At 43.4% G+C, this 230686-nt stretch carries 203 protein-coding genes, 12 tRNA genes, 1 other RNA gene and 6 pseudogenes (2 of these 222 only partly in view); 132 read left to right on the top strand and 90 right to left on the bottom strand.

The genetic code is table 11. The features are described from left to right. A protein-coding gene (locus tag NI389_RS06650; protein ID WP_308362516.1) for a cation diffusion facilitator family transporter crosses the window boundary here: on the top strand, positions 1-387 show its final stretch. It extends 462 nt beyond the left edge of the window; the window shows 387 of its 849 coding nt (coding positions 463-849); its start codon lies beyond the left edge, outside the window; its stop codon occupies positions 385-387. Here NI389_RS06650 and NI389_RS06645 read toward each other — a convergent pair. Genes NI389_RS06645 through NI389_RS06635 form a run of 3 tightly spaced genes read right to left on the bottom strand, consistent with a single transcriptional unit; the run spans position 342 to position 3383 of the window. Continuing rightward, entirely contained in the window at positions 342-1313 is a 972-nt protein-coding gene (locus NI389_RS06645; RefSeq protein ID WP_308362114.1) for an alpha/beta fold hydrolase, read from the bottom strand. The two genes, NI389_RS06650 and NI389_RS06645, sit on opposite strands and share 46 nt — an antisense overlap. Before the next feature lie 5 nt (positions 1314-1318). After that, positions 1319-2701, bottom strand: a complete 1383-nt coding sequence (locus tag NI389_RS06640; protein ID WP_308362113.1) for an ATP-binding protein — start codon at positions 2699-2701, stop codon at positions 1319-1321. Continuing rightward, positions 2691-3383: a response regulator transcription factor gene (locus NI389_RS06635; protein ID WP_308362112.1), complete on the bottom strand. Its 693-nt coding sequence runs from the start codon at positions 3381-3383 to the stop codon at positions 2691-2693. The genes NI389_RS06640 and NI389_RS06635 overlap by 11 nt, the downstream gene beginning before the upstream one ends. Before the next feature lie 150 nt (positions 3384-3533). Here NI389_RS06635 and NI389_RS06630 point away from each other — a divergent pair, with 150 nt between their 5' ends. Next, positions 3534-3983, top strand: coding sequence for a Spy/CpxP family protein refolding chaperone (locus NI389_RS06630; RefSeq protein ID WP_308362111.1), 450 nt, complete (start codon positions 3534-3536; stop codon positions 3981-3983). A gap of 201 nt (positions 3984-4184) precedes the next feature. Then, a complete protein-coding gene (locus tag NI389_RS06625) occupies positions 4185-5897 on the top strand; it encodes a sensor histidine kinase (RefSeq protein WP_308362110.1) in 1713 nt (570 codons plus the stop codon). Positions 5898-5983: 86 nt separating this feature from the next. Here the strand turns inward: NI389_RS06625 and NI389_RS06620 are convergent, their stop codons facing one another. From NI389_RS06620 to NI389_RS06590, 7 genes and pseudogenes are all read right to left on the bottom strand, one after another. Continuing rightward, the gene (locus tag NI389_RS06620) at positions 5984-7822 is read right to left on the bottom strand and encodes a DUF885 domain-containing protein (RefSeq protein ID WP_308362514.1); all 1839 of its coding nucleotides are present in this window, start codon (positions 7820-7822) and stop codon (positions 5984-5986) included. A 40-nt stretch (positions 7823-7862) separates the two neighbouring features. Further along, complete coding sequence (gene hemW / locus NI389_RS06615; RefSeq protein ID WP_308362109.1) at positions 7863-8999, bottom strand: radical SAM family heme chaperone HemW; 1137 nt, start codon at positions 8997-8999, stop codon at positions 7863-7865. Continuing rightward, entirely contained in the window at positions 8996-9589 is a 594-nt protein-coding gene (locus NI389_RS06610; protein WP_308362108.1) for an XTP/dITP diphosphatase, read from the bottom strand. Before NI389_RS06610 ends, hemW begins: the two co-directional genes overlap by 4 nt. Positions 9590-9591: 2 nt before the next feature. Continuing rightward, a pseudogene (locus NI389_RS06605) lies at positions 9592-10006 on the bottom strand (DUF4426 domain-containing protein). Between the two features lie 112 nt (positions 10007-10118). Further along, the gene (locus NI389_RS06600) at positions 10119-10652 is read right to left on the bottom strand and encodes a YggT family protein (RefSeq protein WP_308362107.1); all 534 of its coding nucleotides are present in this window, start codon (positions 10650-10652) and stop codon (positions 10119-10121) included. A gap of 9 nt (positions 10653-10661) precedes the next feature. Further along, a complete protein-coding gene (gene proC, locus NI389_RS06595) occupies positions 10662-11483 on the bottom strand; it encodes a pyrroline-5-carboxylate reductase (protein WP_308362106.1) in 822 nt (273 codons plus the stop codon). A 14-nt stretch (positions 11484-11497) separates the two neighbouring features. Beyond that, positions 11498-12181 (bottom strand): YggS family pyridoxal phosphate-dependent enzyme, encoded by a 684-nt coding sequence (locus NI389_RS06590; RefSeq protein ID WP_308362105.1) that lies wholly within the window; start codon positions 12179-12181, stop codon positions 11498-11500. 29 nt (positions 12182-12210) lie between these two features. On the opposite strand from NI389_RS06590, the gene NI389_RS06585 reads away from it, so the two are divergent. The 3 genes from NI389_RS06585 to NI389_RS06575 are packed head-to-tail and all read left to right on the top strand — an operon-like array spanning position 12211 to position 15270. Continuing rightward, entirely contained in the window at positions 12211-13257 is a 1047-nt protein-coding gene (locus NI389_RS06585; protein WP_208844059.1) for a type IV pilus twitching motility protein PilT, read from the top strand. Positions 13258-13268: 11 nt separating this feature from the next. Beyond that, on the top strand, positions 13269-14393 hold the full coding sequence (locus tag NI389_RS06580; RefSeq protein ID WP_208844058.1) for a PilT/PilU family type 4a pilus ATPase: 1125 nt from the start codon (positions 13269-13271) through the stop codon (positions 14391-14393). Next, the gene (locus tag NI389_RS06575) at positions 14374-15270 is read left to right on the top strand and encodes a hypothetical protein (protein ID WP_244369878.1); all 897 of its coding nucleotides are present in this window, start codon (positions 14374-14376) and stop codon (positions 15268-15270) included. The genes NI389_RS06580 and NI389_RS06575 overlap by 20 nt, the downstream gene beginning before the upstream one ends. Here NI389_RS06575 and ruvX read toward each other — a convergent pair whose 3' ends face one another. From ruvX to NI389_RS06545, 6 genes are all read right to left on the bottom strand, one after another. Continuing rightward, positions 15271-15723 (bottom strand): Holliday junction resolvase RuvX, encoded by a 453-nt coding sequence (ruvX, locus tag NI389_RS06570; RefSeq protein ID WP_208844057.1) that lies wholly within the window; start codon positions 15721-15723, stop codon positions 15271-15273. Between the two features lie 156 nt (positions 15724-15879). Continuing rightward, complete coding sequence (locus NI389_RS06565) at positions 15880-16437, bottom strand: YqgE/AlgH family protein (RefSeq protein WP_308362104.1); 558 nt, start codon at positions 16435-16437, stop codon at positions 15880-15882. 20 nt (positions 16438-16457) lie between these two features. Next, a complete protein-coding gene (gshB, locus tag NI389_RS06560) occupies positions 16458-17414 on the bottom strand; it encodes a glutathione synthase (protein ID WP_308362103.1) in 957 nt (318 codons plus the stop codon). A 55-nt stretch (positions 17415-17469) separates the two neighbouring features. Then, on the bottom strand, positions 17470-18204 hold the full coding sequence (gene rsmE, locus NI389_RS06555) for a 16S rRNA (uracil(1498)-N(3))-methyltransferase (RefSeq protein ID WP_308362102.1): 735 nt from the start codon (positions 18202-18204) through the stop codon (positions 17470-17472). 70 nt (positions 18205-18274) lie between these two features. Then, the gene (locus NI389_RS06550; RefSeq protein WP_244369876.1) at positions 18275-18784 is read right to left on the bottom strand and encodes a hypothetical protein; all 510 of its coding nucleotides are present in this window, start codon (positions 18782-18784) and stop codon (positions 18275-18277) included. Positions 18785-18809: 25 nt separating this feature from the next. Continuing rightward, complete coding sequence (locus NI389_RS06545) at positions 18810-19703, bottom strand: DUF350 domain-containing protein (RefSeq protein ID WP_308362512.1); 894 nt, start codon at positions 19701-19703, stop codon at positions 18810-18812. A gap of 94 nt (positions 19704-19797) precedes the next feature. Between NI389_RS06545 and glnE the strand changes: the two genes are divergently transcribed. Then, positions 19798-22599: a bifunctional [glutamate--ammonia ligase]-adenylyl-L-tyrosine phosphorylase/[glutamate--ammonia-ligase] adenylyltransferase gene (gene glnE / locus NI389_RS06540; protein WP_372588617.1), complete on the top strand. Its 2802-nt coding sequence runs from the start codon at positions 19798-19800 to the stop codon at positions 22597-22599. A 23-nt stretch (positions 22600-22622) separates the two neighbouring features. Here glnE and NI389_RS06535 read toward each other — a convergent pair whose 3' ends face one another. From NI389_RS06535 to tolC, 3 genes are all read right to left on the bottom strand, one after another. Further along, positions 22623-23231, bottom strand: coding sequence for a TcpQ domain-containing protein (locus NI389_RS06535; RefSeq protein WP_208844053.1), 609 nt, complete (start codon positions 23229-23231; stop codon positions 22623-22625). A gap of 28 nt (positions 23232-23259) precedes the next feature. Beyond that, positions 23260-24183, bottom strand: coding sequence for an LpxL/LpxP family Kdo(2)-lipid IV(A) lauroyl/palmitoleoyl acyltransferase (lpxL, locus tag NI389_RS06530; RefSeq protein ID WP_308362101.1), 924 nt, complete (start codon positions 24181-24183; stop codon positions 23260-23262). A gap of 110 nt (positions 24184-24293) precedes the next feature. Continuing rightward, positions 24294-25634, bottom strand: a complete 1341-nt coding sequence (gene tolC, locus NI389_RS06525; RefSeq protein WP_308362100.1) for an outer membrane channel protein TolC — start codon at positions 25632-25634, stop codon at positions 24294-24296. A gap of 175 nt (positions 25635-25809) precedes the next feature. Between tolC and nudF the strand changes: the two genes are divergently transcribed. The 8 genes from nudF (at position 25810) to NI389_RS06485 (ending at position 34313) form a co-directional block, all read left to right on the top strand. Then, positions 25810-26433 carry an ADP-ribose diphosphatase gene (gene nudF, locus NI389_RS06520; RefSeq protein WP_308362099.1) on the top strand — a complete coding sequence of 208 codons (624 nt, stop codon included), beginning with the start codon at positions 25810-25812 and terminating at the stop codon, positions 26431-26433. Between the two features lie 10 nt (positions 26434-26443). Next, positions 26444-26896: a DUF1249 domain-containing protein gene (locus NI389_RS06515; protein WP_208844050.1), complete on the top strand. Its 453-nt coding sequence runs from the start codon at positions 26444-26446 to the stop codon at positions 26894-26896. After that, positions 26883-27650: a metallophosphoesterase gene (locus tag NI389_RS06510; protein WP_308362098.1), complete on the top strand. Its 768-nt coding sequence runs from the start codon at positions 26883-26885 to the stop codon at positions 27648-27650. The genes NI389_RS06515 and NI389_RS06510 overlap by 14 nt, the downstream gene beginning before the upstream one ends. Next, positions 27641-28201 carry a YqiA/YcfP family alpha/beta fold hydrolase gene (locus tag NI389_RS06505; protein ID WP_308362097.1) on the top strand — a complete coding sequence of 187 codons (561 nt, stop codon included), beginning with the start codon at positions 27641-27643 and terminating at the stop codon, positions 28199-28201. The genes NI389_RS06510 and NI389_RS06505 overlap by 10 nt, the downstream gene beginning before the upstream one ends. Before the next feature lie 32 nt (positions 28202-28233). Beyond that, on the top strand, positions 28234-30126 hold the full coding sequence (gene parE, locus NI389_RS06500; RefSeq protein WP_308362096.1) for a DNA topoisomerase IV subunit B: 1893 nt from the start codon (positions 28234-28236) through the stop codon (positions 30124-30126). Between the two features lie 5 nt (positions 30127-30131). Further along, positions 30132-31232 carry a PQQ-dependent sugar dehydrogenase gene (locus tag NI389_RS06495; protein WP_308362095.1) on the top strand — a complete coding sequence of 367 codons (1101 nt, stop codon included), beginning with the start codon at positions 30132-30134 and terminating at the stop codon, positions 31230-31232. Between the two features lie 8 nt (positions 31233-31240). Next, on the top strand, positions 31241-33568 hold the full coding sequence (parC, locus tag NI389_RS06490) for a DNA topoisomerase IV subunit A (RefSeq protein WP_308362094.1): 2328 nt from the start codon (positions 31241-31243) through the stop codon (positions 33566-33568). A 181-nt stretch (positions 33569-33749) separates the two neighbouring features. Further along, on the top strand, positions 33750-34313 hold the full coding sequence (locus NI389_RS06485; protein WP_208844045.1) for a phosphoribosyltransferase: 564 nt from the start codon (positions 33750-33752) through the stop codon (positions 34311-34313). Between the two features lie 59 nt (positions 34314-34372). On the opposite strand, the gene NI389_RS06480 is transcribed toward NI389_RS06485, so the two are convergent. Next, positions 34373-35023, bottom strand: a complete 651-nt coding sequence (locus NI389_RS06480; protein ID WP_308362093.1) for a Crp/Fnr family transcriptional regulator — start codon at positions 35021-35023, stop codon at positions 34373-34375. 278 nt (positions 35024-35301) lie between these two features. On the opposite strand from NI389_RS06480, the gene NI389_RS06475 reads away from it, so the two are divergent. After that, positions 35302-35532: a YgjV family protein gene (locus NI389_RS06475; RefSeq protein ID WP_308362092.1), complete on the top strand. Its 231-nt coding sequence runs from the start codon at positions 35302-35304 to the stop codon at positions 35530-35532. 54 nt (positions 35533-35586) lie between these two features. Here NI389_RS06475 and NI389_RS06470 read toward each other — a convergent pair whose 3' ends face one another. Continuing rightward, the gene (locus NI389_RS06470) at positions 35587-37248 is read right to left on the bottom strand and encodes an amidohydrolase (RefSeq protein ID WP_308362091.1); all 1662 of its coding nucleotides are present in this window, start codon (positions 37246-37248) and stop codon (positions 35587-35589) included. Positions 37249-37344: 96 nt separating this feature from the next. On the opposite strand from NI389_RS06470, the gene NI389_RS06465 reads away from it, so the two are divergent. After that, positions 37345-37845, top strand: coding sequence for a DUF1543 domain-containing protein (locus tag NI389_RS06465; protein ID WP_308362090.1), 501 nt, complete (start codon positions 37345-37347; stop codon positions 37843-37845). Between the two features lie 43 nt (positions 37846-37888). Here the strand turns inward: NI389_RS06465 and NI389_RS06460 are convergent, their stop codons facing one another. Together NI389_RS06460 and NI389_RS06455 are read right to left on the bottom strand one after the other, a co-directional pair. After that, positions 37889-38098 carry a hypothetical protein gene (locus NI389_RS06460; RefSeq protein ID WP_308362089.1) on the bottom strand — a complete coding sequence of 70 codons (210 nt, stop codon included), beginning with the start codon at positions 38096-38098 and terminating at the stop codon, positions 37889-37891. Between the two features lie 9 nt (positions 38099-38107). Beyond that, positions 38108-39025: a DMT family transporter gene (locus NI389_RS06455; protein WP_308362088.1), complete on the bottom strand. Its 918-nt coding sequence runs from the start codon at positions 39023-39025 to the stop codon at positions 38108-38110. 160 nt (positions 39026-39185) lie between these two features. Between NI389_RS06455 and proB the strand changes: the two genes are divergently transcribed. From proB to gltX, 3 genes are all read left to right on the top strand, one after another. Then, positions 39186-40337 (top strand): glutamate 5-kinase, encoded by a 1152-nt coding sequence (proB, locus tag NI389_RS06450; protein WP_308362087.1) that lies wholly within the window; start codon positions 39186-39188, stop codon positions 40335-40337. A gap of 69 nt (positions 40338-40406) precedes the next feature. Then, complete coding sequence (locus NI389_RS06445; RefSeq protein WP_308362086.1) at positions 40407-41372, top strand: GGDEF domain-containing protein; 966 nt, start codon at positions 40407-40409, stop codon at positions 41370-41372. A 117-nt stretch (positions 41373-41489) separates the two neighbouring features. After that, positions 41490-42974 carry a glutamate--tRNA ligase gene (gene gltX, locus NI389_RS06440; RefSeq protein ID WP_308362085.1) on the top strand — a complete coding sequence of 495 codons (1485 nt, stop codon included), beginning with the start codon at positions 41490-41492 and terminating at the stop codon, positions 42972-42974. Between the two features lie 54 nt (positions 42975-43028). Here the strand turns inward: gltX and NI389_RS06435 are convergent, their stop codons facing one another. Together NI389_RS06435 and NI389_RS06430 are read right to left on the bottom strand one after the other, a co-directional pair. After that, the gene (locus NI389_RS06435; protein ID WP_308362084.1) at positions 43029-44645 is read right to left on the bottom strand and encodes a methyl-accepting chemotaxis protein; all 1617 of its coding nucleotides are present in this window, start codon (positions 44643-44645) and stop codon (positions 43029-43031) included. Between the two features lie 186 nt (positions 44646-44831). Then, a complete protein-coding gene (locus NI389_RS06430; protein ID WP_308362083.1) occupies positions 44832-45626 on the bottom strand; it encodes an SDR family oxidoreductase in 795 nt (264 codons plus the stop codon). A gap of 120 nt (positions 45627-45746) precedes the next feature. Between NI389_RS06430 and NI389_RS06425 the strand changes: the two genes are divergently transcribed. Both NI389_RS06425 and NI389_RS06420 read left to right on the top strand, forming a co-directional pair. Next, positions 45747-46442 carry a DUF3581 family protein gene (locus NI389_RS06425; RefSeq protein WP_308362082.1) on the top strand — a complete coding sequence of 232 codons (696 nt, stop codon included), beginning with the start codon at positions 45747-45749 and terminating at the stop codon, positions 46440-46442. A gap of 107 nt (positions 46443-46549) precedes the next feature. Further along, complete coding sequence (locus tag NI389_RS06420; RefSeq protein WP_308362081.1) at positions 46550-47776, top strand: DEAD/DEAH box helicase; 1227 nt, start codon at positions 46550-46552, stop codon at positions 47774-47776. Positions 47777-47875: 99 nt separating this feature from the next. On the opposite strand, the gene NI389_RS06415 is transcribed toward NI389_RS06420, so the two are convergent. The 3 genes from NI389_RS06415 to NI389_RS06405 all read right to left on the bottom strand — a co-directional run bounded on the left by NI389_RS06415 (position 47876) and on the right by NI389_RS06405 (position 49485). Beyond that, a complete protein-coding gene (locus tag NI389_RS06415; RefSeq protein WP_308362080.1) occupies positions 47876-48844 on the bottom strand; it encodes a methylenetetrahydrofolate reductase in 969 nt (322 codons plus the stop codon). Positions 48845-49114: 270 nt separating this feature from the next. Continuing rightward, positions 49115-49270, bottom strand: a complete 156-nt coding sequence (locus NI389_RS06410; RefSeq protein ID WP_208844032.1) for a hypothetical protein — start codon at positions 49268-49270, stop codon at positions 49115-49117. A gap of 59 nt (positions 49271-49329) precedes the next feature. Continuing rightward, on the bottom strand, positions 49330-49485 hold the full coding sequence (locus NI389_RS06405; protein ID WP_208844032.1) for a hypothetical protein: 156 nt from the start codon (positions 49483-49485) through the stop codon (positions 49330-49332). A gap of 420 nt (positions 49486-49905) precedes the next feature. On the opposite strand from NI389_RS06405, the gene NI389_RS06400 reads away from it, so the two are divergent. The 3 genes from NI389_RS06400 to NI389_RS06390 all read left to right on the top strand — a co-directional run bounded on the left by NI389_RS06400 (position 49906) and on the right by NI389_RS06390 (position 54522). Next, complete coding sequence (locus tag NI389_RS06400) at positions 49906-52773, top strand: M16 family metallopeptidase (protein WP_308362079.1); 2868 nt, start codon at positions 49906-49908, stop codon at positions 52771-52773. A gap of 195 nt (positions 52774-52968) precedes the next feature. After that, positions 52969-53787: a serine O-acetyltransferase gene (gene cysE / locus NI389_RS06395; protein ID WP_208844030.1), complete on the top strand. Its 819-nt coding sequence runs from the start codon at positions 52969-52971 to the stop codon at positions 53785-53787. A 42-nt stretch (positions 53788-53829) separates the two neighbouring features. Continuing rightward, entirely contained in the window at positions 53830-54522 is a 693-nt protein-coding gene (locus NI389_RS06390) for a hypothetical protein (protein ID WP_308362078.1), read from the top strand. A gap of 99 nt (positions 54523-54621) precedes the next feature. Here the strand turns inward: NI389_RS06390 and xseA are convergent, their stop codons facing one another. Beyond that, entirely contained in the window at positions 54622-55968 is a 1347-nt protein-coding gene (gene xseA / locus NI389_RS06385; protein WP_308362077.1) for an exodeoxyribonuclease VII large subunit, read from the bottom strand. A 142-nt stretch (positions 55969-56110) separates the two neighbouring features. Between xseA and guaB the strand changes: the two genes are divergently transcribed. The 3 genes from guaB to NI389_RS06370 all read left to right on the top strand — a co-directional run bounded on the left by guaB (position 56111) and on the right by NI389_RS06370 (position 60482). Next, complete coding sequence (gene guaB / locus NI389_RS06380; RefSeq protein ID WP_308362076.1) at positions 56111-57580, top strand: IMP dehydrogenase; 1470 nt, start codon at positions 56111-56113, stop codon at positions 57578-57580. A 95-nt stretch (positions 57581-57675) separates the two neighbouring features. Continuing rightward, positions 57676-59250: a glutamine-hydrolyzing GMP synthase gene (gene guaA, locus NI389_RS06375; RefSeq protein WP_208844027.1), complete on the top strand. Its 1575-nt coding sequence runs from the start codon at positions 57676-57678 to the stop codon at positions 59248-59250. 401 nt (positions 59251-59651) lie between these two features. Then, entirely contained in the window at positions 59652-60482 is an 831-nt protein-coding gene (locus tag NI389_RS06370) for a discoidin domain-containing protein (protein ID WP_308362075.1), read from the top strand. Positions 60483-60699: 217 nt separating this feature from the next. Here NI389_RS06370 and NI389_RS06365 read toward each other — a convergent pair whose 3' ends face one another. Next, the gene (locus NI389_RS06365; RefSeq protein WP_308362074.1) at positions 60700-61500 is read right to left on the bottom strand and encodes an AraC family transcriptional regulator; all 801 of its coding nucleotides are present in this window, start codon (positions 61498-61500) and stop codon (positions 60700-60702) included. A 106-nt stretch (positions 61501-61606) separates the two neighbouring features. On the opposite strand from NI389_RS06365, the pseudogene NI389_RS06360 reads away from it, so the two are divergent. The 4 genes and pseudogenes from NI389_RS06360 to rimI all read left to right on the top strand — a co-directional run bounded on the left by NI389_RS06360 (position 61607) and on the right by rimI (position 63520). After that, positions 61607-62416, top strand: a pseudogene (locus tag NI389_RS06360) (sulfite exporter TauE/SafE family protein). Between the two features lie 215 nt (positions 62417-62631). After that, positions 62632-62708: transfer RNA gene (locus NI389_RS06355), tRNA-Trp, on the top strand. A gap of 67 nt (positions 62709-62775) precedes the next feature. Next, complete coding sequence (locus NI389_RS06350; protein WP_308362073.1) at positions 62776-63069, top strand: hypothetical protein; 294 nt, start codon at positions 62776-62778, stop codon at positions 63067-63069. After that, a complete protein-coding gene (gene rimI / locus NI389_RS06345) occupies positions 63062-63520 on the top strand; it encodes a ribosomal protein S18-alanine N-acetyltransferase (protein WP_308362072.1) in 459 nt (152 codons plus the stop codon). Before NI389_RS06350 ends, rimI begins: the two co-directional genes overlap by 8 nt. A gap of 107 nt (positions 63521-63627) precedes the next feature. On the opposite strand, the gene NI389_RS06340 is transcribed toward rimI, so the two are convergent. After that, positions 63628-66297 (bottom strand): HAMP domain-containing hybrid sensor histidine kinase/response regulator, encoded by a 2670-nt coding sequence (locus NI389_RS06340; protein ID WP_308362071.1) that lies wholly within the window; start codon positions 66295-66297, stop codon positions 63628-63630. A 261-nt stretch (positions 66298-66558) separates the two neighbouring features. On the opposite strand from NI389_RS06340, the gene prfC reads away from it, so the two are divergent. The 5 genes from prfC (at position 66559) to serB (ending at position 72393) form a co-directional block, all read left to right on the top strand. Further along, complete coding sequence (gene prfC, locus NI389_RS06335) at positions 66559-68148, top strand: peptide chain release factor 3 (RefSeq protein WP_308362070.1); 1590 nt, start codon at positions 66559-66561, stop codon at positions 68146-68148. A gap of 23 nt (positions 68149-68171) precedes the next feature. Further along, positions 68172-69914: an arginine--tRNA ligase gene (gene argS / locus NI389_RS06330; protein WP_308362069.1), complete on the top strand. Its 1743-nt coding sequence runs from the start codon at positions 68172-68174 to the stop codon at positions 69912-69914. Between the two features lie 47 nt (positions 69915-69961). After that, complete coding sequence (pdxH, locus tag NI389_RS06325) at positions 69962-70600, top strand: pyridoxamine 5'-phosphate oxidase (RefSeq protein WP_308362068.1); 639 nt, start codon at positions 69962-69964, stop codon at positions 70598-70600. Beyond that, entirely contained in the window at positions 70573-71367 is a 795-nt protein-coding gene (locus tag NI389_RS06320) for a TatD family hydrolase (protein WP_308362067.1), read from the top strand. The genes pdxH and NI389_RS06320 overlap by 28 nt, the downstream gene beginning before the upstream one ends. Before the next feature lie 87 nt (positions 71368-71454). Continuing rightward, positions 71455-72393, top strand: coding sequence for a phosphoserine phosphatase SerB (gene serB, locus NI389_RS06315; protein WP_308362066.1), 939 nt, complete (start codon positions 71455-71457; stop codon positions 72391-72393). Here the strand turns inward: serB and NI389_RS06310 are convergent. After that, positions 72390-74882 carry a PilZ domain-containing protein gene (locus NI389_RS06310; RefSeq protein ID WP_308362065.1) on the bottom strand — a complete coding sequence of 831 codons (2493 nt, stop codon included), beginning with the start codon at positions 74880-74882 and terminating at the stop codon, positions 72390-72392. The genes serB and NI389_RS06310 overlap by 4 nt on opposite strands. Positions 74883-75032: 150 nt before the next feature. Here NI389_RS06310 and radA point away from each other — a divergent pair, with 150 nt between their 5' ends. Next, the gene (gene radA, locus NI389_RS06305) at positions 75033-76403 is read left to right on the top strand and encodes a DNA repair protein RadA (RefSeq protein ID WP_308362064.1); all 1371 of its coding nucleotides are present in this window, start codon (positions 75033-75035) and stop codon (positions 76401-76403) included. Positions 76404-76545: 142 nt separating this feature from the next. Here the strand turns inward: radA and serA are convergent, their stop codons facing one another. The 5 genes from serA to NI389_RS06280 all read right to left on the bottom strand — a co-directional run bounded on the left by serA (position 76546) and on the right by NI389_RS06280 (position 81474). Beyond that, positions 76546-77775, bottom strand: coding sequence for a phosphoglycerate dehydrogenase (serA, locus tag NI389_RS06300; RefSeq protein WP_308362063.1), 1230 nt, complete (start codon positions 77773-77775; stop codon positions 76546-76548). Between the two features lie 20 nt (positions 77776-77795). Next, a complete protein-coding gene (rpiA, locus tag NI389_RS06295; RefSeq protein WP_308362062.1) occupies positions 77796-78449 on the bottom strand; it encodes a ribose-5-phosphate isomerase RpiA in 654 nt (217 codons plus the stop codon). A 77-nt stretch (positions 78450-78526) separates the two neighbouring features. Further along, entirely contained in the window at positions 78527-79132 is a 606-nt protein-coding gene (locus tag NI389_RS06290) for a 5-formyltetrahydrofolate cyclo-ligase (RefSeq protein WP_308362061.1), read from the bottom strand. A gap of 10 nt (positions 79133-79142) precedes the next feature. Next, on the bottom strand, positions 79143-79679 hold the full coding sequence (locus tag NI389_RS06285) for a hypothetical protein (protein WP_308362060.1): 537 nt from the start codon (positions 79677-79679) through the stop codon (positions 79143-79145). A 271-nt stretch (positions 79680-79950) separates the two neighbouring features. Continuing rightward, positions 79951-81474, bottom strand: a complete 1524-nt coding sequence (locus NI389_RS06280) for a S10 family peptidase (protein WP_308362059.1) — start codon at positions 81472-81474, stop codon at positions 79951-79953. Between the two features lie 349 nt (positions 81475-81823). Between NI389_RS06280 and NI389_RS06275 the strand changes: the two genes are divergently transcribed. The 4 genes from NI389_RS06275 to mrcB all read left to right on the top strand — a co-directional run bounded on the left by NI389_RS06275 (position 81824) and on the right by mrcB (position 87246). Beyond that, positions 81824-83059 carry a diguanylate cyclase gene (locus tag NI389_RS06275; protein ID WP_308362058.1) on the top strand — a complete coding sequence of 412 codons (1236 nt, stop codon included), beginning with the start codon at positions 81824-81826 and terminating at the stop codon, positions 83057-83059. A 170-nt stretch (positions 83060-83229) separates the two neighbouring features. Beyond that, positions 83230-83568, top strand: a complete 339-nt coding sequence (locus NI389_RS06270) for a P-II family nitrogen regulator (RefSeq protein ID WP_308362057.1) — start codon at positions 83230-83232, stop codon at positions 83566-83568. An 11-nt stretch (positions 83569-83579) separates the two neighbouring features. Then, positions 83580-84809, top strand: coding sequence for an ammonium transporter (locus NI389_RS06265; protein ID WP_308362056.1), 1230 nt, complete (start codon positions 83580-83582; stop codon positions 84807-84809). 151 nt (positions 84810-84960) lie between these two features. Beyond that, on the top strand, positions 84961-87246 hold the full coding sequence (gene mrcB / locus NI389_RS06260; protein ID WP_308362055.1) for a penicillin-binding protein 1B: 2286 nt from the start codon (positions 84961-84963) through the stop codon (positions 87244-87246). On the opposite strand, the gene NI389_RS06255 is transcribed toward mrcB, so the two are convergent. Continuing rightward, positions 87243-89084 (bottom strand): methyl-accepting chemotaxis protein, encoded by a 1842-nt coding sequence (locus NI389_RS06255; protein WP_308362054.1) that lies wholly within the window; start codon positions 89082-89084, stop codon positions 87243-87245. The genes mrcB and NI389_RS06255 overlap by 4 nt on opposite strands. A gap of 159 nt (positions 89085-89243) precedes the next feature. On the opposite strand from NI389_RS06255, the gene NI389_RS06250 reads away from it, so the two are divergent. After that, positions 89244-89486 carry a DUF1289 domain-containing protein gene (locus NI389_RS06250; RefSeq protein ID WP_308362053.1) on the top strand — a complete coding sequence of 81 codons (243 nt, stop codon included), beginning with the start codon at positions 89244-89246 and terminating at the stop codon, positions 89484-89486. Positions 89487-89496: 10 nt separating this feature from the next. Here NI389_RS06250 and NI389_RS06245 read toward each other — a convergent pair whose 3' ends face one another. Continuing rightward, positions 89497-90192: a hypothetical protein gene (locus tag NI389_RS06245; RefSeq protein ID WP_308362052.1), complete on the bottom strand. Its 696-nt coding sequence runs from the start codon at positions 90190-90192 to the stop codon at positions 89497-89499. A 118-nt stretch (positions 90193-90310) separates the two neighbouring features. Between NI389_RS06245 and NI389_RS06240 the strand changes: the two genes are divergently transcribed. Together NI389_RS06240 and NI389_RS06235 are read left to right on the top strand one after the other, a co-directional pair. Continuing rightward, on the top strand, positions 90311-90514 hold the full coding sequence (locus NI389_RS06240; RefSeq protein ID WP_208844478.1) for a DUF3283 family protein: 204 nt from the start codon (positions 90311-90313) through the stop codon (positions 90512-90514). A 118-nt stretch (positions 90515-90632) separates the two neighbouring features. Then, positions 90633-95168 carry an EAL domain-containing protein gene (locus tag NI389_RS06235; RefSeq protein WP_308362051.1) on the top strand — a complete coding sequence of 1512 codons (4536 nt, stop codon included), beginning with the start codon at positions 90633-90635 and terminating at the stop codon, positions 95166-95168. Here NI389_RS06235 and NI389_RS06230 read toward each other — a convergent pair. Then, positions 95113-96057, bottom strand: a complete 945-nt coding sequence (locus tag NI389_RS06230; RefSeq protein WP_308362050.1) for an ion transporter — start codon at positions 96055-96057, stop codon at positions 95113-95115. The two genes, NI389_RS06235 and NI389_RS06230, sit on opposite strands and share 56 nt — an antisense overlap. Continuing rightward, a complete protein-coding gene (locus NI389_RS06225) occupies positions 96054-98723 on the bottom strand; it encodes a bifunctional acetate--CoA ligase family protein/GNAT family N-acetyltransferase (protein WP_308362049.1) in 2670 nt (889 codons plus the stop codon). Before NI389_RS06225 ends, NI389_RS06230 begins: the two co-directional genes overlap by 4 nt. 263 nt (positions 98724-98986) lie before the next feature. Between NI389_RS06225 and NI389_RS06220 the strand changes: the two genes are divergently transcribed. Then, positions 98987-99700: an SIMPL domain-containing protein gene (locus tag NI389_RS06220; protein ID WP_308362048.1), complete on the top strand. Its 714-nt coding sequence runs from the start codon at positions 98987-98989 to the stop codon at positions 99698-99700. Between the two features lie 15 nt (positions 99701-99715). Here NI389_RS06220 and NI389_RS06215 read toward each other — a convergent pair whose 3' ends face one another. The 5 genes from NI389_RS06215 to NI389_RS06195 all read right to left on the bottom strand — a co-directional run bounded on the left by NI389_RS06215 (position 99716) and on the right by NI389_RS06195 (position 103946). Further along, complete coding sequence (locus NI389_RS06215; protein WP_308362047.1) at positions 99716-100456, bottom strand: substrate-binding periplasmic protein; 741 nt, start codon at positions 100454-100456, stop codon at positions 99716-99718. A gap of 115 nt (positions 100457-100571) precedes the next feature. Further along, positions 100572-101378 (bottom strand): formyl transferase, encoded by an 807-nt coding sequence (locus NI389_RS06210; RefSeq protein ID WP_308362046.1) that lies wholly within the window; start codon positions 101376-101378, stop codon positions 100572-100574. 98 nt (positions 101379-101476) lie between these two features. After that, positions 101477-102157 carry a hypothetical protein gene (locus NI389_RS06205; RefSeq protein ID WP_308362045.1) on the bottom strand — a complete coding sequence of 227 codons (681 nt, stop codon included), beginning with the start codon at positions 102155-102157 and terminating at the stop codon, positions 101477-101479. A gap of 47 nt (positions 102158-102204) precedes the next feature. Next, a complete protein-coding gene (locus NI389_RS06200) occupies positions 102205-102714 on the bottom strand; it encodes an NUDIX hydrolase (protein WP_308362044.1) in 510 nt (169 codons plus the stop codon). 179 nt (positions 102715-102893) lie between these two features. Then, on the bottom strand, positions 102894-103946 hold the full coding sequence (locus NI389_RS06195; RefSeq protein ID WP_308362043.1) for an aldo/keto reductase: 1053 nt from the start codon (positions 103944-103946) through the stop codon (positions 102894-102896). Between the two features lie 164 nt (positions 103947-104110). Between NI389_RS06195 and dinB the strand changes: the two genes are divergently transcribed. The 3 genes from dinB (at position 104111) to NI389_RS06180 (ending at position 108661) form a co-directional block, all read left to right on the top strand. Continuing rightward, positions 104111-105184: a DNA polymerase IV gene (gene dinB / locus NI389_RS06190; RefSeq protein ID WP_308362042.1), complete on the top strand. Its 1074-nt coding sequence runs from the start codon at positions 104111-104113 to the stop codon at positions 105182-105184. A 161-nt stretch (positions 105185-105345) separates the two neighbouring features. Next, positions 105346-107037, top strand: coding sequence for a carbon starvation CstA family protein (locus NI389_RS06185; protein WP_308362041.1), 1692 nt, complete (start codon positions 105346-105348; stop codon positions 107035-107037). 97 nt (positions 107038-107134) lie between these two features. Further along, the gene (locus NI389_RS06180; protein WP_308362040.1) at positions 107135-108661 is read left to right on the top strand and encodes a M17 family metallopeptidase; all 1527 of its coding nucleotides are present in this window, start codon (positions 107135-107137) and stop codon (positions 108659-108661) included. 53 nt (positions 108662-108714) lie between these two features. On the opposite strand, the gene NI389_RS06175 is transcribed toward NI389_RS06180, so the two are convergent. Then, complete coding sequence (locus NI389_RS06175) at positions 108715-110352, bottom strand: methyl-accepting chemotaxis protein (protein WP_308362039.1); 1638 nt, start codon at positions 110350-110352, stop codon at positions 108715-108717. A 190-nt stretch (positions 110353-110542) separates the two neighbouring features. Then, positions 110543-112759, bottom strand: coding sequence for a S9 family peptidase (locus NI389_RS06170; protein ID WP_308362038.1), 2217 nt, complete (start codon positions 112757-112759; stop codon positions 110543-110545). 112 nt (positions 112760-112871) lie between these two features. Here NI389_RS06170 and NI389_RS06165 point away from each other — a divergent pair, with 112 nt between their 5' ends. Then, entirely contained in the window at positions 112872-113267 is a 396-nt protein-coding gene (locus NI389_RS06165; RefSeq protein WP_308362037.1) for an HIT domain-containing protein, read from the top strand. Here the strand turns inward: NI389_RS06165 and NI389_RS06160 are convergent. Together NI389_RS06160 and NI389_RS06155 are read right to left on the bottom strand one after the other, a co-directional pair. After that, complete coding sequence (locus NI389_RS06160; RefSeq protein WP_308362036.1) at positions 113264-114184, bottom strand: aminoglycoside phosphotransferase family protein; 921 nt, start codon at positions 114182-114184, stop codon at positions 113264-113266. The two genes, NI389_RS06165 and NI389_RS06160, sit on opposite strands and share 4 nt — an antisense overlap. Before the next feature lie 71 nt (positions 114185-114255). Continuing rightward, positions 114256-114900, bottom strand: coding sequence for a DsbA family oxidoreductase (locus NI389_RS06155; protein ID WP_308362035.1), 645 nt, complete (start codon positions 114898-114900; stop codon positions 114256-114258). 150 nt (positions 114901-115050) lie between these two features. On the opposite strand from NI389_RS06155, the gene NI389_RS06150 reads away from it, so the two are divergent. Continuing rightward, positions 115051-115407, top strand: a complete 357-nt coding sequence (locus NI389_RS06150; RefSeq protein WP_308362034.1) for a winged helix-turn-helix transcriptional regulator — start codon at positions 115051-115053, stop codon at positions 115405-115407. A gap of 204 nt (positions 115408-115611) precedes the next feature. On the opposite strand, the gene NI389_RS06145 is transcribed toward NI389_RS06150, so the two are convergent. After that, positions 115612-116784 (bottom strand): MFS transporter, encoded by a 1173-nt coding sequence (locus NI389_RS06145; protein WP_308362033.1) that lies wholly within the window; start codon positions 116782-116784, stop codon positions 115612-115614. 138 nt (positions 116785-116922) lie between these two features. Between NI389_RS06145 and NI389_RS06140 the strand changes: the two genes are divergently transcribed. After that, on the top strand, positions 116923-117810 hold the full coding sequence (locus tag NI389_RS06140) for a LysR family transcriptional regulator (RefSeq protein WP_308362032.1): 888 nt from the start codon (positions 116923-116925) through the stop codon (positions 117808-117810). A gap of 78 nt (positions 117811-117888) precedes the next feature. Here the strand turns inward: NI389_RS06140 and NI389_RS06135 are convergent, their stop codons facing one another. Further along, positions 117889-119571 (bottom strand): dipeptidyl-peptidase 3 family protein, encoded by a 1683-nt coding sequence (locus NI389_RS06135; RefSeq protein WP_308362031.1) that lies wholly within the window; start codon positions 119569-119571, stop codon positions 117889-117891. Positions 119572-119813: 242 nt separating this feature from the next. Here NI389_RS06135 and NI389_RS06130 point away from each other — a divergent pair, with 242 nt between their 5' ends. Continuing rightward, the gene (locus NI389_RS06130) at positions 119814-120653 is read left to right on the top strand and encodes an HDOD domain-containing protein (RefSeq protein ID WP_208843993.1); all 840 of its coding nucleotides are present in this window, start codon (positions 119814-119816) and stop codon (positions 120651-120653) included. Between the two features lie 74 nt (positions 120654-120727). On the opposite strand, the gene rdgC is transcribed toward NI389_RS06130, so the two are convergent. After that, the gene (gene rdgC, locus NI389_RS06125) at positions 120728-121630 is read right to left on the bottom strand and encodes a recombination-associated protein RdgC (RefSeq protein ID WP_308362030.1); all 903 of its coding nucleotides are present in this window, start codon (positions 121628-121630) and stop codon (positions 120728-120730) included. A 183-nt stretch (positions 121631-121813) separates the two neighbouring features. On the opposite strand from rdgC, the gene NI389_RS06120 reads away from it, so the two are divergent. Both NI389_RS06120 and nhaD read left to right on the top strand, forming a co-directional pair. Continuing rightward, positions 121814-122752 (top strand): DUF368 domain-containing protein, encoded by a 939-nt coding sequence (locus NI389_RS06120; protein WP_308362029.1) that lies wholly within the window; start codon positions 121814-121816, stop codon positions 122750-122752. Between the two features lie 141 nt (positions 122753-122893). Continuing rightward, positions 122894-124330, top strand: coding sequence for a sodium:proton antiporter NhaD (gene nhaD, locus NI389_RS06115; RefSeq protein ID WP_372588616.1), 1437 nt, complete (start codon positions 122894-122896; stop codon positions 124328-124330). A 31-nt stretch (positions 124331-124361) separates the two neighbouring features. Here nhaD and NI389_RS06110 read toward each other — a convergent pair whose 3' ends face one another. The 4 genes from NI389_RS06110 to NI389_RS06095 form a co-directional block, all read right to left on the bottom strand. Then, positions 124362-125363, bottom strand: a complete 1002-nt coding sequence (locus NI389_RS06110) for an ATP-dependent 6-phosphofructokinase (RefSeq protein ID WP_308362028.1) — start codon at positions 125361-125363, stop codon at positions 124362-124364. A gap of 157 nt (positions 125364-125520) precedes the next feature. Further along, positions 125521-125913, bottom strand: a complete 393-nt coding sequence (locus NI389_RS06105) for an MmcQ/YjbR family DNA-binding protein (protein WP_208843990.1) — start codon at positions 125911-125913, stop codon at positions 125521-125523. A gap of 605 nt (positions 125914-126518) precedes the next feature. Then, on the bottom strand, positions 126519-128783 hold the full coding sequence (locus NI389_RS06100) for a putative bifunctional diguanylate cyclase/phosphodiesterase (protein WP_308362027.1): 2265 nt from the start codon (positions 128781-128783) through the stop codon (positions 126519-126521). A 168-nt stretch (positions 128784-128951) separates the two neighbouring features. Continuing rightward, positions 128952-131618: an insulinase family protein gene (locus NI389_RS06095; RefSeq protein ID WP_308362026.1), complete on the bottom strand. Its 2667-nt coding sequence runs from the start codon at positions 131616-131618 to the stop codon at positions 128952-128954. A gap of 154 nt (positions 131619-131772) precedes the next feature. Between NI389_RS06095 and sixA the strand changes: the two genes are divergently transcribed. From sixA to NI389_RS06060, 7 genes are all read left to right on the top strand, one after another. After that, positions 131773-132258, top strand: coding sequence for a phosphohistidine phosphatase SixA (sixA, locus tag NI389_RS06090; protein ID WP_308362025.1), 486 nt, complete (start codon positions 131773-131775; stop codon positions 132256-132258). Between the two features lie 276 nt (positions 132259-132534). Then, positions 132535-133107: a cache domain-containing protein gene (locus NI389_RS06085; RefSeq protein ID WP_308362024.1), complete on the top strand. Its 573-nt coding sequence runs from the start codon at positions 132535-132537 to the stop codon at positions 133105-133107. Positions 133108-133783: 676 nt separating this feature from the next. Further along, on the top strand, positions 133784-136051 hold the full coding sequence (locus NI389_RS06080; RefSeq protein ID WP_308362023.1) for a TonB-dependent receptor: 2268 nt from the start codon (positions 133784-133786) through the stop codon (positions 136049-136051). Positions 136052-136269: 218 nt separating this feature from the next. Then, positions 136270-136563, top strand: a complete 294-nt coding sequence (locus tag NI389_RS06075; RefSeq protein ID WP_308362022.1) for a hypothetical protein — start codon at positions 136270-136272, stop codon at positions 136561-136563. 37 nt (positions 136564-136600) lie between these two features. Continuing rightward, positions 136601-136924, top strand: coding sequence for an HAD family hydrolase (locus NI389_RS06070; RefSeq protein ID WP_308362021.1), 324 nt, complete (start codon positions 136601-136603; stop codon positions 136922-136924). Positions 136925-136950: 26 nt separating this feature from the next. After that, the gene (locus NI389_RS06065; RefSeq protein WP_308362508.1) at positions 136951-137265 is read left to right on the top strand and encodes an HAD family hydrolase; all 315 of its coding nucleotides are present in this window, start codon (positions 136951-136953) and stop codon (positions 137263-137265) included. A gap of 54 nt (positions 137266-137319) precedes the next feature. Continuing rightward, positions 137320-138159, top strand: a complete 840-nt coding sequence (locus NI389_RS06060) for a DNA ligase (RefSeq protein WP_308362020.1) — start codon at positions 137320-137322, stop codon at positions 138157-138159. Between the two features lie 37 nt (positions 138160-138196). Here the strand turns inward: NI389_RS06060 and fldB are convergent, their stop codons facing one another. Further along, positions 138197-138721 carry a flavodoxin FldB gene (fldB, locus tag NI389_RS06055; protein WP_308362019.1) on the bottom strand — a complete coding sequence of 175 codons (525 nt, stop codon included), beginning with the start codon at positions 138719-138721 and terminating at the stop codon, positions 138197-138199. Positions 138722-138792: 71 nt separating this feature from the next. Between fldB and xerD the strand changes: the two genes are divergently transcribed. The 12 genes from xerD to NI389_RS05995 all read left to right on the top strand — a co-directional run bounded on the left by xerD (position 138793) and on the right by NI389_RS05995 (position 147763). Beyond that, positions 138793-139716, top strand: a complete 924-nt coding sequence (gene xerD, locus NI389_RS06050) for a site-specific tyrosine recombinase XerD (protein ID WP_308362018.1) — start codon at positions 138793-138795, stop codon at positions 139714-139716. Between the two features lie 62 nt (positions 139717-139778). Continuing rightward, positions 139779-140525: a bifunctional protein-disulfide isomerase/oxidoreductase DsbC gene (gene dsbC / locus NI389_RS06045; RefSeq protein WP_308362017.1), complete on the top strand. Its 747-nt coding sequence runs from the start codon at positions 139779-139781 to the stop codon at positions 140523-140525. A gap of 131 nt (positions 140526-140656) precedes the next feature. Further along, positions 140657-142381 carry a single-stranded-DNA-specific exonuclease RecJ gene (recJ, locus tag NI389_RS06040; RefSeq protein ID WP_308362016.1) on the top strand — a complete coding sequence of 575 codons (1725 nt, stop codon included), beginning with the start codon at positions 140657-140659 and terminating at the stop codon, positions 142379-142381. Positions 142382-142521: 140 nt separating this feature from the next. Continuing rightward, entirely contained in the window at positions 142522-143619 is a 1098-nt protein-coding gene (prfB, locus tag NI389_RS06035; RefSeq protein WP_308362015.1) for a peptide chain release factor 2, read from the top strand. A 26-nt stretch (positions 143620-143645) separates the two neighbouring features. Continuing rightward, positions 143646-145184: a lysine--tRNA ligase gene (gene lysS, locus NI389_RS06030; RefSeq protein WP_308362014.1), complete on the top strand. Its 1539-nt coding sequence runs from the start codon at positions 143646-143648 to the stop codon at positions 145182-145184. Between the two features lie 369 nt (positions 145185-145553). Continuing rightward, positions 145554-145808: a hypothetical protein gene (locus NI389_RS06025; protein ID WP_308362013.1), complete on the top strand. Its 255-nt coding sequence runs from the start codon at positions 145554-145556 to the stop codon at positions 145806-145808. Between the two features lie 135 nt (positions 145809-145943). Continuing rightward, positions 145944-146035 (top strand) — tRNA-Ser (locus tag NI389_RS06020). 12 nt (positions 146036-146047) lie between these two features. Beyond that, positions 146048-146124 (top strand) — tRNA-Arg (locus tag NI389_RS06015). Positions 146125-146162: 38 nt separating this feature from the next. After that, positions 146163-146239, top strand: a tRNA-Arg gene (locus NI389_RS06010). A 40-nt stretch (positions 146240-146279) separates the two neighbouring features. Continuing rightward, positions 146280-146356 (top strand) — tRNA-Arg (locus NI389_RS06005). Positions 146357-146393: 37 nt separating this feature from the next. Then, positions 146394-146470, top strand: a tRNA-Arg gene (locus NI389_RS06000). 135 nt (positions 146471-146605) lie between these two features. Then, the gene (locus tag NI389_RS05995) at positions 146606-147763 is read left to right on the top strand and encodes an exo-beta-N-acetylmuramidase NamZ family protein (protein WP_308362012.1); all 1158 of its coding nucleotides are present in this window, start codon (positions 146606-146608) and stop codon (positions 147761-147763) included. On the opposite strand, the gene NI389_RS05990 is transcribed toward NI389_RS05995, so the two are convergent. After that, complete coding sequence (locus NI389_RS05990) at positions 147749-148594, bottom strand: MurR/RpiR family transcriptional regulator (protein WP_308362011.1); 846 nt, start codon at positions 148592-148594, stop codon at positions 147749-147751. The two genes, NI389_RS05995 and NI389_RS05990, sit on opposite strands and share 15 nt — an antisense overlap. Before the next feature lie 235 nt (positions 148595-148829). On the opposite strand from NI389_RS05990, the gene NI389_RS05985 reads away from it, so the two are divergent. Next, positions 148830-150206 carry a Na+/H+ antiporter NhaC family protein gene (locus NI389_RS05985; protein ID WP_308362010.1) on the top strand — a complete coding sequence of 459 codons (1377 nt, stop codon included), beginning with the start codon at positions 148830-148832 and terminating at the stop codon, positions 150204-150206. Here NI389_RS05985 and NI389_RS05980 read toward each other — a convergent pair. From NI389_RS05980 to NI389_RS05970, 3 genes are read right to left on the bottom strand one after another with little or no spacing between them, the layout of a single operon-like run. Then, the gene (locus tag NI389_RS05980; RefSeq protein ID WP_308362009.1) at positions 150203-150802 is read right to left on the bottom strand and encodes a hypothetical protein; all 600 of its coding nucleotides are present in this window, start codon (positions 150800-150802) and stop codon (positions 150203-150205) included. The genes NI389_RS05985 and NI389_RS05980 overlap by 4 nt on opposite strands. Continuing rightward, on the bottom strand, positions 150795-151346 hold the full coding sequence (locus NI389_RS05975; protein WP_308362008.1) for an RNA polymerase sigma factor: 552 nt from the start codon (positions 151344-151346) through the stop codon (positions 150795-150797). The genes NI389_RS05980 and NI389_RS05975 overlap by 8 nt, the downstream gene beginning before the upstream one ends. Before the next feature lie 12 nt (positions 151347-151358). Next, positions 151359-151985, bottom strand: a complete 627-nt coding sequence (locus NI389_RS05970; RefSeq protein ID WP_308362007.1) for an energy transducer TonB — start codon at positions 151983-151985, stop codon at positions 151359-151361. Between the two features lie 136 nt (positions 151986-152121). Here NI389_RS05970 and NI389_RS05965 point away from each other — a divergent pair, with 136 nt between their 5' ends. Beyond that, positions 152122-152628: a DUF3087 domain-containing protein gene (locus tag NI389_RS05965; protein ID WP_308362006.1), complete on the top strand. Its 507-nt coding sequence runs from the start codon at positions 152122-152124 to the stop codon at positions 152626-152628. A gap of 26 nt (positions 152629-152654) precedes the next feature. On the opposite strand, the gene NI389_RS05960 is transcribed toward NI389_RS05965, so the two are convergent. Genes NI389_RS05960 through NI389_RS05950 form a run of 3 tightly spaced genes read right to left on the bottom strand, consistent with a single transcriptional unit; the run spans position 152655 to position 155846 of the window. Then, positions 152655-154214, bottom strand: coding sequence for a sensor domain-containing diguanylate cyclase (locus NI389_RS05960; protein ID WP_308362005.1), 1560 nt, complete (start codon positions 154212-154214; stop codon positions 152655-152657). Next, complete coding sequence (locus NI389_RS05955) at positions 154204-154629, bottom strand: hypothetical protein (RefSeq protein ID WP_308362004.1); 426 nt, start codon at positions 154627-154629, stop codon at positions 154204-154206. The genes NI389_RS05960 and NI389_RS05955 overlap by 11 nt, the downstream gene beginning before the upstream one ends. Then, positions 154626-155846: a hypothetical protein gene (locus NI389_RS05950; RefSeq protein WP_308362003.1), complete on the bottom strand. Its 1221-nt coding sequence runs from the start codon at positions 155844-155846 to the stop codon at positions 154626-154628. The genes NI389_RS05955 and NI389_RS05950 overlap by 4 nt, the downstream gene beginning before the upstream one ends. A 158-nt stretch (positions 155847-156004) precedes the next feature. Here NI389_RS05950 and NI389_RS05945 point away from each other — a divergent pair, with 158 nt between their 5' ends. The 6 genes from NI389_RS05945 (at position 156005) to csrA (ending at position 161009) form a co-directional block, all read left to right on the top strand. Then, on the top strand, positions 156005-156628 hold the full coding sequence (locus NI389_RS05945; protein WP_308362002.1) for a GTP cyclohydrolase II: 624 nt from the start codon (positions 156005-156007) through the stop codon (positions 156626-156628). A gap of 75 nt (positions 156629-156703) precedes the next feature. Next, positions 156704-157306, top strand: a complete 603-nt coding sequence (locus NI389_RS05940) for a DUF2189 domain-containing protein (RefSeq protein WP_308362001.1) — start codon at positions 156704-156706, stop codon at positions 157304-157306. After that, a complete protein-coding gene (locus NI389_RS05935; RefSeq protein ID WP_308362000.1) occupies positions 157276-157485 on the top strand; it encodes a hypothetical protein in 210 nt (69 codons plus the stop codon). The genes NI389_RS05940 and NI389_RS05935 overlap by 31 nt, the downstream gene beginning before the upstream one ends. Beyond that, complete coding sequence (locus NI389_RS05930; protein ID WP_308361999.1) at positions 157485-157949, top strand: regulatory protein RecX; 465 nt, start codon at positions 157485-157487, stop codon at positions 157947-157949. Before NI389_RS05935 ends, NI389_RS05930 begins: the two co-directional genes overlap by 1 nt. A gap of 4 nt (positions 157950-157953) precedes the next feature. After that, complete coding sequence (gene alaS, locus NI389_RS05925) at positions 157954-160557, top strand: alanine--tRNA ligase (protein WP_308361998.1); 2604 nt, start codon at positions 157954-157956, stop codon at positions 160555-160557. A gap of 260 nt (positions 160558-160817) precedes the next feature. After that, a complete protein-coding gene (csrA, locus tag NI389_RS05920) occupies positions 160818-161009 on the top strand; it encodes a carbon storage regulator CsrA (protein WP_208843961.1) in 192 nt (63 codons plus the stop codon). A gap of 45 nt (positions 161010-161054) precedes the next feature. Here csrA and NI389_RS05915 read toward each other — a convergent pair whose 3' ends face one another. Continuing rightward, positions 161055-161522: a YcxB family protein gene (locus NI389_RS05915; RefSeq protein WP_308361997.1), complete on the bottom strand. Its 468-nt coding sequence runs from the start codon at positions 161520-161522 to the stop codon at positions 161055-161057. Positions 161523-161888: 366 nt separating this feature from the next. Between NI389_RS05915 and NI389_RS05910 the strand changes: the two genes are divergently transcribed. The 4 genes from NI389_RS05910 to NI389_RS05895 all read left to right on the top strand — a co-directional run bounded on the left by NI389_RS05910 (position 161889) and on the right by NI389_RS05895 (position 165643). Then, positions 161889-162143: an OadG family protein gene (locus tag NI389_RS05910; RefSeq protein WP_308361996.1), complete on the top strand. Its 255-nt coding sequence runs from the start codon at positions 161889-161891 to the stop codon at positions 162141-162143. A 3-nt stretch (positions 162144-162146) separates the two neighbouring features. After that, positions 162147-163928, top strand: a complete 1782-nt coding sequence (gene oadA, locus NI389_RS05905; RefSeq protein WP_308361995.1) for a sodium-extruding oxaloacetate decarboxylase subunit alpha — start codon at positions 162147-162149, stop codon at positions 163926-163928. A 9-nt stretch (positions 163929-163937) separates the two neighbouring features. Beyond that, positions 163938-165068 carry a sodium ion-translocating decarboxylase subunit beta gene (locus NI389_RS05900; protein WP_308361994.1) on the top strand — a complete coding sequence of 377 codons (1131 nt, stop codon included), beginning with the start codon at positions 163938-163940 and terminating at the stop codon, positions 165066-165068. 395 nt (positions 165069-165463) lie between these two features. Beyond that, the gene (locus tag NI389_RS05895) at positions 165464-165643 is read left to right on the top strand and encodes a hypothetical protein (RefSeq protein WP_308361993.1); all 180 of its coding nucleotides are present in this window, start codon (positions 165464-165466) and stop codon (positions 165641-165643) included. Between the two features lie 27 nt (positions 165644-165670). Here the strand turns inward: NI389_RS05895 and NI389_RS05890 are convergent, their stop codons facing one another. Continuing rightward, positions 165671-166999, bottom strand: coding sequence for a peptidoglycan DD-metalloendopeptidase family protein (locus tag NI389_RS05890; protein ID WP_308361992.1), 1329 nt, complete (start codon positions 166997-166999; stop codon positions 165671-165673). Between the two features lie 151 nt (positions 167000-167150). Here NI389_RS05890 and tyrS point away from each other — a divergent pair, with 151 nt between their 5' ends. Further along, on the top strand, positions 167151-168350 hold the full coding sequence (gene tyrS, locus NI389_RS05885; RefSeq protein WP_308362507.1) for a tyrosine--tRNA ligase: 1200 nt from the start codon (positions 167151-167153) through the stop codon (positions 168348-168350). A 124-nt stretch (positions 168351-168474) separates the two neighbouring features. Here the strand turns inward: tyrS and NI389_RS05880 are convergent, their stop codons facing one another. The 4 genes from NI389_RS05880 to folE2 all read right to left on the bottom strand — a co-directional run bounded on the left by NI389_RS05880 (position 168475) and on the right by folE2 (position 171856). Beyond that, positions 168475-169440 carry a cobalamin biosynthesis protein CobD/CbiB gene (locus NI389_RS05880; protein WP_308361991.1) on the bottom strand — a complete coding sequence of 322 codons (966 nt, stop codon included), beginning with the start codon at positions 169438-169440 and terminating at the stop codon, positions 168475-168477. After that, complete coding sequence (gene mtnN / locus NI389_RS05875) at positions 169441-170148, bottom strand: 5'-methylthioadenosine/S-adenosylhomocysteine nucleosidase (RefSeq protein ID WP_308361990.1); 708 nt, start codon at positions 170146-170148, stop codon at positions 169441-169443. Between the two features lie 113 nt (positions 170149-170261). Continuing rightward, positions 170262-170855, bottom strand: a complete 594-nt coding sequence (locus NI389_RS05870; RefSeq protein ID WP_308361989.1) for a DUF2726 domain-containing protein — start codon at positions 170853-170855, stop codon at positions 170262-170264. Positions 170856-170935: 80 nt separating this feature from the next. Beyond that, entirely contained in the window at positions 170936-171856 is a 921-nt protein-coding gene (gene folE2 / locus NI389_RS05865; RefSeq protein WP_308361988.1) for a GTP cyclohydrolase FolE2, read from the bottom strand. 182 nt (positions 171857-172038) lie between these two features. Here folE2 and NI389_RS05860 point away from each other — a divergent pair, with 182 nt between their 5' ends. Continuing rightward, entirely contained in the window at positions 172039-173991 is a 1953-nt protein-coding gene (locus NI389_RS05860; RefSeq protein ID WP_308361987.1) for an ATP-binding protein, read from the top strand. A gap of 3 nt (positions 173992-173994) precedes the next feature. Here the strand turns inward: NI389_RS05860 and arcA are convergent, their stop codons facing one another. From arcA to trmB, 5 genes are all read right to left on the bottom strand, one after another. Then, on the bottom strand, positions 173995-174711 hold the full coding sequence (gene arcA, locus NI389_RS05855) for a two-component system response regulator ArcA (RefSeq protein ID WP_208843949.1): 717 nt from the start codon (positions 174709-174711) through the stop codon (positions 173995-173997). 108 nt (positions 174712-174819) lie between these two features. Further along, entirely contained in the window at positions 174820-175338 is a 519-nt protein-coding gene (locus NI389_RS05850; protein ID WP_308362506.1) for a YfiR family protein, read from the bottom strand. Further along, positions 175338-176963 carry an ATP-binding protein gene (locus tag NI389_RS05845; RefSeq protein ID WP_308361986.1) on the bottom strand — a complete coding sequence of 542 codons (1626 nt, stop codon included), beginning with the start codon at positions 176961-176963 and terminating at the stop codon, positions 175338-175340. The genes NI389_RS05850 and NI389_RS05845 overlap by 1 nt, the downstream gene beginning before the upstream one ends. 232 nt (positions 176964-177195) lie before the next feature. Further along, positions 177196-178230, bottom strand: a complete 1035-nt coding sequence (locus tag NI389_RS05840; RefSeq protein WP_308361985.1) for a methyltransferase — start codon at positions 178228-178230, stop codon at positions 177196-177198. 118 nt (positions 178231-178348) lie between these two features. Next, a complete protein-coding gene (trmB, locus tag NI389_RS05835) occupies positions 178349-179074 on the bottom strand; it encodes a tRNA (guanosine(46)-N7)-methyltransferase TrmB (RefSeq protein WP_308361984.1) in 726 nt (241 codons plus the stop codon). 126 nt (positions 179075-179200) lie between these two features. Here trmB and mutY point away from each other — a divergent pair. Together mutY and NI389_RS05825 are read left to right on the top strand one after the other, a co-directional pair. After that, positions 179201-180264 (top strand): annotated as a pseudogene (gene mutY, locus NI389_RS05830) (A/G-specific adenine glycosylase). A gap of 26 nt (positions 180265-180290) precedes the next feature. Beyond that, positions 180291-180563 carry an oxidative damage protection protein gene (locus NI389_RS05825; protein ID WP_208843946.1) on the top strand — a complete coding sequence of 91 codons (273 nt, stop codon included), beginning with the start codon at positions 180291-180293 and terminating at the stop codon, positions 180561-180563. Between the two features lie 74 nt (positions 180564-180637). Here the strand turns inward: NI389_RS05825 and NI389_RS05820 are convergent, their stop codons facing one another. Beyond that, positions 180638-183427: an ATP-binding protein gene (locus NI389_RS05820; RefSeq protein WP_308361983.1), complete on the bottom strand. Its 2790-nt coding sequence runs from the start codon at positions 183425-183427 to the stop codon at positions 180638-180640. A gap of 313 nt (positions 183428-183740) precedes the next feature. Here NI389_RS05820 and NI389_RS05815 point away from each other — a divergent pair. From NI389_RS05815 to NI389_RS05790, 6 genes are all read left to right on the top strand, one after another. Further along, positions 183741-183816 (top strand) — tRNA-Phe (locus tag NI389_RS05815). A 39-nt stretch (positions 183817-183855) separates the two neighbouring features. After that, positions 183856-183931 (top strand) — tRNA-Thr (locus tag NI389_RS05810). Positions 183932-183967: 36 nt separating this feature from the next. Beyond that, positions 183968-184043, top strand: a tRNA-Phe gene (locus tag NI389_RS05805). 28 nt (positions 184044-184071) lie between these two features. Next, a tRNA-Thr gene (locus tag NI389_RS05800) sits at positions 184072-184147 on the top strand. Between the two features lie 36 nt (positions 184148-184183). Next, positions 184184-184259: transfer RNA gene (locus NI389_RS05795), tRNA-Phe, on the top strand. Positions 184260-184278: 19 nt separating this feature from the next. Continuing rightward, a tRNA-Thr gene (locus NI389_RS05790) sits at positions 184279-184354 on the top strand. Positions 184355-184503: 149 nt separating this feature from the next. Here NI389_RS05790 and NI389_RS05785 read toward each other — a convergent pair. Both NI389_RS05785 and ssrS read right to left on the bottom strand, forming a co-directional pair. After that, a complete protein-coding gene (locus tag NI389_RS05785) occupies positions 184504-185481 on the bottom strand; it encodes a tyrosine-type recombinase/integrase (RefSeq protein ID WP_308361982.1) in 978 nt (325 codons plus the stop codon). 133 nt (positions 185482-185614) lie between these two features. Next, a non-coding RNA gene (ssrS, locus tag NI389_RS05780) (6S RNA) lies at positions 185615-185797 on the bottom strand. A gap of 196 nt (positions 185798-185993) precedes the next feature. Between ssrS and NI389_RS05775 the strand changes: the two are divergent. The 4 genes and pseudogenes from NI389_RS05775 to NI389_RS05760 all read left to right on the top strand — a co-directional run. Beyond that, a pseudogene (locus NI389_RS05775) lies at positions 185994-186455 on the top strand (UPF0149 family protein); the annotation flags it as partial. A gap of 102 nt (positions 186456-186557) precedes the next feature. After that, on the top strand, positions 186558-187868 hold the full coding sequence (gene pepP / locus NI389_RS05770) for a Xaa-Pro aminopeptidase (RefSeq protein ID WP_308362505.1): 1311 nt from the start codon (positions 186558-186560) through the stop codon (positions 187866-187868). A gap of 26 nt (positions 187869-187894) precedes the next feature. Next, entirely contained in the window at positions 187895-189085 is a 1191-nt protein-coding gene (ubiH, locus tag NI389_RS05765) for a 2-octaprenyl-6-methoxyphenyl hydroxylase (RefSeq protein ID WP_308361981.1), read from the top strand. A 3-nt stretch (positions 189086-189088) separates the two neighbouring features. Beyond that, positions 189089-190258 carry an FAD-dependent monooxygenase gene (locus tag NI389_RS05760; protein WP_308362504.1) on the top strand — a complete coding sequence of 390 codons (1170 nt, stop codon included), beginning with the start codon at positions 189089-189091 and terminating at the stop codon, positions 190256-190258. A 66-nt stretch (positions 190259-190324) separates the two neighbouring features. On the opposite strand, the gene NI389_RS05755 is transcribed toward NI389_RS05760, so the two are convergent. After that, a complete protein-coding gene (locus tag NI389_RS05755) occupies positions 190325-191173 on the bottom strand; it encodes a LysR family transcriptional regulator (RefSeq protein ID WP_308361980.1) in 849 nt (282 codons plus the stop codon). Between the two features lie 129 nt (positions 191174-191302). Between NI389_RS05755 and NI389_RS05750 the strand changes: the two genes are divergently transcribed. The 4 genes from NI389_RS05750 (at position 191303) to gcvP (ending at position 196568) form a co-directional block, all read left to right on the top strand. Next, entirely contained in the window at positions 191303-191875 is a 573-nt protein-coding gene (locus NI389_RS05750; protein ID WP_208843928.1) for a hypothetical protein, read from the top strand. Between the two features lie 67 nt (positions 191876-191942). Beyond that, a complete protein-coding gene (gene gcvT, locus NI389_RS05745; protein ID WP_308361979.1) occupies positions 191943-193025 on the top strand; it encodes a glycine cleavage system aminomethyltransferase GcvT in 1083 nt (360 codons plus the stop codon). A 61-nt stretch (positions 193026-193086) separates the two neighbouring features. After that, entirely contained in the window at positions 193087-193476 is a 390-nt protein-coding gene (gene gcvH / locus NI389_RS05740; RefSeq protein ID WP_208843926.1) for a glycine cleavage system protein GcvH, read from the top strand. Between the two features lie 200 nt (positions 193477-193676). Continuing rightward, positions 193677-196568 carry an aminomethyl-transferring glycine dehydrogenase gene (gene gcvP / locus NI389_RS05735; RefSeq protein WP_308361978.1) on the top strand — a complete coding sequence of 964 codons (2892 nt, stop codon included), beginning with the start codon at positions 193677-193679 and terminating at the stop codon, positions 196566-196568. Between the two features lie 116 nt (positions 196569-196684). On the opposite strand, the gene NI389_RS05730 is transcribed toward gcvP, so the two are convergent. Next, complete coding sequence (locus NI389_RS05730; RefSeq protein ID WP_308361977.1) at positions 196685-197092, bottom strand: hypothetical protein; 408 nt, start codon at positions 197090-197092, stop codon at positions 196685-196687. Between the two features lie 73 nt (positions 197093-197165). Here NI389_RS05730 and NI389_RS05725 point away from each other — a divergent pair, with 73 nt between their 5' ends. The 21 genes and pseudogenes from NI389_RS05725 (at position 197166) to NI389_RS05625 (ending at position 215284) form a co-directional block, all read left to right on the top strand. Continuing rightward, positions 197166-197828, top strand: coding sequence for a hypothetical protein (locus NI389_RS05725; protein WP_308361976.1), 663 nt, complete (start codon positions 197166-197168; stop codon positions 197826-197828). Then, complete coding sequence (locus tag NI389_RS05720) at positions 197825-198304, top strand: hypothetical protein (RefSeq protein ID WP_308361975.1); 480 nt, start codon at positions 197825-197827, stop codon at positions 198302-198304. Before NI389_RS05725 ends, NI389_RS05720 begins: the two co-directional genes overlap by 4 nt. Next, positions 198298-199041 (top strand): hypothetical protein, encoded by a 744-nt coding sequence (locus NI389_RS05715; protein ID WP_308361974.1) that lies wholly within the window; start codon positions 198298-198300, stop codon positions 199039-199041. Before NI389_RS05720 ends, NI389_RS05715 begins: the two co-directional genes overlap by 7 nt. A gap of 368 nt (positions 199042-199409) precedes the next feature. Further along, positions 199410-199553, top strand: a complete 144-nt coding sequence (locus NI389_RS05710; RefSeq protein WP_308361973.1) for a hypothetical protein — start codon at positions 199410-199412, stop codon at positions 199551-199553. Then, entirely contained in the window at positions 199553-200086 is a 534-nt protein-coding gene (locus tag NI389_RS05705) for a glycine-rich domain-containing protein (protein WP_308361972.1), read from the top strand. Before NI389_RS05710 ends, NI389_RS05705 begins: the two co-directional genes overlap by 1 nt. Before the next feature lie 138 nt (positions 200087-200224). Beyond that, a complete protein-coding gene (locus NI389_RS05700) occupies positions 200225-200386 on the top strand; it encodes a hypothetical protein (RefSeq protein WP_308361971.1) in 162 nt (53 codons plus the stop codon). Between the two features lie 80 nt (positions 200387-200466). Beyond that, positions 200467-201297, top strand: a pseudogene (locus NI389_RS21135) (transposase); the annotation flags it as partial. 252 nt (positions 201298-201549) lie between these two features. Further along, positions 201550-202194, top strand: a complete 645-nt coding sequence (locus NI389_RS05685) for a spondin domain-containing protein (protein WP_372588624.1) — start codon at positions 201550-201552, stop codon at positions 202192-202194. Between the two features lie 10 nt (positions 202195-202204). After that, positions 202205-202915: a spondin domain-containing protein gene (locus tag NI389_RS05680; RefSeq protein ID WP_308361969.1), complete on the top strand. Its 711-nt coding sequence runs from the start codon at positions 202205-202207 to the stop codon at positions 202913-202915. 85 nt (positions 202916-203000) lie between these two features. After that, a complete protein-coding gene (locus tag NI389_RS05675; RefSeq protein ID WP_308361968.1) occupies positions 203001-203735 on the top strand; it encodes a response regulator transcription factor in 735 nt (244 codons plus the stop codon). After that, positions 203732-205201: a sensor histidine kinase gene (locus NI389_RS05670; RefSeq protein WP_308361967.1), complete on the top strand. Its 1470-nt coding sequence runs from the start codon at positions 203732-203734 to the stop codon at positions 205199-205201. Before NI389_RS05675 ends, NI389_RS05670 begins: the two co-directional genes overlap by 4 nt. A gap of 192 nt (positions 205202-205393) precedes the next feature. Next, complete coding sequence (locus NI389_RS05665) at positions 205394-205696, top strand: transposase (protein WP_308361966.1); 303 nt, start codon at positions 205394-205396, stop codon at positions 205694-205696. 22 nt (positions 205697-205718) lie between these two features. Further along, complete coding sequence (locus NI389_RS05660) at positions 205719-206570, top strand: transposase (protein WP_308361965.1); 852 nt, start codon at positions 205719-205721, stop codon at positions 206568-206570. Between the two features lie 301 nt (positions 206571-206871). Beyond that, positions 206872-208563 carry a hypothetical protein gene (locus NI389_RS05655; RefSeq protein ID WP_308361964.1) on the top strand — a complete coding sequence of 564 codons (1692 nt, stop codon included), beginning with the start codon at positions 206872-206874 and terminating at the stop codon, positions 208561-208563. Between the two features lie 151 nt (positions 208564-208714). Beyond that, the gene (locus NI389_RS05650; protein ID WP_308361963.1) at positions 208715-209278 is read left to right on the top strand and encodes a transposase; all 564 of its coding nucleotides are present in this window, start codon (positions 208715-208717) and stop codon (positions 209276-209278) included. A gap of 162 nt (positions 209279-209440) precedes the next feature. Further along, a complete protein-coding gene (locus NI389_RS21130; RefSeq protein WP_372588623.1) occupies positions 209441-209515 on the top strand; it encodes a helix-turn-helix domain-containing protein in 75 nt (24 codons plus the stop codon). Positions 209516-209554: 39 nt separating this feature from the next. After that, a pseudogene (locus NI389_RS05645) lies at positions 209555-209653 on the top strand (heat-shock protein); the annotation flags it as partial. 295 nt (positions 209654-209948) lie between these two features. Continuing rightward, on the top strand, positions 209949-213032 hold the full coding sequence (locus NI389_RS05640) for an Ig-like domain-containing protein (protein ID WP_308361962.1): 3084 nt from the start codon (positions 209949-209951) through the stop codon (positions 213030-213032). A 217-nt stretch (positions 213033-213249) separates the two neighbouring features. Next, positions 213250-213618, top strand: a complete 369-nt coding sequence (locus NI389_RS05635; protein WP_308361961.1) for a transposase — start codon at positions 213250-213252, stop codon at positions 213616-213618. Further along, on the top strand, positions 213600-213971 hold the full coding sequence (locus NI389_RS05630) for a hypothetical protein (protein WP_308361960.1): 372 nt from the start codon (positions 213600-213602) through the stop codon (positions 213969-213971). Before NI389_RS05635 ends, NI389_RS05630 begins: the two co-directional genes overlap by 19 nt. 317 nt (positions 213972-214288) lie before the next feature. After that, positions 214289-215284, top strand: coding sequence for a branched-chain amino acid aminotransferase (locus NI389_RS05625; RefSeq protein ID WP_308361959.1), 996 nt, complete (start codon positions 214289-214291; stop codon positions 215282-215284). Between the two features lie 68 nt (positions 215285-215352). Here NI389_RS05625 and NI389_RS05620 read toward each other — a convergent pair whose 3' ends face one another. The 3 genes from NI389_RS05620 to NI389_RS05610 form a co-directional block, all read right to left on the bottom strand. After that, positions 215353-215955, bottom strand: coding sequence for a M23 family metallopeptidase (locus NI389_RS05620; RefSeq protein WP_308361958.1), 603 nt, complete (start codon positions 215953-215955; stop codon positions 215353-215355). Positions 215956-216644: 689 nt separating this feature from the next. After that, positions 216645-216959: a hypothetical protein gene (locus tag NI389_RS05615; RefSeq protein ID WP_308361957.1), complete on the bottom strand. Its 315-nt coding sequence runs from the start codon at positions 216957-216959 to the stop codon at positions 216645-216647. 301 nt (positions 216960-217260) lie between these two features. After that, the gene (locus tag NI389_RS05610; RefSeq protein WP_308361956.1) at positions 217261-218028 is read right to left on the bottom strand and encodes a substrate-binding periplasmic protein; all 768 of its coding nucleotides are present in this window, start codon (positions 218026-218028) and stop codon (positions 217261-217263) included. 292 nt (positions 218029-218320) lie between these two features. Between NI389_RS05610 and ppiC the strand changes: the two genes are divergently transcribed. Next, entirely contained in the window at positions 218321-218599 is a 279-nt protein-coding gene (gene ppiC / locus NI389_RS05605; protein WP_308361955.1) for a peptidylprolyl isomerase PpiC, read from the top strand. A gap of 50 nt (positions 218600-218649) precedes the next feature. Then, the gene (locus tag NI389_RS05600; protein WP_308361954.1) at positions 218650-219123 is read left to right on the top strand and encodes an NYN domain-containing protein; all 474 of its coding nucleotides are present in this window, start codon (positions 218650-218652) and stop codon (positions 219121-219123) included. A 144-nt stretch (positions 219124-219267) separates the two neighbouring features. On the opposite strand, the gene NI389_RS05595 is transcribed toward NI389_RS05600, so the two are convergent. Continuing rightward, positions 219268-220134, bottom strand: a complete 867-nt coding sequence (locus NI389_RS05595; RefSeq protein WP_308361953.1) for a trypsin-like serine protease — start codon at positions 220132-220134, stop codon at positions 219268-219270. 196 nt (positions 220135-220330) lie between these two features. Between NI389_RS05595 and NI389_RS05590 the strand changes: the two genes are divergently transcribed. Both NI389_RS05590 and NI389_RS05585 read left to right on the top strand, forming a co-directional pair. Next, a complete protein-coding gene (locus tag NI389_RS05590; RefSeq protein ID WP_308361952.1) occupies positions 220331-220780 on the top strand; it encodes an acyl-CoA thioesterase in 450 nt (149 codons plus the stop codon). 75 nt (positions 220781-220855) lie between these two features. Beyond that, complete coding sequence (locus NI389_RS05585) at positions 220856-222052, top strand: alpha/beta hydrolase-fold protein (protein ID WP_308361951.1); 1197 nt, start codon at positions 220856-220858, stop codon at positions 222050-222052. Positions 222053-222136: 84 nt separating this feature from the next. Here NI389_RS05585 and NI389_RS05580 read toward each other — a convergent pair whose 3' ends face one another. Further along, positions 222137-224260, bottom strand: a complete 2124-nt coding sequence (locus NI389_RS05580) for a winged helix-turn-helix domain-containing protein (protein ID WP_308361950.1) — start codon at positions 224258-224260, stop codon at positions 222137-222139. A gap of 171 nt (positions 224261-224431) precedes the next feature. Here NI389_RS05580 and NI389_RS05575 point away from each other — a divergent pair, with 171 nt between their 5' ends. Next, positions 224432-225133 (top strand): class I SAM-dependent methyltransferase, encoded by a 702-nt coding sequence (locus NI389_RS05575; RefSeq protein ID WP_308361949.1) that lies wholly within the window; start codon positions 224432-224434, stop codon positions 225131-225133. Between the two features lie 76 nt (positions 225134-225209). Here the strand turns inward: NI389_RS05575 and NI389_RS05570 are convergent, their stop codons facing one another. Both NI389_RS05570 and NI389_RS05565 read right to left on the bottom strand, forming a co-directional pair. After that, entirely contained in the window at positions 225210-225998 is a 789-nt protein-coding gene (locus NI389_RS05570) for a hypothetical protein (RefSeq protein ID WP_308361948.1), read from the bottom strand. Positions 225999-226110: 112 nt separating this feature from the next. Continuing rightward, the gene (locus NI389_RS05565; RefSeq protein ID WP_308361947.1) at positions 226111-226743 is read right to left on the bottom strand and encodes a TetR/AcrR family transcriptional regulator; all 633 of its coding nucleotides are present in this window, start codon (positions 226741-226743) and stop codon (positions 226111-226113) included. A gap of 97 nt (positions 226744-226840) precedes the next feature. Between NI389_RS05565 and NI389_RS05560 the strand changes: the two genes are divergently transcribed. Continuing rightward, a complete protein-coding gene (locus tag NI389_RS05560) occupies positions 226841-227491 on the top strand; it encodes a peroxiredoxin-like family protein (RefSeq protein WP_308361946.1) in 651 nt (216 codons plus the stop codon). Between the two features lie 55 nt (positions 227492-227546). Here the strand turns inward: NI389_RS05560 and NI389_RS05555 are convergent, their stop codons facing one another. Both NI389_RS05555 and NI389_RS05550 read right to left on the bottom strand, forming a co-directional pair. Then, positions 227547-228239, bottom strand: coding sequence for a cytochrome c biogenesis CcdA family protein (locus tag NI389_RS05555; RefSeq protein WP_308361945.1), 693 nt, complete (start codon positions 228237-228239; stop codon positions 227547-227549). A 5-nt stretch (positions 228240-228244) separates the two neighbouring features. After that, positions 228245-228622, bottom strand: coding sequence for a thioredoxin family protein (locus tag NI389_RS05550; RefSeq protein ID WP_308361944.1), 378 nt, complete (start codon positions 228620-228622; stop codon positions 228245-228247). A gap of 553 nt (positions 228623-229175) precedes the next feature. Here NI389_RS05550 and NI389_RS05545 point away from each other — a divergent pair. Then, on the top strand, positions 229176-230686 hold the 5' portion of the coding sequence (locus tag NI389_RS05545; RefSeq protein ID WP_308361943.1) for a hypothetical protein. It continues 373 nt past the right edge of the window; 1511 of the gene's 1884 nt are visible here — the first part of the coding sequence; the start codon lies at positions 229176-229178; the stop codon falls past the right edge of the window.

The raw sequence follows: 230686 nt of genomic DNA, 5'->3' as shown, positions 1-230686 counted from the left end.
AGCGACATGGGATACATGATTGCAGATCCTATTTTTGCGGCATTGGTATCGTGTTATCTGTTGTATAACGGATTTGAGATAGCTAAAGAAAGTGCAGATCATTTAATGGATAAAGAATTACCAGACGATGAAAAAGAGGCTATCTTGCGCATCGCAACAGAGCATGAGCAAGTATTTGGTGTACACGACCTAAGAACTCGGCAAAGTGGAAAAATGAAGTTTATCCAGCTCCATCTTGAGTTACCTAAAGATTTACCGCTTTGGCATGCACATCAAATCGCCGTAGATGTAATGCGTGCCATTGAAGCGGCATTCCCTGATGAAATGGACGTACTCATCCATCAAGATCCTGTTTCTGCAGAACATACCGTCGCAGCAAACGAATAGAATTGGGTCATAACCTCAACGCGAATTGCATCTTGCTCAAAGAGCAGTTCGTGCTTCGCGTTTGGCATTGAATGAACGCTCGCATTTGGCCAACGAGCCGCGATACTTGTATGACTCGCGCTGTTTACGATGGAATCTTCTTGAGCGCTGATGATGTCGATGGGCAAGGTTAGCGTTAAACGAGCAATCTTATTCATCGCCTCGAGCGCGGCGGATAACCAACCGTAGCTAATGCCACCAAGTTGCAATTGAGGTTGTTCGTGATAGAGCGCACGGAAATTTTCGTAGCGTATTTGGCTGTGCGACAACTCGTTTTGCTCAAATGTAATAGGAGAATAGGGGCCTTGACCTAAAGCGTATGATTTGGCAAGGCCAAGCTTGCACATGGCTATAGCGAGATACTTGACTAGCCACATGGGTTTACCATGGGTGTGTATTGCAAACATTGGCGCGGATAGAAAGGCAGCCTTACAGTGTTTTGGGTATTGTGCTAAAAATAGGCTCGCAATAGCTCCGCCCATCGAATGTGCGAGCATTATAATGTTGTCTTTAAAAGGCAGCATCGCCTCATGTGCGAAAAATTGAGCGAGGCAATCTACATAGTCTTGAAAGTCGTCAATGTAGCCAAGGTGCGGGTCTTGAGATAATCGACTTGAGCTTCCCTGTCCTAAATGGTCTAGCGTAAATACCGCATACCCATTTTGGTACAACTCCCAAAGCAACTCTTGGTATTTATGTGCAGCCTCAATACGTCCTTGGCAAACAAACACTGCGTGTTTGGCATGCTGGGGGATGGCATAGGCGTAAAAACAATGTAAGCCGTTTTTAACGGGAATAGTGCCCTTTTGCATTGAATTCCAAAATGAGGCAATCAGCGGTGTATTCTGCGTTAACGCGGCTTCTGTGCTAAGAAAAGGAGTCGTCATAAATGCTAAGTTGTTTTATCGATGTAGTGTGAATTCAAAGGTATGGTAATCGTTGCTGTAAGACCATGAGGATTTGCTTGAGATAATACTAATTCACCTTTGTGGGCTAACACCGCACGATGCGCAATAGCAAGTCCAAGACCAATGCCACCACTGTCACGACTCCGAGACTCCGAGGTACGATAGAATGGCTCGCAGAGTTTTTGTAATACCTTTTCGCTTGCTCCCGGTCCATCATCTGTGACCATGATAACCAAATTCTCATTTTGTGTGATAGCGGTAAATTCAATTTGATGATTGGCGTACTTTATTGCGTTGCGAATGATATTTTCAATTGCGCTGCTAAATAAAATAGAATCGCATTCTACCTCAAGTGTTTTTGGACAGTTCACGGAAAACGTTTTGTTAGCGGATTGCGCCTCAAAGCTGGCATCAGCTAAGACATCATTCAATACACTATGCAGGCTTTGCACCGAAAAATCGAGCATTTGATTTTGCCCTTCCAGTCTCGATAAGGTCAGTACATTTTGCAGCATTTCTTCCAAACTGTTTGCTTCTTTAACGATGCGCTGTAAATATTTTGTTTGCTGCTCATTTAGGCCTGATTCAAGTAAGCCACACGCTAATAGTAAGCGCGTCAGCGGCGAACGAAGTTCGTGAGAGACGTCGCCTAGCAGCCGCTTTTGAGTAGTCATACTGTCTTCGATGCGCTGTGCCATGTCATTGAATTCGTTGCTGAGCTGCGCAAGTTCAAATTGAGGGCGAGACTTGTGCCGTACTCGAGCGGAAAGCTTTCCTCGGGCAAATTCTTTCGCTGCTACCGTCAGGACTTGGATAGGTTTTGTTAAGCGTAAACTAAACCACCAACTAAACAGCACGCTTGGCAACAAGATAGCAATTAATTTCTCCCACCACGGCATAATCCGCATTCGGATCCAAAACGGAGGCTCCCGATGAGGCATGATTTGATATAACTGATATGTCGTGTCGCCAACACGAATGATGGCAGGGCCTTGTGCGCTAAAACGTTCAGTGACATATAAAATTGGCTCTGCAGGTGTATCGTAGTAGAGCTGAGACAAATCAAGCCGTTGATTATTTGGACGAGAGCTCAGGCTTTTATCAATATCAGGATGACTCAAGTACAACCAACGATGTTTCGCGTAGGATGTGGTTTCTAGTAATTTAGCTAGCTTCTCTTGTGAACCATTAGCCTTACGTTCCAGATTTTTAGCCAAGTGTACTAAGTTATCAATTATGTGAGGTGGAAGAGGGCGAGTGCGAAGTTCATCGGAATGGAGTGTGCCGAAGGCCGCAATCAAAAGGACCATTGATAAAATGGTCAGCCAAAACCATAAAAATACTTGTAAGGATAAGTTACGCATCATCACCCAACGTTAAAACATAGCCAATACCACGAACTGTTTGAATGGGGTTATGAGTACCCGTTTGAATTTTCTTCCTTAAATTACTGACATGCATATCAATAGAGCGGTCAAAAGGCGCTAAGCGTCGACCTAGTACATGAACCGAGATATCTTGTTTACTGATAATTTGACCTGGTTTTTGCAACAACATGTGAAGGATCTCAAACTCCGTGCCTGTAACGATGATTTGATTATCATGGCAAAGGACACTGCGCGACATTAAATCCATGCAGAGGTGGCTGACTTGCAGCTTTGGATTTAACGTACTTGGTTGCTGACAGAACTCCACCCTGCGCGTAATAGCACGGATGCGAGCAACGAGCTCTCGATGATTAAAGGGTTTTGGTATGTAGTCGTCGGCACCTAATTCAAGACCAAAGATCCGATCAAAATCATCGCCTTTAGCGGTGAGCATAATAACTGGGGTTAAAATGTGAGTGCGTAACGCTTTGAGTACTTCAAACCCGTCCATTTCAGGGAGCATGACGTCCAGCAAAATGACATCAAACGGTTCCTTTTTGGCTACGTGTAAGCCTTCTTTTCCATTATTACAAACGGATACATTGAAACCTTGTTGAGTCAAATATTCACTCAATAATTCAGTCAGTTCTATGTCGTCATCGATAAGTAAAAGTGAAGCCATACGGTCATCCTAAAGGAGTCTTGATTGGCAGCAGTTTACCTCGTTGACAGCAAAATGGCATAACTTTACACAGTCTTTACATTGCTTTGCGCTACTTTGCGAGTGACTTGGTAAGCTTAAACACAACACAAACACAGAAGGTGAGTTGAGATGAATGCAAAGAAAGTGATGTTGGCTGTTTTAATGGGTGTTGGTTTAACGATGGCACAAGGTGCAGTGGCAAAGCCGGAACGTGGCGGACCGGATGCGTTCTTGTTACAACCACGCTTGGCTGAGAAATTGGGCCTAAGCGACGAACAAAAAGCGCAAATCAAAAAGATTTTTGAAGACAATAAAACAGTAAGAGATTCATTGGGCGGCGACCGCCGTGTTCATGCTGAGCAATTTAAAGCATTGATGAGTAGCCCAACATTCGATGAAGCGAAAGCTCGGGCTATTTTGGAAGGTGAGCAATCTGAGCGTTTAGAGATGCATATTCAGCAGCTAAAAGCACGCCATCAGGTGTTACAAGTTTTAACGCAAGAGCAGAGAGATAAACTGCAAGAACTTCGCAAAATGCGTGCTGAAAAACGTCAAAAAGGCCATCGACACGAAGGCTAAGCTATTGAAGTTTAGAGAATAGAGAGGCTGCGTTTGCAGCCTTTTTTTGTTTAGAATGGAGAAACAGTCAGGCTCAGCTACGCTTATTGTGGGAAGATAGGAGTTGGGTGTGAAATTAAAACAGTCTTTAATTTTTTTAAATCAGCGGCACTCGCAGGAATTTTGGTTATCTCGGTCGGTTGCGTTTTAATTTACGAGCAGATGGCTAAAAATGCGACGATGACGAGAAAAATGGATATGCTGCAAAACAGCATCAATCAACTTGTAGACCAAGAAGCTGCCTTTATCACTGACAGAGCACTACATGGTAGTGTGGCAGAGATTAAACCGTTAGTCGGGGCTTATTCACTTCAACAAAAGAGCTTACTCAGTGAAATAGAATCGATACCACACCTATTTGAACGCCTTCAAGCGCTTGATAAAAGTGTGCATGAATTTGCAATGGTGTATGAGCAAATGGTGTCATTACAGGCGTTGGTGGGATTTGATCAGCAAAGTGGTCGTTATGGTCGATTTCGGGCAGCGGCACATGCACTTCAACGAGAAAGCGAAAATAGCAACGATTTACACCTTACAACGTTAATTTTGGAGTTACGTCGTCGGGAAAAAGACTTTCTGTTGCGGTTCGACTCGGTGTATTTGCAAATGCATGAAAAGTTGATGGAGGAAACGAGTACTTACGTCAGTCAACTTGGGCAATCTAAAGAGACTCTACAACCACTGCTAACAACGTATAGACAAAATTTTGATACCTACGTAGAGATTTTACAAAAGCAGGGACTCACGCCAAACCAAGGGCTTCGAGGTGAAAGTAAATTGGCCCAGCAAGCCATGCGTCTGCAACTCTCGGCCTTATCTGAAGTACTTATCCAACACTCACAACAAGAAACTGAGCGCTTAATTTGGTGGGTATTACTGCTGATGGTGGTGATAACGACCGCAAATTACGCCTTACTCAATTACCTCAATGGACGTATCTCTAATGATATTTTAGCCATTAATAAAACGCTGTTTAACGTGACAAAAAATGAAGATTTTTCACTTAGAATTGATAGTAAAGGGAACGATGAAATCGCACAAATCGCGCATCAATTAGATGAATTGCTTGAATTCATTGAAACCTTGTTGTCGCGTCTCAGCGCTGCCCAACAGCGTTTGATCGAAGAAGCGAAAATGGCAGGACTGGGTAATATGGTCAGTGGCTTTGCTCATGAGTTAAATACTCCACTTGGCATTGCAATTACCAGCCACTCACATTTAAAAAGCAAAATGGAATCGTTGCGAGAGGACTTCGACAGCGGAAAGTTGAAAAAGCACACACTGAGCGAGCTGATCAGTGAAGCTGAAGCAGCAATGACGTTGCTTGAAAACAATTTGATGAAAACCGCGAATTTAATTGACGATTTTAAAGAGGTTGCAGTTCATCAGCGACAAGACTGCAAATCTGAATTTAGCCTCAAAAGTCTATTAAGAGGGGTGCTCGATTGCTATGAAAGTGAACTTGTTGAACCCGAGTATGTGGTTACGCTTGAAATTCCTGATAATCTTTACTTGTTTAGCTATCCTTCCGCGTTCAACCAAATATTTCGTTACACCATTAACAACTGCATTAAACACGCGAAAATAGAAGGAAAACCTTTAGCGATTACGCTCAGTGCTAAGGTAGTCAATGATTACATTCATCTGTATTGTAAAGATGACGGGCTCGGAATAAGTAAAGATTTGCTGCCTTTGGTATTTGAACCGTTTGTCACGAGCAAACGAAACCAAGGTGGAACAGGGCTCGGACTGAGTGTTACCTACAACTTAGTCACTCAAAAATTAGAAGGTGAAATCAAAATGCAAAGCCTGCCACAAGGTGGTGTCTGTATTCACATTATTCTTCCAAACACGACGTTTAAACTGAAGGACTGAGTACTCGGTAGGCTTGCCATGACGATTAAAAACAAAAACCGCGGTCATGACCGCGGTTTTGCTTTACCATAATTCAAGATGTTGAATTAAGCTTTCTTTTTTGCAACCCATTCATTCACGAAGTTTTCAAGTACGTTCAATGGCACTGGACCATTTTTAAGTACTACGTCATGGAATTCACGAATATCAAACTTGCTGCCAAGTTCTTTTTTCGCTGCTTCACGAAGCTCTAGGATCTTAAGCATGCCAATTTTGTACGCCGTTGCTTGTGATGGCATTACAATGTGGCGCTCAACCATTTTCACAGCATCAGATTTTGCATTAGGTGTATTGTTTACGTAGAAATCAATGCCTTGTTCACGCGTCCATTTCATTGCGTGAATACCAGTATCAACAACTAGGCGACATGCACGCCATAATTCCATTGAAAGGCGACCAAAATCTGAATACGGATCAGCGTACAGACCCATTTCTTTTGGTACTAGCTCAGAATATAAACCCCAACCTTCGATGTAAGCTGTGTAGCCACCAAACTTACGGAACTTAGGCATGTTATCTAACTCTTGAGCAATCGCGATTTGCATGTGGTGGCCCGGAATACCTTCATGGTAAGCCAATGCTTCCATTTGATACGTTGGCATTGCATCCATAGCGTACAAGTTTGCATAATAGATACCAGGACGTGAGCCATCTGGTGCTGGTTGCTCATAGAAAGCTTTACCTGCTGCTTTCTCGCGGAACGCTTCTACGCGTTTTACTAGCAAGTCAGCTTTAGGCTTAACAATGAATAGCTCATCTAGACGTGATTTCATGTTGTCGATAATCGCCGTCGCATCTGCTAAATATTTCGCTTTACCTTCTTCAGTGTCAGGCAAGTAGAATTGCTTGTCCGTCTTCATGAATTCCATGAATGCTTTCAAGTCACCTTTGAAGCCAACTTTATCTTTGATTGCCGTCATTTCTTTGTGAATGCGCTTCACTTCTGACAGGCCAATCTCATGGATTTCTTTTGCCGTTAGCTTCGTTGTTGTCGTGCGCTCTAAAGCAACGTTGTAGTACGCTTCACCATCAGGGAATTTCCATGCACCATCACGAGTGTCTGCACGTTTTTCAAGCTGCTGAACGTAACCAATTAGTTTCGAATACGCTGGTTTTACTGCTGATTTAAGCGCGTCATTTGCTTTTGCAATTAGCGCTGATTTTTCATCGTCACCAATTTCTAAAGCGTTAACTTTACGTTTGAAATCAGCAAGTAAAGTTGAATCTTCGCCTTTTTCAAACGGAGCACCTTTGATGATGTTTTTGCTTGATTCCACTACGTGTGGAAAAACAAATTTTGGTGCGATAATGCCTTTATTTGCGCGCGTTTCTAAGTCGTCAATGAGTTGATCGAATACGGTTGGAATACCATTAAGACGAGCGATATACGCTTCAGCATCTTTTACGTCACTGATTTGGTGCTGGTTAATAAGAAATGCAGGTACACTTGAGTGCGTGCCATACATTTGATTGACTGGGTAACCGTGAAAACGCCATTTGAAGTCGTCAATTTCTTCTTCTAGGTTTTGCTTGAACAAGTCGTAACTGACTTGTGTTTGAGCGTCTAATTTGCTGCGATCGATTGCTAAAAGTGCAACAAGATCTTTCTTGTTCAGCTCTAAGTCTTCTAAACGACGCGCTTCAGTGTCGTCGTCCCATTTGTCATAGTCTTGTTTAATGCCCATGTAAGTTTGGTAAATTGGGCTACGCATTACGCTGCGCATAAACGACTCTTCAAAAAGCGCATTGGCCTTTTCTACTTCACTTTGAACAACTTGTTGTGTATTCGAAACGGTTGGAGCTTTCGCTGTTGACTCGCTCGTCGTTTGACAGCCCGCTAATAGCGCTGCGCTAACTGCTGCAGCGAGAAAGGTGAGTTTACGCATTGTTTTACCCTTGTTGTTATTTGCCAACTTGGCCATGTTTTTAAACCATTGATTCTAGCAGGTCATTCAAATATCTGTGGCCCTTAATTGTAACCAACCATGAATGACCAACGTCTTCGAGTAATTCCTTTTTTATCGCATCGTCAATGAGCGGTTGAACCGATTCGAGTGCCAACCCAGTAAAGTCTTCGAAATCCTGTTTTGGACAGGCTTCTTGTAGACGAAAACGGTTCATAAAAAATTCAAATGGCCGCTCTTCCTCACTGACATCCCAAGTCGAATCCATGTAGGGTTTCGTGAGATCCATATAGCCTCGAGGATGTTTCACTTTTACGGTTCGTACAATTCGGTTTTCGTCTGGCAAGGTAATCTTGCCATGTGCTCCGCACCCAATGCCTAAATAATCGCCAAATCGCCAATAATTTAGGTTATGCTGACACTGAAATCCCTTCTTCGAATAGCCTGAAATTTCATATTGCTCGTAACCGTGTTCAGCGAGAAGTTGCTGACCCTGCTCTTGAATATCCCACAATATATCGTCTTCTGGCAAAACGGGTGGTTTTGAGGCGAATTGCGTGTTTGGCTCGATAGTTAGCTGATACCACGACAAATGAGGGGGATTGAGCGCAATAGCCTCCCGCAGGTCGGATAGTGCGTCGTCGAGCGTTTGATTTGGCAACCCGTGCATTAAGTCGAGGTTGAAGCTATTTAGCCCGGCTTGTTCAGCTTCGTGAGCTGCATTTACGGCTTCTTGTTCATCATGAATACGGCCTAGAGCTTTAAGCTTATCGCTTTGCATGCTTTGCACTCCAATCGAAATTCGATTAATGCCCGCTGTGACGTAATGTTTGAAGCGATCTTTTTCTACGGTACCAGGGTTTGCTTCGAGGGTAATTTCAATGTTGGGTTCGAAGCCGATTAAGCGTTCAATTTCACTCAATAGGGTATCGTAAGCTTTACCCGACAGCAGACTCGGCGTGCCCCCGCCAACGAATATACTGTGTATTTTACGCCCTTGAACTAAGTGAAGATCTTGCTGTAAATCGGCCAGTAAGTGCTGGACGTATTCCGTTTCAGGGATCGTGCCTTTTTGACCGTGGCTGTTAAAGTCGCAATAAGGACATTTTTGAACACACCACGGAACATGAATATAAAGACTCAGAGGAGGTAATTTCACGACATTACCTTGAGCTTTTCAGCTAATTGTTTGAGCGCTTGACCACGATGACTAATGGCATTTTTTTGCGCTTTGCTCAAGTCAGCTGCTGTGCAATCTAATGATGGCACATAAAATACAGGGTCATAACCAAAGCCTCCATTGCCATTGGGGGTGAGGCTTATCTCGCCTTCCCAACTGGCTTGGCAAATCACAGGTGTTGGGTCGTCGGCATGTTTCATGAAAACCAATACACACCAGAATCGTGCACTTCTAGAAGGGTTATCGCCTATTGCTTGCAAGAGCTTCTCGATGTTATCGGCATCGCTTGCATCATCGCCCGCAAAGCGAGCAGAATATACGCCAGGCGCACCATTCAAGGCATCTACTTCTAAACCTGAATCATCGGCAACAGCGGGTAACCCGGTAATTTTGGCTGCGTGTCGAGCTTTAATAATGGCATTTTCAACAAATGTCGTGCCAGTTTCGGCTACTTCAGGCACGCTAAATGTGCTTTGAGGTAACACTTCAATGTTGAATGAGTCTAGCATGCTTGCTAGCTCTTTTACTTTGCCTTGGTTACCCGTGGCCAGAACAAGTTGTTTAATCATGATTATTGCGCGTAAAACTTTTGCTGAAATTTAAGAGTCTGTTCTTGGTTATCTTGACGAATGGTGATGTCAAAACGATAGATCTCTTCGTTGTAAAAATCCATTTGCGCAAGGTAATAAATTGCGTCACCTTCAACGACTTCTTTAAATTCAAGCGTTGGGCCATTGCCAATAAGGTTTTTAGCAGTACCTCTAATTTGCACGTGTTGCGCAGGGGTTCCTTCACGATTTTTCAAAACGGAAATGTTGATAATCGCTTTTTTCATCGCGCGTAAGTCCGTAGGCTTTGGCGATAGCGGGTTGAATGAAGGTGGAAGGGAACGCGATATAATGTACCTGCCAGTCACCGAGTAACTTATATTGACCACCTTTAGCGTCGCCATCAGTGGCCATGGCTGCAGGTGCGATGGTAACCATCAACCCCAATACTAGCGTTCGAAATAGTGCTTTCATGATTCATCTCTTTTTTGTAAAAATGGCGCTTATCGCGCCAATTTATACCAATCTCATTTTGGGTTGATTGGTCGTGTTAGCGTAACAAATCCATAGCCAGAATTTGTAAAAACTGCATACCGATTAGCAAGACTAAAATCGACAAGTCGAGCCCTCCAATAGGCGGGATCACTTTACGAATAGGTCGTAACATGGGCTCTGTGAGTTGATCAAAAACGGCGGCAATTGGGTTATACCCCTGCGCAACCCAACTCAAAATAGCGCGAATAATTAGCACCCAAAATATTAGGTTGAATGCTTCTTTGAGCATGGTAATTAATCCACCAAGCAAGGCTTGTTGAGCATCCCACATACCATAAAACATCAACATGAGCGCTGACATTTTACCGACACCAACGAGGTAGGCTAATAAAAGAGACGCTAAATCAACGCCACCCAAGCCAGGAATGATTTTTCTGAGTGGGTTCACAGCAAAGGCGGTGGCTTTAACCACAAACTGGCTCAACGGGTTGTAAAAATCGGCGCGTGCCCATTGCAACCAAAAGCGCAAAAGCACAACCATTAGGAATAAATCAAAAACAATTCCGACTATAAACTGCAGTGCATTCATAAAGGATCCTTAAAGTTCCTGTTCCATCTCTTTTGCTCGAGCAATACATGCATCCATCGCATCAGAGGTTATTTTGTTAATATGGTTTGCTTTGTATGTTTCAATAGCTGCGTGCGTTGTTCCACCTTTCGAAGTTACATTTGCGCGTAACTGTTCAAGGCTAATTGCTTGTTGGTCGCAGGCCATCATTGCAGCGCCGAGTGCCGTTTGTTCAACCAATTGTCTTGCCTGAACAGCTGAAAAGCCGAGTTCTATAGCTTTCGCTTCAATTGTTTCCATAAACAGGAAGAAGTATGCGGGAGACGAACCGGTAACCGCTATGATGTCATTGATTTTTTGCTCTTCATCAAGCCAGACAACGATACCTGTGGAACTAAAAACTTGCTCAATAAGCGTTTGTTCGTCTGCACTTACATCGGCAGCGAATAGCCCCGACACGCCTTTTCCAAGTAAAGACGGTGTATTAGGCATACAGCGCACCAAGCGCACAGGATGACCGAGCATTTCTCGAAGTCGCGTAACGGTAATGCCAGCGGCGACTGAAACAAATAATTTGTTTTTAAAATCAATTCCAGATGCTTGGATTGTTTGGCATAACTCCGCCATCATTTGCGGCTTAACGGAAAGGACGATTACCTCCGCTTGAGCAATTGCATCTAAATTATTCGTTGTTGTTTGAACACCAAAATCGGCAGAGACTTTTGCGAGTTTTTCTTCATTTCGGTTCGTAGCTATTATGTGCTGAGCATCGAAGCCACTTTTTACCATGCCACCGATGATGGCGTAGCTCATGTTGCCGGTGCCGATGAAAGCGATTGTTTTATTTGCCATAGTCTGCTTTTACCTCACTGTCGTTGACCGAAGATATCCGTGCCAATCCTCACCATAGTGGAGCCAGCTTGAACTGCTTGTTCCAAATCACCACTCATGCCCATGGATAGGGTATCGACTTCAGGATATTGGGCCCTTAGTGTATCAAAGCATTGACGCATTTGCTGGAAATAATTCAATTGCTTATTTTTATCATCAGTGAGTTCAGTAATGGTCATTAAACCGCGTAAAGTGAGTTTTTCTGCACTTGCAATGAGCTTAGCTAGCGAAGCGATTTCATCAGGCATACATCCCGATTTGGCTGGATCTGAACTAATATTAACTTGTATCAAAACCTGAAGCGCGGGCATGCCGAGAGGACGTTGTTCGTCTAAGCGTTTGGCTATCTTTTCTCGGTCTACGCTTTGTACCCAATGAAAATGCTCGGCAATGGGGCGCGACTTATTTGATTGAATCGGGCCGATAAAGTGCCATTCCATATCCGGCGTGTTGGCGAAATACTGAACTTTTTCAATTGCTTCTTGGACATAAGATTCTCCGAAGCAGCGTTGGCCGTAATCATACGCCGCTTGAATCGATTCAATGGGCTTGGTTTTTGATACGGCAAGAAGCCTAACTGGATGAGGGTACGAAGATTTTTCCGCTGCATCCTGAAGTCTTTGATAGGCGGAATTCAGTCGTTCTGCTATTGTAACCATATTATTATCAGCTCGTATTGGAGTCTTAAATGGATATTACCGAATTATTAGCCTTTAGTGTGCAACACAAAGCGTCTGATTTACACCTTTCTTCAGGTGTGTCGCCGATGATCCGAGTTGATGGCGACGTCAGGCGCATTAATATCCCTGTGCTTGAAGCTAAAGACGTCAATAGTCTCGTGTATGACATCATGAATGATAACCAGCGCAGAGACTATGAGCAAAATCTTGAGGTGGATTTTTCATTTGAAGTACCTAACCTTGCTCGTTTTCGTGTGAATGCGTTCAATTCAAACCGTGGTCCTGCTGCGGTATTTCGTACGATTCCAAGCGAAGTGTTGACGTTGGATGATTTAGGTGCGCCCGATATTTTCAGAAAAATCTCTGAAAATCCAAGAGGTTTGGTGCTTGTAACCGGACCGACAGGTTCCGGTAAATCAACAACGCTGGCCGCAATGGTGGACTATATAAACCAAAATAAACACCACCATATTTTAACCATCGAAGATCCAATTGAATTTGTTCACCAAAACAAGCTCAGTCTTATTAACCAGCGTGAAGTGCATCGCGACACACATTCGTTTTCGGCGGCTCTGCGCAGCGCACTACGTGAAGATCCTGATGTCATTCTGGTGGGTGAATTACGGGATCTGGAAACCATACGCCTTGCGATGACCGCAGCGGAAACTGGCCACTTGGTGTTTGGTACGCTTCATACAACGTCTGCACCAAAAACGGTTGACCGTATTATCGACGTATTCCCAGGTGAAGAAAAAGACATGGTTCGTTCTATGTTATCCGAATCATTGCAAGCCGTTATCTCACAAACCTTGGTGAAAAAATCCGGCGGTGGTCGTGTTGCTGCGCATGAAATCATGTTAGGTATTCCTGCCATCCGAAACTTAATCCGTGAAGATAAAATCGCACAAATGTATTCGGCTATCCAAACCGGTGCTTCGCATGGCATGCAGACGATGGATCAGTGCCTCATGAATTTAGTGAATCGTGGCATTATTTCACAGCAAGAAGCTCGAACTAAAGCGCACGATAAAAATCAGTTTGGTTACGGGATGTAGGAGATACTGAGATGTCATCACCACTAGAACCTTATTTACATATGATGGTTGAGCGTAAAGCATCGGACATGTTTGTTTCTGCGGGACTACCTATCAGTGCTAAAATTGATGGCGATTTGCAGCCTCTAGACGACGTTGAAATCAGTCCCGAGCGGGCGCTTCAGTTTGTTGAATCGGTAATGAGTGAAGCGCAAAAAAGTGAGTTTCATACGACTAAAGAATGTAACTTTGCAATTGCCAACGATGAAGGGCGTTTTCGTATTTCAGCGTTTTGGCAACGAGATTGTGCTGGGATGGTTATTCGTCGAATCGTGACACAGATTCCAGATGTCGCTGACTTAAAACTGCCTTCGGTACTTACCGACGTGATCATGATGAAACGTGGTCTAGTGTTGTTCGTGGGTGGTACAGGAACGGGTAAATCTACGTCACTTGCCGCGCTCATCGGTTATCGAAATCGTAATCAACGTGGGCACATTCTGACAATCGAAGACCCCATTGAGTTTGTGCATACGCACAAGAAAAGTATGATTACGCAACGGGAAGTTGGTATTGATACCGACAGTTTTGAAGCCGCGTTGAAAAGCTCATTGCGTCAAGCGCCAGATGTTATTCTCATTGGTGAAATTCGTTCTCAAGAAACAATGGAATACGCGTTAAGTTTTGCGGAAACCGGGCATTTATGCGTTGCAACATTGCACGCGAACAATGCGAACCAAGCGATTGACCGTATTATGCACTTAGTGCCAAAAGAGAAACATGACAAGCTTAAATACGATTTAGCGTTGAACTTGCGCGCGATTGTCGCTCAGCAGTTGATCCCAACGTCGGATGGCGAAGGCCGTGTTGCAGCCATTGAAGTCATGTTGAATTCGCCATTAGTCGCCGAGTTGATTAAGAAAGGCGATGTTGGCTCTATCAAAGAAGTGATGGCTAAATCCAAAGAGCAAGGCATGCAAACGTTTGACCAAGCTTTGTTCGAACTATATCGAACACAACAAATCAACTACGCGGATGCGCTTCATCATGCAGACTCGCCAAACGACTTACGTTTGATGATTAAACTTCAAAATAATGAGCAAAAGGGAGCTGGCTTCTTGCAAGGTGTCACCGTAGATGGTTTGGGTAAAGATTAAACCTGTTACGCGATTGCTCCAATGGGTTGTGCTGGTGGCCTTATGGCTACCCGCTATACCTTATGTCTACGCCACAGAATCTGTGGAAATGTTTATCCGCGATGATGTGTATGAAGACTATCTTCGATTTCTCAATGGTCGCTCTCCCTTAGACGTTGATAATTTTAAAGGGCATTACATCCGTCGTGATGTTGTCGATATGATCATCGTACAGCAAGCGCTCATGCTGGGGGGATACAAAAAGACATTTCAATACCGACCAGGCAAAGTGAATTTCCGCAATACTCGGTTATTAGAACAAGGCAAGTTGCTGCTCAGTTTTGATAGCTATTGGTTAGCAGACGCAAAAGCGCTGGCCGATAAATTGTTTATTAGTGCTCCGGTGATACGAAAAGGAGAATATTTTGCAGGAATTTACGCAAATCCAACGAACGAAAAGGTGAAAACTCTATCCCGAATCGAAGATTTTGAGAAATTGACCGCTGTTTCAACTCCTCGTTGGCGTACGGATTGGCAAACGTTAACTGGATTACCTTTAAAAGAGTTGTTTATCGAACATGAATGGCTCGCGCAGGCTCAAATGGTTCATCGTCAATGGGCCGATTTTATGATGATGCCACTCATGCCAAGCCTCGATAATGCCTATCAACTTGAAGATATTCGCCTTGTGGCGCATCCTAAATTTATTCTAGAGTTGGATGGTAGCCGACATTTTGTGGTGTCCAAAAATCACCCCGAAGGCGAAAGAGCGTATCAAGCGATAGAAAAAGGGTTGTCAGTATTACGTGCACAAGGGCGAATTAAAAAAGCCTACGAGCAAGCAGGCTTTATTCCAGATTTAACCCGTTATACGGTTATCAATCCGCACTCGAAGTGATTAAACATCACCCCATTGTTGTTCGAAATAGCTTTCTAAAATGATCACTGCGGCCATACCGTCAATGTTGTCTTTGGCCAAGTTCCGATAGCCACCTTGTTCGAATAAGCGAGCTTTTGCATCGGTTGTGGTTAACCGTTCATCATGCGTCTCTACTGGCTTTCGAGTCAGGTTATGTACTCGATTTGCAAATTTTTTCGCTGCAAATGTTACCTGCTGATTGGTGCCATCCATATTCAATGGTAAGCCGACAATGATTAGATCGGGTTGCCATTCGTTAACTAATTTCTCTAAGGCATTCCAATCAGGTATTCCATCACGAGCTTTTAATGCCCCTAAACTGGATGCTGTACCTGTAATTTCTTGGCCAATGGCAACACCAATGCTTTTTGTGCCGAAATCAAAGCCCATTACGGCGCGCTGTCCCGCTGGGGTAGTTGTTTTTTTGTTCATAGGTGTGTTTTGCAAACTCGAGAAAAGGGTAAAAGTAACAATTAAACGACGACATTACGTCATTTCAGAAGGTTCTTCTGAACACGTATTCTAGCTAACTTTGGCAACTTTGAATAACTTGAAGTCTGACAACGTCATTAGAAAGACCACGTAAAATTAAGCGTGGCCTGCCTGAAGACTAAGTTGAGCAACGTCAATACCCAGCATTTTCACCGCTTTTTCCCAACGTTCTTCAACCGGGGTATTAAAGATTAAATTAGCATCCGCTTCAACGACGAGCCATGCGTTATCAAGGAGCTCTTGCTCTAGCTGACCTTTTGACCAGCCTGCGTACCCAAGCGTAATGATAAATGCCTCGGGGGCATCGTCACGAGTCAACGTTTCGAGCACGTCTTTTGACGTTGTTATCATCAGCTCAGAACTCAACGCTTGGCTTGACGTAAAGCCACGTTTGGGCGAATGCAGCACAAAACCACGGTCAACTTTGACAGGCCCACCTGCCAAGACCGCTTGGCCTGAAGCTGAGTTGCTTTTGTCATTATCGATGTCGATTTGGTCCAATAATTCGCCAACGGTCACGTTGATGGGATGAGTGAGGACTAAACCCATTGCACCGTCGTCGTTGTGCTCACAAATGTACGCAACGGAGCGCTTGAAAAAGGGGTCATCCATGCTTGGCATTGCAATAAGAAAATGATTTTCGAGCGATTTCATAAAGCCCCCTTTATTATCTTCTATTTAGTATGGCCTAGTTTTGACTCTATCGCGTCAAAAAGCATTTCCATAATAGAAATATCGTACGCTGCTTCAATTTCTTTAACGCACGTTGGCGCAGTGACGTTAATTTCGGTTAAGCGATCGCCAATGATGTCTAAGCCGACAAAAATAAGACCTTTTTCTTTCAATACCGGAGCCACAGCTTCCGCGATACGACGGTCTGCATCGCTAATAGGACGAGCTTCACCTCGACCACCGGCGGCAAGATTACCTCTTGTTTCGCCATTTTGAGGAATACGAGCAAGGCAATACGGAACGACTTGGCCATCAACAACCAACACGCGTTTATCACCGTCTTTGATCGCGGGAATATAGGTTTGCGCCATGGCAAAGCGTGAACCGTGTTCCGTCAACGTTTCACAAATTACACCGATGTTCGGGTCATCTGCTCGAACGCGGAAAATGGAAGCGCCACCCATGCCGTCAAGCGGTTTTAAGATGATGTCTTGATGCTTGTTTAGGAAAGAACGAATTTGTGCTTGCTGGCGTGTCACCAGTGTTTCTGGCGTGTGTTCGCTAAACCAAGCCGTGAAGAGCTTTTCGTTTGCATCGCGCAAGCTTTGTGGTTTGTTGATTACTAGGGTGCCTGCGTTTTCGGCGCGTTCTAAAATATACGTTGCGTAGATGTATTCAGTATCAAATGGTGGATCTTTACGCATGAGAATAACATCCAGATCCGCCAGATTAATTTCTTGTTTTTCTTCAAGTTCATACCAGCGAGTTGAATCGTTGAAAACCTGCGCTTTTGCAGCCGTAGCTTTTGCTTCGCCTTGCAATAAGAACAGGTCATTCATTTCCATGTAGTAAAGTTCGTAACCGCGACTTTGCGCCGCCATCATCATGGCAAAGCCAGTGTCTTTTTTAATATTAAATCCGCTGATAGGGTCTGAAATAATGCCCAGTTTAATTGCCATGGTAGATACCTTTCATTTCATCGTTTGTTTCAATATGGGGATGTACGCTTTGTTTTTAAACCGTTAAATCACCAAATTGCAATTGCAGTGCACTAAGCACAGTCAATGCAGCTGTTTCAGTGCGCAGGACGCGAGGACCTAAGCGAACATCGACAAAGCCTTGTTCTTGAGTCAGGTGCATTTCATTGTCGGTAAAACCGCCTTCAGGGCCGACCAGAAAACGTACTCCATGCGTAGGTGCTGGTAACGTTTTAATTGAATGCTCTGCACGCGGGTGCAATGTTAACTTCAATTCGTCACTTTGTTCTTTCAACCAAACGTTAATTTCTTTTGGAAAATGGACAACGGGTACGCTGTTTCGCCCTGATTGCTCTGCCGCGGCAATGGCTATCTTTTGCCATTGCTGATGTTTCTTTTCCAGTCGGTCACCAGAGAGTTTTACCCCGCAGCGCTCCGTGAACAGGGGAGTTATCTCGGTAATGCCAAGCTCCACGGATTTTTGAATCGTGAAATCCATTTTGTCACCACGAGAAATACCTTGACCTAAATGGATTCGTAGCGGTGATTCGACACAGCGATCTACAAATTCATATGGCGTTGCGGTAACCGTTTTCTTTCCTACTTCCGTAAGCGTTGCAAGGTATTCACCACCTTCGCCATTAAACAGAGAAACTTTGTCGCCTTCGCGCATGCGCAAGACTCGCCCTATATGACCGGCCGCGTCATCATCTAATTGCACACACACATTGAGAGCGAGTTCAGATGGTTGATAAATATGTGGAATTCGCATAGGAAAATATGAAATAAGTTACAGTTGTACTAATGGTACGAAGGAAGACTGAGCGGGACAAGTTATTCGTTCAAAATTGTTCTTCAGAGTCCATTTTGCACAGTGACTCGGAGATGTCATTTGTGACTTCGGCTACTTTGCTGCTGCAGGACAAATGATTGTCGTGGCCTACGTCTAGTAAGCGTTCAAAATAAAATTCCCCGAGTTCATTTTCTTCGACTAGATAGCGAACGGGATGAAGTGAATTAAAGATAAACTTTTGTTCGTCGTCAGCTAAGGTGTAGTCATGAGCGTTAATCAGCACAGCTGAAACGTTGTGGTGTTCATGCAGGTAGGAAGCAAGCTCTGATACGCTAATCTCGTTGCTAATGTCACAATAGCAATAATCTTTAATGAGTTCTTGGAACATCATTTTCACTAAGATCCGAGTGTTATCTCCCGCCACAATTAAGTTACTGGGACGTTGATGCGCTTCGCTAAAATGGCACTCTGCAAAGCTTTTGGTGAACTCGGTATTCGTGTCCACGAGTAATAGGGCATCAACGTTTAAGAGCATATCTATCGCCGAGTTGGGGTTCATAGAGCATTCCTTTGCGCTATAACGTTTACACAGAAAACATACTTATTAGTAAATAGCCCATTGCACAAAAAACAGCAAATTCCAAACACGCTACGCCGATGTTATCTTGGTGGTCTACTTCGAGGCCAATGTCTATTTTGGGGAGCGATAAATGTTTAAGAATTATTGTTCCAACGTAAAGTATCAGCCACATTGCGCCACAGTGCGCGGCTAACGCGAAAAGATTATCGACAAGTTTTGCATCAACGTAAGGCGCAGTGCTAAGTCCGGCGTAAAGCGCTAAAGACAAACCAATGGATTTTCCTGCATAGCGAATACCGATTGACGTATTATCAAGATTGAAATTCTCTTGAAGCGACGCCCCTTGGTTGAATTTGGCAAATCGGGTTTCTCGTACGCGGCTGTCGATAGCAAAAATTGCCTGTAGCAACAAAAAGGCGAGCGTCACAATTAAGAGATTACTAAGGCCTTGAGGATGCACCCAGCGATAAAGACCAAGTACAACCACACAATTGCCTAGCAACATACCTGAGTCAACAAGTGCTGCACAAATATTCTGCTTTAAAATCGCGGACTCTTCGTTAAAGCGGTGCAAAACCCACTTTCGGTGAATAAGCTGACCTAAAAAGATAAACACGAAAAACAGTGTTATGAGCAGAAATACGTGAACTGGTTCTTGTTGTGCCGTATGCAAACTTATTTCATCAAATAGAAATGCCATGCTGATACACACTACGGCAATCTGTGTTGCGTAGTTAATTCCAAGGGCAAAGTTGTCACGTTGAGCGAGTTCATCGGACAGCGTTTTCTTCGCCCGCCATTCTGTAATGCGGCGCAGCACGATGATTGCTGCACTAATAATGGTGAAACTCACTAAAATCGCTAAAAAATTTATGTTGGCTAAAGACAAATCAAGCATACAAGGTGTAAGGTTCAAGTTAACTTACTGCTACTATAACGGCTAAATAGAAAACACCCAAATGATTGAGTACTAGCCACTTTTGGAGATCAACATGTCACTGTCTGGTGTGAAATGGACGCCTCAACTTAGAGAATTATCTGTCGCCCGAATGCGAGAACTCGATTTGGATGTTGCGACGCATCCTGACATTGCTCAACTTGTTGCCTTGAGCGATTTTGCCCACCGCATTTTAAAATCAAGACCAGAACTTGTTGATTGGCTTGAGAAGTCGGAGCATAGAGACAATCGCGAAATACCAGATCCGTTACCTGAAGACCTCGATGGCCTTGATGACGTAACGTGTAGTCGTCTTTTACGTCGCTATCGACAGCAGTATTGGCTCAAAGTGATGTGGCTCGATTTAGTGCATAACAATGCCATTGACGACAGTGTGTGTTATGTCTCGTTGCTCGCGGAGAAGTTAATCGACAGTGCAAATCGCTGGGCATTTAATGATGTCGCCAAATTAAATGGTATGCCAATGGATGAGCATGGCAATCGACTACCGATGTTGGTACTTGGTATGGGAAAGTTGGGCGGACAAGAGCTGAACTTCTCTTCTGATATCGATCTTATTTTCGCTTTTCCTCGCGCGGGTGAAACACAAGGCGGTCGTCGTAGCATCGAAAACCAAGTGTTCTATACCAAAGTTGCACAAAAACTAATTGCTGCACTCAATCAAACGACCGCGGATGGGCAAGTGTTTCGTGTCGATATGCGGCTACGTCCCTTTGGTGATAGCGGTCCATTGGTGATGAGTTTCGCAGCGATGGAAGATTATTATCAAGATCAAGGGCGAGAGTGGGAACGTTACGCAATGCTAAAAGGACGTTTACTCGGAGAGCCAAACGTATATTGGCAAGAGTTTTACACCTTACTTAGGCCTTTTGTTTACCGCCGTTACATTGATTTCTCCGTAATAGAATCACTTCGTAAAATGAAACACATGATTGCCCAAGAAGTTAGGCGTAAGGGGTTAGTCAACAACATCAAGTTGGGTGGTGGTGGCATTCGCGAAGTGGAATTTATTGTTCAAGCACTCCAGATGATCCGTGGAGGTCGTGAAAAAGCGCTGCAGGTTCAATCGTTACTCGTCGCAATGAGCGAATTAGAGCGCTTAGATATCATTCCTAGTCAGGTCGCAACACAGCTCCGTACGAGTTACTTACATTTGCGTCGAATCGAGCAATTTTTGCAAGCGTTTGACGACAAACAAACTCAAACGTTGCCGGACAATGAATTAGATAAAGCTCGTTTAGTGATGCTGTTAGGCGTGAATGACTGGAATGAGGTTGTTGTTTTCATTGAACAAACTATGGCAATTGTACGAGAAGAATTCAAGCAAGTGATAGGCGATGAGCCAGAGGAAGAAAGCGCGCTTCCTGAATGTTTTAGCCTGTCGTGGGAGCAAAACGATTGGAGTGCCATGGAACGGTTGCAGGAACCCCTCAAGCTCGACTGGCAAAACGCCGTGATGGAGTTTCGTTCTCGACTCAGCAAAAAACCGATTGGCGCGCGAGGACGCGATATTCTAGATAAGCTAATGCCGCGCGTTCTGGCCTATCTTATTGAGTCTGATCACGCTATTTCTACTTTTGAGCGAGTTACTCAAGTGATTGAGAAGGTTGCCTCTAGAACAACGTATTTGGAATTACTTTATGAAAATCAAGGCGCGCTCCAACAGTTAATCAAGCTTTGTGCACACAGTAAGTGGATTGGTGAGCACATTGCTCGTTATCCAATTTTGCTTGATGAACTGATAGATCCCGCACTTCTATACCGCCCCTTGCCGCTGAGCGCCTATAAAGCTGAAGTTCGACAATTCTTTTTACGCCTAGAGAGTGACGACTTGGAGCTGCAAATGGAGTCCTTGCGGCAGTTCAAACAAACGCAACAACTACGAATTGCGGCAGCCGACGCAACAGGTGTGCTTGATCTTATGAAAGTAAGTGATCACTTAACTGCCTTGGCAGAGGCTATAGTCGAACAAGCGGTTAATTTAGCGTGGGAACAAATGGTGAGCCGTTTCGGTAAACCGGAAGGTACAGACATAGATAACAAAGGGTTTGCCGTTATTGCGTATGGAAAAACTGGCGGTTTTGAACTTGGATACGACAGTGATCTTGATTTAGTCTTTGTCCACAACAGTGATGGCAATGCTGTTACAGATGGTGTAAATGCAACCGCTGCACGTCAATTCTATTTAAAACTTGCGCAGCGGCTAATGCATTTGTTTAACACTCGTACAGCATCGGGTATTTTGTATGAATTGGATACACGTTTAAGGCCAGAGGGCAATTCGGGGTTACTGGCAATCAATATCGAGAGTTATTACGAGTATCAGCGTACACAAGCATGGACTTGGGAGCATCAAGCCATTGTGCGAGCTAGGTTGATCTATGGTCACAATAGTCTTAAAACTCGATTTGGTGAAATTCGCCAGGAAATACTATCGCTACCACGCGATGAAATTAAGCTCAAAACCGATGTTATTGAGATGCGTGAGAAAATGCGGCAGCATCTTGCCAAAGATACCGTGGAGTCTTTTGACCTTAAACAAGGTTTAGGCGGTATGACTGACATTGAATTTATGGCGCAATATTTGGTGTTGAAATACGCCTCTACTTTCCCAATGCTGACGACCTATACAGACAATATTCGAATTTTTGAACTGGCGTTTGCGGCGGGGATCATTGAAGAGTCGATGCAAACTAATCTTACTCAAGCGTATTGTTTGTTTAGGGATACCTACCACGTACTATCCTTAAACAATCAGAGTCGTTGTGTTGAAAAACAACAGTTTGAGCAAGCAACGGCACACGTTGTAGAGGCTTGGCAATGGGTGTTTGCATAACCCATTGCCAATTGTTTTCGTCATTAGCTTTCGAGTTTTCGGCAGCTTGTACGCACAAATTCGGAAGGATTCTCAGTTATGACCGCAGCGCGTTGACGATGGCAGTAGAACGCATACACTTCAAATTCGAAATCATCGTTTATCGCACGGCTAACTTGATAAAGCGTTGAGACAAAGTTGGTATCAACACGGAAATTCAGTTTTACAACGTAGTCTTTTTCTAAGTACCAAAAGAGCTCAATGTCTTCATCGTGCGCGTAGCGAGTGAGCACCCCTTTGAGCGTATCACCACTGTCAAAACGGCGCGGTTGTACTTGGCCTTTCCAATTTACAGGGGACGGTTTTACAACTAAACCTCGCTGTTGTAAGGCGTCTTCGAGAGGAAACGTTTGTTTGCCTAAATTGATAACGTATTTATCTCGGTCTAAATCTTTATCGTTAACTCGATTACGAAAGCTTTCGTAAAACTGAGATAAACCTTGTGCAGCCGCGTTTTTCGTTTCTCGCATATCGAACGACGGCATTGCACCATATAAAAAGTAATAGGCAGCCCATATCAAAATGCCAGCAAGTGATAAGTGTTTAATCCAAAACCAAGCATTAGATAATCGTTTTTTAGTTTTATTTGTCATTGTCTTTATACTTCATTCTGATCCGCTATTAGTAATACGACGGATCGGTTTCATTGGGTCTCGTTTTAAAACGACGATGTACCCACATGTATTGCTCTGGCGCCAAGATAATGGCTTGTTCCATGCGCTCATTTACTCTCGTCACATCGTCTTTTGGCGATTCGCTCGGAAAGTCCTCAAGGGCAGGTAGTACGTTCAAGTGATATTTGCCTTGTGCATCGCGGTAGCTGGTCAAACTTAACGTTTCGCAGTTGTTGCTGCTGGCAAAAAGTAACGTTCCTGTGGTCGTTGCAGTTTCTTTTACTGCAAAGAAAGGAACGAATTCACTACGGTTTCGTCCATAGTCTTGATCGGGCAGGTAATAGCATAGCTTTCCATCTTTTAACGCTTTTAAGAGTCCTTTTACATCACGCTTACCAATCAAAAACTCATTGGAACGTAGACGCCCACGCGTCATGAAAAACTCCATTAACGGATTATTGTGAGGGCGGTAAAAACCAATACCTTGCTTTTCGAGCCCAAGCACTCTTCCCGTCATTTCTAAATGTAACATATGCGGGACAAGTAACAATACACCTTTTCCTTTGCGAGCTGCGTTTTCAAGGTGTTCAAGTCCCGTAATCGACCCAAGCGTTCTCTTAATGCGCCAAGTTGGCCACCACCAAGCCATACCTGTTTCGAAGGTGGCGATACCGGTGTGCTCTAAGTTCTTTTTGACCATGATGGTCTGTTGTTCCGCATTTAACTCAGGAAAACAGAGTTTTACATTTACTTCAGCGATATGACGACGCTTTTTCATTAAACGGTAGACGAGTTTGCCAAGTAACTTGCCGAGAAAAAATTGCACACGTTGTGGTAGCCAAGACAAAGTGTATAGCATGAATACACCGACCCAAGTTAACCAATATTTGGGGGCAAGATAGGACAATTTAAAAGGGGGTTTAGTGACCACTACCGCTTCTCATTATGAAAACATCCGCGCTAGTTTAACGATTTAGAGCAAAAAAAACAAAAGCCAAGCAACTCTCGCTACTTGGCTTTTACGCTTACCTTAAGAGATGTTTATTTAAGGCCTTGGTTTATCGCTTCTAGATCCGCGCGAGACAATGTGCCTTCAGCTTGTTTTAGTTGTAGCGATGACATGACGTATTGGTAACGGATGTCAGCCAAGTTACGTTTAGCGTTATATAAATTCTGCGTACTGATTAATACGTCAACAATAGTACGAGTACCTACTTCAAAGCCGGTTTCCGTTGCTTTCAATGCGCTTTCTGCGGAAATAACGGCTTGCTCAAGTGCGCGATACGTCGCAACGTTTGCATTCACTTGGTTGTAAGACGTAATCACTGAGCGAGTTACATTGCGTAGGCTCGACTCTAAATCTTGGCTTGCAGCAACAAAGAGAGCACGAGCTTGATCAGTGGATGATTCAACACGACCACCCGAGTAAATAGGCACATTTAGTGACAAACCAATAGAGGTTTGGTCACCGCGAGGAGCATTTACACGACCATCCGAATCAGCAAGTGAATCACCGTAACGCGCTTCTAAATCTAGTGTTGGGTAGTGTCCAGCCTGTGCGTTGTCGATACGGTCTTTAGCGATTTCAACATTGGCTTTCGCTACTTGTAGTGACAAGTTTTGTGCTTTTGCTGTTTCGATAAACGCGTCTACTTTCTTTGCTGGTTTTACCGTTGAGAACTTTTCAGTATTCAACGCATCAAGTTGCGCATGGTACTTGCCAGTAATTGTGCGTAGAGTTTCACGTGCTGTTTCAACGTTATTCTCTGCAACAATTTCATTTGCCACAGCTCGGTCAAATTGAGCTTGAGCTTCATGAACGTCAGTAATAGCAGTTAAACCAACTTTGTAGCGTTGTTTTGTTTGCTCAAGTTGACGTTCAATTGCACGCTTTTCAGCTTTTACGAACTCAAGATTGTCTAACGAGCGTAATACCGCAAAGTAGCCGTCAGCAATACGAACGATTAGATCTTGTTTTGCTTGCTCATAAGACGTGACCGCTTGCATTGCTTGTTTCTCTGCAATACCAAGTTGGTCCCAAGTTGCAAGATTAAAAATTGATTGTGTCAGCACGATACCGCGCGAAAAGGTATCTTCAAAACCATCACCCTTAATGTAACCAGTCTGGTCATTTTGGGAGTTAGGAGCGCCAGTAAAATCAGATTGTTTATAGCCGATACTTGCCGCCACTTGCGGTAGTAGAGCACCGAATGCAATATCTTTAGCTGATGCTTGAGCATCTGCTTGTGCTTTTGCACGATTCACCGCAGGATCATTTTGCGTTGCGATATCGTATACTTGTAGTAAGTCTTCTGCGTATGCTACGTTCGCGCTAAGTGCGCAGCCAAGACCTACCAATAGAGATAAGATGGTTTTTTTCATTATGAATGCAGTCCTTAGACAAATTTTGAGCTAAAGCCATGTTAACCTGTTTTTTTAAGATAACGAAAAAAAATAACGTAAATCATTTCGAACAAGTGTAACAGAATATAATTAGCACGAAATAAACGACAAATAACCAATATTGGGGCGAATTTCGTTATTCAAAGAGCAAAAAATGACTAAATCGACAATTAATGAATTTGCCAATGAGCATGTACAAATATTAGAAACAGAGCGGGTTTTTAACGGCTTTTTTAAAATCGATGCGTATTATTTTAAACATGCTTTGTTCGACGGAGGCATGTCAGAGACTATCCGCCGTGAGATTTTAGAAAGAGGGCACGCTGTTGCGGTATTGCCTTACGATCCGCAAACCGATTCGGTGTTGTTGATTGAGCAAATTCGGATTGGCGCAATGGTCTCAAAGGACTCACCTTGGTTGCTCGAATGTATAGCTGGTATGGCCGAGGGAAGCGATGACTACGAAGGGGTTGCGCGTAAAGAAGCCAAGGAAGAAGCAGGCCTAGAGCTTGATGAGTTGCATTACATGACGTCGTACTTATCAAGCCCTGGTGGTACAACGGAACGTTTGTATTTGTATGTTGCTAAAGCTGATTTGACACATGCCGGTGGAGTGTACGGATTGCCAAGCGAAGGAGAGGATATTAAAACGCATGTGATCTCATTTGATGAAGCAATGGCGCGATTGAATAGTGAGGAAATAGATAACGCTGCGACGGTGATTAGTCTACAATGGTTAGCCTTGCATAAAAAAGAACTGCTCGACAAATGGCAATAGGAGTGAAGAAGTGAGTATCGTTTCGGCGCGTGATTATGTTCAGTCTTTACCGAAGTACATTACTTTGTGTGAACGTAATTACCTGCGTTTATTGCGACTGTTACCTGAAGAGGTAAAAGGTGAGCAAAAAACCATTCGAATCGCTGGGAACGAATACCGCCTTGAAATCACGCACTGTGCGAAATACACCACAGATGTCGAAATCGCTCAAAGCCATTCGCTGATTAAAGACCTTCCTCTGTGGGGGATGCATGTACGACTTTATCATGACGCACGCGTCGCGGAAGTTGTGTACCCCAACTATCATCAAAGAGTGAAACCGTCATATGGTTATCCGAATCCGGATATGCACCAAAAAGATGAGAAATACCAAGTCAATGCATTTCTAGGTGATTGGCTCACAGCGTGTGTTGAAAACGGACGCAGTAATTTTCACTGGGAAGTGAACAATGACTTGGTTTAACGAGGTTCTGCGCATAGATAAACCACATGTTGCTATTGCGCACATAACGGACGCACATCTCTTTGCGACAACCAAGGGCCGTTATTTTGAAGTTGATACGGCACATCATTTTTCGCAGGTCTTAGCGCGCTTGAGTCTTGAAGACATCGATGCTGTTGTGTTCGGTGGCGATTTAACGCAAGATCACACGTTTGAATCCTACCGTCTGTTCGCTGAACTGATCCACCAATCAAATTTGACCTGTCCGGTGCTGTGGGTACCTGGCAATCACGATGACATTGAATACCTGCAGGAAATTAGTGTGGGTCAAATTCATGCGGCCAAGGTGATTCAAACACAAACGCAACAAGTTCTGCTGGCGAACAGCAAAGGTTCAACACCTGCAGGTTGGTGTAAGCAAACTCATTTGCTAGAACTTAAAACCATGATAGAGGCCTTTGACGGCACATCGACCGTAATTTGTCATCATCACCCAATGCCTATTCAGGGGTATTTAGACAAACACATTTTGGAAAATGGGCCGGCACTTTTAAACCTTTGCGCCGAAAGCAATCGAGTCAATGCTGTAGTGCATGGGCATGTCCACAATGATTACTTTCTCTCGTATCGAGCTCTGCCTGTTTATGCCACACCAGCAACCTCTATTCAGTTCAGTCGTCACAGCTCTACATGGCAACAGCAAAACCTTGGTCCAGCATATCGATTGTTGGCGTTAACAGATGACAAGTTTGCCACGTGGGTCAAATGGGTTTGAAAATACTCTATGTACACGGTTTTAATAGTTCAGAACACTCTGCAAAGGCGGTGGCTTTGCGTGAGTGGCTTCGCGACTTTGATGTAGAATATGCTATCCCAAGGTTGCACTACGACCCGAGGGTTGCGATTGCACAACTTGAAGCCATGCTGACAAGTGAGACGAAGCTCATTGGAAGTTCACTTGGAGGCTTTTATGCGACCTATTTATCGCAAACACACCAAATTGATGCTGTGGTAATCAATCCTGCAGTGAGACCCGCAAGATTACTTGCAGAGTTTCTTGGGCCTCAATACAATCCTTATCAGGACTGTCATTATCAGTTAGATGAATCACATGTTGCGGCACTTGATACGTTATACTTGCCGCAATTGCCTTACCCTGAAAGATTGCTGTTACTGCAACAAATGGGCGATGAAGTTTTGCCCTATATGGATGCAGTCCGTTATTATCAAAGTACGAAGCAGTACGTTGATTTCGAAGGTGATCATAGTTTTCAAGGCTTAGCGCGGTATTTGCCCGCTATTGTTAATTTTTTAAAAATCACGTAAAACAAATCGACTTAAACAACAAGAAAGCGCTTATGAGTCAGCAAAATTACAACGCGGAAGCGATAGAAGTATTAAACGGACTAGAACCCGTCAAACGTCGCCCGGGTATGTACACGGACACGACAAGACCAAACCATCTAGGCCAAGAAGTTATCGATAACAGTGTCGATGAGGCGCTTGCAGGACACGCAACGAAAATTGACGTGATTCTTCACGAAGATAACTCACTTGAAGTGATTGATGATGGTCGTGGGATGCCGGTGGACATTCATCCAGAAGAAGGGATCCCAGGTGTTGAACTTATCCTGACAAAACTGCATGCGGGCGGTAAATTTTCCAACAAAAATTATCAGTTCTCAGGCGGTCTACACGGGGTAGGGATCTCTGTGGTGAACGCGCTTTCAACTCGTGTTGAAATTAGTGTGCGTCGCGATGGACAAGTGTACGAAATGGCGTTTGAACATGGCGACAAAGTTCAAGACTTGGAAGTCACAGGCACCGTTGGAAAGCGCAATACGGGTACAAGTGTACACTTTTGGCCGGACGCCAGCTATTTTGATTCCGCTAACTTCTCGCTTTCTAAGCTAAATCACCTGTTAAAAGCGAAAGCCGTTTTATGTCCGGGCCTGCGCATACGTTTCGTGAACAAACAGACGAAAGAAACGCAAGAATGGTTCTACGAAGCCGGACTGCAAGATTACTTAAAAGACAGTGTTTCAGGCTTTGAAACGTTGCCAGATAATCCATTTACAGGAAGTTTCTCCGGTTCAACGGAAGGCGTTGATTGGGCGTTACTTTGGTTGCCTGAAGGCGGCGAGTCACTGCAAGAGAGCTACGTAAACTTAATCCCAACCGCGCAAGGCGGTACGCACGTCAATGGATTGCGTCAAGGTTTGCTTGAGGCTATGCGTGAATTCTGTGAGTTCCGAAATTTGTTGCCAAGGGGCGTAAAGCTCACCCCAGAGGACATTTGGGATAAATGCAGCTATGTATTGTCGGTGAAGATGCAAGACCCTCAATTTGCGGGTCAAACGAAAGAAAAGCTCAGTTCACGTTCGTGCGCAGCGTTTGTTTCTGGCATCGTAAAAGACGCGTTTAGTCTTTGGCTTAACGAACACACAGATACTGCGGAATTAATTGCTGAACTGTGTATCAACAATGCGCAAAAACGGTTACGTGCAGCCAAAAAGGTGGTGCGTAAAAAAGTCACTTCTGGCCCAGCATTGCCGGGTAAACTGACGGATTGTTCGGGTAGCGAAACGGAGCGTGCGGAAATTTTCCTTGTGGAAGGGGACTCTGCAGGTGGCTCGGCAAAGCAAGCAAGAGACCGTGAGTTTCAAGCAATTATGCCGCTTAGAGGTAAAATTCTAAATACCTGGGAAGTAGAGTCAGGCCAAATATTAGCGTCTCAAGAAGTGCATGATATCTCTGTTGCTTTAGGAATTGATCCCGATTCTGAAGACTTAAGCGGCCTTCGCTACGGAAAAGTGTGTATCCTCGCGGATGCGGACTCGGATGGTCTGCATATTGCTACGCTATTGTGCGCATTGTTCGTTAAGCATTTCCCTGTACTCGTAAAACAAGGCCATGTTTTTGTTGCGATGCCTCCTCTGTATCGAATTGACGTGGGTAAAGAAGTTTACTACGCGCTCGATGAGGATGAGAAGAAAGGCATCCTTGATAGAATTGAAGCAGAGAAAAAGCGGGGCAAAGTCAACGTTCAACGCTTTAAAGGTTTGGGTGAGATGAACCCGCTGCAACTGCGTGAAACGACAATGGACCCTAATACGCGTCGACTTGTGCAGCTAACATTGGACGAAGAAGAACAAACACTTGAAGTGATGGACATGTTACTGGCCAAAAAACGTTCGGGCGACCGCAAACAATGGCTAGAAGAGCATGGTGATCGTGCGGTAACGGAGTAAACAGGATGAACTCATTGATGACAAAATCCGTTGCTGTTTTATCGTTGTTACTACCTTTGGCAGCGCTTGCGAAACCGGATCTATCACGTTTACAAGTACCAAGTGGATATAGCCTTTCCTTGTTCGCCGACAATGTCGAAAATGCGCGTCAAATTGCCGTATCAAAACAAGGTATTGTGTACGTCGGTTCGCGCAAGGCAGGTAAAGTACACGCGTTGATTGACTTTAATAAAGACGGTGTTGCCGACAAAACCATTTTGCTTGCTGAAGGTTTAACAATGCCATCAGGTCTTGCGCTTAAAGACGGTGACTTGTACGTTGCAGCGGTAGACAAAATCCTGCGTTTTAAGCAAATTGATAAGAACTTGAACTCACCAAGTTATGACGTGTTCTACGACAAATTACCAGACAAACGTCATCACGGTTGGAAGTTCATCCGTTTTTCACCCGAAGGTGAACTGATTATTCCGATAGGTGCGCCTTGTAATGTATGTAAAGAAGAGGCGCCGTTTGGTGAGATTGTTGCATTAAACCTCGAAACGAAAACACTAAAAACGTGGGCGAAAGGGGTGCGTAACTCAGTCGGATTTGATTTTCATCCAGAAACACAAGGCTTTTGGTTTTCGGACAATGGCCGCGACATGATGGGTGACGATATTCCACCTTGCGAAATTAATCGTTTAAATGACATTGGCGACCATTTCGGTTTCCCGTATTTTCATGCCGGTGGGATCCCCGATCCTGAATTTAATGCGGGCCGTAAAGCCTCAGAGTTTGTTGCACCGAAACTAGCGTTGGGCGCTCATGTCGCGCCGTTAGGCATTCATTTCTATCGTGGCAAACAATTCCCTCAACAAATGAAGAATAAATTGTTTGTCGCGGAACATGGTTCATGGAATCGTAGTAAAAAATCCGGCTATAGAGTGATGCTTGCGACGGTTAAGGATGGCCAAATTACGGGATATGAGCCCTTTATTACAGGCTTTATGAAAGACGAACAAACCTACGGTCGTCCAGTCGCGTTTGCCGAACTTGAAGATGGCAGTTTATTGGTGTCGGATGACTTTGCTGATGCTATTTATCGCATCAGTTATAACAAGAAATAGGGTGTTAAATGAGTGATTTAGAAACCCTGTCTTTGCAGGGCATTGAGCAGCAAAGTATGGGGCGTTTTACTGAAGACGCCTATTTAAATTATTCCATGTACGTCATCATGGATCGTGCTTTGCCACACATTGGCGATGGTTTAAAACCTGTGCAACGTCGTATCGTTTACGCGATGAGTGAGCTGGGATTATCCGCGAGCGCGAAGTACAAAAAATCCGCGCGGACAGTCGGTGACGTATTAGGTAAATATCACCCTCACGGTGACAGTGCATGTTACGAGGCGATGGTGCTTATGGCTCAGCCATTCAGTTATCGCTATCCACTGGTGGATGGACAAGGTAACTGGGGTGCAGCGGATGATCCGAAATCTTTTGCTGCAATGCGTTATACCGAAGCGCGTTTATCTAAATTCTCGGAAGTGCTTCTCAAAGAATTAGGTCAAGGTACGGTGGACTGGACACCTAACTTCGACGGTACGATGGATGAACCAAAAGTATTGCCAGCGCGTTTGCCGCATATTCTACTCAATGGGGTTACGGGCATTGCGGTTGGTATGGCTACGGATATTCCACCACATAACGTCCGTGAAGTGGCCAGTGCGTGTTGTTTGCTGTTGGACAACCCAAAAACTGAACTTCAAGAGTTACTTGGTTTGGTACAAGCGCCTGATTATCCGACAGAAGCTGAGATTATTACTCCACGTAGTGAAATTGAAAAAATTTACACGTCTGGCCGTGGTTCAATCAAAATGCGTGCGGTTTTCACCGAAGAGCAAGGTGAAATAGTCATTACGGCGTTACCACATCAATGTTCAGGCGCAAAAGTCCTTGAGCAAATTGCTGCGCAAATGACCGCAAAAAAGTTACCGATGGTTGCGGACTTACGTGATGAATCCGATCATGAAAACCCGACTCGTATCGTTATTGTGCCGCGCTCGAATCGAGTAAAAGTGGAACCGTTGATGGCGCATTTATTTGCGACAACGGACCTTGAGAAAAGTTACCGCATCAACTTAAACATGATAGGTCTTGATGGTCGTCCTCAAGTTAAAGACTTACGCACGATTTTATCCGAGTGGTTGGATTTCCGTCGTGAAACAGTGCGCCGTCGTTTGCAGTATCGTCTCGATAAAGTATTAAACCGCCTGCATATCTTAGAAGGTTTACTCATCGCTTATCTCAACATTGATGAAGTGATTGAGATCATTCGCACATACGATGAACCAAAAGTTGAGTTGATGTCGCGGTTTGGCTTGAGCGATAAGCAAGCTGAAGCCATTCTAGAACTTAAATTACGTCACTTGGCCAAGCTTGAAGAGTTCAAGATCAAAGGTGAACAAGACGAGCTTGCGAAAGAGCGCGACAATCTAGAGAAAACGTTAGGCTCTGAGCGTCGTATGTCGACGTTAATGAAAAAAGAAATTCAAGAAGCGGCAGAGATGTATGGCGATGACCGTCGTTCGCCTGTCGTTGAACGTGCGGAAGCCAAAGCGCTCACGGAAAAAGAATTGATGCCAACGGAAGCAGTGACCGTAGTCTTGTCCGAAAAAGGCTGGGCACGCATTGCTAAAGGGCACGATATTGACGCTGAGGGGCTCAGTTACCGTGCGGGCGATAGTTTCAAAGCTCAAGCACACGGACGTAGCAATCAACCCGCCGTATTCCTTGATTCGTCAGGTCGTGCGTTTGCAACGGACGCACATAGCCTTCCATCAGCTCGAAGTCAGGGTGAACCGATGACGGGTCGATTTAATTTGGCCACGGGGACTAACTTCGAACACGTCATTATGGGTGAAGATAAGCAACTGTATTTGATGGCTACCGATGGTGGTTACGGGTTTATCTCTGAATTCACAGACTTGGTGTCGAAAAATAAGAACGGTAAAGCGCTTGTAACCGTGCCAAATGGTGCATTGTTAATGGCACCAATAGAAGTTAACGATCTCACGACTGATTTGTGTATGGCGATTTCAAGCGAAGGCAGAATGTTATTGTTCCCGCTGAGAGATTTGCCAAAACTTGGCAAAGGTAAAGGAAATAAAATTATTTCTATCCCAAGTGCTAAAGTACAAGCGCGTGAGGAATTCGTGAAAGTCTTAGCGGTTGTGCCAAATGGCGCATGCGTGACACTGCACGCTGGTAAGCGAAAGTTAACGCTTAAGCCAAGCGATCTTGAACACTATTACGGTGAGCGTGGTCGTCGAGGGAATAAACTTCCTCGCGGTCTTCAGCGTGTTGATGAGTTTGAAATTGAATATCAGGCGCCTGCAGTTGAAGCGGTGGTAGAAGAACCACTGGATTCAATAAATCAGTCGCTTGAACAGAACGACGAATAAACGCAAAGCCCACGAAAACGTGGGCTTTTTTATGTGAAACGATAAGTAGACCGGTAGGGTGAAATTAAAAAGCGAAAAGCCAGATTGCGCGTTGATAATTCGCTTTGTTGATCTGGGCGCTGATTTTTTATTACGTTTTTGCTAAACTTTGCGGTTAAATGCATCCACGGGATTTTTGTACATGTCAGACAAGGTTTTTATCACCGCTCAGCAATTGCTTGAAAATTCATTTCGTTTAGCGGCTCAAGTTTATGAAGATGGCTTTCGCCCTGATTTCATTATTGGTATCTGGCGTGGCGGTGCGCCAATTGGTATCGCAGTACAAGAATTCTACGATTTTAAAGGTATCGACACGGACCATATCGCTGTGCGCACTTCATCGTATTATGGCATTGGTAAGCAATCGAAAGAAATCAAAGTTCACGGTTTGCACTACATCATCGAAAATGCGAACGCAGATAACTCATTACTTATCGTTGATGATGTATTTGATTCGGGTCGCAGTATTTATGCGCTTAAAGAGAAATTAGGCGAACTGATGCGTCTTAACCTGCCTACGGATATTCGTGTAGCTTGCCCGTATTACAAGCCAAAAAACACGAAAGTGCCGATGAAGCCGGATTATTACGTGATTGAGTCCGATGAATGGTTGGTGTTCCCACACGAACTTTCTGGTTTAACACAAGATGAGCTACTCAATGGCAAATCTGACTTGGCAAATATCAAAGAATTATTTGTTAAGTAATTTCGTTTCGAAATAAAAAAAGCCAACCAGAGGTTGGCTTTTTTTATCCCAGCGCAAAATTAGATAAAGCTATCAACAAAGTCCGCAAGTTTATCGATATCAACAGGCTTTAAACCATCAGTCGAGCGAACAATGAGGCCTTTATCGACAAGTTCAGTCACTACCCGGCGATAGGCGCGCTCAGTGGTAGCAAATCGTTCAGCTTCTGCACTCACGGTAGGATACGCGCGTAAGAGTGTAGGATGATTGTTTTCCGCTCGAAGTAGGCAGTCACGAGCAATGTTATACGACAAAGGTAACAATAATTTATCTAAGTTCACCTTTTGATTTTCGGTGAACTTCGCTGCAATCGTTTGAGCTGTGTATAAACTGAGTTCAGGTTTATCCAGCAGCAATTGGCGCCAATGTTTGAGCTCAATTAAATTGTATTGTACGTCACTTAAACAGGTAACAGTGTACACGCACGGGTCATTGCTTAGCGCTTCAATTTCGCCAATCAAAGTATTTTGACAATCCAATTGGCCTAACAGCAAACGGCGACCATTCCCCACGTCGTAACTAAATGACACGGTCCCACTGCGCACCAAAATGAGCTTCGTTAGTGGTTCATCTTGGTGAATAAGCACATCTTTTTTACTGTGATGATAAGTATTGCCAGCGAAGGACAATAACTGATCGACAAGATTGGTTGAAAAATGATATTGGAACATCTAGACGGCTCTTCGGACAATTGTCCTATTTTATTACGTTCTAATGAAGTTAGTATGACAACTACTGAGGCAGGGGGTATGGGCCCTTGCCGACATAGTTTTCATGCTAACTCACTCCTGTTTTTTTGGTTTACCAAAAAAGCTTGGCCCAGCTTCCCGTGTTTTGAGCTTACGTTAGGGTTGTACCTAGTTTTTTGGGTTTCTGGTGAGTTGGCTTCTTTATTTGCTAATCTTAGCTCACCATTGGTTATGCTAACCTAAGAGAGAGGAGAGAACAAATGAGTTGGGAATATTTAGGCTATTTTGCTTCCGCTTTTTTGGTTATCTCGCTCACTATGACGGATGTGGTGAAGCTGAGATGGTTTAATTTGGTCGGTTGTATCTGTTTTACCATTTATGGTCTGGCGATTGAAGCATTGCCTGTTGCCATTACAAACGGGTTACTGTCCATTTTAAACATTTATCATTTGTACAAGTTGCACATTGAGAGAGAGCCAACAATCGATTAACCTCGGTTGTTGCATTTGATGTGGCGAGCAATAGCTCGCCAATTTTTTTACCGCTTATTTATCGTCTTTTTGCCCCATTCGCTTATACACCAACTGTCCCGCTACCCACGTTTCATCAACCTGAATATCTCGAATTTCAAGTGCAGGAACATTGAAATAATCTTTATCAATTAAAATAAAATCTGCCCATTTGCCTTTTTCTAAACTACCCAGTTTATGTTCTTGAAACGCAGCGTAGGCAGCATCTAAAGTAAACGCGCGCAGTGCTTGGTCTCGGCTTAACGCTTCCTCTGCTCGCCAGCCTTGTTGCGGTTGCCCATGTGGATCTTGACGTGTTACCGCGGAGTAAAGTCCGTGGAACGGTTCGGCCAGCTCAACAGGAAAGTCGGACCCAGCAGCAATTTTACTGCCTTGTTTTAAAAAGGTTTGCCATGCATAACCGCCCGCTAATTGATTATCGGTAAGTCTTTTCTCTGCCATGTGCATGTCAGAAGTAGCGTGAACCGGTTGCATTGAAGGAATAATATCAAGCGTTTTAAATCTTGGGATATCTTCTGGCGTGACAATTTGGGCATGTTCTATTCTATTGCGTAGCAACTTACCCCCTGTTTTTTTGAATTCAGCCTCGTAGGCATCCAGCACTACTCGGTTTGCTTTATCACCGATAGCGTGGGTGTTTGCGCTGAAGCCATGTTTAAACGACAGTCTCATTAGTTCACGCAGTTTATCGTATGTTTCCAACATCAATCCATGATGGCCCGGTCGGTCTTTGTAGCTATCGATAAGTGCCGCTCCACGACTTCCTAATGCGCCATCAGCGTAGATCTTCACGCTACGAACAGAGAGGTGGTCGTTCGGATCTTTGATGATGCCAGCTTTAAGCATGGTCTCTAATTTTGGATCAGACGCACTTAACATCGCGTAAATGCGAATTGGGATTGCCTTGTTTTTAGCTTGTTCTTGATATACTTGCCATGTTGTATAATCGATTCCCGCATCGTGCGCAGACGTAATACCAAGACTAAGTAAGTGTTCAGATGCTTTGTTCAATGCTCGCTTCACATCGTGCTCCGATGCTGCGGGTACATGTTTTCGAACGAGTTCCTCGGCTTTATCGACAAATACGCCGCTTGGTTGGTGGTTGCCAGCGTAAATGATTTCACCACCTTCTGGTGCCGTCGTCTTTTCATCAATACCCGCTATGTGCATCGCTTTGGAGTTGACCCAAATTGCGTGGCCATCCACACGAGTGAGCATTACGGGGCGGTTACCTACGTATTTGTCTAAGTCTGCTGCACTGCCAAATTGTTGGGAAGGCCAAAGCGTTTGATCCCAGCCTCGGCCGACTATCCATTCTCCATCAAAGTGGTCACTGTACGCTTTCAGTTTTTCTCCGATTTGCTCAATTGACGTCATGCCGCGTAAGTCAAGCTCCACAAGGTTATTACCAAGACCAATAATGTGACCATGTGCATCGATCAGGCCGGGTAATAGGGTTTTTCCATTACCATCATAACGAGTTGCCTCAGGAAATTGTTTCAGCATGTCGTCGTTGCCCGTCGCAACGACTTTGCCATCTCGTACAACAAGTACAGAAAAGGAGTGTGTAGCTCCCTTTAGGGTGGGTGTATAGCCAGAGATATTATGAATTAGCGTTGTATTGGCCAGTGCGCTTGTACAAATCAGCGACAACCCAGCGATAAGCCATTTTTTCATGTTGATGTCCTTGTTGATTTTTTCTCACCCTATCAAATTAACGTGTAATCGCCCAGAGGTGTGAGATAGACTTATGCTGAATTTAGGGAGAATAGAATGAAGTTATTTATGGTTTATCTTGGTGGCCGAGTTGCTGGTTGCCATATCGAAATGCACGATGTTCGCTTTGTTATTGGCGAAACGATTGAACAAACTTATGCCAAGTTGAAAGCGCAATGGGTTGGCGATAAAAATGCGGTTCATATGGATAGCTACGTGGAAGTAAAGCATGTTGATGGCTATTCAGTTGAATTAAAAAAAGAAGCCAATAGTTCAGAATTGAAATTGTACTTTGTCAATTTAGGTGGTTACATTCCAACAAGCTTGGCTGAGCAACATGAATTTGCGCTAATCGCAGCCACAAATGAACATGAAGCAAAAGAAAAAGCTAAATCGCAATTGTTAGTGGGTATGTCGCATCAGCACAAAGACAATTTGCATGAAGTCGACGATTGCTTTTCGATTGACTTACTCGACACAGAATATCATATCCATTTAATCCCGAGCGGCGAATCACAAACCCTAAACCCTGATTGGTTTGGTTATCATATTTTATAACGGCATTTAGGTACGGCAAAGAATAAGGACAACGAGGTTGCCCCTATTCTTTGTTTTCCGCTTTTATTGCTTTTCGAATCGCAATCACCACAATGCCAAACATAAGAAAAGGCAGCGCGGCAAGGAAATACTCGGCAAAATGGCTGTCTTGATAATTCGGTTGAAGAATAAAATGACCTCCAACGCACATCACTATCACCACAAACAGCAAAGGCAGCATAGATAGTTCTTTTTTCCCGTTATGTTTAGTCATCACTATTCCTTAAGGTTGCGTTACAGTTAATTCAGAATCAGCAGGGGTGTCTTCTAGTAAATGCACTTCTTTATGACGTTGGCTAATGGCTACACCCGCGAAGACTAAGGCAATCGCTGCCCATTGCCAAAAATTTAAACGCTCTGCGAGTAGGACGGCCGAAAACAGCAAAGTAAAAACTGGGACGAGGTTAGAGTAAGCCGCTGCGGTTAAAACAGATACACGGCTTATTGCGTAGTTATAAAGCCCATAGGCACCCAGTGTCACAACCGAGCCTAAGTACAAAATACTCAACACTGCATCTTGGTTTAGCGCTGAAAAATCGGGTAAATCGCTAAACGGTAAAAAGCAGGCAAAAAAGACACTGCCGCTCAACCCTTGAACGCCAATAAGGGCGAGCGGCGAATAACGCGTGGCTAAGCGTTTTACGCTTACCGTATAAAATGCAGCGCAAATCATTGCTAAAAATTCCAATGTGTTGCCAAGCAAGGGGTTGGGCGCTTGTTCGGAGCTTGGTGACAGTAATGTCAGTGCAATTGAGCCTCCAATGCACAAGGTAAAGCCGCTCACGATGCTTTTACTCAATCGCTCTTTAAGTAAAAAATACGCCAACAAGGCGACGATAAGCGGCAAGCAGGCCACAATGACTCCAGCTTGTGAGGCGGAGGTGTATTCGATTGCGTGCCCTTCAAAGAGAAAGTACAAGCAAGGCTCAGCCAAAGACATAGCAAGGAGGTATTTAAGATCGCCAGGCTGGTAGGTGAAGCGTTTAGTGTAACGGAACAGGACGACGCACAAGATAAGCGTGGTCAACATGCGAAAGAAAATGACCACATGGGGATCGTACAAGTCAATCGCAAATTTCAAGGCAACAAACGAGCTACCCCAAAGCATAGTAGCAATTAAAAGACACAAGCCTGCTGGCATTTTTAGACTCCCATTCAAGACGCGAGAATGGTATCACAGCGCACGGTATTCGATAGAATGAGATTGAAGAAAATTTACTTGTTTAGATCAATAAAAAGCCGTTATCTTCTGTGCACTGCAACACGTTTAAAGCAACGTCACGAAAATTGGGGAATGAGTCGTGGAAGGTAAGTCACAAACTATTGTAATCAAGCTGGGCACTAGTGTGTTAACAGCAGGGCAAGCGTCACTTAACACCGCACAAATGGTGGAATTAGTTAGGCAGTGTGCTCAACTGAAAAAACAAGGACATCAAGTGGTTATTGTCTCAAGTGGGGCGGTAGCAGCAGGACGAGCGGCGCTTAATCGACCTTGTGGCAATAGTTTAGTTGAAAAGCAAATGCTGGCTGCCATTGGACAAGGGCAACTTATTCATTTGTGGCAAAATTTATTTGCTTTATATGGTATTACTGTCGCGCAGATGTTGCTGACTCGTGCTGATGTTGAAGAGCGCAGTCGTTACCTAACCGCGCGCGATACTCTGACTCAACTGCTGGCGTTTGAGGTGATCCCGATTATCAACGAAAACGACGCTGTCGCGACGGCAGAAATTAAAGTCGGTGATAACGATAATTTGTCGGCAATGGTGGCGATTCTCGCCAATGCCGACAAGTTGATGTTGCTTACGGATCAGGCGGGCCTGTTTACAGCCGATCCTCGAAACAATCCTGATGCAGCCTTTATTCATGAAGTGCACCATATCACTGACGAATTGAAATCATTGGCGGGTGGCAGTGGTACTTCATTGGGTACGGGCGGAATGGCGACAAAACTGCAAGCCGCAGAAATTGCCACGCGTGCCGGTGTGGAAGTGCTCATTGCCAGAGGAAGTGCGCCCAATATTATCACTGATGCACTCGCAGGCAACGCGCCAAGTACAACGTTTGTCTGCTTCAAAGCACCGATTGATGGGCGTAAAAAATGGTTGTTAGCAGGGCCGAAAAGCAGCGGTAAAATCATTTGTGATGATGGTGCCGTGCATGCACTTAAAGACAAAGGTGCGAGTTTACTTGCAAAAGGGATTACTCGAGTTGAAGGCGAGTTTTCAATAGGGGAATTAGTGTCATTGTGTGATGAAAAAGGCGCCGTGTTTGCCAAAGGGTTAAGTCGCTTTAATCATGAGGAACTCGCGCTAATCAAAGGTGCACATTCGAGCGAATTACACAGTTTGCTTGGGTACATACCATCGAGTGTTGTGTTACACCGTGACGACTTAGTTGTCCTCCAAGGTGAACACACTGAAATTGCCTACAAAACTCAAAAATTCAACTAAGCTTACAGTATTGTCAAGTACTTAACCTGAGCTAGCGAGCAAGCTTTGCTCAGGTCCTCTTAGGTCAATATGGATAAAGTGTTACGTTGTGGTCATGAATGGGCTATTGCCTTAACCGAACAACTCGACGACTCGGATCTGGACGACGTATATCAATGTATCTTAGAAAAAGCGCTTCATGGTGGAACATTTGGGCTCTGGCTAAATCGCACTTTTGTCGCAGATCTTTTACCTTCGTTTATTTACGGCCATGAGCTTATTCACTCGCTCGACGTCGAGTCGTATTTTGAACGAGCAGCAAATCTGCCTCTGAACCAAATTTTTTTCACCCGGAAGGGGCTTATCGTATTGCCAATTCGGCACAAAGAGAAAACGTTTGGTATCGTATGCATCAGCTCTATGGGTAAATTGGAAGATACTCTACTCGTCGTGTTGGCCTATCTTTCGTCTGTGTACATCAATCAACTTGCGACGCTTCGTCATGCGAGGCTTGATCCCTTAACCGAATTGCTTAATCGTCAGACCTTCGAGCAAAAAGTGGTACAAATTATGGCGGGCTCGGGCTTTAACCAGCCCAGAGGAGGCCAGCCTGAGCGAACTTGGTTTCTAGCGATGATTGACATTGATCACTTTAAGTCCGTCAATGACAACTATGGGCATGTCATCGGAGACGAAGTAATCCTCATGGTTGCACAGTTACTGAAACAAAATTTTCGAGCAGAAGACTATGTTTTTCGTTATGGCGGGGAGGAGTTTGCCACATTATTTCAATGTGTAAGCGAAACCGCCGCAATGCAAGCGTTAGAGCGATTGCGGGAAGTAGTGAGTGCACACCGATTTCCTCAGGTGGGGCGAGTCACCGTTAGTCTTGGCTTCGTAGAAGTACGAGATTTTTGCCAAGTAACCTCCTTGGTCAATCGAGCAGACATGGCACTTTACGAATCAAAGCATCAAGGACGGAATCGCGTCACTGCGTTTACGGCGTTAAATTTGCCCGAAAGTCAGTTGGATGACAGTGATATCGAACTTTTCTAAGTGATTTGCAACACCATGGTCAAATACCCTCGTCAAACTTATCAACACCTATTTGAGACCGTTATCGGCTATGATAGGATCGCCTCCATTTATTACACTAAGTAAAAGAGATTCAACATGACTATCCGCACACGTGTCGCGCCATCGCCAACGGGTGATCCGCACTTAGGTACCGCATACATTGCACTTTTCAACTACTGCTTTGCAAAACAGCAAGGTGGGGAGTTTGTTGTTCGTATTGAAGATACTGACCAAGTACGTAGTACTAAAGAGTCTGAACAAGCAATTATGGACAGCCTGCGTTGGTTAGGTCTGGATTGGGATCACGGTCCTGATGTGGGTGGTGAATTTGGTCCATACCGTCAATCAGAGCGTACAGAACTATATCAAAAATATGCTCAGCAATTGGTTGAAACGGGTAAAGCGTTCTATTGTTTTGCGACATCGGAAGAACTTGATGCGATGCGCGAAGCACAAATGGCGGAAGGTTTAACGCCTAAGTACGACGGTCGTGGTCTTTTACTTTCTGAAGACGAAATCAACGCGAATTTAAAAGCGGGTAAGCCATACGTTATCCGTATGAAAATCCCAGCAGAAGGGACATTTAAGTTTAACGATTACCTACGTGGCGAGATTGAAATCCCGTGGGAAAACGTTGATATGCAAGTGCTTTTAAAAGCAGATGGGTTCCCAACGTACTTCTTAGCAAACGTTGTTGACGATCATCACATGCAAATTAGTCATATCTTCCGTGGTGAAGAATGGATCAACTCTGCACCTAAATTACTTAAACTATATGAAGATTTAGGTTGGACAGCACCTGAATTGGGGCACTTACCGCTACTTCGTAACCCAGATAAATCGAAGCTGTCTAAGCGCAAGAATCCAACTTCAATCAATTACTATAAAGAAATGGGTTATTTACCTGAAGCGTTATTGAACTACTTAGGCCGCATGGGCTGGTCAATGCCAGATGGTCGTGAAAAGTTTTCGCTTCAAGATATGATTGAAAACTTTGACATGAAACGTGTCTCGCTTGGTGGCCCAATTTTCGATATTGATAAGCTTAATTGGTTAAATGGTCTTTGGATCCGTGAAAACTTGAGCAATGAAGAGTTGATGGCTCGCTTTATCAATTGGAAATTTAATGCTGAGTTATTCAATCGCGTTTTGCCTGAAGCTAAAACACGTATTAATACTTTAGCGGATCTTGTTGATTTGGCTGGTCATTTTGTTGCGGGTATTCCACAGTATGATGCTGCACTTTTGACTGCAGGTAAAGTGGATGAAGAGGTCGTGCGTCAATCACTGCAATTCTTTATTTGGGAATTGGAAGCGCTACGTACATGGAACAAAACGGAAATTTTTGCGATTGCAAAAGCGGTTGCGACATTCCATGAATTGAAGATTAAAGATTTCTTAGAGCCTATTTTCGTCGCGATTACGGGAAAAACATCATCTACATCTGTCGTTGATGCAATGGAAATTCTTGGTTCTGACCTATCACGTGCTCGTTTGCGTGTGGCGCTTAACCACATTGGTGTGTCAAAGAAACAAGCTAAGTCGCTCGAAAAAGCGTATCGCGATTACCCAAAAGCATAAGCACTTAATCGCGCTAAAAACAAAGCCTCCCTTGGGAGGCTTTGTTTTTTGAGATTATTTTCGATGAAACTTGAAAAACGCGACTTTTTTCAACACATCTTGAATTTGTGCGGCGACTTCGTTGCTTGCCGTCGTTGTCGTGATGGCAATTTGTGAGGTTCGGTCGCTAAGCGTTTGAATTTCATGCATGTTAGAGCTGATGTCACCCGCAACAGCACTTTGCTCTTCTGCAGCGGTTGCAATTTGCTGGGTTTGGTCATTCACTTGATGGATGGTGTTCATAATTTGTGAAATCAGCTGATTGCTCTCCGTCATTTTCTGCTCGGCATTTGCTGCTACCTCAGTGCTGTCATTCATCATCCCTACTGCATTTTCGCTTGCCGTTTTTAATTGCGAAAGCATGGTTTCTATTTCATTTACTGACGAATGTGAGCGCTGAGCGAGCGTTCTGACTTCGTCGGCGACAACGGCAAAGCCTCGCCCTTGCTCTCCTGCTCGAGCCGCTTCAATAGCAGCGTTGAGCGCGAGGAGATTGGTTTGCTCGGAAATATTACGAATGACATCGAGGATGGTCTCGATGCGATTTGACTCGGCTTGAAGTTTATTGACGACACTCGCGGCATTGGCCAGCGTTTCAGAGAGTTGCACTACCGCGTCTTTTGTTTGCTCGGAGGCGCTGAGACCTGACTGTGCCAAACTCATCATTGAGTCGCTAGCGTGAGCTGTCTCTGAGGTGTTCACAGCAATACTACGACTCGTCACCGATAATTCTTCAATGGCAGTAACGGCTTGTGTGGTGTTGTCGGAAACCTCCACGACACTTTGATGAATATCGTTGTTAGACTTTTTTAGCGCCAGACTATTTTCTCCAACAATGTCCGCAGATTGTTTGATGCTTTGTAAGGTGTTGTTTAAATGTTTGATGGTTGCGTCTAACGCGGAGCTCAATGCAGCAACTTCGTCTTCGCCTTCAACACTGGATAAACAATCGAGTTCACCGTTTTCCAACGCATTGGCACTTTGGCGCAGCTTGCTCAAGCCTTGATTCACCTTTGCGGCAATCAGGTGGCTTAATAGTACAGATAAGCAAATTGCCACAATGGCGGACAAGTAAAACAGCCAGTTGGCTTGAGAAATAGCAACATCGTTATCTTGTTTTGCCAAATTCGCGCTTTGTTCATTCAGCTCAGTAAATTTGGAATAAAACTGATTCAACTCGGTGAGGGCATCCACAAAGGCCTTGAACACGGGGTAGGGCGCTTTGTTATCTGGTTGGCTTTCCATTTCTTGCTTAAAAAGTGCAGCGGCCTTTTGGTAGTTACTCAGTAACCTATCCATTTGATTTATCTGGCTGATATCGCCCTGATAATAGCGTTTGAGCTCACTAAAAAGCTTAGGTGTCAGTGCGAGTTTATCGTCGATTCGGTCGATGAATTCACCTGCTTGGTCATTGAGTTTTAGTAGATAAACGACTTGCAACCCTCTAATTTCAGAGGTTATTTCGACTTGCGTACGCTCTATTTCGGCACTTAAGCGTAATACTCTAAAGTTGTCGTTATAAAAGTGGCTGAAATTATTGGCAACTCGGTCATTGGATAATTTTATTGCCCACATAGAAAGGATAAAAATGGCGCAAATCAAACTAGATAACAGTAAAAACTTTTGTTTCATTGATAAGTTGCTTAACTGCATTGTTGTGATTACCTGTCTGGATGGTTCACCATTAACTGTAATCTATATTCATGAATTCGCACGTAATGTGGGTGTTTTTGTCGGGAGAAGTGAGTTTGAACGAAGTAAAGGGCTTTAAATTGGCGAAATGCAGATAGCTCGCCAAAGCTATCTGCAAAGCAAAGATTAACGTACTTTACTCTTTCGGATCATTTTATAGAGTAATTCGGGTGAGAAACGTGAAACCCAAGCGGCTAGTCGCTCCTTGAAGCCACCAACGACAATATAATTTTTGTTTTTGAGTAGTGCCGCGAGTGTTTTTTGCGCGAACTCCTGTGCTGACATGGCATTTGCTTGCGCATTGTCCATTTCACCTAGCGGCTTTCCATCCCCTGTTAGCGCGTTTATCGAAACATCCGTTTTTACAAAGCCAGGGAACACGTTGGCGACCGTGAGTCCCGTATCGCCAAGTTCTGCGCGAAGTGAATTTCCCCACATGTGAAGCGCGGCTTTCGCTGCGCTGTAACTGCCTCGATATTGCGTCCCAACGAGGCCGGCGACGCTAGACACGAAGACAACTTTTCCCTTTTGTGCAATAAGGGTATCTAACGCAATACGCGTGAGCTGAAGCTGGGCAAAGAAATCGACTTCAAACAAGCGACGGTCTGTCTCAATCGTAGTATCGATAATCAGAGCTCGTTGGCTGAGCCCTGCGTTATTGATGAGCCAATCAATATGTCCATACTGTGCCCGGATTGTGGTTAACGCAGTTTCACACGCGGCGGTGTCGGTAATGTCAAGTGGAAGGCAAAGATGAGAATCTGCGTTGTTCATTTTTAAACGAACCAGTTCCAGTGCGTCCTTGCGTCTCGCACTCAACACGACTTTCGCCCCCAACGCGGCGAATTGAATGGCAAGCGCTTCTCCAATACCGCCTGAAGCACCCGTTATCCAGATGACTTTGTTTGTTATTGTTGTCATTGTGCATCTAAAATGAGTCTTAATGATTCGAATATGACACGTTCTTTTAACAGATTCGACCTCTATTTATCGGTTTTCTGGTAATATGCTCCGGTTTTAATGTGGAAATAGAAGTGAATTATGTTAACGCCGTTCTTCCAACACGATGAAAATTACGTTGTCATTAGCCGTGAACAAGGCAGTGCCTTTGCTAAGCAAATCGCAGATGACTTCAATCCCTTGCATGACATTGATGCAAAAAAGTTTTGTGTTCCAGGAGATTTACTCTTTTCACTTGTATTGGAACACTATGGTGTTAGCCAATCCATGACATTCAGCTTTGCGGGAATGGTTGATGAGACATCACGCCTTGAATTTCCTGAAGCAAGTAGTGAAATTAAAATCGTTAGTGGCGAAAAAACCATGCTGGTGGTGGAGCGTGAAGGTGAGTCGAGTTTGTGTAAAACACTCGTTGAAACGCTGATCCGCAATTATGTCGCATTCTCTGGTACGACTTTCCCTCATGTCATTATTCCACTTATGGCTGAGCAGGATGTGATGATTAATCCTGCTCGCCCTATGGTTATCTATGAATCGATGAGTATTTCTTTAGAAAAACTCGACATCAAAACAGTGGATTTGGAACCTGGAAAGCATGAATTTAGCTTTGATGGTAAACGAGGCAAGATAGTGCTTCGATTCGATCTCGTTAGTGATGGAGTCGTGGTTGGTCATGGTGAAAAGCACATGCTGGTATCAGGCATTAAATCGTACTGTGAACAAGAAGTCGCTTCTTTGATTGAGTACTACAACAATCGTAAAACGACACTTCGCTAAACCGAGTTCAACGGTGTGCTCGTCCAATTGATGTTACATCAGGATGAGCACTTACTAATCTGTTAAGGGCTGGTATAATAGAGACTTACTGTTAAAAGCGAGTCACTATGTCCTTCCAATCTTTGAGCCTTGATCCAATCCTGTTGGAAACCCTGACTAAACTGGGGTTCACTTCACCGACGCCAATTCAACGTGATGCAATTCCTGCCGTACTTACTGGCAACGATCTGCTTGCGAGTGCTGAAACGGGCAGTGGGAAAACGGCAGCCTTTTTATTGCCTGTGTTAAACCAAATAATGAAGCACTCGGACCTTGGGATCCCAAGAGCCCTTGTCCTTGCACCGACACGTGAATTAGCTCAGCAAATTATGAAGCATGGTGAAGCATTAGCGGAGGACACGTCAATTCAGTTTGTTCTGTTACAAGGTGGAGCAAATATCGGTCCTCAGTGTGAAAAGCTTGAAAAAGGTGTTGATATTGTGGTGGCGACGCCTGGGCGATTATTGGATCACCTAATTAAAGGCTCCCTAAAATTAGACGATATCCAAAGCGTTGTTTTCGACGAAGCGGATCGCCTGTTAGACATGGGGTTCAAAGATGAAATTCAACGTATTCGACGACGGTTACCTGCTCGTCGCCAATCTTTACTCTTTTCCGCCACGATAGACAAAGCCATTGAAGAATTGGCGCAAACACTGCTACAGAATCCGATAAGGGTAAGTGTTGAAGGAACCAATAAAGCTGCTACGCCAATTACACAACAGTTTTTTGCCGTTGATGAAGAGAAAAAGCAAAAATTGGCGGCGTATTTAATTGGCAAAAACAATTGGCGTCAAGTGTTGGTTTTTGCACGAACAAAACAATTAGTGGATGAGTACGTAAAAGAGTTTAATTTAGATGGGTTGCAAGCTTCCGCACTGCATGGCGACAAAACTCAAGGCCACAGAAACAAAGCCCTAGAGCAATTTAAAGAAGGGAAAATTCGCGTATTGGTTGCAACCGATGTTGCCGCCCGAGGGATAGACATTCCTGAATTGTCTGTTGTGATGAATTTGGAACTCCCGTTTGTAGCAGAAGATTACATTCATCGTATCGGGCGAACAGGGCGTGCTGGTAAAGAAGGCTTGGCACTGTCGTTTGTCAGCGTAGATGAAGACTGGATGCTACAAGAGTTAGAAGTCCTGCTCGATGAGCGTTTGACACCTCAATGGGTTTCAGGGTTTGAACCGGATTTAACACGAGAGCCAAAGAGTATCAAACGGAATTCCACGAGCGCTCGAAAAGCAAGAGATAAGAAACGCATTCTTGGGCAGCGAGCGAAGAAGCGTCGTTAAGCTCGGAGTAACTCGTTATTCGGAGTAAGTACTAAAAGATAAAAAGCCATGCATTGGCAATTGCATGGCTTTTAGCAAGCATATAGGAATTTTTCGGGATTAAGCTGATACGGCTGATATTTGCTTTTCAGCAAGGCAAAGCTCCATCGTCGCTTTCAATAATCGATAAAGATTCATGGATGCGTCAATTTCTTCTTTGCGGTTGGTTAAGCTTTCAATGTTTAAACCAAGCGGTACATCTAAATGTGAGCAACTTTTTAGGATTAAATCGAGGTTTTCTCGACAAATACGGATGGATTCACTTAGAGGTTCCTTTGAATCTAAGATCCGCCATTTTGTTGCCTCTGGAACGGAAATGCCTAGCCACTCCATAAACGTAAGTGTTTTTTCACCACCACAAGGTGTAAACGTTAAAATGATACGCTTTGGCTCAATCCCTTGTTGGCGACAGGTTCTTGCATAGCTAGTGATTAAATCAATCGTCGCTTGTGCGTTGTAAACGGCTTGAGAAATAAAGAACTCACAACCTTGTGCCGTTTTCTCAATGAGACGTTGGTGTTCATTACGCTTGTTTGCATGACGTTCAGCAATCGTCACACCGCCTAAAAAGAACGACTCATCATGGGACTCAAGCGTTTGATATGCGTCATTTAAAGACAGTTTTATGTCTCCGTGCGACGATGGACTCCCCACTAATACAAGGTTTTTTAGGCCATATTCGCGCTTAGTTTCGTTTAGCCATTCACTAAATTCCGCTTTACCTCGCTGTGCCACACTCTTATAAGTTATGACGTCTAAATGTGAAATTTCTCGCAAAAGTTGACTGTATTTACGTGGGTCAACGGTTTGCTTAAAAGGGAATGGACGTGGCAGCTCAGTGCGGCTGCTTTCATCTTGAATGTCATAAATCACCACACCGTCATATTCAATTTCATGCAGGCGACCTAACAGTTTTTCAGCAATACTTTTTAATTGCTCGTCGTCTGTGCCGTGTTTTGGTGGTGTGGTACCAATCAAGTAGACCCCCTGATTAGGGTCTAAAATTTTCTCTTCGAGTGAAAGCGCCATGTTCCTCATTCCCAGCGTAATCTTGCTTATAGGATGTAATATAGCAGCCATTTAGACGTCTAGATAGATTTTTTTGGTGAAAGAATTTCAATGATTATGAATTTTGTTCATGTTGATTTGCGCAATAAAGAGGGAAGAGTAAGAGATTTCAATTGGTTAAAGCTGAAGACACATAAAGCTTGGGACAGAAATTGAATGGAAAATTACGTTAAAAATGGGGGATGAGGAAAAAGCAAACTGAGACAAGCTCAGTTTGCTAACAAGGACCGATTACTTTTTCTTGCAGGTTTCAACAACGCACGTCATGTTGCCTGTACCATCTTGTGTAGGTGCCCAACCACCTGCCACCGCAGGCGTTTGTTCAATTGGCATAGCTTTAACTGAATTAGAAAGCTCTTTCATTTTCTTTTTATTGATTTTTAACATGGTGAATTTCCTTTTTATTTTTCAGAGGTTGCTATCTACTTGGAGAATCGACAATAAAATTATTTTTTCTTACACGTTTCAACAACGCACGTCATGTTACCTGTGCCATCTTGTGTAGGAGCCCAGCCACCTGCTACTGCTGGGGTTTGCTCGATTGGCATTGCCTTAACTGAGTTAGACAATTCTTTCATTTTCTTCTTATTGATTTTCAACATAGTGAATTTCCTTTTATAGGTTAACGAAGTGATTACTTCTTGAACTAACGTGCCATTGAAGAATAATTTAGTCAATATTTTATTCATTAAAAATTAACAAAATTAAATAATAAATTTACCTTTTATTGCATCTATGTCCTTATCTAGCTGTAATTAAATGAATTTTTTGTCATTGGGGCAGAGAGGTTTTTTTTATTATTTTCCTTTGTGAATTAAAGCGAAGGTGTTCGAGAGAATTGAGATTTACATCAAAACAATTGTTTACATAATTTAGCGCAGCTTTTTCGGTAAGTTTCCTATTTTGGGGCATAATGTGAGGTTGAAGAACGAGGAGCATGGCATTCAATTCATCGCAAATTGTTTGAACGTTTTGCGGAAATTGGGTGCTATGAAGGGACAATGATAACAAAGTTGAGTTCTATGAATTTCAAATTATTAGCAACAAGTATGGCGGTTGCACTCGCGCTTAGCGGATGTGCGACAACAAAGAATAATGATGCAAGCCAAATGGTGGCTGCAGCCTCAAGCAATAAAGTCTTCTCTCAAGATTATGTGTTGGAAGAGTTAGATAATGGCCTTAGAGTCATGGTCGTTAAAACTGACTATCCAGACGTAGTCTCGCTACAAATTCCTGTTTCCGTAGGTTCTAGAAATGAAGTCGAAGCGGGTAAAACCGGTTTTGCGCATTTCTTTGAACATATGATGTTTAAAGGGTCGAAGAAGTTTCCACAAGATGTCTATTCAGATATTTTAAAGAATTCAGGCGTCGATAATCGTGCCTATACAACGAATGATTACACCAATTACCACCTTAACTTTTCTAAAGAACATTTGGATAAAGTGCTCGAAATCCAAGCGGATATCTTCCAAGATTTAACGTACTCAGAAGAACAGTTCAGGACAGAAGCGTTAACGGTAAAAGGTGAATACCTAAAAAATAATGCAAGTCCTGTCCGTAAGCTGTTAAGTGCGGTTAGAAAAGAAGCTTTCGACAAACATACCTATAAACACACGACAATGGGCTTTTTTGAAGACATTGAGGCGATGCCGGATCAAATGGCTTACGGCCAAGAATTCTTCAAGCATTTCTACAAACCAGAAAACGTATCGCTAGTTATCGTGGGTGATGTTGACCCGAAAGAAACGATCGCAATGGTGAAAAAACATTGGGGAGCATGGAAAAAAGGCAATTACTCAGTCGATATTCCTAAAGAGCCTAAGCAAGCTGCGCCGCGTTATGTTCATGAGAAATATGATGGACTTCCAGGACATTGGCTGTTGGTCTCTTATAAAGGTACGCCTTGGATCCCAACGAAAAAAGACCGCTCTGCTTTGGATTTAATTTCTCAGCTGTATTTTTCGGAAAATTCTGAATTGTACCAAGAGCTAGTTGTTGAAAAGCAGATCGCAAGTCAGATGTTTACTTATAATCCTGAGACTAAAGACACTGGTTTAATACACGTTTTTGTCAAAGTAGATAAAGAAAGTGACTTAGCGGTAGCACGTGATGCGATTAATCGCACTTACGCTAAAGCTCGTACAGAACTTGTCTCAGAAGAAAAACTTGCTGCGCTTAAATCAAATTTGAAATACAGCTTTATCAATGGTCTTGATTCTTCTCAGGCGATTGCTGATGTACTTGCAAGCTACATGCATTTTGAACGTAATCCAGAAGTGATTAACGAACTGTACGCGAGCTCAGATGCGGTAACCGCAGAAGATATTCGTCGTATTGCAAACGAATATTTCGTTGATTCGAGCCGTACTACCGTGACCATGTCAGCTCTTGATAAGGTCGCGGGTTTTGATAAAGAAGTGTCGCTTGAAAACTTAGTTGTGCAGGCAAGCAAGCCGACCGAGCGTCATTTCAAGGTACTAGACAAGAGCAATGCATCACCGTTGGTGGATGTTAACTTCCTTTTCTACACCGGTGCTGCAGCCGACCCTAAAGGTAAGAAAGGGGTAGCGGCACTGACGGCGGCAATGATTGCCAAAGGCGGAAGCCAAACGAAATCATTCAAAGAAATTCAAAAGGCGTTGTATCCGATCGCGGGTAGTTTTTCATATCAAATCGATAAAGAAATGCTGTCATTTCGTGGACGAGTGCACAAAGATAACGCGGACAAATGGTACGCGCTGGTCTCTGAACAACTTCTTAATCCTGGCTTCAGAGAAGATGATTTCAATCGTTTGAAGAAGGAGCTGATTGATAACATCAAATCAGGTTTGAAAGCATCAAACGATGAAGAACTAGGTAAAGAAGTGCTGTATAGCGCACTTTATCAAGGTCATCCTTACGCTTCATACAACTTAGGCGATCTTTCCGATTTAGAAGCCTTAACGCTAGATGACGTTAAAGCTTTCTATCGTGCAGAGCTTACACAAGCGAAACTAAACCTTGGGATCACTGGGGCACTGAATAGCGATGTAAAAGCAAAAATGCTGACGGACTTAACGCGCTTACCGCTTGGCAATGAATCTCGCTTAAGTGTGCCAGATGCACCTACATTAAAGGGCAAACACGCAACAATCGTAGAGAAAAGTGCTCAATCGACCGCGGTTTCATTTGGTTTCCCAATTGATACCGTGCGTTCAAGTAAAGATTGGACAGCGCTATGGCTTGTGCGTTCGTACTTTGGTGAACACCGCAGTTCAAATAGTTTCCTGTATCAACGAATTCGCCAAGTTCGAGGCATGAACTATGGTGACTATGCGTATATCGAGTATTTCCCACGTGGTATGTTCCAAACTAAACCTGATGCAAATTTAGGTCGCTCGGAACAAATTTTCCAAGTGTGGTTGCGTCCACTTCGTTCAAACAACGACGCGCAGTTTGCGTCTCGCGTTGCTTTGTTTGAGTTGGATAAATTGATTAAAGAGGGTATGTCTTCATCCGATTTTGAGGCCACACGTAACTTCCTGACGAATTTCGTTCCACAACTTGTTGCGAGTCAAGACCGTCAACTGGGCTATGCACTTGATAGTGAGTTCTACAACACAGAGAGTTTCGTTGAATATGTTCGTAAGCAACTAGCGAGTCTCACCGTTGAAGACGTAAACCGAGTGATCCGTGAAAACTTACAAACTGAAAACATGCACTATGTGTTCATCACGGGTGATGCGAAAGACATGCAAGCTCGTCTTGCCAAAGAACAAACCTCGCCAATGACGTACAATACGGAAAAGCCAGCAGAGTTAGTGACCGAAGACTCTGAAATTGCGAAATACCCTCTAGGTATTCCGGCTAAAAACATCGAAGTGATGAACGTTGAGGATGTCTTTAAGTAACGTTTTACCTACGGTAAATTGATACTAAATTAAGCCGCATTTTGCAATTGACGCGAAATGCGGTTTTTTTGTTCGTGTTTGTGCTAAAAAGTTATTATATATAACGATAAGTGCAATTGTGTATCGCCACATCAGATTGGAATTTAGGTAGACTATCCCAATATTGATGCGACGGGTATTTTGAAGAGGTGAACCATGCGTCACGAGATTTGGCAAAAACTAAGAGAAGAAGCAACGGATTTAGTAACACGAGAGCCGCTGCTTGCAAGTCACGTATATTCTAGTGTGCTGAATCATGAATGTTTGGGTTCTGCACTTAGCTTTATCGTTGCACATAAGCTTTCAGATGCCGTTGTATCTGCATTTACAATCAGAGAATTATTCGACCAAGCCTTCGTAGATTGTGACCGTATGTTGACGCACGTAGCTCACGATATAAAAGCGGTTAAAGATCGCGACCCCGCTGCCGATAGTTATCTCAACGTGTTATTAAATTTGAAAGGTTTCCATGCAATCCAAGCTCATCGACTGGCTCACTGTTTATGGCGACAAAACCGAAAAGAACTCGCTCGCTTTGTCCAAAGCCGTACCTCCGAAGTATTTGGTGTTGACATCCATCCTGCTTGTAAAGTCGGTCATGGTATTATGTTTGACCATGCGACTGGTATAGTCATTGGTGAAACCGCGGTAATTGGAAATAACGTTTCTATCCTTCAGGGCGTTACGCTTGGTGGGACGGGTAACGAGCAGGGCGATCGCCATCCAAAAATCAGAGATGGCGTGCTTATCGGTGCAGGTGCGAAAGTGTTGGGTAACATCATTGTGGGTGAAGGCGCTCGCGTCGGTGCTGGCTCTGTTGTCTTGAAAGCAGTTCCTGAGCACACTACTGTTGTGGGGATTCCTGCAAAAGTCGTTGGTAAAGCGTGTGTTTGTCCGGCAGAAAGCATGGACCAAAACTTCCTAGAAGAGCAAAATGATGATGAAGCCGCATTGGCGGTTGCATCGATAAAGTAAACCCGCTACTTTGAGCAGATTGTTCACCTTTTATTGAATGTGATGAAGATAAAAGACATTGCGCTGCTCCTTGCTGGCATACTAATCGGATTTTCTACTCGTGGATTGATTAGTGACACATTGTTCGATCAATCCTCCTCAGAACAAGCTTCCCCTGTAAAAACGAAGACTCCAGAACCCCTGACCCATGAGGCAGTGCGCCAGCGAAGCGCGCAATCAAAGACTGCCGTGAGCATCGTTGCTCAGCCAGTAAATCAAGCCGCGATCCTAGAACTGAATGAAGCGCGAGAAGCAGAGAAAGATACGGTGTTTCGACTAGAAAAAGAGAACGCACGTCTTTTGGCTGAGCTGGCGAATTTGCAAAGTGAGATCAACGCCAATTCAACAATGCCTGAGATGGCGGAACAGCTTCGCAACATCTTCATACAAGAGAATCGAGATCCTGTTTTTGCTGATGAAACCGAAATGCAGGTCAGAGATTTTATTTATCAATTTGGTTTTTCAGAGCGTGTCGAAGTCAAGCAAGTAGGGTGTAAAACTAGTGTGTGCGAGATTCATTTCGTGCCTAAAGATTCTGACGAGTTTGATTCTAAACTGTGGCGGGAACTGAGTGACAAGTTGCATGAAACACCGTGGTGGAAGAAATTTCAAGCCATGACCTCCCGCTCTACGGATGAACAACTGGTTATTTTTGCCACAACTCAATGGCAAAAGACACCACAAGAAACACAATAATTGCAGAGATTTATTTTGCCAAAGTACGGCTACTGAACGAATTAAATTCAATTAAACAGCACAGGTATTTGGCAATATTTTACGTTTTGAGTAGGGTGCTTACGATTTCGTTGAAATAGATGCAATGTGACTGATAATTTGCCCATCCACTAGATCGGTGACCAAAGGTTTGCTGTGATCGATCTCTGACACGTTTTTTATCACGATTTCATCTTGCTTTGTAATGCTGTAACCACGAGCCAGAACTTGCAGCGGACTAACACTGTTTAATTGTGCACTTAACATGGCCAAGCGTTTGTTGTGCGTATCTAAATGCTGCCCAATTGCACGCTCTAGTCGTTCAGAGAGCGCGTTGTGCTGGTGCTGAAACTGAATAAGCTTCAAGTTCGGCGCTTGTTTATGAAGCCTAAAACTCAGGTTGTCGAGCTGCTTAGTATGATGTGCTATTACACTAACTGCGGCACGCTGCAAACGCGCCAAACTCTCATCCAAACGCTGTTGTTGCTGTTGCAATTGCCTTTCAGGGTGAAGTAGTTGAAGCTGGTGGATCTGTGAGGTTAGGTGAGCTCGCTTTTGAGTCAGGTGTACTTTCCATGCGTGAACGAGTGCCTGCGTGAGGGAATTCAAGCGCGTAAGCAGTTGATGTTGATCAGGGCATACTAGTTCAGCCGCGGCCGATGGTGTTGGTGCACGAAGGTCGGCCACGTAATCGGAAATCGTGGTATCAATTTCGTGACCAACTGCACTGATGATTGGGAGTTGACTTGCAAAAATGGCTCGAGCAACGACTTCTTCGTTGAAACTCCATAAATCTTCAAGAGAACCGCCTCCGCGCCCTACAATTAACACATCGACCTCATTTCGCGCATTAGCAAGCGCAATTTTCTGCGCGATTTGTGAGGGAGCTTCACCACCTTGCACAAGACACGGATAAATAACCACTTCAAGCTGTGGCGCTCTGCGTTTTAGCACGGTGAGAATGTCTTTAATCGCTGCACCTGTGGCTGAGGTGACTATTCCAACGCGGTGTATTTGTGTTGGCATTGGACGTTTGTGCGCAGCCGAAAAAAGCCCTTCCGCAGCGAGACGCATTTTCAAAGCCTCAAATTGCTGTTTGAGTAAACCTTCACCAGCAGGCTCTATGTGCTCGACGATGAGTTGATATTCACCGCGCGGTTCATATACGGATACTCTGGCGGTGACAAGCACTTGCGCGCCATTGTCAGGACGAAAACGTGCGTAGCGGTTGTTACCGCGCCACATTGCCGCTTTGACTTGTGCTTTGTCATCTTTAAGTGAAAAGTACCAATGGCCAGATGCCGCTGCGATGAAATTGGATATTTCGCCAGTGAGCTGAATGTTGGTAAACCCACGTTCGAGCAACGCTCGGATCTCTCGGTTTAATTTCGAAACACTGTAAAGAGGAGAAGAAATAGCCGATTGCATCAAAAATAAATTCCAATATAGAACAACGCAGTGGTCGTACTTTAGCATTTTTTTGCCGATGATGCTTTACTCATTTCAATTACGCTGATAAAATTCGCACGCAATTCCTATTACTCAATCTTACTTGAGAGAAGCCGCAAACATGCTAAGAATTGCAAAAGAAGCTCTAACCTTTGATGACGTACTTTTAGTACCTGCTCATTCAACTGTGCTGCCTCACACGGCAAACCTCGCCACTCGCCTGACTCGCAAAATCAACCTAAACATTCCTCTTGTCTCTGCGTCTATGGACACAGTTACTGAAGCACGTTTAGCAATTGCTTTAGCGCAAGAAGGTGGTATTGGTTTTATCCACAAAAATATGACCATCGAAGAACAAGCGCGCAACGTACGTAAAGTAAAAACGTACGAAGCGGGGATTGTTTCTTTCCCTGTAACCGTGCCTGCTTCTTTAACTATCGCTGAAACACTGGCGTTAGCAGATGAGAAAGGTTTCTCAGGTTTCCCAGTAGTTGGTGCGAATAACCAACTAGAAGGGATTGTGACGAGCCGTGACATGCGTTTCGAGACTAAACTAGACCAACCTGTAGCAACCGTTATGACGTCGAAAGAACGTCTTGTTACGGTCAAAGAAGGCGCGTCTCGTGAAGAAATTTTAGGTCTGATGCATGAGCACCGTATCGAAAAAATCTTAGTGGTTGATGATGCGTTTACACTGAAGGGCATGATAACCGTTAAGGATTACCAAAAAGCACAAGACAAACCAAACGCGTGTAAAGACGAGCAAGGTCGTTTGCGTGTTGGGGCGGCGGTAGGTGTGGGTCCTGGTACTGATGAGCGTATTGCAGCATTAGTCGAGGCGGGTGTCGACATACTCCTTATTGATACGTCACATGGTCATTCTCAAGGTGTTATCGACCGTGTTAAAGAGACTCGTGCGGCATTCCCTAATCTCCAAATCGTCGCGGGTAACGTAGCAACAGCAGAAGGTGCGAAAGCACTTGCTGAAGCAGGCGCTGACGCAGTTAAAGTGGGTATCGGTCCAGGTTCAATTTGTACAACACGTATCGTGACAGGCTGTGGTGTACCGCAGCTTACGGCGATTTCTGATGCGGTTGGAGCGCTTAAAGATCTAGACGTTCCTGTTATCGCTGATGGTGGTATTCGTTTCTCTGGTGACATCGTGAAAGCGTTGGTTGCTGGCGCTTCGTGCGTGATGGTGGGTTCAATGTTCGCAGGTACTGAAGAGTCGCCAGGTGAAGTTGAACTGTACCAAGGTCGTTACTACAAGTCATACCGTGGTATGGGATCACTTGGTGCGATGAATCAAAAAGAAGGTTCATCTGACCGTTACTTCCAAACGTCAAAACAAGCCGAAAAATTGGTTCCAGAAGGCATCGAAGGCCGTGTGGCTTACAAGGGCCCAATTTCAACAATCGTGCACCAACAAATGGGCGGTATCCGTAGTGCGATGGGTTTAACCGGTTGCGCAACAATTGCGGAACTGAATGTGAAGCCTCAGTTTGTGCGAGTGACGTCTGCGGGCATGGGGGAATCTCACGTTCATGACGTACAAATCACGAAAGAAGCACCAAACTACCGTCTAGGTTAAGGTGAATAGGGCTAGCTTCGGCTGGCCCTAATTAATTATTCCGTAAAACAGCCACTGTTTTACTTAGTTTTCGATTTTTAATCACGAGACTATCAATGAGCAAAGACATTCATGATTCCCGTATCCTTATTTTGGATTTCGGTTCGCAATACACGCAACTTATCGCCCGCCGTATCCGTGAAATCGGTGTGTACTGTGAACTTTGGGCATGGGACGTAACTGAAGAACAGATCCGCGAGTTCAATCCGCAAGGTATCATTCTTTCTGGTGGTCCAGAATCTACGACTGAAACAAACAGCCCACGAGCACCTGAGTATGTGTTTAATGCAGGCGTACCTGTGCTTGGTATCTGCTACGGCATGCAAACAATGGCGATGCAACTTGGCGGTCGTGTGGAAAGCTCAAACCAAAAAGAATTTGGTTATGCGAAAGTTGAAAAAGTGTCGGATTGCGCACTGTTTAAAGACATTCAAGATCATGTTGAAAACGGTCTGGGTGTTCTAGATGTGTGGATGAGCCACGGTGATAAAGTGGTTGAGATCCCATCAACGTTCCAAACATCGGCTAAAACGGACACCTGTCCACATGCTGCTATGTCTTGGGAAGAAAAGCGTTTCTATGGTGTACAATTCCACCCAGAAGTAACGCATACTCACCAAGGTTTACGTTTACTTGAGCGTTTTGCGATTGATATCTGTGGCTGTGAAAAGCTATGGACTCCAGCGCAAATCATCGAAGACGCAATTGCTCGCATCAAAGAAAAGGTCGGTGATGACGAAGTGATCCTTGGCTTGTCGGGCGGGGTAGATTCGTCAGTGGTTGCGATGCTAATCAATCGCGCGATTGGTGATAAATTAACGTGTGTATTCGTAGACAATGGCTTGCTTCGTTTAAACGAAGGTCAACAAGTTATGGACATGTTTGGCGACAAATTTGGATTGAACATTGTTAAGGTTGATGCAGAAGAGCGTTTTCTAAATGCACTAGAAGGTATTGACGAGCCAGAAGCAAAACGTAAGGCAATTGGCCATACGTTCATTGAAGTATTCGATGAGGAAGCGTCAAAACGCGTTAACGCAAAATGGTTAGCGCAGGGGACTATTTACCCTGACGTTATTGAGTCTGCTGCCTCTGCGACAGGTAAAGCGCACGTAATCAAATCTCACCACAACGTAGGTGGTCTTCCTGAAGACATGGAGTTGGGTCTAGTTGAGCCACTTCGCGAACTGTTTAAAGACGAAGTACGTAAGATTGGTCTTGAGCTTGGTCTTCCTTACGACATGCTGTACCGTCACCCATTCCCAGGTCCAGGCCTTGGTGTGCGTGTACTTGGTGAAATCAAGAAAGAATACTGCGATTTACTGCGCCGTGCAGACGCTATCTTTATTGAAGAATTACACAATGCGGATCTCTACCATAAAGTATCACAAGCATTTACCGTGTTCTTACCAGTTAAATCGGTAGGTGTAATGGGCGATGCACGTAAATACGATTGGGTAGTTTCACTACGTTGTGTTGAAACTATCGACTTCATGACGGCACGTTGGTCACATCTTCCATACGATTTCTTGGGTCGCGTATCAAATCGCATCATCAATGAAATTGATGGTATCTCGCGCGTTGTTTACGATATTTCTGGTAAACCACCTGCGACGATTGAGTGGGAATAATTTTCCATTAATTGCCTGAGATGTATTAGACAGTCTTGTTGAAAACCCGCTTTGTAGCGGGTTTTTTATTGTATATGGAAGTTTAGCTAAACGATTTGAGCTGTATCATTGCGTTTGCGCGAATCCAATAACATTATAACGCTTCTAGCTAACTTGTTGTTTAATTGTTCCAGACAAACAGCAGTAAAAATAGAGTTTTTACAAAAATTGTAAGTAAATAACTTATGGTTGTGAGCAAGATTAATCCATCTTAAACAAACCGAAGTTATTATACAAAGTGTAGTATTTACTATTATCTCAAGGCAAGAAATAGAAAATTATATAGTTCGATCATTACTATATTTATTATCACCTTAAGGTTAAAGTTGGGGTGGTGATTTAGATAAAAACAAGGAGTAACAATGAAAAAATCAATCGCTAGTGTCATCCTTTTAAGCTTTTCATCTTTGTGTTCAAGTCAACAGCTTGAAGAGCATCCATTTTTATTAAAGCAAGACATGATACTTAACGGAGTATTGGCAGAATCAAATAGTCAATCAAAGTTTCTTGTTTCGAAACAAGCAGACATCTTGATTGGTAAATCGGAGTCTGGTGATAACTTGCTTTCAGGTCATTACATTGTTGCTCAAGAGTCGGGCAATGGGGTTTTTAATCGTATTCAGTTTACGGTTTCAGAGTCAAATTTCCTCACATACTATGTTGGCATATCGGAAAACAATGGCTCTTATGTTGGAACATGGTATGGTCATGATGGCCGCAAAGGGGATTTTGAGTTGACGGAATACATTCCAGGTTCAGAAACGGGAATTGTGTTTGTACCGCAACAAATGACCAGCAGCTCGATTTATGATGGTAACTATGGACCAGAAAAAGCGATTGATGGTGTTTTTGGAAACAATACCGCAAACGTATGGTTTTCTTCGAGAACGGACCAAGCACCTTGGCTTACGGCTGATTTTGGTCAAAATGGGATGATTTTAAAATCATACAAAATGGCAAAGGGCTACTGTTTTTCAGATAACTGGATTCCGACAACTTGGAAAGTTCTGGCTAGTCAGGACGGTACAAATTGGGATCTACTTAGCACTGTTACCGAAAACCAAAAAGATAATCTGACTTGTGATTCATTCTCAGCGCCATTTAGTGTAAATAACAGTACCAAATACCGCTACTACAAACTCAGTTTTGACAACCCACAAGTCTCCATTGCAGAGATTGAATACAGCGAGTAAAAATCTCTCTCTGATATAGAACATAAATTCGCCTTGAGTGTTCAGGGCGAGCTTTGTGATGTAGTAAGTAGTTGTCTATAGCGGGCTCACACCTTGGGCGGATTTTATCTGTATTACCTGTAGTGCTTCTGCTCGCAAAAAAGAGTCGTGTGTCGATAGTATCAGGCAACACGGTATCCCTGTCATGCCTCTTTCATGCGACATTACTTAATTTGTCTCACGCATTTTTGCTGTCTTCCCCAAATTTTCTGGTTAATGAAAGCAGAAAAGCCTTAGGGGACTGTCCCAGTACCTTCTGAAACATACTAGAGAACGCGCTTGGGCTATCGTAGCCAAGTTCCAGTGCAGTTTGGGTAACTGAAATATCAGAAAGCAACTTTGGTATTGCTGCCATTAAACAGGCTTTCTGGCGCCAAGTCGAAAAAGACATACCCGTTTGTTGACGAAACAATCGGCTGAACGTTCGATTGCTACAATGCAGTTGCTGCGCCCAAATTTCAGGTTGAACACGAATATTGGGTTGGCTAAGAAAATCTCGGCACAACTTTTCTAAACTATCATGCCGTGGCAAAGGGGCAAACAAAGGTAGTGGTTGTGCACTTTGCAGTTCAAAGAGCAATAATTGTGCGATAGCGCCATCGCGACCTGTTTCGTCATAAAGCGCAGGTATGCCTGCTGAGGCTAATAGGAGTTGATGAAAAAGTAGTGTGACAACCAATACTTCACAGTTGACGGAAGGACGCGGTACCATTTTTGGCTCAATGTAGAGGCTACGAGTACTGACGTTATTCATCCGAACTCGATGAATTTTGCCTGCGGGTAACCAAACGCCGTTATAGGGTGGGACCATCCATGTACCATCTTCGGTGTCAACTTCCATAAGGCCTGACATGCCATAAAGAAATTGAGCTCGACGGTGAGAGTGGAAATCGAGTAAGGTTCCGCTGGGGTAGTCAGTGCCGATAGCCACAACGGAACGAGGCGCATGATCTACTTCAACTAGTGGAATATTAAGCATGATGGTCAATTTTGGCTGATATGCGCCTATTATTGTCCAATCGACGAGACTGGGCCATTATTTTTCATAATATAGTATCTGCTGAATTTAATTCAGGAGATACGTTGTGTACGGCATTTTGCTGATTTGCGGTTGTTTGACTGGTATTACTAGTGCGCTATTTGGATTTGGTGGGGGTTTTGTTGTTGTCCCTCTCATGTACGCATCTTTAAGTTACTCCCATGCTCAAAATTCTGGTGTGGGCCTCGCGGCAATGCATATTGCGGTAGCGACTTCTACAACTCTAATGAGATTTTCTGCTTCAATGTCGACTTTACAACACCACAGAATGCGTTCAGTGAAATGGGGTATGGTACAGCCATAAGTAGGTTATATCTCGATTGGCGCAATAGGTGGGGCGTTGGCTGCTGTATCCTTAAGCGGGAAGTGGGTGCGTTGGATGTTTGTGGGCTATTTGGGATGCACCATCGCTGACATCGTTTTAAGACCTGGGTTTTTGTCTCTGGAGCGTCGGGATATTGACCCCATGGGGCGATTAGTAACTGCGATTACTGGTACTCTAGTTGGCGCTATAGCGTCTTTATTGGGGGTAGGGGGAAGTGTTATGACGGTGCCACTAATGCGTCGTCGTGGAGCTAGCATGCTGCAAGCTTCTGCAATGGCTAGTCCGTTATCGTTGCCAATTGCTATTAGTGGATCTCTGACATATATCCTAGCGGCACCAAACGCCAAGACTTTAGAGGGAGGGTATGTAGGATTCGTTGATCTACGAGCTTTAGTGGTACAGGCTTTTGGATCATTCATTGGCATTCGTCTTGCGTCGCTTTGGGCCAAAGAAATTCCAGATTATATCTATGCAAAAGTCTACGTTTTGCTGCTGATTATAGTGTTTTTAGTGATGGCGTTGGTGCACTAGAGAACCTAGGCGACATTGACAGTATTCTTTTTAGTGGTAGAACATAGTCGACCTCTTAAGCCTCCTTCTCTTGATTTATTAAAGAGACTAAGCGAAGGAAAGTTTCGGAATGGTCATAAAACCCATTATATTGTTTATTTAAGAAGCAGTTGAATTTAAATCGTGATTTTTTTCTTTACCTTTTGGATTTGCTCATTATAATGCGTCGACATTGCAGGGGCGTAGTTCCAATTGGTAGAACAGCGGTCTCCAAAACCGATGGTTGCGGGTTCGAGTCCTGCCGCCCCTGCCACTTCCTTTATTTTCAAGATATTTCCCCTTATAGTAAGCGCCTAGTCATTTTCTGATTGAATAAACCTATGTCTTCAACACTGCACAGTCTTTTTGGCCTTGAATTGCTTCAACCAAGAGGAAAGTATGTTACAGAAACACAATTACAGACAGTTCCGTCCATTTCTGTAGGACCACTTGAGCAGCTTAGACAGTTTCAATGGTTTATCGATTTAACGCTCGTTTTCGGTCAAGCGTTGACGTTTGATCTTGAACTTGGTGACGATATTCATGTGAGTGAAAATAAGCTCATATTGCCAGCCCAAGTGTTAACCGCGGAACAAAAAAAACACCTTTGGAAACAAGTACAAGCTTATGTATGAATTTAAGTCGGTTGATGAATCCTATTTAGATGCACTAATGAACGTGGAACTCGCGTGTCATTCATTCCCATGGTCTCAAAATACCATGAAGTCTTGTATTGGTGGTCGCTATTTCAACTTAGCGGTGTTTGATGGCGAAACGTTAATTGCGTTTTATGTCGGAGAACAAGCAGGGCCAGACTATACGCTCATGGATATATGTGTTCACCCAACTTGGCAGCGTCGTGGTATTGCGAAACAACTCCTTACTCATTTTATTGACACGTGTACAGCACGTGACGCTGAAAATGTGTTTTTAGAGGTGCGTGCGTCGAATATAAATGCGATTCATCTTTATGAACAAGCAGGTTTTATCGAAATGGGGATCCGTAAAAACTATTACCCGACCGCACATGGAAATGAAGACGCAATTTTGATGGGGATGTCGTTTTTCGGTGAGTTTGGACTCTAACGCGTACTTAAGGAGTTGAACTTACTTTAACGTCCTTATTGACCTGTCTATGTACAAAACAAAGTTTAGAACAGATAAGTGTTATTAGAATCGTTGATTGATAAAGGTTAATTAAGCTTTTCTGCAGGCATACTTAACGTGTATTTTATCGCTTCAATAAGCAATAAATGGTTGTAATGCCATCTCTCCGCATTACGTTCTTTAAGCGATTGCTCGAGTTGTCCCGCAGCTTCATGAATGTTCATAAACCCAAAACACCCTGAACTTCCTTTTAAACTGTGGGCGAGCGCGCGCAAAGATTCCCACTCATGCTCAAGATAGTACTGATTCAACAGCTCGAGTTGTTCGGGCAATTTGCTGCGATAATTCTCACTGATCTGTTTGAATTTCTCGCTTTGAAGTAGTGCATCCCACCGGCTCTCGTTGTTTTCTTGTAATTGCAGATACTCTACCAGCACTTCACCAAGCAAACGTTTGTCTATTGGTTTGGCGAGCGTGGCATCACAGCCCGCAGCGAGATACGTATCAATATCCTGCTTCATTACATTCGCGGTTAAGGCGACGATTGGGCCATCATACGCGGCATGGCGCAGCATCTGCGTTGCCTCAAGGCCGCCCATTACAGGCATTTGCATATCCATCAGGATTAAGTGGTAATCATTCACCAATGCCGCTTCAACGGCTTCGGCACCATTGTTTACGATATCAGGGGTCAGCCCCCAGGCTTCAAGTAAAAGCTTCACCAGCATTTGGTTATCTGGATTGTCTTCGGCAAGCAGAATCTTCGCATCAAGCTGCATCGCACTAAGCTCAGTGTTAACATCAAGCGGTGCTTGTTCTTCTTCAATTTTTGCGAGTAATTCATACGGTTTGTTTTCATAATTTCCTGCAACGGTGACGACAAACTCGCTGCCTGCACCTTGCTTGCTGTAAACCGATACGTCTCCACCAAGCAATTGTGCGAGGTTTTTAGAGATACACAGGCCGAGACCGGTGCCGCCAAAGCGCCGTGTAGTTGTGCTGTCTGCTTGCTCGAAGGGCTTGAATACGCGTTCGATTTCAGCACTAGACATACCAATCCCTGTGTCTTTAACGATGAACTCAAAACACGCAGTAATCTCGTTAAATTTAACCGTAAAGGTAATACCACCAATCTCAGTAAACTTAACGGCATTACTCGTGATATTTAGTAAGATCTGTTTTAAACGCGTTACGTCACTGTATAAGTATTTTGGAATAGGTAGGTCGTAAAATATTTCAAACGTAAGCAGTTTCTCACTCGCCATTGGCGCGACGATAGCCTCAATATCTCGTACTAAAGCGACGGCGTTCATCTTGGTTTTTTCGACCGCTAATTTTTCGGCTTCAATTTTTGATAAATCGAGAATGTTATTGATTAATTCAAGCAAGTGTTTGGAATTTCTGAGAATTGTTCCTAGATATTGTTCATTGCTTGCCGAGCTCGGATTTTGAATAAGCTGCTCGGTAAATCCCATAATGGCGGTTAATGGGGTACGTATCTCGTGACTCATGTTTGCTAAGAAGCGGCTTTTTAATTGGTTTGCTTGTTCTGCTTGCGTGATGGCAAGGGCAAGCTGCTGATTCATTTCCTCAAGCGCGCGAGTGCGGGTCTCGACTTTTTCTTCAAGGTGCTCTTTGAATCCTTTTAGCTCTAGTTGAGTATCCCGAATTTGCCCTACCATGTGGTTAAAGTCAGTGAACAAAATACCAATTTCATCTTTATTGTGCGCAGGCAAATAGACTTCTAAATCACCATCCCCGACTTTATGACTAGCCTCACCTAGTAATTCAATGGGCGATAGGAGCAGGCCACGGACAACGACAAAAATTAAGAATGGCAGAGCAAAAACGGAGAAAATGATAATGAGCGCAGTAATTAAACTAATAATGCGGCCTGATTCGTAGAGCAAAGATTTAGGAATAGTTGAAATGTAGTAATAACCGTTGGCCAGTTGAATGGAATAGATCATTCGTTCCATTTCATCGATGCTTGGGAACATCGCCGCGGCGAGTTTCGTTTGCTCTGACTGTTTTTGCATTCTTGCCATTTCATCATGTTGCAAGTAGAGACCACGTAAGTTAGCGTCAGAGCTAAATAAAATCAGACCTTCTTGGTTAAAAATGAGGTTTAACGTGTGGTCAAATGGCGCTTCAAGAATGCTCGTGGAAATTAAACTGGGATCGACCTTCAACACCACGTATCCCTGACGTTGAGGTCGTTTGAGTTGATAATCAATTCCGTAAATCTGTTGTACAAAATACAATTTAGCGGTTTGCTCTCCTGCGGGAGATATAAAATATTGTTGGCGAACATTGCTGTTTTGTAGGCGCTGGAAGAAAGGGTACTCGCTGGGTAGCTCACTCAACTCACTTGAATAATAGGCGATGCTCTCACCGTTAGGGCTGAGTAAATCAATACTAACAATATCGGGATAGGCTTCACTGTAGCTTGCGAAGACATCCAAAAGTGCGCTGAGTCTAGAGGTATAGACATCAGACTCCGCACCACTCAATGCCATAAAGTCGTTCAAGACGGGTGAACTACTGAGTAACTTTGTTGTGGATTGGTAGATGTTGATGTAGTTGAGAATTTTTTGTTGTTGTTGCTCAACAAACCGACCGACGACCAGCTCCGCCTGCTGCTGTGTGGAATTCGTCACGTTGGACAGCGTAAACCCGCCAAGAAACAGCAAAGGCAAGATCACCAAAGGAGTGATATACCATAAAAGTCTAAGGCTTAGCTTGCTGGTTTTCATGGAGGTAATGACGGTCCGATGTCAAAAACATTATTGCTAAATAATAAGCGGATAACGGGCAAGGGACAAGTCAAACCACGAAATGCATAAATATATTGTTTTTTATCCTTATCCGTGAATCCGTTGATTGAGAAATATGCCAAGATCGGCGAAAATAACGCAATTCACATTCAACTTTTTGACTCGATGGAAAACGGTGTTTTCTGGGAACTGTAATTTGTCAGTGCCATTCGAGTCCTCGATAGTTAAGAAGATTAATTAATGTCAAATTCACCATTCCAGCAAGAAGTTTCGCGTAGACGAACGTTTGCTATTATCTCGCACCCGGATGCGGGTAAAACAACGATTACTGAAAAAGTATTATTATTCGGAAAGGCGTTACAAAAAGCCGGTACAGTAAAAGGCCGTGGTTCAAACCAACATGCTAAATCTGACTGGATGGAAATGGAAAAAGAACGTGGTATCTCCGTAACAACGTCGGTGATGCAGTTCCCTTATAATGAAGCGTTGGTGAATCTTCTTGATACGCCTGGACACGAAGACTTCTCTGAAGACACGTATCGCACGCTGACTGCGGTTGACTCTTGTTTAATGGTCATAGATGCGGCCAAAGGTGTTGAAGATCGTACCCGTAAATTGATGGAAGTTACACGTTTACGAGATACGCCAATCGTCACCTTTATGAACAAACTTGACCGTGATATTCGGGATCCAATGGAGCTACTTGATGAAGTAGAAACCGAGTTGAATATCATGTGTGCGCCAGTGAGTTGGCCGATTGGTTGTGGTAAAGAGTTTAAAGGTGTTTATCATATTCACCGCGATGAGACGATTTTGTATCAAACGGGTCAGGGCCATACCATTCAAGAAAAACGCATTATCAAAGGGATTGATAACCCTGAATTGGATAGCGCGGTTGGCAGTGATTTGGCAGAACAACTACGTGAAGAACTTGAGCTTGTAGTTGGTGCGTCGCATGAGTTTGACAAAGAATTGTTTTTAGAAGGTAAGTTAACGCCAGTATTCTTCGGTACCGCACTAGGTAACTTTGGTGTTGATCACATGCTAGACGGCTTAACCGATTGGGCTCCTTCACCACAACCACGAAAATCAGAAGACCGCGCTGTAGAGGCGACAGAAGAAAAGTTCTCTGGTTTCGTTTTCAAAATCCAGGCAAACATGGACCCGAAACACCGCGACCGTGTAGCGTTTATGCGAATTGTTTCTGGTAAATACACGCAAGGTATGAAAATGAACCATGTGCGTATTGGTAAAACAGTGAATATTTCAGATGCGGTAACGTTCATGGCGGGTGATCGTGAGCGTGCTGAAGAGGCATTTGCTGGTGATATCATTGGTTTACATAACCACGGCACGATTCAAATTGGTGATACGTTTACGCAAGGTGAAACGTTGAAGTTCACGGGTATTCCTAACTTCGCACCTGAATTGTTCCGCCGCATTCGCTTACGTGATCCACTTAAGCAAAAGCAATTATTAAAAGGCCTGGTGCAACTTTCGGAAGAAGGTGCAGTACAGGTGTTTAGGCCTCTGATTAACAACGATTTGATCGTTGGAGCAGTTGGTGTGCTGCAGTTTGACGTCGTTGTTGCGCGTCTGAAGTCAGAATACAACGTAGATGCATTATACGAGCCTGTACAAGTGCAAACGGCGCGTTGGGTCACCTGCAAAGACGGTAAAAAGTTTGAAGAATTTAAACGTAAGTGTGAATTGAACTTGGCTTTAGATGGTGGTGACAATTTGACGTACATCGCACCAAGTCGTGTGAACTTGAACCTGACCATGGAACGTTACCCAGACGTTGAGTTCCATCAGACTCGTGAACATTAATCGCTGCGGATAAGGATTTAGACATGAACATTAAGCAAATATTAGTAGAAAAAGCGATTGCAGCAATGAATGCGGCGGGCGTGCCTGAAGGTTCAAACCCAGCCGTTACACAAAGTACTCGTGCGCAGTTTGGTGATTACCAAATTAATGGCGCGATGGGCGCGGCAAAAGCACTCAAGATGAATCCTCGTGAACTTGCGCAAAAGATTATTGATAACCTAGATGTAGCTGATATCGCTGCAACGGTTGAAATTGCGGGTCCGGGTTTTATTAACATTCATCTAAAACCAGAATTCTTGGCATCAAGCCTAATGAATGCAGAGAAAGATGCTAAGTTAGGCGTTTCTGAACATGGTAATGCGCAGAAAGTAGTGGTTGATTTTTCATCGCCAAATCTAGCCAAAGAAATGCACGTAGGGCATCTGCGTTCAACTATCATCGGTGATGCCGTTGTACGTGCATTAGAATTCCGTGGCGACACGGTTGTTCGTCAAAACCACATGGGTGACTGGGGTACGCAATTCGGTATGCTTATCGCGCATCTTGAAGACTTGCTTAACCAAGGTATCGATTTGGAAAAAGTTGCGCTTGCGGATTTGGAAACATTCTACCGTGACGCGAAAAAGCGTTTTGACGACGAAGAAGGTTTTGCAGATAAAGCGCGTGACTATGTAGTGAAGCTACAAGGTGGAGATGCGCATTGTGCAAAGTTGTGGCAGTTGTTCATTGATACATCAGTAAAGCATTCTGAAGAAGTGTACGCCAAGTTAAACGTGACGTTAAAGCGCGAAGACATCATGGCCGAAAGTGCATACAACGATGCTTTAGTTGGTGTTATTGAAACGCTAAAAGCGAAAGGTCTTGCGGTTGAAGACCAAGGCGCACAAGTGGTGTTCTTAGAGGAACTGGCGAATAAAGATGGTGAGCCTTCTGCGTTTATCGTGCAAAAATCAGGTGGCGGTTTCCTTTATGCAACGACGGATCTTGCTGCTTGTGACTACCGTTCAAACCAATTGAACGCAGATCGCATTCTTATCTTTGTTGATGCTCGCCAAAGCCTTCACTTCAGCCAAGTTGAACTGACTGCGCGAAAAGCGGGTTTCCTTCGCGACGCAACAAGTTACGAATTTTGTCCATTTGGTACGATGATGGGCGACGATGGCAAGCCTTTCAAAACACGTACTGGTGGCACGGTTAAACTGGCTGATTTACTTGATGAAGCAATAAGCCGAGCAACAGATAAACTTGCGGCTCGTGAGTCGGATTTAAGTGAAGAAGCGCGAGCTGAAATTGCACGTAAAGTTGGTATTGGTGCAGTTAAATACGCGGATCTATCAAAACACCGTACAAGCGACTATATCTTTAACTGGGATACGATGCTGAGCTTTGAAGGGGCGACGGCACCTTACTTACAATATGCTTATACTCGCGTCAGAAGTATTTTCCGTAAAGCGGGTGTTGATAGTGCAAATCTTGCGGGCAATATTGAAATCAATGAGCCACAAGAAAAAGCATTAGCATTGAAATTGCTTCAACTTGAAGAAGTCCTTGATCTGATGATCAGTGAAGCAACGCCACACGTATTGTGTGGATACCTCTATGAATTGGCGAGTTTGTACATGAGTTTCTATGAAGCATGCCCAATTCTAAAAGAGGATGTGGCACAAAACGTCAGAGAAAGTCGCCTGTTACTGTGTAACCTAGTTGCCAAGACCCTGGCTACGGGACTTGAGTTGCTCGGTATCGAAGTAATGGAGCAAATGTAAGTTTGCTAGAAGCCGCAGAATCTGCGGCTTTTTTGTAAGGAGTGAACATGAAGTTAGAAGATATTCGCCGCGAATACACGAAAGGTGGCCTGCGTCGTGATATGTTGGATGAGTCACCATTTTCTCAATTCGATACGTGGCTCAAGCAAGTGGTCGATGCCGGTTTTCCCGATCCAACTGCAATGGTTGTAGCGACAGTGGATGAGCATGGGCAGCCGTCTCAGCGTATCGTGCTACTCAAGCACATGGATGAGCAAGGTTTCGTCTTTTTCACAAATACAGGCTCTCGTAAAGCACAGGAAATACAGCAGAACAGTAAAGTGTGTTTGCACTTTCCTTGGCATGGTATTGAGCGACAAGTGATCGTGTACGGGGAGGCGAAACCGTTGCCAACCTCTGCAGTCGCGAAATACTTTTTATCTCGCCCTAAAGAGAGCCAGCTTGCAGCATGGGCATCTCAGCAGTCGAGACCCGTTTCGTCACGCAAAATGCTGATGGAAACCTTTCACGCGATGAAAAGTAAGTTTGCCAATGGTGACATACCGTTACCGGATTTTTGGGGTGGTTACTGTGTAGTACCCCATAAAATCGAGTTTTGGCAAGGTGGTGAACACCGGTTACATGACCGCTTTATATATGCAAAACAGGATGATGGTAATTGGCAAGTAGAGCGCCTGAATCCCTAATTGACAGTCATTGTCATCTAGATTTCGACGAATTCGCGCCGGACAGAGACGAGCTTGTTCAGCGCGCTTTTGTACAGGGCGTCAAAGGTTGGGTCATTCCGGGTGTGACACTCCAGCAAAGTAAAGCGTTGCTTGCGTTAACTGTGCCTGTTGGTGACGTATTTTTTGCCCTAGGGCTGCACCCTTATTTTTTAGCACAGCATCAAGATTCCGATCTTCAATTGTTGGAACAGCTGATTGAAATGAATCATGCTCGCATTGTTGCGGTTGGAGAATGTGGGCTCGACTCGAGCGTGGGGGATATAGATAGGCAGACAAGGCTTTTTGAAGGTCAGATCCACATCGCCAATCACCATAAGCTTCCTCTAATTGTGCATCATCGACAAAGCCACCATCTAATAGCGCGATCTTTTAAGAACATAAAGCCAAAACAGGGTGGGATTATTCACGCCTTTAGTGGCTCGCTTCAGCAAGCGCATTATTACCGAGATCTTGGTTTCAAACTCGGAATTGGGGGCACAATCACCTACGAGCGCGCGCAAAAAACCAAAAACGTAGTGGCAGAACTACCTCTTGATGCGTTTGTTCTTGAAACGGATGGTCCGTCAATGCCACTTAATGGGTATCAAGGAAAGCGTAATGAGCCTGAGCAATTAGTGCAGGTGTTTGAATCCTTTTGCTTGTTACGAATGGAACCCAAAGTGGACATTGCTGCTGCGCTTGCACGCAATACTTATGACGTCTTAGGTGTGGAAATTTCAAGTTGAGCAAAACCTTGCTGACACTTGGCAAGTGACATGATACAACAGCGTTGCAGTTACAGGAGAATAAGAAATGCAAGCAGCTCACATTGAATGGAAAGAATTACCAAGCCTTCAGTCTGTGTCTACCCCCCACAAAGCAAACAAAGACTGGTGGTGTTTGGGCACTCAATCGATGCCACGTTGTTGGGCAAATTAGTCACGAGTTTAATGGACGAAAGCATTTTCGCCACGCATGTTGCCTTGTTTAAACCACATGATTTACTTGAGACGGCTGCAAGTTTTTCACTCAATATTCAACCGAGTGCTCTAACTCAAGCATTTAAAGCTAGAGTGAGGGCTATTTTTGCTGAGCATGGTTTAGAAGCCGCCATCATCGAGAATGCCCCCTCGTTGCAAAGCCCAGGTTTATTGTTGATGGACATGGATTCGACCGCTATTCAAATAGAATGTATTGATGAAATTGCACGTTTGGCTGGAGTCTATGATGAAGTGGCTGCCGTTACTCAAGCTGCGATGGCAGGACAATTGGCGTTCAGTGATAGTCTAGTGCAACGAGTTGCGAAATTGAAGGGCATTGAAATGTCCTTGCTCGATACAATTCGGTTTGATTTACCGCTCATGCCGGGTATTGAGCTGCTTTGCAGCGTGTTAAAAGCAAATGGCTGGAAGTTGGCTATTGCATCAGGCGGTTTTACTCTTTTTGCTGAACAACTCCGTAAGTCGCTGCAGTTGGATGAGATCGTTGCTAATGAACTGGCATTTGATGGAACTGCATTAAGTGGTAACGTAATTGGCCGCATTATTGATGCCAAAGCAAAGCAAGAAACGCTTTGTGAACTGGCCGCGCGATATGATATTCCATCGACTCAAACAGTAGCAATTGGTGATGGAGCAAACGATTTAATGATGATGGCCAAAGCTCAGTTGGGTGTCGCAATTCATGGTAAAGAAAAAGTGGTGTACGAAGCCGATGCGGCAATTTGCCATGGTTCACTATTGCAATTGGTTTACTTCCTAAGTACGCCTTAAAATTTATCAAGCCATGCTTGGCGACGAGCACGCATGGCTTCAAGCGTTCTTATGTCGATATCAAAGTAATCGATAACCTTGTCCGAAACATCCACCAAATCACCCACCGCAGTAACAGACCAGAGTGTTTCCTCTAAATCTTTCGCTTTATGCAGCGCGTAATGACTTACGTATTTTAATTCGTTGGCAAGATAGTCAATATCGGGTTTCCCGGTTTTAGATATGTACACACGATAAACGAACAATAGTTCCTTTTTCACTGCTTTTTTGGTAAACAAATAGAGCGAGTCGAGAGGATCCGTGGCGGCAATACATTGGCTCTTTATTGCTTCTTGAATCTTCATTTTTGTTGGATCAAAGCGGACAAAGAGTATGTACTGAAGCGGTTTATCTTGTCTCGTTTGCATCCGAATCGCGTCACTAAGAGTGGTTTCTGTGAAACCATCTGGAAAGAGTTGTTCAGTGGTAATAAGCGTCGGATTGTTTGTATCAAACTGGCCCAAGATACGGTGTAATGCTGTACGATAAAGCCCAAGGCCCACCGCACCTATTTTATAGTGAGCAGCTTGCTTATGGAAATAAATGGGGAATTGACAAATGCTTTTAGTAACCATGTTACGTAAAGCGCCCGATAAGCCCGGGATCTTCGGTGTTTCTTCACAAGCTTGCAACTTGCTTTTGTTCATGTCAATTAACTGAGTAAAGAACTGTACGGCCAGACTTTTTGACTCGGTTGGCTGATTCACTTTTAAATTAATAATGGTTTTCGATTTACTTACCGCCATGACCTCGTAGCAGAGATTATGTAGGTTATGCTTGGTCGTGATGCGTTGTAGTTCCGGTAAGGATAAGTAAATCAAATGACCTTTTTTTACGTCCAACGGCGCGGCAACTTCAATTTGCATGCCCATCACTGAAAAGTCACGTGTAAACCCTGTAACCTTAGTGTCAGCATCTTGATTGATTTCAACCATGGTTTTATAGAGATAACGTTTGTGAGCTCGTAGGTTCACGTACTCGAGCGCAACGGCTTCTAAAGGTGGGGGATTGGCTGACTTTCCGTGCCCAAACAGTTTCAGTTGGGGTAACAGTTCCGGTTTATAACTTAGTTTCTTGTAATGTTCACGAACCGCGGGAATACTGACCTCAGTCAAAACCGCTAAATATTGAACATTCTGTATAAGCCCTTGAACTCTTGGGGTAGGGGGCTTGTTGAGTTTTTCTAAACTTTTGCCGAGTGATTCAGGTAATGAAAGAGGAATAAAGGCATCTTCATGTGTACTTGGCATCAGTTGTAGCTTAAACACCATCCAACTCTCTTTGTTACTTCCATACGCAAAAAACAGATCTTTCAGTTCTGGGTTTTGGTTAAGCTCCTGAGAAGTAGCGGAGTAAAAATAAATTTTTCCGCCTACGGTATGCGTGAAAGTATAGAGTAGTAATTCTTTAACTGAAGTATGTTGATCTAACAGCGTTTTCAGGCGCTTTTGATTGAAAATATTGTACAAACACGACGTTTGTCGTTCGTCTTGGAAATAGCGTTGAATGAATAGGCTATTTTCATTGTGCAATGCCATCGATGGATAGAGTATTGACTCCTTTTTGCTCAAAAAAACGAACAATGACATTACCCTAGGGATGTAATATTGTTCGTAACTTTTGCAAATAATGGCATCCATCGTGTTATCGAGGTTGATCTTATATCGACGTTTATTGCCATGAATAAAGCTATTTAAAAAGTCATCAAAACTTTTATTGTTTTCGACAAACGTGCGTTTCAAACGAATATGATTGTATTCTCGTGTGACAGGCTCAACGGCGACCACTTCATATTGGATACCGCTTTTTAGACCAAGCTCAAATTCTTGCTCTAGACCTACCAATCGGATTGTGAGCATATCACCAGGTTGCACGGCATGCTTTGGTGATAGCTTGATTTTTGCGCCGCTCAATGAAATATCGGATGTGGATGCGCTAACTTCTCGACCTTTTGGCAAACTAACCGAGATTTTAATCGAATAATTCATCCGCTCTTCTACACGACTTTCATACGAGGCAAAGCGGATAAGCTTAACGTTATTTGGGTTTTCTTCAGGCAGAACTTCACCAGAAGCTTCTCGCTCTTGCGCGGCTTTTTGCATGACTTTGAAATTATTTTCGGTGTTCATGACCGCTTCGTAAACGGCGAGCGTGTATTTGCCGTGTCTAGCGATTTCCTCTTCAAACACTGAAACTGCAACATCGTCCATAAAATGTTGCTTGCCCTCATATTCGTAGGGCTTTACTTCACCTGAAACTTGTCCCCGTAAATCGATAAATCGAGCAACCGGCTGTGAAAGGCGGTTCATCTCCATTTTGACAAGAAACTGGTCTGGCTTTGACAGGTGGGATGTCATTTGGCGAAAGATTTTATCAAAATTAGGATCGCCGAGCTGAAGTTTCAACTCGTTGATCAAATCTTGATATTTCAATAATTTATCTTCAGCCATTGTATTTGTCACCCGTTGCGTAAAAAGTTGCTATACTCCTTCACGCACGATTCGTTATTATTATTTCTTCATCTGCCAAAAGATTGGCAAATTCAAGCACCTACTTTAAGTAGGATTTTATTAAGCAATTAACATGCCTTATGTAAGTCTATGGTAAAAAAGAAAACCGCATTTGTCTGTAGTGATTGTGGAGCGGAATTTGCTCGTTGGCAAGGACAATGTTCAGAATGTAAAGCTTGGAATACAGTTACGGAATACCGTGTTCCTTCAATAAAAACAGTCGCATCGGGATCGAACATGGCAGGTTACGCTGGCATGGTAGAGGCGAAGGTGCAAACGCTCGATGAAGTCAATTTAGACAGCCTCCCACGTTTTTCCACATCCTTTGCTGAGTTTGATCGAGTCTTGGGTGGTGGTGTCGTGCCTGGTAGTGCGATATTGATAGGTGGTGAGCCTGGAGCGGGTAAAAGTACGCTGTTACTGCAAACAATGTGTATGCTCGCTGAGAACATGAATACCCTTTATGTAACGGGTGAAGAATCATTGCAGCAGGTCGCCATGCGCGCGAAGCGATTAGGGCTACCAACCAATAAACTAAAAACTTTAGCTGAAACTAACGTCGAAACGATTTGCCAATTAGCGCTTCGTGAAAAGCCGAGCATTATGGTTATCGATTCAATACAAGTCATGCACATGACGGATATCCAGTCTGCACCTGGCAGTGTTTCTCAAGTGCGTGAAAGTGCAGCCTATTTGACCCGTTTTGCAAAGCAAAATCAGGTTGCCATTATTATGGTGGGCCATGTGACAAAAGACGGTACCTTAGCGGGTCCTAAAGTGCTTGAACACTGTATCGATTGCTCAATTTTGCTCGAAGGGAGTAGCGACAGTCGTTTTAGGACGCTTCGTGGCAATAAAAACCGTTTCGGTGCAGTGAATGAGTTAGGGGTTTTCGCGATGACGGGCAATGGCCTACGTGAGGTGAACAACCCCTCTGCAATTTTCTTAAACCGGGGAGAACAGCAGACTCCGGGATCGCTTGTCATGGTTATATGGGAAGGGACTCGACCACTTCTCGTCGAAGTACAAGCGTTAGTGGATTACTCTCAGCTGAGCAACCCAAGAAGGGTGACAGTCGGCCTTGAGCAAAATCGTCTCGCGATGTTGTTGGCTGTACTCCACCGACATGGTGGCTTGCAAGTGTCCGATCAAGATGTGTTTGTAAACGTTGTTGGTGGTGTCAAAGTCACCGAAACGTCTGCGGATTTAGCCTTAATTGCAGCTCTCGTGTCGAGTTTCAAAAACACCTCTCTCGATAGACAACTAGTCGTCTTTGGTGAGGTGGGTCTCGGTGGTGAAATACGTCCGGTTCCAAGTGGACAGGAGCGATTAAGAGAGGCTGCTAAACACGGTTTTACAAAAGCAATCGTCCCTTCCGCGAATAAACCAAAAGAACCAATAGAAGGCATGGAGATTGTGGCGGTGGATCACCTGTCAAGAGCACTTGAAGCGCTGTTCTAGATTCGGTTTATCTATGACGTATAACACTCGTCATCTCGTTTAAAGGCGTTCCATTGAGGGCGAATAAAACGAATGTGAACAGCCATAAAAAAGCGAGACCTAAGTCTCGCTTTTTTATGTTAATTTATGATGAACCACAAATTTAGTGCAAAATACGCGCGCGGATTGTGCCTTCGACAGCACTGAGTTCTTTAAGTGCGACTTCAGAATGGTCACTGTCGACATCGATAACAACATAACCAATAGAGGCATCCGTTTGTAGGTACTGCGCAGCGATGTTGATACCATGCTGTGCAAACGCTTGGTTAATTTGCGTTAATACACCTGGGCGGTTTTGGTGGATATGCAATAAACGGCTACGGCCAGAAAGCTCAGGAAGTGATACTTCAGGGAAGTTTACTGCACTTAATGACGAACCATTGTCCGAGTATTTAGCAAGTTTACCCGCAACTTCAATACCAATGTTTTCTTGTGCTTCTTGAGTTGAACCACCGATGTGTGGCGTCAGAATTACATTATCAAATTCGCGTAGAGGAGAAACAAACTCTTCGTCATTACCTTTTGGCTCGACTGGGAAAACGTCAATTGCTGCACCTGAAATGCGTTTATCACGCAACGCTTCAGCAAGTGCATCAATATCGACGACAGTTCCGCGAGAGGCGTTAATTAGAATTGCGCCGTGTTTCATCACTTCGAGTTCAGCCATACCAATCAAATTCTTAGTTTGTGGTGTTTCTGGTACGTGTAGGCTTACGACATCAGCTCGTTGTAAAAGCTGCGTCATGTTTTGAATTTGTGTCGCATTACCTAGCGTTAACTTGTCTTCAATGTCATAAAACTCGACTTTCATACCGATGTTTTCTGCCATGATACCAAGTTGCGTGCCAATGTGACCGTAGCCTATGATCCCGAGTGTTTTTCCTCGTGCTTCGTATGAGCCATTGGCCGTCTTTTGCCAAATTCCACGGTGCGCCATGGCATTTCGCTCAGGAATACGGCGGAGCAGTAGTAGAATTTCGCCCAACACTAACTCAGCAACTGAACGGGTATTTGAGAAAGGTGCATTAAAAACGGCAACACCACGAACCCGTGCTGCGTTTAAGTCGACTTGGTTAGTACCAATGCAGAAACAACCGACCGCTACTAACTTTTCCGCTGCTTCCAATACACGTTCATTGAGGTGTGTACGAGAACGAATGCCAACAAAATGCGCGTCTTTAATGCGTTCGATAAGTTCATCTTCAGGTAGGGACGTTTTTACATAATCAATGTTGCTGTACCCATTGCGTTTGAGTGTTTCAACCGCACTTTGGTGTACCCCTTCAAGTAGAAGGATTTTAATTTTGTCTTTTGCTAACGATACCTTACTCATGACTTATCCTGCTATTAAGCTTATTTAATTTGTGGTCCTTCTGGCGTGCCAGTAATCACCACATCTGCGCCGCGTTCGGCAAATAGACCGTTAGTAACAACACCAACAATCTGGTTAATGCTAGTTTCAAGCGCTTTGGCCTGAGAAATTTCTAAATTGTGAACGTCTAAAATGACATTCCCATTGTCCGTGACGACACCTTGACGATAAACAGGATCACCACCTAATTTAACCAATTCACGTCCGACATAGCTGCGAGCCATAGGGATCACTTCAATGGGTAATGGAAAACGACCCAATGTATTTACATGCTTCGTGTTATCCACGATACATACAAATTTCTTGGCCACGGCAGCGACAATTTTCTCACGAGTTAGTGCCGCACCACCGCCTTTTATCATTTCGTTCAGACCGTTGATTTCATCTGCGCCATCAATATACACATCCAAGCTGTCGACATCGTTCAATTCATACACTTCGATGCCGAGTGCTTTTAGTTTCGCTGTAGAAGCTTCAGAACTTGATACTGCGCCGCGGATCTTATCTTTTATCGTACCAAGAGCATCGATAAAGTGGTTTACCGTTGAACCTGTGCCGACGCCAACAATACTATCTTCCGTTACGTAATCGAGTGCTGCCCATGCAGCTGCTTTTTTCATTTCATCTTGGGTCATAGAAATCACACTTTTATGTTGTCAAACTTGGCACAATTATACTTGTTTTAGTGCAAAAAGAGACCCGAAAAGTGCGTTTACCAATGATAAAAGGTTGTCGGCGTTAGAATTGCCTGAAGAGGAACATCCCATGTTTCAGTGGGCAGCATTTCTACTTTCTGACAATCATGGGCAAGGCCAATTAATTTTGGCGCAGGCCATTTATCTCGGTAGTAGCTGCTTAATGTGCGGTCATAATAACCACCCCCCATACCCATACGATTACCCATCGAATCAAAAGCAACGAGCGGTAAAAGTAGAATATCGAGTTGAGAAACGGGACAAACTTCACTGCAATTCAACTTAGGCTCCAAGATACCATAGCGATTTGCTTTCATGGGTGAAGTTTTTTCATATTTCTGAAAGAGCAAATTTGTTGAGTTAAAGGGGTGAATTAGAGGGAGGTAAATAGTGTGGCTTTGTCTCCAAAGCTCTTGAATTAAAAGAGATGTATTAAGCTCTCCGTCGTTGCTTAAATAACACCCGATACGGGCGTTTGCGGGGAGTGCTGTATGTTGAAAAAAACTAATAATCAAACGTTCCGACGCTGTTTTTTGTACTTCCTTTGAGAGGCTGTTTCGTTTTTCTCGAATTTCTCTACGGATTAGTTGTCGCTTTTTATTGTGATTATTAGTGTTTTTCATGTTTGAGTTGTTAAAAATTCATAATGTCAGGGTAGATGAGCGTTAAAGCCAGCAGGATTACCAGAATTGCAACACCAGACACTAAGCTGTAAAGCACAATAGGTGAACGCTTTTTCGGTTGCGAATCAATATCTAAGTCGTCCAAAAAGCCGTCGTCTTCCCAATCTTCTTCGTCATCAGTGGAATGCTCGATGGCTGGTGCTTGTCCTAAACGTTGTTCTATTTCTTCTAATCGTTCTTCTAAACGAATTAAACTACTAGTGATGTAATCAAGAGCTTCAAACAGTCGTTCATCACGTTGTGCCGAACTAGAATCATTCGTCGCACTAGACGTTTGCAATTTAGCTTGGATCCCCATACTTGCAAAAAGCTTAACTTGCTTCATCGCCTTTTCTTTATCTGCCGGCGCAAAGAGCGGCTTTTTTGCAAAGAAGGTCGCAGCCTTGTTTTCAGGGATCCCCAATTTGGTTGCAAGGCGAGTAATGGCGACTTCCTGTTCGATTCCTGAGTCTAGGCCAGTATAGATTACACGGTATTTATCCGTCATGAGGTAATCCAAATAGAATGCTAATGCTTTGAGTATACCCAAAAATTTAGGCAAAGGGAGTAGGAATTTATGCGCACAAAAGGCAACAATGAAGGATTGGATTGATATTGTGTGTTTTGAATTTCAATTCGGCGCAATCAATAGAAACTCATGGGTTAGGAATTATCGTGTTTTGTCAGTCAAGTTACAGAGCTACTGTTTGCTGAGAGTCGACATAAACAAAATGTGGTGCACAGCAGCAAAACCGCCGCTGCTGGCACCAACTGGGGGATCAATATTTAGCCGCTTGACCGTTTGGTAGTGCGTTTAAAATAAATTCACGAAGGTCTTGGTTTGATTGCGCTAAATCAGGTCGGCGCAGATACATCATGTGACCAGACTCATATCCTTTAAACGATAGGCGGGCACTCATTTTGCCGCTTGGGTCGAGTTGCCACATAGTGTATTTGGCGTCAAAGTAATTCGTCGCACCATCGAAATACCCAGACTGGATCATGACATGTAAATAAGGATTTTGTGCCATGGCTATACGAAGTTGTTCACCCGTCCGATTGTTGCTCTTATCCCAAGGTGAGACGTCCGCGAGCATGTTGTATTTAACATCGGTTTTATAGTTGAGCTCTTCGCGTAGATAGTAGTTGATAGCTGGTGTAAAGGAGTGCAGCCAAGACATCAATTCAGGCCAGTAATCCGGACCGGCACCAGCATCACGTTTATCTAAACCTAAGTAGCGAGAGTCCAGACGACCAATTGTGAACCCTCTGTCTCGAAGTAATTCTTTCCAGAATGTACCGGTCGGGATGTCCAAGTTATTTTGTAGTACAAACTGTTCTGATAAACCGGAATAAAGTGCAACTTGTTTTGCGACTTTTTGTTTTTCGTCAACATTTAAAAAGCCACCGCGAGCGAGTGCTGGTAAGTAAGTATCAAGTGTGTACGTTTCTACTTCCGCAAGTAAAGATTGCAAATCTTTGTTTTGTAATTCGTTACTGAGTGCTTTGTGATACCAAGCGGTAGCTGCGTAGTATGGCAAACGATTTGCCGCTTCAACGGGACCTTTACGCTCAATGCCGATTTCCGTCGGCGAAACTAGGATCACGCCATTTAAAAACATCCATTGTTCGTTTTGTAATTCGTGTGCAAGACCTGATACGCGAGTTGTGCCGTAACTTTCCCCAATAAGAAACTTAGGAGATAGCGCTCGATTATGACGATTGATGAAGGTATTTAACCAACTCGCAAGGTATTTAATGTCCGCGTTGACACCGAAAAACTGTGCTTTTTGGCTTTCTTTACTTGGTAACTTACCATTTTCATCGGGCAATACACGAGAATAACCGGTATTCACTGGATTGACATAAACGATGTCGGCAACATCCAAAATTGAGTGGGTATTTTCAATTAAACCATAGGGCTGTACAGGGTAGCCTTCATCGTCAATTTTTAATACTTTAGGGCCTGTATAGGCGATGTGCATCCAAACTGACGCAGAGCCTGGCCCGCCGTTAAAGCTTATGACGAGCGGGCGATTTGCGCTGTCTTGCGCTTTTTGGCGTTGATAATAAGTATATTGCAGTGTCGCAATTGCTTTGCCTTCTTCATCCCAAACTGGCTGCGTTCCTGTCTCGGCTGTATACGAAAACTTTTCGCCGTTAATACTGGCTTTGTGCTGTGTAACAACATTGCTGTCGACATCAATAGCGATGTTATGTGAACTGGATTTCTCATTGGCGAATGCAGAGCTCACCACTGTAGTACCTAACGCAAGCGCGATGCAGAGAACGATTTTTTTCATTAGCTGTATTTCCGAACAAGATGTGCAGACTACATTAAAGAGAAGTTTTGGGGATTTTTCAAAACGATTGAGGTAAATAGACAAAAGCACATGTTTAACCGCAAGAAACAAGGAAAAACAATCTGCTTCGTGTTTTAAAAGACGCTTTTTCAAGCGCAATTGTAAGCAAACCTAAGTTCAACAGCGTCTAATTTGCGACAAACGTGACGATTTTTATACAAAGATTGTGTTTTTTTTGTAACACATTTCCAGTATATTTAATACTTATGTCCGTAGTATGAAAGTATTGAAGATCTTACCCGCTCATTTGATCTCTCGTCTTTCTCTTGAAGTTTGAAGAGCCCATTCCATGCAGAGAGTTTTAATTGTTGAAGACAGTAAAGTCGTTCAACAAGTGCTGCGCCATTTGGCCGCCCAACACCTGAAAGTTGCCATTGATTTTGCGTGGTCATTACAAGAGAGTATGCAGCTGCTTGCCCGTAATGAATACACGTTAGCTTTGGTTGACCTTACACTACCGGATGCAGCGGACGCAGAAGTGGTGAAACTGACTTTGGCACACAACATTCCAACCGTTGTGCTGACTTCAAAGATTGATGAATACAGTCGTCAACAAATGCTCGAAATGGGCGTTGTGGATTACGTGATTAAAGATAACCGTGACTCTTATTTGTATGCGGTAAAGCTCGTCTCCCAATTACTTCGCAACCAAGGTGTCAAAGCACTAATTGCGGACGATTCGGTCATAAGCCGTGTTGTGATGCGACAAATGCTGGAAAAACAGCTTTTTGAAGTGATGGAAGCAAAAGATGGGCAAGAGGCGTTAACTCAACTTGAAGCTCATCCAGATATAAAATTACTGCTGACGGATTTTGCGATGCCGACAATGGATGGTTTTGAGTTGGTCAAAGCCGTACGTAACTCGCGTGGACGCGATGATTTGGCCATTATCGGTTTATCGGGGGCGGGCAGCCATGGCCTTTCGGCCAAGTTTATTAAATACGGAGCAAACGACTTTCTTGCCAAACCGTTTATGAATGAAGAATTCCATTGTCGAGTTATGCAAACAATGGAGCAATTGAATTTATACGCTGAAATCAAAGAATGCGCCTATCGCGACTATTTAACTGGTCTGTACAACCGCCGTTATTTCTATCAGCAAACGGAACGTTTACTGAAAGTTAAGCCCAGTCAATATGTGTTAGCGCTCCTAGATATTGATCATTTCAAACGGATCAACGACGAATTCGGTCATTTGGGTGGTGATGAAATTCTTAAACAAGTGGCGGACCTCTTAAAAAGCGCATTTAGTCGCTACGTGTTGTCGCGCATCGGAGGCGAAGAATTTGCCGTGGTACTAAAAGGATTTGAATTAAATGACGCAATGGAAGTGTTTAATGATTTCCGCAAACGCTTTGCCGATCACGAATTTACGATAAATGGTATTCCCTATAATTGCACGATTAGCATTGGTGTTACCTCGTGTTATTCACAGTCGATGAGTGAAGTCATGCGAGCTGCGGATAGGGCCTTATATGAAGCTAAAGAACGCAGTCGAAATTGCGTTGTAAGTGCACACGACTAGTTTGCACCACTTTCGAACAAGTAGAAAAAATGCGCACCTTGATGGTGCGTTTTTTTTGTCCAAAAATCGGGGTTTATATTTATCTTATTGTTATATATATAAAAAAAATTATGGCACGAACGTTGGATTGTTGTCTGCAACAGGATAAGGCGAGTCCGAGGGGACCTAACATGAAAATGATAAGTGCAATAATAAAACCATTTAAATTGGATGAAGTGCGCGAAGCACTTGGAGAGCTAGGCGTCGAAGGGATGACGGTGGTTGACGTAAAAGGTTTTGGTCGCCAGCGTGGCCATACTGAGTTGTATCGTGGTGCGGAATATCAAGTCGATTTCATTCCAAAAATAAAACTAGAAATCGCGACGCGCAGCGAAAATTGTGAACGTGTTGTTGAAACCATTACTCGAATTGCGAGTACGGGCAAAATTGGTGACGGCAAAATATTTGTGTATGACTTAGACCAAGTAGTGCGGATCCGCACAGGTGAACTCGACGAAGAAGCGATTTAAGGGGACCGCAGATGGAAAATACCGTAATTGAATTAAAATTTTCACTCGATACTTTTTACTTTTTGATATCGGGTGTCTTAGTAATGTGGATGGCAGCCGGTTTTGCGATGTTAGAAGCTGGGCTTGTGCGTTCAAAAAACACTACTGAAATCTTAACAAAAAACATATGCTTGTACGCAATTGCTTGTACGATGTACTTGTTCATAGGCTACAACATCATGTACGTAGATAATGCCGAAGGTGGCTTTGTACCGTCATTTGGTGCGTTGATTGGTGCTCAAGCAGACGACGCCAATCATTCGCTGCAATCAGACTTCTTTTTCCAAGTTGTTTTTGTTGCAACCGCGATGTCGATTGTCTCAGGTGCTGTGGCGGAACGCATGAAATTGTGGGCGTTTCTAGCTTTTTCGGTGGCAATGACTGGTATTATTTACCCAATCGAAGGTTTTTGGACGTGGGGCGGTGGCTTCCTATCTAAGTTAGGCTTTGTTGACTTTGCGGGATCTGCAATTGTGCATGGTGCGGGCGCTGCAGCCGCTTTAGCTGGTGTACTACTTCTCGGTGCGCGCAAAGGTAAATACGGCAAAAATGGTGAAATCTACCCGATTCCTGGTTCTAATCTACCTCTTGCAACGCTTGGCACGTTTATTTTGTGGATGGGCTGGTTTGGTTTCAATGGCGGTTCACAATTACTGCTTTCAGACAAAGCCAATGCAATCGCAGTAAGTCAAATTATGCTTAATACCAACGCGGCGGCGGCAACGGGTGCAATAGCTGCGCTTGTGGTATGCAAATTAATGTGGGGCAAAGCAGATTTAACAATGATCTTAAATGGTGCATTGGCAGGTCTAGTGGTTATTACCGCAGAACCAGCGTCTCCTACCCCGATGTTCTCCGCGCTATTAGGTGCATTAGGTGGTTCATTGGTTGTTCTCAGCATTATTTATTTTGATAAAGTGAAAATTGATGACCCAGTTGGTGCGATTTCTGTGCACGGTGTGTGTGGTGCGCTGGGTATCATGATGGTTCCGTTCTCTAACACTGACGCGACGTTCGTTAATCAAGCTATCGGACTCGTGTGTATTCTCGGCTTCGTTTTTGTGGCATCGCTCATTGTCTGGGCTGTGCTTAAGAAAACGTTAGGGATCCGTGTAGGTGAAGAAGAAGAAATCAACGGTATGGATCAGCATGATTGTGGGATCGATGCATACCCTGAATTTGTGACAGTGCGTGGTAACTAGTCGCAAAAGTACCGTGTTTTTTGGTTGTTCGTAACGACAAAGCCTATCGAAAGATGGGCTTTTTTCGTTTGAGTAATGCCGCTTAAGCGCGAGTTAATCTCCTAAGCTTATGATAGACTGTTCGTAATTTTCTTCATAATGCAAAGACTACATGGCTGAAAAGGCACCGAAAGGCAAAACAAAAAAAACAACGGCAACCTCTCCATCATGGAAGCAGCGCTTATGGCGCGGTTTTTTGAGTATCCTATGGAAAAGTACACTCGCTGGTATAGTAGCGGTAGGGTTATACGTTATTTACCTTGATGCCAAAGTAACACGCCAATTTGAAGGAAATAAATGGCAGTTGCCCGTGCAAGTCTACGCACGCGCTATGGGGTTTTACCCTGACCAATATTTGTCTGAGCAAGAGGTACTCTGGGAGCTTAATCGACTCAATTACTCCTCGGTAAACTACATTAGCCGAACGGGTCAATACATTAAAAAAGGGCGCACGATCACCATTCACCGCCGTGCGTTTGAGTTTTTTGATGGTAAAGAAGAGGCGAAAAAGTTTACTTTGACGTTCTCTGGCCAGCGTTTAACGACCATCACGGATGAGCGAGGGCAGAGTTTGCGTTTTGCCCGTCTAGAACCGGTGCAAATCGCGCGTATTGGCAATGAGTCACAGCAAGACAGGGAATTTTTGCCGCTTGAAAAATTTCCAAAAACGCTTAGAGACACGCTGCTGGTTGTTGAAGATAGGCAATTTTATCAACACCATGGCGTATCGGTGATGTCAATCTTAAGGGCTTTGTACACGAATATCCGCGCGGGCAGAACGGTACAAGGTGGTAGCACACTGACGCAGCAGCTGGCGAAAAACTTTTATTTATCGCGTGAGCGTTCGATTGTTCGTAAGCTTAATGAGGCTTTAATCGCACTCATTTTGGATTTTAGATACAGTAAAGACGACATTTTAGAAGCTTATCTTAACGAAGTATATTTAGGTCAGGCCCATAACCAAGGTGTCCATGGTATGGGGTTGGCTTCCGAGTTTTACTTTGCCAAACCAGTTGATGAACTTGAATTTGATCAAATGGCGTTGTTAGTGGCAATGGTTAAAGGCCCTTCTTATTACAATCCAAGACGGTATGCAGAACGCACCATGGAGCGTCGCGATTTGGTCCTTCGTCTCATGGTGGAAAACGGCTTGATTAACACCAATGAATTTCGCCAAGCATTAGCACGACCCGTCAAAGTTCAGCCGTTGAAAAAGAGCTTTCATGAAGCCTACCCAGGGTACTTAGAACTTGTCAGTCGTGAGCTTGAAAAACGCATTCCAGACGAAAAAGTCATCAATGGTGGAGTTCGAGTTTTTACTTATTTTGAGTTACAAAAACAGGCCGCAATGGAAGAAGCTGTCGAGAAAGGATTGTCTTACCTTGAGAAGCGCGCGGAGGCGGCAAATTTGGAAACCGCAATGATCTCCGTCAATCTGGCGAAGGGCGGTGTATCTGCTCTAGTCGCGGGGAGAGACCTGCGTTTCTCGGGTTACAACCGAGTTTTAGATTCAAAACGTACAATCGGCTCGTTAGTCAAGCCTGCCGTATATCTAACGGCGCTAGAGCAGCCTCAATACAATTTGGCTACACCGCTTTCAGATGCACCATTAAGTATTTCGGATGAGCAAGGGCAAATTTGGAGCCCAGAAAATTTTGACCACAAATACCGTGGCGACATGCCGCTCTACAGTGCATTTAGTCAAAGTATTAATTTACCTGCCGTAAACTTAGGACTGCAACTTGGTGTTGAGTCTGTTACAGATACCCTCAAAGGGCTTGGCGTTACGTCACCGATTAACCAATACCCTTCCTTGTTCTTAGGTGCGCTGGAACTATCGAGTTTAGAAGTCGCTCAAATGTACAGTACGCTCGCCAATGATGGTATTTATAAGCCATTAACGTCCATTTCAGCTATTACAAATGCCGTAGGTACGGTGCTTTACGAACATATGGCAGAACCAGAGCGTCGTTTTGAAACTGAAGCCGCCTATATGACCAAGTATGCACTCAAACGAGTAACAAAAGATGGTACTGCGAAACGCCTCAATGCCCATTTCCCATCGTTAGTATTGGCAGGCAAAACGGGTACGAGCAATGACTTGCGAGATAGCTGGTTTGCGGGTTTTGACCACAATACCGTCACGGTCACATGGGTTGGTCGCGACGACAACAAAACAACCGGACTGACTGGCGCGGTTGGTGCGTTAGAATTGTATATACGCTACTTAAAATCCCTAAACCCAGAGGCAATTGCCGACTCGCGCCCTGAAGGTATCCGTTGGGCTTTTGTGGATGTCGATAGCGGTCGTCAAGCACCGCCTGGGTGTGGCAATGTAAAGCAATTACCCGTTCGCGCATCACAGTTTGAACCAAGGCCAAAGTGTCGCAGACACTAAACTTTGTATTGAGACACTTGCTTTTGAAGTGACTTGGAAACCCCTTCAAGTTGCTTTACATTAGTTTGCGTTTGATTGGCTGACGTTAACGTGTGTTCAGCCAGTTCATTAATACTTACTGCATCTGTCAAAGCGGTATTGGTTGCTGAAGCTTGTTGTTCAACCAAACGTGCAATTTGAGCGCCTTGATCGCAAATTGCCTGCATGCTTGACTGCACCGTTTCGAGCATTGATTTCGTTGAAAGTGCAGCTTCTACACCACTGTGCATTTGCTCAACACTCTGCCGCATTTGTGTTTGCGTTTGGCTTGAGGCTTGTTGAAGTGATGCAATAATGGCGTGAATTTCTTCGGTTTGCTGTTGTGTTCGCTTTGCTAATGTTCTCACTTCGTCGGCGACCACCGCAAAACCGCGACCTTGTTCTCCAGCTCGAGCTGCTTCAATCGCCGCGTTTAGTGCCAATAAATTGGTTTGTTCCGCAATTTCACTAATAGCCTGACTTACTTTGCCAATATTTTGTGCATCAAGAGCGAGTTTATCAAGCGCGATTCGGCTTTGTTCAAACTCCTGTTGCAATCGGGTCATTTGGTTGGCCAATAGATGCATGTTTTGGTTACCCTTATTTACTTCATCTGCGGTTTTTATTGCCAACGTTTGTGCATGTTGAGTAGCATCAATTACCTGATTACCAGCACCATTCAGGTCGTCTAAAGCATGTTGAATCGCTTGTAAGCGGTGCTGTTGATTGGCAACATCCTGCTTGGTTGAGTTGCTTAGGGCGGTTAGGCTTGTAGTTGACTCGTTCACTTGGACACTGTTTTTAGTGAAGTGTGACAGCACCTCTTTGAAGCTATCGAGAAGTTGATTAAATTGCACAATAATGACCGAAAGTTCATCTTGCCCGGAGGTAAGAGCTCGAGCGGTTAAATCACCTTTCGAGGCCAATTTCGCGACGACTGAAAAATCATTGAGTGTGGTAATAATGGCTAGGTAAAAACCCACCATAAGGTACATGGCCACCGCGAGACAAACGAGAGAAGCGATAAGCACACTCAACTGTATCCAACGTTTTTGGTTTAATTCAGTATCCAAAGAGTTTTGCATAGCAGGTAATGCTTTACTCACAAAGCTATCCAATGCGGTTTTGACTTGGTTTTGCAATGGGCGCAATTGCGCTAAAGAAAGTGCAAGTTCGTCAGGCTCTAACATTTCTGATTGGATAGCATTGGTAAAATGTTGGATAGCTCGAGTCAACGACGCTAGTTCATTAGAAAGCGTAAAGGTTTTTCCATGCTCTCCTTGCATTGCAACATTGAGTTTTGCTTCAAAAAGGGCGAACACTTTAGGCATTGCTTTATGTGTATTGGATAGCGAGATAAAAGTATCGGGTGTAAAAGAACCACTATTTAGGACTTGTTCTGCATCACGATTAAGGTGGGTTATTTCTGCTACGAGCCGCGGAAGAGATTCAACTAACGCGCGATTGAGGTAATTTCGATTGATAACTGGGTCAATCGCAAGATTTGATCGTTGTGAGACTTGTTCCAGTAAATCTGCGGGTGTTTCTTCACTCAATGCAAACTGATTTTTCAATTGCGTATTGAGCGAAACTTGATTTTGATTGTTAAACAGCGCATCGAGCAGAGGAGCGTAAAGCGTTAAGCCTTGCGACTGTGTAGTCAAACGACGGATCTCGGTACTGAGTGACGCATTGAGAAAAAATAAACTCAGTAATAACGGTGCTAGGAAAATGCTGAAAACCAAACTCATTTTGTTCTTGTAGCTCAAGTGACTCATGAGTCGCATTGCGGGTCGTGCAAATGAAGAAGGGTATGCCATCAGTAATTCGGTTCCTAAACGTAGACTGAATAACTATAGACCGTGAAATGGGTAAATATCATTCACAAAAGGATTTAGTTGAATTTTATTTTTTCATTGGTATAAATTTTTGTCTTTGCAACGTACACTGATTACAGAGGTTAGTTGGATTTTACGCGCATGGAACAAATCGAAATCTTCGAAATCCCGAGTCCCTGCCGTGGGATTTGCCAAGTAAACAATCGAGGATACTGTAAAGGGTGTTATCGTAGCCGTGACGAACGTTTTCAGTGGAATACGATGACGGATCAACAAAAGCGCCATGTTATTTTATTATGTCAGCAGCGCTATAAACGTTATCTTCAAAAACAACAGCAACAATCCAATGACGATGGAATGCAGCAAAGCGGTTTTGATTTTTAAATTTACTAAATTACTTTATGTCTTTGTCTTCTAAATCGTATTTCTCCCTCAACATTTTCATGGTGCCATTGTTCGCTAATTGCTGAAATTGAGCCTGAAGTTGAGGCAGAAGGGCGATGTGTTTTACATGCACAAAATGGTATGTTTGAATCAGTGCGATGTTGTCCCGTGACCAATCAGGTAAATGTTGCACCATAAATGAGTCTGGTAGGTGAAAATCTATGACGAGTGCAGCGTCCACTTTTTGTTGTGACAGTAAATTAAGTTGAGTCGAAATCTTTTTCACACGGACAAGATTTCCAGAGAAGGGATGATGTTGAAGGTAGTTTTCCATCACAGGATAACCTTCCGTAATCACAAGGCTTTTCACGTCATTTAAAGTACATTTTTTGCAGTGTTTAAGTGCTTGAAGATTAAACGCGTACAAAGAAAAGGGCACGCGAATTAAATTAGGATAAATGTCTCCGACCTGTTCAATGCGGGCGAGCTGACCGTCGAGTTCCCCCTCATTGGCGGCAACAAGCGCACTGCGATGATTAAAATCAACAATTTTAACGTCAATGCCAAGGTTTCGATACGCGAGGCTAACGAGCTCGGTAATGTACCTTGATTGCGGATTATCAGCAGGGCGATTGAATACGAAAGTACCTTTTTCAGTAGCATGACTTTGCGTGGCAAAAAATAAGAGCAATATCAGGCGGAACAAATGTTTATCCTTATAACACTTTGTGGCGGCATCTTCAGTTAGAGTTAGTGTATAACAGAAGTCCGACTTTATGGTTAAATATGTTAAGCTTGTTGAGAAGTTTATCGGAGATTTTAGTGTGAATTACAATTTGTGCTTACTACCAAGAGCTGAGAAATATCAAATCCAACTGGATTATGAAGCTTCTTTTTGGGCTTATCAGATTAAAAAAGGGAAGAAATCGCGTGAAGCTATTTATGAAGCAATTAATGCTCGACCAATGTCAGAGCAGAATGTACTGAAACAGCGATTTGAGTATTATTTAGCCTTGATGTTAGCCTAGTTAGACAGTTCTCGTAGCGCTTTAAAACCTGCAGTGATACATTTTTTAAAACAACTACAATAATAAAATGCTGGTGGGCCATTTTGCTGGAACCCCCAATCTATGTGAGATTAGAAAAATGAGTAAATGGGTTTATATTTTTCTTTGGCTAATGAGTTTTTTTGCCTCTGCAGAAATCATCCGTTTATCTCCCAACGAAGGATTATCACAAAGTTCGGTCAATACGATGTTGATTGATGATGATGGATATCTTTGGGTCTCAACAGAAGGGGGCTTGAACCGTTATGATGGTTATCAGCCACTCAAGAAAGTCGGAGGACCAAGCGGCGAGTTACTCGAAGCCAATATTGACCGTATATATCAAGATCCGCTTGGTAAAATTTGGATAACCTCAAGTATTGCTGGCTTGTTCCAATTTGATCCCAAAACAGATCAGTATCGTCAATATTCGGCAGCCCCCGTCACTGAAGAAGAATTCGCAACCAAACCCGTCTTTGAAATGCTGATGCTTGATGAGCATCATTTGTTGTTAGGTCGCAGCAAAGATGTGGCACTATTAGATGTTGATACCGGAGAGTTAACGACGTTAGTCGCGCTCCCAGAACCTAAAACCACTACGTTTGTTCGGGATATTATTGTTCATAAAGGCAATATGTATATCGCGACGAGTGACGGCGCTTGGGTTTACAATTTGGCGTCGAAACAACTTCGGACGCTAAATCATATTTCGGTTATTGAACATCCTTACCAAAACAACACGAAATTTCTCTACCTTAAAGATGACAATACGTTGCTTCTTGGTGCCGTTCAGGGGTTATATGAAATTGAGATTGGCAATGCTGACGAGCTCATTGCGGATCCATCCGCCCAATTTACCCATCGGGTCATTATTCCTGATTTAAATATATGGCATATTCTCCCTGAAGAAGGTGGTTTGATTCTGGGCACTGATAAGGGGTTGATGCATTTCGATTGGGCTACAAAAGCAGTGTCTGCGGATATGCGATTAGCTCAATCCGAGTACAATCTGGTCGACCCAAGCATTATTTACTTAATTAAAGACCGCATGGGTGGACTTTGGGCGGCTACTCGTACCGATGGCGCCTTTTATCTTCCACCGGAACTCGGAGACTTTACTAACATCAATAACCAAACTCTGAAAGATGGTGAGTTTACACATCAAAACGTTTGGGATGTGGTGGAATTGGATGGTTACTGGTGGATTGCAACCCATGATGGTATTACGCGTTATGATCCGGTGACCAATACGGCAATCCCTTTATTTAAAGGGTATATGGGCGAAGCCGTTTTTCCTGAGTTTGTCGTTTACAAACTTATGGAATACAAGGGGAAAATATGGGTCTATGGTATGAGAGGGTTGTTTGTATTAGACCCAAAAACACTGACACTTACGAAACCCAAAAGCCAAAATGAGCGAATGGATGAAATCATCGATGGACGTATTTCAGGCCTTACTTTGCTGCCCAACGGTAAGTTGTATTTTGTGCATTCGGAAGAAGGGATGTTTGAATATGACATCGGAAAAGCACAACTTAACGATATTACGCCAGCATTTAATGGCGTAGACCCCTTTTTAAGTCACGGCTTTTCAAAGCCATTAAAGTCCCATCCTGACGATCCGCTCTTTTATTTCGGTGGTGTTTTAAGTCGGTATGAGACAAGTACCGGGACTCTTCACTCAATTTATACTGTACCAAACGCCAACGATCATTTGGGCATTGGGGTGAATTCGTATGCCATCGACAAAAACAATATCCTTTGGTTGTCGCTATCCAATTTTGGCTTGATTGGACTGACCGCAGATACCTATGAACATGTGTACACAATTGATTTAGAAAAAAATAACTTAGGCACATTGATGTATGACATGCATACCGACAGCGAAGGTATGATTTGGATGAGTAGTCATAAAGGGATATGGCGTTTAGATCCAGACAATTTGCATTTCCAACAGTTTTCAACGCAAGACGGCTTAATTGTTAATGAATTCAATAGTGGTGCCTCAACGGTACTCCAGGATGGTCGTATTGTGTATGGTTCAGTGCAAGGTGTTACGGTATTTTCTCCGAGAATAAATAACCCGCGAGCCCCCTTAATTACTCGGGTAAACATTACATCAGTGAGTTTGATGTCGCGTGATATTCGTGAACAAGGGATCAAAACGTTTAAGAAAATTGTATTGAATCACGATGATCTTGGGTTGGAAGTGGCCTTCTCAGCGATGCTGTTTAGTAATCAAGACCGAGTGGTTTATGAATATCAGATATCAGGTGGACAAAAAACGTTTAGTCGTAACAAGCAATGGGTATTATTTCCTCAGCTCAGTCCCGGAAGCTATGAGCTAAAGGTTTGGGCTAAAGACCCCTTGACGGGCAATTACACACCGCCAGCGAAGTTGGACATTGAAGTTTTATATCCTCCTTGGCGCTCTCCGTTAGCGATTGCCAGTTACGTATTTTCAGTATTTATTATCATCGCATTATGGTTGGTACGTCGTAACCGTATTCAACAAATGTTGCTAAAAGCACATAGAGAAACCCGCCACAGTGAGGCACGTTTGAAACTGGCTCTAGAAGGGAGTAATTCCGGTGTTTGGGATTGGAAAGCACAAAACAGTTTGATTTATCAACCAAGGTTAAAAGCTGAACTTGGCTATCCTCATGAAAATGTGACTTTGGATGAATACCTCGCCAAGATCCATCCACAAGACAAAGCGATTTTCCGCATTGAATGGCTGGAATTTGTATCAACACAAAAAGGGTACTTTAACTGCACCTACCGTCTGCGACATAAAGATGGTCATTGGCGTTGGTATAAAGACTTTGGCAAGGTAATGGAGTGGCAAGAACACAGTCCATTGACGGTAGCGGGTACTTACACCAATTTAACACGAGAACGCGTGTTCGAAGAGCGGGCGCGCGTGTTTGGTGCAGCATTTGAACAGACACGAGATTGGGTGTTTATCCTCGACAAACGCTTGCGTATACGAGCGTGCAATACTGCGTTGCAACAAGCATTTGGTATGGCTGAAGTGCCTTTGAGCAGTTCGAGTCTGACGATGGGGTTAAGTCGTCGTAATCGAATGCAGTACCTTCGAACCATCAGCCAATTAAGTCCGGGTGAGCATTTCAGTGTTGAAGAGTCTGTCACGTTGCACAGCGGGGAAGTTCGTCAAGCATTGGTGAAAGTAAGTGCTGTTGCTGGCGATAATACGGATATGGTGAGCTACGTTGTAGTCATGACGGATATTACGGACCAAAAGCGGGCTGAACAGGAGCTCTACCAGTTAGCTAATTATGATGCCATCACGGGTCTTCCCAATCGCACGTTAATCATTGATCGAATTCATCATGCCGTTGAAATCGTTGCAAAGAAAGAGCTACCAGTTGCAGTGCTTTCTATCAGCGTGAAGCGTTTACAGAATGTGGCTGAAATTTACGGTGCAAAGGTGTATGAAGCGTTATTAAGAACCGTGACGAAGGTACTACAAACGGAACTACGGGAGTTTGATAGTTTGGCTATCGGCGCGCAAAAAGAATTTTATGTGCTGATGGAACGAGTATCGGATGTCTCTCGGGTAACCAATTACTGCAAAGACGTGATTGCGGCTTTTGAACAGGGCTTTCATGTATTAGATCAAGACATTTCATTGTCTGTCAGCATTGGCGTGGCGGTTTATCCTGATGATGAGAACGATGCAATCAAGTTGCTCCAACTGTCTAATTTAGCACTTCATCATGCGATGCTTCGCAACGACAGTAGTTATCAATTCTTTAAACAAGAAATGAACAATCGAGTCCAACGAGCGGGTGAGATTGAACGGGCACTGTACTCAGCACTTAACCAAGGTGCATTTTATAACCATTATCAGCCTATTGTGGATAGTAAAAGTGGCAACGTATTAGGATTTGAAGTGTTATTACGCTGGCCGCAATGTGTTGAATATAGCGTAGAGGAACTGGCTCGAGCAGCAGAACAAACGGGGTTGATCACGCGATTGACACTTCAGACCCTAGAGCGTGCGTTATTGGAATTGAAAGCGTGGCAGTCTCTTAACAATAGTCTGTATGTATCGGTCAATTTATCAGCACATGATTTTCAAGTGCCGAACATTGTCCAGTTGATTGCGGAAATCATTGAGCGGGTAGATGTCTCCGGGCATTGTATCGCGTTTGAGATCACAGAGTCGGTCATGTTGGCGGATATTCCACACGCCATTACCGTAATGCACGCGCTAAAAGCGCTAGGCTGTCGTTTGTTAATGGACGATTTTGGTACAGGGTATGCTTCGTTAACTTACTTGCAGTCGCTCCCAGTGGATGTATTGAAAATCGACCGCAGTTTTGTCGCAGATATGGTTGCGTCAAAATCGCATGCGGTGATTGTGCGTTCTATTCTCGGGCTTGCACATAACCTTGGTAAACGTTGTATTGCAGAAGGTGTCGAAACGGCTGAGCAAATTATGATGTTGCAAGAGCTTGGCTGCGATTTATATCAGGGATATTGGTTTAGTGAGCCGGTGTGCGGTGATGAGGCAACGAACCTCATCACACGTTCATGGAAACAAGCGTTGAGTCTTAAAGCTTTTGACCACAATGACGACAATACAATGAGTGCACGCGCTGGCTCATAATAAGCTTAATTGCTTTGTTGGCCTCGGCATGACTGAGGCCAAGTTCTGCACGTAAGTGGTCCAAGTGCTCGCGTTCGTCGCGAGTAAGTTCACCGTCAACCAAACTGTGTAACACGGCCTCTTGAAAGGCTTCACGACGCTTACGTAGCTGATCTGCGAAACTTGACGCGAGTAAACCGGTTGGAATCGCAACCATCCCCATACTTAATACGGTGATTACGCCGCCAAAGAGTTTGCCGACATGCGTAATGGGGACGACATCGCCATACCCTACGGTCGTTAATGTGACGAGTGCCCACCACATCGCCGCTGGAATAGAACCAAACTTATCTGGTTGAACGTCATGTTCAAGCAAGTAGATACCGCAGGCCGCTAAAATCATCACAACCGTCATAATGAAAAACGCAGCAATAAGTGAACTCCGTTCTTCTTTAAATGACTCGAGCAACAGTTGCATAGCGCGTGAATAACGGGTGAGTTTGAAGATCCGAAGCAATCGAACCACACGCAGAAAACGCAAATCAAAGCTGAAGAACATCATTAGCCAAGTCGGCAGTATCGCGAGAAGGTCGATAAGTGCAAGCGGGGTAAAAAAGTATTTTATCCGCTTTTTTAACGCGCTGTCATCGCAACTGGCGTACTCGATGCGATCGACACAGCTCCATAATCGTACAATGTATTCAAGAGTAAAAATGGCGACAGAAATAAGCTCTATTGTTAAAAAATATTGGCTGTACTGCTTGTGAAGTTCGGGTTCACTTTCAAGCACGATGGCAACGACATTAAACAGAATTAAACAAATCAAAAAAATGTCTAAGGCTTTGCCAATTTTGGCGTAGGGACGACTGCCTTCAAATATCAGTGCAATTCGGTTTCTTAACGTTTTCATTTTAAAACTAACTTCATGTGGATAGTACCTTCTTCAAAATCACGACTGACGACAAACCCAAGCCGTTTTGACAGCTCGATCATACCTTTGTTTTCTGGAAGCGTGATCCCTTCAATGATTTCAACACCTTGTTTTTTGCAGTGTTCTATTGCCGCATTCATTAATATTTTACCAAGTCCGAGCCCCTGACAGTCAGAGCGAACCACGACCGCAAACTCTGCAATGAGGTTGTCTGGATCCATTAATACACGAGAAACGCCTAAAGTGCGGTAGGTCGATTTATAGGGCTCGGTGACGATAAAGGCCATTTCTCGGTCATAATCAATCTGCGTCATTTTCGCGAGTTGCTCATGATTAAACTGAGGTAATTCACCAAAAAAACGACGATAGCGGTCTTCTTTGGTCAGCGATTTATCGAATTCTTCATGTGCTCGTTCATCTTCAGGACGGATTGGTCTCAAAATCGCCTCAATGCCATTTTTCAGGACAACAGGCGTGACCAGTTCTTTAGGGTAGGGGCGAATAGCGAGTCGTTTACGGCGTTTGTCTGGAACGTATTTGGATAACGTGATGCTGGCATCCAAGACTAAAAATTGCCCCGCATTGGCGAGTACTGGATTTAACTCGACGCTTTGAATATCCGGCTGATCAATGACAAGTTGCGAGATACGTGTGATAAGCGCGCATAATTTGTATTTGTCGACTTTGTTGGGGAGCGCTTTTTCTTTCAGAACACCTTTATCATGGGCTGCGGCAATAAGGTATTTAGCCAGATTCATGTTGAGTGGGGGAAGCGCAACGGCGGATTGTCCAAAGCCAAGTCCTGTGCCCGCTTCGCCAAGTAGGATAACAGGGCCAACGCTCGGCTCACTTTTAATCGCAATTCTTAGCTCTTCCGCTCCAGCTCTTGGTGCCATGGGCTGCAATGAAAACCCTTCGACTTCTGCATCGGGAAAGGTTTCGTTGATGCGCAAGAGAATCGAAAACGCAGTTTGTTCAACTTCATTACCATCATTTAGGTTGAGCACAACGCCACCAACCGCTGATTTAGATGGAATGTCTTTACTGACTAATTTTAGCGCGACAGGGAAGCCAATTAATTCTGCTTGTTCACGAGCTTCTGATGGCGTCAATGCGATTTCAGTACGAATACACTCAATACCATATTCATTCAAAATACGCGTAGCAAGGTGAGTGGACAATTGGTGATGTCCAGCATCGATAAGTTGATTAATAATGGCTTTTGCATCTTCAGCGTGGATCAACTTATCTTCTACGATGGATTCTGGTGTTTGCGTGAGATGCTTTTGGTTACGACGGTAGCTGATCAAGTGCATAAATGCACCTACCGCACCTTCAGGCGTTCGGTAAGTGGGTATCCCGCGCTGAGCGCAGCGGCGTCTCGCTTCATAGGCTGCATCTTCCCCCATAAAATTTGTCATGACGTAAGGCCTCGCCATTTTGGGAATAGCGTCCAATGTGTCCGCGATGATTTCGGCGTAGGCTTCACTTGGCGCCAGTGCAGACGGAGTATGAATGATCAGTAAATTTTGTACTTCTGGCGCTTTAAGTAAAATTTCCAACGCTTGTTTATAGCGAAGTGGCGACGAGTCGCCAAATATATCTACGGGATTATAAATTGATTCTGACTGTGGTGTGGCGTTCCTCAAAGCCTCCAAAGTGGTGTCACTTAGCTGAGCCAGTTTTCCCGAATTCTGAAGTAAGGTATCAACAGCCATTACACCGGGGCCGCCACCATTGGTTAAAATCGTTAGAGGTTCTACTTGGAGCAATTTAGGATGCAGTGCAAGAGTTTGAGTAGCGGCGAACAGCTCTCGTAAATCGTTTACACGCAGCATACCAGCACGTTGAAAAATGGCGTCGTAAACCGCATCGTCGATTGAACGTCCCCCAGTATGCTGTTGTGCGGCTATTGCGCCCGCCTGAGTGCGTCCGGTTTTAATCGCAATAACTGGCTTACTGAATGCGGCAGCACGCGCTGCGGAAATAAACCGTCTTACTTCGGAGATGTTATCGATGTAAAGCAGAATGGCTTGCGTTTTCGCGTCTCTACCTAAAAAATCGAGCAATTCGGCGAAGTCCATGTCAACGCAATCTCCCACCGAAATAAAATACGAAAAACCGATTTGCTTCTGCTGCGCCCAATCAAGAATTGTTGAACAAACAGCTGCAGATTGCGATATAAATGCAAGTTTACCGGGTTTGGCTATGGTATGTGAGAAGCTTGCATTTAACCCTAAATGAGGAATCAGTAACCCTAAGCAATTCGGACCAAGTAAGTCTACTTGCGCCTGTTTTGCCGCTTCTTTTAGTGCGAGGCGTTGCTCGTGGTTTAAACCAGATGCAATGATAATTGCGCTTTTGCAACCAATCTCGCCAAGCTCAGTGACAATTCGCACGAGAGTTGTTTTGTTAGTACAAATTACCGCGAGGTCAGGAACTTTCGGCAGGGCCTGAATTGAATTGTATGCCAACACGCCATGTACAGCTTGGTGTTTTGGGGATACGGGCATAATTGGCCCTTTAAATCCGCCTTGCAGTAAGTTACGCATCACTACAAAACCGGCATGTCCTGTGGTATTGGATGCACCAATTACTGCGACGGACTTTGGATTAAAAAACTGACTGACGCGTTTTACCGACATCTGCTTTCCCTCGGCGTTTATTCATGAAATTATCAGGTTGTCAGGCGTATGCTCAAACTGAGCCTAACCAAGTACCAAACTGAATGATAGTTTGGCATAAAAAACCGTCTTAAATTGCGACCACGAGAACCCAGTTTTTTAAGTCGGTCAGTAATAACACTGATAGCTAAATTTGTTCTAGTAACCTTAACTGTAATGACTTTATTAGTGTTTTTCGAGTTTTAAGCTCCCTTTGTTTGATCTAACAACAGATGAGAAGAACTATGCAACAAAATGATAAATGGATGTGGTGGGGAATTGCAGGGCTCATAAGCTCCGGTATTGTCCTATCGTCACTGGTCCTAAGAGACACAGCTCTTTCCTTTAAAGCAATGGAGCGCACGGTTGTCGTAAAGGGGTTAGCAGAACATGAAGTTAAAGCCGATACTGTGATTTGGCCACTTGTCTATCGTGATGCTGACAATGACCTAAATAAACTAGTTAGCCGTGTGGAACGAAAGAATCAGGCAGTGAAAGCGTTCTTGACGCTAAATGGTTTCTCGGATCAAGAAATCTCATTTGTAGCACCCTCTGTTACAGATAAACTCGCGCAAGAATACAGCTCGCAAGATAACGGATTTCGATATGTGGCCAAATCGGGTATGACGGTGTACACAAAAAGCCCGGATAAAGTAAAAAATGCCCTTAAAGCTTTGGGTGAATTGGCTAAACAAGGGATTGCGATCACTGAGAATTATGACAATCGCATTGAGTACATGTTTACGGGATTGAATGAAATAAAACCTGAAATGGTTCAGTCAGCGACGAAAGAGGCACGAGAAGTCGCGCTTAAATTTGCTAAAGATTCTGATTCAATACTCGGAAAAATAAAGCAAGCTAACCAAGGTCAGTTTTCTATTCGAGATAGAGACAGCAACACGCCGGAAATTAAAATTGTCCGTGTGGTAACGTCAGTTGAATATTATTTATCAGATTGACGTAATTCAAACTCGTTATTCGAGTTTCCATTTTTTTAAAATGGCTTCGTATTCGCCGTTTTTCTTGATACTTTTTAGTGCAACCGTAAGCGCGGTTGCGATTTCCACCGGCAGTTTTTTATTTGCAGCAATGTGCAGTTCAGAAGGGAAGTCATGCACAGCGAATTTCTCTTCAATTAAACTTGGCTCTAATCCAGAATCTCGAATTTCTTTTTCGATTGTAAGCGCATTGGTCATCACCAAATCCGTGCGTTGTAGATAGAGCATTTGCCAAAGGCTGTGAAACTCGGTGGCCAAAACGAGGTTTTCTTCTTCTGAAAAGCCATTTTCCAGTAGATATCTCGCGCTATGATAGCCTCGAATAGTACTCACTCGGTAATTTTGAGCGTCTTCCAAATTGTTAAGCGCAAAGGTTTTTGCTTTTAATCCGAATAAATAGGCTGTTGCGTGAAAGGTCGCACCAAGAAATTTGAAATCATCTTCACGGTCATGGGTTTTAAGCAATGAGAACATCAACGTGTTAGCGTTGTGAGAAAGCTCATGGACAGCACGTGCCATTGGCATAAGTTCGATTTCAGCTTGCAAGTTAGCTGCATTGACCACAGCTTTAACTACATCAACCAACATGCCATCAATTTTGCCATTGCTGTTGTGATAGTGATAAGGGGGCAAATCTTCTGCAACAAACCTAAGTGTTTGAGCTTGCACAGAAGCACACATGGAGAGTCCAACTACCAATAACAACCACTTTTTCATGCGTTACCTCGATGTGTTGCGGTGATGTGCTCGAAAAACACAGCGCCTTTGTTAGAGTGCCCAATAACCCCTTCGAATGTCAAATGAAAGTTGTAGTTTCAATTTGCACAATTCATCATAAATAATGGTGTTTTAAAAAGGCATGCAACTCCTGCTCATTGACGAGTTGCATTCCACTTTGCTCAAATTCCTGTAACTCCACACCCGTAGGAAAGGTGTAGTAGTTACTTTCTCCTAGTTGGCGAAGTGAAGGAAGATTACTCGAATTTGATAGGGCGTTAACTGCCTCCAACATGTCCATGATGCCCTGTTGATACAGAGTCAGGACATGCCAAAGATAGGATTGACCTACTTTAATTGGGCGAGTTGAGATTTTTACGATTTCACCAGTATCAATACTGGAATCGGATATTCTGTGTAATGTGGTGCCAATGTGTGTTTCGTTGTTCTTCATCGACCAAAACGTCGCCATAACACCTCGATATTGTGGTAATACACCCGAATGCAAATTGAGTATGCCGTGATTTGGAATGGCAATCGCTTGCTCTTTCAGTATGCAGCCATAGCGTATAGATAAAATAAGGTCGGGGTTGAGCGCCTTCAGTGCTGCAAGGCTTTCAGTGTCATTGATATTGTTTACCGTTTTTAATACACAGTGACACTCTGTGGCAAGTTGCGAAAATGTCTTAAATCTTTGCCCTGCTTGTTGAGGCAGTTTTTCGATAAGCGGGGCTAAATAGTCACTAAATAGACGCTGTTCGAAAAAGGCAAGTTGCTCTAGTGCGGGAGGTTTGCGACTGAGCTTACCAACGTTGCTTGATTGCCAGAGGGTGAGTGAGTGTTCGGATAACAGTTTTGGGATCAGCAAATTTAGTGCGTAATTGCTTGCAAGATCATTGTTTATTAGGATTAAAATCTTCAACTTATCACTCAGTTATGACGTTAGGTATCCGTCAATTTATACGCAAAATGAGTTCGATGTGAAGCGACGTAATGAAATAAAGTAGTCCAAAGAAGTTATTAGCGTTTATTGGGCAGCCATTTGTTCATTGCTTCATTGTAGGCAGAGTTGATAGCGTCTGGCTTACACTTAACTGGGGCTGTCCATGTCTTGGGAAAGCCATCTGGCGGTGGATTATTGGGATCCATGTTCATGACTTTGTAGCAGCTATCACCATCTTTAAACTCCGTCCACAGCTCGTTTTTCGAAACAACGGTTCGTGTGTCTCTGGTTAATAGGTCCTTATGTTCGCTCGGAACTGTCAGTCTAGAAGGCGTATTTCTAGATTGATTTGTCGCGCGGGGCAGTGCGTTATCAACCGCATTTTGTTGGCGAATACGTTCCAGCACGCTACTCGGTGATAGTTTCAAAAGCTTAGGCTCTGAAACCACGGTTGCTGAAGCCTTGGCTGTTTCTGACTCCGTTTTATTGGCTGATTCTTCTCTAGCTGGTGGAGTAATCGGTGTATCGGTTTGCTTGTTTATTTCAGTATTCCGTTCTTTTGAGACAGCCCGATCTTCAACAGTCGGTGGTTCGGGTTGTTCAGGGGAGGGTGGAGTCATGGGGTCGATCACTAAATAAGTTTTTAGTGCTTTTGGTGTGTCTAGTGGTTGGGGAGTGACGACATGACGAGCCAGTAGCCAAAATAGGCAGGCGTGTGCAAGTACTGAAACAGTAATAGCTCGTTTAGCAAATCGCATTGTCGTCCTTGGTAGATAAATGTATTCTTTTTAGAAACTTACATACTTTAAAAGTTCATGAGTTCCGTTTTTATTTTTTGTAGAACCGCCAATTCACGGTGAACGGAAAATCCGGCAATGTCACTATCCAGAATGTTAAGATTGTGCGCAATGGCATCGTTGATATTCACCCAGCGTGCTTCAAGTCCGCTGTTTATTTCATATTCCTCAGGTATTGCAGTGCCTAAAGGGGCATTTAAACTGCAAATAAAGTAATAAGACTCAATGTGCCAAGCAACATTTGATTCATGTCTATCTGGTCGATATTCCTCATAGACACCAAATTCTCGATGGATCTGAATGTCAACCGCACCAATTTCCTCTCGTAGCTCGCGCCTTAGTGCATCATGAGTTGACTCACCTGCGTCAATTCCGCCACCAGGCAACCCGAAATCATCATAGCGTTTGGTGTAGACGAGCAGTATGTTGTGACCATCGACGATGATTGCACGAGCAGTAGGTCTTGATTTGAGGGTTCCAGTTAAAGGCGTGACAGGAACAGGATTGAGATTTCGCATGGTCTACTTCTGTGTATTCGAAAGCGCTACACTTTAAATTGTGCCGTCAGTTTCTTCAAGTCCTCTGCCTGCCGAGGCATTTTGAGATGAGGCGAATGTGTTGGCTCAATGTGTGAAATTACGCGGTTTGAACATTGAATAGGGCGGGGCAATGCGGCCTATCGCCGCATTGGTCAGGATTAAAATGGCACAGGGTATTGCTGGTAAACTGAGAAAATGTCGTTGAGAAGCGCCTCGTCCACCGGAAGCGAAAATGCATGTAAATCTTCTTTTAACTGACTCATTGTAGTCGCCCCAATAATCGTCGAGGTAACTCCGTCTACCTGATTACACCAAGCAAGTGCTAATTGGGCAGGGGTTATGTTATGCGCTTTTGCAACGTCCACGTAGGCGGCAATCGCCTTATTTGACAGTTGAGTATCTCGAAATAGTCCTTGACGCTGTACTAAGCTCCAACGAGCGCCTTCTGGTCTTGCTCCGTTTAGGTATTTCCCCGTCAGTGCTCCACCTGCAAGTGGCGACCACGGAAGGTAAGCAATATCTTCGTGAATGCACTGTTCGATGAGGTATGGCCAATCTTTCGTGTGCAGTAGATTGAATTCGTTCTGTATCGACACAACGTTTGGTAAATTATTGGCCTGCGCTAGACGTAAATAGGTTTGGATCCCCCAAGGCGTGTCATCCGACAAACCAAAGTAGCGTATTTTTCCGGCATCAACGGCTTTACCAATACTTTCTAGGATATCTAACATATCCGCGATTTCTTGTTCGGTATCTTCATGTGTTGGTTGGACCATACCAGGCCAATGTTTACCAAAATGAGGTGAAATGCGATTAGGCCAATGAAGTTGGTACAAGTCGATGTAGTCGGTTTGTAAGCGAATTAATGAATCATCAATCGCTTCGGTAACTGATTTGCCTGAAATGGGATGACCTTCGCGCACCCACGACAAGCCTCCTCCTGCAATTTTGGTCGCGATGATGACGTCATCGCGTTTCTCTTTATGTCGGTGTAACCAACTACCGATGATGGATTCGGTTTTGCCGTAGGTTTCTGGGGAAGGAGGCACTGCGTACATTTCCGCGGTGTCGATAAAATTGACCCCTTTGGCAAGCGCGTAATTGATCTGCTCATCAGCATCGTGTTGGTTGTTTTGCTTGCCCCAAGTCATGCTGCCTAAACAAACCTGAGAAACTTGTAATCCGCTACTACCAAGACGTCGATATTCCATGTTTACTCCTTTGAAATGTTCGGGTGTAAGTTTTAATTTTTAATTATTGCACTAGTTTAGGCTTAATTTAATGACATTGCAGCACTTTGAGTTGAAGCAATAAAGACTTGCGAAAAAGGCATAAAGTGATTAATAATGACTGTATAAATAAACAGGTGTTGGCGATGAGGAAATTCATTCATATCGACATGGACTGCTTTTACGCAGCCGTTGAAATGCGAGACAATCCAGCACTTGCCAATGTGCCTATGGCTATTGGTGGTCGAAGTCACCGTGGCGTATTGTCTACTTCAAATTATCTCGCCAGAGAATTTGGTGTGCGGTCCGCTATGTCAAATTACCATGCTAAAAAATTATGCCCTGATTTAGTTATCGTACCTGGACGTATGGCAGTTTATAAGCAAGTCTCGCAGCAGATACGTGCTATTTTCGAGCGGTATACGGATAGAATTGAACCTCTGTCGTTAGATGAAGCGTATCTCGATGTCTCCTCTTGTGCGTTATTCAATGGCAGTGCCACATTAATTGCTCAGCAGATACGTGCTGACATTGAACGAGAAACGAGTTTAACCGCAAGTGCTGGTATTGCACCTATTAAATTTCTCGCCAAAATTGCCAGTGATGAAAATAAACCAAATGGCCAATTTGTTATTGCTCCTAACCAAGTCGCTGATTTCATTGATTCATTACCGCTTAAAAAAATACCTGGAGTTGGCAAGGTTACCCATGAAAAGCTATTGGCGGTGGGGCTTGAGTTTGGTCGAGACGTTAAAGCCCTGGATGAACTCACCTTAGTTCGTCAACTTGGTAAGCTTGGCGCGCTATTATGGCGTCGATGTCAAGGAGTTGATGAACGGGAAGTGGTTACAGAGCGAGTTCGAAAATCGGTTGGCGTAGAGACGACGTTTGAGGTCGACATCTCTGAGCCCGAAATATTAAAAGCTATTTTGCATGAAAAACTCCTTCCTGAACTCATTCATCGATTAACGTCGGTGCTAGAATCCCGTTCAATCACAAAGCTGGGTATCAAGGTGAAATACCACGATTTTCAGCAAACCACCAAAGAGTGTCAGTTTACCTCAGTACATCCCCCTATATTTGATGAGTTGCTCAGTGACATACTCTGCAAGCGAATCAACAAACCAGTTCGCTTACTCGGTGTGCAAGTAGGTCTCAATGACGTAGATCGTGAAAAGCGCCGCAGTGAATCTCAGCTTGGTCTATTCGACTTCGACTAAATGATGAGTGCGTTTTATACAAGGTGTGCTAGCGTAAAGTTGCTCTTGTTCTGTCAGTAACATCAAGTAAAAAGCGTATGCTGTTTCTATACCGCAGTTAAAACTCGGCGAAATTGGAGAAAACAGTGTGCGAACAATAATGACAACTAAAGGAAATTCGTATGCAATCAGTCGTGATCGTGCTTGTGGGCATACTCGGTATGCTCTTTGGATGGTTTGTATACTCCAAATTTATAGCCGAAAAAATCTTTAAAATGGATGATGATTTTGTCACTCCAGCTCATGAAATTAATGATGGCGTTGACTATGTACCGACGAACAAAGTGGTACTGTGGGGTCATCATTTTACTTCTGTCGCAGGGGCGGCGCCAATTGTAGGCCCTGCAATTGCGGTCTATTGGGGATGGGTCCCCGCTGTGTTATGGGTCGTGTTAGGGACGATATTCTTTGCTGGTGTCCACGACATGGGCGCGCTATGGGCTAGTGCACGTCACAAAGGTAAATCGATGGGGGCATTATCTGAAACGGTAATTGGCAAACGCACCCGCGCGTTATTCATGGTCGTTGTGTTCCTTGTACTTTTAATGGTTAATGCGGTATTCGGTGTAGTGATTGCCAACTCATTTGTTGCCAACCCAAGTGCGGTATTTCCAGCGTGGTCCGCAATTGCTGTTGCACTGGTCATTGGTTTCCTCTTGAAACGTAATGTGCCGATGATGCCGCTCGTCGCGATTGGCGTAGCTGTGCTGTATGCAACTATTTATATGGGCTCAGGTATGCCGTTAGCATTACCAAGTGAAATGTTTGGTTTGAGTGACAAAGCAAACTGGATTCTGATTCTATTCGTCTACGCAGCTGTTGCGTCATTGCTACCGGTTTGGATGCTTTTACAGCCGCGTGATTTCATTAATGGCATGCAATTACTTGTTGGTTTAGTGCTTTTGTATGGTGCGGTGTTTGTTGTTATGCCGGATATTACTGCGCCTGCATTTAACACTGAAACTGTCGCAAATACACCGAGCATTATTCCCTTGTTGTTTGTGACTATCGCCTGTGGTGCGGTGTCTGGCTTTCATGGCATCGTGTCATCCGGAACTTCATCAAAGCAATTAAATAAAGAAACAGATGGTCGCTTTGTTGGGTACTTAGGGGCAGTTGGTGAAGGCTCACTTGCGCTAATTACGTTGGTTGCGGTGAGTGGTGTGATGCTTGCCGTCACACCTGAGCAATGGCATGAGATATACAGTCATCTTGGCGCAGGAAGCGTGGGGGCGTTTATCACTGGTGGTTCAAACATGATTCAAGCTGGCTGGGGGATACCAAGTGAAGTGTCTTCAACCTTGCTGGCTGTAATGGTTGTGTTGTTTGCGGGAACAACGATGGATTCAGGTGTTCGGCTACAACGTTACATCATCCAAGAGTGGGGCGAAATTTATAATATTCCTGTGTTAAAAAGCGGTATAACCGCGACACTCGTTGCAGTTGCATGCTGTCTATTATTGGCATTTGGTGCCGGAGGGGCTTCTGGAAGTGGCGGAATGATTATTTGGCCTCTATTCGGCTCAACAAATCAGCTCTTAGCAAGTTTGACGTTGTTGGTAATCTCGGTTTACCTTATCAAACTCGGCCGTCCAGCTAAATACACGTTAATCCCAATGAGCTTTGTACTTGTTATGGCGTTTTTTGCTGGGGTGATCAAATTGTCTGAATATTATGAGAAGGGCAACTGGTTGCTGGTTGGGCTAGACGTTATTGTGTTGGTCGTCAGCGTTCTGGTTATGCTTGAAGCGTGGTCTGTAATCGTGAAGCATAAATCAGCACCGCAAGATTCTGAGGCAGAGCGCGCCAATTAGCGCGCTCTGCTTAAAAAGTAAAGGCTGTCTCAGCCTAGCTTTAATTTAGATTATGTTTGATAATTTGGGCCCTTAATCTCTCATAAAGGGCCTTTTTATGTCTTTCCCTATTGCAAAACCGGCTACTACAGTGTGGCACGCTGATGCAGATGCTCTCATTGTTATTGCCGCTAATGTTACTTCGCTTGGTCATGAACTTGACACACTTGTAAAACCTTACCTTACCGTTGACGCTCGTATGACGTCGAAAGTGAGTTTGCTTGTCAATGAAAAAGCGCCTGGTCAACGTTTGTTCCTCGCACCGACAGGCCCTTTAAACCGTGACTACGATGATGTTCGTCGAGTTTATGATGCGGCAAAATTAGCCATACTTGAAGCGAAAGCTGCGGGTGCAGTGCGTCCTGTACTTTGTGTAACTGGCGTTGATATTGATGCACGTTATCAACACGCTTTGGAAGTTGCATACCTTGGTGCATGTCAGGCCCTTTGGCAACCGCTAGAAGCACGAGAGTCCTTAGGTGAGCACATTGAACCGGTTCAGTGCGTGTTCTTAGTCAATGCAGATGATGCACTGTGCACGCGTTTAAATGCATTGGCCGCGGGGCATTATGTTGCGCGTGACCTATGTGGCACCGAGCCTGAGCGTATGGCGCCACCTCGATTTGCGGAATATTGTGTGGGGGCGTTCTCAAACACAGGCGTTACCGTAGAAGTGATTAATGACCGAGACATACTTGACCGCCATTACCCAATGTTATCTACCGTGGCGCGAGCATCATACGCGGTTGAGAGACATCACCCGTGTGTCATAAAGTTAACTTATGAGCCTCAAGGTGATGTAGAGCGTACACTGATGTTTGTCGGTAAAGGCCTTGTTTACGACACTGGTGGTGCAGACCTCAAAGTGGGTGGTTTCATGGCTGGCATGAGTCGTGATAAAGGTGGTGCAGCAAGTGTTGCCGGCTTTATGAAGGCGGTAGCGCAAGCGCAGCCTGCAGGTGTTAAAGTGGTTGCATTCTTGGCGGTCGTTCGCAATTCAATTGGGTCTGATTGTTTTGTGCCAGATGAAATTATTAACACGCGTGAAGGAGTCCGCGTGCGTATCGGAAATACGGATGCTGAAGGGCGCTTAGCAATGGGCGATCTTTTAAGTGAATTAAAAGATCAAGCACTCAAAGAAGTGAACCCAATATTATTCACGGTTGCAACGCTTACTGGCCATGCGGCAAGAGCGATGGGTCCATACAGCGCTTACGTTGAAAACGGCCCAGCGCGCCAAGCGAATGTGTCTCGTGAACTTGCGCAAGTAGGTGATTTATGGGCGGACTGTGCTGAAGTTTCTCGTAGTCGTCGTGAAGACTTTGATTTTGTGAAACCGCGTACGTTAGCCGACGACGTGCTTTCAAGTAATAACGCGCCATCAGCCGTTACGGCGCGTGGTCATCAGTTCCCGATGGCGTTTTTGAACATTGTCGGTGGTCTGGATAAGCATGGCTCAGATTCTGAAACGCCATTACCTTATGTGCATATGGACATCGCAGGAAGTGGTGTTGAGGGAGGAGATTGGCAACATGGTAAGCCTTTCCCTGCCACCATTAGTAGTTTATTCGCGAAATACTGCTAATTTCTCAGGTAGCGGAGGGGTCTCCTCCGCTTTATCGTTTTACCTTAGTTTCCTCAACCAATCTTAAATCCTGACACGACTTCGGTTAGATGATGACTGGCTTTTTTCAGATTTTCACTCGCGCTAGTCAGTGCCTGTGTCGTATCCAAACTGTGATGTGTGGAATCAGACAGATCGGAGATACGGCGATTGACGTCCTGTGCTACGGTACTCTGTTCGTCCGCACTTTGCGCGATGTGACTGTTCATTTCAGAAATGACTTGAATTAAACGTTCTATTTCATCAAGCACCGTATTCGCTTGCGCTGCTTGCGTTACCGTTGATTGAGAGATACTTTGACTCTGCGTGACAGCCGTCACTGCAGCACGAGCACCTTGCTGTAACTTTTCAATCATGACTTGAATTTCGTCGGTACTTTGCCCTGTGCGACTCGCTAAAGTTCTGACTTCATCTGCTACGACGGCGAATCCTCGACCTTGCTCGCCAGCTCTGGCGGCTTCAATGGCGGCATTTAATGCAAGTAAATTGGTTTGTTCTGAAATCCCACGAATAACATCAAGAACGGAGCCGATACTGTTCGTTTGGGCAGCAAGTTCAGCGGTCACCTTGCTCACTTCTTCGATGGTATTGGATAATTTATTGATCGCCGAAATGGTTGTATTAATGACTGATTTCCCAGCGGTTGCGTTGCTTTGAGCTTCTCGCGCAGCGGTATCTGCGGCGCTCGCATTATCACTGACCTCACGGATCTGATGACTCATTTCTTCTACGGCTGTTGCGATTTGACGGCTGCTGTCGCTTTGTTCTTCTATAAAGCGCAAGTTCTTATGACTCGCACCATCAACTTGAATGGCCAATCGCTCTACTTCAGTTGCATTGTGTGACACACTTTGCATACTTCGGCGCATTTTTTCCGTATATGAATTGAAATACGTTGCTAATGCTGCGATTTCATCATTGCCTTTAAGTTCTAGACGTTGAGTTAAATCGCCTTCTCCTTCTGCAATGTTTTTCATCATCGAAACAGCTCGGTTGACAGGGTTTACTATGCTTCGGCCAATCACGACGCTCAGTGCAATGAGTAACAAAATGATTAGGCCAACATCAAGCAACATAAAATTTTGTAATTCGGCATGGCTTGCGTCAATGGTATCCATGTAAATACCCGAGCCGATGATCCACTGCCATGGTTTGAAGCCTTTTACGTAGGAAATTTTATCAACCGGTTTGTCTTTCCCTGGTTTTGGCCATTTGTACGGTATGAACCCCGCACCTTGCTTAGTCACAATATTGACCATTTCAACAAACAGCTTTTTGCCATCAGGGTCTTGGGTGTTTGCAAGAGACTGTCCATTGAGTGCTGGCTTCATTGGATGCATGACCATTTTCGGTTGGAAATCATTAATCCAAAAGTAATTATTGTCTTCGTAACGTAACTCTGCGACGGCAGAAAGAGCGGCTTGTTTGGCGTCTTCTTCCGTCAATTTACCCGAGACATACAAGTTATGAAAATGCGTAACTAAACTGTGAGCATTTTCGACAACGTGCTGAGTTTTTTCGTATTGAAGTTTTTCAAGAGCTTGATACTGCTGGTTGAGACTCGTAATGCTCAATAAGACGAGTCCCATTAACACCACGATGACCAATAAGGCGAGTCGTTGAAAGATTGAAAAACGGTTAAGGACATCCATCTTGTACTCCTTTTTAATATGGGCCGCTTTTTACTATGAGCGTTGAATATCCATATTACCAGTTCTGAAATGATGAAAATTGAGTTGAAACAAAGGACTAATAGATGATGAATTGGAAAGGTGGTCAATTAGCAATAAGTAGTAGGTCTAGTTTCTCGAATAAGAAAATAGACCTACTTTATGAGTGAGTTTACTGTTTGAAGTGGCGGTCGAAAAACTGCGTAATGGTTTGATGCAAGTGTGTTTGTACACTTTGACCATTTAGACTGTGTTTTGAGCCTGGGTAGGTCATCATTTCAAACGGTTTGATCTCATCTTGCAGATTCTTAAAGACTTTTGTTGCGTGTGTGAACAGCACATTGTCGTCCGCCATACCATGATAGATAAGAAGAGGACCTTTCAATGCGTTACTGTATGGGAATACCGCACTTTGTTCATAGCCAAGCGCATTCGTGTCGGGATGACCCAAATATCGTTCGGTATAATGTGTATCATAAAGTGCCCAATCCGTTACAGGCGCACCAGAGACACCCGCCTTAAAATAATCACCCGCTTTAAACATAGTCATTAGCGCCATATACCCACCATAGCTGTGGCCATAAATACCAATGCGTTCCGGATCAACAAAGTCTAGGCTTCGTAGATATTCAACCCCTTTGATTTGATCGGCAACTTCAACCACGCCGAGGTGCTTGTAAATGGCATCTTCAAAGCGTTTACCACGGTTAAAAGAACCTCGGTTGTCGAGTTGGAAAATGACATAGTCTTGTTGAACTAAATATTGGAAGAACAAGTTTTTACCGCGCCAACTGTTGGTAACCCGTTGCGCATGAGGACCACCGTAAACGTTCACAATAACTGGGTATTTCTTACCTGCCTGCAAGTTTTTCGGTTTAAAAATACGATAGTAGAGGTCTTGTCCATCTTCCGCTTTGAGTGTGCCATATTCTGGTTCAACAAGATCGCCTGCGTAACGCGTTAGAGGGTGAGTATCATCTAATTTGTTTTGTTCAAGCCAGGTTACAAAGTTACCATCGACCTGACGCAAAGAGACGGAGCTTGGGCGGTTAACTGAAGAGGCATTATCAATAAACGTTTTTGCGTCGTCAGCAACAACGACATCATGGTAAGTGCCAGTCTCAGTCAAGCGTTTAACTTGACCTTCAGAAAACAAAGGTGCTTGATACAAGTGACTTTCAAGCGGCGTATCTTTGCGGCCCGCAAAATAGATTAATCCCTGTTTTTCATCAACGGCTTTTAGGCTATCAACAACCCATTCGCCTTGAGTGATCTGCCGTACTAATTGACCATTTAATTTATAGAGGAATAGGTGCTTATAGCCATCACGCTCCGACGCCCAAATAAAATGTTGTTTGTCTTTTAAAAAATACAAATCGTTGTGTAAGTTGATCCACGTTTTACTGGATTCAGTGACAACAACATGTTGAGTTTTGTTCGCAACGTTGTAAAAACGCAAATCTAATTGTTGTTGAGAGCGGTTTTGCCATTGATAACTCAGCACATTGCTGTCTTCTGACCAGCCTGCACGAGCGACATAAATGTCTGTGTCCTTACCTAAGTCAACCCAATCCACTTGCTGGTTGTTGAGCGACACAACGCCAAGTTGAATTTCGACATTGTGTGTTCCAGTAAAGGGATAACGTTGATTAAACAGTTTTACTTCATCAGCGTAAATTTCGTTGCGGATCGCTTCTTTTACTGGCGTTTCATCTATGCGCGTAAAGGCAATTTTGCTCTCATCACCAGACCACCAATAGCCGGTCATACGACCCATTTCTTCTTGTGCAACAAATTCAGCCATACCATATTTGACTGTACCACCGCCGTCTTTACTCAGTGGGATTTCTTTGCCTGAACTTAACTCTAAGGCATACAGGTTTTGCTCGCGGATAAAGGAGACATAATGACCTTTCGGCGAAAAACGTGCATCCGTTTCAAACGCGTCGGTGTTTGTGAGTTTTTTACTTTTTCCTGTCTCTAGTTGGTAATAGTACAAGTCACCGTTCAGCGGGAAAAGCAGTGCTTTGCCGTCTTTCGACCACGTGTATTCTAAAATACCGCGACCGAAAATACGTTGGCGTTCACGGCGGGCCTTTTCTTCATCAGATAGCTCTTCTTTTCCAGAAAACAGGGCTTGAGAATCAACGAGTAAACGGTTGGTTTTGTCTTTTAAGTTGTATTCCCAAAGGTCGTAGCGTTTTTGATCTTCGGCTTTACCTTGGAGGTAGGTAACTCGTGTGCCGTCAGGTGAAAACTTCAATTTAATCGGTGCTTTTCCTGCGAGGCCAGGGCTTGCAAACACGCGTTCTAGTGTTAGGGGGTCTGCTGATACAACTGTACTTAATAGAGGTAAGCAAAGCGCAGCAGTTCTGAGAGTGGTACGCACAGGATTATCCTTTTATTTTGGGTAGAAAGAGATGGTAGCTAGGTCGGTAGGCAGGCGCAATAAAATAGGGTAGAGTGCCAAAAATTAGTGACTAATGTGAACAAGGACTAACATGACTTTTGAACTAGCGCCTGAGTTGCAGCGCGACTGTATTTTTTTAACGGACTGGCCATTGTGTCGAGTTTTATTGTTAAACGATAGCCAATATCCTTGGTTTGTGCTTGTTCCACGAGTTACAGGTGCTCGAGAGATAATTGATTTGAGCGAACAACAGCAATTACAATTTTGGCAAGAAAGCGCTTCATTGAGCAAATTGATCATGTCGGTATTTTCACCAGACAAGCTAAATGTGGCCGCGCTTGGCAATATGGTTCCGCAACTTCATGTACATCATATCGCTCGTTTCAAAGAGGATATTGCTTGGCCGAAACCTGTTTGGGGACTGTTTCCTGCTAAACCTTATTCGCAAGAGCAAATAACTGCACTTAAAGCTGAGTTGGCGCTTTAGCGTCTATTTACCGCAAAGTATTGGCTAATGAGTCGTTCAATCTCCAAAAAAAACGACTCATATTTATCACTCAATAAATTAAAACGTCGTAAAAATAAGTAGTCGCTCACTAATCTAAATAACGTCCAACAGGCCACTCGTGATGCCAACGTCACGCGTTCCTCTTGAGACGCAGCGTACAACGACAACAACTGCTGTTGCGCATCACTATCCACAAGGCCGTCTTGACCATGCCAATTTATCAGGACCAAATCAAATGCGCTGTCACCAAATTGACTTCGTTCCCAATCAACCAATTTCAATGAGCCTCCAGAATCGATGATAAGATTTTCATAATGAAGGTCTCCATGTAGCAGCGAAAACTCGGTTATTTCATGAAAAAGAGTTTGGTTTGACGCCAAAATCGCTAAAACGTGGTCGAAGATGCGCTCAAAACGAGGTGTTTCTTTTTTGGTTTGTGTACGCATCAACCGCGCTTGCTTTTGCAATTCAAGGTGAGGCGTAAGTTCAGCTTTTGTTGGGTTGAGTAGGTTGCCGGCAAAGGGACTTGAAATGTGATGTATTTTTTTTAGTGCTAAGGCCAATCTGTTGAGTACTTGATTTGACCATGCGTGGATTGCTTGGCCGTGAATATATTTCACAAACAAACAGTTTTGTTTGGCAGCAGTGCCTTTGGTTTGGAGAAAACAGTCGAGATTTAAATCCGTCTCTTGCAACAAGGTGTATGCTTTCGCTTCTTTGCGAAGTCCATTGGCTACATAACCTTTAGCGCATTTTACAACCCACCACTCAGAATTTTCAAAGTGAACTAAAAAGCTGGAATTGCTCAAGCCTTGTTGCAGCGGCTTTATCGCGCTTAGTGTTGTCTGTCTTTGCTTTGCAAATGTAGCGATTGCATGCTTGCTATGCGGTGGCACTTCAGCTCCCAATGGGGAGCTGTGTGTTGTGCGCGTTAGGTACGACAAGAGGGGCTCTGCATTTACGTCGCTCAATCGAGAAAACTTCTGAGTACTTTAGCGTAGACCTCGACATCTTGTGCCCCTGTCAGCATTTTCTCATCGTTGAAAATCATGGTTGGAACGCCGTGAATGCCCATGTTTCGCCATTTGGTTTGTTGGTCTTTGATTTCTAAACTAAATGCACTACTGTCGAGAACTTGCTTCGCTTCTTCAACGTTGAGACCCACTTGTTCAACGAGTTTTATGAGGCTTTGAAAACTAAAATTGCCGCGATTGCCAAAAAACTCCGCAAACATCGTTTTTGCAAGATCTGTTTGAAGCCCCGATTTTTGCGCCCAAAAAAGTAATCGATGGCAATCATGCGTGTTCAGCATTCGCATTTCATCAAAATAGTTAAATGTGAAGCCTACCTCTGCACCCAAATTGGTCAACATCGCTCTCGCTCGAATACTTTGATCTAGCGTTGTTCCATATTTATTTGCAAGGTGCGTTCGCAGATTTTCACCTTCAGGAACCATTTTGGGGTTGAGTTCGAATGGATGCCAAACGATTTCAGCACTTACTTCATCTTGTAGTTGCGATAACGCAGCATTCAGTCGATAAAAACCGATAGCACACCATGGACACACGATGTCAGAGATAATATCGATTCGTAACGTTTTAGCGTGATTCATTGATAATTTCCTTTTTTGAGCACTAGGCATTAAATTGAATTGAGCCAATTGGAACAATGCGCTCAATTTCTTATGGTTTATAATAGTGACCAAGTAATGTTATTCAACTAGTATACTTTTAGTAACCTACTTACTTTTGAAGGGAATAGTATGGAAACTGTTTTAAAAACAGAAAGTAAAGAAGAACAAAAAGTTTTCAATACTTGCTGGGAGCCGTGCGCCATTGAAAAAGGGATGCGACTAATTGGGGGAAAGTGGACCGGTTCAATTGTGTATCACTTAAAAGAGGGGCCGATACGCTTTAATGAACTGACCCGTCGCTTGGCAGGGGCAAGTAAAAAGATGATAGACCAACGATTGAAAGAACTAGAGTCCAATGGAATGGTGAAGCGGCAAGTCCTTAATACCCGCCCCGTTGGCGTTACTTACGAACTTACGCCATTTGGAGAGTCGGCACTACACATACTTGAAGCGTTGCGGGTATGGTCTGAATCTCATGATATCTAAAAGGTTTATTCTACTTGTGACGCAAGATGGGTGGATGCAGTGAGTTTAGCAAGTGCAATGAGCATGGATGATATTCCCTTTTTAATTTATTTCGTATTTTAGACTAACATGTTGTTGAATCGTATTTTGGTAACAGGATGAAGGTATTTTTTAGCGAGATAAATCGCAACAAAATGTAGACTATTTTGTTGCGATGTTAATACGTTACGATAGGGCTTGATCTCGAGAATCTAAAAAGCCAGATATCATGGTCAAAATAGCCGCAAATGCCACAATTAACGCTCCTATCCATGCGGTGTCCGTTAAAGCCATGTCTTCCACAATGAGCCCACCGATAACGGAGCCAACGGCAATGCCGACATTAAACGCCGCAATATTGAGCCCAGATGCGACGTCAACGGCGTTAGGAGTCTGTTTTTCTGCAAGTTGTACGACGTAAACTTGAAGGCCTGGGACATTACCAAATGCAAAAGCGCCCCAAAGTAGCACGGTCAATACCGCGCCAATAGGATTCGCCGCAGTAAAAGTGAACGTGAATAACACAAGTGCCAGCGCGGTAAAAATAATATGTAGTGCTTTTATTGGCCCCATTTTATCGGCAAGTTTACCTCCCCAAATATTACCAATGGCTACGGAAACGCCGTACACAAGCATTATCAAACCAATTGAGCTGGAGGCAAATCCCGTTACTTGCTCTAAAATTGGCGCAAGGTACGTGAAGGCGACGAATGTTCCCCCATATCCTACGGCGGTCATTGCATAAACCAGCAATAAACGAGGGTTAGTGAGCACTTGCATTTGCTCTTTTAATTGAGCTGGTTTTGCCTGTTTTAAGTTAGCCGGTACGAGCAGGGCACTCCCGACTAAGGCGATGAGACCAAGCACTGAGACCACAAGAAAAGTAGCACGCCAGCCAAGCGTTTGGCCTATCCAAGTCCCAAGAGGAACCCCCGTCACAAGTGCGACGGTCAATCCTGTAAACAGGATTGCAATTGCGCTGGCTTCTTTGTCTTTTGAAACCAAGTTAGTCGCAATGGTTGAACCTATTGAAAAGAAAACACCGTGCGCCAGACCGGTTAATATTCGCGCTAAAATCAACGTTTCGTAACTTGGTGCCCGCCACGCAAGTAGGTTACCAAGAACAAATAACGCCATTAAAGACAACAAAACAGATTTGCGGTTCCAACGTCCTGTTAATGCCGTCAAAACAGGTGCGCCAATTGCGACACCGAGCGCATATAAGCTCACAAGAAGACCTGCTGAAGGTAGTGAAACGGCTAAGTCATTTGCAATAGTCGGGACCAAGCCGACGATAACAAACTCAGTCGTTCCGATAGCAAATGCACTCAAAGTGAGAGCAAGTAAAGCGAAAGGCATAGTAAGTATTCCTCACAAAGTTAAAGTGAGGGCAGTTTGAATGAAATGAATGATTACAAAAACAGCAAAAATAACAAAATAAATTTGTTAAAAGTGTAATAATTGAATCTAGCGAAGGTAGATAAGAGGCAAACTAGCGTGCGGGTGAAATCTAAAACTGAAGATTTAGAGAGTTTTCTGATGGTTGTGGACAGCGGCAGTTTTAGCGCCGCCGCAATTAGTCTCAATACGCAAGTTGCAAAGATTTCTCGGGCGATTGCCCGACTTGAAAAGGAACTTGATACGACGCTGTTTAACCGCAGTACAAGACGAATAGAATTGACCGAAGCAGGACAGTTGTTTCTCAACTATGTGCGGGAAAGTTTAGATATGCTCAACCGTGGTGAAGAGGCCCTAAACAACCTACAAGGAAAACCGAAAGGTAAGCTTAGAGTTGATGCAGCAAGTCCCTTTATTTTTCATCAAATCATTCCTCACGTTGCAACATTTAGAGAGGCTTATCCTGATATTCAGTTAGAACTGATTTCAGGGGAGAGCTTTATTGATCTCATCGAGAAAAAAACGGATGTAGCAATTCGAATTGGCCGGCTACAAGATTCCAATTTGTATGCTCGAACACTCGGCATAAGTAAGCTTCGACTTGTAGCAAGTCCTAGGTATTTGGACAGCCATACAGGCCCGACATCGTTGGCTGAGCTGAAAACCCATACTTTAATCGGTTTTGCGGATTCACCGAAATTAAACAATTGGCATTTAGGTGAAAACGAATTGATTAAGCCACATATTTCAGCGAGCAATGGTGAGACAATTCGGCAGCTGGTTCTGGAGGGCAATGGAATTGCATTGCTGTCAAATTTCATGGTTGAGGCAGACCTCAAACAAGGCAAACTTGTGGAAGTGCTGCCTGACTATGTACAAACGCCGAACCCTAGAGAAGCCGTGAATGCGGTTTACTACAAGAATTCAGCAGCGAGTGCGCGTATTGACGCGTTCATCGAATTTTTCAGAGGCAAATTTACACTCTAATTCACACAGCCCAAAGAAAAAGCCACTTTTAATGTTCAAAGTGGCTTTTGAAACGCGTCGAGTAGCGAGGTAGAAAGGTTAAAGACCTAAAACGGCTTTACCTTGCTTGAATGTAACGTCTACCGGAATGTTGGCTTTAGCTAACTTCTCAAGGTCACTTGCTAATTCAGCTTTTATATCACCATGACTTGCAATAAGCGCAGAAACGCGTTCGTAATCACCGTCACCTTGAATGGTTAGGATCAAACGCGATAGATTTTCCATCGCTTTAGCCATTTTCTCCATATCTACTTCATAAAGGCCTTCAGCATTACGAGAGAATGCGCCTTGTTCCTTAAAGAAGTTAAAGCGGATCATGTTTGCTTTACCATGGGCGCTTGATGCTCCAAAACGTACAGAGCGGAAGATACCGGCCATAAACGTGATGTAGTAATCTTCTAATGTACCTTCTGTGATTTCGCCTTTCTTCAATAGTTGCTCAACCATATAGAGGCCTAGAATATCCGCTTTGCCTTCTTCTAGGGCACTTGCATGCTCTTGCAGCGATTGACGAACCGTACCTTTGTTTGTGATGGTGTTTTTGATACCTAAACCATGTGCAACTTCGTGGAACATAGTGTTCGCAAAGAATGCATCAAACGTAATGTGTTGACGCTGTGAAGGAACAATCAACTGTTCTGAGATTGGTACCATGATCTTGTCGAATTTCGCACGCATTGCGTTTTTAAGTTGCAGACGGCGAGTACCTTTCTCGAGCTGAACTTGCTCGTCATTTGGCAAGTTGATTGCAATCGTTTTGCTCCCTGCGTTTGAGTGACCTGCGTAATAAATAACGTCATACGCGTTTAGGTCAGCATCAGAACCAGGCATTTCTTGTTTGTATTTGGCGTCAACTGGTAGGTCTTTTTGGAGTTCAGGCAAAAACGCTGCGAATTTGGCAAGACGCTCACTCCACGCTAAGTCTTTAACGAGAACATACGACTCAAATGCTGCGCGGTAACCAAATAATTGGTCTTCATACGTTTCTATTGGTCCAATAACGATATCTACAGGGTTGTTCTTCATGTCCATCCAAGCAAAGTCAGATGGTTGATAATCGTTATTCACAAGCGCATCAGCGCGAAGAGTTAGGTAGTTAGCAAACTCTTTATCTGCAGCCAACACACTCGCTTCACGAAGTAGTTTCGCAACTTCATCAATTTCTTTTTTATACACATCGGAATACGGTACGCTGTAAAGCTGACCTTTTTCATCACGGCGAACAACAGAGTAAAGGCCATTTTTATCTTTTACAGTAGAACCATTAAGTTCTTCTTTTGTCATGTCATGAGGATAAAACTCAGCGCCTAACGCTTTTTCTTCAAACCCGGTTAAGAATGGTTTGTCACCGTTTAAACGGTCCCATGGGCCATAGTTGATGTCTGCAAACTGGCGTACTTCAGCGTCATTGATGTTCGCAAGGAATGTCGCTTTATCCATACCAAACGCTTGCTTCCAGAATAGGTCGTCCATGATTTTGGATGCATCAATCAGCTTAGCAATCATTTGTTTTTGATTTGCACTAAAGTGAGATAAATCTGAAGTAAGTGAAACTTCAGTATAAATACCAAGGCGTGAACGTTCTGCGTTCGTCAATGTGTAGCTTTGTGTCGATGTTTCTTTGGCTACTGGGGCTGCGGTTTGTTTTGTTGGTTCACTACAAGCGGTCAAGCCTAGCAGGCCTGTAAGCATTAAAGCGTGTGAGAGTTTTGACAGTTTCATCGTATACCCAAATGTTTTTGTTGTTCATTGTTAGCGAATCACCTTACCCGATTTTGGGGGGATTTCCGCATTTTATTGGCTTGTACCTTGTTAAATTCTCGATAAAAATAAATTCATGAATATTTTTTCAACTTTTCTTAACTTTATCCTAAAGTTAGACAATACTTGAATCATAAAAAACAGAGTTTGCCGTGTACGTCCTTGTGCGATAAGGGCGTTCTAAAATTGAGGGATCTTTGCCTATGTCGACAGAAAATGCCTTACTGACCATATTAATAGATAGAATAAACAACGACACTCTGGTGTTGCCGACCTTACCTGAAATTGCGGTAAGAGTGAGACAAGCGGCTGACGATCCTGAAGTGAATTTGATGCAAATGGCGGACGTCATTTCTCATGATCCAGCGCTGGCTGCGCGAATGATTAAAGTGGCGAACAGTGCTTTTATGGGACGAACCGTAAAAGTAAGCAACCTTAATCAAGCGGTAACACGCATTGGTCTTCGTCAAATCAAAAACATCGCAACTGCGATGGCAATGGAACAATTGTTTGTTTCTCATAATAAATTAATAAAAACCTACATGGACAAAGCGTGGGACAAAACGTTAAAGGTAGCGTGCCAAGCAATTACGGTGATGGATTTTTATTTACGCGTGAATAAGCACACGTCGATGAACAAAGACACCATTACACTAGCAGCGCTGGTGTTTAATATCGGTGTATTACCGATTCTGACCGAAGCTGAACGTCACCCAGAAGTGTTTGCTAATCCCAGTTTCCTAGCTCATGCGATTCAAAAATTGGCTGGTAAAATTGGTGGTGCAATAATGCGCGAATGGGATTTTACGGACGAGTTTGTGGAGGTTGCTGAAAGTTGGTCAAATCCGAACTATAAGCCAGATCACGTGTGTTATGTCGATTTTATTCGAGTAGGGGCAATTGCAGAAGGGATTTTACAAGTCTCAGACAAAACATCAGCGTTGCAACTCTATGTAGATAAAGGCGTTCTTCGCTCACTAGAACAGTTAAGTGATGACGTATTCCTCGATGTATTGGAAGACGTTAAAACAATGTTTGCTTAAATACATTACATTGATATCTTGACAAAAAAAGAGCGCTCAGGCGCTCTTTTCAATCTCACAGACTGGAACCGAAATTATTCAGGCTCGCCTAAGCCTTGTTTTAAATCCGCTAGGAGCGCTTTAATTTCTTCCGACACTAAAATAAAGTCAGCATCTAACTTTACTGCCATGTCTTCTTTTGGAATGTCTGCATTTTGCTCTTTTAACGTTTCTGCATAGCTCATACGCTTGATAGAACCGTCATTTTGGAATAGAAACTTAACGCGTTCTTGCCAATCAAGGGCGAGTTTTGACACCAGCTTACCATTGTCTAAATGTTGCTTTATCTCATCGCTCGATAGGTCAAACTGTTTAAATTTAACCTGTGCACCACTTTCATCGGGCTCTTGAAGCTCAGCATCAAGACCAATAGCAAAGCCTTCTGGTGCTGCAAATTTAGCAAGCCAGTCAGTGAGATGTAGCGTTAAGTCGTAGTTTGCGAATGCTGGTACAACTGGCAAAGTGCCTAAACTTTTTCGTAATAGTGCTAAGAGCTCTTCCGCTTTGTTAAAGCTCGCGCTATTAACAACTACCCAACCATTGTCTAAATCGATGAACGCGAACTGCAAGGAGGATTTTTTAAATGCTTGTGGTAACAGGGTCGTCAGTAAAGTCTCTTTTAGCTCGTCTTTTTCTTTTTTCTTTACAGGACGATTTTCTTCTCGCTCTATAAGTTCGATTTTTTCTGCGAGCATTTCATTGATAACAGATGCAGGAAGTACTTTTTCTTCGCGCTTTGCACAAACCAAAATGCAGTTTTGAGAAAAATGGGCAAGCGTTTGAGCGTGTTTACCAAATGCATTGGTCCAGCCGAACGAGCTCAGCTCTTGACTAGTACAAGGTCTAAATTGATCTTGCTCTAGTGCTTTTTCAAACTCAGCCTGATCATAAGAAACGTCTTGCTTAAATTGATAGCAGATAAGGTTACTAAACCACATTTGTTTCATCCTTTCTAAATTGAGGCGTAATCATAACAAGAAAATTTCCTCGATGGCGACTCTGACCCTCAAATTAAGACGGCAGATCGTTTTAGTAGTGACGTCTTCATATTGAACGATTACCATAGCGACAATTCAGATAATAACCAATCATTCGACAAGATTGGTCAAAGGAGTCAATGAATGTCTAACGATGGTACTCGCAAGCGCGAATGGCTGTTTATCTTTTTGAAGGGTGCTGGAATGGGGGCTGCTGATGTGGTTCCTGGTGTGTCAGGTGGCACCATAGCCTTTATCACGGGCATTTACGCCAGACTCTTAAATGCGATTCAAAGCGTGAATTTGCAAGCACTGCTTATCTTAAAAAGAGAGGGAGTTGCGGCAATGTGGAAACACATTGATGGCAATTTTTTGGTGTGTTTGTTTGGCGGCTTGCTAACCAGTGCTGCGTCTTTGGCAAAATTGATTACTTATTTACTCGAACATCATCAAACCTTAGTTTGGTCATTCTTCTTTGGACTGATTTTAGCGTCGTTTTGGCATGTGGCAAAACAAGTAAAGAGCTGGGATCGTTCCACGGTTATCGCCTGTTTAATCGGTGCTATGACGGCTTTTGTTATCACCACCATTTCACCCGCAGAAGCAAATCCAGCGACTTGGTTCTATTTTGTTGCGGGTTCAATCGCCATTTGCGCTATGATTTTACCGGGGATTTCAGGCAGCTTTATTTTACTTCTCATGGGCATGTATGGTCATGTTTTGGCAGCCGTAAATCGCATGGATTTAGTGCTAATTGGGCTCTTTTTAAGTGGCTGTGTTGTTGGTTTGATGGCGTTTTCTCGTTTTTTATCTTGGTTACTGAAGGCGTACGAGCAAGCGACATTTGCACTTTTAGCAGGGTTCCTTCTAGGCTCATTAAACTTGTTGTGGCCATGGAAACAAACATTAAGTACGTACACAAATAGCCATGGGATTGAAAAACCACTTGAGCAGGCAAATATTTTACCTTCACAATTTTTTGCACTGTCGGGGCAAGATCCTAACACCGTTTATTGCCTACTTTTAGCCGTGTTTGGACTCTATCTTATTCTTTTTGTAGAGAAAATCACTACAACAAAATAAGGCGCTTTCAGCGCCTTTTTCTTGCCTTAAATTCAAAAATCTGATTTTCTCTACTAATGTCGCTTTAACCATTTGAAAAAGCTGTGCTAACTTAGTACATAAAAGCAGCAATATTTTTGCACTCTACTTTAAGGAATCTTCATGCTCAATCTGCGTGCATTACAGTTTCTGATGCTCGGTCTCCTTGCGAGCTTTACGCCCAGTGTTTGGGCTTCGGGTGATAGCGTCAATCTCACCAACAACATCATTGGTTTTATTTCTATAGGTATTTTCTGTTTTGCGTATGTTTTGGTCATGTTGGAAGAAAAAATCCACATGCGCAAATCTAAGCCTGTACTAGTCGCTGCCGGTATAATTTGGGCGTTGATAGGTTATTACTATGCAACGCATGGAATGAGTGAGCTCACTCACGAAGCGTTTAGACACAACTTACTTGAGTTCGCTGAATTGATGCTGTTCTTGCTGGTCGCAATGACCTACATCAACGCAATGGATGAACGAGGCTTGTTTGACGCGCTGCGTATCTGGATGGTTCGTCGTGGGTTTAGTTTTAGGACTCTGTTTTGGATAACCGGCTTTCTCGCATTTTTTATCTCGCCTATCGCTGATAACCTAACAACCGCGTTGTTGATGTGCGCAGTGGTGATGAAAGTCGCAGAAGGTGATAGACGCTTTATCAACCTGTCTTGCATTAATATCGTTGTTGCAGCCAACGCAGGGGGAGCGTTTAGTCCGTTTGGTGACATTACAACGCTGATGGTTTGGCAAGCGGGCAAAGTAGAGTTCATGGAGTTCTTCTCACTGTTTATCCCATCAGTGGTCAATTACGTTGTGCCTGCGTTTGTGATGAGCTTATACATCAAAAATCAACGCCCAGAGGCTGTGCGTGAGGAATTTGAATTGAAGCGTGGTGCGCGTCGAATCTTAGGTCTTTTCTTGTTGACGGTAGCAACGGCGGTTGCAGGTCACACCTTCTTACATCTCCCGCCAGTGATGGGCATGATGGCTGGCCTTGGCTATCTCCAATTCTTTGGTTATTTCTTAAAAGTAACGCACCATCGCTGTATTGCGAGAGCGACGAAACGAGCAGAAGGTTTAACGGAAGAAGAGCGTTTAGAGCGTTTTGGTAACGTCGTGCCGTTTGACGTGTTTGCAAAAGTCTCACGCGCTGAGTGGGACACATTATTATTCTTCTACGGTATTGTTATGTGTGTAGGTGGTCTTGGCTTTATGGGTTACCTTGCACTGATGTCTGAGGCGTTATATGGAGGTTGGTCAGCAACGAATGCCAACGTTTTCCTTGGTATTGTTTCGGCACTTATCGACAATATTCCAGTGATGTTCGCTGTATTGTCTATGGACCCTCAAATGTCGCATGGTCAATGGTTGTTAATAACCCTAACTGCAGGTGTCGGCGGTAGTTTACTGTCTATAGGTTCCGCTGCGGGTGTTGCGCTAATGGGGCAGGCTCGAGGTTACTATACGTTTTTTGGGCATCTTAAATGGACGCCAATCATCGCATTAGGGTACGTTGCAAGTGTGCTGTGCCATTTGTGGATTAACGCTTCACACTTTTAATAGGCAGGGGGGTCAATGTCACCCCCTTTCTTTAAAATCCCTTCAATGCCTCTTCATGGGCGTTTATCCAATACATCGATACTGGTTTCGGATCTTGAATCGTGTGCTCGATAGGAGTAGCGACAAGATTGCCTCCCACTTCCCCAAGCATGACTAAGTGTTGTTTCTCTGCAATGGCCTGCACAGCAGCAAGGCCTAGTTTGGACGCGAGCAGTCTGTCTTCGGCAACAGGGCTTCCACCACGTTGGATATGACCTAAAATACAAACTCCACAATCAATATTTGCAGTTTGTTTAAGGGATCGCTGTAGACCCGAGGGGCCATCTGGCCACAAATTTTCTGCAAGTACAATGAGAAAGCTAGAATGCTTATTGTTTTGTTGTTGCTGTATTTGTATGGCCAATTTTTCCACGTAAGCTTGCGATTTTTCGCGGTCGAAGTTTTCGAACGATAAGATGCTTTCAGCGCCGGTGGCCAATCCGACATTAAACGCAATGTGGCCACTATGACGTCCCATGACCTCGACAATAAATACTCGCTCAAAGGCATTTGCAGTATCACGAATTTTATCAATCGCTTCTGTTGCAGTTTGTACAGCGGTAGCAAAGCCAATAGTTTTGTCGCTATGTGCGAGGTCATTATCAATGGTACCTGGTAAACCTATCAGTTGCCCACTCCAGTGATGCGACAATGCTTGCATGCCACGAAATGAGCCGTCACCGCCAATCACAATGAGTGCATCGATATTGTGCTTATTGAGAGTGTTTGCAGCTTGTTTGGGACCTTCTGGCAAGAGCATTGATTTACAGCGGGCGCTCTTTAAAAGCGTGCCACCTTGCTGCAAATAAGGATTAACCAACTCGGAGGTTAAATTCACGGCTTGGTCATCCATCAATCCATTGTAACCATGATAGAAGCCGATACACTCATAGTGATGCTGTTCACAAGCGAGGGTAACTGCGCGAATAGCCGCATTCATACCTGGTGAGTCTCCGCCACTGGTTAGTAACGCGACGCGACATTTTCTTTCCATAGGACCATTCTCAAGAAGTGATGTACTGTCTAGGGTATTCGAGTCGTTAAAAAAAGGCGAATGAAACGAGGGAGATTAATGGGGTAGATCAAGAAATTGATTGTTTTTATTGCCGTAAATCATAATAAAGAAAAGCCCCTTAAAAAGGGGCTTTTCTTTATTTCGCTAAAAGCTTTTCTATTTCTTCTTTTTGCGCTGTAGGCAGATTATCGACAACGATATGGTACGAGTCGTCAATCATCTTTTTTATTTCGCTCTCCGGCACAGTACCATCAAGGTAAACCGTGTTCCAAAGACGTTTATTCATATGGTATCCAGGGACCACCGATTCGAAACGGTCTCTTAAAATGAGCGCTTCGTCAGGGTCACATTTTACATTTAACCACCAAATTGGTTCGCCATTAGCGTCCGTTTGACCTTCTTTACCTTCGTAAAGAGTGGCAAACATTTTGTGTTGTACTTTGTATACGTCAGTTTCTTGTGCAAAAGGCTTAGTGATAAAGGTTGCAGGCTTGCTCTGCAAATATTCATGTACGCTTTTCTGATCCATAGCCCGTGTCCTTGAAGTCACTTATGTTTCTACGACAATATTGTAATTCTAGCAGTTTTTGGAAAATTTCTATAATTTAGACTCATCAAAAACTATCAGAAATCACAACTTATAAAGCCTGAGTTTGTGCGGGTTTTGCTCATGCGCAAATTCAAACTTCAAATTCATGCTTTTTATTCATTATGTTAGGCAATTCTTCAAACTATTCCTTTTATTTTTGCTCACCAAAGGAGAGTAAAACAAACGTCCTAGTAGGCCAATACAGGCTCGTTTTTTCTAATAGTGCTCCAAATCGCTGGGGTGCTATTAAAGTAAATAATGCAATATATTGCAACAATAAAGTTCGGTTTGTCTGTTTTTTGATCGTGTGGTAGGATGCGCGTCTATTTTTTGAACGACTTTGTGAGGGCTAATTTGATCTATCTGCTTTCGGCTATTGGTGCCATTATGATGTTTGTACTTTCCCATACAAATGGAATGCCTGTAAAGCGTTGGACGTTTCTTGGTTCTTTGGTTGGTCCTTTAGCTATATTGCTGTTTTCGGTGCATCTTAGAAGGGCTTGGATGAAAATAAATAAAGAAATGCCGTGTATTGGATGGCGTGCCTAACGTTCGCTGCCGTTTGCGACAACTTTCAATTTGGGGCGAATGACTTTCTGAGCGTGGTGATTACGCAAGAACAGCGTGAACTCTTCGTAAGATAGTGGCTTAGAATAGTAATAGCCTTGGATGGTTTGGCAATTAAGCGCTTCTAAATAGGTCAATTGATCCGCGCTTTCGACACCTTCTGCAACCACGTGTAAATCAAGATTTTGTGCGATGGTGACAATAGAGTCCACCATATTTCGCCCTCGTTCACTGTGCATATCGTCAATAAATGCTTTATCGACCTTCAGAGTATTGAGTGGAAACTGCTTTAAATACGCTAAAGAAGAATATCCCGTGCCAAAGTCGTCCATCGCAAGATGAATGCCTCTGGCACTCAATGAACGCATAATAGCAATCGCTTCTTTCGGGTCATCCATAACCGTACCCTCGGTAATTTCTAGCTCGAGGAAATAGGAGGGCAGTTGGTTTTTTTGTAAGATAACGTCGATACGTGTGGTCAGGTCTGGCAAACTAAATTGTTTTGCTGACAAGTTAACCGCGACTCGACCATCGAATAATCCTGCATCTATCCACGTTTTTACGTCACGACAGGCTTTATCTAAAACGACTTCACCAATATCAATAATTTGCCCAGTTTCTTCAGCGATAGGAATAAACACATTGGGCGGAATTATGCCTTTTTTCGGCGTAATAAAACGAACGAGTGCCTCCATGCCCACCAATGCGCCAGATTTGATGTCCATTTTGGGTTGGTAATAAACCACAAAATGGTCCTCTTTAAGACCAAAACGCATGAGATTTTCTATCTGCAAACGCTTCACCGCTTGTTCATTCATGCCATCGTTAAAGAATAAGTAGTGATTACCTTTTTGCTTCGCGTGATACATCGCGGTATCCGCATTCTTCAGCAGAATTTCTGGGGTATTGCCATCTTCTGGAAATAACACGATGCCAACTGATGATGTGATAACGAGTTCATGGCTTGCCAGCTTAAATGGCGTGGCGATGGCGGCTAGAAATTGTTTCGCGGTTTTTGTGATGGTATGTATATCGTTCGTTCCGGCCATAACCAAGGCAAATTCATCGCCGCCGAGGCGATAGAAAGTATCTTGCTGTCGAGCCAGTTTATTCAATCGCATCGCGAGTTTAGCTAGTAAACTATCCCCAAGTTGGTGACCTAATGAATCGTTTATCTTTTTAAAGTTGTCTAAGTCAAATACCAGCAGGGCATGATGAGTGCTTTGCTGGCCTAACTTTTTTAGATTGGTAAAGAATAAGTTGCGGTTAGGGAGGCCTGTTGTACGATCTCGATTCGACAGGTCATGCAGTTGTGATTCTGCTTTCTTCCGCTCGGTGAGATCGGAAAACACAACAACGTAGTTGGTAATTTGGCCATGATTATTTTTGATTTCATCAATGGTGACTTCAATTGGCAGCAATACGTGATTTGCGTTACTTAATTTTAATTCTTCTTGCCAATGTTCTGTTTCTTGTACTGCTGCTTTTAATTCTTCGACATAGCGTCCATCGTAGCCGGGAAGCGAAAATGGTTTGTTCAGATATTGCTCTCTAAATCCACCAAACAATTTCAGATAGCTTGGGTTTAGGTCAACTAATCGGTAATCAGCATCATAGATTGCAATGGCATCGGTTAAAGACTCCACGCATTTTGCAAACAAGTTAAGACGTTCTTCCGTTGTCTTAAGATGGCTGATGTCTCTTACGATACCAGTCATGCGGATAGGATTGAGATTCGTGTCTTTCTCTATTACTTTACCTTTGTCGAGAACCCAATGCCATTCGTCCATATTATTCTTAATACGGTAGCTGGCTTCAAAAAATGCGGTACGTTCAGCAAAGTGTTGTTTAAGAATGCGTTCAACCATAGGAATATCTTGTGGATGTATGCAATGCTGATTGGGAATGAATTTACCTTGAGGTGCGCTGTCCATATTGAACTTGTCATTGATCCGAACGATTTCACCAGTTCGGATGTTCCAGTCCCATAAAGTATCGCCGCTGCCTTCTACGGTACTCTTGAGTCGTTGCTCAGATATTAACAATGTTGAGAAGCGTTTTTGTTGCTGAAAGTATTTGAATAGCAAAATTGAAAAGGCACAAAGCGTAATAAGTAAAAGAAAAATAAAAAAAGAAAACAACATATTATCGGATTTGAATTCATCTAATCCGAAGGCATAGTTGCTGTGTATAGTTGCTAAAAGCAAAATGGTTGCGGTTCTTTTTATTCTTCTTGTTAACATAAAAGAAAACTCAATCGTCTCTTTGCTAATCTAATTCAATGCAGCGTGTGAGTCAAAGTATTGATGCGAAAAAATGGTTAAATAAAAGGTACTACTTACTAATAGATAACCTTCACACGGCCATAACGGTAAGGCGAGTTAAATGGCCGTGTGAAGGTTGGATGGGATTTAGCAGGTTAAGGTAATGTTTGCGGCATTTGCAGCGAACAGTTGTTCAACGAATGTTTTCATGTCGTCTAATGTTAATGCTTCGAGCGCATTTACCAATTGCTTTTGAATTCCAAAGTCATTGCCATGGCTTATCGCCAGCCACAGGCGTTGGGAACGCAGACGAAGGTTTTTGTCTTTTTCTGCCACAACCGTTTTTAACGCTTGTTTTTGGTTTTCCCAATCATTTTGCGAAAGCGCAAGGAGTGATGATTTAAACGCTTCCACAAATTTATCGTGAGCTATCAGTAATTCGTCGGCGCTGTATTGGGGGGATTGAATGTAAAAAACAATCCCAGCGCGTGTATTAAATGGCGCATATCCAGAACCGACAAGGTACCCAAGTTGCTGCTGTGTACGTAATGCCTCAAAATAATCTTGATTCATAAGTTGGTTTAAACACATGAATGATATTTTTTCTTTTGCGTCTGCGGATTGCGACTGGTAATAGCGTACGAAACCAGCATCCCCCATTGAGTGTTCTACAGCACAATACTCCGATTGTGAGAGTATATTTAGCGGTCTAATTAGACAGGGTAAAATCTCACTTTCAGAGAAATGAGATAATAGTTTTTCCTCAAGTTGTCTGGCTTGGTTTTCTTGCCAATTCCCATGCAAAAAAGCCGTGATATGGATGGTTTGGAAAAACTTCTCACGAAACGTTAAGAAATCATTGTAACTGGTCCGCTTAAGCGCGGTTGCAAGGGTGCTAGGTGTTGGATTCCAAGGCATCAAACGTGCGCCGAGTAGGCTAAATAGCTCGCCGACAGGTTTATTTTGGTTATGGGCTTGCCAGTGTCTAACCAGTTGCTTTTTATACTCGGCAAAACGTCGTTGGCAGATAGGCATGGTGAGTAATGAGGCGACCAATTCATCAATCAAGCGCAATTGACTCGCCGACAAGCCTGATGTTTGTAGCGTTAGGCCGCCTTGATGTGAAGTTAGGTGGTAGTTTAAGCCAGCTAACTCTGCTGGATAAAATTGCTCTGCAACGCAATCCATAAAAAGGTCAGCAAATAAACGAGTCATCGCAATGTGCTGTTCATTCTCAACCGCGACCATCGAATCGATTTCAAGGTAAAAGTGACCTTTGGCAACTCGGAACTTTCCATCTTGTTTGAACCAAAATTTAAATCCGGTTTTTTCAGTAATTAGATGAGGTGATTTTTGTCTCGACTCTAATGGTAAAAGCGGGTTTTCGTCACTCAAATAAGGATTTGTTGACGGAAGCACCATTTGATCTAGAGGTTTGTCGATTGAAGCGAGCGAATTTAACCAAACATCGTCGAGCGTCTCAAGTTGGTAAGGCGTTTTATACCATTTTGCCTTTTTGGTCACTTCGACATCAGGGTGAATAAGCACAAGTCGCATATTCCAAGGCGTAAAATGAGTCAGTAATGCGTTGAACTGCGGTAGATCAAAACCATCCATGACGTAGTCGCCATAGATGTAGTCGTCAGGCTCAAAATGGTGCATGTTATTGCTAAGCCCACACACCCAATCCAGCAAACGGCCAGGTTCTTGGTTATCAAAAGCGATATCTAACAACTTGCGTTTATCATTATAAAGAGCTGAAAGCGACTCTCCTTGCTGTTTGATAAGCGTTAAGTATTCAAACACCATCTCTACGATGTCTTCGTAATATTCGATGCCTTCATCGGTCAATGCAATACTGACATTGAAATCTTTAAAGTTACTACCTTGTATACCGCCGCCAGCTGATAACGCGTTGATCCAACCTTGTGACTTAAGAATGGAATAAAGCGAACCTTCACCTTCATAGCCAAGCAGGTGGGCCAAAAAGTTAGTGAGCTTTTTTCTATAATCTGTTTGTTGAGTTGGGATAGGGAAGCTGACAATGAGCTTCTGCATTGGTTTGCGTGGTTCAATGTGAATCAGACGCTTTAAGTCTTCTTCTCGATATAGCGGCTCTTCTATCGCTGGTTTTGGTAATTGGTGGCTTTTGATTTGGCTAAAGGCTCGAGTGACACATTCACTCGTTTCATCCAGTTCAAAGGGGCTACACACCACGAGTGTCATCCAGTGTGCTTGATATTGTGTCTCAAAGTAGGCCCTAATTTCCTTCGCGATTGAGCCTGATTTATCTTTCAGCGTGTCAAAATTACCGACCGAGAATTTTGTGAAGGGGTGAGCTGGATTTACCGTTTCTTTGTGAACCTGATAAATACGACGACTATCATCCTTTATTTTCATTTTAAATTCGGCATCAATCGCTTTCCGTTCATTTTCCGTATCCGCTTGATTAATCAACGGACAGATAAACAGTTCTGCAAAATGATTTAGTGCTTCAAAGAATAACGCGTTTTGGACATCAAAGAAGTAACTGCTGTGCTCAGTGCCTGTCCACGCATTACTGTGGCCACCACCTTGACTGACAAATTTCGGGAAACTTCCAGATTCGGGATGTTTTTCAGTACCAAGGAACAGCATATGCTCCAGAAAATGGGATAAACCTTCTCGTTCTTTGGGATCGTCAAAATGTCCCACATTGACTGTCAGTGCGGCTGCAGATTGCTGAGAATCGCTATCTTTGACAATAAGTGCCTTAAGACCATTGTCGAGTGTGAGTTGTCTATATTGACGACTATCATTAGTACTGACTTTCAACTGAACTCCAAATTTGTCGGCGAGACGTAAATAAAGCACATGGATAGTAAAGTTGCTAAACTTCTTTCGCGCTGTAGGTGTTTGTTTTAATATAGCGAACAAACGGACCTAGAGGCTACCAAAAAGGTCCAAAACTTGGAATCGCTGGAGAGCTATGAAAACCATTTTAATAATGCGCCATGGTGAAGCTGAACCGCTAGTTCGACATGATGAATCTCGAGCGTTAACTGAAAAAGGTTGTCAGCAAGCGAAAATGATGGGGCAGTGGTTGGCCAAGCAGGCATTTTCACCTGAAGGTGTGCTAATCAGTCCTTATCTCCGTGCGCAGCAAACTGCAAACCAAGTACTGCTGTTTAATTCTCCTCGTTTTCTTGAAACGTGTAGTGATATCGTGCCAAATGGTAATGCAAGTTTTGCAATTGATTATTTGGAAACGTTAATTTCAATGCATCCTGATATCGAAAGTTGGTTATTGGTCGCACACATGCCGATAGTTAGCTATTTGGTCGATCAACTGAGTCCTGGTGACATGCCTATTTTTCAGCTTGCCGCTTGCGCGCAGATAGAATACGACGAGCTAACTCGAAAGGGTTTCCTTAAAGGCCTTCACATTCCAGAACGAGTGGCCGCATTTCAGTAAGTTTTTACCTTTATTGAAATTTCATTTCTCCCCGAGTGCAAGATGAACGTTTGCATCTTTTGGTTGCGAGCGTGTGCAATTAAATCTTTCAATAGAACGGTCAAATACACGCTAAACAGCCTTTTGTTTACATTTGTTCATATTGATATTTTTATATATTACATATAGATACGCTTAATTTCCTTAATAATTAATTTTCCACACTCGACCTAGTTTCAAATAACAGTACACTGTTCCAGTTTGTCGTTTTAAGGACTGAGTATTTTGATTCCGCGTGTGTCTTGGCTAATTGCATGTTTAGTAGGTGGATTTATTCCAGTTGCTTTGGCACTGGCACATGTCCATTTTTCGGTAAGTGAAATTAGTCACAATAAAGCGGACGCACTGTTTCAAACCGTCGAATCAGTCGTTAGCAATACCTCGTTGAAGACAGCCGAAAAACAGGCCAAACTGATCGATATAATTGCCAAGGCTGACCCATCTGACACTACGTTCTTTGTTTACGACACAAGCGGCAAGATGATTTTTCACCCGACTCATCCAGAGTTTAACGGCCGTGTTCTTACTTCACATGCGAATCCTATTGTTGCTGGGGCATTTCGCCACCTTGTTAAATCAGCCAATGCGTCCCAAGAAGCGGTGGTCAGTTATCACTGGCAATCGGGTGTCAGTGGCAAAATAGAAAGTAAAGTTGCGTACATTCGTCGAATTGATAACTGGAACTGGGTTTTTGCAGCCAGCGTCGTTGAAGAGGAAATGCCAGTGTGGCAAATGTGGCTTGTATTGAGCCTTTTATTTTGTAGTATTGTGGCCGCCTGGGTTATCTATTGTAAGCGAAAGGCAAAGTAGGGCGTCTTTATCTGTATCATACCGTTATTTTTCTAATTGGGTCGAAACGGGTTTCATGTTACATCTAACTAAACGTTAGAGTCAGGTCCTGTATAACTCCTTCACTAAACACGCTGTTTATTTGATGGTTATATTCAAGTGCTGAAGTTTTCCTCACAATAGGAAAATAAGTATTTCGGCACATGTTCGTCATGTCCATTTGTGTTAAAAATTCACGACTAAATACGACTTCATTTTGACTGTTTAATTGCTTTTATAAGACCAGTATCATGTTTCTTTTTTGGAAAAATAGGGTGAGCTGCAAGTCAAGGACAATTGTCATGCCTCTGGACCCATTAAGGGAGCTGATTGTCAAAAAAAGTTAAAATTACAGCCTCAAAAAGGACAAATGTCCTTATTTTGCACTTGAGTTTGAATAAAAGTTTCTTTTTTTAAAATATTATTCGATAATAATTTAAAAAAATTTACAAAATCATTCCTCTTTTTGCAGCAAAATGGTCATTTGCTGCTATAATATTGACCCGTCACGTTCAGCCTCTTTACTCGCTTAGCACTCTCGATTTTGAGGTCCGCGCCAACCCATAAAGCGCGAAAAATTGAACGTATCACGCCACTGTTTTACGGCGCCCATACAACCGTTGAACGAAAGAGTGCTCCAAGAAGGTTTATACCAAACATGAAAGCAATGAAAAGATCTACGTTAGCGACATTAATTAATGCGACGTTGTTCTCTGCCGTAGCAGGTACTTCATTCTCTACGCTCGCTGAAGAAGGCGAAAAAGCTAAAAACAATCAACTTGAAGTTATTCAGATCACTGCACGTAAACGTGTAGAAAATGCACAAGAAGTGCCTGTTGCTGTATCTGCACTTCAAGGCGACAATCTTGATGCATATAGCTCTGCGGGTATGGATATTCGCTTCATGAACGCGAAGATCCCGAGTTTATCTATCGAATCTTCGTTCGGTCGTACTTTCCCACGTTTTTATGTTCGTGGTTTAGGTAACACTGACTTCGATTTGAATGCTTCGCAGCCAGTTTCTTTAGTTGTTGATGAAGTAGTTCAAGAAAACCCAATTTTAAAAGGTTTCCCTGTTTTTGACATCGGTCGCGTAGAAGTACTACGTGGTCCACAAGGCACGCTTTTCGGCCGTAACACGCCTGCTGGTCTTGTAAAATTTGATTCAGTGAAGCCAAGCCAAGAGTTTGAAGGTTACGGTGCGGTTTCTTACGGTAGCCGTGGTGCAGTTGACTTTGAAGGTGCAGTCGGTGGTGGTTTGACGGACAAACTATCTACGCGTGTTTCTGTACTTTGGCAAACTAAAGATGATTACATCGACATCAAAGCACCTGGTCATGAAAAGAAAGACGTATTAGGTGGCTACGACGAAAAAGCAGCGCGTATCCAATTCTTATATGAAGGCAATGACTTCACGGGTCTTCTTAACTATCACGTACGTGATCTTGATGGAAAGCCGATTGTATTCCGTGCAAACCTAATTGAAAAAGGTTCAAATAACATCGTTGATGGTTACTCACACGATGTCGCATTCCACGATGCAGCAGACAATGCGACTCAACAAGTAGAATCACAAGGTTTGTCATTGAAACTTGAGTGGGATTTGGCAGAGCATACAGTGACGTCTATCACTGCATGGGAAAGTGCGGAAATCTATTCACGCGCTGACGTTGACGGTGGTTACGGTGCTGTATTCCTAGATAACTATCAAGGTCCAGGCTTGATCCCATTCTCTGCAGAAAGTGCGGACGGTATTCCTGATCATAACCAATACACGCAAGAGCTTCGTTTGAGCAGTAACTTCACCGGCGATTTTAACTATCAAGTAGGTATGTTCCTATTTGAAGAAGACCTGATGATTGAGAGCTTCTCTTACGACACATTAGCCGGTGGTGTTGAGAATGGTTATGCGTTCCAAAACCAAGATACGTCTGCATGGGCAGTATTTGGTTCATTCGATTTCACTTTGTCTGATGACCTGAAATTGACAACTGGTGTTCGTTACTCAAGTGATGAGAAAGATTTCACGGCTAAACGCACCAAAAATCCAACACCTTGGAATGGTTCACCAGATGTAATGACGGGTTCAGCAAATCCATCTGACAACCATGTAAGCTGGGACGTAAGCTTAGCTTACAAAGTGAACGACGACGTAAACTGGTTTGGCCGTATCGCGAATGGTTTCCGTGCGCCAAGTATCCAAGGTCGTATTCTATTTGGTGACGTCGTTACAGTTGCGGACTCTGAGACAGTTAATTCAATTGAAACAGGTATTAAATCAGATGTGTTAGATGGCCGTGGTCGTGTTAACGCAACGGTATTCTACTTCCAAATGGATGATCAGCAACTTACGGCTGTAGGTGGTGATGCGAACTTCAACCGTTTGATTAACGCTGACAAAACGACTGGCTATGGTTTCGAACTGGATACTGAATGGGTATTAACTGACGAACTAAATGCAACGTTCAACCTAAGTTACAACAAAACGGAACTAAGCGATAAAGACCTTGCGGTAGCGGTTTGTGCACAATGTACAGTAACCGATCCTTTAAATAGCAAAGGTTTGGCGATTCTAGATGGCAACAGTCTGCCACACGCACCTGAGTGGATTTCTAACTTCACGCTTCGTTACAGCAAAGAAATGGGTGAAGGTGAGTTCTTCGCATATACAGATTGGTCGTACCGCAGTGCAATTGACTTCTTCTTATACAAGTCAGTGGAATTCAAAGGCAAGCCATTGTTAGAAGGTGGTTTACGTGCAGGTTATAACTGGTACCAAGGTGATAATGAGTATCAAGTTTCTGCGTTTGTTCGTAACATTTTCGACAAGCAAGAAGTTATTGGTGGTGTAGATTTCAATAACTTGACTGGTATGACGAATGAAGAGCGTTTTGTTGGCGCTGAATTCAAAGTTAAATTCTTCTAATAGATGACGCTTTTAAAACCCGCCTAAATGGCGGGTTTTTGTTTTTAGAGTAATGAAAATGGCATGAGAAGCTGGTAGAGTGCGCGCTATCCGTTTTAGCTTGCTTGATGTGTTTAGTGCCTAATTGATAAAAAGCTTAAACATTGTTGCGGAGCTACGTCGAAGCGACAGAAAGCATTTATGCAATTGGTATCCCATTGATTTATGAGGAAATAGTAATGGCTGGATTTTGGAACTACCGTGTAATTGAATGTGAAGGCAAAGGTGATGAGCCAACACTTTATCAAATTCACGAAGTGGAATATAACGTAAATGGTCGAGCAACAAACTGGTCTGAAACAGGTGCTTCGCCAGTGGGAACAAGCCTAGAAGAATTACGTGCTGATGCAGAGCGTTTAGCTTCGGCGTTTGAAAAGCCAATTTTAAAAGTCGTTCGTTTGCAACGTGGCTATGAGCTTGTTGAAGTTGAAACGGGTGAACTTGCCCAAGCAGAACCGCCAGCAGGCCTATAACCTGACTGTAAACGGTTAATCTGAAAAGGAGATGAATATGGATATTCAGGCAATTTTATTCGATTTCGATGGCACGTTAGTGGATTCTGAAGTGTTGCATTATTTGAGTTGGGTAAAAGTGCTGGCTCCTTTTTCAATTGAGTACAGCGAGTCAGAGTTTTGTGATGAGTTTTCGGGAGTGCCAACCTTAGAAACCGCTGAAATTCTTCGATTAAGGCATCAATTGCCACTGAATGCTCAAACGCTCACTGAGCAAAAAAATCAGCATTTTGTTGAAACCTCAAAAACGCTTCCTCCGACGCTGATGCCAAACGCAAAAGCAATTTTGCAAAAAGCGCGTGTGATTTTCGTCTTGCTTTAGTTACGGGAAGTAGTCGTGCAGAAGCAATTCCTGTGTTACAACACTATAGCCTTATTGAGTTATTTGAAGTAGTGATCTGCAAAGAAGATGTGGAAACCCCTAAGCCCTCTGCGGAGCCTTATCTAAAAGCATTAAAGGCAATGCAGCTATCGGCCTACGAAGCTGTGGCGATGGAAGATTCTGCAACCGGTTTAGCCTCTGCAAAGTCAGCTGCGTTATATTGCGTTGTAATCCCTCATCAGCACTCGAAAAAGCAGGATTTTACTCAAGCGGATCACCGAGCGTCAGACTTATCAAATGCGCTTTTTCACGTTCAGTCACTCGCAAGCCATAAAAACTAGTCTACACTGAATCTGTTTTTTACTTTATGGTTTGTTTTCCAAGGAGCCGGAAGCATGGGGCGATACTGCAATGGTGCATTTTTCATACTTTTTTTCTTTGTATCTAGATTTGTTTACGCAGAAGTCCCACCAGTACAGCTAGCACAAGTATATGCACAGCAGCTTCCCGTGGACCGTTACTTAGTTTCCGAGAAATTTGATGGCGTAAGAGCTTATTGGGATGGGAAACGGTTGATGACCCGCACTGGGCAGCCTATTTTCGCGCCCGGATGGTTTACAGAACCATTACCTGCCATGGACTTAGACGGCGAGCTCTGGATTAATTATGGTGAGTTCGAACTTGTCAGTGGTCTAGTCCGCCGTCGTCAAATCGATGATACGGCATGGGAGCAGGTTAAATACCTTATTTTTGATGCCCCAAAACTCCAAGGTACGTTTGTCGAACGATATGCCGAGCTACGTAAACGTTTTCAAACTCAAGCCGCCATTCAACTCCAACTGATTGAACAAAAAGAAATCCCCTCTGAGCAGTTGCTTGAACGCTGGTTACAAGAAGTTGTATTACGGGGAGGCGAAGGTCTTATATTGCATCGCAAAGATGCATTGCATCAAGCAGGGCGTACTGGCGCAGTCTTGAAATATAAGCCATATCAAGATGAAGAAGCTAAGGTCATTGGCCATCAACCAGGAAAGGGCAAGTTCCGAAATATGCTTGGTGCATTAATTGTGGAAAATAAACAAGGTCTAATATTTGAGTTGGGAACAGGGTTTAACATGAGTGAGCGAATAAAGCCCCCTGCAATTGGCAGTATCGTTACATTTCGCTATCAAGGTAAGACTAAGAATGGCAAGCCGCGTTTTGCGCGCTTTTTACGAGTTCGAGACGTTTTGTAAGCGCACATTTTATGCGCTTACAGGAGTACATGCGGATTTATGCCAAACTCTCGCTGTATTCATTGAGGATTTGCTCTATCCATGTCGCGATGCGTGCATCACTTTTGTCGTACTGACTATCTTCATCTAGCGCAAGGCCTACAAAGTGAGCCTTATCCTCGGTGAGCGCTTTCGATGCTTCGAATTCATAGTCACTGGAGTTTGGCCATAATCCAACAAAATGAACACCTTGAGGTGCTATTTTGGCGTGCAACATGCCGAGTGCGTCTTGAAACCACTGGCCGTAACCCTGCTGATCACCCATGCCAAACAAAGCGATGGTTTTACCTGTAAGGTTTACTGCATCTATGTCATCCCAATGTGATTCCCAGTCTTCTTGGAGTTCGCCAAAATCCCAAGTTGAAATACCGAAAATCACAAAGTCGAAGTCTTCTGCCTTTTTAAGTGACTCATCTTTTATATTAAAAAGCGTGACGAGGTCATCACCGAGGATATCGCGCATCTTTTCTGCGGCCATTTCGGTATAACACGTTGTCGAGCCATAGAATAAGCCTATATTCATAGTGTTTATCACTGTCTCAAGGGCTGTTATGATTGAGGCAGAGTCTACCTTATGCAGATGAAAATTGATATATGAGTACAAGTAACGACGAGTCGTTGGTTAAACAAATAGATCCAAGGAATGAAACACTTATCGAAGAGTTTTTAGACAACTTGTACCTTGAGCAAGGCTTGAGTGACAACACAATCTCATCTTACCGAAACGATTTAATTAAGTTTGCACGCTTTATTGGAGAAGTACAGTGGGCCGACGTTCAGCATTTAACGATAGAAACTTATTTGGCTTATCGCACTGATACTGGACTTAAATCTAGAAGTACAGCGCGTGCGCTCAGCGCTCTGAAGCGATTCTTTCAGTATATGCAACGCGACCATCAGTTGTCCGACTCACCTTTAAAGAATATTGCTCAGCCGAAAATAGGGCAATCGTTACCAAAGACCCTTACAGAATCAGAGGTTGATGCGTTGCTAAGCGCGCCAGATGTGTCGGAACCGATGGGGATGCGCGACAAGGCAATGCTTGAACTACTCTATGCCACAGGTCTTCGTGTGAGTGAGCTTGTAGGGCTGCGAATGGAGCAAGTTAATTTACGACAAGGGGTGGTTCTGGTCAGAGGTAAAGGCGGAAAAGAGCGTTTGGTGCCAATGGGGGAAGAAGCGCAAGATTGGATATTGCGATTTTTGCAAGAAGGTAGGCCAAGTATGATCAAACACGCGACCGATTTTCTATTCCCATCTAAGCGTGGAATAGGAATGACGCGACAAACTTTTTGGCATCGAATCAAACACTATGCTATTTTGGCACAAGTTGTGTCACCGTTATCACCACACACGTTACGCCATGCATTTGCTACACATTTGTTAAATCATGGTGCGGATCTTCGAGTGGTACAAATGATGTTAGGTCACAGTGACTTGTCGACTACCCAAATTTACACGCATGTGGCAAGTGAGCGATTGAAATCACTGCATCAAACTCATCACCCTCGTGCGTAACGGAATTTTTTAGCAAATATTTCGGTCTATATAGACAGTAATTGAGAATAAGAGACATATTGATGAAAAGAATAGTATTAGCGGCGGCACTTTTGTGTGGCTTTGGTGCTCAGGCTGACGTGGAAGTACAAGCTGCACCATCAACGGAAGTGGCAGCTACGCCCTCACCAGTTGTGGCGAAATTTGCGCAATTAGGCATAGCGGTAAAAGAAGTGCGTTCAAATCCAATAGCGGGTTTAGTCACGTTAATTACGGATAAAGGTGTGTTGTACGGTAGTCCTGACGGTCAGTATCTTATTCAGGGTACTCTTTTGGACATTGATAGCCGTGAAAACCTAACGGAAAATGCATTGAGTGATGTCCGTAAAGCGGGCGTTTCAGAATTTGAAGACTCAATGATCGTTTATAAAGCTGAAAATGAAAAACACCAAATTACCGTGTTTACGGACATTACCTGTGGTTATTGTCGTAAATTACACCGTGAGCTTCAAGATTACCTAAACGCTGGCATTACAGTACGCTATATGGCTTTCCCTCGCGGTGGTCTGCGTGGTAAAGGCTACGAAGATCTTCGCAATGTATGGTGTGCAAAAGATAATCACAAAGCGCTTACTGAAGCAAAAGCAGGTAATGATGTGGCTAAAGTTGAGGGTTGTAATGCACCAGTTGCAGAACATTATCAATTAGGTCAAAGCTTTGGTATTTCTGGTACGCCAGCGATTATTTTAGAAGATGGTACGATGATCCCAGGTTATCAACCAGCGGATAGCCTTGCTCAAATTTTAGATGAGCATGCTAAGAAGTCGTAAAATGAAATATTGACATTGAGTCTCATAAAAAAGGGCCTTAGGGCCCTTTTTTAGTATAATGTTTTGCTATGTTATGTTGAGCTACAAAGAGAGCTTTACACGCCGTAATGGAAGGACTGAAAGTACCCAGTATGAAACGACTGATCCAAGCTAGACATCCTGTTAGTGATGACCATTTGCCAGCTCACCTTCACCCTGTAATTCGTCAAATCTATGCCTCTCGAGGTGTACAACATATTGAAGAAATTAATAACTCAGCGTCTGGTTTGCTTGATTTTCGGTTGTTCAAAGACATCGATAAAGCGTGCTCGTTGCTCGACAATGCGTTGAAAAATCACGAACGAGTATTAATCGTGGGGGATTTCGACGCAGACGGCGCGACTAGCACTGCGTTGTTGATGACGGGCTTGCCGTGGTTTGGTTTTAACTCGGTTGATTATCTTGTGCCGGATAGATTCAGTCTTGGTTACGGACTAAGTCCTGCGCTGGCCGCGCACATCATCACGCTTTCACCCGATTTAGTGATTACAGTAGACAATGGTATCTCGTGTGTTGAAGGCATTGCCAAAGTAAAAGCGGCAGGCATTAAAGTTCTTGTCACTGACCATCATCTACAAGGCGAACAATTACCAGTTGCAGATGCCATCGTGAATCCGAACCAGCATGGCTGCCAATTCCCTTCAAAATCCATAGCAGGTGTTGGCGTTGCGTTTTATCTCCTTGTCGCATTTAGGAACTATTTAAGACAACAGAACTACTTTAGTGAGACCCACGTTCCTGAACCCAATTTAGCCGATTTGCTCGACATTGTTGCGCTTGGCACTGTAGCGGACGTCGTGGCGCTAGATGCAAACAATCGCACGTTAGTACACCAAGGGCTCGCGCGCATTCGTAGCGGTAAAACACGTCCAGGCATAAAAGCTCTGATTGAAGTGGCGAACCGGAACAGTGCACGTTTGAGTGCGAGTGATTTTGGTTTTTCCTTAGCACCGCGTTTGAATGCAGCGGGACGGCTTGACGACATGAGTTTGGGCATAGCGTGTTTGCTTTCAAAAGATGAGTATCAGGCCCGTCGAATTGCGAATGAATTAGACGGACTTAACCACGAACGCCGCGAAATAGAGCAAGGTATGCAGCAAGAGGCTATGGCGCTACTTGATCGCTTGGTCAACAAGACATCAACAATTCCTGACGCAGTATGTCTTTTTCAAGATGATTGGCATCAAGGTGTCATCGGCATTTTGGCTGGTCGTTTAAAAGAACATTTTCATCGTCCAACCGTGATTTTTGCACAAGGCGATGATGGCGCGTTAAAAGGATCGTGTCGTTCTATTGAAGGGTTTCATATGCGCGATGCGCTAGAGCGGATAAACACGTTACATCCAGGGTTGATCGCCAAATTTGGTGGGCATGCGATGGCTGCTGGTTTGACGCTGAACCCAGGCTGCTTCGACGAATTTAAAAGTGTATTTACGGCTTTTGCAGCAAATGAATTAAGCGAAGAACACAAGCAATGTGTGGTGCTTACGGACGGGGTGTTACCTGCAACGTGTTTTAGTTTGGACTTTGCGGGACTGATTCAACAATCCGGTCCATGGGGACAAAAATTTCCAGAGCCGTTATTTGAAGACAAGTTTGAGATCATTCAACAGCGTTTGGTGGGTGAAAAACACTTAAAGCTAGTGGTGAAACACGCGGACGGTAAATTGTTTGATGCTATTGCCTTCAATGTTGACGTGCGTGCATGGCCAAACAGTTCCGCGCAGCACGTTCATATTGCCTTTCAACTCGATATTAATGAATTCAGAGGTAAGTTTTCACTGCAATTAATGGTTAGAGAGCTTCAGGCTCTTTAAATTCCGATAAAAAGTCCACAATTCAGGTGATTTTATACTCTGCAAATGCACGGAAATTTGCTAGGATTACCCGTTTTATAAATTATCGATTTTTAGCCGACGAATGGCGTGAAATTTAAGCAATTTTTGGAGTGATGTAAATGTTTGAAGTGAATCCTGTGATTAATCAAATCAAGGAAATTCGCGAACGCACAGAACTGCTTAGGGGTATCTTTGACTATGCGCTAAAACAAGAGCGCCTAGAAGAAGTAAATGCAGAGCTTGAAGACCCAGCAGTATGGAACGAACCAGAACGTGCACAGGCACTAGGTCGTGAAAAATCAGCGTTGGAAGCGGTTGTTGAAACGATTGATAACTTAGTGTCGGGTGCGGATGACGCCGAAGGTCTTGTAGAGCTTGCGGTTGAAGCTGAAGATGAGGATACGTTTACAGAAGCTGAGGCTGAAGTAAAAAGCTTAGTGACGCAATTAGAACAACTTGAATTCCGTCGTATGTTCTCAGGTGATCATGATGCGTCTGATGCGTACATCGACTTGCAATCCGGATCGGGCGGTACGGAAGCGCAAGATTGGTGTAATATTCTGCTTCGTATGTATCTGCGCTGGGCGGAAGCGAAAGGCTTCAAAACGGAAATCATCGAAGCAACAGACGGTGACGTTGCAGGTATTAAAGGTGCAACGGTACGCGTCTCAGGCGAATACGCTTATGGCTGGTTACGCACAGAAACCGGCGTACATCGTTTAGTACGTAAGAGCCCGTTTGATTCAGGTGGTCGCCGACATACGTCGTTTGCATCTTGTTTTATCTATCCAGAAATTGATGACAATATCGAAATTGATATTAACCCGTCTGATTTACGTATCGACGTATATCGTGCATCGGGCGCGGGTGGTCAGCACGTTAACCGGACAGAATCAGCTGTACGTATTACGCACTTACCGACGAATACCGTTGTTCAGTGTCAAAATGACCGTTCACAACACAAAAACAAAGATCAAGCAATGAAGCAGTTAAAAGCAAAATTGTTTGAACTAGAATTGCAAAAGCAAAATGCCGAGAAACAAGCGCAAGAAGACGCTAAATCAGATATCGGTTGGGGTAGCCAGATTCGTTCTTACGTATTGGATGACTCACGTATCAAAGATTTGCGTACAGGTGTTGAAAATCGCAACACCCAAGCAGTCCTTGACGGCGATTTAGACAGATTTATCGAAGCCAGCCTGAAATCAGGCCTGTAATCCACAAGCTAAACAAGAGCTAGAAAATGACAGATCATATTCAAGATGAAAATAAACTTATCGCTGAGCGCCGTGGCAAATTAGACGCTATCCGCGAAAAGTGCCCGGCTAATGGCCATCCGAATACTTTCCGCCGTGAAGACTACACTGGTGATCTACAAGCTAAGTTTGGTGATAAGACTAAGGAAGAGTTAGAAGCCCTTAATCACCAAGTTGCGGTTGCAGGTCGTATTTTGGCTAAACGTGGTCCTTTCTTTGTACTTCAAGATATGAAAGGCCGTATCCAAGCGTATGCGTCAAAAGAAGCTCAAACGGTATTAAAAGACAAATACGGTGTGTTAGATATCGGTGACATCATCGGTGTTAAAGGCCCATTGCATAAATCAGGTAAAGGCGACCTTTACGTTGATATGGTTGAGTTCGAATTAGTGACAAAGTCACTTCGTCCACTACCTGAGAAATTCCATGGCCTAACAGACCAAGAAATGAAATACCGCCAACGTTATGTTGATTTAATCACGAACATGGATACGCGTGAAACATTCCGTATTCGTTCGAAAATCATTGATGGTATTCGCCGTTTCTTAACTGACCGTGACTATATGGAAGTCGAAACGCCTATGCTTCAGGTGATCCCTGGTGGTGCGTCTGCACGCCCATTCGTGACTCACCATAACGCGTTGGATATCGATATGTACTTACGTATCGCTCCAGAGCTTTACTTGAAGCGTTTAGTGGTTGGTGGTTTTGAGCGTGTGTTCGAAATTAACCGTAACTTCCGTAACGAAGGTTTATCAACGCGTCACAACCCAGAATTCACGATGATTGAATTCTACCAAGCGTACGCTGATTACAACGACATGATGGACTTAACGGAAGACATGCTACGCACAGTAGCTCAAGATGTGTTAGGTACGACTACCATTATCAATACAAAGCGTAATGCTGATGGTGACGTGTTAGAGACGATTGAGTACGACTTTGGTAAAGCGTTCACTCGCCTTTCAATGTCAGATGCCTGTATTCAATACAACCCAGATGTTGATCCGGCAATTTTCAAAGACCCTGTAAATCACTTTGAAGAATTGAAAGCATACGCGAAGAAAATTCACGTTAAGATCCCTGAGAACTGCGTATGGGGCCCAGGTAAGTTTTTGTGTGAAATCTTCGAAGAAACGGCTGAGCACATGTTAATTCAACCTACGTTTATCACTGAATATCCGTGGGAAGTGTCTCCACTTGCGCGTCGTAATGATGAGAATGAATTCATTACTGACCGTTTTGAGTTTTTCGTAGGTGGTCGTGAGCTTGCAAATGGTTTCTCTGAGTTGAATGACGCAGAAGATCAAGCGGCTCGTTTCATGCGTCAAGTTGAAGAAAAAGACGCAGGTGACGACGAAGCAATGCACTACGATGGTGATTACATCAATGCGCTTGAGTACGGTCTTCCGCCAACAGCAGGTGAGGGTATCGGTATTGACCGTTTGGTTATGCTGTTTACTGATTCACAAAGCATCAAAGACGTTATCTTATTCCCGCACATGCGTCCGCAAGTCGAGCAATAAGTTGGCTTTTGAGTAGTCAAAAAGGGCGCTTCGGCGCCTTTTTGTGTTTTAGAGCGTCTATTTCTTGGTATTTCGCTAATCATTGCCCCATGGCATAAAAACTAGATTGGTTCTTCATACTAAATCTTCATTTTCGAAATCTCTATCGCTGCTGTTCGTTTTACGAGGTTTCAGATAGATTTTCCATTTTGGATATGTCCCTTCAAATTCGAATTGGGTACATACATTTGGCTTGAAAAAAAAGGAGCTGGTGGTGCCTTTTTCGTATAATTCCGTGAGATATATCGTACAAATTCAAAAATTCACTTCTTAGTTGTATGAATTTAAATCAATTTGGTTTTTTATTAGCAATGAAAGGAAAGTGCCCAAATGGGGGATATCGTGGCGCAATATGAAGAGTCTTTTATACTGGATGCTGCTTTGCGAAAGCTAACTCTCAGGATTAATAATGTCTACAGAAAAAAAGAAACAAAAGATATTGAAGCCGAACGTCAATCTTATTACCGCGCTTGCATGAGTCAATTTCACACGTTGGGCTACCTTGAAGAGCTTAGGGAATTTGACCGATCCATAAAATCTTCATGTTCACCTACCGAAGAATCGACCATTGGAAAAGATAAATAGGCCAAAAAACACTTTTTTGAACCGCTAAGTCCACTTTTTTAGGCCGAGCTGTGCAATCTATCACCATATAGACTGTTTTTACAAGAAAAGTGTTTGACTTATTTTCTCAACCCATTATTATACGCCCCACGAGACGGAGAGGTGGCCGAGAGGCTGAAGGCGCTCCCCTGCTAAGGGAGTATAGGGTTTGTAGCCCTATCGGGGGTTCGAATCCCCCTTCTCCGCCATTCTCGTAAAACGGACGCGTAGCTCAGCTGGATAGAGTACCTGGCTACGAACCAGGCGGTCAGAGGTTCGAATCCTCTCGCGTCCGCCACTTTTCTTCAAGTGGTAAAAAATGAAGACACCCAATACGGACGCGTAGCTCAGCTGGATAGAGTACCTGGCTACGAACCAGGCGGTCAGAGGTTCGAATCCTCTCGCGTCCGCCACTTCTCTTCAAGTGGTAAAAAATGAAGAACAACCTAATGCGGACGCGTAGCTCAGCTGGATAGAGTACCTGGCTACGAACCAGGCGGTCAGAGGTTCGAATCCTCTCGCGTCCGCCACTTACTTCAAGTGGTTAAAGATGAAGAACACCGATGCGGACGCGTAGCTCAGCTGGATAGAGTACCTGGCTACGAACCAGGCGGTCAGAGGTTCGAATCCTCTCGCGTCCGCCATCTTCACTTGAAGAAGAAACCGACGAAAGTCGGTTTTTTTGTGCCCGAAATTCGCTCACGTAAACCACCTCATCGTGTTGAAGCTTTTCTAAACCACGTTAAAATGACCATACTTAAAAATTTTGATACCTCTTCATGCGCGTACTGTTTCTTTTCTTATGTTTAGCGGTTTCCTTTCAGGTTTTTTCACTCACGCTGGGCATTCAAAAGCTTGATTCGATTGTGCCTGACCTAAACCACAAGCGAGTCGGTGTTGTCGTCAATCACACATCTCAATATCAAGGTGTCCACTTGGTCGATAGCTTGCTCGCGAAGAACATAAAAGTAGTACGGATTTTTTCGCCAGAACATGGGTTTCGTGGTGACCAAGATGCTGGAGCTAAAATTGCGAATGGACAGGATGTTCAAACGGGCGTTGCAATCTTTTCATTATATGGAAAAACCAAAAAGCCAACGCCTGAATCGCTGGCTAATATCGATGTGTTGATCTTCGATATTCAAGATGTTGGTGTTCGGTTTTATACCTATATCAGCACAATGCATTACGTCATGGAGGCCGCTGCGGAATATGGGATCCCATTGATTGTCCTTGATAGACCAAATCCTAATTTGGCGTTTGTTGATGGTCCAGTACTAGAGCCTGCATTTCGTTCTTTTGTTGGTATGCATCCGATACCCGTATTACATGGAATGACAGTTGGCGAGTTGGCAAAAATGATAAAAGGAGAGGGATGGATTACACAGGCTGAAAAATTGCAACTTACCGTTGTGCCGATGTCTGATTATAACGAAAACGTACGAGTCTCCCTGTCAATTCCACCAAGCCCGAATTTACCCAATGACCAAGCTATCCAGTTGTACCCATCATTATGCTTTTTTGAAGGGACTGCCGTTAGCGTAGGCAGAGGAACGTCTTGGCCTTTTCAGCTCTATGGTCACAATAAGGTAGCGCTTGGAACGTTCAATATTACACCGCAACCAAATAAAGGAGCGTCCAATCCCAAGTTAAATGGTCAATTGCTTTATGCTAACGACCTTCGTCAAAGTAATGTCCATGGACTCTCGTTGGAATGGCTAGTCAACAGCTATTCGAAATTTGCCGCTGCAAATGAACCTTTTTTCACCGCGGCCAGCTTTTTCGATAAGTTAGCTGGAACGGACAAGTTACGACTAGGAATATTAGCAGGGAAATCAAGCGAGCAGATAATGAAGGACTGGCAAGACGATCTAATTGCTTTTCGTACTCGCCGAGCCCCTTATTTAATTTATGAGCGGATTTTAGATCCCAAGTGATTCGATAAAGCCGTTCGCTTGCGCAACGCGTTTTTGTAAATGTAAATTGGAATTCGAAAGCGCGATAACGATCAAATCAACAATATAGTGTTGAGATGAACTCGTTAAAATGCCGCTGTGTGGAACGGGTTCTTCTTCCGACACCGAAAATAAACGATGATCCGCTAAGTCAGATATTGCATTTTGGGTGAACTTTGTCATCGAGATCACCGTGACGCCTTCCAGTTTGGCCAACTCAACGAGCGTGCGTAGGCTGCGTGGATGTGCAGAATGGCTGATCACAAACAGCACATCCCCTTTACCTAATACACTTAAGGCATTGGCTGCTTGAATAAGATCGGCTTCACATTGCGCTGCAACACCGAGTTTTTGTAACTTAAAAACACAGGTTCTCGCGACTAGAGACGAGTTACCTTGCGCCACAAATAAGACTCGATTTGCCGATTTTAACGCATCAACGGCCTTTTCTATCTGAATCGCTTCATTCAGCTGTTGAGTATGAGAAAGAATAGTGTGTTGCTTTGAGAGCAGTTTTTGCGACACTAAAGTTATATCATCTTGATGAGTGAATGCCGTAAGTGGGCTCGTTTCTTGTTTTGATTGTTGATTGAGTGCATCGACCACGGCAAATTTAAATTCGGGGAACCCTTTATAACCTAGCTTCTGAGCGAACTTCACAACACTTGATTGGCTGACATTTGCGGCACTCGCAAGTTCGATTGAAGATTGGTTTCGGATGAGTTCGGGGTTGTTCAATGTGTAATCGGCAAGTTTTGATTCACTGTTTGAAAGGCTAGCCCGAAGCGCCTTAATTTTGATGAAAAGTGACATGGGACCTTGGTAACGTTTACTGCTGTTGGTTTTATTATAGGAACATTTAGATCGTTACGATAGTCCAACCAGTAACTTTTACGTAAAAATGGCTAGATGGCTAAATTGGCTTTGAAAGATGATGTTGGAATTTGTCATCGCCCTCAAAAACTTGGCAAGGTGAATAGAACAAATTAAGCTACCTGTCTTGCCATTGCCGATAGGTAAATTGGACATAATTATAATAAGGGGACTTATGAGTTGGGTTTCTATTTTGCCGCCACTGATTGCAATAGTTGTGGTATTTTGGCGTAAAGAGGTCATTTTGGCGCTCTTACTTGCGCTTATCTCATCTGAATTTTTGCTCGCCATTCAAAATGACACATCGGTTTTGAGCGGTACGTTTATTGGGAGTATTGAACGCGTCATCAGTATCGCAACCTCCGCGGGCAACAGTCGAATACTGATTTTCAGCATTGTTATTGGGGCGCTTTTAGCCTATATCCGTGAATCAGGAGGGGTAGCAGCGACGGTCAACATGTTGATGCGTCGTGGCGTAGCGAAAAGCAAGCGTCAGGTTGGTTTTTTGACGATGTTTACCGGTATTGCGGTGTTTATCGAATCCAATATGAGTGTCCTAACCTCGGGCATTGTGGCACGAGGTTTATTCGATAAATTCAAAATGAGTCGCGCACGTTTGGCGTACATCATTGACAGTACTAGTGCGCCGGTGTGTATCCTTATTTTGCTCAACGGTTGGGGGGCCTATGTTCTTGGGCTTCTGAGTAACTATGAATTAGAACAATCGGCTGTTAGTATTTTGTGGGGCAGTGTTGCATTCAACTTTTACGCTATTATTGCGCTTGCTCTAGTTGCTTACACCATCATCTCTGACAAAGTGCATGGTCCCATGAAACAGGCTGAGCTTGAGTTGCAACATCAGCAATTTGAGGTGGAAGCGGTGGCGACTGCGACGAAAGCACGTTTTATGTTGCTACCATTACTGACCTTGATTGCTAGTATGATAGGGTTTATGTATTGGACGGGAGACGGTGTGCTTGCGAATGGCAGTGGATCTAAGTCAGTACTATATGCAACCGTTCTTGCTTGCACGGCGGCCTATCTATTACTGCTTCAATCTAAACGTTTTGAACACAAAGAACTGATGGAGCTTGGCTTTAAAGGTATGGGGGAACTCCTGCCTTTGGTTAGTATTGTTTTATTATCCCTCACCTTAGGTGCAAGTTTAAAAGAGCTCGGCACGGGCGTGTTTGTCGCCTCTGTTGTGGGTGACTATTTACCTGTCTATTTCATCGTACCTGTGTTGTTTTTGACTGGTGCGGTGATGTCCTTTACTACAGGTACTTCATGGGGAACCTTCGCTATTTTAATCCCAATTGGTGTGCCGCTCATTCAGTCATTGGGATTGCCTCCGAGTTTAGTTGTCGGAGCGATTTTGAGCGGCGGTATTTTTGGTGATCATTGTTCACCCATAAGCGATACCACCGCGGTCTCGGCGTTGGCCTCAGGGTGTGACCTGCTCACTCATGTGAAAACACAGTTGCCATACGCACTCTTTGGTGGGGCGTTATCGCTTGTCGCGTTTTTTATCGCCAGCATCGTGATGCTCTAAGGGCAGATTTGCCGCGATGTGCTTGAGATATTTGGGGTGAAAATCTGAATGATTTCGCCCCTTTCATTTTCTCGAATGGCCAACAACGTTTCCCCTATGCTTGGCGTACTTTGTTCAAGCGAATTTAAAACACTCATTTTCACCATTAAGCGAGTTTGCTGTTCGCACGTTTCAACTAACCAGGCTTGAGCATCTTGTTTGAGCACTTTCACGAAAACGACATTATCGGAGTTAATGGTTGAGAGTGACTTGACTCGTGCCTGATACGCTTCATCCAATTGCTGTTTTTGCTTTGCAATATAACGCCGATATTCTCCATTGATGACTTCATGTACTTCTACATTGGCTTCAACTTCGACGGTATCTACAGACGTCAAAGATGAAACCGGATCCGCGACGTGCAAACTAAAGTAGCCAAAGCAGGTTAGAGCAAATCCTGCGGCAATCCAGCGTAAATAATTTAAAAGTTGTTGAGTTTCACGGCGATCATCGACATGTTTATGTCGAATTGCACGTTTTAAGGCTGCTTTATCCGTGTCGACTTTTTGCTTTTCTTTTAGATAGGCCTGCGCTAATTGTTTTTCAAAGTCATTCATTTAGGTTCCCCAAATGTCTTTTTAAGCTATGTTTCGCATAACGCAAACGGGTTTTAATCGTTTCTTGGTTTGTAGTGGTTATAAGCGCAATTTCTTCTAACGAAAAGCCTTCAAGCTGGAGCGTTAATGCTTCCTTTTGTTCAAAGGGCAACAAGCAAATAGCTTGGTAAAGGTTCATGGTATTTTCTTGGTCGCTTGAATGATTACTTTGTATAAGATTAATTTCGTGTTCTAGCCCGACAAACTTACTTTTGTAACGATGGTCGTCATGCAATGCATTACGTGCAATGGTAAAAATATAGGCTTTAGGTGTGCCTTGCGGTTTGTAGTAATGACGCTTTGTGATCAAGGTTAGCCAAGTGCGCTGCACAAGATCTTTGGCGCTTTCGTTATCGGTAATTGACTGTAAAAAGTGTAGTAAATCATTGGCGTACAAATCAACCAACGCTTCGAGATGTGAAGGGTCGCCATTTAATTTGTATTCTAAAAGCCAATCAACCTGATGGTTCATTGGCTTGAATAGTTGTTTTAAGACAAGCAGCATAGGCAGTTTTACCTAATTAGACAGAGAGAATTCAAGTACGACGGTCTGATTTTCTTGTATCACAGCACTTCCATTTTGTACTTTAGGTCTGTATTTCCAGCGTTTTAACGCCTTTAAGGCTTCCCTGTCAAAAACTTTCGCAGGTTCAGAAGCAATTACGTTTGCATCAACAACGGCGCCAATCTCTGAGATAGAAAAAGACAGTTTGACCCAACCTTCTAAACCATCACGGGCAGCTTGGAGAGGGTAGTTTGGTGTGATCCGAACGATAGGGTTTGCATCGTAATTATTCGGCTGACCAAAATCCCTAATTAGAACGTTATCAATGCGAATATCGCCTGCATCGATGATGCCTAACTCCGTAGTCGAGCTAGTTTCTTCTGGTACTTCTGTTGCTCGAGGTGGCATGGGTTTAATCCGAGGTGGAGGTGTCAGGACCTTAGACTTTTTTTTCACCTCTGAGTCGGTTTGAGCGCTTAAGAGTAAGGCAACGGGCATTTTTTCATTAACCAGCGTTCGAGTGTTGTCTTGTGAAATGAGATGCTGCATTAAAGCAAATGTAGCGAGTGTTAAAACGATCGCGCCAGAAATAGCTACCACAGGTTTTGTCCAAGCGTTTTGTTCAATCAAAATAATCATCGTATTATCCCTCTTTTTGTTTTAGTGCATGGATAAAACGAATAAGTGCGTAAAAAGGGGTGAAACATTTTCTTTTTTTATCGACCTTCGTACAATGCCTGCCAAATTAGCTTTCGTACTTTTCATTGGACGTTGCATGAAACTCAAAGAAATAGATAAAACACGTTATCGCAAGCATTTAAACAAGGTTATTTATGCCTGTGTACTGAGTTTAACCGCAGGCAGTCTTGGCATCGCACAACTCTTGATCGCGCTCTTTCCTGACGGCAGTGGGACGCATTTCCACTGGAATTTGACGGGCGTGATTATTACTGCAGTATTCATTGGGTTTGTGCTCAACAAGTACCGTAATCACCCATTTATGACTGAAGTGGTTTACGTGTGGGAATTAAAGCAAGCGCTTAATCAAATTACGCGCAAAATGGTTAAACTGAAAGTGGCAGCGCAAAACGGGGATGTTGATGCGATGCAGGCTATCCATTACAGCTACGCTGGCTCTCGCCAACTTTGGACACTGGATGACAATACGATCACGATGGAAGAACTCGGGCTTTGGCAAACAGAGTTAAATACACTCGCGGAAAAATATCACGTCACGCTTGATGCAACGAGCTACGACGCGAAACTATTAAAGCGATTCTAAACGTTACCCTGCGGTGTAAAACGCCGTCAGAGATGATAAAACGCAAAATCATTCTTCGTCGCGAGTTTTACACTGTACATCGCGTTGTCAGCCTTTTCGATAAGCTCATGTAGCGTCTCTGCGTGGTCTGGATAGCATGCAATCCCAATGCTGGCGCTCACTTTGAGTTCCAATGATTGATTGTCCTTTTCGTAGGGCATGGGCATTGCGGTCTTTGCAACGAGATGGGACGCTATTTTTTGTAAACCATCTTTTGCAATATGAGGCACAGCAACAATAAATTCATCCCCACCCCAACGTGCAACAAGGTCGTCATTGCGCACACATTCTTTTAGGTTGGCAGCGATATGTTTAAGCATTTCATCCCCTGCATTGTGCCCGTAAATATCGTTAATGGGTTTGAATTTGTCGAGGTCGACAAGCAACAAGGCAAAGGGAATTTGATTGTCTAGCCAAAAACGCAGTTTCAACTCCGCACCATACCGATTGTTCAAGTTAGTTAGTGGATCGAACTGTGCTTTTTGCTTTAACTCGTTAATCATATTACGACGATAACTAACGTCATTGATGAATATCTGCAAATACAAGCCTTCTTCACTTTCGGTCGGAATGATGACGATATTCAGCCAAACAGGTAAATGCGTTAAAGCGCTCTCGAACTCGATTTCCATTTGTTTAACTTGCCCCTGATTGGTCGCGTCGTTTATTAGACTATCCAGTGAGTCAGGCGATTTGCATAATGGCATTAAGCATTCCGGAAACGTTTCTTCGGCAGATACATTTAGACCAACCAACAAGTCCTGTGCGGCATCATTAGCAAGTTCGATGAGTCCAGATGACTTTACCAATAAGGTCGGTGTTGACGCTCTTTCGAACATTAACCGAAACCGTTGTTCAAGAACGGATATGGCTTTACGCAGTTCACGCTCTTGATTGAATAGACTTTGAGTCTTGTCTAAAAGTTGGTTAATGCTTTTGGTTACTTGGCCAATTTCGCTGTCTTTGTGATTGGCCGGAGAACGCAAGCGCTGAGACTCCCCCGGGGGGATCTCTTGAAGCTGCTTAAATAATACCCCCATCGGACGTGTGATCATGATGTAGGCTAAGCTAACAAACAAAACCAGCATAGGAATGATGAGCAAAACCAACGTTTCGACACTGTCACTGGCGATAGAAGAGGCTTGTTGGCGTATAAATACTTCGTTTGGAACGAGTAATATGACCCCGACATTTGCGGTGGGGATAAAAGGGTGTGACAAAACGAATTGATTGCCGGGCTGTCCTTTGTAAAGCAAGCTTTTTGCAAGCGTTTGGGTATCAGTATCGATTTTCGCTGCGAGAATGACATCATTGCTGATCAAACCATTGAGTACTTCAATCGCAAGATCCGCGTCTTCTAAATACGCAGCAATAGACGCTGTAGTCGAGACTGTTTGTCCAATTTGTTCAATGGTGGTTTTCGAGCGAGCGAGTTCGTCTGCGTATACGCTTTTGTAATACAACTTGGAGTAAATTACGCCAAACAAAAAACCGCTTAATGCAAGTGCAATAGTCAGTCGAATGATTAAACTAGATTTATTTATCAAGCGTAAATACCACCTTCACCTGATCTGTGACGTCTTCAGCCCAGATATAACCTATTGCTAACGGGTCTTTTTGTACAGCTTTTATTATGGCATCCGAATTAGGCATCGCAATAGGAAACGAGGCTTTACCACTAAATTTGATTCGAGATCGGTATGCGTTGATTTGACTGAGATCTCTGCCTGTTAAACGCATATAAAAGGTTTCTTTCAGTGGCATTTTAGATTCAATATCAATTGGTTGAGCAGGCATGCCATTATCAAAAGCTTGGTATTTACCCATGTATAAATCAATCAGTGCCCGTTGGCTTACGTGAATGACGGGGTTTGCTTTATTTACAATCACAGCAATGCTCTGCTGTGCATAGCAATGCATAGGTAACGCTAAGGCTATCAGTAGACGCAAAAGCATGCTCATAAGTCAAATATCCAATGACTAGAGATACTGAGAGTTGAAAAACTGCCGTCAGGATTACGTGAGAAATCATGTAGGTACAATCCTGAAGGCTGATACCTGACGTGAGTATGATCGAACTGTGCCTTCAGTGACCAAGTGTCCGATAAGTCGTATCGCCACGAGAGTGAGCTGGTGTTTTGTCTTAGGCGGTAAAAATCAGTGGCGCTTTTTACTGCGGTATATAACGCATTTAGATTTGGGTCAGAAATAAGCGGAGGCTCGATAGTCGGTGCATCAGCTTGGATGTGTGAATAGGTGAGCATGAATGTGTGTGAACCCAGACGTTTGCCGATACTGACATACCCACTGAGCAAGTCATTCAAAAGAATACTTTTTGAGTCAACTAATGACAACTCACTTTGCAGTATGTAGTCGGCATTATCATAACGCACTCCAACAGCAGAATAAGTTAGTTTTGAGTTCTGAAAAAGCAACGACTCTTTTACGGACATTACTGACGGCCAAATAGCATCAGGCACTTGATTGAGTGCGGACACGAGCTCATTTTGGCCTGGGTAGCCATCTTCGGCGGTCGTTTGTGTGTGATTGACTCGTACCAGCCAATCTTGCTGTTCCAATTGAAAAGTGAAACCAAAAATGTTTTTCAAGCGAACTTCCCACGTAAAATCACCATCGCTGATGACTGGCGCTTTGCTTCGTCCGTAGAAAAACTTAGAGGTGATTAACCCAAAATCACTGACATGTTTGTAACTAATATCGAGACCATTGAGAGACTCATGTGGAATGATGCCGTAAAACTCTGTAGGCAAGTGCACCGGAACATAGGCATAACCAATGTCACGATAGTCCGTCATCATGTACAAATCTATGGCTGTTCTACCCAGATTTAACGTGAGTTCTGGTGAGGGGGAATAGCGTAAAAAGGCCATTTTGATCTTGTCGTCGAGACTGTGATCCGCGCTATCTTTTAATACCAGTTGAGAAACGAACTGTACTTGATTGGAAAAGCGCCATTCAGCTTGTAAGCCGGCCGAGGAGATTTGTCGCCAGTCGATTTCATCGGCAAAAAGTGCGTCATGTTGGCTTACTTGAGTGCGAATCCCCGCGTACTTAGAATCAGTCAGACTTGCACCGATATTGGCAAATCCGTCGAGCTTTAGCGAAGCAATGCTTGGCATAGAGTATACTGTTATAAACAAGGCAACAATGAAGCGCATGTCTCTAGCTTTGTTAGAATTCATTATCTTATAGAGAATAGCATAGAAAGTTAGGCTTGCGTGGTTGTTAATCGTGGTTTGCGCACCCATATAGGCGGTAGTAATGATAGTATACCTATGTGATAATATAACGAAATCCAACCAAAGGTTAATTCGTCGTGGCTGAAGTTAGAGCAAGAGTTGCGCTGAATGTAGGACAGCATAGTCATATTCCTGCAGAAATTGTTTCATTTTCCGGTTTAAAAGATGGTCAAGAGCATGTTGCTTTAATATTTAATAAAGCTGACGAGTTGGAGGCAACACCACTGATTCGTATGCATTCAGAATGTCTTACTGGTGATGTTTTTCATTCTTCACGCTGCGATTGCGGTGAGCAACTGAATGAATGCATTGAAACGATGCATCAACAAGGTGGAATTCTTCTTTATTTACGTCAAGAAGGCCGTGGAATAGGTTTATACAATAAAATTGATGCTTATGTGCTCCAATCTCAAGGCATGAATACTTACGAAGCAAATAACCATTTGGGTTTTGCGGACGATCTTCGAGAATTTGGTGACGCTGTACTTATGTTACAAGCGCTCAATGTGCCAAAAGTTCGATTAATGACAAATAATCCTCGCAAAATTAAAGCGTTAAAAGACGCTGGCGTAGACGTTGATATGGTCGTTGGTACTCAAGCACATATCAAAGCGGGACACGTCGGCAATAAAGCATACCTTGAGACGAAAGTGAAACATGGCTCACATATGTTAGACATCAAAAAGGTAGCAAAACCGTAGTCTGAAATAGTATCCTTTGCTGGTATGAAGTCATCCTCGGCACTTTGGTGAGTTGAGTCAAAATAAGGAATTTAGGTGAGTTACAATGTTTTAAACGCCAGTGTGGGCGTGGCGTGGTTAAAAGAGGCTTGGTCTATTTTTAAACGTCAACCTTTTACGTTTATTATGATGCATGTGTTCATCATTGTTGTCGGCTTGCTCCCTATGCTAGCACCTGTTTTAAATATTGCCGCCTCACTGGTGGCGCCATTTCTGACCATTGGTTTTTATCAAGCTATCTTAAAGGTTCAAGCAAACAATAAAACACAACTTTCTGATATTACGGCACCTTTATTTGCAAAAGGCCAAAGGCGTGCGGTTTTTCATCTTGCGATGTGCCAAGTGGTTGTTGCATTACTGATTTCGTTGTTAGCTCAATTCCTTTTTTCTGACATGATCGAAGTGTTGGTTAATGCAGAAGAAAACATGAACGTGGGAACCCTGATTACTGACTTAATTGGCCAATTTAATCCGGTGAACTTTCTTATATTTATGGCCGTTATGATCATCAATTACGCCGCTTTTGCCTTTGCATTGCCTTTAGTTTTCTTCAAAAAAACACCGCTTGTTACTGCAATACAGCTGTCTTTGAAGGTATTTTTGGAAATATGGGGGCACTTAGTGTTTTCGGTGGTTTAGTTGCACTGTTGATGGTGATTTCGATACCATTGCAGTTGCTTCCTTTGTTAGTCATTATGCCCGTTTCTTATATTGGATTCTTTTTGGCGTTTAAATCGATTTTCAACTTTAGCGAAAATACACCAACGAAAACAGCGCAAACGGTACATACACCCGACAATGGTCGGTTTGACGCTTAATGGATGACAAAGAGCAAGCGAAGCTTCGACGCTATGCCGTCTGGCTGTTATCGCGAAGAGACTACAGTCGAACAAAGCTAGAACATAAGCTTCGTAGCAAATGTGAAGACGAACAATTTGTCCAGAGCCTAATTAGCTGGTGTGAATCACTTGGTTATGTCGATGATGACCGCTTCTGTGCTCAGTATGTGAGACGACAGATTGAAAAAGGACTGGGTAAACAAAGACTGCTGGCAGACGCTTATGGAAAAGGCATTGATAAAAAGCAGGTTGAGAAATGTTTAAATGGTCTCGAAATAGACTGGTATGAACACGCCTGCAATGCCTATAATAAGAAGTTTTTTAGCGCCTTTGATAAGAAAAATTATCAAGAAAAAGCCAAGCGACAACGCTACATGGTAGGTAGAGGCTTTGGCTTTGACGAAATAGAATATGCAATGCAAGTAGCACAGATAGGTGAATAATCACATGCAGCACATGACGACCGCCCAAATCAGGCAGAGTTTTTTAGATTTTTTCGCAAGTAATCAACATCAAGTTGTACCTTCAAGTTCACTCATCCCGGGCAATGACGCCACGTTGTTGTTTACCAATGCGGGTATGGTGCAGTTCAAAGATGTATTCTTAGGCGCCGAAAAGCGTCCATATACACGCGCGGCAAGTTCTCAGCGTTGTGTGCGTGCTGGCGGTAAGCACAATGACCTCGAAAACGTGGGTTATACAGCGCGTCACCATACATTCTTCGAAATGTTAGGAAACTTTAGTTTTGGTGATTACTTCAAACGCGATGCTATTTCACTTGCCTGGAATTTCCTTACAACGGTTCTCCAACTGCCTGCTGAAAAGCTGCTTGTAACGGTTTATCACGAAGACGATGAAGCATTCGATATTTGGAACAAAGAAATAGGTCTTCCTGCTGAAAAGATTATTCGTATCAGCACGTCAGACAACTTCTGGTCGATGGGCGACACCGGTCCATGTGGCCCATGTTCTGAAATTTTCTTTGACCATGGTGACCATATTTGGGGTGGTCCTCCGGGTTCACCAGAAGAAGATGGTGACCGTTTTATTGAAATCTGGAACTTGGTCTTCATGCAATTTAACCGTCACGCAGACGGTTCAATGGAACCTCTACCAAAACAATCAGTAGATACTGGTATGGGTCTTGAGCGTATTTCGGCAATTATGCAAGGCGTTCACTCGAATTATGAAATTGATTTGTTCCAAGGTTTAATCAATGCAACGGCAAAAGTAACAAACGCGACGGATTTAGAAGACAAATCGTTACGTGTTGTCGCTGACCACATCCGTTCATGTGCATTTTTAGTGGCTGATGGTGTTATGCCATCGAATGAAGGTCGTGGTTACGTGCTCCGTCGTATTGTCCGCCGTGCAGTTCGTCATGGTAACAAACTCGGTGCAACAGAACCGTTTTTCTATAAACTAGTTGCAGCGCTTGTCGAGCAAATGGGTGAAGCGTATCCAGAGCTCGTAAAACAACAAGCCATTATCGAAAAAGTACTACGAATTGAAGAAGAGCAATTTGGTAAAACGCTAGACCGTGGCTTAGCTATTCTAGAAGAAAACTTAAGCTCATTAGAAGGTTCGATTATCCCAGGTGAATTGGTCTTTAAACTCTATGACACTTATGGATTCCCTGCGGACTTAACGGCTGATGTTGCACGTGAACGCTTCTTATCTATTGATGAGCGTGGTTTCCACGAACATATGGAAGCGCAACGACGTAAGGCACAACAAGCCGGTAAGTTCGGAGCAGATTACAACGAATTATTAAAGTCAGACAAATCGACTGATTTTAAAGGTTATGAAGCAGAACACTTCACAGGTACTGTGGTCGAAATGTTCCACGAAGGCCAGCACGTTAATGTACTCGAAGATGGTCAAGAAGGTATTGTGGTACTAGACAGAACACCATTCTATGCGGAATCAGGTGGTCAGGTTGGTGACACGGGTGTGTTGAAAGTGTCTGGCGGCGAATTTGTTGTGGCGGATACAACTAAGTTGGGTAACGCGTTTGCTCACAAAGGTAAAGTGATTGGCCGTATTGGTGTAAACGATAAAGTTGATGCACAGATTGATGCTGAACGCCGCGATCGAGTGAAGAAAAACCACACAGCGACGCATATTCTTCATGAAGCGCTTCGTCAAGAACTTGGTGAGCATGTTGCTCAGAAAGGTTCATTAGTGATGCCTGATCGTTTACGTTTTGACTTCTCGCATTTTGAAGGTGTGACGAAAGATCAACTTCGTAAAATTGAAGATGCGGTCAATGCGGAAATCCGTCGCAATTTTGAATTGAAAACAGAATTGATGGACATCGACGACGCGAAAGCAAAAGGTGCAATGGCCTTATTCGGTGAGAAATACGATGATGAAGTTCGCGTTGTTACAATCGGCGAGTACTCAATTGAATTGTGTGGTGGTACGCACGTAACGCGTGCCGGTGATATCGGTTTATTTAAAATCGTGTCTGAAAGCGGTATTGCTGCGGGTGTGCGTCGTATTGAAGCGGTCACAGGCGCGGATGCAATCGCGTATGTAGCAGAGCAAGAAAAACAGTTATCTGAAATTGCGTCGTTGCTTAAAGGCGATATTGCTTCAGCGTTCGATAAAGTGAATGCGTTGTTTGAAAAAGCCAAAGGTTTAGAAAAGCAAGTTGCTCAATTGAACGACAAACTTGCGTCTGCTGCTGGCGCATCATTGATTGAAAGCGCGAAAGACGTTAACGGTATCAAGTTACTTGTTGCAAACGTAGCTGGCACGGAATCTAAAGCCTTACGCGGCATGGTTGACGATCTAAAATCGAAATTAGGATCAGGCGTAATTGCGCTAGGTGTTGCTGATGGCGAGAAAGTCAGTTTGATCGCTGGCGTGACGAAAGACCTTACTGGTAAAGTTAAAGCGGGTGATCTAGTTAATCACATGGCTTCGTTTGTTGGCGGTAAAGGCGGTGGTCGCCCTGATATGGCACAAGCTGGTGGTACTCAACCTGAGCATCTTGATGCTGCACTTTCTTCTGTCGAAGCTTGGTTTCAAGAGCAAACAAAGTAAGCGATGATGGATGACAAAAAAGCGCCTTATGGCGCTTTTTTGTTTTTCGTCGCAAACTTGTCTACGAAATAGGTTTAGTGTGTCATGTTGGGGCTGATTCTAAGGAAAAGGGCGTTTTGCTGTAATTTTTGCGTAAAACCGAAGATTTTTTTCTGGAAAGTATTTAGTTGTTGAGTTTTACTTACTTTTATAAGAACTTTTCTTTAAAATGTAATTGCAGCGGAATCTTTTGAATTAATCGGAATAACAGGAGCAAGAGAATGCTAATACTTACTCGTCGAGTTGGTGAAACCCTCATGATCGGAGATGAGGTAACTGTGACTGTGCTAGGTGTGAAAGGAAACCAAGTACGTATTGGCGTAAATGCGCCTAAAGATGTGTCAGTGCATCGTGAAGAAATCTACATGCGAATCCAAGCGGAGAAGACGGGTCCTTCTTCAGATAGCATGTAATTATGCGTTATCGCGTAAAACCATATTAAAAAAAGTAGCCATTGGCTACTTTTTTACTTTCTGGAGGATTTGTTCTAATAAACCGTCCGGCATGTGAGCATCGCTCAGATAATGGTTCCCTTTGTTGCTTACTAACACGATGCCTTTGTCGGTTCGATGTACCTGCAAAAATTCATCCCATGTCCAACTCATCGTGTTTCCACGGTTTTTCGTTTCAATGCCCTTGTTGGTGACATTAACCTCTACTTTTGAACCACCGGCTCGTGACCATAACTGTCGTTGTACCCACCAAGCTTCTTTGAAGTAATAAGCTATGCATTCAAGCACTGCGAGTAAAATCATAAAGTTACCCAAGTAATGATTGTTTAGTCCGTAAATGGAAAACAAGCCCAGAGCGACTAAGCTAATCAATAGTAAATACTTGGGTTTGTTTGCCGCACTGTAGGGTGCGCATTGTTGAAAACACTCGCGATAAAACGTTTTATCCAAAGTGTATTGATAAGAAAACTGCATGTGAAACTCACTCTTTGATAGCAGAATTGATTATACCGCAATCGAAAGACAATGGCTTTTCGTCGTGGCGTTTTTCCTAAATTGATATTATGAGTGAAGCAGGATGTAGTTATTTGGTAATACCAATTTCTGTTTCTTTAGTTGCAGAAAACAAAGTTAAAGAGAACGGTTATTAACGAAAGGTATTTTGAATATTTTTCATGTAAATGGTCTTTTTTCGTTAATTTACCGTTATCTTTATGAAATCAATATGAATTGCATTTGGTAATACCAATTTACAATAAAGTGGACAGCTGTTGCTAATTTGATATTATCTAAGAATAATTATTCAAAAAAACAGCGTAAATATTATTTAAGGGGAGAGGGATGGACGTCACATCGACGCTTATTACAGCAGCAAATATCATGTTAACTGGCATGGTTGGTGTATTTGTTTTTCTGGTCTTACTCATTTTTATCGTCAAATTGGTCGCTAAGTTAGTTGGCGAAGAAGCACCAATTGAAACGAAGAATGTTAAGAAAACCTCTTTACCAAAAGTAGCAGAGGGGGTATCCCCAGCTCACGTTGCAGCAATTAGCGCAGCAGTCGCGCAATATAAAAAACAACATCAACAGGGGTAAATCATGGCGCAGCTTAAACTTACAGAACTCGTTCTACGCGATGCTCACCAATCTCTCCTCGCAACTCGTATGCGATTGGAAGACATGCTTCCTATTGCAGAGAAGATTGACAACATTGGTTATTGGTCAGTTGAATCTTGGGGAGGTGCGACGTTTGATGCTTGCATCCGCTATCTCGGCGAAGACCCTTGGTATCGTATTCGCGCACTGAAAGAGGCAATGCCAAAAACAAAACAACAAATGTTATTACGTGGACAGAACTTGTTGGGTTACCGCCATTATGCTGATGATGTTGTTGAAAAGTTCGTTGAAAGGGCTCATCACAGCGGTGTAGATGTATTCCGTATTTTTGATGCAATGAACGACGTGCGCAATTTAGAGACCGCTATTCGTGCGGCGGTGAATGTTGGCGCGCATGCACAAGGAACGATTTCCTATACAGTGAGTCCTGTTCACACACTTGATATGTGGTTAGAACAGGCAAAAAAATTAGAGGAAATGGGCTGTCATTCTATTTGTATCAAAGACATGGCGGGTCTGTTGAAGCCGTATGATGCTGATGCGTTGATTTCAGGGTTGAAAAGCACGGTTTCTATTCCAATCGCGATGCAATGTCACGCAACAACAGGCTTGAGTACAGCCACGTATCAAAAAGCGATTGATGCTGGCATCGACATGTTGGATACCGCAATCTCGTCGATGAGTATGACATACGGGCACAGCGCGACGGAAACGCTAGTGGCAATCACTGAAGGAACTGAACGAGATACTGGGCTGGACCTGAATGCGTTAGAAGAAATTGCCGCATATTTCAGAGATGTTCGTAAAAAGTACGCTGCATTTGAAGGTAGTCTTAAAGGGGTCGATGGGCGTATTCTTACCGCACAAGTGCCAGGCGGTATGCTGACTAACATGGAAAACCAGCTCAAAGAGCAAGGTGCAGGAGCTCGTTTGGATGAAGTATTACTCGAAATACCAAAAGTTCGCGAAGATCTCGGTTTCATTCCACTGGTAACTCCAACGTCGCAAATTGTGGGAACTCAAGCTGTACTGAATGTGCTTACTGGTGAGCGTTATAAATCGATTACGAAAGAGACGGCGGGTGTATTAAAAGGGGAATATGGTTCTACTCCAGCCCCAGTTAATTCAGAATTACAAGCACGGGTGTTAGAAGGCAACGACGCAATAACTTGCCGTCCTGCCGACTTGTTGAAACCCGAAATAGATCAACTAGAGGCAGACTTATTAGCACAGGCGAAGCAAGAAGGTATTGAGTTAAGTGAATCCCACATTGATGATGTTCTCACTTACGCGCTCTTCCCTCAAGTCGGACTTAAGTTTCTGAAAAATAGAAATAATCCAGAGGCGTTTGAACCGGCTCCAGGTCTAATTAAACCAGCGGATGAAGCAAAAGCCCATGTAGTGACAAAACCAAGTTCAAATGCAATAGAACATTACAGCGTGAAAGTGGACGGTAAAGTCTATGACGTGGTTGTAGCACCAGGTGGAGAGCTTCAGGAAGTGAACGTTCAACATAGTGAGATAGTGCCTCAGTCTGCGTCAGTATCTCCAGGAGAGACGTTAAACGCGCCATTGACTGGTAACATCGTTAAACTCAGAGTTCGCGCAGGTGATACTGTCGAAAAAGGGGATGTTGTTGTCATTATGGAAGCAATGAAGATGGAAACGGAAATTCGCGCGACTCATTCTGGTTCAATCGCAACAATGTTGGTGTCGGAAGGTGATTCTGTCTCTGCAGGCGATCCGCTAATCGAGCTTGCCTAAGGAGACGTCATGGAAGGGTTGTTAAATTTATGGCAAGCAACGGGTCTTGCCAACTTTACTGTGTCTGCACTTATCATGATGGCAGTGGGTGGTTTGTTACTATATTTGGCAATTGCCAAAGGGTTTGAGCCGTTGTTGTTAGTACCCATTGGTTTCGGTGCCATTTTAACAAACATCCCAGTAGCAGGGCTTGCGGAGCCAGGTGGGTTACTCTACTACGTATACTACATTGGTATTGATAGTGGAGTGTTTCCTCTGCTTATTTTTATGGGAGTTGGTGCATTGACCGACTTTAGTGCACTTATCGCAAATCCGAAAATGCTCCTATTAGGCGCAGCTGCGCAGTTTGGTATCTTTGCGACCTTATTTGGCGCAATCTTACTGAATTTAGTGCCGGGATTTGAATTTACACTCAAAGACGCCTCGGCAATTGCCATAATTGGTGGTGCTGATGGCCCGACTGCGATTTTCCTTGCTTCTCGATTAGCGCCAGAGCTACTTGGTGCAATAGCGGTAGCCGCGTATTCCTACATGGCTTTGGTACCGATTATTCAACCGCCAATCATGAAAGCTTTAACTACAGAACAAGAACGTCAAATTGAAATGCCGCAGCTGCGTTACGTTTCAAAGAAAGAGAAAATCATTTTCCCTTTAGTGGTGTTGGCGATGACTGCGCTCTTTCTCCCTTCTGCGGCACCCTTAGTGGGTATGTTCTGTTTAGGTAATTTGATGCGTGAATCGGGTGTGGTAGAACGTTTGAGTAATACAGCACAAAATGAGTTGATCAATATTACCACCATCTTTTTGGGACTTGCGGTTGGTTCAAAGTTGGCGGCAGATAAGTTCCTGCAATTAGAAACTCTCGGCATATTGGCGCTTGGAGCAATTGCTTTTGCCATAGGAACAGCGTCTGGAGTTTATATGGCAAAAATGATGAATCGTTTCTCAAGCGATCCAATAAACCCCTTAATCGGCGCTGCAGGGGTCTCTGCTGTGCCGATGGCAGCGCGCGTTGTTAACAAAGTAGGTTTAGCAAGCAACCCGCACAACTTCTTACTGATGCATGCAATGGGGCCTAATGTGGCTGGTGTACTTGGCAGTGCAGTTGCGGCGGGGATTTTACTTGCCTTAGTTGGCTGATGGTTTTCCAATCGACTTGGTCAGTATATGACAGCGCAGCATAGCTGCGCTTTTTTTATCTGTCAGTGTTAATCACTTTATGGTTGATGTATCAGACTCATCAATGTGCTCAAGTTCTCTCTAAACAGCAATGTATCCAGTGGATTTCAGTCCCTTCGCGTTAATCGGTGCTGTTTAAATGGGAAGATCTCACTTTATTGGCCTCTACGGCGAGATATAATTTCGTTACATCTTTGATTTGGTTTAAAGCGTGATTTAGGTTTAGTCTAGAGGTAGGTAATAAGTTCAATGACAAAAGGAAAGCCTTATGTACGTTCTGTTAATTGCTGGAGCAATCGTAGCTGCAATGGCATCAATTATTTATTTAATTAAGAAAGCAGGCTAATTTTCGCACGATGAAAGCAATACTGATTATTGTCGCCGTTTTTGTCTTGCTGGCTTTGTTAGTCCCCTTAATTGAGAAGGCAACGGGTGGTAAACCGAGTCCTAGTTATCCGAAACTAGCAAAGTGGATCCTTCCTTTGGTCTTCTTAACACTCGTCGTAAAAATGCTTTATGTCTGGATTCATGGCTAAATAAAAAGGCGCTTGAGCGCCTTTTTATTAGTTGTTTAAAGCCAATTGAAGTGAACGATTGCGTTCTAGCATAGCTAGTCGTTCGTTTGCTAACGGTGTAAACGTCGCTAATTCAGATTTTGGTAATGACTCTGATTTAGGCAGTTTCACGGTTTTAGGATTTTTATGTTGGCCATTTACTAAAAACTCATAATGCAGATGAGCGCCTGTTACTCGGCCAGTCGCGCCAACAGTACCAATTTTTTGACCCTGTCTGACTTTGTCATTGGTCTTCACGGTACGTTTATTCAAATGAAGGTATTTCGTCACATATTGCGAACCATGTTCAATAAATACATAGTTGCCGTTTAAATTATTTCTGCCGGATTTAATGACTTTACCATCACCAGATGCAACAACAGGGGTGCCTACTGGTGCAGCATAATCAATGCCTCGATGTGCGCTTACTTTTCCTGTTACTGGGTGTAAACGACGTGGATTAAAACTAGAACTGATGTATTTAAAATTAACGGGTGCACGCAAGAAGGTTTTGCGCATGCTCCGACCTTCAGGTGTGTAGAAATTACCATCATGATGTTTTACGGCAGCAAAGCGTTCACCTTGGTTAATAAATTCAGCCGCAAGAATGTCGCCTGTACCGACAAATTCCCCATCAACATAATGCGTTTCATAGAGTAAAGAAAATTGGTCGCCTTCACGGATATCGTTTGCAAAGTCGACGTCCCACCCAAAAATGTCGGCAAAATTCATGATTTGACGTTCGCTCAGTCCGGCCGAAATACCCGCAGTCCAAAAGCTTGATTTGATTTCCCCACTCACAGATTGTGAAACCGTGTCGACTTCTTTGGTATCGACATGTGAGTGAAATTGACCAGCCGTATCTCGAGTAACAAGTAGTGTTTCGGTTTTTGAAAGCACGTACTTAAGCTGCAACAATTCACCATTATCATCTTTTGCGAAGCTTATCGTTTCACCTGGGTGAATTTTAGTCAGTTGCTCGGACGTTTTATCAAGATTGACGATGCTATGTAGGGTTTGTGCGGATAATCCCGCCTTTTTAAATAGCACAGCGAGACTATCGCCTGCTTTCACCGTGAAATCATTGAAACTTAACTCTTGAGCTGGTTCTTTTATTTGTTCTTCGTCAGATTCAAGAGTTACTTCTGTTGCGATGTTAGGCTCAGTTACGGTAATTGGGAGTTCGTAGCGTTTGCCAATTTCAAGTGCTGAAGCATCGTTGTCTTTCGACGCGGTTGCTTTTTCTGATGGGATAAGTGCAATGCCAACAATGCCAGCGAGAATACCCAAAATAAGCACTTTGTGTTTTTTAGGGAGCTTATGAACAACGTGAACCATAATGCGCCTTTTCTGCTGTCAAGAAATTTCGTATCTAATATTGCAGGATATACGTTATAAAGCACTAATACCAGTATTTTGTTGATTTAAACTCGCGCGAATATAGGCTAGAATCGGGCAAAAGCCGAATACAAACTTGGAGTGAGAGATGGTGGACTTAGAAACCGCGTTCGCAGAGATTCAACGCGGTGCGGAAGAGATCTTATTGGAAGACGAGTTAAAAGATAAATTAAAATCTGGTAAAAAACTGCGCATTAAGGCCGGTTTTGATCCAACAGCACCAGATTTGCATTTAGGTCATACTGTACTTATCAATAAAATGAAGACCTTCCAAGACTTAGGCCATGAAGTTATTTTCCTAATTGGTGATTTCACAGGAATGATTGGTGACCCGACGGGAAAAAATGTCACGCGTAAACCTCTTACCCGTGAAGATGTGTTAGCAAACGCTGAAACATATAAAGAACAGGTATTTAAAATTCTAGACCCAGCCAAGACGACCGTTGCATTCAATTCTGAATGGATGGAAAAATTAGGTGCAGCGGGCATGATCAAACTAGCGGCACGCCAAACCGTTGCGCGCATGCTTGAACGTGATGATTTTAAAAAGCGTTACACGAATGGACAATCAATTGCGATTCACGAATTCCTTTACCCACTTGTTCAAGGTTGGGACTCCGTCGCGCTTGAAGCCGATGTTGAATTAGGTGGTACTGACCAACGTTTCAACCTATTAATGGGTCGTGAACTTCAAAAAGAAGAAGGTCAAACTCCTCAAACAGTATTGATGATGCCGTTGCTTGAAGGGACTGATGGCGTACAAAAAATGTCAAAGTCACTTGGCAACTACATCGGTATTACTGACGCGCCAACAGAAATGTTTGGCAAAATCATGTCTATTTCTGATGATTTGATGTGGCGTTACTACGAGCTACTGAGTGCGTTGAGTTTAGAGCAAATTGCAGCACTGAAAGAAGAAGTGACAAACGGCAAAAACCCACGTGACATCAAAATTGATTTCGCGAAAGAAATGATTGCACGTTTCCATAGTGAAGCTGACGCGACAGCGGCTCACGAGGACTTCATTCAACGCTTCTCTAAAAATGCATTACCAGATGACATTCCGGATGTAACAGTAACGAGCGAAGAGCCTGAAATGGTAATTTCTGTTCTGCTAAAAGAAGCTGGGCTTGTAGGCAGCACATCAGAAGCGATGCGTATGATTAAACAAGGCGCAGTGAAGCTAAATGGCGAAGATAAAATCACTGATGCTAAGATGATGGTCGCAAAAGGCACAACGGCAATTTACCAAGTCGGTAAACGAAAGTTTGCAAACGTGACCGTGGCTTAATTGCCCGGATGATACAAGAAAGCCAGCATTCGCTGGCTTTTTTATTTTGCGTACAGCCGATTAAGGATGATCATTGAGGTTCAAACCGAATAATCAATGATTCGAGCTCATACAAAAAAACGACTTATTTAAATTTGAAACTGAGCGCAAATGTGAACAACACCCAAATTAGGGCGATGAACAGTACGCCAAACCATTGAAGTTGCCGAATAAGCGCGGTCGCGACTTTTAGGTCGTCAGGTACGGGAGGACGCTCTAGCCCGATGCGCGTTTTTTGTAGCTTCTCACCAAGGTAATGTGCAGGGCCGCCAATTTGAATATTCAAACTTGCGGCAAAGAGTGACAGTATCCAGCCACTATTAGACTGATAAGCGTGCCTTCCATAATGATGTATGTAGTGCCAGGTTTTTTTGTAATTCTGGAAAATAGACAACAGCGCGATTAAACCCCGAATTAAAGGATATTCTAAAATAAAAAGCGTTTTATTTAGCGGTTTTAGGAAATAGCTGTTTGGTAATATGAAAGTGCGCCAAGCATGGTTAATCAGCAGTAGAAGTTTATATATCACCATAAGCCAAGGCCCTGCAATAACGTAAAACAAAATGACCAGCCAAAATTGGCGAATGTGATTTAGGCTAATCGATTCCACGCACGCTTTGACAATCCCCATTTCAGACAGGGAAGCGGTATCTCGGGCGACAAGTTGAGACGTCATTTGTTTCGCTGTTGCCTTCTGGTTGAGTTCCAAAAAACGAGCGATTTTGTCGACTTTTCTGAGCCCAGTACTTGTTTCCAAGCACAAATACAGTAACAAACCATCTATCCAATTTGGGAATAGTGCGAATGCTTTAATACCAAATATCAACGCCAAAATGACCGCTACAGGTAACACAAAAGCGAGAGTACCTGAAATCATCAATTGATGACCAGGATGTGATTTTTTATAAACGCGTTTGGCAATGGTTTTAAATAGATGGCTTAAAAATGAATTAGGGTGATACCAACTGTTAAGAGGAAGGAGTTGGGAAAGCGCAACTGCACCGAGGAAAACAAGCAAGCCCTCATGGGCTTGCAGTACAGAGAGTATCACTTATAGCGTTACCGAGGTTAATTTCTCAAGTAGTGCAACCACCATTTTAGAAGAATTCTTAGACGCAACTTCTAAATATTCTTCAAATGACTGAGGTGATTCTTTGCCAGCTATATCAGAAAGTGAACGGATCACAACGAAAGGGGTTTGTAATGAGTGACAAACTTGCGCAATAGCTGCTCCTTCCATTTCAACGGCCAGCATTGATGGGAAATCTTGACGTGCTTTGTCTATTTTCACTGGGTCACACATAAAAGTGTCACCTGTACAAATCAAACCAACCATTGTTTGAACGTTCTCAACTTCAGCGACACTGATTTTTGCTGCATTAATTAGCTCAGGGTGCGCTTTAAAGCCGGCGGGCATCTGTGGAACTTGACCAATTTCATAGCCAAAAGCAGTTACGTCTACGTCGTGATGGCGGACCTCGTCAGATATAACGACATCACCTACATTCAACGATGGCTCAAAACCGCCGGCAGAACCCGTGTTAATTACGCAATCAGGCGTAAAGTTATCAATTAACAAAGCCGTCGCAAGTGCTGAGGCTACTTTACCAATACCAGATTGAACTAAAGTAACTTGTTGACCTGCAAGGTCGCCAGAGTAAAACGTAAAGCCGCCTTTAGTTAAGGTTTTTACGTTTTGCATCGTATCACGCAATATTGCAACTTCCGGCTCCATTGCGCCGATAATGCCTACTTTCATGTCTTATATCCTATTTCAATAATGTCGAATATTATACGTGACCAAAATGAAAATGCGAGTTTAGCCTTTGACCAAACTCGCATCACGCTTACAAGTTGAAAACCGTTCTTTCTTTAAATTTCAGCAAGCTGAGTGGACATTGCCTTAACTTGCGAACTGGATAATACAGCTGGTTTATAGGTGCGATTACGCATTTCACGAGGTTCCGGACGCTCGTTTTTACCTAGTTTGAACAGAATAGCAGCGCGTACTTCCGCTGGTTTGTAGCCAGCGCGCACTTTCATACGAATATGAGGTATGCCAGCGGCTTCTAATGCGCCAGTGACAAACCAATCTTTTTGTGCCTTGTGGCCAGATTTATTGGAATTGTTGACTAAGTCAACCGCAGCCACGATGTTTAACGAATCTTTGTCCACGAGGACAAAATCCAGTTGTTTGTTTTTAGCTTTGGTAATTGCAGCGCGGCGGGCTTTTGGCGAAAGACCCGGTTTACACTCAATAAGGTCAACCAGCTTCACACGGCTCACAACCTTATAACGGTCACCGATCGCCCGCTCAATTAAATGCAGAAAAGAAGACTCAACCGCAGTAAATACACTTTCTTTACGACTAAATGGATATGGATTACCTGTATTGTCGTTATATTTAGCAGCAACAACTGAGGCAATGATAACTAAAGCAAGGATAGCTAATAAAGCAAGTTCCATAAGACACTCCACTTTCAACATTTTGACAACTGATTTTATTAAGCAAAACCTGTGCCGAAGTGGAGTGTTTCATTTGAAGATTATGGTTTAAAGCCGTTCGAGATACCTTTTACTGCGATGGCGACGGCATCATGTGCATGTAGTGATTCAAAATGATCTACGCGAATATAGAAATCTTGAAATGTCTTCGCATCAAGGAGAACCTTCAATTTTCTTGCCGAATCTTCACAAAACATCAGGTTTTGGCCATTTAAACGAGCAAACTCTTGTTCATCTTCACGTTTCACCGCTGCTTGGACTGGTGTTTTTAGGGTTGATTCAATTGAATCGATGAGATCAACGATGTCAAATTCTTGACTGGTATTGTCTAAAACCACTTTGACCGTTGCTACTGAGCGTTGAGAATGTGGTGTCGCCACAATGCCTTCAGTGGTTCCTAACCAGCGGCGAACTTCTTCTCGGTCAATGCTGGTATCTGAGAATCGAGCATCGAATGCGTGTTGGATAAGTTGACGCGCAAGCGCGGCTGAACATGGGCAGGTCGATGAGTAGGTCACACCTACACTTAATTCAATCTTGGTAACGCCTTGAGCGAGCGAGGCGTTTACTTCTACGGGGTAACCTTTCCAACCTTGTTTACCACTTAAAAGTGACTTCCGACGCAATAACAACTCGAATCGGAAACTCACTTTTGCACTTTGGCTTAAGCCTTCGTGAGTTGTGATAAAGCGATCAAGCAGCGTCTTTATTGATAGAGGAGATAGCGTTGATTCGTTAGAGAGTTCATCCAAGGCTAAAAAAAGGCGAGACATGTGAATGCCTTTAGCTTGTTCATCATCTAAACTCACAAAAGCATCGGCTTTCGCAGACACCGAGCAAGGTGCAAGCCCTTTGGTCTCCAACAGAATAGGTAACTCAATATTGCTCATACCAACCCAATCGAGACGGCCGGTTTCTAACGCTTCAGCACTGTGTGCAATGTCTGGCATGCTAGCGGGCATAGTTTCCTCTATTCGTAGAACTTTAAAAAACGCGCATACTACATGAAATTTGAGCGAAAGTGGAAAATAATCGAGATGGCGTGAGAGAGATTAACTCACGTTTTGTGCATTTTCAGATACATTTCTCGCCTCTTTGGGCTGCATGAGTATAATAGAAGAAACCGGAGTGGTAAGACGTAATTATGATAGATTCCTCAATGGATCCTTGGACGCGATTAGTATCCAATCTTCTTGAAAAACATGGTGATTTAAAAGCTGGACTGGCGTGCTACGCAATAGTGCTGCTTGTTGCGTTAGTTACGGGTTGTATGTTTCTCTACGTGGCGCTTGGCGAGATCAATCTTCTCGATGTGTTATCTGTTGTGTTCTTTGCAGCAATTGCATCTCCCATGTTGATTATGATGACTATTCAAGCGCTGAAAGGATTACACTCTTCGCGTGCCTACATTGAGTCAGCTACACAACAAGAAAAACTCTTAAACCAGACACTTAAAGATAACATCAATCGCTTGAACAGCGAGATTGATGAAAGAAAAATAGCCCTTCACGCAAAGCACCGTGCAATCGATGAATTACGAAAAGAAATCACTGAACGTAAAAAAGCACAGTTAGCGTTAGAAACGGCATATAAAGACAAAGGGAAATTTATTGCCACCCTGAGCCACGAATTACGCACGCCACTCAATGGGATTGTCGGTCTAACACGCATGTTGCTCGATACTGAATTAAATAAACAACAAAAAAGTTGGTGTAACACGGTCTTTTCGAGCGCAGAAACGCTTGGCAATATTTTTAACGACATAATCGATTTAGACAAAATAGACCGTGAACAATTGGATATTGCTGCTGATAGCATAAACGTTTCTGACTTTATTAATGACGTGGTCAACTTCGCGGGACTTATTGCCGATCAAAAAGGCCTTGAGTTTAATATTCAGCGCCAAGGTATTTTGGATGTCTATGCACTACTTGACCCAACTCGTTTGCGCCAAGTGTTGTGGAATTTAATTAACAACGCCGTGAAGTTCACTCATCGAGGTGGAGTTTCATTATTGTGTCACCGCGAAAATTTAGAAGAAGGTCCTTGGTTATACATTAGTGTAATCGACACTGGTGTTGGTATTCCAGAAGACCAACTCGAGAAAATTTTTGATATGTATTACAAAGCGCCAGATTCCACGGGCGCGAATGCCATCGGTTCGGGCATTGGACTCGCCGTGACTAAAGCGTTAGTGGAGGCAATGCACGGTACTATCTCGGTTTCTAGCGTGCAAGGCGAAGGAAGTCGTTTTGACGTTAAATTGCCGCTTAAGCTGACCACTGCACCTAAAGCTCAGAGTTATGCTGGCAGAAGTTTAAATATCCTATTGGTTGAAGACGTTCCTCTCAATGCAGAAATTGCGACAAATCTGCTCGAGCAACGAGGCCATGAGGTCATTTGGGCGGAAACAGGTGAAGACGCGCTTTGCTTGGTGGAAACCGAAGATGATTTAGATCTTATTTTGTTAGATATGCAGCTTCCGGATATTAATGGAGATGAAGTTGCTCGACATATTCGCGAAGACAGTCGTTTTGATGATTTACCTATTGTTGCGCTTACCGCGAACGTTCGCAGTGCAGAGCAAGAGCTGGAAGGTATAAGTATTCAAGGTGCGTTGGCTAAACCAATAAACACGACGCGTCTAGACCGTATGCTTGGCGAATTATTTGGACTCAACGCGCAAAAGAGTGCAAATCCTGATGAACTGCATGTATATGAGCTAGTTGATGAAGCACAGGCCAGCCACTTAGATCTTGAAACGATTAGTGATTTTGTTGCGTCAATGGGCGTAACTGCTTTCCAACGCAGTACAGAACTGTTCGGCCGTCTGAATCCGAAATATTGCGAGGAGCTGCGTGACGCACTTGTAAACGGTGATATTGAGGAATATGGCTCGGTAGCACACAAAATGAAAGGCGCTGCGGGTTCTGTAGGATTATTACAAGTTCAATTACATGCAAAAACGATGGAATTGGATTCGCCGAATGAGTCAGCTGAAGTATTGTCAGCGTGGGTAGATGAGTTGACCGCAAAAATAAATGAAGGGCAGTTAGCCCTTCATTCATTAATTGCAAAGCTGGCTGAAACCGAATAATACTTAGTTATCGATTTTCCCAATGAAGCGATAGCCTTCACCGTGGATAGTGCTAATAAGCTCTGGTGTATTCGCATCGCTTTCAAAGTGTTTACGGATACGACGAATTGTTACGTCAACCGTACGGTCGTTTGCACGTAGCTCACGGCCCGTCATATGCTTGATAAGCTGTTCACGGCTGAAAATACGGCCTGGTGAGTCGAGCATCAAGCGTAGCGCGCGGTATTCACCTTTTGGTAGACGCTTAGCAACGCCTGCAGGTGAAGTTAGGCAACGGCTATTCTCATCAAGCTCCCAACCATTAAACGTTAATACGCCGTTGGTTTCTAGCTTTGATTCTTCTGCAGTTGAACCTGTACGCGAGATCAAGTTGCGAGCTCTGATAGTAAGCTCACGCGGGTTGAATGGTTTAGTGATGTAATCATCAGCACCGATCTCAAGACCCAAGATACGATCGACATCGTTGTCACGTCCGGTCAAGAAGATTAATCCGATGTTTCTCTTCTGGCGAAGTTCACGAGCTAGGATCAGACCGTTTTTACCTGGAAGATTGATATCCATAATTACGAGGCTTACGTCATCATTTGACGTCAGCTTGTCGTGCATGTCATCACCATCAATGGCTTCAAGAACTTTGTAACCTTCAGCTTCGAATAAACTAACGAGGTTCAGCCGAGTTACGTCTTCATCCTCTACGATCAGAATGACTGGCGTTTGCATTATATATTAACCTTTTGGGAATATTTTATTTACATTAAATTCGGTACAGTATAATAAAAACCGAATATTGATGATTATAGGAGCATATTCAAATGTTAACAAGAAAAATCAGTCCGGATGAAATTTTGCTACTGCAAGCAAACGAGATAACACTTTAAAATTGTGTCTATTCATAACTTGCTTATTGATATACAAACGAATTTTGCTCCCTTCTTGGACTAGCGCTGCAACACCACCGTGTTCTAAAAACGCAAGGCTCTCACCCACAGTTACGGTATTTAATGCCATTGGCTCAGTCCAAGCATTCAGTATATCATTTTCATGACTTTCATCAACGTAAGTAATATCACAACGATCTGATAAATCAACTAATGATAATGCACTATTTATTTCTTTAACCTGAATGGGTCTATCATTAATACTAAGTCCAGTGTTTGATGATAATACCGAGCCAGGACCTTCTTTTAATGTATAAAAACAAAATCTTAGACTATTTTCAGTTTGAGATTTTGGAAACTCGATAAATTTAGCCATTTGGAATAAAAACGCGGAACGTACCTGCTCTGGTGATTTTGCAGCAGCTTGGCCACATATTATCAAAAATAGCAGAATTCCCAGCCGTTTCATCACAACACCTCTTTCAAGGGTAAAGTGATTACAAATCGACTACCTTTCTCAGTATGCTCATCTAAATAAATAGAACCATTAAGCGCTTGTGTAACTAAATTGTAGACCAAGTGCATGCCCAGACCGCTGCCACCCTCGCCACGACGCGTCGTAACGAATGGATCGAAGATACGCTTGCGGATACTGTTTGGTACACCAGAACCATTGTCCGCATAAATGAACTGTACTTCGTGTTCAGAAGGCTCTATTTGGATGCTAATGTGGTGGTCATGGCTCTCTGAATCGCCAAACGCGTGGATTAGAGAATTAGAGATCAATTGTTCGAATATCTGATGCAACGGTCCAGATTTACTATTGAAAACATATTTATCTGGGCAATCGATGCTGACATCGGCACGTTTAAGCGTGAGCTCCGCGCGCATAGAGGTGACAACATCCCGCAATAGATTCTCAACTTGAATGTTCGTACTCAGTTCTAAATCTTGACTTACTGCGACTTTCTTGAAGGCGGAGATAAGCTCAGCAGCACGGTTAAGGTTTCGATAAATAAGATCTAAATTCTCAATACCATCGTTGATGAATCGTTCGAGCTGTTTTGACGTAAGCGCTTTGTTTTCGAACGCCATTTTGATATCGGAAAGTTTATCTCTCAACAAGGTAGAGCCCGTTACACCAAGACCGATAGGGGTGTTAACTTCATGCGCAACCCCTGCGACCATTTGACCAAGAGACGCCATTTTTTCGTTTTCAACGATTTGGTTTTGGTATTGATGCATACGCTCCAGCGTATTTAAGAGTTCTTGGTTTGCTTCACGAAGAGCGATGGTGCGCTGGTTTACCTTTTCTTCAAGACTTTGGTTTAATTGCTTAATCTCCAATTTATCGGCTTTATGGCGTTCTATTTGGTTTTGCGTGCGAGCAAGCATTAAATTCAAGTTATTCGCGAGGATATTAATTTCTTCAATGTTATTTTTATCTGCACGAGCACTGTAATTGTGATTTTTGGATACGTCTTGAAGTAATAAACTTAATGCTTCAATTGGTGTCGCTATTCGTTTTTGTATCCCTCTCGCCACAAAGAGAACCAGTACTAAGACGAATATCGTTAAACAAATATCAACTAATATTTTACGTTTTATATATCTGTTTAATCGCTCTAATCCTCCCCTTATATATACATAACCTTCCGTTTTTCCTTCATAAACGACAGGTTTTATCAGTTCAATATAGTCACCGCTGATTTTTGGCGTTAACAACTCATCTATATTATTCACCTTTAGAGGAACGGGAGGGGTTTTGCTCGCATTATAACTAGTAAAGAAAACCGGCTTATTGGTGATGTCATCAATCGCATAAATGTGAATGTTTTTAACTAATTCAATATTGCTAAACGATTGAAGGCGCTTATCTTCCGTTTTTCGGTCATCAAAGATAAGCGTGATTTGCGCGTTAAAAGCGACAATTTCGGCAAGAATGCCTAGCTTTTCAATAAGAAGTTGTTTTTGTTCTTTTACGTCTAGGTAGGTGGAAATAGAAATGGACAGGGATAAGCATAATGCAGTAACGAGCATAACCGCGCTTATCAGGGCTTTTCTGATACTTGTTTTAGATCCTGGCTTTGGCATTGTTTGTAATAGTTCTCTTGCCCGTTTCGGTTACTTATTCAAGTGTAGCAAACAGTTAAAATAAAAAAACAAAAAATTTTCATCGGCAATACAATCCTGAGGATTATGGTAACAAGTTGCCGAAAAGGCACAAAACTGAGAGGAATTCGACCTAGCTTGGAAAAGCAGAAAAATTTCACAGGAGGGTATAGAGAAATAATGAGGCCTAGAAGGCCACATTATTCGAAGTGTTTTACAGGCATTGATAAATAGTAAACTTGTTATTTTTCGCTGGAATATCAACCGTTTTAAAACTTTCTTGGAGAATTGGTAAATATTTCAAGAACGAATTTGCTACAAGAATAAGTTGCCCTTTCTTATTCAATATTGAAGCTGCGCCTTTGAAAAAACGTTCAGAAATAGAGTAGTCCGTTGCGAGACCGGTATGGAATGGCGGGTTACTCACCACCGCGTTATAAGTATCAGCAACTGCATTGAGACCATCGCTTAAAAGTGTAGCACCTCTAATGTTATTCAGTTTGAATGTTTCATTCGTTGCATAAACTGCAAGTGCACTTACATCGAGTGCGGTTGGAAAAATAGACGGATTTTTTAGCGTCATGAATGCACTGATGATTCCTGCGCCGCATCCGAAATCTAAGACATTGCCTGTTAAGGCGTTGGTATTTAGTGCGCTAAGTAGTAAAGCGGTGCCAGAGTCAAGGGAGCCGTGATTAAAGACACCTGGTAGGCTTGCCACTTTGAACGTCAGTTCGTCAATCTGCACCTCAAAGCGTTTTAAATAACTGTCGATCTCAAATTTATCTAGTGCAAAAAGACCACCGAATTCAAATAGAATGCAGTGTTTGGCGCTTTCGAGTTTGTAGCAGACTTCAGCTTTTTCCTCTAATTGCTTTTGAGCGGATTTGACTCCACCTTTATTGTCACCAACGACCAGCAAGCGCGTTTGTGGTGATGCAATCGCCCGAACATTATCAAACATCATTTGTGCTTCATGCTTTGATTTCGGGTAGTAGTAAATAATCAAGTCAAAGTCGCGTTTCGGAAGTTCTACATCAACAATTGCTTCAACATTTGCGCTCTTATCCAGAGAATCGATGTCGGCAATATTGTAGCTAAATGCAGTAATTTTAGATTCGGGATTCAGTTTTCGCAGTTTGCGTACAAATCCATCTCGCTCAAAATTAATGACGAGGATATCGTTACCAATGAGCTCATGCTCATTTCTAAGAAGCAATAAACTCGGATTTTCCATAGAACCAGACATATCTAAACCTTTTAACAGAAAAGGGCCTAAAGGCCCTTTAAATCTAACTCGTTTTTACTTCTCAAAGCGAAAAAATCTTATTGCTGTGAGCGATATAACATTTTACGTAGATTATCACTTAAGCTGTGCGCTTAAACATCAAGTCCCACACGCCGTGGCCCAGGCGATGGCCTCGTTGTTCAAACTTGGTCAATGGGCGGTGATCAGGACGAGGTACGTAGTCATTCGTTGCCGACGTATTTTCGTAACCTGGAGCTTGCGACATAACTTCAAGCATATGTTCAGCGTAATTTTCCCAATCCGTAGCCATATGGAAGACACCGCCGATTCGAAGCTTTGAACGTAAGCTTTCTGCGAACTCCAGTTGAACAATACGACGTTTGTGATGGCGCTTTTTGTGCCAAGGGTCAGGGAAGAATAATTGTAATGTAGCGAGACTGCCGTTAGGAATGCAATCCGCTAAAATTTCCACAGCATCGTGTTCAAAAAGTCGTAAATTCGTTACGCCTTGCGCATCAGCATCCATTAAACAAGCGCCAACGCCTGGTTTATGCACTTCGATACCAATGTAGTTCAAATGTGGATTGTTCTTCGCCATCTCAACCAGCGATTTACCCATACCGAAACCGATTTCCAAAACAACATCATTGTTGTTACCGAAAACTTCTTCGAAATTAAGCATGCCCATGTCATGCGTTAGGCCCATTGTAGGCCAACATTTTTCAATTGAGGCTGCTTGGCCCTTGGTCAAACGACCTTCGCGTTTTACGAAGCTGCGAATTCTGCGCATGTATTTGCCGTCTTGTTCGGCTTGCTCAATAGTCAATTTGCTTGATTCTGACATGGTCTTCACACTGGCTAAAAAAATGGTCGCATATTATCCCTGTAAGGACGCGCAAGCACAAGAGCTTGACCTTTTATATTTGCCCACTAGACTGGCGCGACGTACAAAATAATATAGTCGAATGGCATGGGCATTTCTGCAAAAGAGGCAAATTGGTTTTCACAGCAGGTTGTGGATTGGTATGAAATTCATGGGCGAAAAACACTTCCTTGGCAACTAGGTAAAACACCATACAAAGTTTGGGTGTCGGAAGTGATGTTGCAACAAACTCAGGTTGCTACCGTAATACCTTATTTTGAGCGGTTTATGACAAGTTTCCCCAATGTTATAGACTTAGCCAATGCGCCAGAAGACGAAGTTTTGCATCATTGGACTGGCTTGGGTTATTACGCAAGAGCACGAAATTTACACAAAGCCGCCAAGAAAATTCGAGATGATTATGCTGGTAAGTTCCCTGAGTCTCTTGAGTCGGTAATGGATTTACCAGGGGTAGGCCGTTCAACCGCTGGGGCTATCTTGTCTTTATCATTAGGGCAGCCGCATCCAATATTGGATGGTAATGTAAAACGAGTCTTGGCGCGATTTTTTCTCGTTAGCGGTTGGTATGGCGTAAAAGCAGTTGAAAACGAACTTTGGTCGTTAAGCGATTCTGTGACGCCGAAAAACAACGTGACACAATTCAATCAAGCGATGATGGATTTAGGCGCAAGTCACTGTTCGCGTACAAAGCCAAATTGCCTTGCATGTCCTCTTCAGGAAAAATGCCGTGCGCATTTAGAAGGGAAAACGAAGGAATTTCCAAACTCAAAGCCTAAGAAAGAAAAGCCAAAAAAGCAGGCGTATCACTTAATTATAAAATCGACAGATAAATTGTTAATGGAAAAACGTCCAAACAGTGGTATTTGGGGGGACTCTTTAGCTTTTTCGAGTTTGAAACGTTAGAAGCCATGAACGTCTTTATTGCACAGCAAGGATTGGACGGTGAGATAAGTTACCTTGAGCCTTTCGTTCACGTGTTTAGTCACTTTGAACTGACGATCACCCCAAGTGTTTTGGCGTTAAGTCGCATTCCAGATGTAGTGCATGATAACGCCATTATCTGGTTTGATATCGCACAGCCACCATCGGTCGGATTATCAACGCCAACGAAAAAGATGGTTAAAGAGATTTCATTGTTAGGGTACACTTAACCCATAAGACTATTTAGGAGACTTTCATGGCTCGTACCGTATTTTGTCAAAAGCTACAAAAAGAAGCACCTGGTTTAGATTTCCAGTTGTACCCAGGTGAATTGGGTGAGCGTATTTTTAACAACATCTCTAAAGAAGCTTGGCAGCAATGGCAACACAAGCAAACGATGTTGATCAATGAGAAAAAACTCAACATGATGAATCCAGAGCATCGTGCTTTGTTAGAAGAACAAATGAGTGGTTTTTTGTTCGAAGATAAAGAAGTAGAAATTGAAGGTTATCGTCCACCTGAGAAGTAATTTTTCTTGAGTGTACAAAACAAAAGGCCCGTATGGGCCTTTTGTTTATCAATACATTATCTAATCAGTTGCGATTAAAGTTGTGTATTATTCTCCGTACTTTCTTTGAGCACTTTTTCAATAAAGCTAACCGCTCTAGCGTATGCATTTTCAAGCAAATCTCGTTGCTTGATCAAATCATCACTCGTAAGTTTTTCAGCTTTGCAATTCCCTTCAAAGGCAATCGCTTGTTCAGCCACTTCCATTGCACCGATTGTTTTTGAAATGGACTTGAGCTGGTGACACGAATCGATGATCACGTCCTGATTCATCGACACAACACCAGAATTAACATCGCTAATAAGTTGAGCGCTTTGGTCTAAATACATTTTAAAGAAACGCTGGCGTTTGCTCACATCATTGTTTACGTACTTATTCAGCGTATCCAAATCGACGGCAGGCGCTTCAATCACTTCTACAGTGTCCTGTTTTGGCACAAGGTCAAGAGTTGGGCTTTGCTCAGCAGCATCACCAAATTTCTCTTTCCATTTATTTAAGGTCGTTTCGAGTACATTCAATTCTATCGGTTTTGTAATGTAATCGTTCATACCAGCAGCTAAACAGCGTTCACGCTCACCTTTAAGCGCATTGGCTGTCACCGCAATAATGTATGGTTGTGCGTTAGGATCTTCGTCTTTTTCTGCAAGGTCTCGAATTTTCGCCACCATGTCGTAGCCCAACATTTTCGGCATGTGCAAGTCAGTGAGAATAAGCGGGTAATGACCAGATTCCCAAAGTTCTAAACCTTGCTGACCATTCTCTGCTACTTCTACGCCATAGCCTAATAGGTGAAGTTGGTCAGTAAGTACCTGCTGATTCAAAATGTTATCTTCAACAAGCAGTACCAGTTTGTTTTCTGCACGAGCTTGGTCGATGCTCAAGTAATTGTTTAAGCTACTAGTTTGTTTGAGCTCTTTCGGTTTATGCAACCCTGCTGCAACTAACACCGAAGTCATAAAACTCGACTTACACAAAGGGGATGCATTTAAGTAGAAGACTTTTTGGTGATTAATGGCAGCTTCATCCATTTTGCTGAGCACAATGATCTGCTGCGTATAGCGTTCGATAGAGTAAAGGAGTGAACGAAGAGGGTTGGCGATCGCATTCATGCCATCCAAAGCATCTAGAATCCAAATCACGTTGTCGATGTTTTGGAATTCTTCCATTTCGGTTTCATTTTGAGCAAAAGCAACCGTTGCACCCATAAAACGCAGATAACGACTCAAAATAGCGCTTCTTGCTGTATTGTCCGTCATTAACACGACTTGATAGCCATTAAGCACAGATTTATTCGCGTATTCTACTTTGCCTTGGGTACTAAATGGCAGTTCAACCACAAACTCACTACCCATGCCAATATCACTTGATACATGGATAGATCCAAGCATGAGTTCAATTAAGCTTTTACAGATAGATAAACCAAGGCCTGTGCCACCATATTCACGAGTAATAGAGTTTTCTGCTTGAATAAATGGATTAAAGATCTCACGAAGCTGCGCTTGCGTCATCCCTTTGCCGTTATCCGTAACGGTGAATCGCAATGTATAGTGCTCAGAGGTATTTTGAGCCACTTCCACAGCAATTTTTACAAAACCTTGGCGGTCTTCATCTGTCGTCGTAAATTTAATTGCATTGCTACAAAGGTTATAAAGCACTTGGCGGACGCGAACAGAATCACCAATCAAATTATTGGGAATGTCAGGTGCAATACTAAGTTGTAGATCGAGTCTACGCTTTTTCGCCACTGACGAAAGCACTCGAGCAACTTCTTCAATCGTTTCCGAGACCGAAAATGCACTGTTATCAATCGCTAATTTACCGGCTTCAATTTTTGAGAAGTCGAGAATGTCATCTAAAATGCCCAGCAACGAGAATGCAGAGTCGCGAATGATAGTAGATAGACGGTGTTGGGCACCATTGAGTTCGGTTTGGCGCAAGAGGTCGATAGTGCCAATTACCCCATTCATTGGTGTACGGATCTCATGGCTCATCGTGGCTAAAAATGTGGTTTTGGCTTCGTTTGCGCGCTCTGCATTTAAGGTCGCCTTTTCGAGTGCGAGGGTACGAGACTGCACTTCGGTTTCCAAACCTGTTTGTAATTGCTTAAGCTCTTTCTCTGCGGCTTTACTTTGAGCTAGGGCACTTTGTACTTGTTTAAGCAATTTGTTTAACGTTCTGACGAAGTTTTCGAGATTGCCAAATCGAGAAGCTTCGAGTTGCGCACTATAATCTTGCTGCTCAATAATCTGCTGTAATTCTCTTTCAACGTCTTCGGTAATGTTTGTCATGCAGCCAGCCGCACGAGAACAGATAAGCTTGGCTCCACCAAAGACCGCGATAAGCGATAGCAATGCAAAGAGGTAAGCAAGCGGTGAGCCTTTGGACGCAGAAGTTGGTAATTCTGCAATCACGAGTTCACCAACGAGCTGGCCGTCTAGCTTTAATAAAAGATGATTTTGAATCTTTCCATCTTGTTCATATTGCTGTGCTTGCCCAATCGCTTTGGATGGTGTTTCTGACGTGGCGTAAATAAGTGACGCATCAGTCATGCCGTTGTGACTATATAAGTAGTAGTCTTTATTGGGTGTTAACGTTTTTAAACCCACCACAATTTGTTTCGCTTGACTGAAGTTAACCTTCATCATTGTGTTGGCAAGGCCTTCTGCAAGCGCTTCATTATCAACTAACGAGGAAGGTGATTGAACAACGGTTGTGGTACTCGGCCACATATACCCTGCAACACCAGCAAAAGCGCTTGCAACTAATGCAGTTAATAAGACGAGCGGGATTACTCCCTTAAAAGGAAAAGGCATTTTGTTTTGCATCTCTGCTTCCAGCTATCAATGAGTGAGTTCGTGTTCTTTTTGTTATTGCTCTAACACTACTATATACCAAGAAAACGAAATTCCTCGGCGAATGTTCAGTATCTTGAAAGTATGCTAACACTTTCCTTGTTCCCTTAACTAGTATTTAATGCCTTTTTGAAATGCCACAAGCTAGATTTGTTGCGTGTTTTTTACCCTTCAATCATTGCAATTAGCTGTTATTTATCCATCTTGGGTGAAAACTGTGCAAACGATACATTGATTTAAAAAAAGGGTTGACTTAAAAAGGCAAAACCCGTTTAATACGCCGCACGCCCAGATAGCTCAGTCGGTAGAGCAGGGGATTGAAAATCCCCGTGTCGGTGGTTCGATTCCGCCTCTGGGCACCATCTTTCTTTCAAGTTATTGAATTAAAGATATTAAGGTGCGCCGACTTAGCTCAGTTGGTAGAGCAACTGACTTGTAATCAGTAGGTCATCCGTTCGACTCGGATAGTCGGCACCATTTCTCGCTAAGAAATAAAACATAGCAAACTTGTTTGCCCAGATAGCTCAGTCGGTAGAGCAGGGGATTGAAAATCCCCGTGTCGGTGGTTCGATTCCGCCTCTGGGCACCATCCTTCTTTAATGTAGGATATTCGGTGCGCCGACTTAGCTCAGTTGGTAGAGCAACTGACTTGTAATCAGTAGGTCATCCGTTCGACTCGGATAGTCGGCACCATTTCTCGCTAAGAACCAAAATTAGCACTTCTTGTTTGCCCAGATAGCTCAGTCGGTAGAGCAGGGGATTGAAAATCCCCGTGTCGGTGGTTCGATTCCGCCTCTGGGCACCATCCCTTTATAAGGTATAGTGCCGACTTAGCTCAGTTGGTAGAGCAACTGACTTGTAATCAGTAGGTCATCCGTTCGACTCGGATAGTCGGCACCATTTATAACCTCCATAATTCTTAATTTTTCAAGCATGTAAAGCTCAGTCTTACTGTTACGTCCAATACATCCAAAATATCTTCAAACACCCTTACAACACACCCCTTATTCTTTCTCAATATAATAGTTTACTTTTTGCTTACTTTTTATTTAGATCTTGTTAAATAGCAATTTTTTCCTTACACTCGCTTGTTCAATCTTGCTTTGAAGTGCACTGTTGCTTACATGGGTATAGATTTCTGTAGTTGAAATATTCGCATGTCCAAGAAGACGTTGTACAAATCGAATATCCAATCCAGTATCAAGTAACTCACTGGCTGCTGTGTGTCTTAGCATATGAGGAGTAATGTTTGCTTCTATGGAAACTGATTTGAGCTGTTTTCGAATAAACTGTGTTGAAGCTGGTTTGCCTTTGCTATTTGTTAAAAGTTGGCAATGAGCAGAGCAGGTGATAGCTCGAGACTTGATGTATGCCACAATTAAAGTGACGAGAGTGTCGTCTGGAATGAATACAAAGCGCTCACGTGCACCTTTACCGAAAATTTTAATTTTTTTGTTGTAAATATCGATGTCACTTATTTTTATGTTGGTCAGCTCACTGACGCGAATGCCTGTGACAAGCATAATTTCTATAGCAACAAGCGTTGTAAAAATATTCATGTCCGAGCGCGATTTCACTGTGCTCGAAAGTTCGTTTGTACAGTAGAGCATGTCATCAGTTAGATTCAGCTTGGAGCGCAAGCAGTTGATTATTTTATACAGTTCCTGAGATGGAACATTTTTTGGAAGTCGTTTAGGTAATTTAATTTGAGTATTGATTTTGTGGAATGGGTTCAGTGGCATCCTCTCTTCCAGTTCGAGCCATTTAAACAAGCTTTTTAAGCAAGCCATTTTTCTCTTTATCGATGTTGCGCTAAGTCCCTTTTCGAATAAATCTTTTTGAAAAGCCATGATTTGATCTTTGTTTATGTCGGCAATGCGTGTTTTTTTTGGGAACTGTTGTGAAAACTGCTTGAGATCAATTTCGTAGGCTTTAAGAGTAAGATTAGATAGTCCTTTCACATGTTTGCAAATAGACAAGTATTCATAACAAATCTTAGTTAAGTTTGACATAACTTCTTCGAGCAAAAATTAGAATAAAAAGAATGAATTATACCGTAATTAACAATAAAGCTACTGTTAAGTTAGTCAAAAAAGTTGTGTGGAATGCGCGTTAATTGTTAGAGGGAGGGAATGAAAAAAATCGGAAAGTGTAAAGAAGGAGTTCCCAAGCTTCGCGGATGCTGATGTCAGCCCTTGAACCCTAAGGTTCAAGGCGGAAAGCAACAGCTCACCGTAGGCTTCTCGGTACATGCCGAGCCTGCTCAATAGCAAGCAAACTGCATTCCTGAAAGAAAAGTATCGGCTCAGGGACTTAATCAACTGTCCAGCGAGCGAGGGAACAAATCAATTATATAAAACAACTATGGTATTCGATAGGGGAAATTTCAAATAAAAGTATCGTTTGCTTGCAAATTGAACCGATTGTTTAGACGCTAATCAACGTGGTGTACAGTAATTGCTTTAAACATTGGTGAAAGAAAAAAGCTAGTGTTAGCATTACACTATTGAGATAAGTCAAAACCGAGAATCGTGCATACATGATAGAGTTCCCAGACTACCAAGAAGCGCAAATGCTTCTAGAAAAACAAGATATTTTTGTCGCACCATCTGAAGTACATGGCACCATCAGTGGTTTGTTGGCGTGTGGCCTGAGTATTGATGAAAAGGAATACCTCACTTTATTAAGCGATGTATTTAATGAAGGCCAGGCGTTTTCAGCCGAACTGAAAGACTTATTCAGCAACCTCTACACCCAAGTAGTGGAAGGGTTTACGGATGAAGAGTTCCACTTTGAACTGTACTTACCGTCTGGCGATGAAACGCTCACGGATCAAGCCAACGGCTTAGTGTCTTGGGTGGCGGGCTTTATGTTAGGTTTTGGGCTTAAACAAAAAGATTACGGCAAGCTGTCTGCTGATGTGAAAGAAATCATCAAAGACTTTACTGAAATCTCACGTCTGGATACGACGTTTGATGACGGTGAAGAAGACGAAGCTGCCCTACATGAAATCATCGAATACGTTCGTGTGTCTTCCTTGCTGTGTTTCGCTGAAATGGGAAAAGACACGACTTCAACGACTAAAAAAGAAGACGTTGCACTAATGATTGAAATTGCTGAGTTCGTACAAAGACGAGCGCGCTTACTTGCGCAAATGAAACCCAATTCTATTGCCGTTGTTCCGGCTGCTCGTGAAGTGACACGAAGCCGCGATACGGAGTTTCCATTCCGTCAAGACAGCGACTTTTTTTATTTAACCGGCTTTAAAGAACCGGATGCTTTGTTGGTCTTAACTAAAAGCCGCGAAAGCGAAACGCAAAGCATCTTATTCTGTCGTAATAAAGATAAGGTTGCGGAAATTTGGCACGGGCGCCGTCTTGGATATGAAGCAGCAAAAACCACATTGAAATTTGATGAGACGTATCCGCTTTCTTCGTTAGATGACAAATTGCTTGAACTGCTTAATCTGAAACGAGTGCTGTATTTTGCACAAGGGACTTATGCTGATTTTGATGAGCAAGTTTGGGGGCTTATCAGTACGCTACGTGGAGCGCCTAAAAAAGGGTACCGTGCGCCAGAAATCATTCGCGATATTCGTACATTAGTGCATGAAATGCGTTTGTTTAAGTCATCAGCTGAACTTGATGTAATGCGCAAAGCTGCACAAATTAGTGCCGCTGCACATATTCGAGCGATGCAATTTTCAAAGCCTAACGCGACAGAATTTCAACTTGAAGCCGAAATCCATCACCACTATGCAATGAATGGTGCGAGACATCCAGCCTACGGCACGATTGTTGGTTCAGGAAACAATGCCAATATCCTGCATTACACTGAAAATAACGACGTTTTAAAGTCAGGGGATCTCGTCCTCATCGATTCTGGGTGTGAACTTGAAGGGTACGCGGCGGATATTACGCGCACATTCCCAGTAAATGGCACGTTCAGTGACGCACAAAAAGCGATTTATAACTTAGTACTGGATGCCCAACTTGCCGCATTTGAACATGTAAAGCCCGGCGGAACCTTAGTAGCGGCCAATCAATCGGCTATGCAAGTGATGACAAAAGGCTTGATTTCACTTGGTATATTGAAAGGCACGGTAGATGAGTTAATGGACAGCCAAGCGTGCAAAGCGTTCTATATGCATGGTCTTGGGCATTGGCTGGGCCTTGATGTGCATGATGTGGGTGAGTATAAACAAGACGAAAAAGATCGTCCTTTTGAACAAGGCATGGTGCTAACCATTGAACCAGGCTTGTATTTTGATGAAGACGCAGAAGTACCCAATGAATTTAAAGGCATTGGTGTGCGTATTGAAGACGATTTATTGGTGACCGCTACAGGTTATGACGTGTTGACGAAAGATGTGCCAAAAACAGTCGCTGACATTGAAGCGATCATGCAGAAATAACAAAAATCGAAGAAGTACTTGGACTCATGGAAAAAACGTCGAATTTTGATGTGGTGATCGTCGGTGGTGGACTGGCTGGAGCAACCGCAGCGCTGGCAATTAAAAAGCAATCGCCACAGTGCTGTATCGCCGTGGTAGAGGCAAATAAACCACAGAGTGAATATCACCCAAGTTTTGATGATCGCAGCATTGCATTGGCAGCCCAATCTGTTGAATACCTTCATGAACTCGGTATTTTCTCTGCGAATACTGAGTACATGGCTGAGATCCATGATGTTGCAGTGTCTGATCGTGGTCACTTTGGTAAAACATGGATCAATAAGGATGAATACGGTGTTGACGCTTTGGGGATTGTGGTCGAAGTCGCGCCGTTTGGTCATCAACTTCATACACAGTTGTTGCAAAACGACATTACTCTCTTTTGTCCTGATACAGTAGAAGGTATCGAGCCAACTTTGGAATTCAGCCAAGTTACCCTTAATTCGGGCATGGAATTGAAGACAAAGCTGGTTGTTGTTGCGGACGGAGCGAATTCGCCAACTCGGCAATTACTGAAAGGTGAATTTGACCGTGTCGCATATGAACAGGGTGCATTGATAGCGAATGTTGGACTAGCACAGCCGCATCAAGGAAAAGCCTTCGAGCGTTTTACTCAGCACGGTCCAATGGCATTATTGCCGATGAGTCGAAATCGCTACTCTTTAGTTTGGTGTATGCCAGAAGAGGATTTAGAAACGTTCCGAACTTTGCCAGAAGAAGCGTTTTTGCATGAATTACAAAACGCGTTTGGTTATCGAGCGGGACAATTTGTACAGGTAGGCCAGCGTGCAACGTATCCACTTGTGTTGGGGCGTGTAAATTCGTTAGTGCAACATCGTTGTGTATTTTTAGGCAATGCCGCGCATGCGATTCATCCGATTGCTGGACAAGGGTTTAACTTAGGTCTTCGTGATATCCAAGTATTAGCTAAATTGTTTACAGAAACGTCCGCAGCAGAATGGGGCGATTATCGTTTTACCGAGGCCTACAAAATCGCTCGGGATCCCGATATCAAAAAGGTCATGACGTTGACCGATGCGTTAGTGCGATTGTTTTCAAATGAAAGTCGAGTGATGGCGCTAGGCCGAAGCCTTGGTTTACTTTCCATGACACTTTCACCGTCGTTAAAATCCCCATTGGCAAAGCAGTTAATGGGCAAAATCGCGCAAGGAGTTTAAGTGATGCAGCAAGTTCAAGTTTGTATTGTGGGTGGCGGATGTGTAGGCCTTGCTGCGGCACTCGGCCTTGCGAAAAAGAGCGTACGCGTCGCCGTGATTGACAGTGGTAAAGTCCCTCATGCTTTGGGCGATGAATATGAAACCCGAGTGTCAGCGATTAGCCTCGCCAGCCAGCAGCTGTTCGACGCGCTCGGCGTGTGGAACGACATTGCAGCAACGCGCGCAGCGCCTTATCATGAAATGGATGTACGCGACAAAGACAGCACAGGTAAAATCACCTTTAGTGGTAAAACGCTGGATTTACCAGAGCTTGGTCATATCGTTGAAAATGAAGCCATTCGCTATGCGCTATACAATGCGTTAAAGGCGAATGTGAATGCAGAATTGCATTACAACACGCGTTATCAGACGTTGCACCAAACACAAACCGATGTGTTGGTCACATTAGAAACAGGCATGCCCATTATGGCTAAACTGCTTGTTGCAGCAGACGGCGCAAATTCCGCAATTCGTAAACAGTTCAATATGCCCATTACGTACTGGGATTACGACCACCACGCCATTGTTGCCACCATTAAAACGCAGTTACCGCACAACAGTACAGCGCGCCAAGTCTTTTTGCCAACAGGACCATTAGCATTTTTACCGCTGCAAGACGGCCATAGCCACTCTATCGTGTGGTCGACAGAGCCACACCACGCAAATGCGTTAGTGGCAATGGACGAAATGGAGTTTAACAAAGCATTGCATGAGGCGATTGATGGTCAATGTGGCCTTTGTTCGCTGGTCAGTGAACGAGCGGTATTTCCACTCACGATGCGTTACGCTAAAGAGTGGGTACAAGGACGAGTGGTATTGATGGGGGATGCCGCACATACCATTCACCCACTTGCGGGTCTTGGCATGAATTTAGGCTTAAAGGACGCCGCGCTGCTTATCGAGCTATTAAGTGAGCCTGCGGATGAGTTCGGCAGTATTAAACTGTTACGAGAATATGAGCGTCGTCGTAAACTCGATGCCCAAATACACATCGCCATGATGCAAGGTTTAAAAACCTTATTTGAAGGCAATAATCCATTGAAAAAACTCATTCGAGGCGTGGGATTGTCAGTGGTTGATAAACTAGGCCCGATTAAAGATTTATTTGCCAAGCAAGCGATAGAAGGCAAGTAAGGTAAGCACAGTATTTTTCGCGCGATCTCATATCGCGCGACTCTATCGACATTGTGTTCATTGGCGTTAAACCACAAGTCTGGTTGAAATAAACTCCGCTAATTTATCCACGGCATTGCTGGATTCATTGGTGTGTTTGACCAAACTAATTCCAATCGGGCCTAGTTCCGGTAGGACCTCCGATTGCGCTTGATAGGGCAATTCATTTGGAACGGTGCTGCGGGCAAGTACCGTTATCCCTAACCCTTCTTTCAGTGCCGCTGTGAGGCCCGTTAAGTCCGCATTGCTGTATATGATTCGATATTTCAAACCGGCCTTATCGAGCGCCTCGGTAGCGCGGCGGCGATAGATGCAGCCTTCCGGTGCTGTCACTAAGGTAATGACATCACGATGTGACAAACTTAAATCCCCAACCCAAACCAATTGATCTTGCATAAATGAAGGGAGGGTAGCGGAGTCTAAATCTTCATTCAGCGCTAACACTAAATCGAACTGGTCTTTTCGTGACACAGAAAGTAAGTGTTTACTCAGTCTCGATTTTACCTCCAATGCGACATCGGGATAGAGCGCAACGAAGTCACCAATAATGGCAGGTAAGATACGGGCGGCAAATTCAGAAGGAATACCTAAACGAACTTTACCCGTGACACTTTCGGACGTGAATTGTTGCAATATAGCGTCGTTGTATTGCAGCATTTGCTTAGCAAGCGGCAGCAACATCTCACCATATTGGTTCAACACTTGCCGTTGACCCTGTTTTTTAAACAATCGCCGACCTAGCAAATCCTCAAGTCGCTTGATTTGCAAACTGACGGCAGGCTGAGAGAGTCCCAGCAAATCGCCCGCTTTGGCAAAACCACCCAATTCAACTACCGCAACAAACGTGCGTAACCCATCTAAAGATAAATTTTTCATAATATTAATAATCGAAATTTATAAACCCGCTTACATTAATATTATTTATCAATTGATAAATAATTACAATTTGTTGTTGCTCATGCGCCCCAATATACTCAAGGGATATTGTATCGTTCAGGTGTTTGTATGCCATTTGCAGCTACTATGTTCGCCAAACACACGCTTGGCCAAAACGCAGCGAATAACCAGTTACTCACAACGGGTAAACTGGCTGTTTTAGACTTCAGCGGTTTTGAAGCAACCCCTTTTCTTCAAACTGAGCTTGGTCTTTCGCTTACCCGTCTTATGGCGCCAGGGCTTGGCTTACATGGCAAACTGGCAACAGGGGAGTCGTTCACCCTGTATTACTTCAGTGACACAGCCTACCGTTTTATCGCGGATGAAACGGCTATTCACGCCTTGTTACAGCTCTTCAACACCTTTGCATCCGACTACGACATTGCCTACGTTGCGCGTGAAGATCTCGCGGTAGCCACAATTTCTGGTGACGCGGCGTTTGATTCGTTAGTCGAGACATTTGATTTAACTCCTGGCCTTCAACTGACTGACATCAAGCTTTGCTATGGTGCTCAAAGCGGTGACGTATTTGTGACCTCATTGGTGGCCGGAGAAGAAAAACAATTTCAATTAGTCAGCCAGACTGAGCAACTGCCAAAGTGGCAAGCTCTTTGGCAAGATAAAGGTTTTATGCTGAACTAAACGTTCAGTGACTCCAGTATTGCAACGCGAGCGCCCAAGCGTTCGCCAAACAACAAGCAGGAAGATTATGACTCAAAAAACCGTACTACATGCAAAGCACCTTGAAGCTGGCGCAAAAATGGTTGATTTCCACGGCTGGGAAATGCCAATCAACTATGGCTCACAAATTGAAGAGCACCACGCAGTGCGTAAAGATGCAGGTATGTTTGACGTATCGCACATGACGATTGTGGACGTGCAAGGCGCGGATGCAAAAGCATTCTTGCAAAAGTTAGTGGCGAATGACGTTGCAAAATTAACGGTTGCGGGTAAAGCACTTTACACAGGCATGCTGAATGAGCAGGGCGGTGTTATTGATGACTTAATCATCTACTTCTTTGACGAAACAAACTACCGTTTAGTCGTAAACTCAGCAACGCGTGAAAAAGATTTAGCGCACTTGGCAGCGGTTTCTGCCGAGTTCAGCGTAACCGTAACAGAGCGTCCTGAATTTGCGATGATTGCGGTTCAAGGTCCTAACGCAAAAGCAAAAGCGGCAGCGGTATTCACGGCAGAACAAAATGCAGCAGTAGAAGGCATGAAGCCTTTCTTCGGTGTTGAAGCAGGTGGTTTATTCATCGCAACAACAGGCTACACAGGTGAAGAAGGCTACGAAATCGTTGTGCACAACGACGACGCCGCTGACCTATGGCAAAAATTACTCGACGCAGGCGTAGCGCCGGCTGGCCTAGGCGCACGTGATACACTACGTTTAGAAGCAGGTATGAACCTATACGGCCTAGATATGGACGAAAGCGTGTCACCACTGGCTGCAAACATGGCGTGGACAATTGCGTGGGAACCTGCGGAACGTAACTTTATCGGTCGTGCTGTAGTTGAAAAACAACGTGAAGAGAAAAGCACCGATAAACTAGTAGGTCTTGTGCTTGAAAGCAAAGGTGTACTTCGTTCTGGTACTAAAGTTATCGTAGAAGGTGGCGAAGGTATTATCACTTCTGGTACATTCTCGCCAACATTAGGCTATAGTGTTGCATTAGCCCGTGTACCACGTTCAACGGGTGAAACAGCGCAAGTTGAAATGCGTAATAAGTTATTTGACGTTAAAGTAGTGAAGCCTTGCTTCGTACGTAACGGTAAAGCTGTTATTTAATAATAAAACGATGCGTATGCCCGTGCGTACGCATCAGTGTCTTAACCAAAGGAACAACAACATGAGCAACATTCCTAGCGAGTTAAAGTATGCGTCTTCTCACGAGTGGGTTCGCGACGAGGGCAACGGTGTTTACACAGTAGGTATCACTGAGCACGCGCAAGAACTTCTTGGTGATATGGTTTTCGTTGAGCTTCCAGAAGTTGGTGACGAAGTAGACGCGGGCGAAGACTGCGCGGTTGCTGAGTCAGTAAAAGCAGCTTCTGATATCTACGCACCAATCGGTGGCGAAATCGTAGCAATCAACGAAGATCTTGAAGGTTCTCCAGAGCTTGTAAACAGCGACCCATACGGTGACGGCTGGTTATTCAAAGTGAAAGCGTCAGATCTAGAAGAGCTTGAAAACCTTCTTGACGCTGAAGGCTACGCGAACTCTATCGACGAAGAATAAGCGTAAGCGAATAAAGCAAAAGCCCCAATTTGTTGGGGCTTTTTGCATACCCCGTTTAGGGGGCAGAAACGAGCGGCTTCCCATACACAGCACGCGATTTCTGAACGTGCGGCGTTTTACCCAGACGCTCACATATGACACATTTGGCCAATGCCCTCATTTGCCAGACTATCGAATTTGGATCATAGGAATCTAGACTAATGTCAAACGCTAAATCTCTTGCACAACTAGAGCAAAAGCAGGATTTTATTCGCCGCCACATCGGGCCAACGCCGGCACAAATCGGTGAAATGCTATCTGCTCTTGGAGTATCGAGTGTTGAAGAGCTTATCGAGCAAACGGTACCTGCTGGGATCCGTTTACCAAAGCCACTTGAAATCGGTGAAGCACGCACTGAAGTAGAAGTACTTTCTTACTTAAAATCAGTTGCAGGCAAAAACAAAGTATTCAAGTCATACATCGGCCAAGGTTACCACCCAACGCACGTTCCTAACGTTATCCTACGTAACGTACTTGAGAACCCAGGTTGGTACACAGCGTATACACCATACCAGCCAGAGATTGCACAAGGTCGTTTAGAATCACTACTAAACTTCCAAACGTTGACATTAGATTTAACTGGTCTAGACCTTGCGTCTGCGTCATTGCTTGACGAAGCAACGGCAGCCGCAGAAGCGATGGCATTGGCAAAACGTGTTTCTAAAGCGAAAAAAGCAAACGCTTTCTTCATTGCAGACGACGTACACGTACAAACAGCCGACGTAGTAAAAACACGTGCTGAGCAATTTGGTTTCGACATCATCGTAGGTCCAGCAAGCGATGCAGCAAACCACGAGATTTTCGGTGCGCTATTCCAATACCCATCGACAACGGGTGAAGTTGTAGACGTAACAAGCCTCATTGCACAAGTTCAAGACAAAAAAGCGATTGCCTGTGTGGCCGCAGACATCATGAGCTTATTGCTACTTAAAGCACCAGGAAAACTAGGTGCAGACGTAGTACTCGGTTCTGCACAACGTTTTGGTGTGCCTATGGGCTACGGTGGTCCACACGCAGCATTCTTCGCAACACGCGACGAGTACAAGCGTTCACTACCAGGTCGTATTATCGGTATTTCTAAAGACCGTTTAGGCAACGACGCACTACGTATGGCAATGCAAACGCGCGAGCAGCACATCCGTCGTGAAAAAGCGAACTCAAACATCTGTACAGCGCAAGTACTACTTGCCAACATGGCTGCGTTCTACGCGGTATACCACGGTCCACAAGGTCTTAAAATCATTGCTGAGCGCATCAACCGCTTTGCAAGCATCCTTGCGACTGGCTTAAAAGCAAAAGGCATCGCGCTTAAGCACGACACATGGTTTGACACCATCACGGTTGTTGCGGCAAACAAAGCTGAGATCGTTGCACGCTCACAAGCTAAAGGCGTTAACTTTGCAGTGAACCGTGAAGGCGAGTTCAGCATCGCAGTAAACGAAACCACAACACGCGCTGACATCGCAGAGCTATTCGACATTATCGTAGGCGAAGGCCACGGTCTTGACGTAGCTGCACTAGACGCAGACGTAGCAGCAAACGGCATCACCGGTATTCCTGCAAGCCTAGTTCGTGACGACAAAGTACTCACGCATGAAAACTTCAACAGCTACCACAGCGAAACAGAAATGCTTCGTTATGTTAAGCGTTTAGAGAACAAAGACTTAGCGCTTAACCACTCAATGATTTCATTGGGTTCATGTACCATGAAGCTAAACGCGACGGCGGAAATGATCCCAGTCACGTGGCCAGAGTTTGCCAACCTTCACCCATTCTGCCCATTAGAGCAGGCTGAAGGCTATCAAATCATGATGGGCGAGCTACACGACTGGCTGGTTAACATCACAGGTTACGACGCCGTATCACTACAACCTAACTCAGGTGCACAAGGTGAGTACGCCGGTCTAATCGCAATTCGTAAATACCACGAGTCACGTGGCGATGCGCACCGTAACATCTGTTTGATCCCAAGCTCTGCGCACGGTACAAACCCGGCAACAGCGCAAATGGCAAGCATGAAAGTCGTGGTGGTGGCGTGTGACAAAGAAGGTAACATCGACATGAACGACCTTCGCACGAAGGCTGAAGAAGTGTCTGAAAACCTAGCGTGTATCATGGTAACTTACCCGTCAACGCACGGTGTATACGAAGAGTCAATCCGTGAAGTGTGTGACATCATCCACTCACACGGCGGCCAAGTATACATGGACGGCGCGAACATGAACGCGCAAGTCGGTGTAACTAGCCCAGGCTTTATCGGCTCGGACGTATCGCACCTTAACCTACACAAAACATTCTGTATCCCACACGGTGGCGGCGGCCCAGGTGTTGGCCCAATCGGTGTTAAAGCACACCTTGCGCCATTTATGCCAGCGCACAGCCTAATCACAGTAAAGGGCACAACAGAAACGAATGGTGCAGTATCTGCAGCGCCATTCGGTTCAGCGGCTATCCTGCCAATTTCTTGGGCATACATCGCGATGATGGGCTCAGAAGGCTTGAAGCAAGCGACTGAAATCGCGATTTTAAACGCGAACTACTTAACGCAAAAGTTAAGCGAGCACTTCCCAATTCTTTACCGTGGCCGTAACGACCGCGTAGCGCACGAATGTATTGTTGACCTTCGTCCGCTTAAAGAAGCGTCTGGCATCACAGAAATGGACGTAGCAAAACGCTTAATGGACTACGGTTTCCACGCTCCGACTATGTCGTTCCCAGTAGCGGGCACGCTGATGATCGAGCCAACGGAATCGGAGTCGAAAGTAGAAATCGACCGCTTTATCGAAGCGATGGTGTCTATCCGTAGCGAAATCGCGAAAGTAGAATCGGGCGAATGGTCAGTAGAAAACAACCCATTAGTGTTTGCTCCGCACACGCAAGGCGATGTGCTAGGCAACGAGTGGGACCGTGCCTACGACCGTTTCTACGCAGCATTCCCAGTTGCGTCAGTCATGAAAGACAAATTCTGGCCAACGGTAACGCGTATCGATGACGTATACGGCGACCGTAACCTAGTGTGTTCATGTCCTTCAACGGATACGTATGCAGAGTAAGTCTTTGACTTAAAATTGTAAAAATTGAAAAGCCGACGTAAGTCGGCTTTTTTGTTTGTATGGTCTATGAAGTTTTTTGTGGGTGTAGGTCTTGTATTAGCGCGTCAGGATTGAAATTAGTCTTCAATCTTACTCTTTGTTGCGTTGGCGACGGCAACCAAAGAGGGGGTGCAATTCAATTTGATAACGTTTAGAAATTCATCCATGAAGCAACCGCCTGTCGGCATCCATGCCTCCACTTCCTCGTGCTGCGATCCTTCGCATCGGTTACTCGTCACCCCTAAATCACGCTTAATCTTCAAATAATCAATTGATATGAACGTAAACGGCTGAATAGCCCATCCTAGGACTAAATCAGCCTTGCAGCGCATCCATGCACTGGCATTACTCATCAATTGCTTATTTTCAGGTGTGATAGAAGGGGGACGGGTAGTGTCTGCTGGTTTTGAGAAAAGACTGCACAATGCAAGATCTGACCCCCATCGTTCCACTAAAATAGTGTATAGGACTGATTTATTTGACATGTTTTTTTAAATGATATTTTAACTTCTGTTTTTGATGTTAGAATTGTCGTAACTATTTTCACAAGGAGTGTAAATGCAGTATAAATATTCTCTAGAGCAATCTTCAGTTACAGATTTCGCTGTAGGTCTAGATGTCAATAAAGCTCTCAACTCGAAAACACCTGTTCAGCCAGCTTATCTCTCAGATACTGAGCTTGATCTTATTCAAAAATCACGTAAACGCTTTTTTATTGCCAACCCAAAGCAGTTATATATATTTCGACATACCCCCATAAGTGTCTTAAGCACCTTCATCTACTTCTGTATTCTTATTTGCAGTGTGGCTACGCTGCTTTACTTAGAAATAGCTTTTGACACTGAGCTTGTAGAGGGAGTTGGCGAAGTTTCAACAACAACGCCATTTTATCATTTGTATCTTTTTGCTCTTGCTGGTTTGCTATTTTACAAAATAAAGCCGCTTTTATCGGAAGTGAAAAAGTATGATGTAATGCGATATGGTTTGGCTATGTTAGCTAATTCATTCGTTTTGACTTTAATTAACATGATAAAGCTCTCGTTATTTATATTAGCGTGTATTTTGCTGGGGTCTCTCTTGTTCGAAAAGTCATTTGACGATGTTTTTTTCCAAGTTTTAGATGGATCTAATTCGGATGAAATTTTGGCATTATTCAATATTGTCGAATTGCTAGTTTATGGCTATTCACTTAGGTTTTGTTCAAAGAGCTACGAAGAATGAAACTATTAGTCATAACTTTTCTTTTATTTTGTTATTCATTCTCTTTAGACGCTAAGGTTTTATTGCCTGATACTTGCCAAGATTTAACTGAAGTGACAGAAAATTCACTTATTTTATTGAACAAAAAAGAGTTTATAGAACTTGGCGAGTGTATTGGGGCAGCACAAATTAAAACTAAAAGGGTTAATTGGATCCCTGAAGCATGCTCTGAGATTAAAGAAGATGAAAGTAGTATTTTGGGTGTGTTTAGCTTATCAAAAAAGGAAGCACTTCAAATTGGTATGTGTGTAGGTGTCATAAATGCGGTTTTTACTCGATACGATAACGAAAGAGTGCTTAGTTACAGCAGTAGAGATCGTAAATATCAGTGTATTCGAGGTAAGCAAGCGATAGATATCATGCTTAGTTCATCCAAGGTTGATATGAACAGGGAAGATGTTCGCGAATTACTTTGTAAGGAAGTCCTAATTTGGTAGCGACAAATAAGGCCAATAGCAATAGGTCAATTAGAAGGATAGCAACAGGGCTTATCAATCCTCAGTGTGATTTACCTAAGAAGCTGCATGACGCTTTGAACAACATATTTATCAAAGGCAAAATACCCTATGCTAAGAAAGTCTTCACTGAGAAAAATACGGACAGTGGAGGTAAAAATTTTTATGAGGTTAACAGAGGAAGTGAAAACGCTATTTATAACGCGTTATGCCTTTTATGCATCTCAGAAACTAGAAATGTCAAAAGTATCTTCACTGAGTTCTACAAGCAAAAGATCCAGGTTAAAAGGACTTATATTGTAAATGCTTCAGATCTCTGTTCAAGTTATGATATTCACCTTGCCGCTACTTCTTTTTTTGGGGTAACACCGGCTAATATTTCTGCAATTATTGATTCACTCCAAAAGCCTGAATTTGATTTGTTTGAACATAGATTGCCATCTCCTTTTACTGAAAAAGGCCGTCAAGATATTGAATTAGAGCCAATACAGCTTCTATTTGATGTTGCTATAGATTGGCGTGAAGTAATAGACATTATTAGTAAGGTAGAAGAGTTAGAAAGTGCAAAAAAGTTTGAGTTGGCGTTGAAAAAACTGTCTGAAATTAAACGTTTGGAGTTAAAAAAACTCAAATTTATTAATCAGTTAGAGGATAGAGTTACATCTCAATTAAATGAAAATAAAGAAGCTTTAAACTATCTGAAAAAAATTTTAGTTTAGGCTTTTTTGTGCGGCGCACAAAATCATAATAGCTCTTAGGTTAACAGGAGCTATTAAACATGACCGCACTTAAAAAGTTATTTACCAAATTTCCGCCAGCAGTCGCGCAAAGATATTATTCCCAAGCGCGCCTTATCCAAAACCAGCTATTAGCGCTTGCTCATTTCCAATCTATTGGAGGCAAAAGGTTGGTACTCGCGCCCCACTTAGTGCGGTTCAAACTAGGTTGTTACCGTCTGATTTTTGAATTAGTCGATGGCCATTTTTTGCCTTTAGTGCTCATTCATAGAAAAAACTTAACTTCTTTTTTAAAGCGAAGGTGAAGCGTACTTGTTTCACAATATTAAATTGAAATTAAGGAGCTTGTAATGAGCAAACAAATTAAACCAAGTGACAATCAATCAAACCAATCTAATGCTAATAAAGGTACGTCTGGCACCAATCGTCAATATGATCAAAATCAAGGGAATCATGGTAAGCAGTTAAACCCCAATCAAAAAGGGGGTAAGTAATGGAAGCTTTAACTATTGGCAACACAAGTATTGGTATTATGCAAAACCCCTCGGAGGCTTTCTTGAAGTTAGACAGAGCAGTCGCCAATTTAAACTTTGAAAAGTTAAAGTGGAAATTAACTAAGTCTTCAGAAAGCACTTGGTCAGATGAGCAATGTTCTTTAGCCGAACTGGAATATCGTAAATTTTTGTCTTTGAAAAAGTGGTACCCTAAACAACCACTAGTGCCTAGTAAACTGATTGATAAGTTTTGGCATGAACATATTCTTGACACCAAAAGTTATATGAAAGACTGTGAAGCTGTTTTCGGTTTCTATATTCATCATTACCCCTATTTTGGGATCTTTGGTGAGGATGACCATCATAAATTGCAGAAGACTTTTAACGAAACAGTAAAACTCTATGAGAAGCACTTTGGTCAGTTTCCAACAGAGATGCTTTATGACGATCAAATAGGTGCTCGCTGTGGCGATGACCACGCTTGCCATGCTCCGTCAAGTTGTGCGTGTCGAGTTCCAAGCGCTTGTAAATAATAATCAATAATCTAATAACCAATGGGGTCAGGTCTTGTAATAACCAAAGAGGTGTTTGGGGTCAGGTCTAATGAAATGGTTCGCCTCAATATCACCTGCTAAGGTGTTGTTGAGAAGACAAAAATAGAGAGGCAAACCATGACTCATATAAAAACTCTTGGTATCGATTTAGGCAAGACTAGCTTTCATGTCATTGGATGGGATGAACACGCGCAGCAAGTCAAACGGGACCAATGGGGTCATCAAACGGGACCAATGGGGTCAGGTCTTGCTTTGTGCAATGTTCGAAAGGTTGACTAAAGTTAGTTAACCTTTTTCTTTTTAGGGCCTTTTGATGGGCCGACCATTACGACTTCAATCAGCGGGGGCACTGTGTCACGTCGCGAGGGAATGAACGCCAAACTATTTATCGCAGTAAAGACGATTTTGTGCGTTTTCAGGCAGTGCTCACATCCGTCTGCGAGCGGTTTAACTGGGTGAGCTATTCGCATTGTTTAACGACCAATCACTATCATTTATTCGTCGAAACGCCCGACGCGAATCTGGCCAAAGGGATGCGGCAACTAAACGGTGTCTATACCCAGCAGTTTAATCGTAAGTACCAGCGTGTGGGTCATCTATTTCAAGGGCGCTATAAAAGCATTTTGGTCGATAAAGACAGCTATTTGCTCGAGTTATGCCGCTATATTGTGCTTAATCCAGTGCGGGCAAAAGGGATGGTTGATTCGCCAGTAGAGTGGCCGTGGAGCAGCTATCAAGACGCTATCGGTCTTCGAAAGTCACCCGATTGGTTGGCAACCGATGCGCTACTGCTGTTATTTGCCAAGTCGCGAAAGACCGCCATCAAGCACTACAGCGACTTTGTGGCACAAGGCCTTGGCGTTGATATTTGGCAGAACTTAGAAAATCAGGTGTTTTTAGGTAGTAGCGAGTTTGTAGAGCTGCACTTAAAAACAGCACAAGCCGAGGCTGATTTAACACTCAGCGAAGTACCGAAAAAGCAAAAGCGAGCGAGTGCATTGCCACTTAGCCACTATAAACAAACGTACCAAAACGACCCAAAGCAGGGTATGGCAAAAGCGTATTTAGACGGGCAATATTCCATGAGCGAAATCGCGCAGGAATTTGGCGTGCATTATTCGACGGTGAGCAGGGCGGTTGCACGGTGCAAAATGAATTCACACGTAGCCACTATAAAATCGAGAGGGTGAGCCAATCCATTAGCCCTCATTAACTTTCAAAAAGCGTGGTTCATTGCGAACTACGCCTTGTTTTAAATGCTCTACTAAGCTTGAGATAAAATTAAAATACTCTTGTGATAGATTTGTGAATATTTAGCCACCCTTTTGCGATAACTGTCTTGCACACTTGATTTGTGTTTAACAAACTTAAAAGAGCAAGACATGAATAAAGCAACAAGTGCACTCATCACAGGACTTTCTTTTTTGGCAAGCAGCCAAGTCATGGCAGCAAGCGTTGAAGTCAAAATTACCAACCTTACGCAGGGCATTTACTTTACCCCTTTACTCGTCGCTGCACACAGCGGTGATAGCCATCTCTATCAAGTGGGTAGCAAAGCAACTTTGCAATTACAAGCTATGGCCGAGGGCGGTGATATTTCAGGTCTTGCGGCAGAGCTTTCAAGCATCAATGCCAGCACTGCAGCTAACCCAGCAGAAGGCTTGTTGGCGCCGACTGCATCTACTATGGCGATGGTTGAAAGCTCAGAAATTAACTCAACATTGTCACTTGTCGCAATGATGCTGCCAACCAACGATGGTTTTGTTGGTTTAGATGCTTGGCCAATTCCCACGCAAGCGGGCACGTATCATATCTATCTCAACGCTTACGATGCGGGTACTGAAGCTAATAACGAGCTGATTGTTGAGGGGTCTGGTGCACCAGGCTCATTAGGCATCCCTGCTTCTCCGGGTATGGCACCGGGTACTCAAGGTAGTGGCGTAACTAGTGAAGAAGCAAATATGATGGTACACATTCACCGCGGCAACTTAGGTGATGACGAAGCAACAGGTGGTAAAAGCGATTTACACAACACAGTACACCGTTGGTTAAACCCTGTGGCAAAAGTGACGGTAACAGTAAAGTAAGGGGCTTACCATGAAAGCGTTAAAACTATGTGTGCCTGTATTTGCAGGTCTATTACTGGCAGGTTGTGGCAGTGACAACAATGACATGATGTCAGAAACACCACCACCAACACCTCCGGCGACAGAGCAAATAAGGTTAAAAGTCACTGCGGTTAACCTCACCTATGGACAGCCACTTTCTCCAATCGGCATCGCGCTACATAAAGAAGGGCAATTTTGGAAACTAGGCGAAGCGGCAAGTGTCGAGTTAGAAAAACTAGCGGAAGGCGGGGATAATTCGGGTCTACTTGGGTTAGAAGCAGTCATGATGTCAAGCTCAGCGGATGCTCCGCTTGCACCGGGGGCTAGCCAAGAATTAATGCTCACTACCGAAAGCCTTGTTGGCTACAAACTCTCGTTAATTACCATGATGGTGAATACAAATGATGGTTTTACCGGTCTTAATGCTATGGACGTATCAAACCTTGCAGAAGGCGACAGTGTTGCTATGCGTACCTATGCCTATGATGCCGGTACCGAAGCAAATACTGAGGCTCAAGGCACTATTCCTGGTCCAGCCGATGGTGGTGAGGGCTTCAATAGTACCCGTGAGGCGATAGATAAGGTTGCCATGCATCCAGGCGTTGTCGGTAATGATGACGGGCTCTCTAGCTCTATTTTAGATAGCACGCATAAATTCGATAACCCACTCATGTTGGTCACCATAACAAGAATGAAATAAGCCCTACATGCCCATTGCAATGTGTGTGATGGGCATTACAAAGTAAATGCGCCTCGATGAGGGGTTACTTGTGAGGGGTTGAAATATGCAACATAAAGTATTGGTCGTTGAGGACGATCTCGATATTGCAGAGTTAGTTCTGGTACACCTTAAAGAGTTATCACTGGATGTCGAGCACGTGATCGATGGAGAAAGCGCCATGGCAAAATTAATGCAAGGCTATTATGACATCGTGCTGCTCGATATTATGCTCCCGGGTATAGATGGGCTCAGTGTTTGTCGAGAAATCAAATCGCTATTCCCCCAGGTAAGTGTGGTATTACTAACCTCTAAAAGTAGTGAAATAGACAGAGTGATTGGTCTAGAGATTGGTGCCGATGACTATATTTGCAAACCTTTTAGCTATCGAGAGTTCCAAGCGAGGATTAAAGCTCAGATCCGCCATATTAAGTTGCTTAACATGCAGAAACAGTCAAGCGATACTGTCACGGCACAGCCGTCCGCCCTGATGTTGGGCGCATTGCAGATTGATACAAGCAGCCATGAAGTCTTCATTGACAATCAAATCATCGACCTCACAGCCACCGAATTCGATTTAATCTACTTTTTTGCAAGACACCCCAATCAAGTCTTTTCGCGCGCACAATTACTTGAATCTGTGTGGGGTTATGACCACTCAGGTTACGAGCATACCGTTAACTCGCACATCAATCGCTTGCGCAGTAAGCTCGGCCACTTGTGCCAGCAAGACATCATAGAAACAGTATGGGGTGTGGGCTACAAACTTAACGCTAAATCAGTGCAACAGGCATCATTATGATCCAATCTCTTTATCAGCGCCTAAGCCTGACTATTTCAACGGTGCTTTTTATTATTCTTATTTCGTTTGTGACTTGGACGCAATGTGTGTCTGAAGTCTCTCGCGCTCAAGCTGAGCAAAAGCTGCATTTAGGCCTGGCTGAACACCTAGCCCATGACAACCCGTTACTTAAGCAAGGCGTTTACGATTATAAGGCCCTTGAAAGCCTATTTCATACTTTGATGGTGCTAGGCCCGTCCTTTGAGTTTTACTTTGTCAATCCAAGCGGTAAATTAGTTGCATACTCAGCCAACCCCGGCGATGTGAAAAAGCAAAGTATCGATTTAAGACCTCTGCTACAGCTTATTGAAGAACCACACAACTTGCCTATTTTTGGCGATGATCCACGCAGTTTTGATCAACAAAAAATCTTCTCAGTTGCGCCAGTTTATAATCATGAGACATTACAAGGTTATTTATACGTAATTATCGGCTCGTCTGCCTACGATTCTATTTTTACGCAGATCAGCAGCTCAGATCACTTGTTTCAGCATTCGGCGGGTTTATTGATCTTGGTGGTTATTTTACTTTTTGTGGCGGTGTTGCTATTTCGCTATATTACCTCGCCCTTAAAACAACTAGGGGATTTTATTCATAAAGCAGAAAAGGCGCAGTTTGATCTAACCGAATTGGCTATGCCACAGTGGTCAAACACGAATAACGAAGTGCACCAACTCGGCAATAGTGTCAATCAAATGCTAGTGACCATTAATCAACAAATGGCGCAGCTCACTGAACTCGACACGCAACGTAGACAGTTATTAGCGCACCTTTCTCATGATCTGCGTACGCCGCTCGCCTCATTACAAGGGTATTTAGAGCTGATTGAGAAACAACATGCCAAACCTGAGCAACAAACCCATTACTTACAAGTAGCACTTAAAAACTGCACCCAATTAAAGAGTTTGATTGATCAAATATTTGAGCTTGCGCATCTAGAGTCGGGCCATGCCAATGTACAGCTTGAAGTATTTAATTTAGGTGAATTGATTTACGACATTTTTGCTAAATTTGCGCTCAAAACGGCTAAGGCCAATATTACTTTAACTTTACAGCCCGAAACTTTCGATGCTCAAGTTTACTCTGATATCGCCAAACTTGAGCGAGTGTTGGCTAACTTAATTGATAACGCTATTCGGCATACGCCTGCAGGCGGTAATATCACGATAGAGGTCCAAGAGCGCAATCAACAATATACGTTAGCAGTGCGTGATACCGGGCTCGGTATTAGTAGCAAAGAGCTGCCTTATATTTTTGAAGCGCGCTATAAAGCCAGTAACAGTCAAGGTTGTAAAAAGACCCATGCAGGGTTAGGACTGGCGATTACTTCTCGTCTTATCCGTCTATTAAAGTCAGAAATTAAAGTTGAGAGTGAATTAGGTAAAGGCACTGAATTTACGTTTTCTGTGCGTAAAGCCACGGGCTGACTTAGGTACCATCGTGGTCCACTAAGAATCACTGGGGTCACAATCACAGGGGTCAGGTCTAATGAAATGGTTCGCCTCAATATCACTAAAATCAACGCTAAAATCACTAAAATCAACGGGGTCAGGTCTTGTATCGTGCATTTCTCGAAAGGTTGACTATAGTGAGTTAACCTTTTTCTTTTTTAGGGCTTTATGATGAGCCGACCTTTACGACTTCAGTTTGCAGGGGCGTTGTATCATGTCACATCGCGTGGCAATGAGCGTCAAACTATCTATCGCGATGAAGACGATTTTGCCCGTTTTTTGGCGGTGCTTACGTCAGTCTGTGAGCGGTTTAATTGGGTGATACATTCTTACTGTTTGATGATCAATCATTACCACTTGTTAGTCGAAACGCCCGATGCGAATCTGGCTAAAGGGATGCGGCAACTAAGAAATCAACGGGGTCAGGTCTTGCATCGTGCATTTCTCGAAAGGTTGACTATAGTGAGTTAACCTTTTTCTTTTTTAGGGCTTTATGATGAGTCGACCTTTACGACTTCAGTTTGCAGGGGCACTGTATCATGTCACGTCGCGAGGGAATGAACGCCAAACTATTTATCGTAGTAAAGACGATTTTGCGCGTTTTCTGGCAGTGCTAACGTCAGTCTGTGAGCGGTTTAATTGGGTGATACATTCTTACTGTTTGATGACCAATCACTATCATTTGTTAGTCGAAACGCCCGACGCGAATCTGGCCAAAGGGATGCGGCAACTAAACGGTGTCTATACCCAGCAGTTTAATCGTAAATACCAGCGTGTGGGTCATCTATTTCAAGGGCGCTATAAAAGCATTTTGGTCGATAAAGACAGCTATTTGCTGGAGTTATGCCGCTATATTGTGCTCAATCCAGTGCGGGCAAAAGGGATGGTTGATTCGCCGATAGAGTGGCCGTGGAGCAGCTATCAAGAGACCATCGGTCTTAGAAAATCTCCCGATTGGTTGGCAACCGATGCGCTACTGTTGTTATTTGCCAAGTCGAGAAAGACCGCCATCAAGCGCTACAGCGACTTTGTAGTGCAAGGCATCGGCGTAGATATTTGGCAGAACTTAAAAAATCAGGTGTTTTTAGGTAGTAGCGAGTTTGTAGAGCAGCACTTAAAAACAGCACAAGACGATGCTGATTTAACACTCAGCGAAGTGCCTAAAAAGCAAAAGCGAGCGAGTGCATTGCCACTTAGCCACTACAAACAAACGTACCAAAACGACCCAAAGCAGGGCATGGCAAACGCCTATTTAGACGGGCAATACTCAATGAGTGACATTGCAAAGGAATTTGGCGTACATTATTCGACGGTGAGCAGGGCGGTTGCACGATGCAAGACCTGACCCCGTGACCCCCTGACCCCGCCACTTGACCCCCACTGGTATTGCACGTTACAAGACCTGACCCCAACTGTTCTAGTTTTGACCCCAACAGTTTTAGTTATGCACCTAATTTGATTAATCTTTTTCATTTTCATATTTGATCCACATTGCTGGCCTTTAATTGCCTCGATCAGATCAAGGATATGCCATGTTACCGCGAGCAGTAATGACGTTTATGACCCGTAGGGAGTACCTTTATCTGAGCAGATGTGTGAAGCAATTAAATGATATTTGCATTGACCTTAACCGTTAAGGAAAGAAAATGAACAGGCATTTAAGCGTACTCAAACACGCTATTGGCGTTGCGACGTTACTGGCTATTCCACTGTCATCGGCAGTGGCCAATGAAAATATTTATCATTTAAATATTATCAATGCGATGAAAACCGATGTATCAGACTCGGTGACTGATAAGTGGCTGAGATTTGCATACAAGCAAAGCCAAGACGCCATCAAAATTATCAATGTGCAAGCGAGATTTCCAACAGCAGCTATTGGTTCTCAGTGGTGGATGAATGCTGCGCAGATCATTGAGGCGCCCAAGGGCAAAAGTATACGTGATGCTAATAGTCCACAGCGGATAATTTATGGCAATATGGGCCGTTCTTCTTCGTTTAACGATAATGATGTTAATCGTCTATATGAATATACTGATTCTGACGATGGTTATTATATTGAAATGACGAATCTCTTTCAGGAGCCGGTGATCTGGAAGGTGCAATACCAATGCCAAAGTCAAGGATATGGGCAAACGCACAGCATCACGCTTAATCAATGGCAGGATGATGACTACAATGGTGATGTATCGAATAACATCCTCAATGTATTGATCTACGGCTGTGGTAGTAATCAGTTTGTACAATCGGATGATGAATATTATTTATATGATAGCTATTTCAAGAAGCTAGGTACGAGTGACAGCATTCGTTCTCAATTGTGGTCAGGTTGGCTAGATATCTCATCAACACCGAATAGTCGATTTGAAAACGAAGGCATTACAATTCACACAACCACGGGGAGTTTGGCGTGTAAAGAGCCTTCGGCCGTCACTTGTTACAACACCAGCAAAGGCAACTATGCGTATGCAGTTGACCATTTGAAGGCTTATTATCATGAAGATAACACCGACTTATCGTGCGATTTGTACCAAGGCCTGATCTGTGACTCAAGCGCCAGTGGTAATCAGTATGGCGGTACATCATGCTGGGACAATTGGACAGTGCAATATTATTGTGACCATGTCGATACGGCTATCGCTGAAATTCACAAACACGGTTACGATACGGGTTGGTTAGACAGAGATGACCCAGGTTCGGCGGGAAATGGCGATCATGACTGGGAAAAGCTTGAGCAACATTCATCAAGTGGTAACTTGATTGAAGGGTTAACTCGGGTTGAACCTGCTTATGTTGAGATGCGCCGTAAACACGATAGAAAAGATGTGAGTGACACTGGCGATGCGTATGGGTTGAATACCATGTACGGGGGCAAAGTGAAAAATTACTCGAGTAATCCAATCTCTGGTGATTATGAAATTCGTTTTCATTATGGTTGGACGCCGTGGTTATCAAGAGACAGAGAAACAGGCAGTGGTGACCATGAAGGTCATACGTATTGGACTAACTGGAGTAATTCACCCTTAGGTGGACGAATGCCTGCTCGCACACCGAACAAGATAGAATGTCGCGCCAAATCTTATCCAAATACGGTGTTTAGCAACGAGTCTGCGACGATTGATGGTACTTGGATCAGAGGCGATTTAGGTGATGGTAAAGAACGTTTGTTCCGTTGTGATTTGAGCTATGGCTTACAATGTTTGAACGATACCAACACCGATAAAGGCTATGCAAGTTGCATAGACATGGAAGCACGTCGTTATTTTGGCTATGATGAAATTTGTAATGGCAATGTAGCCGATGGTACCGACAATGGTAGTTGTGACGGCTCAAAATAAGCCGTCTTTACAGAGTCAGGTCGTGATTGCCTGACTTTATAGTTACTAAAACCTAAACTCAATGGAAACTCATTGGGGTCAGGTCTTGCTTTGTGCAATGTTCGAAAGGTTGACTAAAGTTAGTTAACCTTTTTCTTTTTAGGGCTTTTTGATGAGCCGATCATTAAGACTTCAATCTGCGTGGGCACTGTATCATGTCACGTCGCGAGGGAATGAACGCCAAACTATTTATCGTAGTAAAGACGATTTTGCGCGTTTTCTGGCAGTGCTAACGTCAGTCTGTGAGCGGTTTAATTGGGTGATACATTCTTACTGTTTGATGACCAATCACTACCATTTATTCGTCGAAACACCCGACGCGAATCTGGCCAAAGGGATGCGGCAACTAAACGGTGTTTATACCCAGCAAGTTAATCGCAAATACCAGCGCGTGGGTCATCTGTTTCAAGGGCGCTATAAAAGCATTTTGGTCGATAAAGACAGCTATTTGCTGGAGTTATGCCGCTATATTGTGCTTAATCCCGTGCGGGCAAAAAGCATGGTTAATTCACCGGTAGAGTGGCCGTGGAGTAGCTATCAAGAGGCTATCGGTCTTCGAAAATCTCCTGATTGGTTGGCAACCGATGCGCTACTGTTGTTATTTGCCAAGTCGAGAAAGACCACCATCAAGCGCTACAGCGACTTTGTAGCACAAGGCGTCGGCATAGATATTTGACAAAACTTAAAAACAGCACAAGACGATGCTGATTTAACTTTCAGTGAAGTGCCGAAAAAGCAAAAGCGAGCGAGTGCGTTGCCACTTAGCCACTTTAAACAAACATACCAAAACGATCCAAAGCAGGGCATGGCAAACGCGTATTTAGACGGGTAATACTCCATGAGTGACATTGCAAAGGTATTTGGCGTACATTATTCGACGGTGAGCAGGGCGGTTGCACGATTCAAGACCTGACCCTAGATCTTTGACCCTAGATCTTTCTTGACCTTTGAAAATGGCCTGTTAACCATTGACCTTGAGCGCGAAATTCCAGAAGCACTCAAGCCAAGAAAGTTTGAAATTGGAAGAGGCAAACTCGTCGAAAATAAGTAATCGACTAAGTTCATTTCTCCCTGTTTTTACATGATGTCACGTTTCCAAGCCACCCTCGGGGGACTTTTTTATTTGCAAAAATGTATGAGCTGGCGGTGCAAAGCAACGCTAGAAACAAGCAAACATAGTGTCATAACATACTTATTTTTGAAGAGGAGTTAAAAAGGCAACATTCGCTTTCTACGTTACCTTCCCCAATTCAGTTACAGATTAAAATAAACTATGCTAACTTACCTCCTGTCACCAATCGCTAGTCTCAAAGTACTTCGATGCTATAATAATTTAAAGGAATAACATGAAATTTTTCATCACGTCAACACTTCTCACCTTGCTATTAGCAACCCAGCAATCGCAGGCTTACGTAGAGAAGATAAAGCATTGCTCAAGCTTTAGAGATTTGAGCAATATCAGAATCATCGATGTTGATAATGATAATAAAAAAGACATCGTTACAATGATTAATAATGACAAACAACGATTGTATATTGTAAATATACCTTCTGAAAATGAAGGTATAAAAACAACACTGACTGATTCAATAAAACTCGAGAGCGACAATGAATCAATAGATTCTTTCGAAATTTATTATGATAGGCGATCTGATAATCACTTTGCTGTTGTTATAAGTAAGACACAAAACGTACACCTTCTCAATTTAACTGCTAGAAAATATGTAAAAGCGCTCCCAAATGTAACCGCTGAGATCGTTAAATTTAAAGACATAGATAACGATGGTGACGTCGAAATCATGCTGATAAATGAAAGCAGTATGCATACACTCGATATGCATACACTAGAAACCAAAGCGCACTACAACTTACCACACTATGAATTTGTTGTTGGGAAGTTTACCAATCATCTGTTCAATGAAATGCTGACATGGGACGGTAAAATCTACCGAATTCAAGATAATGAAATAAATCAAGTTAGTACGCTTGCGGTAACAGGCACCTATTTATTTACTAAAGATATAAACGATGATGGAACAGATGAAGTAGTTAGTGAGGGCTGTACTATCGACGTAAAAAACGGCAGTGTTATTTGGCCTGTAGGGAATTCTCTAGAAAGTTGTAAGCAGGAGCCTGGCTATTCAAAGTATGGTCGTTCATCAAAGTTCAACAACACTTTATATCAATTTAATGCGGAAGTTCTTAGCGGTCGTGGTTACCCTTATGATCGTTACGCTTTAGATTTAGAATACTATGACTACCTAACTCGAGAAAAAGAGGTTATCGGTATAAGTTTCATAGAAGGAGGTGGAGATTATCAACCTAATACCTATCACCATATCTATAACTATTTAGACTTGTATGGTGATGAGAAAAAAGAAAAGATTGAGCAAAAGACTAAACTTCACGTCGAAGAAGTTTTATTTGGTGAAATAACTGAACTGGGATTCCATGGTGATGTTTATTTAGCCAACCAAGATGGTGAATTAAGGATTATTGATGTAAATAAAAAGATTACAGCCGCCGCTTCCCCTTGGGGCACTCCGGACCCTGCGTTTATAGTCCAAGATATTGTAACATTAAGCAATATTTCTCCTATCACGCAAAGTGAATTATGGGCAAAAGAAATTGCGGGCAGAGGTACAACGCAACGGTCAGAGTTGGCAGGAGTTTCTATTGGTACTTTTGGAAGCAACCTTGTTGATAAAATTGTATATCAGACCAGAGGTGAACCATATGACGAATATATTTATAAAACTAAAATAATGAATATGGATGGCTCGTCATACACTACAAAACCTGTTCTTGGATATTTTCAGTTTTTGGGCGATATTGACGGTGATGATAACCCTGAGTATCTTCGCCAAAATAACCACTTAATACTTGACATTACAATACCATTCGAAATCAAAGACTTTAATAGTGACACGGTTAAGTATACCGTCACACTGGTTGATATGCCTAACTACGAGACAGGATTTACAGCACAAATAGACTTTGATGGTGATGGCGTTAAAGAGCTAGTGTTTAAACATAAAAATCAAACGACAATCTATAATCTTGTTAAAAACAGCCACTCATCACTGGACCTCGGCGATCTTAAATCACTCCACACGTTTACCAATAACGCGGTAGAAAAGCTTTACATGACGACGCCTAATGGCACTTTGCAGTCCATTTCTGCACAAGGAAACAAACAAGAAATCACGACCTTATGTACATCGTCAAAATTAATTGATATCGAGCAACACCTTGACGGCCAACTCCATATTACCTGTGAAAAAGAACTGGGTACCTTTAATTTGGCTAGCCAACAATATAGTAAGCTGGTAAGCCTTGATGTGGCCGCAACCCATGCAGATATTGAAATAATTGGTCAGGATACTTATTGGCTTGTACGACATGATAATGGAAGAGAATTATATAAAATTTCAGAAAGTACTGAGCTGCCTTTTCAGCTGAGTGCAGCTGAGTTTAATACCAACAAATTTACACCCGTGAATTTTGCCTTACTAGATGAAAAAGATGCTTTTAACTATCGCTTTTACGTTTCTAAAGCACCGAGCAAAGGCAATATCTCCTTCTCAGATAGAGCGCTGGGTCATTTCAACTATACACCCACAACAGGCGAAGTCGGACTAGACCAGTTTGAGCTTTCCATGAGTGTTGGGGGAAAAACTACCGAAAGCGTCTTAATCTCTATTAATATTGAAGGAACTCCACTTATTATTGAATCTAGTTCACTTTCTGCCCACTGGCGTACTCCGCTTATTGGCACATTGTCATTATCAGGCATAGACGAAAATACGGTTCTTCAGTTCGGAGTGACTAGCGCACCTGATTCAGGTGAGTTTGTCTTCAGTAATACAGCAACGGGTGAATTTACATATACACCATCGACTTCAACGTTAGAGCCTGCAATGCTTAGCGTGAATGTAAGTAATGAACATGGTCTACACATTGAGAAAGTCATCACGGTAAACCATACGAATACGACGCCGCAGGCACTGCCAGTCGAATTCGAGGTTAACCAGTCTGGAGTGATTAACGTCCCGCTTTTAGCTCAGGATGCTGATTCAGACCCGCTTATTTACGAATTGGTATCACAACCAGATAAAGGCGTGGTCGAGATAAATCGTAATACGGGGCTGATGTCTTATACCCCAGAAAATGATGCTACTTATAAGGTAAACTTTCAGTATCGAGTATTTGATGGCATGAGTTATTCAGAGCCAAGCAATATTGTCGTTAACGTCGACACGACAAAAGCTGACGATAACAAAGATAATACAGATAAAGAGCCAGAGGTCACGGAACCAAAGAACAAAAGTGGCGGAAGTATGCCTGTTTACTTACTGTCTCTGCTATTGCTAGCAGGGTTCATCCGCAAGTTGAGGTTTAGCGAGACTGCTCCCAACCCAACATTGTAATAACCAGCTTGTACTCTTGGGTCAATATACTTGGTCCAAGAGTAATATCTGAGCTCTCTGGTTCATCATGATAAGGAAATAATGTTAGTCCTGATTTCTTATGCATTATGCACTGGGGGTCAGGTCTTGCACGAAAGGTTGACTGAAGTGAGTTAACCTTTTTCTTTTTTGGGGCTTGGTGATGAGCTGACCTTTACGACTTCAGTTAGCAGGGGCGTTGTATCATGTCACGTCGCGAGGCAATGAGCGTCAAACTATCTATCGCGATGAAGACGATTTTGCCCGTTTTTTGGCGGTGCTAATGTCGGTCTGTGAGCGGTTTAATTGGGTGATACATTCTTACTGTTTAATGACCAATCACTACCATTTATTGGTTGAAACACCTGATGCGAATCTCGCTAAAGGGATGCGGCAACTGAACGGTGTCTATACCCAGCAGTTTAATCGTAAATACCAACGGGTTGGTCATCTGTTTCAAGGGCGCTATAAAAGCATTTTGGTCGATAAAGACAGCTATTTGCTCGAGTTATGCCGCTATATTGTGCTTAATCCAGTGCGGGAAAAGGGATGGTTGATTCGCCAATAGAGTGGCCGTGGAGCAGCTACCAAGCGGCTATCGGTCTTAGAAAATCTCCCGATTGGTTGGCAACCGATGCGCTACTGCTGTTATTTGCCAAGTCGCGAAAGACCGCCATCAAGCGCTACAGCGACTTTGTTGCACAAGGCATCGGCGTTGATATTTGGCAGAACTTAAAAAATCAGGTGTTTTTAGGCAGCAGCGAGTTTGTAGAGCAGCACTTAAAGACAGAACAAGACGATGCGGATTTAACCCTCAGCGAAGTGCCAATAAAGCAAAGCGAGCGAGTGCATTGCCACTTAGCCACTTTAAACAAATGTACCAAAACGACCCAAAGCAGGGCATGGCAAACGCGTGTTTAGACGGGCAGTATGCCATGAGCGAAATCGCAAAGGAATTTGGCGTGCATTATTCGACAGTGAGTCGGGCGGTTATGAGAGGGAAGAGTTAACATTTTGCTATTCTCGCTGATAAGAGTTTCAACGACACCTCACACCTTTGAAAGTCGGAATTTTATGCTTTATCTGTAATGATTTTGGTTGAAATCAAATTATCCGCGGGGCAAACTCTAGCCCATAAGTATACAATCTACCATATTGAACATGTCGTCGTTGCTTATCTGTAACCCGATATGTAATACCACATTAAAAAAACAGAATTTACAGGAGTCCGTAGCCACATGTCAGCGTTTGGTACAGTTTTTATTCCACAGATGATTATCTCCCGTTTTGAGAGCGGTCAATGGAGTGCTCCAGAGATGGTCGCTTCAGACAGTTTGACCCTGCACCCGGGCGCACACGTGCTACATTACTCTAGCACTTGCTTTGAAGGGTTAAAGGCGTTTCGCCACGACGATGGCAGCGTGCATATTTTCCGCATGGACAAAAATGTGGCGCGAATGGCACAAAGCAGTGCTTTGTTGGCTTTGCCTCAATTCGATCAAGCGATGCTGAATAACATGATTACAGACATCGTCAAACAATACGCAGACGACGTGCCAAACCCACCGGGTTCTATGTATATTCGCCCGACACACATCGGTACTGAAGCGTCAATCGGCAAAGCGGCAGCGCCTAGTGATAGCTCTCTACTTTATGTTTTATTATCGCCAGTTGGCGATTACTTCGCTGGTGGCGCTAAGCCGTTGCGATTGCTGCTTGAAGACAGTGCGCGCTGCGCTTCTCACATGGGGATGGTTAAAAGTGGTGGTAACTATGCCAGTGCATTACATCCTATCATGAAAGCTCGTGCTTCAGTGCAAGCCGATCAAGTATTATTCTGCCCAGGCGGCGATGTTCAGGAAACCGGCGCTGCTAACTTCTTGCTTATCGATGGCAATGAAATTATCACCAAAGCATTAGATGCAAGCTTCCTGCACGGCATCACTCGTGACTCTATCCTCACTTTAGCGCGCGATCGTGGTATGAAAGTATCAGAACGTGAATTGACGGTAGACGAATTGCTTGAGCGTGCGGCAAAACCGGGTACGGAAGCGGCGCTCTCTGGTACAGCTGCGGTGCTTACGCCGGTGGGCACCTTGATCCACAATGGCAAAGAGCATCAAGTAGGCTCTGGTCAGGGCGGTGAAACCACCAACGCTCTGCGTCAGGCATTAAATGAAATCCAATGGGGTAAGGCGGAAGATAAGCACGGTTGGTTGCATAAAGTCTGCTAATTTTCATGTTATCCAGCCTGAATACACTATGGTGAATTCAGGCTGGTTCGTTCGAAACTACAAACCCATTAAAGAGCAGTGTACTTTTGACCTGCTTTTAAACCGCAACTGTGCTCGGTCGTATTTTTAAAGGTCAAAGGCACGGTTTGGCCGCAGGGTAGGCGGTTGTAATGGGGAGGTAGGTTTGGGCCGCATTGTTGCACATCAAAATGCAAGTGTGGGCCACCGCTTTGACCTGTATTGCCACTTAGCGCAATGACCTCACCAGCGTTTACTCGCTCCCCTTCTTTGACAAAAACACCGTTAAAAGTCAGGTGAAAATAGCGAGCAATAGTGCCGTCGTTATGTTTGATGAATACATAATTTTCTTTTAAATCTTCGTTGTTACCATCTTTATAAGTGGCTTGGGTACTGACTACTTCACCGTCTCTTGCTGCGAGTACCTGAGTACCAATTGGCATCACAAAGTCGATGGCATAGGTCCCCACGCCCTGATTAGCGCTGCGGTAATGTTCTGTTGCGGCATAGACAATCCATGCACTGCCGACTTCGTAAGGCAGTACATAAAGTGAGGTTTGCTGCGATGGAAATACCGTGCAGTCAATGTCAGGTTCGGAGCGTGCGCTTAATGACATCACAAGTAACAGTGCAATAACGATAGTTGTTTTCATTTTGAATTCCTTTTTGCAACAACATTAAGTCGTGGCGTGTTTTAAAAAGGTTTAAGGGCCAATCGACTTTTTAATTTAGAATTCGACATTAATGGGGTAACTTACATTTATTTTACAATGCTAGTGATTTGTATTAGTTTTAGAGACGTCACGTTAGGTGATGAAAATCGATAAAACTCTACAAAAAGGATATTGAAAATGAAAATAAAGCTTCAAAAAAAGCTACTTAAAAAACTATCACTAGATACCAAACTACCTCAGGATGCGACACCTCAAGTAGGTGGAGGCAATTTTACAGAGGTTTATGGTTGCCAGAACACTATCAGATGTGCATCGCGTCAGAATCTATCGGCGTGTTGCAATCACTCTGATGACGCTAGCTGTCAAATCGGTTTTACTTGCCTTTGTTAGGTCCAAAAATTGACTAACTCTTTTTTATTGCAGGTGCCATAACCCTCATACTGTTTATGGCCCTAAAAAGTCAATAGTCTGCTTTATAACCTAGTAAAGTTGAGCTAGCCAGAGTCGTTAAAACAGTGTTGGCTCTGGCGTTATTAACTGGGTATAAAAGCGCAGAACTCCTTGGTTCTGCTTTTAGTCCTACGCTATATTAGGTTGTGTCAACGAAATGACAAGCTTGCCAAACGGCTCATCGAAAAACGCATCAATCCTCTGTCCTCTGGGGGAAGTTAATGCACTGTGATAGGGTGATCGTTAACCACCAAAGATTGGCCATTTTCCTTTGCGCGAATGAAGCTTGAAATCAAAACGTCGTTTTCCAACGTATTAATATCATCAATCTTTTCAACCAGACAAAACATGACGGAGTCCCAACCAAGCCCTTTAACAAAGGAGGTTAGGTGTTGCAGGTTATTTTGGTAATTTTCATCGGTGGTAAGTAAGCCGATAGAATGTTTGTTACCGTGTTTGTACTTGTCGTTGTTCGTCATCGAACATTTAGCGTACCCGCTCAACACGAAAACGGTATTTGAACTTTTATTCATTATAGTGACATTCTCAGTGGTGGTAATGCCTTTATGCATTTTTCAGACCAAGCTAAAAAACGACGTGTTGATGTAAATTTTCCTTAAAGCGGTGGTTAAATAGCCAGCTTATTGTAAATACGCGTTCTGCAATTCATCGAGTGTCAATTTTTTGAAACGTTAAAAGTAATTAGATACATATTTGTGGGGCATCGGTCATTCTCTGGCGAAGGGGCTTGGTTGAGGTTCTATTGACGAATCAGTTCAAAAACACCAAGCTCAGTTTATTAGCCGCATTGTGTGGACAAAATTAGGTATACCGTTAGTGCAAAAACTCATATTTTGCCACGAGATTAGAATACTCATCGGATTGCTTAAACGTTTTCATCTCCGCATTGAAAATTAGCATAAGCTCTTTGCTCGTGAACGCAACGTGATAGTTCGTTTTTGGAAAAAGTCGGTGAACAACAACATTAGACATGTGTGAACTACCCATTAATTCGGTACTTAAATAGTTAAAAATATTGATGTCCATGATGACGAAATCTACTTTGCCTTTTAACAACAGTTCGACCTGCTTACGTTGATCGGGTAACTCTAAATAAAGAGGACATTTCCTTGTCGCTATCCGATATTCATTGCCGAGGACGACAGAGGCATTTTGGAATCCAACAATTGAGTAGTGCTCCAAATCCTGTATCGAACTGATTTCTATGCTGCGTCCTTTTAAGCTGATGGCTGCATTTTGATAAGAAATATACGGATCGCTGAGCTCGAGGCCTTCGGTATCCATTCGTTGATTCATTGTTAAAGCGGCATCCACTCTGCCTAGTTTTATTAGGGTGTTCGAGCGGCCAAACGGCACATAGACGTAACTAACAGGGTATCCCATTTTTTTGAAAATTGCAGACACCATCTCGAGCTCAAATCCAGAGTTTTGCTCTTCGACGACGTACGGTGGTTTGTTCCAACCTACTGAAATAGATAAGGTACTAGAAAAAGTTTGTTTGGAGAACCCAGCCGAAACGAGCAAGAGCGAATAGAGACACGCGAATAAGCTTAACTTTAACCATTCAATTTTAATTCTCACGTGTCGAACCTCTTTTCCCATATAGAGTTAGCGTAGGTCAAATCTCCACTTTTCGAAAATAATACTTGTCAAAAGGTCGCGATGACAAAAAAGTAAATGTGTCTGTTGATGTGAACGGCGGGAACAATCGGGGTTTAGCGTATTGATATGAAACAGGATCGAGAGTCTTGTTTGGTATAATGCTTTACTCTCCAGTTCGCCTGAATATCGTTACGTTCATGCTTAACGTCAATTTCGTGTATCATTACATTTAATGAAGATGAAAGACGTTAAATGGTAAGAAAAGAACATAATGGCGAGTACAGCACACGCATTACACATATTGGTAAAGCATAAAGAGCAAGCGGACGACATTCTACAGCAACTTAAGAAAGGGGCTAAGTTCCAAACCTTGGCAAAAAAGTATTCAACGTGTCCTTCTGGTAAAAAAGGTGGGGATTTAGGTGAGTTTAAGCGCGGTACCATGGTGCCGCAATTCGATAAGGTCTGCTTCACTTGCGAAGTACTTACTCCGCAAATCGTTAAAACTAAATTTGGTTGGCACGTAATTAAAGTATTGTATCGTACTTGAGTGCACAAACTGGATTGGCTGAAGTTTTATTTAATTAAGCAAAGAAGGTTATGAAAAACATTGCTGTTTTTGTGGATGTGCAAAATATTTATTACACCACACGAGATACCTACTCACGACCATTTAATTATCGTCATGTTTGGCAATTTTTATCGGAGCAAGGAAACATTGCGGTCGCCAATGCGTATGCCGTTGCGCCGAATGAGGATTCACAACATAAGTTTCAAAAAGCGCTTTCGCACATTGGTTTTAATGTAAAACTTAAACCCTTCATTCAGCGAAAGGATGGCTCTGCAAAAGGAGATTGGGATGTTGGGATCACCATCGATGTGCTAGAGCTTGCCTCTGAAGTTGATGTAGTTTGCTTGCTTTCAGGTGATGGTGACTTTGATTTATTGATGCAAAAAGTTGCCCAAAAATATGGTGTCGAAACGTGGGTTATTGGCGTCGAGCAGTTAACCTCTAATACGTTGATTAATAGTGTCAGCCGGTTTATTCCTATTGAACCGACGTGGTTGTTGTAAGTGGGCTTGAATAGGCGTGATTTGGACTACTAACCTCCATACATGAGGTCTTGTTGTTACATGTCTGTCCAAGCCCACGAATAGAATTGGACTTTGCCTCGCATTCACAAACGCTAAGTGCCTGAACATACTTTGACGTTGTCTTTAATTAGGTTGTTCAGGCTCAATACGAATCTCGGCGCACACTTGCGGTAAATTCTTTGCTGTTAAGCCGGGCAGTAAATGTTTCAACTTTGGAAGTGTGATGGCATCGCGCAGTTGTTCAGAACCATACATGACATTGTGGATCCAGTCTTTGAAGTAGGAGATACGAGAGTAGTACTCGCGATTTCCGTATTTGCCAAGCATGCTGTCGATGTCTCCCCTTGAACTGATACCAAGCACATAATAACGTTCATCTTTTTTTAAAAATGCAGGACCTCCACTGTCCCCACCTCCACTGATTCCCTCGAGCGGTAACGCTTCGTTCCCTTGGTTGAAGATAAACTGCAGCAACGGGCCCTCCGCTTTTGCTACGGTATTGTTTGCTTTGCGTAAAACCCCCTTATTTTTAGCATTATCAATCGTTTGGCCATCTATTCCATTGCCAGTTCCACCGATACCAATGAAAGTGATCACCTGTCCTAATTCATCGGATGCTTTATAGATTTCGGCCGGTTGGATATGAGTAATCGGATGTTCTAACTCAAGTAACGCGAAATCATGACTTACACCAGGCGTATAGTTCCTATGTACAAAACGCCGTTTCACTTTTACGTGTTTCCCTCCCACTAAAATAGTGACCCCTGGGTCGGTGCAAAATGTGGTATGTGCCGCGGTGACGACCCAAGTTGGCGCGATTAGCGTCCCATGTGCGCCATCAACATAAAACTGAGCAAGGGGAGGGAAGTCTTTCACGGTTGCTAAGTAGTTTTCAGGCGTAACGTCATGTCGCAACACAATTGCGAAAGAGGGTAGGGAAGTCGCCGCAAATAAAGTGATGCTTATGAGAGTTTGAGCATAGTGTTTCATACGATGATTACGTTTGTAATTTATTTGAAATTACAATAGCGATGCTTAGAATAAATTACAAGTGTAATCTATTGCTGTTCTCATTTTTTGATTTGTGCAATGTTATGTAGTTACAGAGATTATCCCTTGTTGACGCTTGTGCGGTTACCAGCAAATTGCTAACCTCGAGCTAAATTAAGCTCAATAAGGCAGTAAAATGCAGGCATTTTTCGACAAGTTTCCGATTAAAACAAAAATTAAAGTCGCGTGGGGAGATATGGATGCATTGGGGCATGTAAACAATGTGTCGTATTTTCGCTATTTTGAAACCGCGCGTATCGACTTTTTGGCACAAACGGGTTTGCTGGAAATCTTATCGGATCCAAGTACCAGCCCGGTTCTTCGCGATACCCACGCACATTATAAACGTCCTGTCGTCTTTCCCGATACACTGATTGTTGGGACGTATATTACGGATATTAAGCAGGATAGATTCACCATGCGCTACGAAGCATACAGCGAAGCACAGCAAGCTGTGTGTACAACGGGTTACGCTAATGTGGTGATGTTTAACATGAATACTGCACAAAAAGCGCCTATCCCAGACACTATGATGGATGTACTTAAACAATATTGTTATTCGGAAAGTGAAGGTATGGTTCAATAAATTACCTGTCCCTTGTGCCAACCCTAAACTCTTGTTAAGGTCATTTTGTAACCATCTTATTTTAAAGGATTAGTTGTGCGATTTTCAAAATGCCTGATACTTGTTTTAAGCGTTGCTTTATCTTCACTCTTTAGTTCTTCGTCGGTGTTTTCGCAAGAAGAGTCCAGTAAATCGGCCTCTGAATACACGATGCAAACTCATGTCATTAAATCAAAAATACTGAATGAAGAACGTACTGTTGTAGTGCAATTACCAAAGAGTTACAAAGCGAACTCAAATAAGGTTTATCCGGTAATTTATCGCTTAGATGGAGCAAATAACTTACCTTTAATTTCATCGGTTATTGAACGTTTACAAAATACGAATAGCGCGCCAGAGGTAATTGTCGTTGCAATTGAAAACACGGATAGATTGAGAGATTTGTACCCAACGGTGAACGAAGAGCCGCAGGGGCCTGTTGGTCTTGGCGGTGGTGGTGCCGTTTTTCTGAGTTTTTTTGAGAAAGAGCTCATACCATTAATTGACAAAACCTATCGCACGCATGATTTTAAGGTGATCAGTGGAGCGTCTGCGGCGGGGGTATTTGTACTTTATGCCATGCAGGCCAGGCCTCACTTGTTTCAAGCGCATTTGGCATATAGTCCTGCCGTCTGGTGGAATTACGGGGCTGCAACAACGCGCACCAAACAGTTTATTAAAGAAACGCACACTCTCGATACGTATTTATACATGAACATAGGTGAAGAAAGTGGTGTAATGCGGGAGCGTTATGATGAGCTTCAGCAATTTATTCTACACAATAAACCAACAAATATGACCTATGTGAGCGATGCATTTGATGGTGTACAACACGATCTCACCGCAGTTGCTGGCGTGTTTAATGCCTATCATAAATTGTTTATGCCAAAACAAATGCCACTTAATGCACTCTCGAAAGACGTGGCCTCCATTGATGCCTACTATGAAAAACTATCTAAACAGTGGGGAGACAACATTGAGCCGCCCGAAGGTGCAGTAAGACAATTGGGGTATCAACTTGTACGTAGCCAGAATTACGATAAAGCGATAAACGTATTTATCCACAACACGAAGTTGCACCCAAACTCGGTGGATGCATGGTTTGGTTTGTCTTATGGTTACGAGTCAAAAGAGGATAATGCCAATGCCTTGAACTCGTTGGAACACGCAATAAAGCTTGCAGACAAATCCTATCCTTACTTCGATATGTTAATGAGCTCACAAGCACGCCTAAAAGCGGTGGTTCTAAATTAAATGAAGCGCGAATGAGGTCAATGGCGGGCTGCATCGCAGCCCGTTTTATTTGTGACATTTTATCCGTAAAGCAAGTCATTCTGTCTACTCATCCCAACTTAACTCAACAATATCCGCTTGCAAATCTTCTTGATACGCATACACAAGTCGTTGGCAATTAGGCGTGACATCAAAACTAATTTGAGCTTTATTCGGCAGTGAAAAAGCAGGCTGAGCGAGTTTGCCGTCAAGTGAATACTGCCACACGTCACCTGACATTAGGTGTTTTTCGTAGTAAAGCGCATTATCACACAAAGTGTATTGAGTGGTGCGAGCGAGGTCAGCAAGGATTTTTTGTTCAGAGTTTGCCTTAAGATCAAATCGCCAAATACCTGTCTGGGTATATTTGGTGATATACAGAGTTTGGTTATCCGCTGTTTGTTTCACTTGATAACCGCCTGCAGTTGTCACTTGTTGTGTTTCGCCACTTTGCAGATTGAAGGACCAAATTTCCCATTGACCGCTACTATCAGAGCTGAAATACAGGCTTGATCCATCGTGGGCGTATATGGGAAAGGCTGCACTTTGTTCGAGTCGCAACTCGTCAATGGTTTGGGTTGTCAATTGATAGCGTAAAAGTGCTTTGTCTTTAGTGGCAATCACTAGTTGCTGGCTATCAGGACTCCAGCTAAAGCTATCAATAATAGCTCCGTTGGGGAGCATCGGGGCGGCGATCAATTGTTCATCGTCCGCAATCCATAACTGCATTTCACCATTTCTATCGGATAAAAACGCCAGCTTTCGGCCATCTGGGGAATAAGCTGGTTGGCGTTCAACGCCGCTTGAACTGAACGCCAGTTTTTTTGGTGTATCAGCGTTGTCGTCTGTGCTTGCTTGCAAAGAGGCTAGTTTGGTTTCCCATAAATCCGCGACCATGGTTTCTTCTGAGAACACGACTCTTTTGCCATCCGTGCTAAACATAGGATATTGAATCGCTTTTGGGGATTGGTAGAACGTGGTTATTTGACCTGTTGAGATACCTAAACGATTGAGTTTTCCGCCATTTCGATTGTCGCTAAACACAATGCTTTTTTCATCAGGTGTCCAGCTTGGTTTCCAGCTGAGAAAACCTAATTCACCGATTTTCTTCAGTGTGTTTGTGGTTAAATCCATGACGTAAACTTGATTATTGCCCCAATACTTATTTCTAAAAAACAGCAGAAAGCGACCGGAAGGAGAAAGTGCGAGTTCATTGTCACCATAGAAGTTGTTTTCTCGACTGGTCACGGTTTCCATGCGGTTAGACGCCAGCTCTAATCGATAGATCTGGTAGGGAACAGTGCTATTTGCACGGTCGGTAAAATAAAGCCACTTATCGTCTGGAGACCATACCACATTGCTGTAATGCTCAAGCGCGCCGCAAAGGTGCAGAGTTTGTACGCTGTTAGGTTCGCCATTCGGTAACAATGTAAGGCGCTGAAGCGCGCATTGATTTTGCCCTTTTTGGAAATACGCAATGGACCGTTGGTCATGTGAAAGTGCAGGCGAGCGATGGTCAAATTCATTGTTGGTCAGTTGAATGATGCGATTAGTTTGAAGCTGTTTTAAATACAGTTGATAGGGTTGCCCTTGGTTATTTTGATGTCGATAAATCAGCCAACTTGCCTCAGCGGAGAGCTGTGCGTCGTATTCGCGTCCACTTTCGCTCGTTAATTTTTGAAATGACGGAGGTTTTGTGAACGTTATGGTTTCCGCCGCTGGTGGAGAAGTAATTAGGTGATAGGTTACTAAAACCAATAAAATTAAAAGTGCGAAAGTAACGAAGGGCGCTCCACGCGTGCGGTAAAGGCGTATTCCAGATGACGAACAGGATTCATGCTTGCTACTGTGCATTGGTTCGCTCGTCGAAACCTCAACAGTAGCGATAAATTGGTAGCCCTTTTTTGCGATCGTTTGAATATACAGGGGAGAGTCGATGCTATCAGCTAAGGCTTTTCTGAGAAGAGCGATCACACGGCTGACCGCGCCGTCGCTGACAGGGGCAGGCCAAATGGCATCCATAAGCTGTTGCTTTGAACAGACTTCGCCTTGGTGGCTGGCTAGATACACAAGCACTTCCATGACCTTAGGTTCAACCACGAGACATTGTTTATCACGATGTATTTGATTCAAGCTCGCGATAATTCTGCAAGTGCCTACCGTAAAAATATCGGGTAATGGGTGTGCCAACAAAGACTCCTTTCTTACATAATATGAAAATAACGTATTGAATTATAAAGACATCAAAAAAACATCATCAAAGCATCAAGATAAAATCGCACTTCGATTGTTGAGCTCATTTTGCTAAATCGCTACAACAAAAATGCATTTGAATTACAACGAAATTGAAAGGAGCAATGTATGAAATCTACACCATTTTTTATCGCCAGCTTATTGGTGTCAAGTCTATCGGCAATCGCCAACCCTTCGTCCATTACACACGCGGTGCAAAACCCTAATCGTATGGCTCAAGATATCGCACGAGATGCAGGGCGAAAGCCCGCAGACATTCTTGCTATCGTTGATGTTAAAGAAAATATGAAGGTGGTTGACTATATAGCAGGCGGTGGTTATTACACTGAACTCTTTGCTCGCTTATTGAATAATTCGGGTACGGTATTTAGTGTAAAAGGCAAATTGGAAACTCGAAACTTAAGTGAATTCAACAACATTAAAACGCTTACTTCACTTGAGTTGGACGACTTGGAAGGTCCTGTCGATCGGATCTTTACCGCGCTGAACTACCACGACTTAATAAACAAAGCGAACTTTGACCGTCAGGCACTCTTAAAGTCAATGCATCAGAAACTAAGCGATGATGGTTACTTAATTATTATCGACCACAACGCAGGCGCTGGAGTAGGCATTAGTCAAACGAAGAAACTCCACCGAGTAGAAAACCGTTTTGTGCTCAATGAAGTGTTAAAAGCGGGTTTTGAATTGGATATGTCGAGCTCAGTGCTTGCCAATGCGAATGACGATTACAGTTTAGATGTGTGGCAACCCACAACGAAGGGTAACACAGATCGCTTTGTCTATCGTTTTAAAAAGCGCGCGCTGTAAGTGTAAGCGTATTTATAACAATGGGGGTCAGGTTTGACCCCCATTGTTGGTGCTTAAAGCGTTAAATCAAGGGACTTTAATTTGGACTTGATGGCACTTTAGATTGAGCTGCGATGCTTTTTTCAAGGCGTTCAATTTGCTCTGCTAATGCATTTTGTGTGATTTCAAGTTGCGCCATATTCGCCCCAATTTCTAACTGCTTCGTATCTCGAGTTTGAGATTGTGATTTCACTTTATCGAGTTCAGTGTTAATGGTGGTCAATTGGCCTTTAAGCGATTCAGCAACTTGTAATTGCTCTTGCAACAACGACATTTTTAACGTGAGCTCAGTTTGAGTTTGCGAAAGGGTTTTAAGGTTTGTCGAGACATCAGACTGTTGTTTAATCTGTTGTGTTTGAGCCGCCGCGAACTTGTCAGCTTGTTCTTTTAAATCTTTAATTTCAGATTGGTTTCTACGCCAAGCCGATGCCCAAAGCTTATCCATCTGCTCCCACAATTCATCTGTGCGGGTTGCGACTGCAGACAATTTAGCTTGAATTGCACCAGCAGATTGACCCATCTCTTCACCCGTTGCCGAAAGGGCGCGTTCAAGCTCACCAATCCGCAACTCTGAGGCGTGTAGTTGTGCGAGGGTTGCTAAATTTTGTTTATAAAGGGCATATCCACCAGTAGCAAAGCCAACTACAGCAAGAATACCGAGCCATATTACCATTCTTGAAGTCTTGGTTTGTGAAGGGGGAGTTGATGAGGTTAGCTCAACCGTGGGCGCATTATTTTTCGATTTTGTTTGCGCCTGCTTGTAATCCTCGACTTGGTCGAGATCGGGTGTCAGGCTGAACAGTTCAGGTTCAATTCGTTTATTCAACACAGTTACCTATCGTTTTTTAGACGTAATGGAAGCAGCTTACTTTAAAACGGCAAAGGATGGAATCGACGTCGCAGGGGGAGAAGGTATTAGTTTTAAAATAAAGTGCTTTCTATTCATTATCGTTATCGTCGTGTGTTGAACCTAACCATGGAAGTAACTGATAAACCGTCTTTTCGACGTACTCTGTGTTTTGTTTTTGATAGCCAGAAACCCGTATCCCATAGATAATCATCATGAGTTGTTTTGCGTATTGAAGACTTAGTTCTTTTGAAAACACATCGGCCAAATGGCGCGCATAATTCGTCTCAATTTTCGCAAACTCTCCTGAAATAAATGCAGAGATATCGCTGTTATGTGAATCGAGTTCGAGCTGACTTTTTATAAGGAAACAGCCACAATAATCCGTGTTCTTTGAGTCTTCGATCAAGGCAGATATTATCGCTTGAATACCGGACAAAACATTGGTCGAGTCCTTAATAATAGTATCAATGTTATCGATGCTTCGTTGAGCGTACTGGCGAAGTGCAAGCAGATAGAGAGCGTCCTTATTTTCAAATTCACGATATAGACTGCCAGCGCGTAAATTAGTTTCTTTGAGCAGTTGCTGCATTCCTGTGCCATGGTAGCCAAACTGCCAAAAAGTATGAATTGCCTTGTCGAGTACCTCTTCGGTATTAAATTTTTTTACCGCCACAATATTTTGCTCTCTGCTCATTTTGCCTTGACCGCTATTTAACCTCATTTTGAACAATCGTTCAAATTGTTATTGACGTGATTTGTAGGTGCAGATATATTTTGAACGATCGTTCACAATATTAAAGAACACAGTAAGGTAAAAAATGATGACGTTAGAATCCCAGTTACAAGAAATCAGAAACTCAACAATTAAAAATGTCTCTGCTGACATCTTAGACGTTATGCTTGCGGAAACAGAGGCACTCAGACGTCAGGCGCTAGAACAAAATGCCCCAAAACTGGGAGAGCTATTTCCTCAGTTCCACTTAAAAGACCAGCTCGGTAACGAGGTAAACTTAGCTGACAGCTTATCGCAGGGACCCGTAGTGCTTACATTTTATCGCGGAGGATGGTGTCCTTATTGCAATTTAGAGTTAAGAGCATATCAGCAAGTATTAGGCGAAATTTCTGCAAGAGGTGCAAAGTTGTTGGCAATAACGCCTGAGTTACCGGATGCGTCTTTGACGACCGCAGAGAAAAATGCACTTGAGTTTTCTGTGCTTTCCGACCCTCAAGCGCTTTTTGCTAAACAACTCGGTCTGGTCTTTACGCTTCCAGAATCGTTAAAACCGATATACCAAAAGTTCGGTATTGATATAGAAGCACATAATGGTAAAGGCGTCTTTGAATTACCCGTAGCAGCAACATATGTAATTGATAAATCTGGCCTAGTGATATTTGCAGATGTGAATGCAGATTACACGCGCCGTGCTGAACCAATTGATGTCATTCACGCTTTAGAAAAGATTGCCTAATAGATATTCGGTAATCCTATCGGGGAGGAAGAATTTGGTCCCCCCCGACAATTTTTTAAATAGAACTCACCCAGTCGGGCAATATTTCCAGTGCCCAAGTTTCCAACACTTTATCAACCCCCGTTAGAATAATGATGGCAAGGAATACCAGGGTGGCACCTAAAATGTATTTCCCGTATCGGCCTGTTGTTCGTAAGGTGGCGATTTTCTTCCCTGAAAAATGCCCAATGGCGACCAACGGGATAGCCGTACCAAACCCAAAAGCAAGCATGACAGCGAAAGCCATCGGCATGCTTTGTCCAGTTGATGCGAGCGCAATCGCTGTACCAAGTGTCGGGCCGACACACGGTAGCCAGACTAATCCAAGCGACGCACCGATTAAGAATTGCATTGCAGGGGAATTCCCTTCTATCTGCACGTTTGCAGCACGGCTCGTTAAACGAGAAAGTGAATAGGCAAGTATGTTTGCCAATTTAGGAATAAGTAATGTCATCCCCATTAAAAGGAGGAGTGCAGTTGAAAAGTAGCGCAGCCATTGTGTCGAAATACCGAGATTTAACAACAAGAAGGTCAATACGGTACCCGCAAAAGCAAACGCTAAGCTGATTCCAAGTGCAAGTGTAACAAGCCCCCACTTGGAAGATTGCATCGCAGATGCCGCCACGGCAGGGATCATCGGTAAAACACATGGAGACACTAGGCTCAAAATACCAGCGAGTAACGCTAAAGGGATTGCGGTAAATTCCATGGTAATTACTGTTCCGCATGCTGCAATTGAGTAACGATTTTGTTTTCATTCGTCTCCGCTACGGAGAACCAGATTTGCTTCGGACCTTTGTACAGTAGCAAGGTCGATTGTCGTGGCGCTCGAAAATGAGAAACCCAATCTTTTTGTTCATCGAAATCGACCACGAGTACTTTGAGCGAACTCTTTGGATGGTCGGTAAAGTATTTGTCTAGTATCAACGATTGCTTTTTGCACGTTGGACACCACTTGGCGAAAATGTCGACGAGGAATACTTCGTTATTATCTTGATATTGCTGATATAGCGTTTCAGTAAATGGCAATTTTTGAGCGGAAACAGTAAAACTTAGTAAGGCCAAAAAGCCGGTGAAAAACAATTTCTTCATGTGATTTTCTCTGTGGTAATTCAGTTGCACAGAGAAAGAACGAGTTACGCGAATAAATCTTTCATCGAAGCGTTGAGAGAAATATGAGTGTGGCTTGTCGAGCAGAACGAAAAATAAAAATGGAGTTATTGCGACCGATTTATATGTAGAACCTTCCCTGAACATAAAGCAACAATCCGTTTATGACGCTTGAACCTGATTCATTTGCCGCGCAATTGTTCAATATTCTTTGTACAGAAAGTCACCTGATGGGTCTGTTTCAACATCTTTGAGAATGACTTCAAACGCTCAGAATAGTTGACTGGCTAATGTAAATCGAGAGGCTTTGAGGTTTTCAGCTAATGGAAGAGTTTCAATTAATTAGATGTATTGTGGTCGCGTACTATCAAGCAATTCAGAGGGAAAGCACGGAGATTTTATTGATCACAGGATTGCGTATGGAATGTAGGAGTAAAGTTAAAGTTGTGAGTTTTGTGAGTTTTGTGAGTTTTTTAGATGTTTTGTTTGTTTTTGTTGTTACAATCCAGTCCCCAAAAATAAAACTAATAAAAGAATGAACAAAGTAGTCCTAGTATTCGCCGTTGTTGCTCTGCTCAACGGTTGTGGTGGCTCTGATACTGAAACGAAGCCAGTTATCACAACGCCAGATCAGACAGTACCTCCAGTTAAAGTTGATACTTTGCCTGTACTTAAGATGGATGGAGTTGTTTTACTTAAAGCGGAAGTTGAAACAGAAACCGTTTTTGATATCGAAGAACATGATGGAGATACGCTGAGCGTTGTGTTTTCAAACCAACCCGCTTGGTTAACGTATTCGGTCATCAACAAAAAGCTCAGGATCAAAACTAAACCCACGCTTTTCGCGCTGGGTGAATACGACCTACCATTTACACTGAGTGATGGTAAAAACAACCTCCTTTACACGCTTAAACTCTCTGTTGCGGATAATCCTGCAAAGTGGGCAACGTTGTTACTCGATGAACAGGAACTTCAAGGTGTTTGGACGAATGAAACAGGCGACCAAACATTCAGCTTCATGCACAATCGTCAAGGCTATTGGATAAATAATAACGGTGGAGTGAAACGCTTTGCTCATTCGCTTTCTTATTCTTTAGCACTTGATTTGTCGGAGGTGGGGTGTATAGCCGAGATTTGTGAAACACTGGATAGGATAGTGATTCGACCGATTGCACAGGCGGGTAATCGAATTCGTTTTTTGGTTTCAGAAAGTGGTAAAGAAGATTACTCGGTAACGTTGACTAAACAGCCTATGAGTTTAAATACGGGGGCTTACACGATAAAAAATAGCCAGCCCAAGGTTAGCTATGTTGGTATTTCGATTGTCGATACAACGTCGGATGACAGCAGTCTTCAAGTTAGTTTTGACATTAGAGCCAATGGTAATTCAAGCTCGTGGTATTTAAGGCAAACGGCCTATTTCCCAATGACGTTCAAGGGCGGTGTGACCGAATTACCTGAATACACTTACCAAGATTCATTTTCTATTAGAAATGAAAATACGTTTGAGCTAGAAGACCTCCAAGTTACTTACCGAGTAAATGCAAAAATAATGGGGGCGACGGCTCAACATTTGTTTGTTGAAATTGAAACCATCGGCGAGCCGCAAAATCTAAAAGGGCAATTGTCAGACTATTCCGGTTTAAGTGATCTGGTTAGGCTGCGACACTATGTGAGCCTGTTGGAAAAATTGGATGCAGCTCCTGCAATCGAATTTGTGCCAGGCACATCTTATCTAACGCGTCTTTACGAAAAAGCTCAAACGATTAGTGATCCGCACTACTTTGGTGGTTCACTCACGTTTACACTCGATGATGCAACCACAGGTAAAGCGTACGCGAAAAAACCAGATCTAGAAGCTGTGTTTACTGTTCCCTTTAGTTATGAATTCAAAGCCGGTAAGTTTGTTGTTACAACAGACGGGCAGGTTGAGGAAAAGCGATTCTTTAAGTTTCCAAACGGTCAAACGGGTATGACATTGAAATATACCTATCCCGAGACCAACACCACGAGTTATACACTTTACGCCGTAAAGCCAGTGAATTT

Origin of the sequence: Pseudoalteromonas xiamenensis, assembly GCF_030994125.1 — a bacterium.
Classification (GTDB): Bacteria; Pseudomonadota; Gammaproteobacteria; order Enterobacterales; family Alteromonadaceae; genus Pseudoalteromonas; species Pseudoalteromonas xiamenensis_B.
Note: the sequence above shows the minus strand (reverse complement) of the source record. Positions and strands in the feature narration are given on the sequence as shown.

Bases quoted from the DNA above. Each gene is read 5' to 3' on its own strand.
- NI389_RS06640 (WP_308362113.1), bottom strand. From the start codon at position 2,701: ATGATGCGTAACTTATCCTTACAAGTATTTTTATGGTTTTGGCTGACC.
- NI389_RS06270 (WP_308362057.1), top strand. From the start codon at position 83,230: ATGAAAATGATAAGTGCAATAATAAAACCATTTAAATTGGATGAAGTG.
- ruvX (WP_208844057.1), bottom strand. From the start codon at position 15,723: ATGAACAAAAAAACAACTACCCCAGCGGGACAGCGCGCCGTAATGGGC.
- NI389_RS06155 (WP_308362035.1), bottom strand. From the start codon at position 114,900: ATGAATCACGCTAAAACGTTACGAATCGATATTATCTCTGACATCGTG.
- NI389_RS06635 (WP_308362112.1), bottom strand. From the start codon at position 3,383: ATGGCTTCACTTTTACTTATCGATGACGACATAGAACTGACTGAATTA.
- NI389_RS06390 (WP_308362078.1), top strand. From the start codon at position 53,830: ATGAAGATAAAAGACATTGCGCTGCTCCTTGCTGGCATACTAATCGGA.
- NI389_RS06545 (WP_308362512.1), bottom strand. From the start codon at position 19,703: ATGCTTGATTTGTCTTTAGCCAACATAAATTTTTTAGCGATTTTAGTG.
- ubiH (WP_308361981.1), top strand. From the start codon at position 187,895: ATGGAAAAAACGTCGAATTTTGATGTGGTGATCGTCGGTGGTGGACTG.
- NI389_RS06195 (WP_308362043.1), bottom strand. From the start codon at position 103,946: ATGGAATATCGACGTCTTGGTAGTAGCGGATTACAAGTTTCTCAGGTT.
- NI389_RS06455 (WP_308362088.1), bottom strand. From the start codon at position 39,025: ATGCCAGCAGGCTTGTGTCTTTTAATTGCTACTATGCTTTGGGGTAGC.
- NI389_RS06405 (WP_208844032.1), bottom strand. From the start codon at position 49,485: ATGTTGAAAATCAATAAGAAGAAAATGAAAGAATTGTCTAACTCAGTT.
- NI389_RS05755 (WP_308361980.1), bottom strand. From the start codon at position 191,173: ATGAAAAATTTATCTTTAGATGGGTTACGCACGTTTGTTGCGGTAGTT.
- rpiA (WP_308362062.1), bottom strand. From the start codon at position 78,449: ATGACCCAAGATGAAATGAAAAAAGCAGCTGCATGGGCAGCACTCGAT.
- tolC (WP_308362100.1), bottom strand. From the start codon at position 25,634: ATGAAAAAAACCATCTTATCTCTATTGGTAGGTCTTGGCTGCGCACTT.
- NI389_RS05895 (WP_308361993.1), top strand. From the start codon at position 165,464: ATGAAAGCAATACTGATTATTGTCGCCGTTTTTGTCTTGCTGGCTTTG.
- NI389_RS05575 (WP_308361949.1), top strand. From the start codon at position 224,432: ATGAAATCTACACCATTTTTTATCGCCAGCTTATTGGTGTCAAGTCTA.
- NI389_RS06025 (WP_308362013.1), top strand. From the start codon at position 145,554: ATGGGGGATATCGTGGCGCAATATGAAGAGTCTTTTATACTGGATGCT.
- radA (WP_308362064.1), top strand. From the start codon at position 75,033: ATGGTAAAAAAGAAAACCGCATTTGTCTGTAGTGATTGTGGAGCGGAA.
- NI389_RS05990 (WP_308362011.1), bottom strand. From the start codon at position 148,594: ATGTCACTTTTCATCAAAATTAAGGCGCTTCGGGCTAGCCTTTCAAAC.
- NI389_RS06365 (WP_308362074.1), bottom strand. From the start codon at position 61,500: ATGCTTAATATTCCACTAGTTGAAGTAGATCATGCGCCTCGTTCCGTT.
- gcvP (WP_308361978.1), top strand. From the start codon at position 193,677: ATGTCAAACGCTAAATCTCTTGCACAACTAGAGCAAAAGCAGGATTTT.
- NI389_RS06120 (WP_308362029.1), top strand. From the start codon at position 121,814: ATGTCTAACGATGGTACTCGCAAGCGCGAATGGCTGTTTATCTTTTTG.
- NI389_RS06460 (WP_308362089.1), bottom strand. From the start codon at position 38,098: ATGACTAAACATAACGGGAAAAAAGAACTATCTATGCTGCCTTTGCTG.
- NI389_RS06505 (WP_308362097.1), top strand. From the start codon at position 27,641: ATGGGTTTGAAAATACTCTATGTACACGGTTTTAATAGTTCAGAACAC.
- alaS (WP_308361998.1), top strand. From the start codon at position 157,954: ATGCAGCACATGACGACCGCCCAAATCAGGCAGAGTTTTTTAGATTTT.
- NI389_RS05930 (WP_308361999.1), top strand. From the start codon at position 157,485: ATGGATGACAAAGAGCAAGCGAAGCTTCGACGCTATGCCGTCTGGCTG.
- nudF (WP_308362099.1), top strand. From the start codon at position 25,810: ATGACTAAATCGACAATTAATGAATTTGCCAATGAGCATGTACAAATA.
- NI389_RS05840 (WP_308361985.1), bottom strand. From the start codon at position 178,230: ATGTCTGGTTCTATGGAAAATCCGAGTTTATTGCTTCTTAGAAATGAG.
- NI389_RS06610 (WP_308362108.1), bottom strand. From the start codon at position 9,589: ATGATTAAACAACTTGTTCTGGCCACGGGTAACCAAGGCAAAGTAAAA.
- gcvH (WP_208843926.1), top strand. From the start codon at position 193,087: ATGAGCAACATTCCTAGCGAGTTAAAGTATGCGTCTTCTCACGAGTGG.
- NI389_RS06255 (WP_308362054.1), bottom strand. From the start codon at position 89,084: ATGGCATACCCTTCTTCATTTGCACGACCCGCAATGCGACTCATGAGT.
- NI389_RS06165 (WP_308362037.1), top strand. From the start codon at position 112,872: ATGACTTTTGAACTAGCGCCTGAGTTGCAGCGCGACTGTATTTTTTTA.
- rdgC (WP_308362030.1), bottom strand. From the start codon at position 121,630: ATGTGGTTTAGTAACCTTATCTGCTATCAATTTAAGCAAGACGTTTCT.
- NI389_RS06310 (WP_308362065.1), bottom strand. From the start codon at position 74,882: ATGGCTGAAGATAAATTATTGAAATATCAAGATTTGATCAACGAGTTG.
- prfB (WP_308362015.1), top strand. From the start codon at position 142,522: ATGTTTGAAGTGAATCCTGTGATTAATCAAATCAAGGAAATTCGCGAA.
- NI389_RS06200 (WP_308362044.1), bottom strand. From the start codon at position 102,714: ATGCGAAATCTCAATCCTGTTCCTGTCACGCCTTTAACTGGAACCCTC.
- NI389_RS06185 (WP_308362041.1), top strand. From the start codon at position 105,346: ATGCAATCAGTCGTGATCGTGCTTGTGGGCATACTCGGTATGCTCTTT.
- NI389_RS06205 (WP_308362045.1), bottom strand. From the start codon at position 102,157: ATGCGATTTGCTAAACGAGCTATTACTGTTTCAGTACTTGCACACGCC.
- NI389_RS05845 (WP_308361986.1), bottom strand. From the start codon at position 176,963: ATGCCAAAGCCAGGATCTAAAACAAGTATCAGAAAAGCCCTGATAAGC.
- pdxH (WP_308362068.1), top strand. From the start codon at position 69,962: ATGAAGTTAGAAGATATTCGCCGCGAATACACGAAAGGTGGCCTGCGT.
- NI389_RS05630 (WP_308361960.1), top strand. From the start codon at position 213,600: ATGGTTGATTCGCCAATAGAGTGGCCGTGGAGCAGCTACCAAGCGGCT.
- NI389_RS05620 (WP_308361958.1), bottom strand. From the start codon at position 215,955: ATGAAAACAACTATCGTTATTGCACTGTTACTTGTGATGTCATTAAGC.
- parE (WP_308362096.1), top strand. From the start codon at position 28,234: ATGAGTCAGCAAAATTACAACGCGGAAGCGATAGAAGTATTAAACGGA.
- NI389_RS06290 (WP_308362061.1), bottom strand. From the start codon at position 79,132: ATGAAAAACACTAATAATCACAATAAAAAGCGACAACTAATCCGTAGA.
- NI389_RS06175 (WP_308362039.1), bottom strand. From the start codon at position 110,352: ATGGATGTCCTTAACCGTTTTTCAATCTTTCAACGACTCGCCTTATTG.
- NI389_RS06590 (WP_308362105.1), bottom strand. From the start codon at position 12,181: ATGGTTACAATAGCAGAACGACTGAATTCCGCCTATCAAAGACTTCAG.
- NI389_RS06620 (WP_308362514.1), bottom strand. From the start codon at position 7,822: ATGCGTAAACTCACCTTTCTCGCTGCAGCAGTTAGCGCAGCGCTATTA.
- NI389_RS05910 (WP_308361996.1), top strand. From the start codon at position 161,889: ATGGACGTCACATCGACGCTTATTACAGCAGCAAATATCATGTTAACT.
- NI389_RS05820 (WP_308361983.1), bottom strand. From the start codon at position 183,427: ATGCAAAACAAAATGCCTTTTCCTTTTAAGGGAGTAATCCCGCTCGTC.
- NI389_RS05870 (WP_308361989.1), bottom strand. From the start codon at position 170,855: ATGGAACTTGCTTTATTAGCTATCCTTGCTTTAGTTATCATTGCCTCA.
- NI389_RS05675 (WP_308361968.1), top strand. From the start codon at position 203,001: ATGCAACATAAAGTATTGGTCGTTGAGGACGATCTCGATATTGCAGAG.
- NI389_RS06285 (WP_308362060.1), bottom strand. From the start codon at position 79,679: ATGACGGATAAATACCGTGTAATCTATACTGGCCTAGACTCAGGAATC.
- folE2 (WP_308361988.1), bottom strand. From the start codon at position 171,856: ATGCCCGCTAGCATGCCAGACATTGCACACAGTGCTGAAGCGTTAGAA.
- NI389_RS05975 (WP_308362008.1), bottom strand. From the start codon at position 151,346: ATGCTGCTTGTCTTAAAACAACTATTCAAGCCAATGAACCATCAGGTT.
- NI389_RS05665 (WP_308361966.1), top strand. From the start codon at position 205,394: ATGATGAGCCGACCTTTACGACTTCAGTTTGCAGGGGCGTTGTATCAT.
- NI389_RS06535 (WP_208844053.1), bottom strand. From the start codon at position 23,231: ATGACAAATAAAACTAAAAAACGATTATCTAATGCTTGGTTTTGGATT.
- NI389_RS05720 (WP_308361975.1), top strand. From the start codon at position 197,825: ATGAAACTATTAGTCATAACTTTTCTTTTATTTTGTTATTCATTCTCT.
- NI389_RS06265 (WP_308362056.1), top strand. From the start codon at position 83,580: ATGGAAAATACCGTAATTGAATTAAAATTTTCACTCGATACTTTTTAC.
- NI389_RS05660 (WP_308361965.1), top strand. From the start codon at position 205,719: ATGATGAGTCGACCTTTACGACTTCAGTTTGCAGGGGCACTGTATCAT.
- NI389_RS06340 (WP_308362071.1), bottom strand. From the start codon at position 66,297: ATGAAAACCAGCAAGCTAAGCCTTAGACTTTTATGGTATATCACTCCT.
- NI389_RS05985 (WP_308362010.1), top strand. From the start codon at position 148,830: ATGAGTTGGGTTTCTATTTTGCCGCCACTGATTGCAATAGTTGTGGTA.
- NI389_RS06480 (WP_308362093.1), bottom strand. From the start codon at position 35,023: ATGTTCCAATATCATTTTTCAACCAATCTTGTCGATCAGTTATTGTCC.
- NI389_RS05705 (WP_308361972.1), top strand. From the start codon at position 199,553: ATGGAAGCTTTAACTATTGGCAACACAAGTATTGGTATTATGCAAAAC.
- pepP (WP_308362505.1), top strand. From the start codon at position 186,558: ATGATTGAAATTGCTGAGTTCGTACAAAGACGAGCGCGCTTACTTGCG.
- NI389_RS06100 (WP_308362027.1), bottom strand. From the start codon at position 128,783: ATGTTAACAAGAAGAATAAAAAGAACCGCAACCATTTTGCTTTTAGCA.
- NI389_RS06400 (WP_308362079.1), top strand. From the start codon at position 49,906: ATGAATTTCAAATTATTAGCAACAAGTATGGCGGTTGCACTCGCGCTT.
- NI389_RS06420 (WP_308362081.1), top strand. From the start codon at position 46,550: ATGTCCTTCCAATCTTTGAGCCTTGATCCAATCCTGTTGGAAACCCTG.
- NI389_RS06585 (WP_208844059.1), top strand. From the start codon at position 12,211: ATGGATATTACCGAATTATTAGCCTTTAGTGTGCAACACAAAGCGTCT.
- NI389_RS06575 (WP_244369878.1), top strand. From the start codon at position 14,374: ATGGTTTGGGTAAAGATTAAACCTGTTACGCGATTGCTCCAATGGGTT.
- nhaD (WP_372588616.1), top strand. From the start codon at position 122,894: ATGCTCAATCTGCGTGCATTACAGTTTCTGATGCTCGGTCTCCTTGCG.
- NI389_RS06150 (WP_308362034.1), top strand. From the start codon at position 115,051: ATGGAAACTGTTTTAAAAACAGAAAGTAAAGAAGAACAAAAAGTTTTC.
- NI389_RS06225 (WP_308362049.1), bottom strand. From the start codon at position 98,723: ATGTCGGTAAAACGCGTCAGTCAGTTTTTTAATCCAAAGTCCGTCGCA.
- NI389_RS06630 (WP_308362111.1), top strand. From the start codon at position 3,534: ATGAATGCAAAGAAAGTGATGTTGGCTGTTTTAATGGGTGTTGGTTTA.
- prfC (WP_308362070.1), top strand. From the start codon at position 66,559: ATGTCAAATTCACCATTCCAGCAAGAAGTTTCGCGTAGACGAACGTTT.
- NI389_RS05850 (WP_308362506.1), bottom strand. From the start codon at position 175,338: ATGAAACGGCTGGGAATTCTGCTATTTTTGATAATATGTGGCCAAGCT.
- rsmE (WP_308362102.1), bottom strand. From the start codon at position 18,204: ATGCGAATTCCACATATTTATCAACCATCTGAACTCGCTCTCAATGTG.
- dinB (WP_308362042.1), top strand. From the start codon at position 104,111: ATGAGGAAATTCATTCATATCGACATGGACTGCTTTTACGCAGCCGTT.
- NI389_RS05710 (WP_308361973.1), top strand. From the start codon at position 199,410: ATGAGCAAACAAATTAAACCAAGTGACAATCAATCAAACCAATCTAAT.
- NI389_RS06465 (WP_308362090.1), top strand. From the start codon at position 37,345: ATGAAGTTATTTATGGTTTATCTTGGTGGCCGAGTTGCTGGTTGCCAT.
- gshB (WP_308362103.1), bottom strand. From the start codon at position 17,414: ATGGCAATTAAACTGGGCATTATTTCAGACCCTATCAGCGGATTTAAT.
- NI389_RS05860 (WP_308361987.1), top strand. From the start codon at position 172,039: ATGATAGATTCCTCAATGGATCCTTGGACGCGATTAGTATCCAATCTT.
- proC (WP_308362106.1), bottom strand. From the start codon at position 11,483: ATGGCAAATAAAACAATCGCTTTCATCGGCACCGGCAACATGAGCTAC.
- NI389_RS05730 (WP_308361977.1), bottom strand. From the start codon at position 197,092: ATGTCAAATAAATCAGTCCTATACACTATTTTAGTGGAACGATGGGGG.
- xerD (WP_308362018.1), top strand. From the start codon at position 138,793: ATGAGTACAAGTAACGACGAGTCGTTGGTTAAACAAATAGATCCAAGG.
- NI389_RS06230 (WP_308362050.1), bottom strand. From the start codon at position 96,057: ATGAAAACGTTAAGAAACCGAATTGCACTGATATTTGAAGGCAGTCGT.
- NI389_RS06625 (WP_308362110.1), top strand. From the start codon at position 4,185: ATGGCTAAAAATGCGACGATGACGAGAAAAATGGATATGCTGCAAAAC.
- NI389_RS06060 (WP_308362020.1), top strand. From the start codon at position 137,320: ATGGGGCGATACTGCAATGGTGCATTTTTCATACTTTTTTTCTTTGTA.
- guaA (WP_208844027.1), top strand. From the start codon at position 57,676: ATGAGCAAAGACATTCATGATTCCCGTATCCTTATTTTGGATTTCGGT.
- NI389_RS05685 (WP_372588624.1), top strand. From the start codon at position 201,550: ATGGCAGCAAGCGTTGAAGTCAAAATTACCAACCTTACGCAGGGCATT.
- NI389_RS05935 (WP_308362000.1), top strand. From the start codon at position 157,276: ATGGGGGCACTTAGTGTTTTCGGTGGTTTAGTTGCACTGTTGATGGTG.
- NI389_RS06410 (WP_208844032.1), bottom strand. From the start codon at position 49,270: ATGTTAAAAATCAATAAAAAGAAAATGAAAGAGCTTTCTAATTCAGTT.
- glnE (WP_372588617.1), top strand. From the start codon at position 19,798: ATGTCACTGTCTGGTGTGAAATGGACGCCTCAACTTAGAGAATTATCT.
- parC (WP_308362094.1), top strand. From the start codon at position 31,241: ATGAGTGATTTAGAAACCCTGTCTTTGCAGGGCATTGAGCAGCAAAGT.
- NI389_RS06415 (WP_308362080.1), bottom strand. From the start codon at position 48,844: ATGGCGCTTTCACTCGAAGAGAAAATTTTAGACCCTAATCAGGGGGTC.
- NI389_RS06280 (WP_308362059.1), bottom strand. From the start codon at position 81,474: ATGAAAAAAATCGTTCTCTGCATCGCGCTTGCGTTAGGTACTACAGTG.
- NI389_RS06645 (WP_308362114.1), bottom strand. From the start codon at position 1,313: ATGACGACTCCTTTTCTTAGCACAGAAGCCGCGTTAACGCAGAATACA.
- NI389_RS05615 (WP_308361957.1), bottom strand. From the start codon at position 216,959: ATGAATAAAAGTTCAAATACCGTTTTCGTGTTGAGCGGGTACGCTAAA.
- serB (WP_308362066.1), top strand. From the start codon at position 71,455: ATGGAAAGAATTACCAAGCCTTCAGTCTGTGTCTACCCCCCACAAAGC.
- NI389_RS05915 (WP_308361997.1), bottom strand. From the start codon at position 161,522: ATGCAGTTTTCTTATCAATACACTTTGGATAAAACGTTTTATCGCGAG.
- NI389_RS05890 (WP_308361992.1), bottom strand. From the start codon at position 166,999: ATGGTTCACGTTGTTCATAAGCTCCCTAAAAAACACAAAGTGCTTATT.
- NI389_RS05965 (WP_308362006.1), top strand. From the start codon at position 152,122: ATGAAACTCAAAGAAATAGATAAAACACGTTATCGCAAGCATTTAAAC.
- NI389_RS06580 (WP_208844058.1), top strand. From the start codon at position 13,269: ATGTCATCACCACTAGAACCTTATTTACATATGATGGTTGAGCGTAAA.
- NI389_RS05595 (WP_308361953.1), bottom strand. From the start codon at position 220,134: ATGAAACACTATGCTCAAACTCTCATAAGCATCACTTTATTTGCGGCG.
- NI389_RS06220 (WP_308362048.1), top strand. From the start codon at position 98,987: ATGCAACAAAATGATAAATGGATGTGGTGGGGAATTGCAGGGCTCATA.
- NI389_RS05680 (WP_308361969.1), top strand. From the start codon at position 202,205: ATGAAAGCGTTAAAACTATGTGTGCCTGTATTTGCAGGTCTATTACTG.
- NI389_RS06495 (WP_308362095.1), top strand. From the start codon at position 30,132: ATGAACTCATTGATGACAAAATCCGTTGCTGTTTTATCGTTGTTACTA.
- NI389_RS05565 (WP_308361947.1), bottom strand. From the start codon at position 226,743: ATGAGGTTAAATAGCGGTCAAGGCAAAATGAGCAGAGAGCAAAATATT.
- NI389_RS05625 (WP_308361959.1), top strand. From the start codon at position 214,289: ATGTCAGCGTTTGGTACAGTTTTTATTCCACAGATGATTATCTCCCGT.
- NI389_RS06105 (WP_208843990.1), bottom strand. From the start codon at position 125,913: ATGGATCAGAAAAGCGTACATGAATATTTGCAGAGCAAGCCTGCAACC.
- NI389_RS06445 (WP_308362086.1), top strand. From the start codon at position 40,407: ATGGATAAAGTGTTACGTTGTGGTCATGAATGGGCTATTGCCTTAACC.
- NI389_RS05650 (WP_308361963.1), top strand. From the start codon at position 208,715: ATGAGCCGATCATTAAGACTTCAATCTGCGTGGGCACTGTATCATGTC.
- gcvT (WP_308361979.1), top strand. From the start codon at position 191,943: ATGACTCAAAAAACCGTACTACATGCAAAGCACCTTGAAGCTGGCGCA.
- NI389_RS05900 (WP_308361994.1), top strand. From the start codon at position 163,938: ATGGAAGGGTTGTTAAATTTATGGCAAGCAACGGGTCTTGCCAACTTT.
- NI389_RS06145 (WP_308362033.1), bottom strand. From the start codon at position 116,784: ATGCCTTTCGCTTTACTTGCTCTCACTTTGAGTGCATTTGCTATCGGA.
- NI389_RS06485 (WP_208844045.1), top strand. From the start codon at position 33,750: ATGTCAGACAAGGTTTTTATCACCGCTCAGCAATTGCTTGAAAATTCA.
- NI389_RS06135 (WP_308362031.1), bottom strand. From the start codon at position 119,571: ATGAAACTGTCAAAACTCTCACACGCTTTAATGCTTACAGGCCTGCTA.
- mtnN (WP_308361990.1), bottom strand. From the start codon at position 170,148: ATGAAAGTAGGCATTATCGGCGCAATGGAGCCGGAAGTTGCAATATTG.
- NI389_RS06510 (WP_308362098.1), top strand. From the start codon at position 26,883: ATGACTTGGTTTAACGAGGTTCTGCGCATAGATAAACCACATGTTGCT.
- cysE (WP_208844030.1), top strand. From the start codon at position 52,969: ATGCGTCACGAGATTTGGCAAAAACTAAGAGAAGAAGCAACGGATTTA.
- NI389_RS05750 (WP_208843928.1), top strand. From the start codon at position 191,303: ATGCCATTTGCAGCTACTATGTTCGCCAAACACACGCTTGGCCAAAAC.
- sixA (WP_308362025.1), top strand. From the start codon at position 131,773: ATGAAAACCATTTTAATAATGCGCCATGGTGAAGCTGAACCGCTAGTT.
- NI389_RS05560 (WP_308361946.1), top strand. From the start codon at position 226,841: ATGATGACGTTAGAATCCCAGTTACAAGAAATCAGAAACTCAACAATT.
- NI389_RS06215 (WP_308362047.1), bottom strand. From the start codon at position 100,456: ATGAAAAAGTGGTTGTTATTGGTAGTTGGACTCTCCATGTGTGCTTCT.
- argS (WP_308362069.1), top strand. From the start codon at position 68,172: ATGAACATTAAGCAAATATTAGTAGAAAAAGCGATTGCAGCAATGAAT.
- NI389_RS06250 (WP_308362053.1), top strand. From the start codon at position 89,244: ATGGAACAAATCGAAATCTTCGAAATCCCGAGTCCCTGCCGTGGGATT.
- NI389_RS05825 (WP_208843946.1), top strand. From the start codon at position 180,291: ATGGCTCGTACCGTATTTTGTCAAAAGCTACAAAAAGAAGCACCTGGT.
- NI389_RS06550 (WP_244369876.1), bottom strand. From the start codon at position 18,784: ATGAACCCCAACTCGGCGATAGATATGCTCTTAAACGTTGATGCCCTA.
- rimI (WP_308362072.1), top strand. From the start codon at position 63,062: ATGTATGAATTTAAGTCGGTTGATGAATCCTATTTAGATGCACTAATG.
- NI389_RS06475 (WP_308362092.1), top strand. From the start codon at position 35,302: ATGAGTTGGGAATATTTAGGCTATTTTGCTTCCGCTTTTTTGGTTATC.
- lysS (WP_308362014.1), top strand. From the start codon at position 143,646: ATGACAGATCATATTCAAGATGAAAATAAACTTATCGCTGAGCGCCGT.
- NI389_RS06070 (WP_308362021.1), top strand. From the start codon at position 136,601: ATGGATATTCAGGCAATTTTATTCGATTTCGATGGCACGTTAGTGGAT.
- NI389_RS05655 (WP_308361964.1), top strand. From the start codon at position 206,872: ATGAACAGGCATTTAAGCGTACTCAAACACGCTATTGGCGTTGCGACG.
- NI389_RS05640 (WP_308361962.1), top strand. From the start codon at position 209,949: ATGAAATTTTTCATCACGTCAACACTTCTCACCTTGCTATTAGCAACC.
- gltX (WP_308362085.1), top strand. From the start codon at position 41,490: ATGACTATCCGCACACGTGTCGCGCCATCGCCAACGGGTGATCCGCAC.
- NI389_RS05950 (WP_308362003.1), bottom strand. From the start codon at position 155,846: ATGCGCTTCATTGTTGCCTTGTTTATAACAGTATACTCTATGCCAAGC.
- NI389_RS06180 (WP_308362040.1), top strand. From the start codon at position 107,135: ATGTCTTTCCCTATTGCAAAACCGGCTACTACAGTGTGGCACGCTGAT.
- NI389_RS05725 (WP_308361976.1), top strand. From the start codon at position 197,166: ATGCAGTATAAATATTCTCTAGAGCAATCTTCAGTTACAGATTTCGCT.
- NI389_RS05700 (WP_308361971.1), top strand. From the start codon at position 200,225: ATGACTCATATAAAAACTCTTGGTATCGATTTAGGCAAGACTAGCTTT.
- NI389_RS05550 (WP_308361944.1), bottom strand. From the start codon at position 228,622: ATGAAGAAATTGTTTTTCACCGGCTTTTTGGCCTTACTAAGTTTTACT.
- oadA (WP_308361995.1), top strand. From the start codon at position 162,147: ATGGCGCAGCTTAAACTTACAGAACTCGTTCTACGCGATGCTCACCAA.
- csrA (WP_208843961.1), top strand. From the start codon at position 160,818: ATGCTAATACTTACTCGTCGAGTTGGTGAAACCCTCATGATCGGAGAT.
- NI389_RS06435 (WP_308362084.1), bottom strand. From the start codon at position 44,645: ATGAAACAAAAGTTTTTACTGTTATCTAGTTTGATTTGCGCCATTTTT.
- NI389_RS06565 (WP_308362104.1), bottom strand. From the start codon at position 16,437: ATGAAATCGCTCGAAAATCATTTTCTTATTGCAATGCCAAGCATGGAT.
- NI389_RS06600 (WP_308362107.1), bottom strand. From the start codon at position 10,652: ATGAATGCACTGCAGTTTATAGTCGGAATTGTTTTTGATTTATTCCTA.
- NI389_RS05980 (WP_308362009.1), bottom strand. From the start codon at position 150,802: ATGAATGACTTTGAAAAACAATTAGCGCAGGCCTATCTAAAAGAAAAG.
- serA (WP_308362063.1), bottom strand. From the start codon at position 77,775: ATGAGTAAGGTATCGTTAGCAAAAGACAAAATTAAAATCCTTCTACTT.
- NI389_RS06110 (WP_308362028.1), bottom strand. From the start codon at position 125,363: ATGGAAAGAAAATGTCGCGTCGCGTTACTAACCAGTGGCGGAGACTCA.
- dsbC (WP_308362017.1), top strand. From the start codon at position 139,779: ATGAAAAGAATAGTATTAGCGGCGGCACTTTTGTGTGGCTTTGGTGCT.
- arcA (WP_208843949.1), bottom strand. From the start codon at position 174,711: ATGCAAACGCCAGTCATTCTGATCGTAGAGGATGAAGACGTAACTCGG.
- fldB (WP_308362019.1), bottom strand. From the start codon at position 138,721: ATGAATATAGGCTTATTCTATGGCTCGACAACGTGTTATACCGAAATG.
- NI389_RS05955 (WP_308362004.1), bottom strand. From the start codon at position 154,629: ATGAGCATGCTTTTGCGTCTACTGATAGCCTTAGCGTTACCTATGCAT.
- NI389_RS05590 (WP_308361952.1), top strand. From the start codon at position 220,331: ATGCAGGCATTTTTCGACAAGTTTCCGATTAAAACAAAAATTAAAGTC.
- ppiC (WP_308361955.1), top strand. From the start codon at position 218,321: ATGGCGAGTACAGCACACGCATTACACATATTGGTAAAGCATAAAGAG.
- NI389_RS06235 (WP_308362051.1), top strand. From the start codon at position 90,633: ATGAGTAAATGGGTTTATATTTTTCTTTGGCTAATGAGTTTTTTTGCC.
- NI389_RS05995 (WP_308362012.1), top strand. From the start codon at position 146,606: ATGCGCGTACTGTTTCTTTTCTTATGTTTAGCGGTTTCCTTTCAGGTT.
- NI389_RS06430 (WP_308362083.1), bottom strand. From the start codon at position 45,626: ATGACAACAATAACAAACAAAGTCATCTGGATAACGGGTGCTTCAGGC.
- NI389_RS06425 (WP_308362082.1), top strand. From the start codon at position 45,747: ATGTTAACGCCGTTCTTCCAACACGATGAAAATTACGTTGTCATTAGC.
- NI389_RS06275 (WP_308362058.1), top strand. From the start codon at position 81,824: ATGCAGAGAGTTTTAATTGTTGAAGACAGTAAAGTCGTTCAACAAGTG.
- NI389_RS06470 (WP_308362091.1), bottom strand. From the start codon at position 37,248: ATGAAAAAATGGCTTATCGCTGGGTTGTCGCTGATTTGTACAAGCGCA.
- NI389_RS05760 (WP_308362504.1), top strand. From the start codon at position 189,089: ATGCAGCAAGTTCAAGTTTGTATTGTGGGTGGCGGATGTGTAGGCCTT.
- NI389_RS06130 (WP_208843993.1), top strand. From the start codon at position 119,814: ATGTCGACAGAAAATGCCTTACTGACCATATTAATAGATAGAATAAAC.
- NI389_RS06080 (WP_308362023.1), top strand. From the start codon at position 133,784: ATGAAAGCAATGAAAAGATCTACGTTAGCGACATTAATTAATGCGACG.
- trmB (WP_308361984.1), bottom strand. From the start codon at position 179,074: ATGTCAGAATCAAGCAAATTGACTATTGAGCAAGCCGAACAAGACGGC.
- xseA (WP_308362077.1), bottom strand. From the start codon at position 55,968: ATGCAATCGGCTATTTCTTCTCCTCTTTACAGTGTTTCGAAATTAAAC.
- NI389_RS05970 (WP_308362007.1), bottom strand. From the start codon at position 151,985: ATGATTATTTTGATTGAACAAAACGCTTGGACAAAACCTGTGGTAGCT.
- guaB (WP_308362076.1), top strand. From the start codon at position 56,111: ATGCTAAGAATTGCAAAAGAAGCTCTAACCTTTGATGACGTACTTTTA.
- NI389_RS05600 (WP_308361954.1), top strand. From the start codon at position 218,650: ATGAAAAACATTGCTGTTTTTGTGGATGTGCAAAATATTTATTACACC.
- recJ (WP_308362016.1), top strand. From the start codon at position 140,657: ATGAAACGACTGATCCAAGCTAGACATCCTGTTAGTGATGACCATTTG.
- mrcB (WP_308362055.1), top strand. From the start codon at position 84,961: ATGGCTGAAAAGGCACCGAAAGGCAAAACAAAAAAAACAACGGCAACC.
- NI389_RS06350 (WP_308362073.1), top strand. From the start codon at position 62,776: ATGTCTTCAACACTGCACAGTCTTTTTGGCCTTGAATTGCTTCAACCA.
- NI389_RS06370 (WP_308362075.1), top strand. From the start codon at position 59,652: ATGAAAAAATCAATCGCTAGTGTCATCCTTTTAAGCTTTTCATCTTTG.
- NI389_RS06075 (WP_308362022.1), top strand. From the start codon at position 136,270: ATGGCTGGATTTTGGAACTACCGTGTAATTGAATGTGAAGGCAAAGGT.
- NI389_RS05555 (WP_308361945.1), bottom strand. From the start codon at position 228,239: ATGGAATTTACCGCAATCCCTTTAGCGTTACTCGCTGGTATTTTGAGC.
- NI389_RS05670 (WP_308361967.1), top strand. From the start codon at position 203,732: ATGATCCAATCTCTTTATCAGCGCCTAAGCCTGACTATTTCAACGGTG.